We start from the raw sequence: 200,549 nt of genomic DNA, 5'->3' as shown, positions 1-200,549 counted from the left end.
TGAGACTTCCCATCATTAGAGTAAGATCCCTCAGAGACGATGAGGTAGATAGGTTCGAGGTAGAAGCATGGCAACATGTGCAGCTGACGAATACTAATCGATCGAGGACTTAACTAAAAACAAAAAGCTGAAACGACCGTTTAGCAACGTACACACTGGACTGAACCGAAGGAGATAAAGGAAACACAACGAACGCAAGTGAGTTGATGTTGACTTATTGTACGGAGGTAAAGGAAGTGTGCTAGTTGTTGGGAGTTGAAGCTAGATTAAACAAAAAGCGGAATCATCCGCGATTTGATGCCACTTGTCAGGTGCATTTCTTATCTAGTTTTCAGGGTATAACCTGAACAATTGAAGATCATGATTTAGTGACAATAGCGAAGAGGTCACACCTGTTCCCATACCGAACACAGCAGTTAAGCTCTTCAGCGCCGATGGTAGTTGGGTTTTCCCTGCAAGAGTAGGACGTCGCTAAGCAAAAAAGAAATCCTCAAGAGATTAAATCTTGAGGATTTTTCATATTATAAATTCTATTTTATGATTTGATCTAGGTCAAAACACTTGATGAATTATCTTGGAGTGAACCAGAATAGATAAGCTAAAGAAAAACGCTTATTAATAAGCGTTTTTCCTTATAATTTAAAGGCTTTGCCAAGCCGCATTTTGTCCTGCTAATCGACCAGTGATTAAGGCAGCAGTAATATTGTAACCACCTGTATAACCATGAATATCTAATATTTCACCACAGAAAAATAAGCGCTCAACAAGTTTAGAGGCCATTGTTGTAGGGACAATTTCTTTTATTGAGACACCACCACCTGTTACAAAAGCTTTTTCAATTGGTAAACTATCATGAATAATCACTTCAAATGCCTTTAGCTCTTCAATGATACTACGTAGTTGTTCATGTGAAAGATTAGCAGCTCTTAGCTCAGGATCAATATTACATTTTGCTAAAATAAACAACAAAAACCGCTCAGGAACAACCCCTTTTAGTATATTTTTGATAGACTTTTTCCCTGATGTATTAATGATCTGACTATAATTCTGATATAGTACTTCTTTATTTTGACCAGGTATACTATCAATATAAATACTAACCTGTGTGTGATCTTTATTTAATAGTTTAACAACAAACTGAGAGCATCTTAAAACAGCGGGACCTGAAATACCAAAATGAGTAAAAATCATATCCATTTGATGTGAAACAATCGGCTTATTATCTTTATTTTTAACGTTTAGTCGAACATTTCGTAATGCTAAACCTTGAAGTTCCCTTTTCTGAATAAATAATTGTTTTGAGATAAGTGGGACTTCTGTAGGATATAAAGCACTAATTGTGTGTCCCGCTTTTTTAGCCCAGGGATAGCCATCTCCTGTACTTCCAGTATGTGGAACGGCCTTTCCACCAACTGCAACGACAATTGACTTGACTTTAATTTTCGTTTGATTTGCTAAGATAACAGTATGTGATGATAAGCCATAGTCAAGTGCTTCAACCGAAGTGTTTGTCATAATTTTAACATTTAACTGGTCAAGTTTTGTTAAAAGAGCTTGGACTACATCATTCGCTGAGTTGCTAACAGGGAACATTCGACCATGATCTTCTTCTTTTAAAGGTACACCTAATTCTTCAAAAAATGTGATAATATCCTCATTATCAAAAATTGACAAGGCACTGTAAAGAAATTGACCATTCCCAGGAATATGTTCGATAATTTCTTCTTTTGGTAACCGACTTGTTACATTACAACGTCCACCACCTGATATAGCTAATTTCCTCCCTAATTTCTTACCTTTTTCTATTAAAATTGTTCGGGCACCTTGTTCAGCTGCCCCAATTGCCGCCATCAATCCCGAAGGGCCACCGCCAATAATAGCTACATCATAATCCATAGTAATCTTCCTTTCATAATAAAAAAGTTATCGAGTGTTTTCGCATTTATCTATTATAACTAGTTGTGAGAGATACATTAAAAATTCCAGTGAGTTTATCTAAGCACTTATTTGGATTTGACAAGTAACTGGTCAAAGAAGCCCAGTAAAGTGTTGACAGGAATAGAATAAGTGTATTCTTGTTTTTGGTTCCACTATATTGAAAATGTTTAAAACCTCCAATGCATGATGATTAACTTTATATATATATAATCGAATATATGTTAAAATGAATTGTATTGTCAAAGTAAATGTAGAAAGAAAAGAATAAAGGTGAAGTTATGTCTAAAAATACAATGATTCGTGGTACGGTTTTATTAACAGCTGCAACGTTTATTTCAAAATTCTTAGGAATGATTTATACGATTCCTTTTGAAAATTTGGTAGGAGCAAGTGGAGGAAAGTTATATGGCCTAGCATATGGCCCTTATACAATATTTATTAGCTTGTCAACGGTTGGTATCCCATTAGCGGTATCCAAGTTTGTGGCAAAATATAATTCACTAGGGGATTACCAAACAAGCCGTCGGATGTATAAGCTTGCTTTTCGCTTAATGATAATCACGGGTTTCGTTTCATTTGCGACTCTATTTGCAGGTGCGGATTTATTAGCTCGGATTTATATTCCAGAGAACTCAGAGGGTGTTACTGTAGCTGATGTAGCTATGGTTATTCGAATGGTCAGCTTTGCCCTATTAATTATCCCACCAATGAGTATAACACGTGGTTTTTTCCAAGGGTTTCAATCAATGGGGCCAACTGCAATATCTCAGGTTGTGGAGCAGGTTGTTCGAATTGCTTTCTTGTTGGTTTCAGTATATCTCGTAATCAATGTCTTCGGTGGAACTATTACTACAGCAGTTGGCTTTGCTACCTTTTCAGCTTTTATCGGAGCAATTGCTTCTGCCCTTGTATTAATTTGGTATTGGAAACACAGAAAGAAGCATCTGAATGTTTATCTTCAACAACAAGAAATACAAGAAACAAATCTATCAACACGTGAATTGTTTCGTGAGTTACTCAGTTATGCTGGGCCATTCGTCTTTGTAGGACTAGCCATTCCCTTATATCAGCAAATTGATGCGATTACTTTTACACGGACATTAATGAATTTAGACTATGATCAAGCGATTATTGACCAAGCTTTTTCTAATATTAATCTCTATGGACATAAATTAATTATGATTCCGATTACGCTGGCTACGGGAACATCGTTAGCCTCTTTGCCAACTTTAACTAAATCATTTGTTGATCGGAATTACCAATTACTTTTCCGGCAAATTAACCAATCCTTGCAAATTATTATGTTATTAATTCTACCGTCTGTTGTCGGTATGTCATTGCTGTCAAATGAAATTTGGGGTGCCTTTTATTCAATCAATCAATACATCGATTTGAATGGACAATTATTAAGTTGGTATGCACCTGTTGCCTTATTTTTTGCTTTATTTACTGTTACAGCATCGATTCTACAAGGAATTAATCAACAACGCTTTGCGATTTACAGTTTACTTTTTGGGCTGATATTAAAGAGTGTGATAAACATTCCTTTTATGCACTGGTATGGTCCAAAAGGTGCGGTAATTGCTACGGGGCTTGCTTCATTAGCTACAGTTGTTGCTAATTTATGGTGTATCAAGACAGCAATTCAATTTTCTTTAAAGCAATTAATCAAGCGCTCCTTACTAATGGCTATATTTAGCAGTCTTATGGCAATAGCGGTAATCGCGGTGAAATATTTGTTAGGCTTCTATATCACATACTATGATGGCCGAATGGCTAATATTGTAATTTTGTTCCTGACAGTTACAGTGGGGGCAGGGGTTTATTTATGGTTTAGTTATAAATCAACATTGCTTGAACGGGTAATCGGTAGTAAAATTCGAGTTCCAAATCGATTAATAAAGAAATAGGGTGAAGAGAATTGCGCTTAGATAAACTACTCTCTCATTCTGGCTATGGTAGCCGAAAAGAGGTAAAACAATTATTAAAATCGGGGCAAGTTACTGTAAATGATCAGATCATTCATTCGGGTAAAGCGTATGTAGATCCTGAGAAGGATTTAATCATGATGAATGGTGAACAAGTGGTTTATGAAGAGTTTGTATACTATTTATTACATAAACCTGCAGGCGTAGTTAGTGCAACAGAAGATTTAAAAGACAAGACTGTTTTAGATTTGTTAGATCCAAGAGACCAAGTGAAAAGTCCGTTCCCGGTTGGACGCTTGGATAAAGATACGGAAGGGCTTTTGTTAATAACAAATGATGGAAAGCTTGCTCATCAGTTACTATCACCCAAAAATAATATCGGAAAAACATACTTTGCAAAAATTGACCAAAAGGTTACAGAGGAAGATAAAATTGCATTTAAACATGGTGTAGTGCTTGATGACGGTTATCAAACAAAACCAGCTGATTTAGTGATCTTGAAAAGTGATGATATTTCGGAAGTGGAAGTAACAATCACCGAGGGGAAATTTCATCAGGTGAAAAGAATGTTTGAAGCGCTAGGAAAACACGTGGTTTATTTAAAACGAATTGCAATGGAGCAGTGGAAATTAGATGAGGCATTAGAACAAGGAGAGTATCGTCGGTTGAGTGAAGCTGAAATTACTTACTTAAAACAACTTAAATAAGTAGTTTAAATCAAAAAAATAAGCTGACGATAGATGTCAGCATTAGAAACAACAATTACAGGATTACGAAATTTTAACTTTCTTTTTCGTAATACTCCACTGTCCTCTACTTGGACTTTTTACAAGGCCATTATAGGCAAGTATGTTTAAATCCCTTTGAACCGTTCGATCCGTAATATCAAATTCCTCAGCAATTTCAGAGGTTGTGACTGGACCGGATTCTCGAATGAATAAATAAACAGCCTTGATACGCGTTAGCATCCTTGTTGTTGATTGACTCAAAAAACCACTCCTTAATAAAATCATTAGACTTGTGGTGTTACTGAATCTCTGTACTGTTATTTTACACTTTTCTTATTAATCTGGCTAGCAACTAGCTTGAATTTTACAAATTCTTAAGAAAGGCCGATATAACAATAATGGGGTTACTAATAATTTAAACAAGGATAATACAGGTGAGGTGTTGTATAGAATGGGACAATTAATTAAGTTGGAAAACTATATATCCCGATATCAACGGGATATATATCATTATTCAAGTCAATATATACGTCTCAAACAAGAAAACTGGAAAGGTTTATTGGAAATGTGGGAGGCAAAACAAGAATCACTTTATATAGAAGAGACTAATCAGGAAGTATCTCAAGCATCCCTTTTTGAAAAATGGAAGGAATTCTTTAACAAAAGAGAAGAGGTCCAAGCTGATTATTCTGACTACTCCTTACCAAAAACAGAAGACCAGCTGAAATATTCCTTTTTAGATTCTATTTATCAATTCCAATTAAATTGGGCTTCGTCGACAATTAGTGAAATGTCCTTCTTAGATCGATATTATGAAGATGATTTAACGCTTAAATACTTTTTGCAACGCTTTCCCGATACTTACTTGTTTATGTATAAACCGGTCTTTAAACTAAAAAAGACAATAGTTGATACTGATATAATTATGATTACACCAGTTGAAATAAATGTGATTAAAATAGTAGAAGAACCATCAGATCACATGATAATAGCTGATGATGATCGAACATGGTTAAGTGAACAAAATGGTATTCAATCTAAATTTTTAAGCCCTTTATTGTCATTAAAAAGGTCAGCTAAAATTGTTGAAGCGATTTTAGATCATAAAAAAATTGATATGCCAATAAAAAAAATAGTTTTATCAAGGACAAATAGGATCCAATTCTATTTAGAACCATTTCAAACGGAATTTGTTGATCGGGACAAACATGAGAAGTGGTTACACAGACAACGTCAATTAACCTCACCATTAAAGCATCAACAATTAAAAGTTGCGGAAACATTATTAGCATATTCGGATACTGTAGCTGTTAATCGGCCAGAGTGGGAGCGTTCGGAAGATGTTCAAATGTGAGTTGATCAATCAATGATTTCATTTACTATGTAAGTTAAATAAAATAGGATAAAATTACCCCTTGATCTTTTTATGAAAAATGAGTTAATCTATTAGTAGATTAAAATAAAATTGGCTAGTTATCGCTGTTTTTGTCGATAACTTTGATGGTATAGAATGTGAGGAGATTCCTGTGCGAAATGTACTAGGTGAAGGTTGGATAATTAAATCAGCAGGTGGTTCAACAGGAGAAGCATATTGTGCCCAGTCTAACCACAAGCGTCTTTTTTTGAAGAGAAATTCTTCACCGTTTTTGGCTGTTCTTTCTGCACAAGGAATTGTTCCCAAACTAGTTTGGACAAAGAGGTTAGAAAATGGAGATGTTATAACTGCCCAAGAATGGCTTGATGGAAAAGAGATGATTCCAGAGGTTATCCAACATCCAAAAGTGGCAGAGTTATTAGGGCGAATTCACCATTCAACAGAATTACTAGATATGTTAACAAGGATGGGAAAGAAACCACTTTATCCGATTACTTTGTATCGTGAGCTAGAACAGTTAGTTCAAGAAAATAATAATGCATTTTGTTCAATGACTGTTAATCGCGCATTAAATTGGATGAAGAAACAATTAGGATCAGTTATTAACATTAAACCAGTTGTCTGCCATTGTGATTTAAATCATAATAATTGGCTTGTAACGAACAAAGGACAATTGTATTTAATTGACTGGGATAATGCGGAGATTGCCGATCCAGCACTTGATTTAGCTATGCTATTTAACCGCTATATTCAAGAGCATGAATGGGAAAAGTGGTTAGAGAATTATGGGGAAAAAGGGAGCAGATCATTGTATATTAGAGTGCATTGGTATATGATCTATAAGCTCATCATGGAGTTGGATTGTGAAATAGATTTAAACAACTTCAATTGTAAAGTTCAACAATTAGAATTTGTTTTGAGAAGAGCAGATACTTATCTCAATTCTAAATAAATAGCCTAACAAATCAGTGGGTAGATTCATTCTCTCACTGATTTGTTTATGTAAGTAACGAATTAATCATAGGAAAGGGGAGATAGATATGCGTGCTAGATACAAACCTTGGGCTGATGAATATTTAAAAGAACAAACATCTTATGTCGAATTAAATCCTACAGAAAATAAAGGGAAGTGGCACTCGACCTTTAAGCAAGAACAACCCATTCATTTGGAAATTGGAACGGGAAAGGGTCAATTTATTGCGGGAATGGCTAAACAAAACCCTGGAGTTAATTTTATTGGAATTGAAGTTGCTAAAAGTATTATTGTAACAGCTGTTCAGAAAGTAGTTGACTTGGAACCTAATAATGTGAAACTCATTAATGATGATGCGAAAGATTTAACCAAGATGTTTGCTAAGAATGAACTCGATCGAATTTATTTGAATTTTTCTGATCCATGGCCAAAAAACAGACATGAAAAAAGACGACTTACGCATAGAACGTTTCTGGAACAATATCAGGAAATCTTAAAACCAGCCGGAGAGATCATTTTAAAAACAGATAACAAAGGTTTATTTGAATATAGCCTAGTTAGTTTTTCAAAGTTTGGTTTAATTTTAGACGAGGTTTGCTTAGATCTTCACGAGTTGAATGATCCAACAAATGTGATGACAGAGTATGAAGAAAAGTTTTCCGCAAAAGGTCAATCAATTTATCGTTGTTGTGCAAGGTTTCCTAAATAAACTAAAAAAGAGGTAACAGAAGTAGTTACCTCTTTTGATTGCTAAAAGAATGATAGCAAGCATGTATTATTGATGGTGATTCAAAACGATGGCAGTGATGCAAGCCAAATAGTCTTCAATTAGAAGTAACCACATTAGCTTACCTGTTTTTTAGAAAACTCATCATGCGGATTGTTAGGCAATTGCGAGATTTTATATAACGCTATTCGTTTCTTTAGTTGAAATAATCGATCCAGTGTAGGCATCAACATAAAACTCAAATTGTTGATTGGTATCATTAATAGTCCGGGTAATTCCACCACGATAAACCCGATAATTTAATCCGTGTAGGGATAAATCTTCACTTTTCATATAAATCCAAGAGCCACTAACTGCTCCTTCTTCTTTAAATTTCTCTTTAGCAAGTTTGAGTGCTTGTTCTGGTTGAATAGGCATTTCACTTATTTTTGCTTTTACAAAGTATCCAATAGCGACACCGATTCCTAGTGTGCCTATTGTTTTCTTTAAATTCATATACTTCACCTCGATTATTAAAGTTAATGCTAGTATACATTATTTTTCTATAATAAGAAAATCGGTCTTATAATATCATTTAAAAATCACTCAATATTTTTCATCAGAACGAGTAATTGCATCTTTTTAGGGCTGAAAATAAAGGATATAAAAAGGATAACAGATTAAAAATAAGGAAGAAAAGGTGTATTCAAACGAATAAGCATAAAATTTGCTAGATACAGAATATTCTTTTAAGTGGAAATGATCGTTCTCTTTCGTTACAATAAAAGATATAGATAGAGTAAAAACTTTAATTTAATAAACCTTTGGTCAGTATGATTTTATGAAAGATATTTAAACAGGTTCAACTATAAATTGATTTTGGCCTGATAAGTAATCATATCATAATAAATCATGTCCTAGTCGACTGACTGATGGTTATAATAGGACAAGGATATGGAGGTTGTACATAATGAAACAAGAAACGATGGATATGTTTAAGACATTAACGGAGTTGCAAGGTGCATCAGGTAATGAACACCTAGTACGTCGTTATATGCGTTCAGAATTAGAGAAGTATTCGGATGAAGTGATTCAAGATCGATTGGGCGGTATTTTTGGTGTTAAAAAAGGAGAAGGACCTAAGGTTTTAGTTGCAGGTCATATGGATGAAGTTGGCTTTATGGTGACCCAAATTACTAAAAACGGAATGATTCGATTTCAACCATTGGGTGGTTGGTGGAATCAAGTCTTGTTAGCGCAACGTGTACAAATTATGACAGATAATGGACCGGTAATCGGTGTGATTGGATCCATTCCACCACATAATCTAACACCAGAACAACGAGCAAAACCGATGGAATTAAAAAATATGTTGGTTGATATCGGAGCTGACGATGAGGAAGATGCAAAGGCAATTGGGATTAGACCAGGGCAATCGATCTTGCCAGTGACACCATTTACACCAATGAGTAATAAGAAAAAAATACTAGCTAAAGCATGGGATAATCGTTACGGCTGTGGTTTAGCCATTGAATTGCTAAAAGAATTAAAAGATGAACAACTTTCAAATGAGCTTTACTCTGGTGCAACTGTTCAAGAAGAAGTTGGTTTACGTGGGGCACAGGTTGCTGCAAATATGATTAAGCCAGATATCTTTTATGCGCTTGATGCATCTCCAGCTAATGATATGTCTGGTGATGATAAAGAGTTTGGGCAGATTGGAAAAGGGGCTTTGTTACGCATTTTTGACCGAACAATGATCACACATAAAGGGATGCGTGAATTTGTTTTAGATATCGCGGAAACTAATAAGATTCCGTATCAGTACTTTATTTCGCAAGGCGGAACGGATGCGGGTCGAGTTCATCTTTCGAATGACGGGATACCTTCGGCTGTTGTGGGGATACCTTCACGCTATATTCATACACATGCATCTATTATTCATGTTGATGACTATGCAGCGGCAAAAGAATTAATTATTAACCTCGTGAAGAATACTGATGCAAATATGGTTGAACAATTAAGACGTAATAGCTAAAAATTAAATTTAATCTTATAGGAAATCGTCTTGGTGACTCTTTTTAAGAATTACCGAGGCGATTTTTAAATTAAGTAGACTTTTCGAATTAAATATTTTGCTGTATCTATAATAAGTTAGAGAAAACTATATTTTCCACTTTATCTAGAAAAGATAATTATCATTTAATTTTATTATATAGTATTGTTATCGCGTAAAATCACCCTATGAGGGAAAATGGGGGATAAGAAGAGGACAAAGGTAAATTAGATGTTAAAAGTAATCAAAACTATGAAGGAACCTATATTTGATTGAAAAGTGTTCGAACTTATTGACTAATAACCGATTACCCTAGTTTATCAGTTATAATTAGTAATAAAGTGATTATACTTGATGTTCCGGTTACACAAAATATACTGAACATTTTCCAGGGGATATATAAGTTAAAGTTTTTAAATTACATGAACAACAGCAATAATGTAGAAAATAAAAATTCTGGTAGACTTGAAAAAATAGAGCATGTTATGATGTTCTTAAAATGTTTATTTAACGGTTCTTTAATGATTTTAAAATGTAATTTTTAATAGAAGGGAAGTTGACTAAGTGTCTGAACAAATAATCGTAGGTTCATTAAATAAAGCAAAAATAAGAGCAGTAGAAAGTGTGTTTTCAGGTTCTATTGTTATTGGGGAGCAAGCTCCATCGGGTGTTTCAAATCAACCAATGACTGACCAGGAAACATTGACAGGAGCGATCAACCGAGCAAAATATTGTCAAAAATCTGAACGTGGCGTTATCGGGATTGGTCTAGAAGGTGGTGTCATGGAATTTAATAATCAGCTTTTGTTATGCAATTGGGGTGCCTTAGTTGATCAAGTAGGAAATGTTTACATTGCAAGTGGTGCAAGGCTCCCATTGCCTGACCCAATCTCAAAGGCATTACAAACTGGACTAGAACTTGGGGAAATAATTGATCAATATGCTAAACAGTCAGATGTTCGTAATAATCAAGGGACAATTGGTTTTTTAACAAATAATGAAGTTAGTCGAAGTGAAATGTTCGAACATGTTGTCAAACAACTAAAAGGTCAATATCAATTAGCGAAGAGTAATTAATCTTAAGATCCAACCCATTAAATGGCGGTATATCAAAAGTACACCAACTTAAAAGAGCCCCTTGTAATTCTTCAATTAAGTAGTATCATATGGGTAGATTATTTTTATAAAGAAAGGAGTCACTTATGATAAGAAAAAGATTAAGCCTTATTTTCATTACCAGTCTTATTCTATTTGCTAGTGGCTGTAGTTTATCTGAAGAGGAAACTTTGGAAAATATTAGAGCAACCATTGATAGGTCATTTAGCAGTCAGGCTCTAGAACCGAATAGAGAGTTTGATAATTTTAATATATATTTACCTGAACACTTCACAGTTATTGAAGAATCTGATCGTAATCTAATTTTTAATGATCAAGATCAAACATATATCCTATTCTATAACGATTTGGAGGATGCATCGAGCGAAGCCTTCTATCAAGCTGAAAAGGCAGGTGGTCAATATGATTTACTTGAAACTTATCAAGATGATGACCATTTTGCTTATGTGAAGGTTACAGAGCTAGAACGCGACTTTGAATTACAAGTCGGAGTTGGTGGCGTGAGAATTACTACACAGACATCTCTTAATCATTTAGAAGAAGATTTTACTGAAATTGTTAAAATGATTAATTCAATACAATTTCAAGATTTTGAAGAGCAGGTATAAGTAGCGGAATTTTGCTCAGTTAACTTTAATCATGGTTTTACCTTACCTAAGTTAACTGAGTTTTTAATTGAAAAACTATGTCTTGTCACCTGTATAAACTTAGTGTAAAATTAAGTGAATCATAAATCAATAAGGGCTTAATACTTATAATATTTATCGTAGTGCAACTATCAGTAAGATCCCACTTCAAGAATTTGAAGGAAACTAAGCATTGTAAGTGCGTGGTCAACTGGCAGTAAGGGACCGATTGGTTCAGCTAACAAGTGTTTTCACTAGGACGTGTAACGGCAAATGTCTACGGTGAGATGAGTAACCGCAAATCCTTTCGCTGGGACGAGTAACCCCAGTCCCAGTCCCATTCCTAGCTAGGGTCCCATCATATAGAAATTCAAAATAATCAATTAGTTGACTATGGTAAATAAGAATAGAGGGGGAATCGTTGATGAAGGAATTTTTAGAGAGAAAAAATATTGAATTATCAGCACATGCATATTTAATAACTGCTTTAAGTTATATGGCACTTGGTTTGTTTTCATCGTTAATTATTGGCTTGATTGTGAATACTATAGGTGAACAATTAATAAGAATTTTTGGAGAGTTTGAATTCGGTTTATTTTTACTTGAAATAGGTAGTTTTGCAATGGATGGGAAAATTGTAGGTGGTGCTATTGGAGCCGCAATCGGATATAGTCTTAAAGCTCCTCCACTTGTTCAATTTTCAACGATATTTGCAGGTGCTTTTGGCTATAGTTTAGGTGGTCCAGTTGGTGCTTTTGTGAGCACCATATTTGCAACAGAGGCCGGTAAACTGGTTTCTAAAGAAACAAGAGTAGATATAATTATAACACCTTTATTAACGATTATGGTAGGATATAGTGTAGGGAAATTTATAGGGCCACCATTGGATGCTTTGATGACTGGATTAGGAGAAGTGATTAATTGGTCAACTACTCAGCAACCTTTTGTTATGGGGATTATTGTCTCATTACTTATGGGATGGGCATTAACAGCACCAATTTCTAGTGCAGCTATTGCTGTTATGTTGTCTTTAGATGGTCTAGCTGCAGGTGCTGCTGTAATTGGTTGTTCTGCACAGATGATCGGATTTGCTGTAAGTAGTTTTAGGGAAAATGGAATCGGTGGGTTTTTAGCTCAGGGAATTGGTACTTCGATGTTGCAAATTGCCAATATTATAAAAAAACCATTGATTTTGATTCCGCCATCAGTCGCCTCTGTTATTATGGCACCAATAGGAACTGTATGGTTACAAATGACAAATAATGCTTCAGGCGCAGGTATGGGGACATCTGGTCTAGTTGGGCAAATCATGGCTTTTCAAACGATGGGCTTTACATTTCCTGTATTCATTATGGTTTTGCTAGTTCATATTATTGGTCCTGCCTTAATTAGTTTGGCTGTATCGGAGTGGATGCGCTATAAAGGTTGGATTAATTATGGTGATCTTAAACTAGCATATGATTAGCATATAGGAGGCAGTTACGGTGGAAAATTTACAAACAGAAGAACAATTCTATCAACAAATTCAAAAGGGAAAAACGGTCTTTCTTTTTTCTGCAGAATGGTGTCCAGATTGCCGCGTGATTGAGCCCTTTCTACCTGAATTAGAAGAGGAGTTCCAAAGTATTACTTTTATTCACGTTGATCGTGATCAGTTTATTGATCTTTGTATTAAACATGATATTTTTGGAATACCTAGTTTTTTAGCATTTGATCAAGGAAAAGAAGTGGCTCGTTTTGTTAGTAAGGATCGAAAATCTCGGGAAGAAATTGAATCATTCTTAACAAAAGTTAGTGTTGCTTAACCACTTAAAATAGTTTACTACAACTTAAAAGACAATAAAAAATCCCCCAACTCAAATATTCAGAGTAGTTTTAGAATACTAAGTGGGGGATTAACTGTCGCTTAGGCCAGATTTACTTTGTTACTTGGCCTCTTTCATTATGATAAGTATAGAAAAAGGCAGTGTTAGAGATAGCAACGATCATTGATTCAATTATTTCGTATCAGCAAATCACTTTATTTTCATGTGACTAAAATAGATGGTACAATGAAGCTTGAAATTGAAACATCCTCGAGGTGGAAAAAATGACTTTAACAACTTTACAGTTAAAAAAACGATTAGATCAAAAATTCCAAGATCCAAAATGGAAAACAGCGTATAAACGGGATAATGATCAATATAGAGTCGAATGGGCTGATACAGGAAAAGGAGTAACGATAACCTTACCTAGTGTGATTGCTAAGTATGAACAACGGGGTGACATCGCTATTGATGAGCTTGTCTTTCATATAAAAACATCATTGGAAATGATGAATCAAAATCCTAAATTGCAGGATAATGAAAAGAGAATTTATCCAGTTATCCGTAGTACTTCATTTCCAACTAAGTCGAAGGCTGGCTTGAAACTCATTTATCATGACCATACAGCTGAAACACGAATTTATTATGCTTTAGATTTTGGTCATACCTATCAATTAATTGATCAACAACTTTTAACTGAAGCGGGTTGGTCCACTAAGCAACTAAAAGAAATAGCAACTTTTAATATGAAGTCACTGCCGATTGAATTAAAGTGTGATCGAGTTGCTGATAATGATTTCTATTTTATTTCGGCAAATGACGGTTTTGATGCAAGTCGAATTTTAAATGAAACTTGGCTTGAGGAAATGAGTCAAAAGGCAAAAGGAGAACTCGTCTTAGCTGTTCCGCATCAGGATACCTTGATTGTAGCGGATGTGCAAAATGATATTGGCTATGATATTTTAGCTCAGATGGCCATGCAGTATTTTGCGGAAGGTCGGGTACCGATTACAGCCTTATCATTTCTTTACGAAGATAGGAAGCTTGAACCAATTTTTATACTGGCTAAGAAAAAACAAAATAATACAAACGTTGATAAAAAGGATGAATAGGATGAATATATTTTATAACAAAGAAGGAATTGGCGATGTACTAATTATTCCTTTGAAACAAGGAAACAGAGAAAAAACAGCCTTCCGTAAATATGGTGATGTAGCTGAAATATATGATACCGAAACGAATCAAATTATTGGTTATAATATTTTTAATTGTTCAAAATACTTCGCATTGACTGATGGGAAACATCAATTAGATGAGTCTTTATTAACATCAGTGAATGAAGTATTTAAGACAAATAATGTACCTAAAGAATTGGATTTGGATTTATCACCTAAGTTTGTCGTTGGATATGTTAAAGAAAAAGAAAAACATGAAAATGCTGATAAACTTAGTGTTTGTCAAGTTGATCTAGGTAATGAAACGGTCCAAATTGTCTGTGGAGCACCAAATATAGAAGCTGGACAACATGTCGTCGTTGCAAAAGTGGGTGCAATCATGCCGAGTGGTATGGAGATTAAAGAAGCTAAATTAAGAGGAGTAGCTTCATTTGGTATGATTTGTTCGCAAAAAGAACTAGGTCTTCCAAATGCTCCTACTGAAAAAGGGATTTATGTTCTAGAAGATAATGTTGAGGCAGGACAACCCTTTATTTTTTAATATTTGGTAAAGCGTAAAAGAGCAATCGATCTTTTACGCTTTTTAAAAATCTGCTAAAATAAGAGGTAAAGTCCTTAATGGAAGAGTGAATAAATCATGTTAGATAAATTAATTAATAAATTTAGACAGCTCTTTGATTCAAAAGAAGAGCTAGAATTTGACTATGAAGACAATGTACCGTTATTTAGAAGACGAACTAAGCCTGTTGAAGCAAAGGTGTCTTATCAATATCCGAAAAAACAATCTTTCCGTTTTCCAATGCCGATTGATCCACCACCTGTATATGATAAACAAGATGAAATAGATAGTTGGATCGAAACAGATGATCCGAAAACTGATGAAGTTAAGAAGAGAAAACCATTTAAAGCTTCAAATGTGGCTTCACCTATCCATGGCTTTCATACAATTGATCGCATGGAAACGAGTCATCTTGAAGAACCAGCTTTTCTGCGTCGTGATCGTGAAAAACTCCTAAAGGATAAGGTGGTTAAGCAAGAAGTGAATAAGCAAACCATCGAAAAGCAAGATGAAGTAATGGAAGAAACAACTGTAATTAAACCATCACAGGAAACAGATTATCCAGAAATACAAGATACTATCGAACAAGAAAATATAACTGACAGCTATCAGGAACAAGTGGAATCACAAATTCCCTCAAACAATATCCCTGAAGAGCAGATTGAACAAGTTTCTGAACAAGTGACAGATAGGAGGGAGTCTGCTAGAAAGCATCCCTTTAATGTCATTATGACACCAAGTGATAAACGTCGCTATCGCGAGAAAAGACAACAAGTAATTGAACAAAAAGATCATTTACCAAGTCTGCACTTGTTAAATGATCTTTCTAGTACTGTTCAACAAGATCAAGCATGGATAGAAGAGCAGTCGAAAAAGTTGACAGAGACATTAGCTGAATTTAATGTTAAAGCACATGTTGTTAATGCGATGCAGGGTCCGACAGTCACACGATTTGAAATTCAACCTGAATCAGGTGTGAAGGTCAGTAAGGTTAGAAATCTGAGTGATGATATAAAATTAAATATGGCAGCAAAGGATATCCGAATTGAGGCACCAATACCGGGGAAAAATGCAATTGGGATTGAAATTCCAAATGAATTTGCCTCGCCAGTTGGTTTATATGAAATTTTTAAAACACGACAATTTAGCCAAGCTGAATCTCCATTGACAATTGGTTTAGGTCTTGATATTTCCGGTAATCCTGTCGTAACGGATATTAAGAGAATGCCCCATGGTTTAATTGCGGGAGCAACGGGATCAGGAAAAAGTGTATGTATTAATTCAATCCTCATTTCATTGTTATATAAAGCAAGTCCAAGGGATGTACGTCTTTTATTAATTGATCCTAAAATGGTTGAACTAGCACCATATAATGACATTCCCCATCTTGTTTCACCTGTTATTACAGATATTAAAGCAGCAACACAAGCCTTAAGGTGGGCGGTTGAAGAAATGGAGTCACGTTATCATAAGTTTGCTAATGTTGGTGCTCGGAATATTGAACGCTATAATCAAAAGATGGCTGAGGAAAATAATGAACAAGAAAAAATGTCTTATCTTGTGATCGTAATAGATGAGTTAGCTGATTTAATGATGATCGCTCCACAAGATGTAGAAGATTCAATTAGTCGAATTGCTCAAAAGGCAAGGGCATGTGGGATCCACTTATTACTTGCCACACAGCGCCCATCAGTTGATGTCATTACAGGTTTAATTAAAGCAAACATTCCAACCCGAATTGCTTTTAGCGTTGCTTCACAAGTAGATTCAAGAACAATGATTGATCAAAATGGGGCAGAACGCTTGTTAGGAAAAGGAGATATGCTGTTTGTTGAAAATGGTGCTCGTTATCCAATGAGGATTCAAGGGGCTTTTGTTTCTGATGAAGAAATTGATCGGGTTACAAATGATGCAAGAAAACGCGAGGCAGTTGATTATTTATTTGAACAGGAAGACTTATTGCAAAGAGTTGAACAAGAGGATAATGAGGATGAATTATATGACGAAGCTGTTGCTTTCGTATTAGATCATAATGGTGCCTCAACTTCATTACTTCAAAGACGGTTTAAAATTGGTTATAATCGGGCTGCGCGTTTGATTGATGCGCTAGAGTATAATGGGATTATTTCCGGTCAGAATGGGAGTAAGCCTCGAACATTACTCGTAACAAAGGAAGAACTTGAGCAACTACAGTAAGCCTATTATTCAGTTACCGAGCTGAATTGTTTACCGTAGATTAACTAACCGTGAGACCCCACTTCAATCATATAAGTGAAAGGCTCAGATGATGTGAGAGGAATCAGCTGTTAGTAAAAAAACCGGTTCATTCGTCTACCCCTTAATGGGAATGAACGAGCCATTGAATGAAGATTTACTTTAATGGATTAAGATAAGAATTGCTGATTGTTGGCCTCAATCATTATCATCAGTCATTATTGGTTGAAGCTTAAATTGACTAAGATATAACTTGAGTAATATTCTATTTTCTTATATGATAAACAAAACGAAATAAAATTTATGACGAAAAATTGATCTTTACTGGTCATGCGTTCCCACTTAAGATGATTACTTTTTTAAAAAAAGAATGAAGTGGGAACTTGCGACAAATAGGATATCCTAATATTTATGGTGTAACAAGTTTTATTGGAGCAAGTAACTATATTAAGGAATACAACGAAGTTTTACGTTGCAGGAATAAGTGAATTTTTTATTCTATGTCCCAGTTCTAGCCCCCGAATACTACACCTAAATCGGCTGATCAGTTAAGGCTGTATAAATTAATGAGGAGTTTTGACCAATGGAAAAAGAATTCACAATGAAATTAAATGGTGAAATTGATCGTTTAACAAATAAAACATTTAAATTCGACCAACGCCTTAAGGAAGGCTGGTTTTCAGCTGTTTACTTTTTAAAGACGAAAGAAATCGCTGAGAAAATGAAGCCTGACAATGAAGTAGTTATGCAATTTTTCCAAAAAGATGAAGCGGTTTTGTGTGGGACAGATGAGACAATCGCACTCATTCATACATTTGCCGATAAACCAGAAGAGCTTGAAATTCATTCATTAAAGGATGGAGATAAAATCTCACCTTTTGAAACAGTATTAACAATCAAGGGACCTTATCAGTCATTTGGTTATTTAGAGGGTGTAATTGATGGGATCTTGGCTAGACGAACGTCTGTCGCCACGAATGTATATAATGTTGTAAAAGCGGGGAGAACATCAGGTAAACAAAAGCCTATTATATTTATGGGAGATCGCGATGATCACTATACACAACAAGCAGGAGACGGTTATGCTGCTTTTATTGGGGGATCCACCGCCCAAGCAACACACGCAATGAATGAATGGTGGGGAAAGACCGGAATGGGAACAATGCCACATGCCTTAATTCAACTATTTGAAGGTGATATTGTTAAAGTGGCTAAGGCTTATCATGAAATATATCCAGAAGACGATTTAACTGTTTTAATCGATTATAATAATGATGTTATTACAGATGCCCTTAAGGTAGCACGTGAGTTTGGTGAAACATTGAAATGTGTTCGTCTCGATACTTCAGGAAATATGGTTGACAAATACTTCTTAAGAAATGCCCATCTTCTTGGGAAATTTGACCCACGGGGTGTAAATCCAGAGTTAATCTTTGCCCTACGCAAAGCGTTGGACAATGAGGGATATCAACATGTGAAGATTATGGCAAGTGGAGGATTTACCGAGGAGAAAATTCGCATGTTTGAAAAAAGAAATGTTCCAGTTGATTTATATGGTGTTGGCCGAAGTTTATTAGATATTAATATTGGCTTTACTGGTGATAATGTTATTTTAAATGGAAAGCCTGAATCTAAAGCTGGTCGATCATATCAACCAAATCCAAGATTAGAAAAGGTAATCTATCAAAAATAAACACACTTGCTTCTATGCAAAGATTGTTTTTGTGCTATAATACTAAAATGTACAAAGCAATAAGAATATATTAAATTTATCAGCAAAAGCATATTATGCTTATGTATGGATAAGCACAATCTTTTGATATTAATGAGTGAAATTTAGGCAGCTTGCTGATATATTGTAAACCTCTAATGATATTGGGGTTTAATTGAAAAAGGGTAGAAATCTCTTGGAGGTACACATTTATGACGACTTACCATTTTGTTGGCATTAAAGGAACAGGTATGAGTGCACTGGCTCATATACTATATGATGCCGGTGAAGATGTACAAGGTTCTGATGTCAAAAAAACATTTTTTACTGATGCAGCATTAAAAGAAAAAAACATCCCAATATTTCCATTTTCAAAAGCTAATATAAAAGAAGGTTTGACCGTTATAGCTGGAAATGCTTTTAAAGACAACCATGAAGAAATTGTTGAAGCAAAAAGATTAGGGTTGCCCATTTATCGCTACCATGATTTCTTAGGTCAGTGGTTAAAGAAATATAAAAGTATTGCTGTTACGGGTTCACATGGGAAAACATCAACAACTGGATTGCTAGCACATGTTCTTAGTCAAATTCACCCAATATCATATCTGATTGGGGATGGAACCGGTTTAGGACATCATGATAGCAAATATTTTGTATTCGAAGCGTGCGAATACAAGCGCCATTTCTTAGCATATCAACCAGATTATTTAATTATGACAAATGTTGATTTTGATCATCCAGATTATTTTACAAGCATTGATGATGTATTTAATGCTTTCCAAGAGATGGCTGAGCAAGTTAAACAGGGGATTATTGCTTATGGTGATGATGATTATTTACAGAAGATCCAGGCAAAAGTACCTGTAGTATATTATGGTTTTTCTGATACTAATGATTTTCAAGCGAAAAATATAATTGAAGTTGATGAAGGAACTCAGTTTGATGTTTATGTTCGTCATCATTTTTATGAAACCTTTACGATCCCAATGTACGGGAATCATAGTGTTCTAAACGCTTTGGCAGTTATTGCTTTATGTCATTATGAAGGTATTAAACCTGAAGATATTAAACATTTATCAACATTTACAGGTGTGAAAAGGAGATTTTCAGAGCGTACTTTTAATGAACAAATCATTATTGATGACTATGCACATCACCCTAAAGAAATTGAAGCTACAATAGATGCAGTTAGAAAGAAATACCCGGAGCGTAAGATCACAGCTGTTTTTCAACCACACACATATACACGAACTAAAATGTTTTTAAAAGAATTTGCTGAAACATTAAATCTTGCAGATGAAGTCTTCTTATGTGATATCTTTGGTTCAGCTCGAGAAGCTGAAAAGAAATTAACGATAGAAGATTTACAAGCTTTAATTCCTAACAGTCAACTATTGTCCATGAATTCGACGGAAAAGCTAAAAGACAATAGTAAAGGTGTAGTTGTTTTTATGGGTGCTGGTGACATTCAAAAATATCAACAAATTTATGAAGAAACATTTAAATAATTTGAAGGAAGAAATAAAAACCGCTATAGTATAAATAAAGTAATATTTATCTACTAATGCGGTTTTTTATGTATAAACTTTTAAAATAAGATCATTTTATTAAAAGGATATGTTTATCAGTGATGTAAAAGGGTAGATAACAATATGTCAATTTAATTAATCAAAATACATAGAAATGGGGTGGATCTATCTTATGATAAATCTTCTTTATATCGCAGCATTAATTATTGCCCTCGCGTTTGGAGTCCTAGTTATATACTTAATTAAAGTTTTAAAAGAGACAGAACGTACAATGGGTAATGTAGCAAACACATTGGAAAGCTTAGAAAGTCAGATAGAAGGGATCACGACTGAAACAACGATATTATTGAACCACACTAATGCTTTAGCAGAAGATATTAACCAGAAATCTCAACGCTTAAATAATTTAGTGGATAGTATTAGTGGTATAGGAACGACTGTTTCGGGGTTTAACCAATCACTTCAGCAAGTATCTGATTCAATTACCGGAATTGCATTTGCAAACAAGGAAGAAGCAGGTCAAATTATTAAATGGGGTACGATTATTATCGAATTATTGAATAAGAAGAAAGCAAAGAAAAATATTAAATTATAAACTAGGAGGAATGATTAAATGGCGAATAAAGGTAATAAGTCAAATGATAATATTAATACTAAGGACTTTTTGATTGGATCGTTAGTTGGAACGCTTGTAGGAGCTTCTTTAGCATTTTTATTTGCACCAAAGTCTGGTAAAAAATTACGTGAAGATATTAACAAAACCGCTCTTGATTTTAGGGATAAAACGAATGAGTGGAAAGAAGTAGCTTATGAAAAAACAGATGAGTTAAAATCATATGCTAAAGAACAGACAGCTAACTTACAGCAAGTTGTTAATGATAAATCACAAAACCTACAGGATAAATATCAAGGGACGAAACAATCTATCCAAAAGAAATTTAATCAGGCACAAGACGATCTAGAAGACAAAAAGGACGAAGTGGTTGATAAGGTAGATGAGGTAAAGAAAACAGCTGAGAAAACAGTCAAGGAAACAAAGAAAACAGCCGAGAAAAAGGCAAAAGCTGCAAAGGAAGCTTCGGAAAAAGTAAAAGAGGCTGTTGAAGAAGCGGTAGAAGATGTTAAAGATAAATAGGAAAAGTGAATCTCTTCGTTGGAAGAGATTTATTTTTTTATCAATTTAAGTTTATCCCGCATTAACAGGCAATAGAACTTCCATTTCAAGATTTGAACAATAGCTTTAAAGATGAGTAGGAGATCAATTGCTGTAAAAGCTCGATTGCCTCAAGGGCCTTTAAGCCATCCTCTTGTGGTAGAAACAAATATTTTCGCTGGGATGAGTAATCGCAATCCCAATCTGTGAGGGGAGGGTAGGCAAACAAAACCCACCACCTCCTGTGGTAACGTCTACATGACCTAGATCCTGTAGGTCCAAAACCCCCACTGATTGAAGTCTCACTTTATTAGATAAATAACTGTTACTAATTTCCATGTCAGATGATCAGACCAGCCTATGCTTGATAAACACAATTCTATGTGCGTAAGCTCTTGGCTATGCTCGGTAAACATCGTATTATGGTCGTCGTGATATTGTCCTTGAATTAGAAGAGGTGGGTTTTGAAATTGAAGCCTCCCATCATGAGGTTGCCCCTGGACAACAAGAGATTGATTTTAAAATTTCTGATCCAGTAAAGCATGCTGATGATATTCAAACTTTTAAATTAGTCGTTACACTATTGCTAGGAAATATAATCTTCATACAACATTTATGGCTAAGCCCTTAGCTGGGGTTGCTGACTCAGGTATGTATTGCAACTTATCACTTTTAATGAGAATATCAATTTATAGTCGGTACTTAGCATTATCAGCTTTACTCGTTTTTGGCTTAGATGGTATTAAGTGCGGTTTACAAGCGCCAAAACCGGTTGATCAAAATATTTTCCAAATGAATAAAGAAGAAAGTCGAGTAAATGGCATTCAAAATTCACCAGCAACACGATTTGAAGCTTTATAAGGCTGTTTAAATTAAGTTTTGCCTTTATTTTGGGTATCTCTTTTTTGAATATTTTCTTCTAGGCATTCTATTAAGTACTTTTAATTAAACGTGTTAAGCTATTGAGTAAGATCATAATTAAGGAAGTGAGTCAGATTGACACATTTAAATATTCCTGTTTCAGTTCTAGATTTAGCACCGATCCGACAAGGTGAAGGTCAACTTCAAGCGATAGGTGCTGTAGTAGAGCTTGCACAAGCAACTGAAAAAATGGGCTATCAACGCTATTGGATTGCGGAGCACCATAATTCGCCAACACTAGTAAGCTCAGCCACCGCTATTTTAATTAAACATGTACTCGAACAGACTGAGTCTATCCGGGTAGGATCTGGTGGAATTATGTTACCTAATCATGCACCACTTGTTGTCGCAGAGCAGTTTGGTACAATGGCTACACTTTATCCTGATCGTGTTGATTTAGGTTTAGGACGTGCTCCGGGTACCGACCTATTAACAGCAAGTGCCTTAAGACGTTCGAGAGGTAATGATGCTGTTCATACCTTCCCCTCCGATGTTCAGTCCTTATTAAACTATTTTGGACCGCTTGACGAGCAAGGTCATGTTAAGGCATTTCCAGGGGTTGCCACACATGTTCCATTATATATTTTAGGTTCTTCAACAGATTCAGCAATGTTAGCAGCCAAGCTTGGTTTACCTTATGTATTTGCTTCTCATTTTGCACCGAGACATATGCCGGAAGCGATTGAGATTTATCGTGATCAATTCCAACCTTCGCGATACTTAGATGAACCTTACATGATTGTCTGTTTAAATGTCATTGTAGCGGAAACCGATCAAGAAGCAGATCGAGAAATGACAACAACGAAACAATTTTTCCTAAACGTCATTCGGGGAGAGAATCAACCATTAAAACCACCGGTGGATGATATTGAAAGTATTTGGACCCTTAATGAAAAGAATGCTGTTCAATCGATGATCAATCAAAGTTGGGTGGGCAGCCAAGCTTCTGTTCGGGATCAAATGATTGATTTTCAAACAGTATATGATGTTGATGAGATTATGGCTGTTTCTTATATTTTTGATCGTGAAAAGCAAGCTCGATCTTATCAGTTATTGAAAAATATTGTTAATGACAATTAATCATTAAAATGGTTTTAATCGGATTAGGTTAAAACCATTTTGTTATCAACTTAAATTTACCAGGTAATAATACTTCCGCTGATTGAAGTTTCATTTTATAGACCAAAAAATATTTACATAATAGGGTCAATTTCATAATACAAAAAATATAGAGAAAACACGAATGTTTATGAGCAAAGTATCAACAGTATACGTGTGTAGGGGTAAACCTAGTGATTGGAATGGCAGGCGGCGACTCCGGCGGGAAAAGATCGTGTCCGAAGATCCAGTAATAAACTTAAGGAATGTTAAACTAAGAACGCCACGTCCTGTGGCAGATCTTTTGGTGGGACGAGTAATCGCAAATCACTTCGATGGGACGAGTAATCGCAGTCCCAGTCCCAGTCCCAGTCCCAACGTCTAACTGACCCACATCCTGTGCGCCCGAGGCCGATCCCGCGGAAAGCGTCCGCCTAGACTGGAAATCACCGCATCTTCTCTAGGCCCATTGTTCGTGTTTTTTGTGGAATCACGCTATTATGAAATTCATTCAATAATGTTAGTTAACTTTTTTAATCATTTTTCTCGTACTAAACCTTTAGTAGTTGAGGAATTGATTCGTTTACTCCCTATAAACTAAGTGACATATTTAGAGTAATTAGTGAAATTTATATTAACTTAGGAGGCAAACACTTAAAATCTGTATTAAAATTAATGAAATATGATATTTTGTGAAAGGAGAAGCTATGGAAGAATCTATTTTTTTAATAAAAAATCCACTTAATCTTCACACTGATTGTTATTTTTCTTATTGTGGCTTTGCTAAGACTGAGCCTAGACATAGTTTCGGCCCTGCGATTAGAGAGCAATATTTGATTCATATTATTTTGGAAGGAGAGGGATACTACTCTGTTAAAAATCAGAAATATTCCTTAAAAAAAGGACAAGGATTTGTTATTCCACCTAATATATCAACCTTCTATCAATCTGATGAAAATAATCCATGGAGCTATATATGGATAGGGATCGGTGGAGAATTAATAGGCTCTTATTTAGATTATATCGGAATAAGAACAGATCATTTTTCTTTTGATGTACAAAATTTAAGCGATTTTAAAGCGATCATATTTGAATGCTTTGCTTATGAACACGATGATTTAATCAATGAAATTGTATTACAAAAGCAAGTTTATAAATTTTTAGAATTGCTGGTTAAGTCATCTGCTATCCATAAACGTGATATTAATACAAAAAAGATGAATCCTTATGTTAGTCAAGCACTAGAGATTATCGTTAAAAATGCACATGAGAATATTTCAGTAGCAAGCATATCAGATCAATTGTCAATTAGTCCTAGTTATCTCTCACGATTGTTCAAGAAGGATATTGGTAGTTCCATAAAAGAATATATTAATGAAATTCGTATTACAATAGGGTGTGATTTATTGGCATCTACAGATTATTCTATTCAAGAAATAAGTGAAATGACGGGTTTCTCTGGGTCACAAGCTTTTTCTAAAGCATTTAAACAATCGAGAGGAATTCAACCAACACTTTATCGAAAAAAAAGGCTGGGAGTAGGTCAGATTAGGCCTGAGAAAAATAATTTATAAAATATCAAATTTGGATAAACTTTAGTATGAAAAAACGCTTACCTTCTCTGTAAGCGTTTTTTATACTAGAGCTAGTCATATATTTAAGGGGGAGTAGAAATGTCTCATAGAAAAGAAGCAAGGGTTTTTTATCAAGCAGAAAAGAAACAATTTCATTTAAGCAATGACAAAATTAGTTACATTTTCAAAGTATCATCTGATGGAAAGTTACTTCATCTTTATTATGGTAAATCTTTACCTAATAGAGATTACAGCTACTTAATCGAGATGCATCACCGTCCAATGACAACATATCGCCAAGAAAACGATTTACTGTATTCTCTTGAACATTTGAAACAAGAGTTTCCTGAGTATGGTTCTACTGATTTCCGTCATCCATCTATTTCAATGAAGCAAGAAAACGGTTCAAAAATTACGAATTTCACATATCTAAAACATAAGATTGTTGATGGAAAACCAAAATTGGAAAATATGCCAGCAACTTATGTAGAAGAAGACTCGGAAAGTAAAACATTGATCATTACGTTAAAAGATAACTTAACTAATGTGGAAGTTGAGTTGCTTTATACAATTTTCACTGAGTTTCCCGTTATTACACGAAGCGTTCGGGTATTGAATAAGGGAACAGAAACGCAAATTATTGAACAATTAGCTAGTTTATCCTTAGATTTACCAGATGCAGATTATGATTGGATACAGTTATCTGGTGCATGGGCTAGAGAACGAAATATTAAAGAAAGAAGTTTACAACAGGGGATTCAATCCATTGAATCTACCCGAGGGATATCAAGTCATCAACACAATCCATTCATTGCATTGAAGAGGAAACAAGCTAATGAACATCAAGGTGAGGTAATTGGGGCATCTTTTGTATATTCAGGGAACTTTTTAATTCAGGCTGAGGTAGATACATGGGATGTTACTCGTTTACAAGTAGGAATTAATCCCTTTGGCTTCGAATGGAGATTACTACCTAACGAGGTATTTTCAAGTCCGGAAGCTGTTCTAGTTTATTCCGATCAAGGATTGAATGGAATGAGTCAGACATTTCACCAACTGTTTAGAACTCGTTTAGTAAGAGGTGAGTGGCGCGAAAAGAATCGACCAGTATTGATAAATAACTGGGAAGCTACTTATTTTGATTTTAATGAGGATAAATTAGTAAGTATCGCTGAAAAGGCACGTGATGTAGGTGTTGAATTATTTGTTTTAGATGATGGTTGGTTTGGTGAGAGAAATAATGATCATGCAGGTTTAGGAGACTGGTTTGTTAATGAAAAACGTTTGCCTAAGGGAATAGGGAGTTTAGCAGAAAAGATCCGAAGTATTGGGCTAAAATTTGGTTTATGGTTTGAACCAGAAATGGTTAATAAAGATAGTCAGTTGTATAAAGAACACCCTGATTGGTTAATTCACACTCCAAATCGCAAAGAGCATCATGGAAGAAATCAATTTGTATTAAATTTCGGTGTGGAAGAAGTTGTTGATTACATCTTTGAACAGATGTGTAAAATTATCGATGAATCTAAATTGGATTATATTAAGTGGGATATGAACCGTCCACTAACAGATGTATTTGATCACCGTTTAGATTTTAATCAACAAGGTGAGGTTTTCCATCGTTATGTTTTAGGCGTGTATCGATTATATGAATTACTAATAGCGAAATATCCGCATGTTTTGTTTGAGTCATGTTCATCTGGCGGCGGGAGATTTGATCCAGGAATGCTTTATTATGCTCCGCAAACTTGGACAAGTGACGACTCTGATGCAATTGAACGTTTAAAAATACAGTATGGAACCAGTATGTTATATCCTGTTTCATCTATGGGCGCGCATGTCTCTATCGTTCCTAATCATCAGACAAATCGAATTACACCAATCGAAACAAGAGGTAATGTTGCCTTCTTTGGCGCATTTGGTTATGAGTTAGATTTAAATAAATTATCAGAGAATGAACTAGCGATTGTAAAAGAGCAAATTAAGTTTTATAAGAAATATCGTTCAGAGATTCATAATGGGCTATTTTACCGTTTGCGTTCTCCATTTACTAATGATAATGAGACTTCTTGGATGGTAGTAAGTAAAGATCAGAAAATAGCAATTGTTGCACATTATAAAATTTTGAATGAGGTCAACCGATCATATCAACGTCTTGAATTGAAGGGCTTGAATAAAGAGATGACTTATCGAATTGATGGTCAACTTTATTCAGGAGCTGAATTGATGCATGCAGGTATGGTTATTTCTGATGCATCGAGTGGACAAATAAATGAACAGAATCCTCGACCAGAAACACATGATTTTGACTCTAGAATTTGGATTTTAACACAAGAGGAGAGATAAGAAATGGAAAGACAAAAAGACTTATTGCAAAAAGTCGCAGTTTTAGGAATCTCCTTGATGCTAACGAGTTCTCAAGCAATTAATGGAGTAATACCTCAGATGAAGGAAGCGTTAAATATTTCGCAAAGTCAAACTGAATTATTGGGAACTTTGCCAAGTATCACAGTTATTCTCTTTATTTTACTATCTAGTTATGTAGCAGATAAATTGGGTATGAAAAAAACAATTATTATAGGTTTGTTACTAGCTGGGATTGGTGGTGTTATTCCTGTATTGATTTCTAACTTTACGATGGTACTAATAAGTAGGATTACGCTAGGTGCAGGTTTAGGTTTATACAATTCATTAGCTGTGAGTTATATTAGTGCTTTATATACAGGTAATACACGTGCAACCTTACTTGGAATGAGAAGTTCAATGGAGGCAATTGGCCAAACAGTATTAATCTTTTTGGCAGGTTTATTAGTCAATATTAGTTGGACTGCATCATTTATTGTTTATGCAATTGCTTTCCCGATGGCCCTTTTATTTGCTTGGAAGGTTCCGGAAGTACATTTAGAAGAAAAAGAGGAAGTAACAGTAAAAGAAAAGATGAATCCAGCAGTCTATTCATTAGTTTTATTTGCTATCTTATTAGTAATGAATAGCATCGCCATCTCTGTTCGTTTTGCATCGATTGCGACCGAAATTAGTGGAGCTGGTTTTAACTCAAGTAATTATCTCGCTTTAATGCCGATATTTGGGATTATTGCAGGCTTTGTTTTTGGGCTAGTCAATCGGTTATTTGGTACAGCAACGATGTATTTAGGAATAGGTATTTTCGTGGTATCTAATCTTCTGATTGCTATGTCTGATGGAAATATGGTATTGTTGTTACTTGGTTTGTTCCTATCAAGTATCCCAGGAGCTTGGTGTTTTCCATTTATCTTTAATAATTTAGATCGAATTACAACAAAAAATACAGTGAATTTTGCTACTTCTTTAATTTTTATCGGCTGTAATATTGGTAATTTTATCGCGCCAATTGCTATGAGTGTTACGCAAACAATTACAGGGAGTGATGCTTTAACTGCTCCATTCTATGTCTTCTCTATTTTATTTATATTTGTACTGATAGTTACAATTTTTGTAACTAGAAAACAGACTAAAAAGGAAGTAACAGCTAATGTATAATGGGTTAAATACCTTGCGAACCGACGGAAATTGATATGAGGTGAAAATACGGAGGTGTCAACTAAATAACTTGTTATTTAGTTGACAATATTTGTTTTAGTCCGTAATTATGGTTATATAAGTAAGAGGTGTATGATTCATTCACACACCTCTTACTTGTTTTTTAATTGATTTAATTTAGAATTTGATCTCAATTTGATCATTATTTGTTAAGGGATCAAGAAAAGTCGCAGGTTTACCATTCTTTAGGATTTGTAAATTCCCTTTAACCTTAGACAAATCAATGGAAATAAAGCGAAATAAATCTTGAAAAATAAAGTTCTGATTCTCTAATGTTTGTGTTGTCAGCTTCGCTTCCGTATTAATTAGATCTGTATGTTTCAATGGTTGATTATTTTGCAAGATAGTTAATACTTTTTTAGAAAGTCTGACGGCTTCACCATTGAAGTTAACATTTATTTCAATTTCAGAATGGAGATTCAATGCATCTAATAGCTCAATGATCGAAACTTGTTTCATTGGTGAAAAGCTAATCTGGTCATCTGGCATCACTTGTTGATTTAGTTCTGCTAGCCTACCGTTTATTTTTAATTGGCCTGAGAACTGCTTTAATTCTATTTTTTGACCGTCAAGGTAAATTGTAAAGGGTGTGAGATCATCCAAGATTTGTTGTTTACCTTTATTATCAATCCAATCAGCCAATGTTTTTATTTTTATCAAACGAACTTGATCATGATCCTTTAATATATAATCAGCGGTAACTCGCTTATCGTTTACTAGAAATTCGGGTTTAATTATATCAGATTCACCATTAAAAGTAATATGGAAACTTTGATAATCATCGATGATTTCTTTAAGAGAAACAATCGGTTCCTTCCCATCGTCCCCCTTTTTCACCTTAAGTTTATCACCATGTTTGATTGGATGATCGATATTGATCTCTTTTCCATTTAAAATTACTTGTGGTGCTTTTCCATATGTACCTGGAAGTGTAATCGTTTGATTGTTAAAGGTGATTATATAGGCCATACCTGGCCGACCATACATCTTATCAATATGTATCCCAGCTGCTAATAAACAATCCCCAACGGTCAATTGTTTCATATCAAACAAGCGAACTGCACGATCATTGACAGTGACACTAATATAATGGACTGGATTTTGCTTTGCGGCAATCCCAATCCCAATTGGTGTGATAAAGGTGGGCCCTGACGGAAGCTTAACAAGTGTCTCTAAATTTTTAATAGCATCGACACCCCTTGTCGCAACACGGTTATCTGGCAATTTTAATTTACGGGCAATGGCATGTGTTAATCTTGGGGTTAGGCTTCCACCGCCAACCAGCATGACTGCTTTTGGTGCTTGATTATTTAAAAGGATGATCTGGTCAGCAATCTCTTGTGCCAGTGTTTCAATAGCTGGGGCAATTGCTTTTGCTAATTCATCAAGTGTTACTGTCTCCTCAAATCCTAGGATATCTGTTAAGGTAGCCTCTCCATACTCTGTCAAATCACGCTTAACTCGTTCCGCCTCGTTAAAATCTAATAAATAATGATCACTGATTGCTTCTGTAATTTCATCACCAGCTTTAGAAACCATCCCATAAGCTGTGATAGTGCCTTGATCAGTTAAGGCAATATCGCTGGTTCCTGCACCAATATCAACTAGAGCTATATTAAGACGTCGCATTGATTCTGGAATTAAAACATTAATTGTTGCTATTGGCTCAAGTGTTAAAGCTTCCATTTCAAGTCCTGCTCGTTGTAAAGCTGATAGCAGAGATTCAACAACAATTTTCGGCAGGAAGGTTGCAATAATTTCAACTTCTGCAATTTTCCCCTGCTGATCAATTAAGGAGCCAATTAATTCATTGTCTAATTGGTATTGAAGAACAGAATAACCCACACAGTAATAATGGATTTGGTTATTGAGATTTTCTTCTTCAAGTGCGAGATCATATTGTGCTTGTTGGACGGCATTTAACTCTAAGAATAAAATATCTTCTTTCTCCATAAGTGGCTGTTGATCAATATCTTTACTTATTTTGGTTCTCTTTGTTTTTAGAGCTCGTCCAGCTGCCGCAACACAAACTCTGTCTAAATGAAGTGAATGTCTATTTTCTAATTCTGATTTAACTTTTTTAATTACCTCTGACACAAGCACAACATCGTGTATTTGGCCATCTAGCATTGAACGTTCCTCATGCTCAATCATGACATAATCGATTAGTTTATATCCTTGATCATTTTCCACCAATAGTAATCCAATAACTGATCGCGTCCCTATATCTAGTGTGAAAATAGTATTATCCATGGTCTTTATCCTTTCTATGCCCATACTATTAAATATAAGTTTAACAGAATATCAATGTTTCGTATAATAATTTTAAAAAAACTTACTGACAACTGTATCCTGAAAAATATAAATAGAATATTACCATTATAATAATGTGAATCTTCAATCAGTGGGGGTTGCACTCTGATTGGGATTGCGATTACTCATCCCATCGAAAACATTTGTTTCTACCACAAGGCGATGACCTAAAGGCCCTTGAGGCAATCGAGCTTTTACAGGCAATTGATCTCCCACTCATCTTTAAAGCTTTTGTTCAAATCTTGAAGTGCGCGTTTTATTGCCTGTTAATGCGGGATAAAAATTTCTGATTATAATTCCCTAAAGAAAGAAGTAAACTTTATAAAAACCGTTGATCTCTGCTTATCATTTGATCATTTTCCAGGTATAATTGAAGGATAGCCTTTACAGTTAATGCGCCTATAGTGAAAAGTTAAAAGAAAATACAAAATATTTAAACAATATAGTGACAAGAGTGAAATTATTAGCTATAATGATCTCTAATTATTCATCCATTATCAAGCCGTTATCTTTCATTATCCTAACTTAATACTTTATCTAAAGATTGGTAATGTGACGAAGGTGATCGGCTGTTCTTAGTTAAGTCATTTGCTTTGATTAAATTTTATCAATGTAAAATAGGTAAAAAAACAAATTTATCACGATCATTATAAAGTGATAAGTTAAGTTTTCGAACAAAATATACTATTTTTAGGGGGATTTAAATTGAGTAAAACAAAATTAGACCAGTTGAGAGAAGAGCTTGATCAAGTTAATTTAGAGTTACTGGATTTGATTAACAAACGTGGTGAACTTGTAAAAGAAACGGCACAAGCGAAGGAACACCACGGGGCTGATAAGAAGTATGATCCTGTACGTGAACGTGATATGTTAGAATTGATTAAAAATAAAAATGATGGTCCTTTTAAAAATGCAACGATTATTCATTTGTTTAAGGAAATATTCAAAGCAGGTTTAGAGTTACAAGAGAAGGATCATAGTAAAGAGTTACTTGTTTCCCGAAAAAGAAAAACTGAAGATACGATAATTGATATCAATGGAGCGAAATTTGGTGATGATGAACCAAGGTTTATCTTTGGACCTTGTGCAGTAGAGAGTTACGAACAGGTTGCACAAGTAGCAGAACAAATCAAAAATAAAGGCTTTAAGATTATTCGTGGTGGTGCCTTTAAACCAAGAACTTCCCCATATGATTTCCAAGGGTTGGGTTTTGAAGGATTAAAAATTTTGAAGGAAATCTCTGAGCAATTTGGATTAGCTGTTGTTAGTGAAGTAGTAAGCCCTGCTGATGTTGAGAAAGCAGCAGAGTATTTAGATGTTATCCAAATCGGGGCACGTAATATGCAGAATTTCGAATTGTTAAAAGCTGCAGGTGAGGTAAACAAGCCGATTGTTTTAAAAAGAGGGATGTCTGCAACAGTTTCTGATTTTATCAACGCTGCTGAGTATATTCATTCACGTGGTAATGGTGAAATAATTCTATGCGAACGTGGTATCCGTACTTACGAAACATCAACAAGAAATACACTCGATATTACAGCCGTTCCAATCTTGAAACAAGAAACACACCTACCTGTTATTGTTGATGTTACACATTCAACAGGTCGCCGTGATTTGCTTATTCCGGCAGCAAAAGCTGCTTTAGCAATTGGTGCTGATGGGATTATGGCAGAAGTACATCCGGATCCATCAGTCGCCTTATCAGATGCGCAACAACAAATGGATTTTGACCAATTTGATCAATTTGTTTCAGAAGTCATACCTCAAAAATAAGTCTAAACGCCCTTTTTATTCCCTTTATAAGGAATATCAAGGGCCTTTTGTTGGGCTTTACAAATTAATAACAGACTTAAGCAAATAAATTTGCTATACTAATGATAGATTTTATTCATACGAATGCAAAATAATTGATTTTAATAGCGTATGGAAGTTAGTTAGCTATGCTATACTGGACAATATATTAATTAAGCAAATTTTATTAATGGGGGTCGATTATAATGAATGTAACAATATACGATGTTGCACGTGAAGCAAATGTATCAATGGCAACTGTATCAAGAGTTGTAAATGGAAATCCAAATGTAAAACCAGCTACACGTAAGAAAGTGCTAAGAACAATTAAAGAACTTGGTTATCGCCCAAATGCTGTGGCAAGGGGATTGGCTAGTAAGAAAACAACAACAGTAGGTGTAATTATCCCTGATATTTCAAGTATGTTTTTCTCTGAATTAGCAAGAGGAATAGATGATATTGCTAATATGTATAAATATAATATTATTCTAAGTAATTCAGATCATAACATAGACAAAGAAATCAAGTTAATTAATACAATGTTAGAAAAACAAGTAGATGGAATAGTTTATATGGGAGGGCGTATTAAGGAAGAGCATATTCAACAGTTTGAAACATCTCCAGTTCCAATCGTTTTGGCTGCTACTGTTGATCCAACACTTTCAATTCCTTCAGTCAATATTGATTATGAAAAGGCTGGGTATGAGGCAACGAAATTATTAATAGATAATGGTCATAAACATCCTGCCTTTGTGACGGGAGTTCAGGAAACCGTTGCACATGAATTGAAATACCAAGGTTTTGTCCGCGCCCTTGAGGAGTATAATCAAACTTTAAATGAAGATTATGTTTATCGTGGTGATCTAACCTATACTTCGGGGATAAAAGCTATTGATCATTTATTAGAATTGAAGGAAAGGCCAACATCAATTTTTGCCGTAACAGATGAAGTTGCTTTAGGTGTTATTCATGCAATTCAAGACCATGGTTTGAATGTACCCAACGACATGGAGATTATTGGTTTTGATAATACGAGATTGGCAACAATGGTCCGTCCGACATTATCAACAGTTGTTCAACCAATATATGATATTGGGGCGGTTGCTATGCGTTTATTAACAAAATATATGAATAAAGAAGAGGTAGAAGACTCAAATGTTATTTTACCGCATCAAATTATTGAAAGAAGCTCAACAAACTAAAAATAACTCCGATATTAATAATGTTGCTATTTAATATTATCTAGTATTAATACGATTTTTTAAGTATCAGGGTTAGGGAGAGAGCATATGAAACAAAAAGATATTTTGACACCGTTGGGAATTGTTTTTGGTTTAGGTATGATCTCATTTGGGATTCTTTCAAGTTCAGGTTTATTTGGCTTTCTAAGTTTCATTGATGTACCTTCATTTATTATTGTTTTAGGTGGAGTAATAGCGGGGATATTAATTAATTTTAATGTCGATCAAGTAAAATTGATGGGAAAAGTTATTAAAGAATCATTTGTGAAGAACCACTATGATTTACCTGAACTTATTGCTTTATTTGAACATCTATCAGAGCGTGCCCGCCGTGAAGGTTTGCTTTCTTTAGAAAATGAGTTGGATCAAGTAGAGGATCCGTTTATTAAAAAAGGCATACTACTCGCAATCGATGGTATTGAACCGGAAGTTATTCAGGATATTATGAGTGCTGAGATTGTGGCGATGGAGGATCGTCATATTAAGGGACGGAAAATCCTTGAAAAAGCGGGTGAATACGCACCAGCTTGGGGGATGGTTGGAACTTTGATCGGGCTTGTTTTAATGCTGAATGATTTGAACGATCCAACAACACTAGGCCCACAAATGGCGGTTGCATTAATCACAACTTTCTATGGTGTTGTTCTAGCCAATTTAGTATTTCTACCAATGGCTGGAAAGTTAGCCTCAAAGACAGATGAAGAAGTTTTTATGAAACAGATCATTGTTGAGGGAGTAATAGGTGTACAGTCTGGACAAAATCCACGTATCCTGAAAGAGAAGCTGAGTGCATTTTTATCTGATGATATGAGAAAGCATCAATCAGATAAGTTTGCAGGTATATCGGAGGAAATAAGTAATGAAGCTTCGTGAGAGAAAGCAGACACAAGACGGTAGTCCAGGCTGGATGACTACATATTCTGACTTAGTTACCTTATTGCTGTGTTTCTTTGTTTTACTATTTTCTATGTCGCAAATTGATGTTGCCCGATTTGAGGCGATAGCAGAGTCATTTCGTAATCGTAATATATTATTTGAAGGTTCTCCTTCAGCTATAGATTTTGAATTTCCAAATAATAGTGCGGCTATGCCTGATCAAGATGATGGTTTCGATCTTAAAAAGGAAAATCTATTTGAATCAGGAGAGATTGCCAAAAACCAGGAATCATTGGAAGAATTACTAGCAGAAGTAGAGGGGTTTCTAGAAGAACATCAATTACAAGATGTGATCACGGCTAACCGTACAGATCAAGGCGTTGTTTTAATTCTACAAGAACGGATATTATTTGATACTGCTGAAGCCGTGATTAAATCAGAAGGTGAACCCTTTCTAGATAAAGTCGCCTTACTACTGAGCAATATCCCCAACTATGTTAGGGTTGAGGGTCACACAGATAGTCGCCCGATCTCTACTGAGCAATTCCCGTCAAACTGGGAATTATCAGGTGCTCGAGCAAGTAGTGTGATTCGCTATATAATCAATTCTGGTGACTTTATTGAAGAACGTTTTATTTCAGTAGGATATGGAGACACACGTCCGATTGTTCCAAATGATTCTTCGGAAAACTGGCAAAAAAATAGACGAGTTGAAATTATTATTTTAGAGTTGGCTCAAGGATTAAACTAGATAATTTGATTGAAAATAAGTAAGTATCAAATATGAGATTGGTACATAACTAGTTCTAAATCAAGAAAAACGGTCATGTTTATTACAAAAGGATAAACATGACCGTTTTTATGATTTATCTTTGTTGGCTTCGTTGTTACTACCAATATACTACGGCTTCATGTTTACTGCCTGCCAATAAGGCAAATTCTAATTTATTATTTGAATTGGGGTTTATCTGTACCTGGTATATGCGTGAAATCCAATAGTCGGTTTATTCCCATTGATTGATGGTTCACTTTATGATTAGATGGTAAAAGAAAAGGTTCAACACATCATATTATCATGTGTTGAACCTTTTAAAGTATATAATGGTTAACTATAGATTAGCTTATTCATCATCATCATCTTTTGATTGATCGCTATTACTTTGATCGTTGTCATCTTTATTCGTTGCCGAATCATTGGATTTATCATCGTTGGATTTATCTTTGTTATCACGATCTCCGTCATTGTCATTATTTTTCTTGTCTTCTTTATCTTTTTTATCCGACTTAGATTTTTCATCTTTTTCATCGTCTTTATTTTTGTTATCTTTCTTATCATCTTTATCCTTGTGATTCTTATGATTGTCTTTATCACTACTACCATCAACAAAACTAGAACTTCGCTTGGATTCTCGGCCAAAATAGTCAACAGCAGCAACTTGATATACGCCACTAGACTTACCTACATTAATACTTGTGTCAGTTGTTGATTTGTATAAACTAAACTTTCCATCTGGACTTTTAGCGCGATAAACCCGATAACCAACAACATCATTGCTAGATGATTTGCTCCAACTTAGTGTATTTCCTGATTTCGATAAGGACCGCGGTGCATTTGGTTTTTTACCATCATCTTTTACCTTTCCTACTTCTGAATTAGGAAATTTAACATTATTCCAGATAGAATTATTCGCGGGGATCAGTTGATTGATATCATTTAGTTTATCATAACCCATATCACTTAACCATTCAGGATTAAACATAACACCATTGCCTTGTGTGAATTCACTTGGTGTGTTTTTTCCAGGTGCGACTGCTTTACCATCAATCATAATATAATTCCCCTTGATTAGGCTATAATCCTCTTTTTTAGGGACAAATTTAGAGTTGAAAATATCGCTTCCTACTAAGCCTAGAGACTTAGTGATATCCGAAGGGATTAACCCTGAAGCTAGAGAAAATGACCGTTTAACAATTCCATCTGGTTGTTCGAATTTTTTAGATGGAGCCATTATATCGGGAGCTACCTCTGTAGCAGCATTAACTAATTGTGCCCAATATGCTTGATTTCGTCCACTATAGCCATCATCCAATGGTTGTTCATAACCATAGCCCATCCAAGTTCCAAGTGTAACATTAGGGTTTAAGGCTACAAACCAAGCATCTTTAAAGTCATTTGTTGTTCCAGTTTTACCCGCCCAATCTACATTAGGGTGACTTAAACTTGCTCGAGCCGTACGTCCTGTACCACTTGTTAAAACATCACGCATCATATCAATAATTAAATAGCTGGTTTGGCTACTAAATACTTCAACCGGTTCACTTTCATGTTGATAAATCGTTTCACCATCAACGGTTTCAATTGTTTCAATCATGTAACCTTCAACAAATTTCCCCTTATTAGCGAAAGTTGAGAAAGCATCTGTGTTTTCTTCAACTGTTGCATCAAAAGTTCCTAAGGCGTTTGAAGCGTACGAGTAGTTCTCTTCTGAGAAATGATCAAAGCCCATTTTCACTAAATAGTCCGGTACTGGATTATGACCGGATAATAAATCAATATAAGCCGATGCAGTTGAAACGTTGTATGACTGAGCTAGTGCTGTTCTTGCTGTAACTAACCCATAATAACGGCCTGCAACAAAGTTAGTTGGACTCCAAGAGCCTGAACCATCGCTGTAGGTAAAAGAAACATCGGCTATGACAGAACCGGGTTGTAGTGTACCTTCTTCAAATGCTGGACCATATACGATTAATGGTTTAGCAGTACTTCCAACCTGACGTCTCGTAGTTGCTGTTGCAAAGTTAACGTTATCTTTCTCAAAGTCGCGGCCAGCAACAAAAGCCAATATTGCTCCAGTTTTGTTATCCCTTAAAACAGCCCCGGCTTGTTGCTGTTGAACTAATGGAACGAGTTTACCTGTTTCAGGATCTTCAGTCATAATTGTTTCTTTAGTAAGTCTATTTATGGCCGTTTTATCCCTACCAAAATTGTTATAATTTGCAGTTACATCCTGGAATGTATCGTAAAGTTCTTTATTAATTGTGGTATGAATTTTATAACCACCTTGTGATAACTCTCGAGCAGCGTACATTTGATATTGTTCATTTAATTCTTCATTTGATTGAAGTTCTTCTAATGTGTATCCATCTTCGAGTGCTAATTTTTCTTTAATAATTATCTCGGTCCGTCTACGAATTTCCTCAGATAGATAAGGATATTTATCGTGTGTTGTAGGTTGACGTTCAGCTAAACTAGCTACTAAATCAAATTCAAGCGCTTCTTCATATTGTTCTTCAGTGATATAACCAGCTTGTAGCATTCGCGATAAAACAGTTTCCATTCGCTTTAATCCAGGTTCTAATCCTTCTTCAGATTTAATTGATCCACTATTTGTAAATGGACTATAAGAAATAGGACTTTGCGGTAGGCCGGCTAGAAAAGCAGCTTGTGCAAGATTCACTTCATCAGCATCTAAACCGAATATTCCTTCAGTTGCTGTCTGAATACCAGCAATATTCCTTCCATTTGCATTTCGCCCAAATGAAACGATATTTAGATAGGCTTCAAGGATTTCATCTTTATCCATAAACTTTTCTAAGCGCATGGCTAAGATTATTTCCTTTGCCTTTCGATCAAAAGAGACCTCATTGGTTAAAATTTGATTTTTAATAATTTGTTGTGTTAGAGTACTTCCACCCGTTTGAACGTTTGATCCTGTTACTTCTTGAAAGACGGCACGTAAAATGGCTTTAGGGACAATTCCTTCATGGGTTTCAAAGTATTCATCTTCTGTAGCAATAATCCCATGGATAATATCATCTGATACCTGATCTAATGCTGTCACTTCACGGTGAAGATCTGAGCTTACCTCACCTAAGTAAACTTCATTAGCAAAGTATATTTCAGATGTTTCCTCATAATTATAAATTGCGTTTACCATAGATTCGCTTGATCGCAAGGGTTCATCTTTAATTAAAGAAGCGAAGTATCCAGCTCCGACACCTCCAATGAAGAAGAGCCCAATTATTCCAATCACAATAAAAAAGAGGATAATATTCCAAATAACATCATAAGAAATACGAGAGAATCTTTGTATAATACCCCGGTCAATGAGTGACTTGGATTTAGACCGTATTTGTTTAAATTTATCTTGATCATTCATTTGCTAACCTCCTAAAATCCAATTCATATTATAACACATTTAATTGGTGGAAATAGCGAATTTTGTTTTTTATGTTTAGAACTTGCCTTTATTATTAAAATATGATATTAATGATACAAAACAGATATTAAATTAGCGATGAAAGTTTTTAGTAGCTTATTACTCCCTACATACAGAGAACTGGTGGTTGGTGCAAATCAGTGTAAAGTATTTAAGTGAATTACAAATCTTGAGCTTCTCCCCTAATCCTTTTTGGGGGAGCGGTACGTACAGTATCGTTATCAATATGAGTGGCAATGATTATTGCAACGAGGGTGGTACCACGAGTAGATCTCGTCCCTTTCTGGGGACAGGATCTACTTTTTTTGTTTTTTAAATGATAATGAAAAGGGGAAATGAAGATGGATATTATTCAAGATTTAGAATCACGTGGGCTTATTCAACAAATGACAGATGGGGCAGGATTAAAAGAGCATTTAGCTGAAAATGAGGTCACACTATATTGTGGCTTCGATCCAACTGCTGATAGTTTACACATCGGACATTTAGTCCCTGCTTTAATGTTGAAAAGATTTCAACAAGCAGGCCATCGTCCAGTAGCATTGATCGGTGGTGGAACAGGAATGATTGGTGACCCAAGTGGTCGAACAAGTGAACGTCAATTAAATGATGTAGAGACGGTTAATTACTTTGCTGAAGAAATCAAAAAACAACTTGCTAAAATTCTTGATTTTGATCAGGGGAAAAATAGTGCGGTTGCTCGAAATAACGCAGAATGGTTAAGTCAACTAACGGTCATTGACTTTTTACGTGATATTGGTAAGCATTTTGGTATTAATTATATGTTAGCTAAGGATTCTGTTCAATCCCGATTAGAATATGGGATCAGCTTTACAGAGTTTACTTACATGATCTTGCAATCTTATGATTATATGAATTTATTTGAAAAAGAAAATTGTACTTTACAGATTGGGGGAAGTGACCAGTGGGGGAATATTACAGCCGGTATGGAATTGATCCGTCGTACTCGTAAGGATGGAGAACAGGTTAACGTATTTGGTTTAACTGTTCCACTCATTACAAAGGCTGATGGGACAAAGTTTGGTAAAACAGCTGGTGGTGCTATTTGGTTAGATCCTGAGAAAACAACACCTTACGAGTTTTATCAATTTTGGATAAATACAGATGATCGAGATGTAATTAAATTTCTTAAATACTTTACTTTCCTTTCGATCGAAGAAATTGATCAATTAGCAGAAACATTAGAAGAGGCACCTGAAAAAAGACTCCCTCATATAAAATTAGCAGAAGAATTAACAAAGCTTGTCCACAGTGAAGAAGCACTTGAACAAGCAAAACGAATCTCAAATGCCTTGTTTAGTGGTGATATCAAGCAACTAAATGGTGCAGAAATTAAACAAGGATTTAAAGATGTACCAACAGTGCAAATGCAAAAAGATGCAAAACCTTTAGTTGAGCTTTTAGTTGAAGCAAATATTTCTTCATCTAAACGACAAGCAAGAGAAGATATAAAAAATGGTGCAATTTATATAAATGGTGAAAGACAGCAAGATCTACAATATGAATTATCTGATGCTGATCGGATTGATGATCAATTTACGATTATTAGAAGAGGGAAGAAGAAATACTTTTTAATAGAATTTAACTAAGAAGGCAGACCTAAGAGTAAATGGTTACTTTTGGGTCTGAAAATACCTATCATCATTCTATGGGACCTATCAAATTTAAGAATAAGTTTTCTGGTTTGAGTAGATGAATCAATTAACTGGAGGGTTATCTGCCTTTGATCATCATAGGAAAACTCTTTCTAGAGTAGCTGCTTTCGTTATCTAGGCCATTGTTTTAAATAGCATGCTTTATTTAAAACATATTAGCTAATGGGGGAGTTGGAGAGTTTTGCTATCTATAGCAGGATTGAAGGAATAAGGAAGATTCATAAGAAATTGGTCCCTACATAGTATGGCATAAAGAAGGAAAGTAGATTGTAACAGTAGGTGTACAATTAGAGTTTAGGAAAAGTTTTGAAGAATATGTGTAGAAAGTAATATAGCGTTTTTTCGAATGAACAAAGGCGTTTTCAAGTGATCTTTAACTAAAAGAACTAGTGAAGCAATGTAATCCATAAAATAGGTATAAAACCCTTAGATCCACAATGCATTTATCAACACTAAGCCACCATAATTATAGTTTTAACTAGCTATCGATTCGTGCATTATATTAAAAAATGCCCTGTAACTATTGGATATATCAATAGTTGCAGGGCATTTTAAATTTAGCATTTGCCTTTCAGAAATCCTAGCGTGAATACCACTCAACAATAAGAGCTTCATTGATTTCTGCTGGTAATTCAGCACGTTCAGGGTAACGAGAATATGTTCCTTCTAAGTTGTCTGCATTAAAAGTTAAATATTCAGGTACAAAAGCATTAGCTTCAAGTGCTTCAGCAATGATTGCAAGTTTTTGTGATTTTTCACGAACACCAATTGTTTGACCAGGTTTTACAAGGTAAGATGGAATATCAACTCGACTTCCATCAACTGTAATATGTCCGTGGTTTACTAGTTGACGGGCTTGGCGACGAGTACGAGCTAAGCCAAGACGGTAAACGACATTATCCAAACGTGATTCTAAAAGGATCATGAAGTTTTCACCGTGAACCCCTTTGATTTTACTTGCTTTGTTGAATAGTGTTCTAAACTGACGTTCATTTACACCATACATAAAGCGAAGTTTTTGTTTTTCTTGTAATTGCAAACCATATTCTGTAAGCTTTTTACGTTGATTTGGACCATGTTGTCCAGGTGCGTAAGGACGCTTATCTAATTCCTTACCTGTACCAGTTAATGAAATACCGAGACGACGAGACTTTTTCCATACAGGACCTGTATAGCGAGCCATAGTGCATTCTCTCCTTTATATTAAATTTTTGCATAAAACAAGATATTGTGTTCCGTGATCGCTTGACATTTTGTTTTCATGTACCATCGCTCCAGCAGCAGAGAGTTACACGATACACCTTACATAATTAAAAATTTTAAGAAACTTTTGCGGTATTAGAATTAAAAATCTTATGCAAGGAACAAAATGAACAACCGGTGGTTCACATAGGCTACCTTTTTTACACAAAGTCTATTATAGAGTGTTCTAATATTGAAGTCAACTACTTATCCATATTATAAAAAGAAGGGGAGAATTAACCCAATTGTTAAATAAATGACTTTAAGTTTGATGAAGCCCCCAATTGAACATTGATTTTAATCGAGGGACTATAATATCTAACTTTAAAAGATGGAAGGTAGATCATTCATTAACTGTTCACAAAACTTCTCAAGATAGATTTGATCAAGTTCATTAAATCGATCAAGTTCCGGACTATCAATGTCTAATACTCCAACAATTTGGTTGTTTTTCCTTAGTGGAATAACTATTTCTGATCGGCTAGCTACATCACAAGCGATGTGTTCAGGGAATTTATGAACATCGGCTACTCGTTGTGTCTTGTTTTCTTGAACGGCAGTACCACAAACCCCTTTGCCAACCTCAAGTCTAGTACAGGCAGGTAGTCCTTGAAATGGTCCTAAAACTAATTGGCTGTTTTTAAGTAAATAAAAGCCAACCCAATTGATTCTATCCATAAACTGATTTAACAATGCTGCACTATTCGATAAGTTAGCGATCGGATCTGGTTCATCCTTAACTAATGCTTGTAATTGTTTTAATAAAAGCAAGTAATTTTTTTCTTCAGACATATCATTTCTCCTTTTTGTTAGAATTCATATATAATAAAAGCTGTTCATTCTAAAACAATATTTAGAACCTTAATACCCGTACTTCAGAACTACCGTTTAAAGTTAAGACAATTTCCAAGCTAACCTTTCTATTTGATTTGATCAAGTCATAAGCATTTTATCAAATGTTTTGTTATTTTGAATAAGCTTTTTATACAAAAACAGCCATAAATTAAGGTCTAATGACTTACTTCCTAAACAGAGATGTATTATTTTATTTAAAAAATGACAAAAGTCGATTTATTTTAATTTTTTTAGCAAAATGATCGCTGTTCATGGTATGATAATGATAACTATGACATAAAAAAACTAAATTAACAATTAATATAACTGAATCGTTAATATCATTAAGGAGGATTAACATGGTTGCCTATATTATAGGGTTTATTCTCATTATTATTGCACTGATTATTATTAGTTTGATTTTACGAAAAAGAATTTATGATCGTGTGGATAAACTGGAATCTTGGAAAATAGACATTATGAATCGTAATGTATCCGCTGAGTTACAACGAATTAAGGCTTTAAGACTATCAGGGGAAACACAAACAAAGTTTGAATCTTGGAAGGAAACTTGGGATCAAATTTTAACAAGTGACTTACCTAATATAGAAGAACAATTATTTGATGCTGAAGAAGCGGCGGATCGATTTAATATCCCGTCTGCTAATAATTATTTAAATACGGTCGAAAAAATACTTAGTGATGCTGAGCAAACAATTGCAAATATGTATCGTGAATTAGATGAATTACTTGATTCTGAAAAGAAAAGTCGTCAATTAGCAGAAGAGGTCAGCCCTCAAATTAAAAAGTTAAGAAATATGATATTACATGATTTACACTCATATGGTAAGGCAGAAAAGAGATTTGAGGCTGAGATTAGTGATCAAAAGCTTTGCCTTGATCAATTCCATCTTGAAACAGAAGCAGGAAATTATTATGAAGCGAGCCAAATAATTAATGATATTAAAGTTAAACTTGATGATTTAACGAAACGAATCGAGGATTTCCCAGCCATTTATCGAAAATGTAAAATCGAGTTACCTAATCAAATTAAAGAATTAAATAACGGTCTTAATCAAATGAAAGTTGATGGTTATCAAATAAACTTCCATAATTTCCAAAGTGAATTATCTGATTTAGAGGAGCAATTACAAGTGTATGTTAGCCGAATGGAAGAGACAGATGATCAATCCATTTTTGATTTTGTCGTGACAATTGAGGAACGAATTCAAGAGATATATGAGACTTTAGAAGAAGAGTCAAAAGCAAGGATTTATGTTGATAAGCATCTAAGTAATTTTGAAGTACTTATTTCAGAAGTTCTTGATGATTTTAAAGCAACTGATGAAGAAGTAGCAGATTTACAAAAAACCTATTATTTAGAAGAAAATGACCTTGCCTTATATTCTAATTTAGGGAAATGGATCAATCAATTAGAAGCTCAATATCAACAAATTAATCAGGATCTAAAGGCCGATAATCAGTCATATGTCTCATTAAAAGAGGATTTAGAGGTAAGTTTTCAAGATTTACAAAAACTAAAACAGGCACATGTTGAATTTAAAGATCAAATTAGAACGATTCGAAAAGATGAATTAGAAGCAAAGGAAAAAATCCGGGATTTGCAACATAAGTTATTCGAAGCTGACCGTGAGTTACAGAAAAGTAACTTACCGGGTATTCCGCCTTTTATTTGGAATCAAATAGATGAAGCAACCGATAAATGTACCCTTGTATTAGAAAAGCTTACAGAAGAACCATTAGATATGGGCCTGGTAAACCATGCTTTAATGGAAGCCACTGCTTCTGTTCATTCATTAATAGAACAGACTGAGGCAATGATTGAGCAGGCTTATCTAATTGAACGAGTTATTCAATATGCAAATCGCTATCGAAGCCAAAATCCTACATTAGCCTCAAAATTGACTGAGGCTGAACAAATGTTTAGAGAGTGTAATTATGAACAGGCATTGGAAACAGCTTCTCAGTCTTTGGAAGATGTTGAACCAGGTGCGTTAAAGCGACTTGAAACAACAATTAAAGTACCAAGTTAGTGGAAGAAGGAAAGAAAGATGAGAAAAGTATCATTATTTAGTATTTCAATATTATCATTAAGCATATGGGGGTTATTTTTTACTATTTTCTTACTTAGTGATAATTCAGTTCATGAGATAGAAATAGATGCAAAAGATATTCAAATTGAAAATAAACAAATTGAGGATAGTAAGTTAATTGTCAAGCATTCACAAGCTGAAGAGAAAGCAAGGAATTACGAAACTTCGGTTAAGGATGAGGCAACATCTGAAGTTGAAATACAAGAAACTTCAGAGTCTGAATTAGTTCCTGCAACGGAGACGGTACCAAAAACCTTGGAAGAAAGAGCTAGTAGTCATTATAACGACATATTATACGATTTTGAAAAAGAACATCCAATTTCTATTGACGATTTATTAGATCTCGTTAGTTTAAATTAATAAAAAAGCCCATAATGGGTTTTTTTATTTGGCCAAATATCTGATATATTGATTAGAATATTTAATTTATAAAATTATTATGTTAAAATAATTAAATGCATAAAAGTACTGTTCATTACTGCTTGAGATATTTTTATTGCCAGTTAGGACTGATAATGATAACTGGAGGGAAAGCCAATGATATATTTTGATAATAGTGCAACAACTAAACCACATGATGATATATTAGAAACATTTATTGAAGTATCACGAAAATATTATGGTAACACATCGTCAGCACATCAATTTGGATTAGAAGCGGATCGATTATTAAGGGAATCCTATCAACAAGCAAGTCAATTGCTATCTGTTAATCCAACCGAAATAATTTTCACTTCTGGCGGAACAGAAGGGAATAATATGGCGGTAAAAGGAATCGCTCATGCTTATCAAAACCGAGGAAACCACCTAATTACGACAGAGATAGAGCATCCTTCAATTCTGAATGCTTTTCGTTCAATGGAGGAAATGGGATTTGAAGTGACTTATTTACCTGTTGATCAGTCAGGAATCGTTTCAGTTGAAACTGTAAAAAAAGCATTAAGGGAAGATACGATTCTTGTCAGTATCATGCATGTCAATAATGAAATGGGGACAATCCAACCGATTGAGCAAATTGGTAGGCTCTTAAAGGATCGGAGATATACTTTTTTCCATGTTGATGATGTCCAGGGATTTGGTAAAGTCGACTTAAAGTGGAAAGATGCTTATGTTGATTTAGCAACTATTTCTGGCCACAAAATCCATGGTCTAAAAGGAACAGGATTGCTCTATGTTCGTGATGGTATCAGGCTATATCCACTATTTCACGGTGGTGGGCAACAAAATAATCGACGATCAGGAACTGAAAATTTGGCTGGCATTGTCTCATTGGTACGAGCGATCCGACTAATATTGGAGCAAAGTTTGCATCACCAGGATCATTTAATACAACTTAATCAAGTGTTACGGGAACAACTTAATCAAATCTCAGAAGTTATTATCAATACACCTGAAAATCAAGCACCACATATCCTTAATATTTCAATTCCAGGCTTAAAACCGGAAGTTGTTTTACATGCTCTAGAAGAACGACAAATCTATGTTTCGACTCAAGCGGCCTGTTCTTCAAAAAAAAATGATGAAAGTACTGTTTTGCGAGCGATTCAGCTTCCTAAAGAACAGCGTAATTCTGCATTGAGAATTAGCTTATCTTATCAAAATACATCTGGAGAAATCATATTGTTTGTTCAGGCACTAAAAAGAATTATCAATGAATTAAAACAAGTTATGAGGTAAATAATTATGATATATGATCATATCTTAATCCGTTATGGTGAACTGTCCTTAAAGGGGAAAAACCGTAAGGCATTCACAAATCAACTACATGAAAATGTACGCAATCAATTAAGGGAATTTCCATTAATCCAAATAAATAGTTCACGTGATCGAATGCTTATCACATTGAATGGTGAAGACCCCACTGAGATTATTTCTATTTGTCAACGCATTTTCGGAATCCATAGTTTAAGCTTAGCAATTAAAGCCGAAAATGACTTAGTGGCGATTAAAGAAGCGGCCTTATTTGCTTTAAAAGATGAGAAAGACGTTCAAACCTTTAAGGTCTCTGTTAGAAGAGCAAATAAAGATTTCCCTATCCCCTCACAGGAGTTAAATGCAATCATCGGTGAACACTTATTAAAAAACACAAGTAATATTACTGTTGATGTCCATCAACCAGATTTAGAAGTAAACATCGATATTAGAAAACAACACACGTTTATTACATCAGCAAGATACCCTGGTGCAGGAGGCTTGCCTGTAGGAACTTCAGGGAAAAGTTTATTGTTGTTATCTGGTGGAATAGATAGTCCAGTAGCTGGTTATTTAGCCATGCGAAGGGGTGTCAAGATTGAAGCAATTCACTTTCATTCACCACCCTATACTAGTGAAGGTGCAAAGGAGAAAGTTTTAGATTTAACAAGAAAGTTATCAGAATTTGGTCACGATATTAATGTACACGTAGTACCTTTCACGGCGATACAAGAGAAAATTCATCGTGAAATCCCTTTTGGGTATTCAATGACTGTTATGCGTCGTATGATGTTGAAAATTAGTGAAATAGTCGCTTCAAGATTAGATATATTATCAATCACAACTGGAGAAAGCTTAGGACAAGTAGCAAGTCAAACGATGGAAAGTATGCATGCAATTAATGCAGTGACATCATATCCAGTGTTACGCCCTTTAATTATGATGGATAAAAGTGAAATTATTAAAATTGCTGAGGAAATTGGGACATATCCGATCTCTATTCGTCCATTTGATGATTGTTGTACTATATTTGTCCCAAATTCACCGAAAACAAAACCGAAAAAGGATAAAGTAGAATATTATGAAAGTCACTTGGATCTTACTAAGGAATTAGCTGATCTACTTGATAATATTGAAGTTATTAAGGTATCTAATTCTGATCAAGAGGATGCTCCTTTTAACCATTTATTTTAATAGCGGTAAAGTAAGGTTGAGCATGTAACAACTACCAACTAAATTTCTGTATTAAACCTCTAAATCTGCACATTCTAGAAGTGTAATAAAGAGGAGGTGAATACAGAAATGGCAGGTAACAATAGTAATCAATTAGTAGTACCAGGTGTTAGTCAAGCACTTGATCAAATGAAATATGAAATTGCTCAAGAATTTGGTGTTAACCTTGGTCCAGATACAACATCACGTGCTAACGGTTCTGTTGGTGGTGAAATTACAAAACGTCTTGTACAGATGGCTCAACAACAATTAAGTGGACAATCACACTAAATAAAGTCAATGATAAACTGATCTTCAATCAGAGAAAGGTTTAAACCTACTTGATGTAGGTTACCGATCTATTTACGATGGGAAGAATAACCACAACATACTCTGGTGGAACGATAGATAACCGTCGTCCCAGTTTGAAACTAGCTATTATCACACGGTAGAGTGATTTTAGTCTATGATGACTCGTAAAACTGATTAGAAGATAAGTGAATGATGTCTTACTGGTAGATGATTCTCCACATCTCATTTTTCTATAAATGCTTACAGTGGGTAACATAAAACCTGATAAGACAAGTAAAGAAGAAAGAGGCTGGGACAAAACTCAGCTAAAATGAAAAAGGAATTCAGTTGATACTGGGTTCCTTTTTCTTATTATCATTTAAATAGAATCATCACCTCTTAAATGCTTTTGTGGTGTCACTCTGTGATTTACACTCTGGGTGGACGCTTTCCGCGGGTACGGCCTCGGGCGCGCAGGATGTGGGTCAGTTAGACGTTGCCACAGGACGTGGTGGTTTTAGTCTAACATTCTTTATTGCTCCACTACCGTGTCGCAATAAGGATTTTCGGATGCGTGGGGCTGGGACTTCGGTTACTCGTCCCATCGAAGACCGTTTACAGTTCCCGCTGGAGTCGCCACCCGACCTTCCAATCACTTGGTTGGCACTCTTGATAATGGATCATAAGAAAAAACACAAAAAGAAGAGATGAGAAGAAAGCTTTTAGAAGAAAAGACTGGCGAAACTTACGGTCAAGGTAAAATGGATCTTGGCCGTTCTTTTGGTTTTTGAAGGCTAACTTTGGTTTCACCCGTTTATCTTTAAGAGGTAAATCCAAAGTACATAGTGAAGAGGATTTGCGTTATTGGCTGTGAACTTAAGGAAATTCACGGCTAATAACTCTAAGACTTCAAACCACTACAAAAATGAAAATGGTTCTATTTACGAAAAAACGTAAATAGGCCCATTTTTTACCCAGGGAGACTATTTATGTCTCAGCTTCTTTTCTTTTAGCATTAATTAAGAATGTTTTTTACTAGGTTTGGAAATAATTTAAATGAACTTAAAATCATTTTGAGGATTGGGGTTTTATTCGATGCTGTGGTTGAGTATAATTGTTATCTTTTTAGTCATTGTCAGCATTCTTTTATTCTTTATACCATTAATTTTTCAGTGTTCATTACAAATAGATGAAGAAATTAATCTTGACTTAAAATGCAAATTAGGTTTTATTCCAATTTACTCAAAGGAGTATCGGTTTTTAATTTCGGAATTCTTTGATGACTATATCCAGCCCTATCTTGTTAAAAAGAATCAAAGAAGTCCTGTGATTATAAAAAAAATAAAACTCAAACAATTTAATTGGTCTTCGAAGATTGGATTTGAATATGCTAATGCAACTGCTCTTAGTATGAGTTTATTAATGATTATTAAGAGTATCATGGCTCAAATGTTAATTAGCTATTATGATCAACCATTGAATATTTCTTATCATGTAAATCCGGATTATCATCAACCTGGATTTGAAACAGATTGTCAATGTATCTTTTCAATTAAGGTGGGACAAGCTATCTATGTGAAATTAAAAGGTAATAATTGAAAAGGAGAATAAGAATGATGCAACAACATCCTATTGAAGGTCTCATGTCCGAAACAATGGAACAACTTAAACATATCATTGATGTAAAGACAATTATAGGTGATCCAATTCAAACACCTGATGGAAGTACGATCATACCAATTTCAAAAGTAGGTTTCGGCTTTGCTGCGGGGGGAAGTGAATTTTCAAATCAAAAGAAATCTGAACAAGAGCAAGATAGTGAAGAAGCCTCACTCCCTTTCGGCGGTGGAAGTGGTGGTGGTGTTTCAATTACACCTATCGCTTTTTTAATCACAAATAAACAAGGTAATGAAATCGTTCATTTACATGACAAAAATCACTTTTATGAAAAATTAGTTGATGTTGCACCACAGGCGGTAGAAAAAATTAAAGAAATTTTAGAAGAAAAGAAAAGTGAACAAGATAAATAGTCGCTTTTTGACATAACTTAACTAAGTTTAATTTGTTCAATTATCTAATATTAAATAACAGACTTTGGAGTATCGCTGAAAGATCAAGATCCAAAGTCTTTTTATCGTGGAGTAATTATTGGTAAAATCCCTTTGTCAATCACAAAACAGAAATATTTGATTGGACAGAAGGGCTTAATAGATAGAAAAAGACCGATTTGTTCATTTAACAGTGGTGAGTAAGGATCTTTTACATAGTCTATGCTATACTGTTATATTGGGTATGAAGGAGGGGTAAACTTGATTGAACATCATTTTAAACATTTGGATCAGTTAGTGGAGGAAGAAGCTAACCGAATCGATGGTAATTATTTAGACACACTTATTGATATTTTAAATCTGAAATTAATTGAAAGTGATATTAAAGAAGAAGCAATCGAGGATAAGACCTTAATTGATAAAGTCAAGCAATTAGAATTTGAAACATTAAAGAAGGATCAAGTGAGAAAAGTGATTGAATTAGCAATTCTTAAAGGGCTAAAAGATGGTGTCCAAAGTCAACATCTTATTACTCCAGATACGATTGCTAGTTATATGGTCTACATCATTGAAAAAGTATTTCATCGGCAAAAGGAAATTAGAATATTTGATCTTGTCTCTGGTTCAGGTAATCTCTTAACTGCTGTGATGAATCAATTAAACATGTCAATTTCAGCCTATGGAAGTGAAGTAGATCCGACTTTAATCGAACTTAGTCTACTAAGTGCAAGTTTACAAAAAAACCAGGTTGAATTTTTTCATCAGGATAGTATACAACCTTTCTTACTTGATCCAGTTGATTTAGTTATTGCTGATTTACCAGTTGGATATTACCCTGATGATGAACGGGCAAAATCCTTTAAAGTACATGTTGATCATAATCATACTTATGCTCATCATTTGTTGATAGAGCAAGGTTTAAAGTACACAAAAGAAGCAGGATTTTTAATATTTGTTATTCCTAATTCTCTTTTTAGCAGTGACCAAGCGCAAAAGCTACATATGCTTATTCATGAGACAGCACATGTAGTCGCTCTATTACAATTGCCTGCTTCCATTTTTAAATCTGAGCAAAATGCCAAAAGTCTATTCGTTTTACAAAAGAAGGGTGAGAAAACAACAGCTCCAAAAGAAGTTTTATTAGCTCAATTACCATCATTTAAGGATATTAAAGCAACAGAAAATATTGTAAATAAGATGAATCATTGGTTTGATCAGGCAGGCTATTAATTAACAATAATTATAATGAGCTGTTAAAAGTGAGGAAGGACTTGGTAAGTAATGCGAAACTTCAATCAGTGGAGATTAGGTCTACAGGACCTAGGTCATGCAGACCTTACCATAGGGCGTGCTAGGTTTAGTCTGCCTTCCTTCCTCATTCCCACTGACTGGGACTGGGACTGCGTTCACTCGTCCCACCGAAGAAATTTGCGTTTACTCGTCCCATCGAAGAGATTTTTGGTAATCGCCCGATCGGAAACATTTGTTACTAGGACAAGGGGATGCCCCCTAAAGGCCCTTGAACAAATTGGGCCCTTACTGTCAGTTGATCTCCCATTTACAATACCATTTTTAAGTCTTTTTTGAATATATTCTTTAAAAATTTGTTGTGATCTAGTTGCAATTTATGTCGTTTGTTCGTTAATATAGAAGAGGTATATAAATAGACTAAATAGGGAATTGAAAGGATTGAATTGTTTTGAGTAAAGTCATATCTATCAATGCTGGGAGCTCATCATTGAAATTTCAATTGATTGAGATGCCAGAGGAAACAGTTTTAGCCAAAGGATTAGTTGAGAGAATTGGAATTGATAATTCTGTTTTTACTTTAAAGTATGGTGATGAAGAAGATAAAATAACGACTGATATTCCGAACCATGGAAGAGCTGTTGAATTATTATTAGAACGTCTCCAAGCATCTGGTGTGATTGCATCACTAGACGAAATAGATGGGGTTGGTCACCGTGTTGTTCATGGGGGAGAAAAATTCAGTGATTCAGTTCTTGTGACAGATGAGGTCATAGTTGAAATTGAAAAAGTATCTGAATTAGCTCCATTGCATAATCCTGCAAATTTAACGGGTATAAGAGCATTCCAAGACATTCTACCTAATGTACCCGCAGTTGCAGTGTTTGATACGGCATTCCATCAATCGATGCCACCTGAATCATATTTATATAGTTTACCGTATGAGTATTATGAAGACTTTGGTATCCGTAAATATGGTTTCCACGGAACAAGTCATAAATATGTTTCTGAACGAGCAGCTGAAATGTTGGATCAACCATTAGATAAGCTTCGTTTAATCACTTGTCATATTGGTAATGGTGCAAGTATTGCCGCGGTTGAAAATGGTAAATCTATTGATACTACAATGGGATTCACACCATTAGAAGGTGTCACAATGGGAACTCGCTCAGGTAGTCTTGATCCAGCATTAATCCCATATATAATGGAGAAAACAGGTAAAGATGTTAATGAAGTTCTACACGTATTAAATAAGGAAAGTGGTATGTTAGCTTTATCTGGTTTCTCAAGTGATTTACGTGATATCGAAGAAAAGGCGAAACAAGGAAATGAACGTGCTGGTTTAGCGTTGAAGATCTTTGCTGATCGTATTCACCAATATATTGGTTCTTATGCTTCAAAAATGAGTGGTGTAGATGCTATCGTCTTTACTGCAGGTATTGGTGAAAATAGCTCATCTGTTAGAGAGCGCGTTTTGAACGGTTTAGAGTTTATGGGTGTTTATTGGGATCCTGTACTTAATGAGGTACAAGGTAAAGAAGCACAGATAAATTACCCTCATTCACCTGTAAAAGTCCTTGTTATCCCAACAAATGAGGAAGTTATGATTGCTCGAGACGTGTTGCGTTTAGCATTATAAACAAGGTTAAAAGTGATTGCTGTGTTAGTAAAAAAGAGAAAAACTGTATGAGCTATGCTTTCATGCAGTTTTTCTATTCTTAAAAGTTTCGTTTTTAGTTTACTTATAGGTTTTATAGATCAATGATTACTCAGTTTCCTTCTCTGCATCTTCTTCAGTTCGTACAACTAAAACATCACAAGGTGCATAACGGACAATATTCTCAGAAACACTTCCAATTAAGAAACGTTCAACAGCGTTTAGCCCAGTTGCACCACAGATAATTAAATCTGCTTCAAACATTTTGGCAACATGTTTAGGTATCCTTACTTTAGGTGAGCCATAATCAATATGTGTTTTGACACTATTTACACCTGCTTTTTCTGCCTGCACTCTGTAATCATCAAGTAATTTATTTGCATATCTTTCTGAGCGATTGATCATTGATTGATCATATGTTTCAGCGGTTGAAATTGTTTTAGTATCAACAACGTGTGCAATGATTAGCTCCGCATTATTACGTTTTGCTACTAGTACAGCCCTTTTAAAAGCTCTTAAAGAAGCTTGTGATCCATCAATTGCAACGACAATACGATCATAAACCTCTGCTAACATATCTACCACTCCTTTACTGTTTTTATATCATAATATACCACTAAAAGTAGATTTATAAACCTAAGCTCTTAACCAATTATATGAGTGGTTTGTAAGGGTTAGAAGCGGGTTTCTTAACTATTTCAACTGACAAAATTGATACTTTGCCTAAAGAACTGTATAATAACACTAATTATAAAAAATATAGTACAGATTAGATGGAAGGTGACAAACTTGGCCACTAAACATGAACAAATATTAACATATATTGAATCATTAAAGGTAGGTAGTAAGATTTCTGTCAGGCAGACCGCAAAAGATTTAAGTGTGAGTGAAGGAACAGCCTATCGTGCAATTAAAGAGGCAGAAAATCAAGGCTTAGTTAGTACGATTGAACGAGTAGGGACAATTAGAATTGAGCAGAAAAGGAAAGAGAATTTTGAACATTTAACTTTTGCTGAAATTATCGGAATTGTTGATGGGCAGGTATTAGGTGGGCGAGAGGGTTTACATAAAACACTTCATAAATTTGTTATTGGAGCGATGAAAAAAGATGCAATGCTCCGATATTTAGAGAAAGACTCATTATTGATCATTGGGAATAGAACAGAGGCACATCAAATTGCTCTTGAAGAAGGGGCAGCTGTATTAATTACTGGTGGCTTTGATACAGATGATCAAATCAAGCGACTTGCTGATGATTTAAAATTACCAATCATTTCAACGAGTTATGATACCTTTACTGTTGCAACAATGATTAATCGAGCAATCTATGATCAGTTAATTAAAAAGGAAATTGTTTTAGTTGGAGATATTTATACTCCTTTCGAAAAAACTTATTATTTAAATCGGACAGATACTCTGGCTAAATGGTATAGATTAAATGAACAAACATCTCATACTCGTTATCCGGTTGTAGATGACCAGGAACGGGTAGTTGGAATTATAACTTCAAAAGATGTAATCGGTAAAAGTCAAGATACAGTTGTAGAGAAAGTAATGACAAAAGCACCGATGACGGTTTTTGAAGAAACATCACTTGCATATGCTGCTCATATGATGATTTGGGAAGCAATTGAGCTGGTTCCAGTGGTTAGCCAAAATCATCATCTTATTGGATTGATATCAAGGCAAGATGTATTAAAGGCACTCCAGCATGTTCAGCGTCAACCTCAAGTAGGGGAGACAATTGATGATATTGTAACAAGTGGTTTAATAATGGAACAAGAAGGGTCAGCCTGTAAATTTAGATCCCAAATTACACCACAGATGACAAATTCATTAGGCACCCTATCCAATGGTGTTTTTATCTCGTTCATTACGGAAGTAAGTAGTCGGGTTATGGCTCATATGAAAAAAGGGGACTTAGTCGCTGAAAATATTTCTGTTTATTTTATTAAGCCTGTTCAAATTGAAAATACGATTGATCTTATTCCTAAAGTTCTTGAAATTGGAAGAAAATCAGTCAAAATTGATATAGAAGTTTTTCACGGAAAGGATATCGTAGGTAAAGCAGTTTTGATCGGTCAACTTATTGATCGGTATTAATTGGAGAGGAAGATAAAATAGAAATGGATATTTTAGCATTAATATTTAAAAAAATAGGTGCATATGATCGGATTATTATTCACCGTCATGTCAGACCAGATTTAGATGCATTCGGCTCACAGGTTGGGTTAGCTGAATGGATTAGATTTAAATTTCCAGATAAAGAAGTACATTGTGTTGGGGAAAATAGCGATTCACTTAGCTATCTAGCAACAATGGATGTGATTGAAGATCAAGATTATACAGATGCTCTTGTTATTATATGTGATACAGCCAATAGTCCACGTATAGATGATCAGCGTTACTCATTAGGAAAAGAGACGATCAAAATTGACCACCATCCAATCGTTGATCAATATGGGGACATAAATTGGGTGGATACGGGGGCGAGTTCAACTTCTGAGATGATCTATCGGTTAATTGCTCATCATACAGATTCAGATTCGGAAATGACTACTGATGTCGCGCGTTTGCTATATGCTGGTATTGTTGGTGATACAGGGCGCTTCTTATATTCAAGTACAACAGCTCAAACATTTGAAATTGCTTCAAAACTTGTTAAATATCCATTTGATCGAGCAGCTATTCACCAAAATATGTATGAACTTACACCATCACTTGCAAAATTAAAAGGTTATTTGCTCAATCAATTTACAGTTAATGATGCGGGTGTTTGTAGCATTAAATTGACAAGGGAAATTTTAAATAAATATCAAGTGACTGTAGAACAGACTAATGCTCTTGTTCATGTTTATGCGGACATCAAGGGGGTTAAATGTTGGGCAATGTTTGTGGAAGAAGACCATCAAATTCGGGTTCGGATTCGATCTAAAGAAGTGACGATTAATGGAGTAGCTGCTCAATTTAATGGTGGTGGACATCCATTTGCATCTGGTGCGACTGTAAGTAATTGGGATGAAGCAGATCAACTTGTTCATGCTTTAACAGAAGTCTGCCAACAATAAATGATTCACTTTGCCCGACCTCAACTGGCCGTAAGCTTCCAGATTGGAAATTAAGGAAACTAAGATGATTCTCTGTCCGCAAACGTCCAGTAAAGGTCCGACTGGCTCATCTATCATTAATATTTGGTGGAGCGTGTAAGTGGCAATGTCCTCGTAAGGTCAAGGAATCCTAGCTCCAGTCTCATTTAGTGGGAGGAGGGCCCCCACTAAATGAAGATTCACTTTGCCCGACCTCAACTGGCCGTAAGCTTCCAGATTGGAAATTAAGGAAACTAAGATGATTCTCTGTCTGCAAACGTCCAGTAAAGGTCCGACTGTATATATTTTGAGTGACGAGTAACTTCAGTCCTAGTTCCAGCTTTATATATTATAAATATCGATAGAGTAGAAGTAACCCTTAGTCGAACCTTCTTCATTTTTAGGTTTCTCTTTACCGATTAATATCAAGTTCAACATGGATTTCGCTATGTTCATTAATAAATAGATGTTTAATTGTAGCTTGATATGAAAAATCATTTATTTTAAATGTTTTATTTTCAATCATCTTTATCAATAAAGGATAATGGTCGTTAAAGGTGCTCACTTCTTTCCCTAATATATCACTTACTTCTTCTTTAATTAATTCTTCAAGTTCATGTAGGGTAAAGCGATCTAGCTTAAAGGTTTCAGCATTCGTAATGATAATATTTACGGAATGAATGAGTAATTTTTGTTGATATTTTTGATTTAAATCAGACATGTTTTCTTCTAGTGTTCGGTAGGAAAGTTGGAGTTCCTGTTTCTCTGTACGTAATTGTAAGTTTTCTTCAATTCGCTTTTCCATTAGTTGGCCGTACATATAGATGAAAATAAAGTATCCAAGGATGCCACCGATAAAGATCCCAACAAATAGTCTTTGCCAACCTTTACGTTTATAATATGATGGGAAATGCATTAACTTAATTCCTCTTGAATAAGCCACTCAATAATTAGTAAGGCAACTTGGACGCCACCCATGGCAGAGACGATAATAATAATTTGTTTTACAATATCAATCGTCGAACCCTCCATAATCCCGCGCTCAAAATTAGAAATTACGTCAAAGGTACCTCCGATTGCAGCGACTATAGCCCAAATACGAAGGCTTTTTGCTATTCTTCCCATTGAAGTTAAAGGTGGCTCACCACTTGCAAATGCCCCAATACTTCCGATAAATGCCCCACCGATAAGAACACCCATAGCAAGAAAAAAACACTGAATGATCGTAGCGAAAAAACGTTCCTCCATTTTTTTACTCCCTTTACAAGAAAAATTTTTAATTCATTCATAAGTGTTTATCGCAGATTAATTGACTGGAAACTTTTATACACGCTTAATTATTTGAATTAGATCTGTTATTTTGGCAGAAGTTATTTCCGGTAAATATTAGATGAATTAATTAAAATTCTAATTTTAATTTAGAAGAAAACCTAAAAGTTTTACTTATGTTAATCTATGATTTAATCGGATCATCTATGTTTTATTTTTCAAATAGTTGATTAATCAGCTATAATAGACTCTAGTTACTTATTAAGGAAGGAGGCATGCAGATTGTCGTTTGTTCATTTACAAGTTAAAAGCGGTTATACATTTATGAATAGTACAATAAAAATTGATCAACTGATTAAAAAGGCAAAACGAGAGGGTATGTCAGCTGTAGCCTTGACAGATCAAAACGTCTTACATGGAGCCATTGAATTTTACCTGGCTTGTCAAGCAGAGGGGATTACACCGATTATTGGGATGGAGACAACAGTTGAAGTTAAAGATCAATTAAATCAAGTCATTGTGCTAGCTAAAAACAATAATGGCTATCGGGCGCTAATGCAGATAAGTTCAATTATTCAGACCTCTGAACTCCCTAAAATACCGTTGAAGCAATTTAATGACATATTAACCGATTGTCTGGTGATCTTACCAATACAGACAACAAATTTAAATGAGTATGTAAAAAATAATGATCAAGAAGCTATAAATGAATTTATGCATTTATGGCCAGATAAATCATTAATTGGTTTGACTCGCTTTGAACTTGACTTTTTCACGGCATTAAATGAACTATCACTTTCTATGGTTGCTTTAGGAGATGTTTATTATTTAGAACAAACAGATCAGCAAGCTTATTTCTATCTACGAGCGATTGATAAAAAGAATAATTTAAAAGTAAATAAGGAGCAATCCTCACATCATTTTTTTACAAAAGAAGAAGCATTTACTTATTTTAGAGATTATCCAGGGCTGATTGATCAGACTGTTAAAATAGCTAATGCATGTCAATTGAAGCTAACCTTTGACCAGCAACTTTTGCCACGGTATCCATTGGAAGAAGGCCAAGACGCTTCGTTTTATTTACAGGAATTATGCGAGCAAGCTTTAACTGAGAGATACCCTGATTCACGCTATCAGCAAGCTAAAGTAAGATTAGAGTATGAATTATCGATTATTAACCAAATGAATTTTAACGATTATTTCTTAATTGTTTGGGATTTTGTTCGTTATGCGAAATCACATGATATTTTGGTAGGTCCAGGTCGGGGTTCTGCTGCTGGTTCATTAGTTGCTTATTTATTAGAAATTACCAATATTGACCCCATAAAATATGAGCTCCTGTTTGAACGCTTTCTAAACCCTGAGAGAATTTCCATGCCAGATATTGATATTGATTTCTCTGATTATCGGAGAAATGAAGTGATTGATTATGTAAAAGAAAAATATGGAGATCAATTTGTTGCGCAAATTGGGACCTTCGGAACATTTAAAATACGTTCAACGATTCGGGAACTTGCAAAAGTATTTGAATTATCAAATGAGGATTTAACCTTTATCTTGAATGAAATTCCTAGCCAGGGAGTCCAAACGATTGCTCAAGCAATCAAAAGCTCGCAAACTTTATTAGATTATATAAAACAAAATGAATATTTACAGAATTTCTTTAAAATAGCAAACCAAATTGAAGGCTTGCCGAGAAATATGTCCACCCACGCTGCTGGTGTCATTATTCATGATCAAGTACTAACGGAATTTGTGCCACTTATTTCAGATGGATCAGGGAATCTCTTAACACAATATGCGATGACTGACATAGAGAAAATTGGTTTGTTAAAAATAGACTTTCTAGGTTTACGTAATTTAACAACAATTGAAAGAATTTTAAAAATGATCACACGATACGAGCATGTGACAATAGATTTAAATAAAATTTCATTAAATGATCAGGCCACTTTCTTACTGTTTCAAGAAGGTAAAACTAATGGTATCTTCCAATTTGAATCACAAGGGATGAAAAATGTATTAAAAAACTTAAAGCCAAATACGTTTGAAGAGGTAGTAGCTGTTAATGCATTATACCGTCCTGGTCCGATGGATTTTATTGATACCTATATTAGACGTAAACATCAGATAGAAGAGGTGTCTTATGTTCATCAAGACCTAAAGCCCATTCTTTCATCAACATATGGTGTCCTCATCTATCAGGAGCAAATCATGCAGCTTGCTCATCACTTTGCGGGGCTAAATTTAGGTAAAGCAGATTTATTACGCCGAGCTGTTAGTAAGAAAAACCGAATAGAAATTGAAGAATTGAAGCAACAATTTATTGAAGGATGTTTAGCTAAAGGCTATTCATCAGACGTTGCAGAAGAGGTGTTTTCTTGGATTATTCGATTTGCTAATTATGGATTTAATCGTAGTCATGCTGTAGCTTATAGCATGATTGCCTATTATCTAGCTTATCTTAAAGCTAATTATCCTGTTTATTTTTTAACTGAATTATTAAATACAGTGACGGGTGAAAAAGATAAATTAGCTCAATATATTAAAGAAGCTAAGCAACAACAGATAAAAATATTAGCACCAACGATTAATAAGAGTCATTATTACTTCCAACCTGAAAATGGTAAAATCCGAATGGGATTATCATCAATTAAAGGCATAAGTTATCCGGTTGTAAACGAAATTATTCAGGAAAGAAGAAATGGCTCATTTAAAAGCATATTTGATTTTTGCTTGAGGGTTTCAATGAAGGTTGTCAAGCGAGCAACAATTGAAACTTTAGTGTTAGCGGGTGTTTTTGATGAATTTGGGGTTGAACGCGCATCTATTTTAGCATCGATCGATCAAGCAATTGAGCAAGGTGAGTTATTTGGTGGCCTAGGTGATCAAAAAAGTTTATTCGGTGATCGCCTAAATCTAGAGGATAGTTATCGAGAGGTTGAACCTTTTGATTTACTTGAAAAGCTTAATTATGAAAAAGATTTGTTGGGTTTATATGTGTCAGATCATCCGCTTGAGATGAATAGACGTAAATTAAGATCGAATGGAATTATGGACTTTATCTATTTTTATCAAAATAATCAAATTAAAAATATAGCTTTTTCAGGACTTGTTCAAAGTATAAAAGTCATTCGAACAAAACGCGGGGAATCAATGGCTTTTGTTCAATTTATGGATGAGCATTTAGAAGTTGAAGGTGTTGTATTTCCAAACTTATATCGGGATGTTAAACCATGGCTTGAAGAGCAGATGTTTGTGATTATTAAAGGGAAGAAAGAGTTGCGCCATGGGAAAGCACAGCTCATTGTTCAAGAAATTTCCCCATTAAATTTAACCGAATTAGCAACTGCTAATGAGTATCAACGACGTTTGTTTATTAAGGTTGATCATAGTAATCAATTGGATTCTATTTTAGTTACGCTGGGGCAACTAGCAAAGAGCTATCCTGGTTCTACTCCCGTTTTAGTTCATCAAGCAGATGTAAATAAAACTTTTATATTAGCTGAACAATATAACTTGTCTGATCGCTATCCGGTAATAGAATTATTAAGAAAAAGCTTTGGCCAAGAGAATGTCGTGCTAAAGTAAAATACCGTCATGTATCGTTATGTCTTTTACTAAAGGGGAGTCAATCTATGCTAATGGTATAGAGTAGTATACTGTTTTTCCCAAAAAGTATACTGTTGTTATTTACACCTGGTACTAATTTGATATAATGAAGAGGTTAATTATCCAAACAGATTTTTTCACTTACAATTGTGGTTAGATAGAAGGATGAATAAAGTGAAACTTTTCAATCAGTGGGGGTGCCTGGGACTGAGACTGGGATTTGCGGTTACTCGTCCTAGCGATCATTCTTAGTTTCCTTCGAATGCTTGAAGCGGGAGTCTTACTGATAGTTACATTGCGATAAAAGTGTGTGGTAGTTAACATTGCTATGCGTCAAGCCTTGTTTTGGTAAAAAATAAGAATAGACCTATTCTTATGATGGACGTGTTTTGACCCCCTTTAGAAATGTGATTGTATGTTCCAATAGGACTTTTCCTTAATAACAGCAATACTGATACATCATATATATTGAAAGTTCAAGCTGTTACTACTTTATGTCAGATTTTCTAAAATAATATCTTGGAAGTAGTTAGAAGTCATTTATTCTAGTACCTTATTTTCTGATGACATTAACATTCTGCAATAGGTCCTAATTAATTTAGCCAGTAATTGTTTAGAAAAACGGGGAGCTTTTATGATTAAAAATTTTAATAAATATAGTTTTGATAACAAGGAAGGTGCGGATTCGATTGATGACATTAAAGGAACAGGCTTTAAACATGCATGAGGTGAATGAAGGGAAGTTGACAGTTGAGGCAAAAGTGCCTGTAACTAACGAGGAAGAGCTTAGTCTCGCTTATTCACCTGGTGTTGCAGAACCATGCCTAGAAATAAAGAAGGACTCTAATCATGCCTATCGTTACACGATGAAAGGTCATATGGTTGGGATTGTCTCGGATGGCTCTGCAGTTCTAGGGTTGGGTAATATTGGTGCACAAGCAGCTTTACCCGTTATGGAAGGAAAGGCTGTGTTATTTAAGAACTTTGCCGATATTGATGCTTTTCCAATCTGTTTGGATACACAAGAGCCAAATAAAATTGTTGAAACTGTACAATTACTCGCACCAAATTTTGGTGGTATTAATCTTGAAGATATCGCAGCTCCTAACTGTTTTATTATTGAAGAGCGCCTGAAGGAATTATTAGATATTCCTGTTTTTCATGATGATCAGCATGGAACGGCAATTGTAACAGTTGCTGGGCTTGTCAATGCACTTAAATTGATAAATAAAGATATCTCTTCAATTAAAGTGGTTGTTAATGGTGCAGGTGCGGCAGGAATTGCAATTGTTAAATTATTAAATCTTTTTGGTGTTAGTGATATGATATTATGTGATTCGCACGGTGCGATTTATCCAGGGCGAGATATTGGAATGAATCAAGTTAAAGAAGAAGCCGCCAAGATTACAAATAAGAAAAAAGCAAAGGGAGATTTGAGGACGGTTATTGCTGATGCAGACGTATTTATTGGGGTTTCCTTAGCAAATTTAGTTGATCAAGAGATGATCCGATCAATGAAAGAAGATCCAATTATTTTTGCAATGGCAAATCCTAATCCAGAAATCATGCCAGAGCTTGCTATTGAAGCAGGGGCAAGAATTGTTGGCACAGGCCGATCAGATTATCCAAATCAAATAAATAATGTTCTAGCTTTTCCAGGGATATTCAAAGGGGCATTATCAGTGAGAGCAAGGGAGATTAATGAACAGATGAAAGTTGCTGCTGTTCACGCGATTGCTGGTCTTATTGCTGAAGAAGATTTAACTGAATCTTATATCATACCGAATCCTTTCGATGATCGTGTAGCTGAAGCTGTATCGCATGCTGTAGCTAAAGCTGCTCAAGACTCGGGTGTTGCTTCATACTTATCTTAAGCAATATTTTATAGTTGTTTTGAAATATAAGATGGATCAAGATAGGGGGACTAACGATGCAAATTAAGCGTATTTTTACTATAAAGAAGAAATATGCAACGATACCAACGGAGAAGGCAAAACAGGATATTCCTGAAGGATTGGTGGTAAAGTGTCTTCAATGTTCGAAGATTTTCTATGAGAAAGAGTGGAAGAACAATCTGCATGTCTGTCCATCCTGTGGCGCACATCATAAAATGACTGCTATGGAAAGAATAAATAGCATTGTTGACGATGGAAGCTTTGAAGAATGGGATGCAAACCTGGAAACAAATAATCCGCTTGATTTTCCTGACTATGAGAAAAAATTAAAAATGGACCAAAAGAAAACTGGCCTAAAGGATGCAGTTGTTAGCGGTAAAGGTAAAATAAATCAAATTGAAACTGCCCTTGTTGTTATGGATCCTTTTTTTCGAATGGCTAGTATGGGAGCGGTTGTTGGAGAAAAAATAACACGGGCACTAGAGCGAGCAAAAGAGGAACAGCTACCAATTATTATTTTTACCGCATCCGGCGGTGCTAGAATGCAAGAAGGGATGATCAGTCTGATGCAGATGGCAAAAACTTCAATGGCTGTTGAACGATTCGATCAAGCGGGCGGTTGTATGATCGTTGTAATGACGAATCCAACAACAGGTGGTGTAACAGCTAGTTTTGCATCGATAGGTGATTATCACTTTGCTGAGCCCCATGCTTTGATCGGCTTTGCAGGTAGACGAATTATTGAACAAACGATTCGCGAACAACTACCTGAAGATTTCCAAACGGCAGAATTTCAGTTAGAACATGGTCAAATTGATCGAATCGTGAAACGATCAGAATTAAAGCAGATATTAACAACTGTACTTGATCTACATCAATCAGGGGGCTTTTAAGTATGAAATATATCCTTGAATTTGAGAAGCCAATTTTTGAATTGAAAGAGAAAATATCTGATTTAAAAAAGATGGCTCTCGAGAGCGATTTAGATTTAGAAGAAGACATTTTGAAACTAGAAACGAGATTAGGAAAATTAGAAACAGATATTTATGAACATTTAAGTCCATGGGATCGTGTTCAAATTGCAAGACATCCTGAGCGTCCGACTGCAATGGATTATATTGAACATTTATTCACAGACTTTATCGAGTTACACGGCGATCGACTTTTTCATGATGATCCAGCAATTATAACAGGGATTGCAAAATATAAGGGGCAACCCGTTACCGTAATTGGTCAACAGAGAGGCAAGAATACGAAAGAGAATATTTATCGTAACTTTGCCAGTGCCCATCCAGAAGGATATCGAAAAGCATTACGCCAAATGAAATTAGCAGAGAAATTTAATCGTCCGATTATTTCTCTAATTGATACAAAAGGGGCGCATCCAGGAAAAGGCGCAGAGGAAAGAGGACAGGGAGAGGCCATCGCACGAAATTTAAAGGTTATGTCACAATTAACTGTACCCAGTATTTCTATTGTGATTGGCGAAGGAGGAAGTGGTGGTGCTTTAGGTATTGGTTTAACAGATCATATCTATATGCTGGAAAACTCCATTTACTCAGTTATTTCTCCTGAAGGAGCAGCCAGCATCTTGTGGAAGGATGCATCGAAGGCAAAACTTGCAGCGGAATCTTTAAAATTAAATGCAGATGAGTTAAAACGGTTAAATATTATTGATGATATTATTCCAGAGCCAAGAGGTGGGGCACATCGCGACTTTTCAATGCAAGTTGCCTATATGGATGTTCATATAAGAAAGTCATTAAATTATTTGCGTAACTTGCCAGTTGAAACGCTAATAGAAAACCGCTGGAATAAGTATAAAGATATTGGTGGTTTCTAGGACAGGTTCGCTTATAAGGGGTGCATTTTTTAAAATAAACATAATATGTTAGTAAAATTATTTAATTTTCCCCTTGAAATTGCATTTATAAGGTGAGATTTTCTTCGCGATCATGTATAATCTTAATTGATATTATATTAGAATATATTTATGCTACTATGTTAAGCTAGTATAGTGTAGATTTCGGATTGAGGTGAATTTTCATGAAAAAGATTGGTGTTTTGACAAGTGGTGGTGATGCCCCAGGTATGAACGCTGCAATTCGTGCTGTCGTGAGAAAGGGAATTTATCATGGACTAGAGGTCTATGGGATTTCCAATGGGTTCCAGGGGTTAATGGAAGGTAAGATGAAAAGGATGGAGTTGGGATCTGTTGGTGACATCATTCACCGTGGTGGAACAATGTTATTCTCGGCTCGCTCTGAAAATTTTAAAACAGACGAAGGGCAAGAACTAGCGATTGAACAACTAAAAAAGGTTGGAATTGAGGGATTAGTTGTTCTCGGTGGTGATGGTTCGTTCCAAGGCGCTGCGAAATTAACAGCTAAAGGAATCCCATGTGTTGGTATTCCATGTACGATTGATAATGATATATCAGGAACTGATTTTACTGTTGGATTTGATACAGCATTAAATACAATCATTGAAGCTACCGATAAAATAAGAGACACAGCAACTTCTCATGAGCGTACATATGTGATTGAAGTCATGGGACGTGATGCTGGCGATCTTGCTTTATGGTCTGGGTTAGCAAATGGTGCTGAAAGTGTTATTATTCCAGAACGAAATGAACCTTTTGAGAAAATAATTGAACGCTTGCAAAGAGGACATGCTCGAGGTAAAAAGCATAGTATTATTATATTAGCAGAAGGTGTAGGAAGCGGCATTGAGTTAGGAAAGAGAATTGAGGAAACATCTAAGCTTGAAACACGTGTCACTGTATTAGGACATATTCAACGTGGTGGACAACCAACAGGCTTTGATAGGGTTCTTGCAAGTCGACTTGGTGCAAAAGCAGTAGATATGTTGTTAGATGGTGAATCAGGAATTATGGTTGGTATTCAAAATAACCAACTGACACATCATAACATTGAAAGTGTCCTTAATACACCACATAACCTTGATATGAACTTATATGAGTTAGTGGGAGAACTATCTATCTAATTTAAATAGATATTATAGTGTTTTATATTATGAAGGAGGAAAAGAAAGTAATGAGAAAAACAAAAATTGTATGTACGATTGGACCAGTTTCAGAATCCGTTGAAAAAATCACAGAATTAATTGCAGCAGGTATGAATGTTGCGCGTTTAAACTTTTCACATGGTGATTTTGAAGAGCATGGTGCCCGAATTAAAAATATCCGTGAAGCTTCGAAAAAATTAGGAAAAACAGTTGCAATTCTTTTAGATACAAAAGGACCAGAAATTCGAACAGGAATTATGGCAGATGGTAAAGTTGATATTATTAAAGGACAAAACATTAACATTTCCATGGATGAGGGCCTTTTAGGAACAAAAGAAAAGTTTGCTGTTACTTATCCTGAATTGATTAATGATGTACATGTTGGTTCTAAAATCCTATTGGATGATGGACTAATTGAACTTGAAGTAGTTGAGATTCTTAAAGAAGAAAATGAAATTAAAACAAAAGCTTTAAACTCTGGTATTTTGAAAAATAAAAAAGGTGTTAACGTTCCTAACGTAAGTGTAAACTTACCAGGTATGACTGAAAAAGACGCTGCTGATATTTTATTTGGTATTGAGCAGGATGTTGATTATATTGCCGCCTCATTTATCCGTCGTGCTTCAGATGTACTAGCTATTCGGGAACATTTAGATAACAATGGTGGAAAAAACATTCATATTATCCCCAAAATTGAAAACCAAGAAGGTATAGATAATTTAGATGCGATTTTACAAGTGTCAGATGGTTTGATGGTTGCTCGTGGTGATTTAGGTGTTGAAATTCCACCAGAAGATGTACCTGTTGTTCAAAAATCTATGATCAGTAAATGTAATATTGCTGGTAAACCAGTTATTACTGCTACTCAAATGTTAGATTCTATGGAACGTAATCCTAGACCTACACGTGCAGAGGCTTCTGACGTAGCAAATGCAATTTTTGACGGAACAGATGCGATTATGTTGTCAGGTGAGACTGCAGCAGGTGATTATCCTGTCGAAGCTGTTCGGACAATGCATAATATTGCCATTAAAGCAGAATCTGCCTTAGATCATAAAGCATTATTAGCTAAACGAACAAAATCAAGTGAAATGACGATGACAGATGCGATTAGTCAATCAGTTAACCACACAGCAATGAATCTTGATGTTGATGCAATTTTAGCACCGACTGTTAGTGGTCATACAGCTCGAATGATTTCTAAATATCGTCCGAAAGCTCCAATTATTGCAGTTACATTTGATGAGGGGGCAAGTCGTCGCTTATCTTTAGCTTGGGGCGTTCATTCAATTGTTGGTGACGTAGCTTATACAACAGATGAAGTACTTAATGTTGCTATTGATCGTGCATTAGAAACAAATCAATTCAAGCGTGGGGATCGAATTGTCATCACTGCAGGTGTTCCAGTGGGCGAAAGCGGAACAACAAATATGATGAAAGTTCATGTTATCGGGGATGTCTTAACAAGTGGACAAGGTATCGGTAAAGGAAGTTCTATTGGTCGAGTCGTTATTGCAAATAATGCGGCCGAAGCTAATGAGAAAGTTAGACATGGTGATATTCTTGTTACTCAAGGTACTGATAAAGAAATGATGCCAGCATTGGAAAAGGTAAATGGTATTATTACTGTTGAAGGTGGCTTAACTTCTCATGCTGCTCTCGTTGGTTTAGACTTAGCTGTTCCTGTTATCGTTGGTGTTGAAGATGCGATGACCGTATTAAAAGAAGGTGAAGAGATCACTGTTGATGCTAAAAAAGGTGATGTCTACATCGGAAGAGCTAGTATTTTATAATTAAACACTAATATAGTTAAGCTAGTGTAAAAAAGGGGATTTATCCCCTTTTTTACTATTTCTAAGTCTGAGAAAGGTTAGAGGGAAGAAAGATCTAACAATTCTCACCTGTTTCGTTGAACAGTCCTTCTCAGTGGAATGAGTAAGCAAAGTCCAAATCTCACCCAAATAGGGGAGATCACTCTAAAAAGAGAAGAATATTTAACTGAAACGAATCAAATTCATAATGATATGCTTAGTTAGTTAATTATGAAATATACACAAGTGATTAACCATTCTGTGATGAGGGGTGTCTGAATGTTAAAATGGCTATTATTACTTATAATTAGTGTGCCTATACTTGAAATCGTCCTATTGATTTGGGCTAGTTCATCTGTAGGTGTTTGGTCAGTTATTGGCTTAATTGTTTTGACAGGATTAATAGGATTAACTCTAGCAAAACATGAGGGTATCGATACACTTCGCCGAGCACAGCAAAACATGCAACAGGGACAATTACCTGCTGAAGAAATTTTGGATGGTATTTGTATTTTGTTTGGTGGCATTTTATTATTAATACCTGGCTTTATTACAGATATAGCAGGTTTACTATTAATGTTACCTTTTACTCGTCCATATTTTAAGAATTGGTTAAAAGCGATCATTCAGAATATGATTAATCGTGGAAATACTATTATTTATCGTCGGTTTTAGGGAATATACTTTCCAAAACGTATATAGTTTAGAATGATTTGGTCAAGTTTGCTTGCTTTGATCGTTTGGATAGAGATCAGAGTAAGTGGTGTCAATAAAATTCCGAAGATTCCAAATAGTGAATAAGCTAAATAACCTAGAGCAATTACAAATAATGAATTTGTGCCAACTTGTCTTGAAACTAGTCGTGGTTCTAGAAACTGTCTTATACAAACAATAATCATATAAATGATCGATAATTTAATAGTTAGCATAAATCCACCGGTTATTAATGAAAAAATCATCCAGGGCCAAAGTAATAGACCTACTCCAATTAATGGAATGAGGTCAATTAAGCCAAAGGTAATTGCTAGTGCTAAGGCATTATCTATTTCTAGTAAATAAAAACCGATAATTAAGACAAAAGTTGTCATTGCCGAGACGATCAATTGTGCTTTTAAATACCCCCAACCGATACTAACAAAATGTTTATGAACCTCAACGATTTTTTCAATAGAACGATCAGGGAGTAATTGTTTAATCTTTTTTATATATAAGTGCCAATCTTTGCTTAACAAAACGGTTAGAATTAAAATAATAATTGATGTTGAAGTCATTTCTATAGTTTGAATAATCGTTTCTGACATGAAAGGTACAAGTTGGTTGGCAAATTTATGAATGGTCGATAGAATTAATTCATAAAGATTATCGATTAAACCCATTAAATATTCAACTAAACTAAAATTTAATCGATTAAAAAAATGCTCGAAATTAGCTAGTGTATAAGTGGCAAAATGATTTAGACCATATTTAATAAATTCAATCACCGCATTAAGATAGAGGGGGAATTTAATAATAACTGAATCAAAGATATCAATTAAATAGATAATGATTAGGCTGAGTCCAGTAATTCCAACCGCTAAAATCATCAGAAGACTGATTAATATTGCACTTATTTGATTAATATTTAGCACACGTTTAATAAAGTTGCTTGGCTTTTGTAATAAAGCACTAAAGACAAACACAATAGTGAATGGGAATAAGTATTTAATAATTAACAAGAGGGTTATAATCGTTAGACTGATGATTAGGATAATATGGAGAATTCTTAGCAACATGTTTTTATACTTCGTAGTCAGTTCACTCACCTACTCATCTTTTGCTAGGTTTATAGAATAAAATATGATAAGATAAAACAGATTATACCTAGACCTTTTCTAATTCTGATCTTTTATGCTAATATATTAAGATAAGAGAAATTTTATGTACTATTCGTTTAGGAGCTAGCTTATGATCAATTCATCGACAATTTTTTTAATTTTACTATTTATCCTAGGTTATATTGGGAAAAACGAATCAATTATGGTAGCCGTATATATATTACTTGGTATTCAATTATTAAAATTGGATACAAGACTATTCCCCTTTATACAAGAAAAAGGAATGACAATAGGAATAACGATTATTACCATATCGGTCTTAATTCCGATTGCAACGGGTGAAATTGGCTTTAAAGATTTAATTGATAGTGTAAAAACCTATTATGGTTGGATTGCTTTAGGTTCAGGAATATTTGTTGCACTTGTAGCAAGAGGTGGGTTAGACTTGCTTGCTAATGATCCACACTTAACAACAGCCCTTGTTATGGGCACGATTATAGCAGTTGTCTTTTTTCAAGGTGTTGCAGTTGGACCATTAATTGGTGCTGGAATCGCTTATTTGATTATGCGTATTTTTGATTTCTTCCTTATCTAATTTCCGCTAGAAGGCTCTCACTTCAAATTTTGTTAGAAATCAACCGATGAATGTTTCAATAATTAAACCATTATATGAATTGGACTAAATTCTTATCTCAGAGGAATGGGTTATAAATGGATCTATTTAGTCCTGAAAAGAAAATCAGCGATTGAGCTGAAGATTGATGCCAATATTGATCTAAATAACCCAAGTGACAGAAATGTTTTAGGTGGGACAGTTATAGACATAGTCTCAGACGAGATAGTCCCATCTAACTAAATGAACCTATCCTTACTAGGTACTAGTTCACTGCATTATACCGTTATTAACTTTTAGTAAAGGGAGGAAACGATATGTCAACAGCAAAAGGACTAGAAGGGATTATTGTTACAGAAACTAAAATCACATCCCTTATTGATAATCAATTATCATTTGTCGGCTATTCAATTGATGATTTGATCAAGTATTCAAGCTTCGAGGAAGTGATTTATTTACTATGGTATAAACGCTTACCTAAAAAGTCAGAATTAACAGACTTTAAGCAGAAACTTTTTCAAAATATGGAGCTTCCAAAAGAAATCTATCCACACCTAGAGAATATGGATCTAGAAAAAACTCATCCAATGTCTATTTTGCGCTCGATTATCTCATTGCTAGGTGCTTATGATCCTGCTGATTCATTATCATATAAAGATGCGCAAATAGAGAAAGCGCTACGATTACAAGCCCGTATTGCAACGGTTATAACAACATTTTCTCGTATGCGTCAAGGTAAAGAACCTGTTAAACCTAAAGAGGAATATAGTTATGCCGAAAACTTTTTATATATGTTAAAAGGCAAGCCCGTTGCACCTCTTGAAGTACAAGCATTTGATCAAGCATTAATTCTACATGCTGATCATGAATTAAATGCATCGACATTTACTGCCCGAGTTTGTGTGGCTACTTTGTCTGATCTATACTCAGGTATTACAGCTGCGATTGGTGCATTAAAAGGAGAACTTCATGGGGGGGCTAATGAACAAGTCATTAAAATGTTGATGGAGATTGGTGAGGTCGACCAGGCACTTCCTTACATAAAAGAAAAAATAGCCAAGAAAGAAAAGATCATGGGCATGGGACATCGTGTTTACAAAAAAGGTGACCCGAGGACAAAATATTTAAAAGAGATGTCCAAAAAGTTAACCAAAAGAACGGGACAGGAAAAATGGTTCCAGATATCAGAAATTATTGAGGACTATATGAAAAAAGAGAAAGATCTTCCAGCCAATGTTGATTTCTATTCTGCATCTATGTATCATTCAATGGGGATTGAACATGATTTATTTACGCCTATTTTTGCAATGAGTCGGACTTCAGGATGGATTGCTCATATGTTTGAACAATATGACGACAATCGATTAATACGTCCGCGGGCAAAATATGTCGGTCCAAAAAATTTAGATTTCATCCCTATTTCAGATCGTTGATGCACTTTACCACTGATTAACAGACTGTAAGTTCACCTACCCCAATAATTCAAGAAAAAACACCAAATGAAAAGTAGTGGTCAACAGTCGGTAAAAATCTCGATGCGTTCATCTAACCCTCAGTTAGGATGAAGTTTCCACTGAGGGAAGATTTACTTTTCAAATATTTTAGGAGGTACTTTTTATGTCAAAAGGAGAAAAAGTTATTGTAGAAAATGGTGTGTTAAATACACCTAATCATGTCATTATTCCATTTATTGAAGGAGACGGAACTGGACCAGATATATGGGCAGCTTCTAGTCGTGTTTTAGAGGCAGCTGTAGAGAAGGCTTATAACGGTGAAAGAAGTATTGTATGGAAAGAAGTCCTAGCTGGTGAAAAAGCATATGAAACGACTGGGGAATGGCTACCAGAAGAAACACTTGATGCTATTCGAGAATATAAAATTGCGATCAAAGGCCCCTTAACAACACCTATCGGCGGCGGAATCCGTTCACTAAACGTCGCTTTACGTCAGAAGCTAGATCTGTTTACATGTCTACGCCCAGTTCGTTATTTTAATGGTGTTCCTTCACCTGTTAAACGACCTGAAGATACAGATATGGTTATTTTTAGAGAAAATACAGAAGATATTTATGCTGGTATTGAGTGGGAAAAGGGATCGGCAGAAGCAAAACGACTTATTGGGTTTTTAAGAAATGACATGGGTGTAACAAATATCCGCTTCCCAGAATCCTCAGGAATTGGTATCAAGCCCGTATCTGAAGAGGGAACACACCGTCTAGTAAGGGCCGCAATTGATTATGCGATCAAAGAGGGACGTCAAAGTGTCACGCTTGTTCATAAAGGAAATATTATGAAGTACACAGAAGGTGCCTTTAAAAATTGGGGCTATCAATTAGCTGAAAAAGAATATGGTGATAAAGTCTTTACTTGGGCTGAATACGATAAGATAGCTGAAAAAGAAGGTCGAGAAGCTGCTGATTTAGCACAAAAACAAGCAGAAGAGGCTGGAAAGATTATTATAAAGGATGCCATTGCAGATATCTTCTTGCAACAAATTTTAACACGCCCAAGAGAATTTGATGTTGTTGCGACAATGAATTTAAATGGTGATTATATTTCTGATGCTCTAGCGGCACAAGTTGGTGGAATTGGGATAGCGCCAGGAGCTAACATTAATTATGAAACAGGTCATGCAATTTTCGAAGCTACTCATGGAACTGCGCCGAAATATGCTGGGCTTGATAAGGTTAATCCATCTTCAGTTATTTTATCAGGTGTCTTAATGCTTGAACATTTAGGTTGGAATGAAGCAGCCAACTTAATTACAGAATCAATGAATAAAACAATTAGTTCAAAAGTGGTTACTTATGACTTTGCACGCTTAATGGATGGGGCAAAAGAAGTAAAAACGTCTGTTTTTGCAGATGAGTTAATTAAGAATATGAATTAAACTTTAAAAAATACTGATAAACTAATGTTTGTCAGTATTTTTATGTTGATATTGAATAGTATTATAAAGAAAGATTAACATTGTAAATAAAACTTTACATATTAGCATGGCCATACTCATTCACAATTTGAAACGAACAATGTATGATTAGTATAAAGACAATGGGGGGACAGAACGATGAAACAAAAGATCTTAATTGTTGATGACGAGGAATCAATCGTTACATTATTACAATATAATATTGAAAGAGCAGGATTTGATACAGCTGTTGCCTATTCTGGAACAGAAGCATACGATAAAGCAATTAATGAACCGTTTGACCTTATTGTACTCGATCTAATGTTACCAGGAATGAAAGGAACGAATGTTTGTAAAAAATTAAGACAAGAGAAAATTGATACACCCATCTTAATGCTTACAGCTAAAGATGATGAAATTGATAAAGTCCTAGGTTTAGAGTTAGGGGCTGATGATTATTTAACAAAGCCATTTAGTCCAAAAGAAGTTGTTGCTCGTATTAAGGCAATTCTTCGTCGAACCAACAGGCAAACAGAAAGAGAACCCGTAAATTTTAAAATTGGCAATTTAGTTATTTATCCTGACCAATATGAGGCAAAGATTGGTGAAGAGATGTTAACCTTTACTAGGAAAGAATTCGAACTATTGGTTTATTTGGCCAAGCACAAAGGAAAGGTTCTATCACGTGATCAATTACTTAGCGCTGTGTGGAATTATGACTTTTCAGGTGATACTCGAATTGTTGATGTTCATGTCAGTCACATTCGTGAAAAAATTGAGCCAGATACGAAGCAGCCTGTATATATTAAGACGATTAGAGGATTAGGCTATAAAATGGAGGAGCCTGTCGATTGAAAAAAACAAGCAAATTTATATTTTTTGTTTATTTGTCTATTGTTACTTTAGTTTTTTTAGCCATGTTATTTATCCTTGTCCCTCTAGCAAGCGGAGGGGATCAGCCGATTGTAGTTACTATTTTAATAGGTGCTTATGCAGTTATTGTTGTATTATTATATCAAATCTACCAAAACTACTTTAAACCAATTAGCAAAATTACAATCGTATTACAGGAATTGATTAAAGGTAACTATTCCGCTAGAGCCCATGAGAAAACACATTATGGTGCAGAAAACTTAAGCTATGCAGTCAATAAACTGGCTTTTAATCTGCAAAATTTAAATCGGCAAGATAAAATGCATAGTAGGCAATTACACACAGTTATTGATAATATGGAAAGTGGTATCATGTTGTTGGATACTAATGGTTATGTCCAACTTGTAAATCGAAAATTCACTGATTTATTTGATAAGACAGAGAGTGAAGTGAATAACCAACTCTATTATAATGTGCTAAAGCAAAAGAAAATTTATCATTCTGTTCAAGAGGTCTTTTTGTATGAAGAAACGATAAAAAACTCAATTACCTTAAAGAAAAATGGTCAGACCCTTTATATTGAAATTGTTGCAGTTCCTTTTTTTAATGAAAGTAATGAATTGCGTGGTCTCGTGTTTGTTTTTCATGATATTACAGAATTAAAGCATATTGAACAAGTTCGAAAAGACTTTGTTGCGAATGTTTCCCATGAATTGAAAACACCTATCACTTCAATTAAAGGTTTTGCTGAGACTATGCTTGATGATGAGATCGGTGATCGTTCACTTCAGCAAAAATTCCTTACGATTATCTACAAGGAAAGCGATCGATTGCAGACATTGATTCATGATTTATTAGAGCTATCTAAACTTGAAAGAGATGAATTTGATATCGAATTAAGGAAGATTGATCTTTCAACTCTTATTGAAGATAGTATTACAATGGTTAATGATCAGGCTGAGAAAAAAGGGATTCACCTCATGTTAAGGGTAACGAAGGATTTGAGCTTAATGGGTGATGAGGCACGATTAAAACAAGTTATTTTAAACTTGTTATATAATGCAATTAATTACTCCAGGGATCATGGTGTTGTCATTATTACAGCCAGACCTTCAAACCAATGGATTGAAATATTGGTAGAGGATAATGGGATAGGAATTCAGAAAGAAGTGATTGATCGAATTTTTGAACGCTTTTATCGAGTAGATAAGGCTAGAAGTCGAGATACTGGTGGAACAGGTCTAGGATTAGCAATTGTTAAACATATAGTTGAGGCACATAAGGGAGTCATTGAGGTAGAAAGCGAATTAAATGCTGGCTCTACTTTTAGAATTTTATTGCCAATCCATAAATAACTGAAATAAAACGAGTTGAAAAACTCGTTTTTCTTTTTCCAAAATTCCCCTCCAGTATATGAAAATCACTTTTCTATTTTTAAATCCGCTAAACGTGGTAAGATAGAGAGTAAGTAATGAAGGTAAAGGAGATTAATGATGAGTTCAAAACAAAAGCTAGTTCTAATTGATGGAAATAGTATTCTATACCGTGCTTTCTTTGCACTTCCCCTATTAACAAATGATAAAGGTGTATACACAAATGCTGTTTTTGGTTTTACAAAAATGCTTATGCGCGTATTAGATGAAGAGAAGCCTACACATATACTTGTTGCTTTCGATGCTGGCAAAACAACCTTCCGTCATGAAACATATAAAGACTATAAGGGTGGGAGACAGAAGACCCCACCAGAGTTATCAGAACAATTTCTTTTAGTTCGTGAGTTATTGGATGCTAGCACGATTGTTCATTATGAATTAGAAAATTATGAAGCGGATGATATAATAGGTACTTTAGCAAAACAAGCGACAGAATCGGGTTTTGATGTTCGAGTCATTACAGGTGATAAGGATATGTTGCAGTTAGTTTCTAAAGATGTCCACGTTCACATTACTCGGAAAGGAATCAGTGAAGTGGATGTATATACACCTGAGTTTCTACAAGAAAGGCTAGAGCTTGATCCCAGTCAGATTATTGATATGAAAGCATTGATGGGGGATAGCTCGGATAATATTCCTGGTGTTCCCGGTGTTGGTGAAAAAACATCAATTAAGTTATTGAAACAGTTTGAAACGTTAGAAAATATTTATCAACATCTCGATGAGGTCAGCGGAAAAAAACTTAAAGAAAATTTGACGAATTACAAGGAATCTGCCTTTATGAGTAAAGACCTAGCAACGATTAATCAGAACTCTCCTGTAGAGGTAGACTTAGAACAAGTGGTTTATCAAGGCTATGACCGGAATCAATTACACAGTCTATTTAAGGATTTAGGCTTTAAATCTTTATTAGATACAGTAGGTGATGAATCAACTGTAGATGGAAGTTCAACTGAGCGTTTGAGTTCACTTGAGATAAAGATTGTAGAGGATATTGATGAGATCACTTTCACTGGAAATGATACCCTAGTTGTTGAAATATTAGATGATAATTATCATAAAGCAGATATCCTGGGATTTGGTCTTGCCAATCAAAAAGCCTACTATTTTATACCAAGTGATTTAGCGTTAAACTCCGATCAATTTAAGCGCTGGCTTGAAGATCCAGAACAAAAGAAACTAACCTTTGATTCAAAAAAGGTAATGGTTAGTTTATTACGCCACGATATCAGAGTAAAGGGAATCACCTTTGATTTATTACTCGCTTCATACTTGATTAATCCAGCGGAGAATAGTCATGATATTCCCGCAATTAGTCATCGGTTAGGCTATGAAGATATTTTATTTGATGAGGAAGTATATGGGAAAGGGGCTAAGTTACGGATACCGGAAGAAGCAAAAGTTGCTGAACATGTGATCCGAAAGGCGAGAGCTCTTCCCAAGTTACAAGAAGCTATCTCAGTAAAATTAAAAGAAAATGAACAAGAATCTTTATTAAGGGATCTAGAACTACCGCTAGCAATCATTTTAGGTGAAATGGAAGCAAGGGGCGTTCGTGTAGATCAAGAACAATTAAATGCAATGCAGGTTGAGCTAAAAGACAGACTAACCACTATTGAAACTGAGATATACCAATTGGCAGGGAAAAGTTTCAATATCAATTCCCCTAAACAATTAGGTATCGTTTTATTTGAAGACTTGAATTTACCTGTGATTAAGAAGACAAAAACAGGTTATTCAACATCAGCTGATGTTTTAGATAAATTAGAAGATAAACATCCGATTATTACAAAAATTCTATTATATCGTCAGCTAGGGAAATTACAATCGACTTACATCGAGGGATTATTAAAAGTCATTCATAATGATAATAAAATCCACACACGTTTTAACCAGGCACTTACACAGACAGGGCGTTTAAGTTCAACTGACCCTAACTTGCAAAATATACCGATCCGATTAGAAGAAGGACGTAAAATAAGAAAGGCATTTATCCCAAGTGAAAAAGATTGGTCTATTTTAGCCTTTGATTATTCACAAATTGAATTACGTGTATTAGCACACATTGCAAATGATGAAAAACTAATAACAGCTTTCAAAGAGGATCGCGATATTCATACGCAAACAGCGATGGATATCTTTCATATCGAAGCGGATCAAGTTGATGATTTGATGAGAAGACAAGCTAAGGCTGTTAATTTTGGGATTGTCTATGGAATCAGTGATTATGGATTATCACAGAATCTAAAAATTACACGTAAGGAAGCCCAAGCATTTATCGATCGTTATTTTGAAAGTTATCCAGGAGTAAAAAAATATATGGATGATATTGTTCATCAAGCAAAATTAACGGGTTATGTAACGACATTAATGAATCGAAGACGTTATTTACCTGAGATTACGAGCCGTAATTTTAATCAAAGAAGTTTTGCTGAACGGACGGCCATGAATACACCTATTCAGGGGAGTGCTGCAGATATCATAAAAAAAGCTATGATCGACTTAGATCTTGCTTTAAAGGCAAGAAAGCTTTCAGCACGATTACTATTACAAGTACATGATGAACTTATTTTAGAGGCACCAAAAGATGAAGTCGAACAATTAAAACAACTTGTACCTAAGGTTATGGAAGAAACAGTCGAATTAATTGTCCCATTAAAGGTTGATTCTTCTGTTGGCAAGACATGGTACGATGCAAAATAGAGGAGAAAGAAGTTATGCCGGAATTACCAGAGGTAGAAACAATTAGGAAATCATTATTAGAACTTGTTAAGGGTGAAATAATTACGAAAGTGGATGTATACTGGCCAAAAATAATAAAAAGACCAGCTGATCTATTGCAATTCAAAGAATCTCTTCAAAATGAAAAAATAACAGATATAAAACGGAAAGGGAAGTTTCTTATCTTTGAATTAGACCATTATTCCTTAGTGTCTCATTTAAGGATGGAGGGGAAATATGGTGTATATCCTGCTGAAACAGAGAAGGATAAGCATACACATGTTATCTTTCATTTTGAAAGTGGACATACTCTACGTTATCATGATGTTCGTAAATTTGGTACGATGCATTTGTTCCCTAAAGGAGAGGCTAGCTATGCAATGCCATTGATTCAGCTAGGCCCCGATCCCTTTGAAGTAAATTATTCTTTGTCTACAATTTACCCGAAAATCAAGAAAAGCAGTCGAGCCATTAAAAATATTTTATTAGATCAAACAGTTATATCAGGTCTTGGAAATATTTATGTTGATGAAACATTGTTCCGATCAAGTATTCATCCCCTTCGTAAAGGTAGAACATTAACGGAAGAAGAAGTAATGGTCATTCTGCAAGAGGCACAAGCAACTCTTGCAGAAGCCGTTGAACAGGGGGGCACGACGATAAGAAGCTATGTAAATAGTCATGGCGATATCGGGATGTTTCAGCAAGAATTATTTGTCTATGGACAAACGGGCTCACCTTGCAAAAAATGTGGGAGTGAAATTGAAAAGTTTAAACTTTCCAATCGAGGGACACACATTTGTCCGAGCTGCCAACGGATCTCCTAAAGACAATGGACTCACATCTTTTTTTATCAATCCATATACTATCCTAAGTCAATTTATTGAACTTGGAGAGGATGTGTGTGGAGATGGTAGAGATACTCTCCTTATTTTTTTTGGGGATTGCAGTGAGTATCGATAGTTTTATGGTCGCTTTTACTTATGGTTTGAAGAAGTTAACCTTGGCTCCAATTGTCATTGCTTTAATAGGTATTTGCTCAGGATTAGCCTTTGGTATTGCAATGGCTGCTGGCCAAGTGCTTGCTCTGTTAATTACTGAGACGCTAATGACGGTGATTGGAGCGATCTTGTTAATTAGCTTAGGGTGCTATAGCCTGCTCACCTTTGATAAAGGAAAAGAAAAACAGAGCTTAACTAAAAGCTATCAGTTAAATTTAAAAAGAATGGACATTGTGATAAAAATTTTCCACAAACCAGCATTTGCTGACTTAGATCAATCAGGTGATATTACTGGACTTGAAGTGGTTTGGTTGGCCTTAGCTTTATCAATTGATGCAGCAGTTGCTGGATTAGGAGCATCATTAGTTGGTATTCATGTTATTGCTATTGGTTTAATTTCATTGATGACCATTATATTTTTAGCCCTGGGCTTATTTATAGGAAGTCAATTTGCACAAAAGGAATTACACAGGGGAGTTCGTTATATTCCCGGACTCCTGCTAATTTTAATCGGCTTTAGTCGATTGTTTATCTGATTTACGCTAGAAGACTCCCACTTTAAATTTTGTTAGGAGATAAGAGGTTTGTGGGTCTATATAGGATAACTGAAGCGGATGAATTGGATGCACGTTTGTAACTAATTAATTTGTAAAGATATTAGGTGATAAATATGGCGCTTGTCATTGGATTGACGGGAAGTATTGCAACGGGAAAAAGTACGATTGCGAAACTATTTAAAAAAGAAGGAATTCCACTTGTAGATGCTGATTTAATTTCACGGCAGATAGTAGAACCTGGCCGTGAAGCTTATCAAAAGATTATCACAGTATTTGGTCAGGATATTTTAGCTCGTGACCAGTCAATTGATCGTAAGAAATTAGCTGAACTTATTTTTAGTGATCAAGAAAAACGTGACCAATTGAATCGTATTCTCCACCCCATTATTATTGAACAAATAATTCAGGAACGTGATCGATTGATTAATCAAGATGAACAATTAATTATTTTAGACATTCCTCTATTATTTGAACTTCAATTAGATGACCTTGTTGATCGGACGATTGTTGTATATACTTCACCTATTCAACAATTGCAACGGTTAAAAAATAGAGATAACTTAACAGAAGAACAAGCGAAAAAAAGGATAGCTTCTCAAATATCAATAGATCAAAAAGCTAAAAAGGCAAATTTCGTTTTAGATAATAGTGATGAAATAGATAAAACAGAAGCTCAATTTTATTTATTATTAGATCAATTAAAAAAGCTTATTAATAAAGATGATCTAACAGCAAAATAATCGTAGTAATGGATAAAATATGCTATAATAGAGCTTAATGAGTATATTTAATAACAATTGGAATCCTTTATTTAGGGATGGATAAAAATATATTAACGAGGTGTCATTTATGGGGTTTAAGGAATCATGGAATAAGTATTTCAACAATCATTCTGAATCGCGAGATAATCATTGGGATCCTGGATTAAAAACACATTACTTTAAAACCACAAAGGATAAAGCTTTTGATACTTTACTTCGCTATTTTAAAAATCAACCCGGTTGTAAAATTAACTCGACTTCAGAACGTCATGGTGAAATCAGTATTAACTTTAAAGGCAAACGCCGGGCTTTTATCATTGTGACTGTTATCATGGTTAAACCATTTAAAACGGCCATTGATTTTTCAATTACGACAGAGGGACATTTATTTGATTTAGGCTTTAGCCATAAACTTATTACAAAGTTTTATGAAGATTTGAAAAAAGAAATGCAAATCGTAGATGTTGAAAATTACATTTAATAATTAAAGATGGGAATGAAAAATAATGCGGTGTCCAAGCTGTCAAAATAAAAATACACGTGTCTTAGACTCCCGCCCAATCGAAGAGGGGGATGCGATTAGGAGGCGACGAGAATGTGAAGCATGTAGCTATCGCTTTACCACATTTGAGAGAATTGAAGAAGTCCCACTAATTGTCATCAAAAAGGAAGGCGTTCGCGAATCCTTTAGTAGAGAAAAGCTCATTCGAGGGCTGATCAAAGCTTGTGAAAAAAGACCAGTTTCTCTTGAACAATTAGAAAAGTTAGCCTTAGAAGTTGAAAGAGAATTACGGAGTCGAGGATCAGCTGAAGTAGAAAGTAAGGATGTAGGAGAACTCGTAATGGATCATTTAGCTACTATTGATGAAGTTGCATATGTTCGTTTTGCTTCTGTTTATCGCCAATTTAAAGATATAAATGTTTTTCTTGATGAATTGAAAGATATAATAAATTATTCTGATGAAAATAAAAAATGAGCCAATTTGGCTCTTTTTCTTTGTGCTATAATGAAATAATAAAATGAATAGAGGAGGCTAACTATGCACCCATCAATTGGGAAAATTCTCCCCTCTGACTACTATAGTATCAAAAAGGATGGAAGCTTAACACAAGAACATTATCAGGCACTTTATCAATTATATCAGCCAATAATTGGTGTGGTTGCTACGGCATTGTACTTAACCTTACATCATCTATTTCAAACGGAGCAGAAACATACACATCATCAGTTAATGCAAGTTTTAAATCAACCATTGGATGCAATTTATCAAGCCCGTAAGAAATGTGAAGCAATTGGCTTACTTACTACTTATCAATTAAATGAAGAGAACTATACTGTCTTTAATTATGAATTAATTACACCATTAACAACTAGGGAGTTTTTATCCAATGATCTATTAAATCAATTACTTTTGCATCAAATCGGACCAAAGAAGCATAAAGCGATTAAAGATATATTTACTTCCTTAGATCATGATATAAATCACTTAGGAAAGAATATAACAACAAATTTCTCTGATGTATTTGCATACAATTTACAAGTTGATCAAGAGAATACTCAAGTTGTTAAGCAGGGTAGACACGAAGATCCCATCGCCTTAGATGATATCGAATTGGATTGGAAATGGATCGAAAAGATGCTAGAGGATCGAATGTTACCAGCAGATAAAATACTTTCCGTTGAAAACCGTAAGTTAATTACACAAATGGCCGCTTTTTATCAGTTAACATCAACACAATTGGATAAGGCAATTCAATGGTCAATATCAAGTGATCATGAATTGAATCGAGAGGAATTTAAGTTGGCTTGTTTAGATTTAGTAGAAGTTTTGCCAGAGCAAATCAATGTTGTAAATCAAAGAGATAAGTTAAAAACAACCGATCAACGTCAAAAAACAAAAAAAGAATTATTCATTGAACGAATGGAAACGATAAGTCCAAAGGAATTATTGGAAGACTTATCAAATGGACATCAAGCCTCTCAGCAAGACTTAAAGATGGTTGCCAATGTGATGGATTCACAAGGTCTTGAACCAGGTGTGATGAATGTTCTGATCCATTATGTTATGCTTAAAACAGATATGAAATTGACAAAATCCTATTTGGAGAAGATTGCTAGTCATTGGTCAAGAAAAAATGTCAAAACAGTTCAGCAGGCAATGACTTTAGCTAAATCCGAAAATAATAAATACCAACAATGGGATCAGAAGAAACAAGCAAATTACTATCGTCCGAAAAATAATCAGGACATTGTTCCCGATTGGTTTAAAAAGCAAAAGAAAAATCAAAAAAAGCAAACAACATCACCCGTTGAGTCTGATCAAGATATTAATGAAATCTTAAAGGCCTTTAAAAATAAAAAAACGAATGAGTAGAGGTGGGGAAATATGGAGTCGATCCAAGCATCATTAAAAAAGTGGATGAAAGACAAACAATCCTTTCAAGATGTCTATCAACAAATGCGATCAGATATCATGAATGATCCCGACATTCAACAACTGCTAAGTGAACACCCGCAGTTAGATGATCAAGCGATTGATCGACAATTGATTAAATTGTATGAATATCAATCACAAAATAAAGATTGTCGGAACTGTCCTGAAGGTGGCTGTTCAAATAATATTCTCCCTGGATATAAGCCCCGCATTGAAGTGGATGGGACCAATATTCACCTTACCTATGAAAAATGTAAATATACCATTTTACGTGAAGAGCAACAGGAACGTTTAGCCTTAATTAAAAGCTTGCATATGCCAAAGGAAATCCTGCAGGCATCTATTGCTGATATATACGGCGATGATCCAGCACGTTATCAAGCCATCGTTGCAATTTCACAGTTTTTAAATAAAGTAGATAGCGAACTCCCTTCGAAAGGTCTTTATTTTCATGGGCCATTTGGTGTTGGGAAGACCTACTTTCTGGGAGCAATAGCAAATGAATTAGCTGATAAAAAGATAGCATCAATGCTCATTTATATGCCTGAATTTGTTCGGGAAATTAAATCGTCTTTTAAAGATGACTCTGTTGGTGAGAAAATTGATCAATTCAAGAAGATACCTGTGCTGATGATTGACGATATTGGAGCGGAGTCTTTGTCCGCCTGGTTCAGAGATGAAGTGCTGGGGTCAATTTTACAATACCGAATGATGGAGGGCTTACCAACCTTTTTTAGTTCAAACTACTCCCTAGATCAATTGGAAAAACATTTATCTACTACATCAAGAGGAGATATTGAACAATTAAAGGCAGGGCGAATCATTGAACGAATCCGGCAAGTTAGTAAGCCAATTGAAATTAATGGGGAGAATCAAAGATAAAGTGAAACTTCAATCAGTGAGGTTTGGGTCTACAGGACCTAGGTCATGCAGACCTTACCACAGGACCTGGAGGCTTTAGCCTGCCTTCTCCTATACTCACTGATTGGGAATGGGATAGCGATTACACGTCCCATCAAAGTGATTTACAGATACTCTTCCCAGCGAAAACATTAGTTATTACCACAAGGGGATGCCCTAAAGGCCCTTGAACCAATCATCGGGACCATACTGTCAGTTGACTCCCCATTTGCAATGCTTACTTTCCTTCAAACTCCTGAAGTGAGAGTCTTACTGATGGTTGTAGTGGATAAAGTGAACCCCTGTTCAGGAAGGCTAACCCCCTCTGACTAAGGTTAGGGGAGGTTTAGATCATTGAACATCGTAATCCTCAATCTCCCTTTCAATCTCTAGATTGTTTTCTATAGTTAATTTCTTTTTTACATTACCATCCGCAATGATTGTGATCGGTTCTATAATGTCAAGTTCACTATTTCACTATTATCCTGAATGACAAATCCTTCAGGAATTTTAGGGACTTTTTTAATTTTAAAGAATTGCTTTTTCAAGAAGTCACCACCCACCATTCCAATCGCTTGATAGGAGGCCTCATTCTTAGATAATTCCATGACCTCATATGTAATTATTCTTTTTCTTGCCTGAGTTTTATATGATGAAATTGATTCAATTAATCATTTTTTCAAAAAAGCACCCATACAATATAACAGTGTTAGAAGAGATGGGTGAGATTAAATGGTGAAAATTAAATTTGATCATGAATTGGATCAAACAATGTTTAAAGATAAGTTGAGAGAAGAACATCTAGTCTGGCGAGTGATAAATGATTATGAACTTGAGATTTTAGATCAAAATAATGAAAAAATAAGTCAAACGCTATGTCAAATGTTTTATTATGTTGATTTAAAGCCCTTGTTAATTGAACGTTTAATCAATCAATACTATTATTTTGATTTTGATGAGATGAATACAATTTTGGCTTTTGCAGCTCAAATGCTCTTAACAGATCATTATGAAAAGGTGAGTTTTTTAACAGATTTGCGTGAAACAATGAAACAATATTTTCATTTAGAGCAGGATCAATTAAATTTTGATTATGGTGAACAAAAACAAAACTTTTTTGCTCAAGCAGGATGGCTTTTAGAAGAGGTAACAGCTCGGGCTATCGATGAAAAGAAACAAGACGAGCAATATCAAGTTTTTTTACAATCCTTGAGGGAATACGTTAAGAAATGCGAAATCGGCCCACTTTGCTTTGTAAAATGGAAAAAGGATGAGGTCATCATTTATGATGATAATGGTAGGAGGTATTCAAAGCAAGAATTAGACAATCAATTATTGGAAACGCCTATTCATATTTATCAATTTGCCCATAATGAGCATCAAATTAGTCCTTTTCTTGCTTTAAATCCCAAACAAATCTTAATATATCCGGATGATGAGACAGATCCTGTTTTGACATCTTTACAAAATATTTTTGATGAACGTATTATGATTGTTCGAAATCAGTTTTTCCCTTTTGGTGATTCCTAAATCTTTAGTCTGAAAGAAAAAATTACTTGCTTTTTTTTCACAAAAACTATATAATACTAGTCATATTCGATATTTAAAAGTCTTGATGAGGACAAGATTGTTAGCTTGACGTTCACAAGAGAGGGAAGTTATGCTGAAATCTTCCTGTTCGTTCAACTGATGATTACCACCTCTGAACTCCATTTCTGAACTTTTTATTAGGAGATGGCGTCTATCTACGTTACAGATCTTGTAAAGCCAAACGTATTTCTTTTTTTAAAAAGTATGGTTTGGGAACAAGGGTGGAACCACGAGCCAATGCTTGTCCCTTTGCGAATAACGCAGAGGGATGGGCATTTTTTTATTGAATTGATCAAATATATAAAGGAGCGAACAAAGCAATGGACAAACAATTAGTGATTACTTTCCCAGATGGAGCAAAGAAGGAATTCCCACAAGGAACAACCGGTGAAGACATTGCACAATCCATTTCACCAGGTTTAAGAAAACAGGCACTAGCAGTTACTTTAGACCAAAACTTTTATGATTTAAAAACACCTTTACCACACGATGGTGAAATTTCGATTATTACAAACAAACAACCCGAAGGTCTTGAAATCATGCGTCATTCAACAGCACATGTCATGGCACAAGCGATTAAACGTTTGTATGGCGAGAATGTTAAATTAGGTGTAGGGCCAACAATTGAAGATGGATTCTATTATGATATTGACATGGAACATTCTTTAACTCCTGAGGATCTCCCAAAAATAGAAAAAGAAATGAAACGAATTATTGATGAAAATTTAGAGATAAAACGGATAGAAGTAAGTCGTGAAAAAGCGAAAGCACGTTTTAAAGCAATTAATGATGAGCTTAAACTTGAATTGCTTGATGCTATTCCAGCTGATGAAAAAGTAACGATATATGAACAAGGTGAATTTTTTGATTTATGCCGTGGTGTTCATGTTCCTTCTACAAGTAAAATCAAAGTCTTTAAATTGTTAAGTATTTCAGGGGCGTATTGGCGTGGAGATAGTAATAATAAAATGCTTCAACGTATTTATGGAACAGTCTTTAATAAGCAAGCTGAATTAGATGAACATTTGCGCTTGCTTGAAGAAAGAAAAGAACGTGATCATCGAAAATTAGGGAAAGAACTTAAGTTATTTACAATTTCACAAAAGGTAGGGCAAGGTCTTCCAATCTGGTTACCTAAAGGGGCAACAATTCGTCGGATTATTGAACGTTATATTGTCGATATTGAGGAGCGACTGGGCTATGATCATGTCTATACACCTATTTTAGGGAATGTTGAGCTTTATAAAACAAGTGGTCATATGGATCATTACAAGGATGATATGTTTCCAATACTAGAGATGGATAATGAAGATCTTGTGCTCCGACCAATGAACTGTCCGCATCATATGATGGTTTATAAAAATCAATTGTATAGTTACCGCCATTTACCTGTTCGAATCGCTGAACTGGGTATGATGCATCGTTATGAGATGTCAGGAGCATTAGCAGGTTTACAACGTGTTCGAGCAATGACATTGAATGATGCCCATATCTTTGCTCGTCCAGATCAGTTAAAAGATGAATTTGTTCGCACTGTTGAACTTGTGCAAAATGTTTATCGTGATTTCGGAATTGAAGACTATTATTTCCGTTTATCTTATCGTGATCCTGAAGATAAAGAGAAATATATTGATAATGATGAAATGTGGGAATTGGCACAAGCAACACTGAAAGAAACAATGGAGGAAATGAATTTAGACTATGTTGAAGCGATAGGGGAAGCTGCTTTTTATGGTCCAAAACTTGATGTACAAGTAAAAACAGCTTTAGGAAAAGATGAAACACTTTCTACTGTTCAACTAGATTATCAGGCTGCGGAAAGATTTGACCTCACTTATGTTGGTGAAGATGGTGAGGAACACCGACCAGTTGTTATCCATCGTGGAGTTGTTTCAACAATGGAACGGTTTGTTGCCTTTTTAATTGAAGAATATAAGGGGGCATTTCCAACCTGGTTAGCACCGATCCAAGCTCGAATTATTCCTGTTTCTGTTGATATCCATAGTGATTATGCTAAGAAAATTGAAGCTGATCTTCGTCTTTCTGGTATGCGCGTTGAAACTGATTTACGCGATGAGAAGCTCGGTTATAAGATTCGTGAAGCACAAACAGAAAAGATTCCATTTGCTATAGTTGTTGGTGATAAGGAAATGGAAGAGAATGCTGTTAATATTCGTCGTTATGGTGAGCAAAAGTCTGAAAACCTAAGCTTAGAAGATTTTAAAGGGCTTGTTGAAAGAGAAATAGCAGAAAAATCGAGAAAATAATATATAATGGATTGCTCTCTTGATATTTTTTATGGGAGCAATCCTTTTGTTCTATTAGATGAGATAAAAAAGTTTGATAAAGAATTGTTATCGGAGAGTGAGAACAAATCGCTGAATTTAAGGAGAGTTACCCATTAAACTTTTTTACTTACACTTGCATCATAAATAAAGTTGTTTAATTATGATGCAGATATAGATCCATTTACAGTGAATTCCCAAATTGGTATAATTAACTTGTATGATTACCAGCGATTTATTTGCTAAAGTAGACAAAATGGGAATATGGAGGCTTGATAAAGATGTGCAAGAAGGTTATCTGTGAAAAATGTAATGGGAGGATTGAAACGATAGAGGACCTTGTAACGGATGTTATCGTACTATCTGTCAAACCCTATCATGAGAAGTGTTATATGAGAGATTTAAAAGGAGGACCAGGTTTCTTTTTATCTGGGCGCCCTCTTAATGGTTGGGCTGGTAATATTGGATTTATAGTCGCAATCCTTATTGCCATGATCAGTCTTGTTTCTTATAAAAAACTTGCTTTTTTATTTTTCTTTAGTTTAATCCCAATTGCTTATCGTCTCTATTCATATTTTGTCTATGAATATCCACTAAAAAAGTTTGACAGATAAATCTTAACATGTTAGACTAATTTAGTGTGAAATTGAATATGATCTATTGACAAGTAGAGGCACCCGCTTCTCGCCTGTTTGACACAGCAATGTAGTTACCAGGTCGCTTAAATAGTATTCTGATTATTACAGGATAAGTGTGGGTGCATATGTGCCGACACTTTTTTATTTATCTTTATTACAATATGAAAGTGCAGTGTTGAAGAGCCAATATAATCTGTATCGTCATGTTGATACGTTAATCTTGTCAGATGACTTTCGAAAGAGGTCAAGTTATTTTATCATAAAATAACTGGTCAACAGTTCATACGCTTTTAAAATATTCCGGAGGTGGATGGCTATTAGCAAAGAAATGAATGTTAATGAGGGGATTCGTGCACGTGAAGTTCGATTAATTGATTCAAATGGGGATCAACTAGGTGTTAAATCTCGTCAAGAGGCTTTGGAAATTGCAGCAACCCGTAATTTGGATTTAGTACTTGTTGCTCCAAATGCAAAGCCACCCGTATGTCGTATTATGGATTACGGTAAATATCGCTTTGAACAACAGAAGAAAGAAAAAGAAGCACGTAAAAAACAAAAAGTAATTAATGTAAAGGAAGTCCGTTTGAGTCCAGGTATTGAAGACCATGACTTTAATACGAAGCTTCGTAACGCACGGAAGTTTTTAGAAAAGGGCGATAAGGTTAAAGTTTCGATTCGTTTTCGTGGCCGTGCAATTACTCATAAAGAGCTTGGTCGTGATGTTCTTGAACGAATGGCAGACGCATGTAAAGATTTATCAACTGTTGAACAAAAAGCGAAAATGGAAGGCCGAAGCATGTTCTTAACGCTAGCGCCTATTAAAGAAAACTAAGACTTAATTTATTTGTTTTTAAGGAGGAACAAATCATGCCAAAAATGAAAACACATAAAGGCACGCAAAAACGTTTTAAAAGAACAAGTTCTGGAAAATTAAAACGAGGTCATGCTTTTACAAGTCACTTATTTGCAAACAAATCACAAAAACAAAAAAGAAAATTACGTAAAGGTGCGCTTGTATCAAAAGGTGATCAAAAGCGTATCGATCAAATGCTACCAAGATAATAGAACAAATTCGTCTTTTTTGAGGTTATATATAGGAGGGAATTATTATGGCACGTGTTAAAGGTGGAACAGTTACACGTAAGCGTCGTAAACGCACATTAAAATTAGCTAAAGGTTATTATGGTTCAAAACACGCTCTATTTAAAACAGCAAAACAACAAGTATGGAAATCAGGTCAGTATGCATATCGCGATCGTAAACAGAAAAAACGTGACTTCCGTAAATTATGGATTTCTCGAATTAATGCTGCTGCACGTTTGAACGATATTTCATATAGCCGTCTGATGCATGGTTTAAAATTAGCAGGTATTGAAGTTAATCGTAAAATGCTTGCAGATTTAGCTGTGTCAGATGCACAAGCATTTACAAAATTAGTTGATCAAGCTAAAGCAGCATTAGATAAATAATCTTGAAATTAAAGAGTTGTTTTCTTACCAATGAGGACAACTCTTTTGCTTATTTAGTACTAAAATACCAAACAATGATGAGGTCTAAAATGAAAGAATTAATCAGTTACTATATCATGATAAATATCTTAGGACTGTTAATAATGAAAACTGATAAGCAACGTGCCCAAAAAGGGAAATGGCGTATTCCTGAACGTTATCTTTGGCTAATAAGCCTACTTGGCGGATCTTTGGGGACACTACTAGGTATGTACCACTACCGACATAAAACGAAGCATATTCAGTTTCGGATTGGTATCCCAATTATCCTGGTTATTCAAGTAATTGGTTGGTTTATATTCTACTAATTATCATGCCCAGCATATTGATTAACTACTACTCATAAGTTAAAGAGATACTGAAAGGAGGCTAAAAGAAAATGGAAAAAATAGAATACTATATTGAATTTGTTAGAGGGACGCATGTACTCATTGCGCCGCTAATTTATATAACACTTCATCTCATTCGACCAATCCTATTTATACCTGTCATTTTGATTTGTATTGCAGGAGGTCTAATTTTTGGAATTATTCCTGGAATTATTTTATCTATCATTGGTCTTATGTTATCTAGTATTTCATTTTATTTTTTAGCCGATATTATGCCTTTTATAACTAAAAGATTAATAAAAATGAAAACAAAAATTGTTGGAAAAGATACACGACTAACAACGAGTCAAATGACTATATTAAGACTAATTCCGTTTATCCATTATCATTTATTATCTTTCATCATCTATGAGTCATCATCTAGTTTCCGTACTTATTTAGTTACTTCATTTTATACTGTAATCCCAATGGTAGTTGTATATACAGTAATTGGGCAATCCGTAACGAATTTACCTCCACTTGCAATATTAGCTATGATTTTTAGTTTGGTTACATTGTTTTTCCTTTTTAGAAAAAAGGACGAACGAGTAAGTGTTCGTGAATTTCTCAGATAATAAAGGAGTCATTTAAAATGAATTGGAAAACTTTATATGATATGCAACATCAATTAGATCAATATATCCAGTCAAACCATCAAGTAACATCAGATCAACTATTCGAACGGAAAATTCTTGCTCTATTTGTTGAATTAGGGGAATTGGCTAATGAAACGCGCTGCTTTAAATTTTGGAGTATCAAAGAACCAAGTCCGAGAGAAGTTATTTTAGAAGAATATGTTGATGGAATTCACTTTATCTTATCGCTTGGTTTAGATGCTGACTATAAAGTTGAAAAAGTTGACCATCAACCTTACCAAGGAGATCTGACTGGTCTATTTAATCAATTATACCGGGCAATTGATTATTATCGTGATGATCGAAGTAAAGAAACTTATCTAACTGTATTTGGTTTGTTTTTAACTCTCGGCGAACAACTAGGTTTTTCCGCAGAAGAAATTCAATTGGCTTATATCGAAAAGAATAAAGTCAATTTCAAACGACAAGATGAGCATTATTAATATAGAGCTCATCTTTTTTTTTGCATTTTTCCCAGCTCAGACTAGCTGACTATAAGCTCCTTTAGTGTCTATGCTCGGAAACAGCAAGTTTATGCTCGATAAATAAGTTTTATGCTCGGAAACAGCAGGTCTATGCTCGATAAATAAGTTTTATGCTCGGAAACAGTAAGTCTATGCTCGATCATGTTATTACGATGTATAAAAAAAATGAAATCGTCTCCCTGTTTATTTTCTCTGTAATTCGTTATAATTGAGTAGAAGGAAAGGGAGGCTATACATAATGAACGAGAAGTTAACAATGTTTAAGGAATTAACTGAAGCTAAAGGTATTTCAGGTAATGAAAAAGAAGTAAGAGAAGTGATGAAAAAATATATTTCACCATTTGCAACTGAGGTATACACGGATCATTTAGGTAGCTTAATTGCTAAAAAGGTAGGCCAAGAAGATGGTCCAAAAGTGATGGTCGCCGGTCATTTAGATGAAATTGGTTTAATGGTAACACGAATTGATGATAATGGCTTTTTATATTTTCAAACGATTGGTGGCTGGTGGAATCAAGTTATGCTTGCTCAACGCGTTACTGTTGTGACAGAACAAGGTGATTTGGTTGGAGTGATTGGTTCAAAACCACCACACATTATGCCCGCTGAAGCACGTAAAAAACCATATGATATTAAGGATATGTTTATTGATATTGGTGCGACTAGTAAAGAAGAAGCGGAATCATTTGGGGTTAAACCAGGAAATTCCGTTGTCCCATACTTTGAGTTTCAACCACTGAAGAATGAAAAGTTACTTTTAGCCAAGGCTTGGGATAATCGAATAGGTTGTGCTATTGCTATTGAAGTACTGAGACAATTAAAGGATATTGAGCACCCTAATATTGTTTATGGGGTTGGAACTGTTCAAGAAGAGGTAGGCTTACGTGGGGCGAAAACATCAACAAACATGATTGAACCAGATATTGCATTCGCTGTTGACACGGGTATCGCAGGTGATACACCAGGAATTTCAGCCAACGATGCAGATAGTAAAATTGGTAAAGGTCCACAGATTATTATCTATGACGCATCAATGATTTCTCATAAAGGTTTACGAGATTTTGTATTGAAAACAGCTGATGAACATCAAATTCCTTATCAATATGCAACGATTGCGGCAGGTGGGACAGACAGTGGATCAATTCACTTAACAGCCAATGGTGTGCCGGCATTATCAATAGGTATTGCCACACGCTATATCCATTCGCATGCAGGTATTTTACATCAGGACGATTTCGACAATGCGGTTAAACTTATTGTAGAAGTCATTAAACTCTTAGATAAAGATACCGTTCATCAGATTACATTTGATTAAATAAATATAGAAGAAGGTCTCTTGTACAAGGGGCTTTCTTTATTTTTTTGCAAAAGATAAATCATTCACCTTTAGAAAATGAATTGATTTTTTGATGGAATAAATTATTTATAGCTGTTAGGTTCAAATGATTTTCAAATAACTACATTCATTGGAATATCAATAGGTACTTCTTAGGGTTTAATATGTGAAGTATGGCGAGGGGGATTGATATATTTCACCAAGACGAGAGACACAGAAATATATCCTAAATTGATTTTAAAAAACAAAGCTATGCTAAAAGATGGTCTCCAACAAGGCTAAAATAAAGGACGCTGGCAATATTTCACTTCCTCACCCTTGTAAATTGGAGAAGTTACTTTTTCTCACCAACGTCAAATATTGTCCAACTAGTTTTGTTAAAATCGTATAAAATCCAGTTGTAAAATCTAAGACATATATTGATTCATTACTTTATTGACATAATTTTGCGTTTCTTTAAATGGTGGAATCCCACGGTATTTATCAACATTACCTGGACCAGCATTATAAGCAGCTAATGCTAAAGTTGTGTCTTCATTATAACGAGTTAGCATCTGGCGTAAGTATTTTGTACCACCGAAAATATTTTGCTTCGCATCAAACGAATTAGTCACTCCCAACCCTTTGGCTGTTTGTGGCATCAACTGCATGTAACCTTGTGCACCTGAATGACTTACTGCATATTGATTAAAATTCGATTCCATTTGAATCACAGAACGGATTAGTTTCTCATCAACCTGATAAGTTGCTGCTGCCTCTTGAATAATTGTATTTAAATCTGTTGACAGATTTGCTTCAATCGGTGTTGCAATGGATGATGTTTGCTCAAGTATAGATGGCTTGCCGTGTAAAATTTCACGAATTGACATCGATGAACTGAGTGGTATTGTCTCAGTCTGGTTCAGTGTTTGAAGATAAAAGTCATTAAGAAAACTACTAGATTGTCGTTGCCTTGTTGGTTGTAAGTACTGAATCGTTTGTGTTTGCATTAAGCTTTGCAAAAAACGAATATCCATATGTATGCTCCTAATCTACCAATCATTCTATATACTATTTTAAACCACGACTTAACAATTAGCAACAAAATCATAGTTAAAAAGGCTTAATTTTTTAAAAGCTAGGATAAATGTTTGCTTCTGTTCATAGAAAGGTATAATTAATAAAAGAAGTTTTATATTAGAAGGAGCATTCCTGTAAGGAACTAAATATGAGGAAAAATCGTTGATTATGAAGAATGCAAAAAAGAAGCTCCCTTGGTACGATAGAGAGTGTCAACGTTGACCTCGAATTTAAGTACCGAAAGGAGACTTCATAATGGATTTTACACAAAATCAACGCTTAATGCAAATCAATGAGAACACATTAATTATTGGGGTAGATATTGCTAAACGAAAACACGTTGCGCGTGCGATTGATGATCGTGGACGTGATCTTATCAAACGCCTGGTGTTTGATAATTCAATCCATGGCTTCACAAATCTGCTTACTTGGATTGAAAATCTTAAAAAAGTAGAAAATCGATCAAAGGTTATTATTGGAATGGAACCCACTGGCCACTATTGGTTAAACCTTGCTTATTATTTAAAAGAACAGGGAATTAAAGGGGTCGTTGTTAATCCATCAAAAGTGAAGCGCTCAAAGGAGCTTGATGATGATTCACCAACCAAGAACGATACAAAAGATGCAAAAGTCATCGCCCAGCTCGTTAAAGATGGACGGTTCAATGAACCCACCTTACCAGAAGAATTATATGCGGAATTGCGAGAAGGCATGAAACTACATGACATGATTAAGGAAGATTTAACATCAATCAAAGCTCAAATGCATAATGCGCTGGATCGTTACTTCCCTGAGTTTCTCACCGTATTTAAAGACTGGACAGGGCTTTCTGCACTTCATCTTTTATCAAGAGGTTATTTGCCTGAGGATATCGTTCATACATCGGAAGATGTATTACTCGAAGAAGTCAGTACAGTAACTAAACGGTCGATAGGTATCAAACGTATACGTGCCTTAAAAGTTGCAGCTGAAAACAGTATTGGTTTACGTGTCGGAATAAAGATGGCACGTCATGAAATTCAATATTTAATCACCCAATATAAACACTTAAGGACTCAATTAAATTCACTTGAAGAGGAATTAACTGATTTAGCTACATCCATTCCAAGTGCTGATAAAATGGCTCAAATTAAAGGAATTAGTATGATGACGGTGGTAGGCTTCTTTGCGGAAGTAGGCGATTTGAGAAACTATCGAGATCCACGCCAAATTATTAAATTAGCGGGACTTAACTTAAAAATGAATCAATCCGGTCTTCACAAAGGAAGAACCTCCATTACGAAAAGAGGACGTAAGCGATTGAGATGTTTATTGTATCAAGTTGTTATTCCGTTATCTAAACACAATCCAGCCTTTAGCCAATTGCACAATTATTATCGGACACGTTCGTCTAATCAACTAACAGGGAAACAGTCCTTCGTCGCATTAGCGCGTAAATTAATCAAGGTTCTCTATGTGATTGGCACACGTGAGTGTGCATTTGATCCACATCGAATGATTCGAGATATTCCATCATTGCAGGCAATATAAGTGGCTGTATAACACAAAGTAAGTTAGTTTAACATGAGTTAAATAACGTCGATATACATCGCTATACACTGACAATTGAAGCACGGATTAGCCGGTCGTTATTTTATCCATTAGGGCTCAGACCCACTTTAGGAGCATTTCCGGCATCCACCATGGAGAGGTTGAACGAAGGAATTTGCGCACATTGATGCCGTGAGACATGGGAGGGTACACCGCCATGAATATGTGGAGATCCAAAAGTGCAATTATTACTTATAAATACATTTAATGGTAATTAAGTCATTGGTGTTTATTCAAATAGAACCCCAAATTCCAATATTTAATATTTATTGAATATTTAGGTTCATCTAAACCATGGTACAAATTCACGTTGGGTAGAAAAATGGAGTAAATCGACGAAATTTTAATAATAACTTAATTTATAGAGGGAGGATAATGATGGTTCAAATACCGACGACTTACTTAAATGATGGAACAGAGGTGCCGATGATTGGTCTGGGAACTGCAAATTTAAAAGGTTTCCAAGGTGTTAATGCGATTAAAAGTGCGATTAATATAGGTTATCGATTGCTAGATACAGCCTATAATTATGAAAATGAAGGTGCTGTTGGCCGTGCGATTAAAGAAAGTGCGGTTTCGAGGAAGGAACTATTTGTTACTTCAAAGTTACCAGGACGATATCACCAGTATGATCAAGCGATTCAAACGATACAAGAATCCCTCTATCGCGCAGATCTTGACTATTATGATCTTTATTTGATTCATTGGCCAAACCCCAATCAGGATAGGTATGTTGAAGCGTGGCAAGCCCTGCTAGATGCGAAAAAATGGGGCTTAATCCGTTCTGCAGGTGTTTGTAATTTCTTACCTGAACATCTTACAAGATTAAAAGAAGAAACAGGTGTTTTACCGAGTATAAATCAAGTTGAATTGCATCCTTACTTTAATCAAAATGAACAACGTCAATGGCATGAACAAAATGGAGTGATGACCCAATCGTGGAGTCCCTTGGCACTTAATAAAGATCTATTAGATCATGAAATAATAAGGCTATTAGCTGAAAAGTATCATCGGACAGGTGCACAAATTGTTTTAAGATGGCATTATCAATTAAATTCGATCAGTATTCCAAGATCATCAAATCCGAAACGACAACTTGAAAACATTTCTATTTTTGATTTTGAATTAATGGAAGAGGATATGGAATTAATCAATAACATGACTTTAGTAGATGGTAGAATGAATAACCTAAACCCAGCAGAATATGAGGAGTTTTAATTAGAGAAGCCTGATAGAAGATAGGGTGGGAGATTCCATTTAGTGGAGTCACACCGTCCCCTAAATGGAGATTTCCAGCCATTGGGCATTTTTAAATTGTCACTTTACCTCAGTGCAACTGTCAGTAAGACTCCCACTTCCAGTATTCGAAGGAAAGTAGAAATTGGAGGTGGGAGATCAACTGACAGTAGCGGCCCGATTGGTTCAAGGGCCTTTAGGTCATACCCTTGTACTACTAACGATCAGTGGGGGTGGGGAAGGCAGACTAAATCTACCAGGACCCGTGGTAAGGTCTGCGTGATCTAGGTCCTGTAGTTCTGATCCCCACTGATTGAAGTTTTACTTTATACTCCAGTGTGCTGAACACCTTGTTCTAGCAACTGAAGCATATTACTTTTATCCTCTTGATCAGATTGTTGCCAAATCAATTCAAACAAAACACCTAATCCTGGTAACATCTTTTCCTCACCACTTTGAATAGCATCGACAATTGTTGCCTCTAACTCATCTTGACTATTATCTGAAACATTTGCTAAAATAGCTTTTCTTAAATTAAGATCCATTTCACATCACCTCTTAAACATAATCTGTATTAAAAATAGTTTGACCAAGATGTGGTGAAATATGTATGATGAATAAAAGAATGACGTTAAAGGATGAAAAAAATGATCACCTCGGTAAAAAATCAAGCGGTTAAAAAATGGTCGAAGCTAAATAAAAAAAAATATCGTATGGAAGAAGGGCTTTTCCTTATTGAAGGTGAGCACTTAGTAGAAGAGGCATTAGCAAGTGATTGGGAGATTGAAACTGTCATTATTGAAGTAGGATTTGAACCAGGATTTGATTTATCCAACCAAACGATTGAATATGTTAGTGATAATGTCTTAGCACATTTGGCTCAAACGAAATCCCCTCAAGGAATTATGGCTATTGTAAAGATAAAAAGGTCAACGGAATATTTAACGAATCGCCTACTACTTGTCGATTCAGTTCAAGATCCCGGCAATCTTGGGACAATGATCAGAACTGCAGATGCCGCAGGTTTTGATGCAGTTATATTAGGTGAAAGTACGGTTGACTTATATAACGATAAAGTCATTCGTTCTTCACAAGGATCCATTTTTCATTTACCAATTATTCAAGTAGATCTTTCATTGGAAATCGAAAGATTGAAGACAAAAGGTGTTACCGTCTATGCTTCAACTTTAGTGGATGCTAATCCGATTAACACAATTGAATTGACAGAAAAGATGGCATTGATTGTTGGTAATGAAGGAAAAGGTGTTGATAATCAACTATTAAGGCAAGCTGATCATTTAATTCATATTCCGATTTATGGACAGGCCGAATCATTAAATGTCAGCATAGCAGCTGGAATTATGATGTATCACATTCAAATGCCACAAAAAAATAACTAAATACTTAAAATAAGTTGCAAATGACCAGTAAATTTTCTATAATTATAGCTAATATATTTAAAAGCAAAGAAAGAGCGAGTAAGTTTTTTAATAAACAATGAATCAGGAACGACCTACCTTGACTGAAAGTAGGCGCATTGAAAAAAACTGAATTTTCACTCTGGAGCTGACGTTTGGGACCTTGATTAGACAAGTAAGAACGTTCCGGATTTATGAATCCGTTAAAACAATGAAGTGGGCAATTTTTTTGCCAACAAGGGTGGTACCGCGATTGCTAAGCCTCGTCCCTTTTTAAGGGATGCAGGCTTTTTTTCTATTCTTTTATTAATGGATTGATCTATTATAAATTCAAAAATGAGGAGGTATTTTTTATGAAAGAAAAACTACATGCACTACAAGCCGAAGCACTTAAACAAGTTGAAAAAGCAGATACTTTAGCTGATTTCCAAAAAATACGTGTTTCATATTTAGGGAAAAAGGGACCGATTACGGAAGTCTTACGAGGAATGGGTAAGCTATCCAAGGAAGAACGCCCAATAATTGGTGAATTGGCCAATAAGGTTCGTGAAACAATTACTGAAGCAATCGAAACAAAGAAAGCTGTTATTGAGGAAGCGGTATTAAATGAGCAGTTGAAATCTGAAACAATTGATGTTACCCTACCCGGTCGTCCCGTTCAAGTTGGTGGACCACATTTATTAACACATATCATTTCAGAAATTGAAGATTTATTTATTGGGATGGGGTTTGAAGTAAGAGAAGGTCCAGAGGTTGAAACAGATTATTATAACTTTGAGGCACTTAATTTACCAAAAGATCACCCTGCTCGCGATATGCAAGACTCATTTTATATTACAGAAGACTTATTAATGCGAACACATACTTCACCAGTTCAGGCTAGAACAATGGGTGAATACCAGGGAAGTAAGCCGGTTAAAATGATTTGCCCTGGTAAAGTATACCGTCGTGATACAGATGATGCGACCCACTCCCACCAATTCACTCAAGTTGAAGGATTATATGTTGATAAAAATGTGCGCATGAGTGATTTAAAAGGGGTACTTAATCAATTTGCTAAACAGTTCTTTGGAGCTGAACGTGAAATTCGATTAAGACCAAGCTTTTTCCCATTTACGGAACCCTCCGTTGAAATGGATATTTCATGTAAGGTATGCCAAGGAGAAGGGTGTTCAGTTTGTAAGCAAACAGGTTGGATTGAAATACTAGGCGGTGGCATGGTTCATCCAAATGTTCTAAAAATGGCTGGTTATGATCCGAAAGTCTATAGTGGTTTTGCATTTGGTATGGGACCAGAGCGGATTGCAATGTTGAAATATGGTATTGATGATATTCGTCATTTTTATACAAATGATCGTCGTTTCTTAGAACAATATCATCGAGCACAATAAGGAGGTAAAAACATGCGTGTATCATTAAATTGGTTAAAAGAATATGTTGATTTAGATCATCATACACCTGAAGAATTGGCAAGTAAAATTACCAAGGCAGGAATTGAAGTAGATGGTATATCTTATGTAGCAGAAAAGAGTACGAATGTTGTTGTAGGTTATGTTACATCCTGTGAGCAACATCCAAATGCTGATAAATTAAAAGTTTGTCAGGTTGAGGTTGGGGACGAAACATTACAGATTGTTTGTGGTGCCCAAAATATTGCAAGTGGACAAAAGGTTGCAGTAGCTAAGCCGGGCGCAGTGCTACCAGGTAACTTTAAAATAAAAAAAGCTAAGCTAAGAGGTATAGAATCGCAAGGGATGATTTGTTCTCTTCAAGAGCTTGGTATAGCAGAAGCATATATATCTAAGGAAGATCAAGATGGGATTTATGTCTTTCCTAATGATGTGGAAATTGGTAAAGATGTAACAGAGTATCTGAATTTAGATGATGCTATTCTTGAATTTGATTTAACGCCAAATCGTGCAGATGCACTTAGCATGCTTGGTGTAGCATATGAAACGGCTGCTATACTGAATAAGAAGATTCAATTACCTGATCATCATGTCGAAGTGATTGATGAACAGGTGAGTGACTACATCACGGTAAATGTAGAAGCAAAGGAAGATACCCCTTACTATGGCGCTTTCATAATTAAAGATATAGAAGTTGGACCTGCTCCATTGTGGATGCGCAATTATTTGATAGCAGCGGGGATTCGACCAATTAATAATGTTGTTGATATTACAAACTATGTTTTATTAGAGTATGGACAACCGCTACATGCATTTGACTTTGATAAATTTGGTTCAAATGAAATTCTTGTCCGGCGAGCAAGAGAACAAGAGACTATCGTTACATTAGATAATGAAACCCGCACATTAACCCCTGAACATTTAGTAATCACAAATGGGAAAGAACCGACAGCCTTGGCTGGAGTCATGGGTGGCGCTAATTCAGAGGTAACAGAAGAAACGAAGACAGTCTTGCTAGAGGCAGCTTACTTTGATAGTAAACGTGTCCGAATGGGTTCAAAAGATCATCAATTACGTAGTGAATCAAGCACTCGTTTTGAAAAGGGTCTTGACCCAAATCGAGTAAAATTAGCAGGTCAACGTGCGGCGAAATTATTAGCCAAGTATGCGAATGGCAAGGTCTTAAGTGGTGTCAGTGAATATGACCAGCTCGATAAATCTGAGCAACAATTAACAGTTGAAGTAGACCGAATTAATAGCCGACTTGGTACAAATATTGACGCAACAGAGATTGCATTTATATTTGAAAAATTAGCATTTTCATATGTACAGGATGGAGATTCATTTACAGTTACGATCCCAACACGCCGCCAAGATATTAAAATCTTTGAAGACATACTCGAAGAAGTTGCACGTATTTATGGTTATGACAATTTGCCTTATACACTTCCAGAGGGAAATCAACAACTTGGAAGGTTAACAAAAAAACAATTATTAAAACGTTATGTGAAACAATATTTTGAAGGTGCAGGACTAATGGAGACTATCACCTATTCGTTAACAACAGAAACACGCTCACAGATGCTTATTAGTCCGGAAATTGCTCAAATCGCCGAAAAACCAATTCGATTATCGAAACCGATGAGTGAAGAGCATAGTACGCTTCGATTAAGTTTGTTGCCAGAGATGCTTGCCACACTTTCATATAATGTGGCGCGTAAACAACAAGATCTAAGCTATTATGAAATCGGAAGTATCTTTGTTTCAAAAGAAAAAGACATTCAAACACAACCTGATGAAAAACTTAGAGCAAGTGGGGCAATCACTGGAAGATGGTTGACACATCAATGGCAACAAGAAGCAAAAACAGTTGATTTTTATTTATTAAAAGGGATTATCGATGGCTTGTTTACGCGTTTACGTATACAGCCAACATATCGACAATCTGAAATTAAGCAGATGCATCCAGGGCGAACAGCGCAAATCTTTATTGGAGAAGTTCCAGTTGGATTCATTGGTCAACTGCATCCGACTATACAAAAACAGTATGATTTGAAAGAAACTTATGTCTTTGATCTTGATTTAGATTATTTATTTACTATTTACAATGATGAACCACATTTTGATAAGATCTTACGTTATCCTTCAATTACACGTGATATTGCTCTTGTTGTTGATCAAACGGTAACGGCAGCTGATTTAGAAAAAACAATCAGAGAAGCTGCTGGTGAATGGCTTCAAAAAGTTCATGTTTTTGATCTTTATCAAGGTGAACATTTAAATAAAGGTAAGAAATCACTTGCCCTCAGCCTATTATATGCAAATTCAAATCGAACATTGAAAGACGAAGAGGTTGAAGCATCATATCAAGAGATTTTAGAAAAGGTTAAAGAAGCTCATGGGGCAACCCTACGGTCTTAATATTTAAAAAGAGAAAAGACATTATCCTATTTTAAATGGGATAATGCCTTTTTTGTATTAGCAAAATGAACCTTTGCTACATTGTGTAAATAAGCGACACCTTTTTTTTGAATAATATAGCTAGCCGCTTGGTCTACTTTAGCTGAAGCTCCTTTTGGTAACGTAAAGCCAACTTGTTTGCTTAGTCGACTGATCTCTCCAACGAAGCTAGCCCGGGCAATAATCGATGCTGTTGCAACAGCAGTAGATTGACTTTCAGCTTTTGTTATAAAGTAAGTTGAATCCGGTAATATTTTATTCTCACTTTTCAGATGATTGAGATAAACATGTGGTTCGGAGAATTGGTCAATTAAGATACCGTCTGGTTTTATTGGTGAGATTTTGCTTAATAGACTGTTAATCGCAGCATCATGCAACATCGTTTTCATTTTCCCTTGGGACCAACCTTCCTTTTGCAATTGATTATACTTAGGATTAGGTAAAATCATTAAGGAATAGGGGATCTCTAATAAAAAAATCTGTTGGGCGATATCTAAAATTGATTGATCGGATAAACTTTTTGAATCACGTACACCGAGTTCTTTAAGAAGTTCAATTTGATCACTTTTTACATAGGCAGCACTTACTGTTATTGGTCCAAAGTAATCACCTGTACCAGCTTCGTCGGAACCGATGATTGATGCTGTAAATAGATCTTGGTCCGGAAGGTAGCGGTGTTTAGTCTCCTTTTTTTTGTGAGCATGTTTTTGATTGGGAAGAGCGCTCCCCCATTTATTTGCTTCAACTTCTGGGGTTTTCCCTTGAAAAAGTACCTTTCCTGATTTATAAGCTGTAATGGTTGTATTTGCCGTTCTTGCTGAAAAAAGAGCGCCAGGGGGTGTTGCTATTAAAAATTTATGGTATGTTTCTTTCATTTTCAATAAAGTTTCATTTGATAATTGAAGTACTATTTGTCCCATATGCTCTCCTTTTGAAAAGTTATTAGATCCATTATATCAAATAAACATTGAATAGAATAGTTTCCTAAACAAGTTGTTCATGGTAAGATAAGTATCAGGAGTTAATAGAGGGGGGGATTTGTGTGTCCCAAACGAAAAAAACACGGACGACCGTTGATATCTATGGTAGAACCTACACGATTATCGGTAATGAAAGTGTTCATCATACACGGCTGGTTGCGAGCATCGTAGATGACAAGATGCATGAAATTTATCAAGTAAATAAAAGCTTAGATACAACACGATTAGCTGTTCTAACAGCTGTTAATACCGTTAATGATTATTTAAAGCTTAAAGATGATTATGAACAGTTACGCAAAAAAATGGAAGAGAAAGAGGATTTATAAGCTTATGTTAGATATAATTATATTAGGATTACTTGTTTTAGGGATTTTACGTGGATTAAAACGAGGATTTATTTTACAAACATTTCACTTTATCGGTTTTTTTATTGCTTTCTTTGTTGCTGTTTATTTTTACGGGAGCCTTGCACCCCATTTAGAAATGTTGATCCCATATCCACGTCTATTAGAAGAAGATTGGGCATTTTTTAGTGAAACACTTATGTTAGAAAATGCTTATTATAATATGATTGCTTTTGCTATTCTTTTCTTCGGAACAAAAATAGTGACAAGTATTGTGAGCTCAATGCTAGATTTCGTGGCAGATTTGCCGATTTTAAATGTTGTGAATGGGGTTCTTGGTGTAGTCATTGGTTTTATTGAACAATATTTAATCGTGTTTATAGTTGTTTTTATTCTTTCTTTATTACCCATTGGCCAAATCCAATCTTTATTAGAGGGTTCTAGTATAGCGAGATTTATGATTGAACAAACCCCTGTGTTTTCTGAACAAATTAAATCCTTGTGGTTTGAACATATGATTAATAGTTAACCCTTGTCATTATGAATGCAAGGGTTTTTCCTTGCGAAATTGCTTAATAAATAGGATTGGCAAGAACATTTCAAGTTGCCAGCTGGGAGTATGGTTGTCCTTTAATGGCTATCGAAGGGTTAATCAGTCGTTTCTAAAAAAACTTATCTCGACATCATGGATGGAGGTGCGGGCATGAAGCAAGTTAATAAAAAAGATGTCATTCAGTTATTAGAACAAATCGCTATTTACTTAGAGTTAAAGGGGGAGAATCCCTTTAGAATTTCCGCTTACCGAAAAGCAGCTCAAGCACTTGAAATAGATGAACGTGCATTAAGCGAAATTGATGATTTTACTCAAATTAAGGGGATTGGCAAAGGAACAGCAAAGACGATTAGTGAATATATCAAACAGGGCGTTTCTACGACATTGACTGAACTTGAAGCTGATGTGCCAAAGGGATTAATTCCCCTACTCGAGCTACCGGGCTTAGGTGGCAAAAAGCTAGCCCGACTATATCAAGAATTAAATATTGTTGATCAAGAAAGTTTAAAGCGAGCATGTGAAGCTGGTGAAGTATCAGCTTTAAAAGGCTTCGGAAAGAAAACAGAACAAAATATCTTAAAAGCGATTGTTGAAGCAGGTTCCCGACCAGATCGGTTGCCGATTGACGACATGCTTCAACTGGCAAAAAAGCTTGAAACATACCTGGATAAAATTGATGAAATAGAACGGTTTTCGATTGCGGGAAGCATGCGGAGAATGCGAGAGACAATCAAAGATCTTGATTTTATTATTGCAACAAATCAACCTAGAATTGTAAAAGAGAGCTTATTAAATATTCCTGATCTGAAGGAAGTTATCTCTGCTGGAGATACTAAAGTATCGATCGTATTGTCTGATAAATATGATGTGTCAGTTGATTTTCGAATTGTAACAGATCAGCAATTTCCAACAACCTTACATCACTTTACCGGATCAAAAGACCATAATGTAGCTATGCGTCAACGGGCAAAGGAACAAGGTGAAAAAATAAGTGAGTATGGCGTAGAGAGCTTAGATACAGGAGAAATAAAAACGTTCGAAACCGAAGAAGCTTTTTTTAATCATTTTGGTTTAAATAACATCCCTCCTGAATTGAGGGAAGCTCAAGGTGAAATTGAAGCTTTTGAAAATCATGTTTCATTGATCGAAGAGGAACAAATAAAAGGTGACCTACATATGCACACCACATGGAGTGACGGAGGTCAATCTATTGAAGAAATGGTTCAGTTCGCGCTTGAACGAAACTATGAGTATATAGCGATTACAGATCATTCAAAGTTTTTACGAGTAGCTAATGGATTAAATGAAACAAGATTAAGTAAACAGAGAGAAGAAATTGAACGCTTACGTCAATTATATCCAGAAATATCGATATTAGCAGGAGTAGAAATGGATATTTTACCTGATGGGCGTTTAGATTTTGATGACGACTTTTTACAAGAAATGGACTTTGTGATTGCAGCAATTCATTCTAGTTTTAATCAATCGGAAGAAGAAATCATGAATCGTTTAAACCTTGCAATGGAAAATCCATATGTTAAGTTAATCGCTCATCCAACAGGGAGAATCATTGGTAAACGTGAAGGTTATCAAGTAAATTTAGACCACCTGATTGATAAAGCAAAAGAAACAAACACAATTCTGGAGTTAAATGCGAATCCAAAACGCTTTGATTTATCAGCAGAATGGGTTAAAAAGGCACAAGATAAAGGGGTTAAAATTGCAATTAATACAGATGCACATAATAAAGATAGCTTAGATTTCATGAAACAAGGGGTTCGAGTTGCAAGAAGAGGCTGGTTAAAACCTGAAACAGTCGTTAATACTTGGTCATTGGATAAACTACAAGCTTTCTTCAGTAAAAAAGAAAATAGGTGATCTAAATGAATAAAAAAATTTATCAAACTTTAGATTTTGATAAAATTATTGAGCAATTAGTTGATCAAGCCGCTTCTTCATTAGGTAAAGAGCGTGCGAAACAAATTAAACCCGCAACTGAATTAGCAGTTGTGGAGCATTTACAGGCGGAGACTGATCAAGCTAGTCAAATTATTCGACTGTATGGTCATATACCGTTTGGAGGCATAACAGATATTAAACCTAGTTTAAAGCGTGTGGAAATTGGTGGTAGCTTGAATGCATCTGAATGTATTCAAATTGCGGATACTATTTATGGGGGGAAGCAATTACGCTATTTTATTGAAAATATTGATGCTGAAGAATTGGCAATACCAATCATTAGACAACTTGTGACAGCGATTGAACCACTCAACCATTTAGAAGGGGAAATAAGAAATTGTATTGATTCACATGGGTATGTAATGGATGGTGCATCAAGCAAACTCCGTTCAATTCGAGCAAAAATAAGAACAAGTGAAAGTCGAATTCGTGATCGTCTCGAAAACTTTACAAAGTCAAAAAGTAAAATGCTCTCAGATGCAATTATAACGATTCGAAATGATCGCTATGTTTTACCAGTTAAACAAGAATATCGTGGTGTCGTTGGAGGCATTGTCCATGACCAATCATCTTCAGGACAAACACTTTTCATGGAACCACAGTCTGTTGTCGAAATAAATAATATTTTATCTGAAGCCAAAGCCGAAGAAAAAAGTGAAATTGAACGAATTTTGATAAAACTCTCTGAGAAAATCGCTGACAATCGTCATTATCTTTTGGAAAATATTAAACACTTGACACAGTTAGATTTTATTTTTGCTAGAGCCAAACTTGGTCAAACGATGAAAGCTGCTATGCCCCGGATGAATGATGAAGGGATTATTGACATGAAGCAAGCACGCCATCCTTTATTAGATGAGGATGAGGTGGTCGCAAATGATATTTTATTGGGAAAAGATTATCATGCAATTGTGATTACTGGACCGAATACAGGGGGGAAAACCGTCACCTTGAAGTTGGTTGGCTTATGTACATTGATGGCACAATCAGGACTACAGGTACCTGCTTTAGATGGTTGTCAACTAGCTGTGTTTGAAAAGGTTTTTGCAGTTATCGGTGATGAACAGTCGATTGAGCAAAGTTTAAGTACTTTTTCATCACATATGACGAATATTGTTGCTATTTTAAAACAAGTCAATCAGAAAAGCTTGGTTCTCTTTGATGAGTTGGGAGCCGGTACAGATCCTCAAGAAGGTGCAGCCCTAGCGATGGCCATTTTAGATGATGTTGTGAAAAGACAAGCCAGAATTATTGCGACAACACACTATCCAGAGTTAAAAGCATATGGCTATAACCGGGCGGGTGTCGTTAATGCTTCGGTAGAATTTGATATTCAATCACTACAACCAACTTACCGCTTGTTAATTGGTGTACCAGGGCGAAGTAATGCATTTGAAATATCACGACGATTAGGATTAGAACAAGATTTAATTAGTGCTGCAAAACAATTAATTGGGACAGACACTAAGAGTGTTGAACACATGATCGAATCACTAGATACAGCGAGAAGGCGAGCAGAACAAAACTATGTTGATGCTGAAAGAACCTTGCTTGAAGCGGAGCGTTTACGAAATCAGCTTGTTAAAGAATGGAATCAACTAGAACAAGAACGAGAACATTTATATCAAAAGGCAGAAGAAAAAGCACAAAAGGCTCTTGAAAAAGCTCGACAAGAAGCCGAGCAAATCGTTGCTTCATTACGTGAGAAGCAACATGAGACAGCATTAAAAGAGCATGAATGGATTGAAGCAAGAAAACGTTTTGATCAGCTTCAACCCCATTTATCAAAAAAAGACCAAGACTCCGATTCAACAAGACGAAATAATCCAAAACAAGTATTAAAAGCTGGAGATGAAGTTAAAGTACTAACGCTTAATCAAACTGGAACGATAATTGAAGTTAGTGATGAGGAGGAATGCCAAGTTCAGATCGGTGTAATGAAAATCAAAGCGAAGAAAAAGGATTTGCGTTTGCTTAAGCGTGAAAACCCGATTGTTGAACAACCACTTGCAACAGTAAAAGGCGCAAACTATCACGTGAAAACAGAATTAGATTTACGCGGTGAACGTTATGAAGATGCACTTCAAGATTTAGAAAAGTACATTGATGATGCTATATTAGCTGGTTATCCACGTGTAACTATTATTCATGGGAAAGGTACTGGTGCATTAAGAAAAGGTGTTCAGGAATTTGCCAAACGACATCGACAAATTTCAAGTGCTAGACCTGGCGGTATGAATGAAGGAGGAAGTGGTGTAACTATTTTTGAATTAAACTAAATCTAATCATCGAAAGTTCTGATAAAATCAGGTGTATCAATGCTTGCTCATTGAACATACTAGGATTGAGCAGAGTACTGGCTATCGAATGCCCACGGTGGTATACTAGCAACTGAGAAAGATAAAGTTATATCGTTGAGGAGGAAATTATAATGGCAATTGTGAATACAACAGATGCGGACTTTTCAAAAGATACAGGTTCAGGATTAGTTTTAGTTGATTTCTGGGCACCTTGGTGTGGACCGTGTAAAATGATTGGACCCATCCTAGAAGAACTTGCAGATGAAATGGGAGATAAAATTAAAATTGTTAAATTAAATGTTGATGATAACCAAGAAACGGCAGGAAAGTTTGGCGTGATGAGTATCCCAACATTGATCTTCTTTAAGGATGGAGAAGTAGTTGACAAAGTTATTGGTTTCCAACCTAAAGAAACGCTTGAAGCTAGAATTAATCAATATGCATAATTATTTAAGAGACTGGGACATAACTCAGTTAAAATCAAGAGGGAATCCATTAAATACTGGATTCCTTTTTGATATCAGGATCATTTAAATAGATTCATCACGACTTAAATGGTTTAGAGGTGTCACTCCGTGATTTACACTCTGGGTGGACGCTTTCCGTGAGCACGGCCTCGGGCGCACAGGATGTGAGTCAGTTAGACGCTGCCACAGGACGTGGCGGTTTTAGTCTAACAATCCTTATTGCTCCATTGCCGTGTTGCAATAAGGATTTTCGGACGCGCACTTTTCCCACAAGAGTCGCCATCCGACATTCCAATCACTTGGTTGGCGCTCCTGATAGTGTGTCATAAGAGAGATATAAAAAGAGTATGTGAGAAGAAAGCTTTTGGAAGAATAAACTGGTGAAATATACGGTCAAGGTAAAATTGATGCTAGCCATTCCTTGAGTTTTTGAAGGCTAACTTGGGTTTTACCCGCTTATCTTTAAGAGGTAATTACAAGGTATCCGATGAAAGAGGATTTACGCTAATAGCGATGAATTTAAGGAAGTTCACCACCTTTAACAAGGCTAAACTGAGCGTTGAAATATGTAAAATAGGAAAAATTGGTTCTAAATTACAATTTCCATATAATCAGCACGATCTTTCATTATTAGAGACTAGTTTTGTCTCATCCCCTTATTATTACTTAATTAAAGCAATTATAAAGATTGAATCTTGCTTTCCAAAGCTGAATTTAAATGAAATATGTTATAATTACTCTCATAACTTAGTTAAGAAAATGATGGAGTGTTGAGGATGTCAAATAAGATTCAAAAGAAATTAGCCGTCCTGCCAGCACAACCAGGATGCTATTTAATGAAAGATAAACATGGTAAGGTCATTTATGTAGGAAAATCTAAAAAATTAAAAAACCGGGTACGCTCTTATTTTACGGGTGCAAATGATCAGAAAACACAAAGACTTGTTCAGGAAATCGCTGATTTTGAGTATTTTGTGACCTCATCTGAAATAGAGGCACTTATATTAGAAATGAATTTAATTAAGAAGTACGATCCAAGATATAATGTGTTATTAAAGGATGATAAGAGCTATCCTTATCTGAAGATCACACATGAACGTCATCCCCAGCTAGTCATCACGAGACGTGTTTTAAAAGATAAAGGTAAATATTTTGGTCCTTATCCTAATGTCCTTGCTGCACGCGAAACGAAGAAGCTGTTAGATCGTATTTATCCTTTGAGGAAATGTAATAACAAACCAGGGCAATATTGTTTATACTATCATTTAGGCCAGTGCATAGCATGCAGCAAAGAGCCACCTTCACCCGAAACTTATCAAAAGATTGTCAATGAAGTCGCCTCTTTTCTGGGTGGGGGACATCAATCGATAAAAAAAGAATTGAAAGAAAAGATGCAACAGGCTAGTGAAGAGTTAAATTTTGAACGAGCAATAGAACTCCGGGATCAAATTCAGCATATAGATGCAGTAATGGAACGACAAACAATGACATTAAATGATCGAATAGATCGGGACGTCTTTAATTATAGTTTCAATAAAGGCTGGATGTGTGTTCAAGTTTTCTTTATCCGACAAGGAAAATTAATTGAGAGAGATGTATCAATTTTTCCGTTTTATAATGAGGCCGAGGAATCATTTGTTAGCTTTATTGGCCGTTTTTATTTACATCATAATCATATTAAACCCAAAGAAGTCCTCGTCCCAGCACCAGTAAATAATCAACTCCTATCAGAACTTCTTGAAGTCGATGTAACTATTCCATATCGAGGTAAGAGAAGAGAATTAATTGAATTAGCAGGGAAAAATGCTGAAATTGCTTTAGAAGAGAAGTTTTCTCTAATTGAACTTAATGAGGAACGAACGGTAAAAGCAGTTGAACGGTTAGGAGAACAATTGAATATTGAAACACCACATCGAATTGAGGCATTTGATAATTCGAATATTCAAGGAACCGATCCAGTCTCGGCAATGGTTGTTTTTATTGATGGAAAACCTGCTAAAAAGGAATATCGAAAGTATAAAATTAGAGATGTTCAAGGACCAGATGACTATGAAACAATGCGTGAAGTTATAAGAAGACGCTATACACGTGTTTTAAAGGATAACTTACCTTTACCTGATCTGATCGTTGTCGATGGTGGAAAGGGACAAATGTCAGCAGCAATTAGCATTTTAGAGGATGAATTGGGATTAGATATCCCACTGTGTGGTTTGGCTAAAAACGATCGGCATAAAACAAGTGAGTTATTATATGGTGATCCACCAACAGTCATTGATCTCGATCGAAAATCGCAAGAGTTTTATCTGATCCAACGAATTCAAGATGAAGTTCATCGTTTTGCAATTACCTTTCATCGACAATTACGTGGGAAGAGTGCTTTTAAATCGGTTCTTGATGGGATTCCTGGTGTAGGTGAAAAACGTCGTAAATTATTATTGACACACTTTAAATCGATTAACGAAATTAAAAATGCACCACTTGAAACAATCAAACGACTAGGTATTCCGGAGCCAACCGCTAAACAAATACAAACGTATTTAAAGGATCATGAGGACCTTAATCAATAGAAGAACTCGCATTTTTTATGAAATGCGAGTTTCTTTTAAACCTCAGGTAAATGCCAAAGGTAATCTAATAGTATTAAATTAAGTTATATTTAATGATAATGTTGCACACATAATTCAACATAATTTTTCTTTGGTTTCTCTTTTTCTATACATTCACAACGATATGTATTTAATTGTTCGATTGCTGCCGCCAGGAATCCAGATTCTAGACGATAATCTGTTTCGATTCCTAAACGATGTCTTTCAGAAATTGATCTTGCTTGTAATTTGAAGACATGTTCGGAACGATTTTCTTTAATAAGTTCCAGTGTACCCCAGCCTGTTTTGTAAAAAAAAGATGCAATATCTTCAATTGATTCAAAAGATAATTCTCTAGCCAAGTTTTTCCCCATAACATACAGGATTTTAGGTGCATCTTTTCCAAGTAAGTCGGGAAGTGCGACATATCTTAGTAAATCATACCCAGTACCGGTAGTCTCCAATTGATCAGTAATTAATTCAATTTGCTTTATATTTTTACGCATTAATCATACCCCTTCCAAAATAAGCCCTTTACTTATATTATTACCCGACCTGCTATTGTTTGCAATCTTTTTACTCCGGATTCATGCACAAATGTAATAATTAAAAAATTAAATGAAAAAACCGTTTCAATCATCTTCACAGAAACTTAATTAGAACATAAAATACCATGACTACATGTATTAATACCCTTTCAATCTGCAACTTTAACGACAGCAAGGAGGGGTCTAGATTTGAAGGACGACGACTACAAGCCGAAGCAAATATTAACTAAACGTGAAAAAGAGGTATTCGAATTACTCGTGCAGGATAAAACAACCAAAGATATCGCTGATGAATTATTCATTTCTCAAAAAACAGTAAGGAATCATATATCTAACACGATTCAAAAGCTGGGTGTAAAGGGGCGAGCACAAGCTGTAGTAGAGCTATTACGCATGGGGGAGTTAAAGCTCTAACAGGAACCGACTTTCTCTTGTAGAAAGTCGGTTATTTTTTATCATGGATTAACAGAGTGCAAGCTACCTACAATAAACTTTTAAGGGGAATAATTAAGTGAAAAGTGAGAAACCAACATTTAATAAAGGTCCGATTCGTTCATTACATACATAGTTAAAAATAAGTTAATTTTCTAATTATCGCTGAGCAAGTGTTAGTAAAAAACCCCCACCGATTGAAGTTCACTTTATAATACATAATGATTGAGAATAAGGAAATAGTAAATCTTATGATACTCAATGATGACAAGATATAAATGATTAAGGAGGATTTAAATGGAAAAGGGTAAAGAAGGCAATCAACACTTGAACTCGAATAAGAAAGCAACATCGTCTAAGACAAATCCGGAAAAGGTAAGGCAGGAAATCCAAAGAGATATTGAAGCAGGTCAAGGCGCCATGACCTCTCGTGAAGCAGGAGGCATGCGCGAATAGCTTCAACTTTGTATGATTTTGTAGCTAACTCAATAAGTTTTGAAGAAAAAGGTTTGTGAATGGATTGGAATAAATATTAAAAAGGGATTTCAGAGGTCACTGAAGTCCCTTTTTAATCTGTCCATTTATTGTGGATTAGATGATATTCTAAAGTGAATATTATGCATATCCAATTCAAAGTTAATCCAGGTGTTCGATACAGTTTATTCAATTCCTAAAAGTTAAATTTAATTCAAGAGTTGGTAAGGGAAATTACAAATTGACATTTTTTATAAATTATCCTTATGTCAAGAGAGATATTCATCAATCAGTCTATCATTTTCCATATATAAACAAATCAGAATTTATCTATACCTAATTTTTTTAATTAATGTTATGATACAAAGAGGTAGTTACGGAATGGAGGGATCTTTGGTGGAATTTGGTGAAAATGATCGCCCAATTGTTGAAATTGAAAGAAATATCCGCTACATAAATGGAATCATTAAACATAAGGGACGGGAGATATTAAAGAATTATTCAATTACGGCACCTCAATTCATAGCCTTACAATGGTTGTTAGAGGATGGAGACTTAACGATTGGAGAACTATCCCATAAAATTAATTTGGCTTTTAGTACAACAACTGATTTAGTTGATCGAATGGAGAAAAATAAGTTGGTAGAACGAAGGCGGGATACCAATGATAGACGTGTAGTAAGAATTCATCTATTACCAGAAGGCCGCGAGATTATCCATGAAGTAATTGAAAAAAGACAAGATTATTTACGTTCGATTTTAAACGATGTCCCAACTGAAAGAGTTGGGCTAATTTATGAAGTGTTAACACTCTTACTCGAAAGAATGGAACGTGACCGAGAAAATAAATAAACATATAGAAAAAGAGGGATTGAATTGGATCAGCCGATAGGAGTTATCGATTCGGGGGTTGGTGGTTTAACAGTTGCACGCGAGTTGATGCGCCAATTACCAAGAGAACAGCTTATCTATTTAGGTGATACTGCTCGTTGTCCTTATGGCTCACGACCTAAAGATGAAGTCGTTCAATATACATTAGAAATGGTTGACTTTTTAATTGAAAAAAAAATAAAACTACTTGTGATCGCATGTAATACGGCAACAGCCTATACTATAGATCTATTAAAAGAAAAATTGTCAATACCAGTCATCGGGGTCATACAGCCTGGTGCAAGAGCGGCGATTAAAGTAACAAAATCAAATAATATTGCTGTTATTGGTACAGAAGCTACAATAAATAGTAAAGCATACCCAACAGCTTTAAATTATATTTCATCGGATCTAACTATTTATGACCAAGCGTGTCCTTTATTTGCGCCTCTAGTTGAAAGCGGACAATTTACACATGGGGAAACTGAGGAGATTGTTCACAAATCATTACAACCACTTCAAAATTACAAAAAAATAGATACCTTGATCCTAGGTTGTACCCATTATCCACTCATTGCTGATAAAATTCAAAAAGTGATGGGTGAAAATGTGCAAATTATTTCTTCTGGAGAGGAAACCGCACGAGAAGTGAGTGCAATTCTAGCTTATCAGCAATTATTCTATAAAAAAGATCGAATACCAGTTCATGAATTTTATACAACGGGTTCACCAATCCTATTTGGGCAAATTGCAAACCAGTGGATGGATTATCCAGTTAATCATGTTGAACACGTGGTAATTGAACAAATAAAATCTGACAAGTAGTTCAATCTACTTGTTTTTTAATACATGCAGGTCTATTTTTTTATAGAGCTCGTATATATATTAGTACAAACCATCTGAGGAGGGTATAAGGTGAATATACGAGTGATAATGGGGAAAATAGGCTCATGTATTTTGATCGTTGTTAGTTTGATCTTATTAACAGCGTGTAACAACTCGAGTGAGGATGTATTAGAAGATATTGATGCACCAATAGACCAAGCCGAGGAAACAGATAAAAATGAAGATATAGGTGAATTGGGTGAAGATGATCAAGAAGTTGAAACTGTTGCACGTCAACTATACTTATTGAGCAAGGAAGGTATGGTTGTTCCACAAACTGTTGAATTACCTAAAATAGAATCAAACGAGGTTGCAACACAGGTTTTAGAATATTTAGTTGAGGATGGTCCGATAACGAACCAATTACCAAGTGGTTTTGAAGCTGTATTACCTGCAGGAACTGAGGTTTTGGGATTAAATTTAGAAGAAGACGGGACCATGGTTGTTGATTTGTCGGAGGAGTTCAGGGAGTATGATGGAGCTAAGGAGCAACAAATTATCCAAGCTATGACTTATACGTTAACGCAATTTGATAATGTAGAAAAAGTAAAGTTATGGATTAATGGATTTGAACAAAGTGAAATGCCAGTCAATGGGACGCCAATTCAAGGTGGTTATTCTCGTGTAAACGGGATTAATATGATGGATAGCGAAGCAATTGATTTAATGAATAGTCAAGCAGTTACCATTTATTATCCAGCTCAACTCGGATCAAATATTTATCATGTCCCTGTTACTCAACATATTGAAGTAAAGGATGACCTTAATAAAGGCATTGTCGAGGCTTTATTGAACGGACCAACCTATGATTCTAAATTACTTCATGTTTTTAACCCGAATATTGAACTGATTGAAGTCGATAAATCGAGTGATGGTGTGTTATCAATTGAGTTTTCTGAAGAAGTGCTTGCAGATGTGAATGAAGCTTATATTGCTGATGAAGTAATTGAAACGCTAGTACTTACATTAACAGATCAGCCTGATATTTCTGGAGTCTCAATATCTGTTGAAAATGTTGAACAAATATTTAACGAACATGGGGTACCATATAGTGAACCAGTGACACGGGATTCTTTTGTACCAACTGGAAGTCTTTAAGCTGATTTTTCAGCTTTCTTTTTTTTACTTCGGAAATGATAAGAGCTATATCTGACTAAATTATTAATAAATTTGTAGATTATTTCTAATAACTTTTTTAAAATAAGAATGAAACTAAACGAATAGGTAAAAAATATGTTACGATGTTGATGATAGAAGGAGGAAGATTAAATGAGACCTAACGATAGAAAGCTAGATGAATTGAGAAACATTACAATAAATACGGAATTTACCAAGCATCCGGAAGGCTCCGTTTTAATTACGGTAGGTGATACGAAGGTAATTTGTAATGCAAGTATTGAAGATCGTGTGCCACCTTTCTTGCGTGGACAAGGAAAAGGTTGGATTACGGCAGAATATGCCATGCTTCCAAGGGCAACAGAACAACGCAATATCAGGGAATCATCAAAGGGGAAAGTATCGGGTCGAACAATGGAGATTCAACGTTTAATTGGTCGATCATTAAGAGCAGTCGTTGATTTGGAGAAAATAGGGGAACGTACCATTTGGATAGATTGTGATGTAATTCAAGCAGACGGTGGAACGAGAACAGCTGCTATTACAGGAGCTTTTGTTGCACTTGTTTTGGCCTTAGGAAAATTAATTAAGCAAAACATGATTAAAGAAATGCCAATTACCGATTATTTAGCAGCAGTTTCTGTTGGGATCATGCCTGATGGAAATGCGGTTTTAGATTTAGAGTATGTTGAAGATTCAGAAGCGAATGTGGATATGAATGTTGTTATGACTGGAAAGAAAGAATTTGTGGAAGTACAAGGAACAGGTGAGGAAGCAACTTTTTCATTAGATCAGTTACATAAAATGTTGCATTTAGCTGAAAAGGGGATTGAACAAATCTTTAGTATACAAAAGGAAGCATTGGCCGATTTGGCAGAACTATTAGTAAAAGAAGAGGATTAATTGATGAAAAAAATTTTAATTGCAACAAAAAACCAAGGGAAAGTTGAAGATTTTAAAACCATATTTAAAGAATACAAAATTGATGTTATCTCTTTATTGGATTTAGAAGAACCCATTGATGATATTGAGGAAACTGGAGAAAGTTTTGCTGAAAATGCAATACTTAAAGCAGAGACGATTGCGAAAAAACTAAATATCCCTGTATTGGCTGATGACTCTGGCCTGTCTATTGATCAATTGGATGGAAGACCTGGTGTTTATTCTGCACGATATTCGGGAATGGAAAGAAATGACCGAAAAAACTATATGAAAGTTTTGAGAGAACTTGAAGGGGTGGCAGATGAAGATCGAACCGCTCAATTTACCTGTGCACTTGCACTTGTTATTCCAGGTAAAGACCCCATTGTTAAGTACGGAACTTGTAATGGCCATATTATTAATCAGCCAATAGGTGAAAATGGATTTGGCTATGATCCTGTTTTTATGCCAACAGGTTTTGATCGGACGATGGCCCAGTTATCAATTGAGGAAAAAAATAAAATCAGTCATCGCGGTCGAGCGATTAAAGAATTAGCAAAGTGGTTAGAAACGCACAAGGAGGTTTATTTTTAAATGCCAAAGGTTTTAATTGTCAGTGATAGTCATGGTTGGTCTAAAGAGTTAGCCACCCTAAAAGAACGCTATCAAAATGAAGTTGATCAAATGATTCATTGTGGGGATTCAGAGCTTGATTACAATCAGGAAGAGATACAGGGTTTTCAAAGAGTCGCTGGAAATACAGATTACGATCCTGAGTTTCCAGATGAACTAACCTTTGAAGTGATTGATACGACCTTCTATGTTGCGCATGGCCATATGCACAATATAAAAATGACACTATTACCAATTACATATCGTGCGAGTGAGTTTCATGCCAAGGTTATTTGTCATGGCCATTCCCATTATGCAGCAGCTACAAGAATTGGAGATCAACTCGTTATTAATCCTGGAAGTATTCGCTTTCCAAGGGGGAGACGAGAAGAAACATATGCCATTTTAGAATGGGATGACAATCAAAACTTTGTTGTTCGTTTTTATCAACTTAATGGTGATGAAGTGAAAGACCTAGCTTTTTCAACCCTATTAGACTAATCTATTGAACTTTTAACTGAAAAACACGTGTGGATAATGTAATATTTTCCACACGTACTTTTATAATAACCCATATTCACTTGGAACTAAGAGGTTAAAAATATGGTAAAGCTATTATAGAAGCAATAGCTTATTCTATCGATCTAAAAATTATGACAAGGGATGGACGGAACATTTTTTTAAGTTTTTTCAAAAAAATAATTGACAATCCTTTAAAAAATGACTATAATAAATCTTGTCTGTTAAGGGGAATTTAATAATTTTACTATTCTTAATAAGTAATCATGCGGGTGTAGTTTAGTGGTAAAACCTCAGCCTTCCAAGCTGATGACGAGAGTTCGATTCTCTTCACCCGCTCCAAATATGTCCCAGTAGCTCAGCTGGATAGAGCAACGGCCTTCTAAGCCGTCGGTCGGGCGTTCGAATCGCTCCTGGGATGCTTTTGACTTAGGATTAGTCAGAAAACAAATTCCTAAAATATCCTAGATCGTTGTCTTAACAACGGTTTAGGATATTTTTCTTTTGTTGGGCATAGAAGTAGCAAGAAGGCTTGTGCAAACTTTTTTATACAAATTTTATGTGTAGATTTGTAAAACGATTTTTTCATCCGCTTCTGGGATGTCGATGGAAAGCCTTGTGAACGTCAAGTTTGCGAGGCTTTTATTTTATCTTTTTTATTCAATTGGATTTATTTAAAAAAAGAAGAATAATTGAAGAGGAATGTTTATAGATACTTACTTTTCAAGAAATGATAAAGTCATAAATTCTCTTTATTGGGAATAATAATTTTCATATAGATTTAAAAAAGCCGATCAATACGATGTGGTGAAAGATATTACTACTAACCAAAGGTATGCCTCAGGATTGTGCTACAGTTACCTTACACAGCCTCAAAGAAGCTAGTTTCAATTCAATTTTAAACTCTTTATAAATGTTGTTCTTTTTTCATCAAATATAGGAGAAGATTTTAAACCGTTCTGTCCTGATAACATTTAAAGAATTATCGAGTACCTATCTAATTTTTAGTGCAAATTAACTGACTATAAGCCACCCAATTCAATCATATAAGGAAAACTATTGAATGATAAAAGGGATCAGCAGTCAATAAAAGACTAATTTATTCATCTGATATTTAGTAGCTGATGACGAATCCTTTATTGAGCGAAAGTTTGCTTTACAGGACTTAACGTCTAGATAGGAGATGTAAAATGGTTTGAATTTCTTAAAAAAGGGTAAGAATGAACAAAGAATAGATATTTATAACGATCAACAAGGGTTAAGTTTTTTTGTTGGCCGATTTATGTAGTCAAAAGTTTTTACTAGATGAATATTGAAGGAATATAAACTTTTTAATAAAGATAGAAAAGGGGGAGGGGAATGAATGAACAAGATCATAAACTTATTTTATTTCCAAAACAGAGATTAGAGTTAGAGCAAGCTGCATTTCATGCGATGCAGGAGAAGGAATTTTATCAAGCTTTAACTTATTTTGATCAACTTATTGATTACGGCATAAATGATCAAGACATTGTTCTAGGGAAATTAACGTGTTTAATTGAGTTAGGGAAACAAAGTGAGGCAGAGGAAATTTGCGAAGAATTAATTGCTCGGAAAGATGAAGATTACTTTTCATACATAAATGTATATGCAACACTCTTGTTTCAATTTCACAAACATAAAGATGTCGCACAGTTGTTGGAAGAAGTTTTAAACGATAAAGGAATACCTGATCCATTGAAAGGTCAATTAGAGAAATTATATGAAGTTAATCAACCGTTAGTTGATGAACAAATGGAACAAGAAGCGAAAATTACAAAACACGAATTAGTTGATGCTTTCGAAAGCAATGATAGTCTAGCACAATGGCATTTAGTTAATCATCTGCAAAATACCGATATAGCTCCGTACATAAAATTATTTGAACAAATGTTAATAAGCGAAGATGTTCATCCTGTTATTAAGACTGTGATCGTCGGGCTTTTACAAGCAAAATCTATCGACCGAAATTTTAAAGTAAAAAAATTTGGTCTACAGATCATGATTAATCCTAGCCGATTTCCATATATGAATGAACATCCTTTTCGAGAAGCGCTTAGAAAGGAACTAATTAATTATGAGCAGGAGAATCCAACTTTTTTTCAACTGGGGGAAAAGTTGATTGATCGTTATTTTTATGTTCTGTATCCCTTATCACCTGCAATGACAGAGTTAGATATAGTTAAAGAGGCAATTATAGCAATTGTTCAAGCCTCATTTGAACCGAAGAGTAATGTTTCTAAGGAAAATTATTCGGAAGACACATTAGCTATGATGAATCAGATGATTGAAATTGAAAAGATTTATTTTTCAATTATGGAGGAATAAAGTGAACTTTCATCTCCCATTGGGTATTAGATAAACAAATCGAGCTTTTTCTGTTGCCTATCGCTTTTCATTCGATCATTTCTCTTATATGATTGAAGTGGAGGCTTACAGTCAATTATTCTGCGATAAAGAGCCCCTTTGGTTTGACGAGTTTCAATTATTATCAATACTAAATGTTGAAACGATGCATGTTTGTGTTATAATGAAATGGTTGTAATTTGCGTTCGGTCTTGTGTCAATAATAATGAATCATGAATGAACGGCAAATAGAATTTATTCGTACTTATTTGGAGGGAAAATGAATGACGGCTAAATGGGAAAAAAAAGAGGGCAATCTAGGAACGCTAACTGTTGAAGTAGAAGCGGAAAAATTTAATGATGCACTAGATAAAGCCTTTAAAAAAGTAGTAAAAGACGTACAATTACCTGGTTTCCGTAAAGGAAGAGTACCAAGAGGATTATTTGAACAACGGTTTGGTGTTGAATCTTTATATCAAGATGCAGTAGATATCCTTTTACCAGAAGCTTATTCAACAGCGATTGATGAGACTGGAATTTTACCTGTGGATCAACCAGAAGTGGATATTACTCAAATTGAAAAAGGAAAAACGTTTATTTTTACAGCAGAAATTACAGTTAAACCAGAAGTAAAATTAGGTGAATACAAAGACCTTGAAGTAGAAGAAGATGATGTAACAGTCACAGATGAAGATGTTGATCAAGATATTGAAAACCAACGTCAAAGATTAGCTGAATTAGTTGTTAAAGAAGATGGAACCATTGAAGAAGGGGATACTGCTGTCATCGATTTTGAAGGTTTCATAGATGGTGAAGCTTTTGAAGGTGGAGCGGGTGAGAACCATTCATTAGAGATTGGATCTGGTTCTTTTATTCCAGGTTTTGAAGAACAATTAATTGGTAAAGCAAATGATGAAGAAACTGAGGTAGAGGTAACTTTCCCTGAAGATTATCATGCGGAAGATCTTGCTGGAAAAGCAGCAACCTTTAAAGTGAAAATCCATGAAATTAAGGCGAAGGAATTACCAGAATTAGATGATGAATTTGCTAAAGATGTTGATGATGAAGTTGAATCATTAGCAGAACTTAAAGAAAAAACAAAAGAACGCCTTGAAGAACAGAAAAAAGCAGAAGCAGAAAATAAAAAACGTGAAACGTTGATTAATCAAGCTTCTGATAACGCTGAAATTGATATTCCAGAAGTGATGATTGATACAGAATTAGACCGTATGGTAAGTGAATTTGAACAACGTTTACAGCAACAAGGAATGACACTTGAGATGTATTCTCAATTCTCTGGTCAAGATGAAGAAGCATTGAAAGAACAAATGAAAGAAGATGCAAGTAAACGTGTACGAACAAACCTAGTCCTAGAAGCCATTGCAATCGAAGAGGACTTAGAAGTAACTGAGGAAGATATTAATGAAGAGCTAGAAACAATGGCGAAAATGTATCAAATTGAAGTTGAGCAGTTGACACAAATGTTAGGCGGAAATACTGATATGTTAAAAGAAGATTTAAAATTTAAAAAAGCGATTGATTTCTTAGTAGATAATAGCATAGTTAAATAATTAGATAGCCAATAGAAAACAAGGCAGCGCATGGTTTGCCTTGTTTTCTCACATCATTGTGTTTTACATAAGTGATCGGATAGACTAAGTAATCCTTTCACTGTCCTTTTTTTATAACATATGATATATACATATACTTAATTAAATTCGTTTAATGTTTGGCTAAGTTGGTAACACTAAAAAAGTATCCATAAGAGCTATTGTTTTGAATCTGATTTCTTATTTGTTATGATGAATTTATAAAGGAAACAAATTATAAATTGTTTCTAACTAAAATACGAGAACATATTAAAACACAAGACTTAGGAAAGATTGTTTAATATAGAGGGGTGAAGGAATTTGTATAAATTTAACGAAGAAAAGGGTCAGCTTAAGTGTTCTTTTTGTGGAAAGAGCCAGGAACAAGTACGGAAATTAGTAGCTGGACCTGGTGTCTATATATGCGATGAATGTATTGAACTTTGTTCTGAAATCGTTGAAGAGGAATTAGGTGTTGAAGAGGATATTGAATTTACGGACGTGCGTAAACCACAAGAAATCGCTGAAATCCTCAATGATTATGTGATTGGACAAAGTAAAGCTAAAAAGAGTCTCTCTGTTGCCGTCTATAATCATTACAAACGAATTAACGCAATGGATCATGCAGATGATGTTGAATTAGCCAAAAGTAATATTGCCATGATTGGACCAACCGGTAGTGGTAAAACATTACTTGCCCAAACATTGGCACGTATCTTAAACGTTCCATTTGCAATAGCAGATGCAACATCACTAACTGAAGCGGGTTATGTAGGGGAAGATGTTGAGAATATACTACTTAAACTAATTCAAGCAGCTGATTATGATGTTGAGAGAGCAGAAAAAGGGATTATCTATATTGATGAAATTGATAAAGTTGCTCGCAAATCTGAAAATCCATCAATCACAAGAGATGTTTCAGGTGAAGGTGTCCAACAAGCTTTATTGAAAATACTTGAAGGAACAGTGGCAAGTGTTCCACCACAAGGTGGGCGTAAACATCCTCACCAAGAGTTTATTCAAATTGATACAACAAATATTTTGTTTATTGTAGGTGGGGCTTTTGATGGGATTGATCAGATTGTCAAAAGTCGTTTAGGTAAAAAAGTGATTGGTTTTGATGCTGAATCCGAAACAAGTCAACTTGATAAGGCTGAATTATTACAAAAAGTTTTACCTGAGGACTTATTGAAATTCGGATTAATTCCTGAGTTTATCGGTCGCTTACCTATCATTGGTAGTTTAGAGCCGCTTGATCAGGAAGCTTTAATTGATATTTTAACTAAACCTAAGAATGCTCTAGTTAAACAGTATAAACGTTTATTCAAAATGGATGATGTTGAGTTAGAATTTGAAGAGGAAGCACTTGAAGCAATTGCTGTTAAAGCAATGGAAAGAAAAACAGGTGCACGTGGATTACGTTCAATCCTAGAGACAATTATGTTAGATGTTATGTTTGAACTGCCTTCGCGTGATGATATTAAAAAATGTATCATTACAAAAGAAACTGTCGAACATGAAGAAGGACGTCCAAAACTATTGCTTGAAGATGGATCACTATTTATAGAAGAAGAAAAACCAAAAGAAAGTGCTTAATTTATACCTTTATAAATCCCTTGTTTAAAAAGCAAGGGGTTTTTCTTCTAAATATTTCCGTTTCTAAAATTAGAAATGGAGGATTACTGTCAACTATGGCATGATACACTTACGGGGGTTATTTTTGATGAATGAAGATAAACGAGTGTCTTTACCGCTTCTTCCACTTAGGGGGGTGGTCGTCTATCCAGCTGTTGTGATGCATTTAGATATAGGGAGAAAATCATCAATTGAGGCACTTGAAATAGCTATGAAGCAAGACCGAAAGATAATGCTGATATCACAAAAGAAAAGTTCGATTACAGAACCAAAGCAAGATGACCTGTATCAAATCGGGACAATTGCTTTCGTTAAGAAATTATTAAAATTACCCAATGGAACCATTCGGGTATTAGTTGAAGGAATAAATCGGGCAAAAGTTGTTTATTATGAACAAGAAATACCCTATATGTCTGTAAAGGCTGAGATTTTGACAGAGGAATTAATTCTTGACGAGTCAAAAAACACTGCTTTAATAAGAGTGTTGCTTGATCAATTTAAAAAATACGTCGATTTATCAAGTAAACTGACGAAGGAAACGTATTTAGGTATTGTTGATATTGATCATTTATCTAGATTAACAGACATAATTAGTTCACATTTACCGCTTAAATTATCGCTCAAACAATTATTATTAGAAACAACAGATATTGAGGAACGTGCTCAACGATTAACTGAACTTATCTCAAACGAACATGAAATTCTTCGGCTAGAACAAAAAATTGGCCACCGTGTTAAAAGGTCGATCGAGCAAACACAAAAAGAGTATTACTTGCGTGAACAAATGAAAGCAATTCAGAATGAGTTAGGCGAAAAGGATGGCAAAACGAGTGAGATTACGGATCTAAAAGAAAAAATTGAGCAAAGTGGTATGCCTGAACGTATTTTAACCGTTGCCTACAAAGAATTAAAACGTTATGAATATATCCCTCAAACGTCAGCAGAAAGTGCAGTGATTAGGAATTACTTAGATTGGCTTATTTCGTTACCATGGTCGAAGCAAACAAAGGATCACTTGGATATTAATCAAGCAGAATCTATTCTAAATGATGACCATTATGGGTTAGAGAAGGTTAAAGAGCGTGTATTAGAGCATTTAGCCGTTCAACAGTTAACCAGGAGTTTAAGGGGTCCAATACTTTGTCTGGTCGGACCGCCAGGAGTAGGAAAAACATCATTAGCAAAGTCTATTGCCCGGGCAATAAATCGTCAATTCGTTCGAATATCTTTAGGTGGTATACGAGATGAAGCTGAGATTAGGGGGCATCGTCGTACTTACATAGGTGCAATGCCTGGACGAGTTATTCAAGCGATGAAAAAGGCAGGAACCACTAATCCGGTTATTTTACTTGATGAAATAGATAAGATGGCTCATGATTTCAGAGGTGATCCTGCTTCCGCAATGCTAGAGGTATTGGATCCTGAACAGAATAATCAATTTAGTGATCATTTTATTGAAGAATCATATGATTTAAGTAATGTTATGTTTATTAGCACAGCCAATAACCTACAATCCATTCCAAGCCCTTTACTTGATCGAATGGAGATTATTTCAATTCCTGGTTATACCGAACTAGAAAAGCAACATATCGCTAGGGAACATTTAATCCCGAAACAACTCAAAGTTCATGGCTTAGAAGCGAATCAATTACAAATCCGCGATGAAGCTTTGACTCAATTAATTCGTCGTTACTCTCGAGAAGCTGGTGTTCGGCAATTAGAACGTCAAATTGCAGCGATTTGCCGGAAAGCAACAAGATTATATGTATCTGAACAGAAAAAACAACTAATTGTGACAAAAAAACAATTGGAGAAATTATTAGGTAAACCTATTTATCGTTATGGTATGATGGAAGCTGAGAATCAGATTGGTACAGCTACAGGACTTGCTTATACAACGGCTGGCGGCGATACCTTGTCGATAGAAGTTAGTATTATACCAGGTAAGGGTAAGCTCTCATTAACGGGTAAGTTAGGGGACGTTATGAAAGAATCAGCCTATGCTGCCTTAAGCTATGTCCGCTCACGAGCAAAGGAATTGTCGATTGATCCTACATTTTATCAAGACCATGATATTCATATCCATGTTCCAGAAGGTGCGACACCTAAAGATGGTCCTTCCGCTGGAATAACAATTGCAACAGCGCTCGTATCTGGTTTAACAAATCGTCCCGTTAAAAAGGAAGTAGGTATGACAGGGGAAATAACCTTGCGTGGACATGTTTTGCCGATTGGCGGATTGAAAGAAAAAGTCTTAAGCGCTCACCGAGCGGGATTAACAACGATTATTTTACCTAAGGATAATGAGAAGGATTTGATTGATATTCCAAAGAGTGTCAAAAGATCACTCACTTTTATTGTTGTCAGTCACTTAGATCAAGTTTTAGAACATGCGCTTGTGGAGGTATAAAATGAAAGTCACACACTCAGATTTAACAATTAGTGCTGTTTTACCTAAGCAATTTCCAACAGAAGGATATCCCGAAATCGCTTTAGCAGGGCGTTCAAATGTTGGCAAATCATCATTTATTAATAAAATGATTAATCGAAAAGCTTTAGCGCGGACATCATCGAAGCCAGGGAAAACACAAACGTTAAACTTTTATCTTATTAATGAATTTTTTCACTTTGTTGATGTCCCAGGTTATGGATATGCGAAAGTATCGAAAAAAGAACGCGAAGCATGGGGGAAAATGATGGAGAATTACTTCGCGGATCGTAAGAATTTAAAAGCTACGGTATTAATTGTCGATATTAGACATCGACCGACCGAAGATGATAAAATGATGTATGATTTTTTAAAGCATTATCAAATTCCTGTTATCATTATTGCAACAAAATTAGATAAGATAAAAAAAAGTCAGGTAAATAAACAGTTAAAAATGATTGAAGAAAGATTAGAAGTAGAAAAAGAAGATCAACTTATTCCTTTTTCGGCGGAAACTGCTCAAGGAAAGGATCAGGCTTGGAAGGCAATCGAATTATTTTTAGAAAAAAGATAGTTACAGTGGATTAAAGCTACTGTAACTATCTTTTTTTAATCAATAGATAAACTCCAAATATAATCAAGGATACTGGCCAATAATTTTCTAACACACGAAGGAGTTGATTAACCGATTGAGAAAATTGACTGTTTGTAAGTGACAACAGTACGAACAAGCCGGTTAAAAGTAAGATTAAACCTGGATAAAGCCCAACTTTTGTTTTCTGGTATCGAATTAAAAAAGCAAGGCCAATAATAATTGCATAGACACTCCAATGATCAATCCAATTTGGATAAATAGATATCGCATGAAAGTGAATGCCTATTCCAAGTAAAACAACTCCTGGAAAAAGTTTATCATGATCACGGCTCAGATAACCGTGAATCAATAAACTGAAACCAAGTATCATCAAGAGGGTTGGCCATGTTGTAAAGTTTTCTAGAAGTGGAATTTGCCATTGCTGTAATAAGAAATATAGTCCAACCCCGATTAAAATATAGGCGGTTAAATAATTTTGTTTGCGCATCAAGGTCACCTGTCTTTAATTTATAGAAACTATGTTATTGAATTCATTTATATTTTATCAGATTGCTTTAATTTTTCCTAATTAAAGCTATATAACTTATATATTGGTGTTAAAACGGGGATGCGATAATTAAGAAGGATTTCTCCCATAAACTAAAGCATAATATGAGTAGAGAATCATATAACTGTTATTGAGGGCGTGTATCATTATTTTTTAAAGTTAAACATAGAAAAGTTACCGTTATTAAGTGATTGAAGTTTCACGTCCATAGGATAAATGAATAAACGTCAAGGCACTTGTCATATGGCAAGAGACATCTAAGTCATTGAATAAGCATTTCTAATAATTATTTAAGATTGATTAAAAAATGCTACAAGTTAATATGACGTGAGAATAGGTGTTTTAAAGGAGGAGATTTAATGACGGAAAAAGAGATGAAGCCATTTCATTTTGATTTAACAGAAACATTATTTTTTCATAGAAATGAAGGCGTCTCAGAAGTGTTAGGTATTGGACTAGATCCAGAAATTTCAATTGAATCACATGACGATCATGTATCAGTACGTGGGATTATTGCTTTAACGGGTGAATATTTACCAGTTTTTATTGATGATCAGAGTGAAGTTGAAGATGATGAAGAGATACAATCCCGTTACTTTAAACGAGTTGAGCAGGATGAGGAAGGAGTTTGTGAATTTCTACATCATTTTCCGATTGATATCTCAATTCCACATGAGCGGATTAAAAGTTTGAATGACTTAACCGTTAGTGTTGATCATTTTGATTATCATGTGCCTGATGCCCGGAAATTAGAGTTAGAAGCGACTATCCAAATTGAAGGACTTGAATATGAGCGAAAAGGCGAAGATAAAGTTGAAGATGAAGTTGAGGAAGAGGAACTAGAGCAGAATACCGATGTGGATACTGAAGTAGAGGAAAGTGAAGAAGAAATGATTCAATTTGACATAAAAGTAAAAGAAGAAAATGAAATCGTAAATAAAGCTGAGGAAGCTGAAGATAAGGTGATTCCACTGAATAAAAGGGAGGAAAGAGAAGAACTTGAAGATGATGAACCGATTAGTGATAGAGTAGAGGAATCCATAGCGATACATGAAACAAAAACAGATGAAATAGAAGAAAGTGTACAAAAAACTACTTATCTACTAGATTTATTTGAGCAAGCGGAGGATGAAGTAGAGCGGTACTCAAAGTTAAGAATGTACATTGTCCAAGATGAAGATTCCTTGGAACAAATAGCTGAGAAGTATCAAGTAAGTTTAGCAAAATTACAACGTGCAAATCGGTTAGAGACTACTTCTATTTATCAAGGCCAAATCATTTATTTACCACAATAGAATGAGTAGATAGCAGATTTCACAAAGACATGTTAAAAGTTCTTCTAAAAAAAGTCTAAATCTTTATGGCGGGGTGGGTTAACCGTCGTTCCAATCCCATTTCTTACGGCCAGCTGTTCTCTATCTTGTAAAAGTGGGACCGATCCTGTGTAAAGTATCCGACTAGAGTAGCAATTACAGGTGTTTTTTTAAAAAAATAAGTACTTAATTTGTATCGCGCATTAACGGACTGTAAGCTCCTTGTTTTAATCAAACAAGTGAGACTATTGGATTATAATTGGAGGATCAACAGTCAGTAAAAGCTTGATGCGGTCATCTAATATCCAGTGAGGATCAAGCACTCCCGCTGAGAGAAGGCTCATTTTATCCTCTGTTAAATCATTATGGTATTCGTATCATTAAATGAAACAAACAAGTGCGGAAAAGTAACCATGTTTTCTACACTTGTTTTTTTAATGGAGAAGTCGGCAAATGGACTTCTTTTCAAATTTTAATTTATAGCAAATCTAAATATAAAAGTGAATACACACCCACAAACATAGCGAGCAAAAACATATCTAGTGTTGAGGGGAAAAGAACGGTTCGAACAATTTGTACAATACAAATAGGTATGAGGCTACGTTCAATAATAACTAAGTATTCTCGAAATTCTGGTGGGATTCGAAAACGATTGTTACGAAACATTTTGTCACCCTTTCATTAGCCTAGTAGTGTATTATATGCGGGTAATCCTTCGTTGTAACACACTTTTTTATTATTGATTGCAATCATCTTGACTTTAGTCATGTATTTTGGATAAAATAATGAGTATGAAATAGAATATTATAAATGACGATGAAAAGGAAGAGTATGCTGATCATACTTTTAGAGAGGGAATCGCTTGCTGAAAGATTCCTAAGTTACTGATCGCAGAAGGTAGCCTTGGATGTTGTTTAGCTGAACGTTGTATGACAAGTAGGTTAAACCGGTTCAAAACCGTTAGATTTAATGAAGTGTATAGTGATTGTACTATAAACTAAGGTGGTACCACGGAATGCTAAAGCCAATTCGTCCTTTCTATAATTTAGGATAGATTGGTTTTTTTGTGTTCAAAAGAATAATTAAAAGAGGAGGTCATATTTATGGCAGAGAGTAAACATAGTTTACCACCCAAATATGATTCAAACGCCGTAGAAGCAGGTCGTTATCAATATTGGCTTGATGGCAAATTTTTTGAAGCAACAGGGGATTTGAATAAAAAACCGTATACAGTTGTGATTCCACCACCAAATGTAACAGGTAAATTACATATTGGGCATGCATGGGATACAACACTTCAAGATATTATTACACGAATGAAGCGGATGCAGGGTTATGACGTGCTGTATTTACCGGGGATGGACCATGCTGGCATTGCAACACAAGCAAAAGTGGAAGGAAAGCTTAGAGAGTCTGGAGTTAGTCGATATGATCTAGGGCGTGATAAGTTTCTTGACAAAGCATGGGAATGGAAAGAATCTTATGCCGATTTTATTCGTCAACAATGGGAGAAGCTTGGCTTAGGTCTAGATTACTCAAGAGAACGATTTACTCTTGATGAAGGTTTATCAAAAGCGGTTCAGGAGGTATTTGTTAAACTTTATGAAGAAGGTCTAATTTATCGCGGGGAATATATTATTAATTGGGATCCATCGACAAAGACGGCTTTATCAGATATTGAAGTTATTCACGAAGAAGTGACTGGACACTTTTATCATATGAAATATCCATTAAAAGATGGTTCAGGCTATATTGAAATTGCGACGACACGTCCAGAAACAATGTTGGGAGATACAGCAATTGCTGTTCATCCAAAAGATGAACGCTATCAGCATCTGATTGGCAAAAAAGCCATTCTTCCAATTGTAGGTCGAGAAATTGAAATTATTGCAGACGATTATGTGGACAGGGAATTTGGCTCAGGCGCTGTTAAGATAACACCTGCTCATGATCCAAATGATTTTGAAATTGGAAACCGCCACCAATTAAAACGTGTTCTTGTTATGCATGAAGATGGTACAATGAATGAGAATGCAGGTAAATATGAAGGATTAGACCGATTTGAATGTCGTAAGCAGATCGTAAAAGATTTACAAGAAGATGGAGTTCTATTTAAAATTGAGGAGCATGTTCATTCGGTTGGTCATTCCGAGCGAAGTGGTGTTGTCGTTGAACCTTACCTATCTACCCAATGGTTTGTTCGGATGCAACCATTAGCAGATCAAGCAATTGCTCTACAAAAAGATCAGTCTGAAAAAGTAAATTTTATCCCAGAACGATTCGAAGGTACTTATTTACATTGGATGGATAATATACGTGATTGGTGTATTTCTCGCCAATTATGGTGGGGACACCGCATTCCTGCTTGGTACCATAAGGAAACTGGAGAAGTATATGTTGGTAAGGAAGCGCCGCATGATCTCGAACATTGGGAACAGGATCCGGATGTATTAGATACATGGTTTTCATCAGCCCTCTGGCCATTTTCAACATTAAATTGGCCAAATACTGAAGATGAAGAGTTTAATCGTTATTTCCCAACAGATACACTAGTGACGGGCTATGACATCATTTTCTTTTGGGTTGCACGAATGATTTTTCAATCAAAACATTTTACTGATGAACGACCATTTAAAGATGTTTTAATCCATGGACTTGTTCGAGATGCAGACGGTAGAAAGATGAGTAAATCACTAGGTAACGGTGTCGATCCTATGGATGTTATCGAGAAGTACGGAGCTGACTCACTTCGTTATTTCTTAGCAACAGGTTCAACACCAGGACAGGATTTGCGTTTTCAATGGGAAAAGGTAGAATCTACATGGAACTTTATTAATAAAATATGGAATGCATCGCGTTTTGTATTAATGAATATTGATCAGATGGAGAATGGGGATGTAGATCTCACGGGAGATAAAAACATCGCCGATCAATGGATTTTAACACGCTTAAATGAAACGATTAGTCAAGTGAATCGTCACAGTGACCGTTATGATTTCGGAGAAGTTGGTCGATATCTCTATAATTTTATTTGGGATGATTTCTGCGATTGGTATATTGAGATGGCGAAAATTCCGCTATATGGTGATGATGAAGCAGCTAAACACTCAACACGTTCAGTTCTTATTTATGTGCTTGATCAAATTTTACGAATGCTTCACCCATTTATGCCTTTTGTGACTGAGGAAATTTGGCAACACATCCCGCATCAAGGTGAATCAATTACACAGGCTGCATGGCCAGAAGTTAATGATGAGCTTTCAAATGAACAAGCAGCAGATGAAATGAAACGTTTAGTTGCAATTATTCGTTCTGTCCGACATATTCGTGCAGAAGTGGATACACCAATGTCAAAAACAATCGAGCTTGTTATTAAAGCGAAGGATCAACATATTGCAGATCAACTAAAACAGAATCAACATTATATTGAGCACTTCTGTAACACGGAAAAATTATTGATTGCACCTGATCTTACAGCACCAGATAAATCAATGTCAGCAGTTGTCTCCGGAGCGGAACTTTACTTACCGTTAGCTGGCTTAATTGATTACGAAAAAGAATTAGCCCGATTGGAAGCGGAACTAGAAAAGCTAAATAAAGAAGTAGAGCGGGTACAAGGTAAGTTAAGTAATGATAATTTTGTTAAAAAAGCACCTGAAAAAATAGTAGCAATTGAGAAGCAGAAAGAACAAGACTATTTGGAACAACGTGAGAAGGTAGCCGCACGAATAAATGAATTAAAACAATGATAGTAAATTTTTTGTAACTAACTATTGACTTTAAATAGTTAGTTACTTTTTTAGAAAGAGACTTATAAGTTAACTATCATAATAAATGAGAGGTTGATTGGGATGTTTATTTCCGTTGATGCACTAGAAGTGTTTTTTTGCAACCGCGAGAATATAGGTATTAAACCTGGTTTAGCAAGGATGAGCCGATTACTTCGTAGTGTCGGACACCCTGAGATAAATTTGCCGGCTGTTCATGTTGCGGGTACGAATGGAAAAGGGTCAACCGTAACCTATTTAGCTTCTATTTTATCAGAGGCTGGCTATAGTGTCGGGACATTTACTTCACCTAGCTTAACAACTTATCAAGCCATGATTCAGTTAAATGGACAGCCAATATCAGATGATCTTTATTTGACTTATGCGAATCAATTAGTCACTGAGGTAGAGTTATTGAATAGTGAAGGCAATCCAGCAAGTAATTTTGAAATAATCGTAGCTATTGCGATTCAGTTTTTTTCAAATCATGCAGATATCTCTGTTATTGAAACGGGAATGGGTGGTTTGGAAGACGCAACAAACGTATTTGACCCGATTATTTCGATCATTACATCAATTGACTATGATCATACAGCTTTTTTAGGTGATACAATTGAACAGATAGCTTCACACAAAGCTGGAATAATAAAGCCGAACAAACCAGTAGTAATCGGTAAGATGGTAGAAAAAGCAAGTTCAATCATTGAGGATGTAGCTCTAGAAAAAAATGCAAGACTAGAGGAAATTGGAAATACCTTTCAAGTGATTTGGATTGAAAACCAGCCATATTATAAGGACGAGTTTCGAATGTTACCTTTGAAGTTAAAATTATTAGGAGAACACCAATTTCTTAATACAGCGTTAGCGATTAAGGCGAGTTTCATTTTGAGGGAATGTGGGTTTAAAATCACAGAAGAACAAATAAAGAGTGGTATTAGCCAAGCCTATTTACCTGCTCGCTTTGAACAAATTAATGATCATCCTATTGTTATTATTGATGGTGCCCATAATAAAGAGAGTATTATCGCGTTTATAAAAACAGTAAAAAAATACGATCTGGAAAGAGAAAAAATATTAGTGTTTGCTGCTTTTAAGGATAAACCAATTGCAGATATGCTAAAGCTTCTTGAACCTCACTTTGATCGAATGATTTTTACGACCTTTGAAAATCAACGTGCTGAACAAGCGGATAGATTATTTAACATGTCCAATCATCCGAAAAAGGAGAAATCTGATAATTGGCAAGAAGTCTTAAATCTACTAGTAGAAACGAATACAGATAAACAAGTGACCTTTGTGGTGGGATCACTTGATTTTGTTGGAAAAGTCAGAGGATATTTTAGCTGAAATATCTTGCCCATTAATGAAAATAGAATTATACTAAGGAATAAGAGAAACACTAAAAAGTGTTGTTACACCATGGTTACCTAACTTCTATTACATCAAGGAATTATTATTGCCGATGAATAGTATGAGCTGGGTAGCCTTTTTTTATCGGATGAATTAAATAAACGCTTGGGAAGGAGGATCTAAAGGCTAATGATAGGAAATGTGTAACAATGATTGATAATGTCGAATACAAGATGGAAATGCCTTATATTCGGAGGAAGAAAAAATAGCCTGGTCATAGAAGAGTCGCCTATAAATCGAGCAATCCCCTGACAAATCTACCCTATCCTCAATAAAATATGACCTTAAGTATTCAAATCTTAGTAGTAGGGCTGAATAGCCAGTCATCCACTCACCAGATAATCGATATCCAAACTAAATGAAAAAGTGAAAATTCAATCAGTGAGAGTTTTACTGATAATTGCACTGCGATAAAACAGAATAACAACAAGAAAAGACAAAATGATCGTTCAGTTTATGTATATACGATCAATTTAATTAATTTCTAAAGACGATACATTTAACTAAACTCTAACCTAATCGAGGGTTACTATTTAGATAAGGAGCAGACTATGGAAACTTTCTTTTATAGCCTATTTTTCTTGATTGGAACTATTTTTGGTTCATTCTTCAATGTTGTTGGTTTACGTGTACCTAAACAGCAATTTTTCAACTCAATCCGTTCCTACTGTCCAAAATGTCAGAAAAAACTTCAATGGTATGAACTGATTCCAATATTCTCTTACTTTTGTCAAATGGGGAAATGTCGTGGTTGCCATCAACCGATCGGAAAGATCTATCCTTTTATTGAAGTGTTAACTGGCTTATCATTCGCTCTAAGTTACTGGCGTTTTAATTTGACACTTGAATTAATCATCGCTTTATTCGTTATTTCCTTAGCTGTCATTATAATTGTAACGGATTATACTTATTTTTTAATTCCAAATAAACTACTTTTATATTTTTCACCCCTATTTATTGTGGGCAGGATTTTTGTTCCACTGACCCCTTGGTGGTCACCGATTTTGGGTGCACTTATAGGTTTTTGCTTATTATTGACGATTATCATTGTTAGTAATGGTGGCATGGGTGCTGGTGATATGAAGTATTTTGCGGTACTAGGAATAGTCTTTGGTTTTCCTCATATTTTAATTGTGTTTTTTTTATCAACTTTGTATGGTGCGATCATAAGCTTTATTTTATTATTGTTTAAGAAAGTGACTAGATATTCAAAACTTCCATTTGGACCCTATATAAGCTTGGCCACTATTACCGTTATGTTGTTTGGTGACCAGATTTTAATTAGTTATTTATCGCTGATTAACTGATTAGGAAATCCTCACAGTAATCTCTGAGTGACCGAGTGATAAGTTAGGGGTAAGCATCAGTAAAAATCTAATTCATTCATCTAATATTGAATGAAAGCTAAGGGTCATTCTTTGGTGAAGATTCACTTAGGCTCATTTCAGAAAAATAATTATAATAAATTGTAAAAAAAACGCAGAATAGAAAGAACGATTTTATAAGTGATCTGACAAAGATCGCCTTTTTTTTGTCCCTTTTCATGATAGGGTAAAACAAGCAGAGTAGATTGGGGTGGAAAAATTGGAATCAAAATATCAAGTAACCTACAAGTTATCAGATGATCGAAAACCATTCACTAATGAAGATACTTTTCAGGAAAGTGCTGCAAGTTTAACGGAAATAGAGCCTTATAAATATGGAAAAAACTCCTCTAAATTTGATCGAGAGCGAAAGAAAAGGTGGTCTAAAATTTTTTTAACAGGACTGTCAGCTATTTTAATAGGGACAGGCTTTGGTTTGCTGCTTCTATTCATTTTCTCTTATGATGAGGATACATCCGTTATGGAGCAAGCTAAATCTCATCCAGTAAAAGAAGAGACACCGTCAGATTTATCAAGCCAAGCAAACCCAGAGGTTGAACTAGGAGATTTATCAGGTTATGTTATTCAGGCCGGTGCTTTTCAATCAATGGAACAAGCTGAATTATCACAAGAAATCTTAACTTCACAAGGATATCCTACAGTTATTTGGTCTACGGATACAGACTATCGGGTTTTTTTAGCAATCTATCAATCAGAAGAAGAAGCTAAACAAATGGGGATTGAACTAGCTGACAAGGGGTTGGATGTTTATGTGCGTGAATGGCAAACTGATACTGGAAAAATAAAGCTAGCTAGTGAAGAAAAAGATTGGTTGATTGAATTTGAGACACTATGGCAGCAATCATTATCAGGCTATTCAACTGAGCTTGACCAAGCATGGCAAAACTGGTTAACAATTGATCAAGAAAAATTATCCGCACCTTCACAACAATTTCGTCAAAGTGTTGATTTACAACTAGAAGAAATGACAAATGATCAGCTTGCTTATGATTTACTTGTTCTATTAAACGATTATCACCAAATGATAATTGGAACAGATTAATAAATAATTGTTTTTTGAATGATAGATTTAGTATCTTTTTGGTTTTAATATTTTTTTCTATCCGTATTTAGCTTCCTTTTTGAAAAATAGCCTAGTTGTTGAATTTCTAAGAATGTTTACAATAGAAATTAACGAAGTAAGAAAGGAGGTTTATCATGCCTAATCTTCATGTGAAGATGAAGGATATCCCGAAGCAGGATCGCCCAAGAGAAAGATTAATTGAATTCGGTGCATCACATTTATCAAATCAAGAGTTAATTGCTATTTTAATTGGGAGTGGAACGAAAAAGGAAAGTGTTCAAGAATTAGCAAAGCGTATTTATTCACATTTTGAAGGGATTGAATTATTACGTGAAGCAACGATCGAAGAGTTAATCACGATAAAAGGCATCGGGAAAGTAAAAGCGGTGAATATATTGGCGGCGATAGAATTAGGTAATCGAATCAATCGATTTAAAGCTCCAGAGCGATATGTAATTCGTTCGCCGCAAGACGGTGCTGATTTTGTAATGGAGGATTTAAGAAATAAGAATCAGGAGAATTTTGTCGTTCTTTTCTTAAATACAAAAAATCAAATCATTCACCGTCAGACAATTTTTATTGGGAGCTTGAACGCCTCAATCGTCCATCCAAGGGAAGTTGTGCGCCCATAAGGGCATTTAGGAAATCTGCTTTAGCAAAGCTGTAGGGGAAATATCACAAACTTTACCCTATCATCAACCAACTTATCCGTAAGGGAAACTAAGCGGGGAGTGTAGCATGTTGGCAAAGCCATAAGTTGTCTAGTTACTAAGACACGACTGAATGGCGAGATGAAATTCATAGACAAGGATGAAAGCTAGATTGCTTGAATGATAGCTTGAGGAGGACTACGGGGGCCTTCAGCGGGAAGTAACGATATACGCTGGATGAAGTATGCATATTTCCTAAAAACTTCGGGAAATATGAAGTGATACTGCTTCGACCATCTTCTATATGGAAGAAAAGAGTGAAAATCACATCCGAAACTATGAAATGCTATGTTTCTAAGTGTCTAAATGGGGATTGCCTAAGTCAGAATGCTGTTAATACAGCTATACATAATGCCTAATAAGGTGACAAATTTCAAGCTGAAAAGCGAGAAAGATGATGTTGAATATCTGATATGGCAACGGAGCTCTCGTAGTAGTCTGAGATAGGGAAAGCCTATTACCTGGCGAAGGAGGGTAGTTTATCTAGTTTAATACAAAATTGGGAAGGAGCGAGAGGCTCTATGAGAAATCCAAAAGTCGTATTAAACAGTCTAACTTCCAAAGCACAAGATGAATCGTATGTATTTAAAAGATTATATCGGAATTTGTATAATACCGAGTTCTATTTAGAGGCTTATGCCAAACTCTTCCCGAATAAAAGAAGTAATACAAAGGGAATTGATAACGACAAAATCGGTGGAATGAGCATAGGAAGGATCGAGTGTCTAATCGAAAAGCTAAAAGAACAGACATATCAGCCTAAACCAGTAGGCAGAATCTATCCTTCGAAGAAAAATGACAAGAGACAGCCCTTGGATATCTCAAACTTTGAGGATAAGTTAGTGCAAGAAGTCCTTCGGCAAATTTTAGAGAGCATTTATGAACCGCAGTTCTCAAATCATTCGCACGGTTTTAGACCAAATCGTAACTGTCACACAGCTTTAAAAGAAATACGCAATACCTTTACAGGTGCGAGATGGTTTATTGAAGGGGAGATAAAAGATTTCTTTGATCATATCGACCATCATATATTAGTTGGACTTTTACGAAAACGTATCAGGGATGAGAAATTAATTAATTTAATTTGGAAATTCCTAAGGGCAGGTTATGTAGAAGAATGGTTTTCCCATAAGACCTACAGCGGGGCACCTCAAGGTGGCATAATCAGTCCGTTACTATCAAATATTTATCTGCACGAATTAGATAAATATGTAGAAAAGTATGCATCGGACTACAGCAAAGGTGAAACGGGAACGCATTACATTGAATATCTAAGCCTGTCATCAAAGATTAATGATTGTAAAAAGAAAAATATATGTGATTGGGAACAGATAACTAAAGAAGAAAAAGCTGAGAGACTTAGTGAATTAAAAGTTTTATATAAGGAGTTACAAAATCATGACAGCAAAGTCCTCTTTGACCCGAACTATCGTCGAATGAAATACGTAAGATATGCCGATAACTTTATTATCGGCGTGATCGGCAGTAAAAAGGAAGCCGAACAAATCAGGAAAAACTTAACGGCTTACCTTGCAAATAGACTAAAATTAGAACTGAGTGCTGAAAAAGCGCTGATAACTCACAGTCAGAAAAACGCAAGATTCTTAGACTATGACATTCGAGTTGTAAGGGACTGGCACAGAATGAAGATGCCTAACGATACAAAAAGGCGAAAGGTCAACTATCAAGTGAAACTATTTGTACCGCACGAGAAATACTTAAAAAAACTTCTCGATTTAGGTGCGTTGAAAATTGGTAGCAATAATGAGTGGAAACCAGTTTATCGACCGTATTTAGTGCATAATGACAACTTGGAAATACTTTGTAAGTATAATGCGGAAATTGAAGGGTTTTATGATTATTATCGCCTAGCAAGTAATGCGCATGTCCTTCAATCTTTTCGACAAACAATGAAGTATAGCTTGATTAAAACCTATGCGAAAAAATACAAAAGCCCTGTCAGTAAAATCATGACAAGATTTAAGATAAACGGGAAATTAGGCATATGTTATATAACGAAGGACGGGCCTCAAATTACTTATTTTATAGAACAACGGATGTAAAAAAACTTGGAAGGCAAAGAAGGATTAGTAGATATAATCTAAAAATACTATCATTTACGGTGGCAGCACAGATCTCATCGACTGTTTTTTTAAAATTGGAAAATGCGAATGATGTGCTGTAGAAATGTTCGAAAAGAAATGCATCACGTCAATAAGCTTAAGAGCTTAAAAGGTAAAAAGTGATGGGATCAAAAAATGATTGCAAGAAATCGCAAAACAATTGCAATGTACGTAAAAGGCCACCTAGATCTATACTAGAGAAAGTTAGATTGATAAATGGAAAGCCGTATACTCTGAGAGGAGTACGTACGGTTTGGAGGGGGGAATTGTGAAACCTGCTTTGGGAACAAAGTAAGGCGCATGGTACCTACCCTACTTCAGGGAAGCTGTCAAACGTTCAGCGGCTTCAATCATTTGTGTGCATAATCATCCTTCTGGCGTGCGCCTATACTGTGATTTATAGAAGTGATCAATTATGATCTAGAACTCCTTATGTCGTTCTATGACCAGCATCTAACTTCTAGCGGAAACGTGATCGAAGGACAATCGCATGATGTGATAAGGTCAAGTGATGTATGGTAAAGGCTAAACTGCTTGAACTCTAGACTAATGTTTTTGGGATGGAATCTATCAATTTTGATAGATGAATAAGATAAGAGCTACACGCCAGGTAGTTTTTATAATAAGGCTTATTCAACAATCCTTAAATAAAGGAAACAGTCGAAATGAGTACCTGTCCATCACATATCTTCTATTAATTGTAAGGTAGGGATTGTCTAAATTGCTTAAAGCAATATGATAACGGAGTCCCCATAGTACTCAACGTTTGCAGTAATTTGTTTAGCAAGGGAAAGGGGGACAGGTTGACAAAAAATAGATTGAGGTGTCATGAATGTGACGAAAAAACCTTTTAATCAAATAAGTATTATGCGTGATCGAATTAAGGCAAATCATCGAATTAAGGATTGCGATAAGATTTTTTATCAAGAAGATTTTTGGGGTAGGGTATATGATAACCGAGTGAATCTGTCGGGACAAGCTAAAAATGATTGTCGGCAATTTAAACAATTGTTTAGGCAACCGATTGATTTTAGGCAATTGCCATCAAGACAAGTTGAGAAGTTAATAGCAGCGACTTCCTTTTTTATTAGAACTATTTTTGTTGACCAAACGATTAATATGTATAAAAAACAAGAGATTTCTACTACTATTTCCCATTTTAAAAAGAATTGGGTCCATGTAAATTGGGTTATAACGATAAAGGAAAAGTCAATCTCTCAAGATTACTTATTTAATCAAATAAAAGGATATATTGATGGTGAAGCCTTTAAACAGTATTTATCTAAAGTATTGGAACAAATTAAAGAAAGGGATGAACCGTATTATCAGCAATTAACAAGCGATGTATCTATTACATTTCGTATTTTACCCCTAATTAAACAGATGGAGAGAGTATGTGATCTGAAGGTGTTTATCGATCAGAATCAGCTTTTTTTAGGAATTCCATCAGTTAAAAAACAAGCCCTGCAACTTTATCAAATATTGAATTCAGCACTTGGTAAAGAATATGAATGTTACCTCACACACTTTTCCTCTCCTTTGTACCTACATGGTTATGATATTAAACGTGATTGGAAGTTGAATCAAATCCGAGCTGAAGTACCTCAGCATATGCTGATCAAGTGTGCGCATATGTTTCAGTATGGAGATTATCATAATCAAGTTCCCAAAATGAGAGGGGCCTTAATACACCTACCTATTAAAGAAATTCACTTGATGTATCAGCAAGAACTCTTTCAGGTCGCTAATCATTATTCTGATGCTACTAACTACAAAACTTTGGGAAAGTTGTTTTACTTTGCTTATCTAAGTTTATTGAAAACAATTTCTCGTAAGTTTAATTGTACAATGGCACAAGCTTCAAAGCAGTTAAAAAAGTCAGATATTGATCGATTTTATTTACCGAAGCAAAAGCTTATTCGATCTCTCTAATCAAAAGATGTCAACTGGCGAGCCGGATACATTGAAAAGTGTACGTCCGGTTCTGAGGGAGGTTAGATAGATATCTGCACCATGATAGCCGACCCTACGATCCAACACCATCTCAAGAAGATATCCACGTAACAAAAAGATTAATAGAGTGCGGAAAAATGATAGGAATTGAGCTTTTGGATCATCTCATTATTGGTGATCACAAATTTGTTTCACTGAAGGAAAAAGGATATGTATGAAACACTATCAATTTTTCACCGATTCTCGTATAATTAAATAAGCGAGTAATTTTTAAGTAGCGCCTTACGCTAAGATTATTTCTTGCGTAAGGTGTTTCTAATTATGTTAAACTAAGATGGATAGAAATCAGAATGATCATTTCTTTCTTTACTCACTGGATTCTACCCTTATCTACAGCATATAGTCTTACCCTTTTTTTGAATCGTTGGAAGGGGTTCTTCCGGTAAGTTGGTAAAGGATAAACGATCAATATAATAATGACGGAGATATTTTTGAATATATATTTAAAATGGTTTACAATTAAAGGATAGCAAGGATAACTCGTTAAATTCCCTTATTGTTAGAGAGGACGATCAAGATGGCGAAGTTTAATTTTGGACAAGATTTAGGAATTGATTTAGGTACTGCAAATACATTAGTGTATTTAAATGGTAAAGGGGTTATTGTTCGAGAACCTACAGTGGTAGCTATGAATAACTCTACAGGAGAAATTGAGGCAGTAGGAAGTAATGCTCGAAATATGATTGGTCGAACACCTGGGAACATTTCAGTTATTCGCCCAATGCAAGGTGGGGTAATTGCAGATTATGATATAACAGCAATTATGATGAAGTATTATATTCGTTTGGCCCAAAAGAGCCGTTCTTCTTTTGCGCGTAAGCCTAATGTGATGGTTTGTGTTCCATCAGGCATTACAATGGTGGAAGAACGTGCTGTTATTGATGCAACTAAGCAAGCGGGTGCTAAGGATGCTTTCCCAATAGCCGAGCCGTTTGCAACAGCTATTGGCGCAGGTTTGCCTGTTTGGGATCCAACAGGTAGCTTAATTGTTGATATTGGTGGTGGAACAACAGAAGTAGCTGTTATTTCATTAGGAGGTATTGTGACTAGTGTATCTGTAAGAACAGCTGGTGATGATATGGACCAGGCGATCACACAATATATTCGGAAGAAATATAGTTTGATGATTGGAGAAAGAACAGCAGAATCAATTAAGATGGATATTGGTTCAGCCAATGTACAGGTTGATAATCCGGAAATGGATGTAAGAGGTCGAGATTTATTGACAGGATTGCCTAAAACAATTACTATAACGGCAAACGAAATTACTAGTGCATTAACGGATACGATATCTGCAATTGTCGATTCAATAAAAGATACATTGGAAAAAACACCACCTGAACTTGCAGCTGATGTAATGGAGCGGGGAATTGTTTTGTCTGGAGGTGGCGCTTTGCTTCATGGCCTAGATGAGGTCATTTCTGAAAAGACACATATGCCTGTTTTTATTGCCGATCAACCACTTGATAATGTTGCAATCGGGACTGGAAAAGCCCTTGAATATCTTGACCACTTCAGGTCTTATCCTAATATTTCATCACGTTCTAGTTTAGATTAAATGGAGGATTAGCGATGTCTTTTTTTCGAAGAAAGCGTCTATTTACGATTTTATTAGCGCTAATTGTTTTGGTCGGTTTAATTGGGTTTTCATTAACAGATCGTGAGCAACGTTCGACAATAGAAGAGTTTTTTCAAGACACCTTTGGCTGGATGCAACAAATTGTTCTAACACCTGTTAATTATGTGTCGAGTTTTTTTTCAAATATAGATAGTATGATAGATATGTATGACGAGAATCAAGTTTTAAAAGAAAACTTAGGACAATATCAGAAAATATTGTATGAAGTTCAAGAACTCCGCAAAGAAAACCAAGAGTTAATGAATCTGCTTGATAAAACAGAAAGTATTCGCGATTATACGCCAATTCAAGCAACTGTGATTGCTCGAAGTCCTGAGCAATGGTTCAAACAAGTAACAATTGATAAAGGGAAACAAGATGGAGTTGAAAAGGATATGGCAGTTATTACTGCTGAAGGCATGATTGGGAAGATTCAATCAGCATCTCAATTCACTTCCACAGTTCTTTTATTAAATGGATTCGACCGTTCCAACCGAATTGCCGTCAATGTAAATCTATCTGAAGATGATGAAGATGCGCGTGGATTTATTTTAGGATATAACGAAGAGCATGATAAATTGTTGTTAGAGTTTACTGAGTATTATGAGGAAATTCCTGAAGGCGCCCCTGTTTTTTCATCTGGATTAGGTGGTGTCTTCCCCCATGGTTTAGAAATTGGCGTTATTGAGGAACTAACAACTGATCAATATGGTTTAACTCAGATTGCTTATGTAGAACCGTCAGCTAATGTGAATGATTTAAGACATGTTATTGTAATTGATCGTGATTTGGAAACAAGTACTAGCGCTGATGTAAGTGAGGAGGAAGACTGATGTCTAGAGTATACCTCCCACTTATTCTCACCTTGTTAATTGTCTTACAAGGTGCAGCAGTTCAACTTGTCCCAACCAGTATATCAGAAGCGGGATGGATTGTTGTTATTCATTCTGTTCTTCTATTTTTAATATTACTTAAGTTATTTTATGATTTAGAGAATACCTACTATGTTTTGATATTTGCGATTCTATCAGGATTAATCATTGATATCATTTATACCGATATTATAGGTGTTTATATGTTTAGCTATTCGATATTAGTTTTCTTTGTTCATGGTATGCGAAAAGTTCTACATGCGAATTTTTATGTCGCTACTATGTTAACATTCGTGAGCATTGGGGTTGTTGATTTTTTACTCTATTTGATTTATCAATTTATTGGTGTCGTTCGAATGGATTTAACAGTATATTTATCTCATCGACTTATGCCGACATTGATTGTAAACATGATTCTATTTTTTCTGTTTTACTTACTTTTAAAGAAGAGATTGGTAAAATGGTCTAACGAACGGTTTGATCATAAGCAATCGGCACATTAGTTATTTACAACAAACTTTAGCAATAGGAGGTGTGCCCTTGATTGGAAAAAATCAATACGTCACAATTAAAGGAACACGTGATGGGCTGACGCTTTATCTAGATGATTCATGCTCTTTTGATACTTTATTGAAAGAGCTAGACAAGGCACTTTCATACGATGAACTTGATGTTGTAGAATCTCTAGTTAGAATAAATGTTCAATTAGGTAATCGCCTTTTACATAGTGATCAAGAGGATCAATTGCGTCAATTGATCAGACAAAAGAATAAGTTAGTCATTCAGGATATTGAATCCAATGTTATTTTAAAAGAAGATGCCCTCAGATGGAAAGAGGAAAGTGAGATTCAAGTTCTAACGAAAACGGTTCGTTCTGGTCAAGTTATTGAAGTGACTGGTGATCTATTGTTAATTGGAGATGTAAATCCAGGTGGAACAGTAAAAGCTACAGGGAATATTTTTATAATGGGAAGTTTACAAGGTATTGCCCATGCAGGTATGAAGGGGAATGTATCTGCAGTGATTATGGCATCATATATGAATCCCGTTCAACTACGTATTTCTGATCTTTATAGTCGCTCTCCTGACTACGAAACAGAGGGTGTTTATATGGAATGCGGTTATATAGACGACTCAAATAAAATTATCATCGATCGATTGCAAGTTGTTGCCAAAAAAAGACCGGAATTAAATGGTTTTGAAAGGAGTGTTTTAAATGGCTGAGGCAATAGTGATTACTTCAGGAAAAGGTGGCGTTGGTAAGACAACAACGACTGCTAATTTAGGAACTGCATTAGCATTAATGGGAAAGAAAGTCTGTTTAATGGATACTGATATTGGACTCCGTAATCTTGATGTTGTGATGGGATTAGAAAACCGAATTATTTATGATATTATTGATGTTTCCTTAAAAAAATGTAAGCTTAAGCAAGCTTTAATTAAAGATAAACGTTTTGATTATTTATATTTGCTACCAGCAGCGCAAACAAGTGATAAAAATGATTTAACTCCAGAAGCTATGATTGAAATGATTTCAGAGCTAAAAAAGGAATTCGATTATATTATTATTGATTGTCCTGCTGGAATTGAACAAGGTTATAAAAATGCGGTTGCAGGAGCTGATCATGCGATTGTTATTACAACACCTGAAAAGTCAAGTGTACGTGATGCTGATCGAATTATTGGGTTACTAGAACAAGAAGAAATCGAGCCACCTAAGTTAGTCGTTAATCGAATTCGAAATCATATGATGAAAACAGGTGACATGATGACGATTGACGAAATAGTTCAAGTCTTAGCAATCGATTTGTTAGGTATTGTTGCTGATGATGACGAGGTGATTAAAGCTTCTAATCATGGTGAACCTATTGCTTTTCAACCAAAGACAAAAGCATCGATTTCTTATCGCAATATCGCACGTAGGATTTTAGGAGAATCAGTTCCGTTACAATCATTCTCTGAAGAAAAAGGGATGTTCACTAAAGTAAAGAAATTCTTAGGTTTACGTGATTAATATTTGAATAGAAGATTTAGCTGCTAAATGAAAATGATAATGAAGTGGTGGAGAACAATACTATTTTAACCATACTATCCGAACTGATTTTTTGGGGAAATCGTTCGGGTTTTTTATTCTTCTAGGCAATTATTGATAGTCGTATTTCTATATCACAGTGCAACTGCCGGTAAGAGCCTGATTGCTTCAAGGCCCTTTAGGTCATACCTTTGTAGTAGTAACAAATGTTTCCGCTGGGACGAGTAACCGCAAATATTTCCGCTGGGACGAGTAACCGCAGTCCCAGTCCCATTCAATGGTGGATAGGGGAGGGTAGACTAAACTTAACTTAACACGTCCTATGGTCTGTATGAACTAAGTCTTGTAGGTCGGAAGCCCGCTGATTGAAGTTTCACTTTATCACTTGATCGATTCATAATTTTCATATGGATGAATAAACTTGTACAAATGCATATTGAAGGTTGTGAGTAGTGATGAGGCGAGATTTAAATGAAGTTCGGAAATCATTAGCTAAACGAAAAGCAATTAAGTTAAAAGCACTTGAGCGTTCGTCTAAAAAGCAATCGATTAAACCAATAGCAGCTAAACAAGTTAAACAAAAACAGAACGATACAGAACAACAGACCCCCTATTTTGTGAAGCAAATAATCATGGCTGGTTTTTTATTTTTACTTTCCGTGGTAATACTCCAGTTCATACCAACATCAAGTCAAACAAGGCAGTGGTTAGCGAGCCAATTGAATGATGAATTTCCATTTGCTACAGTCAATGTGTGGTACCAGAAACAGTTTGGAATACCCTTAGGCTTTTTTGTTGATCAATCCGCTGTACCAGTGACTAATCAGCAAGTATTACCTGTAAATGGCGTGATTAATGAATCATTTGATACGAATGGACAAGGTGTAATCTTTAAAACGATAGACCAGCAGGATGTATTTTCAATTGACCAGGGTACTGTTTTATTTGCGGGTAATGATCGGGAAACAGGGAAGACTGTAGTTATCCAGCACCCTAATCAAACTAAATCGACTTATGGTTTTTTAACTGAGATCAATGTAAGACCCTATCAATTTGTCCAAGCAAGCCAGCAAATTGGAACATCATCAAATTCAAAGACTGAAGGATCTAATCTGTATTTCTCAATCCAAAAAGGTAATCAATTTTTAGATCCATTTGAGGTTATTACGGTTAATGATCCTAAATAAGAACCATTTTATTTACTTACATCCATCCATTTGGTTTATTTTTATTCTCTCGATCATGACAGGGATGTTCTTTGAAATTACAATTATTTTTTTGATTGTTAGCTGGCATGAATTTGGTCACTACCTTATGGCAAAGCATTTTAAGTGGGATATTCGCAGGATTACACTATGGATTTTTGGTGGCGTAATGGAAACAGAAGAGCATTTGAATAAGCCCATGAAAGAACAACTATTTGTTACGGTTTCAGGTCCATTGCAACATCTATTTATCTTCATTATATTACTCCTGATTCAAACATTTGATAGCGTAGATCCCGACTTAATTAACTTTGCTTTCCGGTATAATAGTTTAATTTTGTGTTTTAATTTAATTCCCGTTTGGCCACTCGATGGTGGTAAGTTATTAAATATTAGTTTGAATTATTTTTTTCCTTTTAAAAAAGCTTACCAAGAAACCATTATAATTTCGTTATCCTGTTTGACCCTTCTTTTTATGGTAATGATACATTTTGATCAAGCAATCATAAACTTATTTGTTCTGTTTACTTTTCTTATTTGGGAAAATCTATTAGAATGGAAACGACGATTATATGTTTATCAACGTTTTTTATTAACTAGAATGAATCAAAAAAAGCGTTCTGACCACTTGATGCCATTGACATTTACAAGTCAAACCCTTCTAAAAGATGTCTTCACACAATTATACTTGAATCGTTATCATCCAATTTTAATACGTGATCGGCAGATGGTAACAAGTGAATCGGATTGTCTTTCCTACTATTTTAAAAAAGGACAACATCATGCTCGTTTAGACGATTTGATTGAGCATGGAACGAAATGAGGTTTATTATGCTTGATTTAATCATATCAACAAAAGCAACCGAGAAACTTGGGATGGCTGTAAAAGATAATCAACTCATTGAACTAGCGGTTGACCGACCCGATGCACCGCAACTTGTCGGTTCAATTTTCCTTGGTAAAATTATCAATGTTGATCAAGGTTTACAGGCAGCCTTTGTAGACATCGGTTTATCACAATTAGCTTATTTGGAAAAAGGCCAAATCCCTGATTCAAGAAAAGATGGGAAAAAGTCAATAGAGTCTTGGCTATATGAAGGTCAAACTGTTATTGTCCAAGTCATAAAAGATGCCTACCAGGATAAAGGGGCAAGATTAACGATGAATATAGCCATTGCTAATCAAGTGCTCGTTTATCTCCCTTTCGGTAATTATTTAGCTGCATCTAAAAAGTTAACACATGAAGAAGAAAAAACGTTAAAGTCTGAATTAGGACACGTTTGTCAGGGTGAAGAAGGTTTAATTATTCGGACCCAAGCGAAGCAGTTTTCTGTTGATGCTCTTATTCATCAAGTGGAACAATTGCGAGCGATTTGGCGTGAACTCTTGCTAGATGGAAAGAAAATGCAACCACCTAAGATTCTCCGGCTTGACCATACAGTGACTGATCGCTTTATTCGGCGTTTCCCATTTTGTGATATTAATCATATTGTCTGTGACCAAGTTTCAACGGTAAAACAAATTAAAAAGCGTTATCCAGAACTTGAAACAAAGGTAAAATGGAATCAACAATTAGCTAAGGACATGCCTATTCCTATTGAAGAATCTATTCAACAACTTTTGAATCCGGTTGTTCATTGTGAACACGGTGTCACAATTGTGATAGATCAAACAGAAGCACTAACTGTGATTGATGTGAATTCGTCGGGCTTCACTGGTAAAACAAATCAACAAAACTTTGCTTATAAAGTAAATTGCATTGCAGTTGATGAAATCGCAAAGCAAATTCGCCTACGAAATCTCTCTGGTATGATTGTGATTGACTTTATAAGAATGAAAAATAAAAATCACAAAGCTAAAATAAATGAAAGATTATCAAGAGCATGTCAAATGGATCCAACCCGGGTTGAAATTTACGGTTTTACTCGTTTGGGCTTATTTGAAATAACTCGAAAGCGTGAAACCCCTATACATCACATGGTCTTTGCTAATCCTCGAGCTAAGGAAATCACCTTTTCACAAGTTAGTAAGGTCTATGCTCTAGAACGTGAACTTTTAGCTAGTCAAGATCAAGCTGTTATTGTCGAAGTTACAAGAGGTTTTCATCAAGAGTGGGATCAGTGGATAGATCGGGAGTGTTTTTTAAATAACAGTAGAGTGGAAGTGTATTTTATCGAAACAAAAGGTGTAAGAGATTACCAAATTAGACGTTCTGGTACCGAACAATTAATTGCTGAATACCTAGAAGAAAATAAACAACTTAGCATTGACAAGATTAATTAGTTCATGGTATTATCTTAATGTTATGCAAGTCAGGTAGCACCCGTTGCTACAACCGCACTGATCAGGTTTTTAATAAAGTGATGTCTATTCACACCTGTAAAGGCGAGTCTGAGTTATTTTAAGGAGGTGCAAATAGGATGTACGCAATTATTGAAACTGGTGGTAAACAAATTAAAGTTGAAGAAGGTCAATCAATCTATATAGAGAAATTGGCTGCTGAAGCCGGAGATTCTGTTACTTTCGACAAGGTTCTTTTTGTAAGTGGCGATGACGTAAAAGTTGGCGCTCCATTTGTAGAAGGTGCTTCTGTTTCAGCGAAAGTCGACAAACAAGGTCGTCAGAAAAAAATCACAGTTTATAAATTCAAACGTAGAAAAAATTATCACCGTAAACAAGGTCATCGTCAACCTTATACAAAAGTTACGATTGAAAAAATTAATGCTTAAGGTTAGGTAAAGATGATAAAGGTGAGTATCTATCGAAATAAATCCGGATATATTACGGCTTTTGAACTGAGTGGACATGCTGACAGTGGGCCACATGGACATGACTTAGTCTGTGCAGCTGTTTCAGCAGTTGCGTTTGGAATGACAAATGCAGTGATGAAGCTAAGTGGAATCGAGCCAATCATTGATCAAGGCGGTCAAGGTGGTTATTTAAAAGTTGTTCTTCCTAGCGAAGTAGAAGATGAGCCATTTAAAAAAGCAACCCTACTACTTGAAGGAATGTTAATCAGCTTGATAACGATTGAACGTGATTATGGTCAATATATATCCATCTCTGAAAAATAGGGAGGTGCAAATCAATGTTACGTTTAGATTTACAATTCTTCGCATCTAAAAAAGGTGTGGGTAGTTCAAGAAATGGTCGTGACTCTAAAGCAAAACGTCTTGGCACAAAGCGTGCGGATGGACAAATGGTAACAGGTGGATCTATTCTTTATCGCCAACGTGGAACAAAAGTATATCCAGGTGTCAATGTTGGCCGTGGTGGGGATGATACATTGTATGCAAAGACTGACGGTATCGTACGTTTTGAACGAGTTGGTCGTGATCGTAAGCGTGTAAGTGTGTACCCAGTTGCGCAAGAAGCTTAATTGATCAGAATAAATGAAAGCTTATCTTGAAAGATGATTCTTTTTAAGATAAGCTTTTTTGTTTGGTGAAATTGATTAGATAATATATGAAGTTTCATTCAAATGTAGAATGGTAATTTGAATTGGCTTTTACGAAAGGGAAAATATTTGCTATAATTTCCTTATTATTAAATAGGTGGTGCAAAGATGACTGAACAAGAAGCAATTGATCTATTGAGGCATTATCGGCATGCATTTTCAAACCATATCCAATTAATGATAAGTTATGCACAAATGGGAAAGCTAGATCATGTTCAAGAAAAAGGGGCGGAATTGATCGATCAAATGACCCGTGACCAACAGTTTCAAAGTATGCCTTTACCAAGAACAATCGTATCCTTGTTACAATTAAATCATGCGAATTCTGGAATGCAATGGGCTCCAATCGTTCACCTAGATGCCAAACCGAAAGTAGACGACCAGGTCCTTTCTAGCTTGATTCAATCTATTCATCAACTCATTATTGAACAATCAATGAATTTATTACTTTATCATGGTACAATAAAATTTCATCAACCAATAGATCAGCCATTTCAACTTAAAATCATATGTCATGGAACATTTAATGAAATTGATCAATTTAAATTTGCTTTATTAAAACTAGATAATAAAATTCAAATAGAGAGCGCAACAAAAGAGGGTGTAGTTTTTAATTGGACTGCACAAGATTAAAGGGGTGACAACATGTTTGTTGATCAGGTAAAAGTTTATGTTAAAGCGGGAGATGGCGGAAATGGGTTAGTGTCTTTTCGTAGGGAAAAATATATTCCGTTTGGTGGTCCATCAGGTGGTGATGGTGGTGACGGTGCAGATATCGTTTTTGAAGTCGATGAAGGTTTGAATACTTTAATGGATTTTCGTTATCAACGTCATTTTAAAGCGAAGCGTGGGGAAAATGGAATGAGCAAAGGCCAGCATGGTAAAAATGCTCATCCAATGGTTCTATCTGTTCCGCCTGGGACAATTGTTAAGGATGCTCTGACAGGTGAATTTTTGGCAGATCTAACTGAGCATGGTCAACGTGCATTAATAGCAAAAGGTGGCCGTGGTGGAAGAGGAAATATCCGATTTGCAAGTCCAAAGAATCCCGCTCCTGAGATAGCTGAGAAAGGAGAACCAGGTACAGAACGTGATATTATTATCGAATTAAAATTAATTGCTGATGTCGGACTTGTTGGTTTTCCTAGTGTAGGTAAATCAACGCTATTATCAGTTGTTAGTGCAGCTCGACCTAAAATAGCCGATTACCACTTTACAACACTTGCCCCAAATCTAGGTGTTGTTGAAACAGGAGATAATCGAAGTTTTGTAATGGCTGATTTACCTGGTTTAATCGAAGGCGCGCATACAGGCATTGGATTAGGCCATCAATTTTTACGTCATGTGGAAAGAACACGTATTATTATACATGTTATTGATATGGCAGCTACAGAAGGACGGGACCCATATCAAGACTATTTAGCAATCAATGAGGAATTACAAGCTTATGATCCAACCATTTTAGAACGACCACAAATTATAGTTGCTAATAAAATGGATATGCCAGATGCAGAAGATCAGCTTGTCGCCTTTAAGGAGCAGTTAAAAGAACCCCATCCTATTTTCCCGATTTCCGCCTTAACAAAAGAAGGATTAGCTAACTTGCTCTTTTTTATTGCCGACCAATTAGAGAAAATACCAAAAAACACAAAACCTATTGAAGAAAAATCAGAACATATTATTTACAAACATCAAGAAGAACAAGCACCGTTTCAAATTACACGGGACCCGGATGGTGCCTTTGTCTTATATGGTGATAAACTGGAGAAACTCTTTAAAATGACTGATTTAACTCGTGAAGAATCGATCCAACGATTTTCACGTCAGATGCGAACGATGGGTGTTGACCAAGCGCTTCGTGAGAGGGGCGCCAAGGATGGCGATACTGTCCGACTATTAAAGTATGAATTTGAATTTGTTGAATAAGGTACAATAAGATAATTCTCACGGTATGGGGGAATGTAACGGTGAAAAGAGAGGATAAAACATTTTATTTAGTGCGTGGTGATTTTCTTCCAGAAGCAATGCGGAAGACGCTTGATGTGAAGGAACAGTTAGAACGTGGCAAAGCAAATTCAGTTTATGAAGCAGTTAAAAACGTTAATCTTTCACGAAGTGCTTTCTATAAGTACCGTGACGCAATTTTTCCATTGCAATCGATCCAGCATACGCAAATTATTACGCTATTTTTCCATTTAGAAGATCAATCAGGGACATTATCATATTTATTAAATACAGTAGCCAAAGCTGGTGGAAATATTTTAACGATTCATCAAACGATACCCATTCACGGTAAAGCAAATGTGACATTATCTTTGGATGTTGAGCACTTAAAAATTGATTTGGATGAATTAATTATGCAATTAAAAAACCAAAAGCACATTGAACGGGTCGATATATTAAGTTCAGGAATGTAAAAAGTAAAAAAAGGGGGGAAGGGGATGTCATATTCAGTAGCTTACCTTGGTCCCAAAGGCACATTTACTCAAAAAGCAGTTGATGCGCTTTTTCCTAATCAATCATTGATTAGCTATCAGACAATTCCAGCGTGTATAGATGCGGTTAAGTATGGTCATGTAAAATACAGTGTTGTTCCTCTTGAAAATACATTAGAAGGGACAGTAAATTTAACGATTGATTATTTAATCAATGAAAAATCATTAAAAATTGTTAGTGAAATTGTTGTACCAGTTGAACAGCATTTTATGGTGCACCCAAATCATAAAGAGCATTGGAAAGAGATCGAAGTAATCTACTCTCATCCACATGCTTTAGCGCAATGTCATCAATTTTTAAATCAAGAAATGAGGCAGGCGGAAGTTGAAACATATGCTTCTACTGGTGCAGCAGCAAAGTTTGTTAGTGAAAATCCAGAAAAGCTGGTCGGGGCAATTGCAAATGATCAAGCTGCAAAAGAGTACGGTTTAGAAATTGTTAAAGCTAATATCCATGACTTTGCCAATAATGAAACACGATTTGTTGTGTTACATAAAAACGATTCTGCTTTAAGAATCAATCGGTTATCGATGAAAGGGTTTAAAACCAAAGTGATGATTTCTCTTCCAACCGATCATGCGGGGGCTCTTCATCAGGTCCTTTCAGCTTTCGCTTGGAGGCGAATTAATTTATCAAAGATTGAATCACGTCCGATGAAAATAGGACTTGGTCATTATTACTTTTTGATTGATATTGATCAAAAGATGGATGATATTTTAATCCCTAATACGATTGCGGAAATAGAGGCAATTGGCTGTCATGTCGAATTGCTTGGTAGTTATCCTTATTATTCAACAGAACAATTAAAAAACGATTAAAACCACAGTAACAAGCCACACTGTGGTTTTAATCGTTCACGATAAACCCCTTTTCTTTCAGACTATGATAGGCAGCGTTGAGCTTAGCTTCACTTTCAGCCTCTAATGTATGAAGGTGGACGCCACCTGTTAATTCTAATAGATAAGAGGCTTGGTTTCTTGTGATATTCTCAATAAATTGTTTTACATCATGTCGATCACTGACCATAATCATTGCATTTATTTCTCCATAAACAGGATGTTCGACAATGACATCCTTAACTGTTACTCCATGATCAACAAGACAATCTAATTCCTCTTTTGTCTGGTTTGACTCGTGTTTAACGGCAACAATTCTTTGATATAGATTGACATCTTTATTTTCTTTCATTAATAAGTAGCCCTGACTTGTTGAGAAAATTGGTTCGTTTTTTGCTTTTAACAGAGAAATATCTTGAACGATGACTTGGCGACTAACACCAGCACGCTTGGCAAGTTCGCTTCCTGTTAACGGTACATCATTATTCTCCAACCAGTTCATAATCGCTTGACGGCGATCTTCACCAATTAATTTATCTTTTCCAGTCATTTTATATCACTCCAATTCATATAACAACTTGATAAAGAAACTTAGCTTTCTCGATATTTGTGATCTTATGAGGCGACTAATCTATGTTTGTAGTCATAAGCCCATTGTCAAAATGCATAAATTTGATTCGCCGTCAGTCTTAGATCAACAATCTACAAGGTCTACCGCAACAATAAATAGGGACTAAAAGGCGGGTACAGCTTTAATTCGTCTTTTTGCAATATTTACAGGGACTTGATTATCTCCGTGTTACTCCAAAGCTATTTCCATTTTCTCATATTTTGTATCGTATGACTAGTTAAGATACTCTCCTTTTAAGATATGATTATGAAATTCGAGCAACAGTTGAATAAAGTGAAACTTCAATCAGTGGAGCGGTAGGTCTACAGGATATTATTGTCAGTTGATCTCCCGCTTACATTTTTTGGTTTCCTGAAAATGCCTAAAGTAGGAGTCTTACTGATAGCCGCTCTACGAAAAAAAAGAACGATAGGACCTGTTAAGTTCTAATAGGTACAATTATTAAGGTTTTCGGGTGGATCTGTAACTACACATAGGAATGAGATGGGTAACCATATCAGAAAACTTGTGATTTTTATCGTAGATTAACAAACTGTAAGATCTCCACTGGGTGAAGATTCACTTAATTTTATCATTTCTAACAAATCACTAAGTGTTTTTTAAAAAAACATTCAACATTTTTGGGTGATTGCATATGTTGTTAAGGAATAAGCCTGCTAAATGCCTATATTTATTATTATTTCATGTTATTTCATTAAGACAATGAACAGAAAATAAAGGGCAAGCGAAATAACGATTTGTTAAGAGGTCTTCAGGTCTTTAAGGTAAAAGTCAATCTGAGCCAAATCAAAAAAGCTCAATTGATTGAGGAGTTACTATATTTATTTTTTACCGGCTGTTGCATCTCCAATGTAAAATCATAAAGGCCAAAATGATTAGTTGGAATAACAGCCATTCAAGGCCAGATTGTTTTATCTAACATTTAGTGGCTGATGAAATGTCGTCTACTAAATGATGATTTATTTAATTATGGAAAGGAGTTAAGCAAGTGAAAATTCATGTTGTTCAAAAAGGGGATACACTTTGGAATTTATCCAAAAAATACAATGTCGATTTTCAAGAGCTAAAAGCAGTAAATTCACAATTAGCAAACCCGGATTTAGTGATGCCAGGAATGAAAATAAAGATTCCTATCGAGAAAAAGCAAGTGACTAAACAAGGTTCAAGCCAGGCACCTGCACCTAAGGAAAAGATGATGACGCCATTTAAACAAATGCCACAAAAAGCCCAACCCGTTATTAAGGAAGATGATCAAAAACCTAAGCAACAAGTTCAGAAAAAAATGCCGTTTCCTAAATTGCCACCCGTTTCTATTCAGATGCCGAAGTTACCAAATATTCATGCGAACCAGTACAATGTCGATGTGGATGTTGATATTGATGATTACGATACAACATTGAAGAATAAAGTAAATTACCAACACCATCAGCACCATCACCCTATTCAAGAACAGAAAAAGGAAGAAGTTAAGCAGCCGACAGAAGATGTTCACACCTTACCATGGTCATTTCCATCACCGAATTATATGTGGATGCCATGTATGCCGTGTTCTATGGTCTTTTACCCACAACAACCTTATTATCCGACATTACCAGGAAATATGTGCTGTACCTATCAAGATCCATCGGTTTTTTGTAAAAAGCAAACCTGTGAACAACCACAGTGGACTGCCCCAATGCAACAGTCTTGTTCCCATGATTCAAAATGGGGTGAGCTAGATCTAAATGCCGAGGTAGAAGGAGAACAGACCGGGATGATGACGGAGCACTTTACTCAAATGAACACTCATCAACAGGCTATCCAGGCTAATCATCTACAACCCTATCCATACATTTATCCGATGTATGGACCAACACACTATCCATTTTATCCAACGGGTTCCACATGTGGAATGCAACGTGAATCAATGGATGAAACAGAACAAGCCGAATAAAAGAATGAACAACGAGTTAAACTAATTCATCACAATTAGTTAACTCGTTGTTTTTGTTCCAATCCTTTTAACGATTTTCAAAATACTCTTGAATGTTAAATGACCACGCTGAGAGAAGATAAAATATTGCAAGTTACATCATTTTAAGCAATAATAATATTTAAGGAGTTACAGTTTTTCAGAAAAAGGAGTTAAAAAAATGCAGAAAAAAGTCGACTATTTAGTAGACTGGTTACGAGATCAAGTTGCGAAGACAAATACAAGGGGATTAGTTGTCGGATTGAGCGGAGGAATTGATTCCGCTGTTGTTGCCTATCTAATAAAACAAGCTCTACCCAATCATTCTTTAGCAGTTATTATGCCTTGTCAAAGTTCTAAAGAAGACCTAAAGGATGCGCAAGCTGTCGTTGAAGGGGCTAATATTAAAGCAATGACCATTGATTTAACTCTAACCCATCAACAATTACTTGATACCATTAAACATGAGTTAATACAAAAAGAGGTATACCAACCAAACCATGATCAGCTAGCCAGTGCAAATCTTAAAGCACGCTTACGAATGTCAACACTTTATACCATTGCGACAAATCATCAATATTTAGTAGTAGGGACTGATAATGCAGCAGAATGGTATACTGGATACTTTACTAAATATGGTGATGGTGGTGTTGATATTAATCCTTTAGTTCATTTGACAAAGGGAGAAGTAAGAGAAATGGCTCAGTATTTAAATGTAGCTGAAGAAATTATTTTAAAACAACCAAGTGCGGGGCTCTGGGATGGGCAAACAGATGAGAATGAAATGGGTACGACTTATGACTATATTGACGGTTATTTAAAAGGTGAAGAAATACCAGAACAAGATCGAAAAGTGATTGAAGCGATGCATCAACGTTCAAAACATAAAAGAAGCATTGTGATAACACCGGCTCCTTTTGATGAAGCATAATTTTAACTCAATTATTTTGTTACATGGGTTGACGACTTGTGATAAAATGGAGTACAGTAGTTATTTGATTTTTTAAAGGTGAAAGGAGTAAATTTTATGGCTGGACATTCGAAATGGAAAAACATTCAAAGACGTAAAAATGCTCAAGATGCGAAACGCGGAAAAGCATTTATGAAAGCCGCTAAAGATATTTATATAGCTGCAAAGGAAGGCGGACCCGACCCGGATATGAACCCTGCCTTACGTGTAGCAATTGATAAAGCAAAAGCTAATAATATGCCAAATGAAAATATTGATCGAAATATAAAAAAAGCAACCGGAACCTTAGATGGTGTGAGTTATGAAGAAGTAATTTATGAGGGCTATGGACCAGGGGGTTCTGCAGTAATGGTTGAGCTTTTAACAGATAATAAAAACCGTTCTGCTGCGGAAGTTAGACATGCTTTCTCAAAAAGTGGTGGTAATCTTGGTGAAAATGGTTGTGTAGCTTTTATGTTTAACCGAAAGGGCTACCTCACTATTGACCGTTCAGCAACAGATGCAGATGAGGATACAGTTATGCTCGCTGCTATTGAAGCAGGTGCTGAAGAGATGGAAACAACTGATGAACTATATGAAATTTATACTGAACCTGAAGCATATAATGAAGTGAAAGCAGCACTAGCAGAAGAAGGTTTTGAATTTGAAACAGCTGAGGTAACATTAATTCCAACGACTTATACTGATTTAGCGGAAAAAGACCAAGAGAAAATGGAAAAGCTAATTGATCGACTTGAGGAGTTAGAAGATGTTCAGGAAGTCTACCATAATGCTAATTAAATCGTTAGCAAACTAGCTATTTAAATACTGAAATAAGCAAACATGATCAACAGTAAAGACAAACTATCCACGATAGGAAATTAGTGACAAATCAATGAACTGTGACGTGAATTAATCGCTTTAACCCCTTTTTATCACTTTTTTCAATGCCAAGTCTTAATTTTAACTTATTTTTAATGATAAAAAGTGTAAAAAAATTTTTTTTGTCCATCCTATAAAGTAAATACACACTTTATATGAGGTGGATGAAATGAAATATTTAATAACATTGAATATAGTTTTGATGCTAGGGATTTTTATCTATAATGTCCAGGTTGAAGATAGGACTAATGATATGAATCAGGAGCGTGCGATTGAAGTCAGCAAATCTGAAACTAACTTTGAAGATTATCCAGATGATTTAGCAACAATTGAAGTTATTATACAAAAACAATATTTAGATGGTCGTATGGATAGCGAATCCATTGAAGAAACAATTACTGCTATGGAAGATTTCTGGTATAAGTATGAGAACTATCAACTAATTGATCAAAAAGTGGGCCAAATGGTTTTTCGTGACTATATCGATGATATTTCGCCTTATTTAAAGGAAGTTGGTTACTTCGGCTTAGCCGATGAACAACTTGTCATCTTTGAAGGTGAGCCGCAATACGAACAAAATATACAAATTGTATTTGAATTGGATCCTGATCAACTAACTGAAGATGAACGAAAACGGTTAAATGAAGGGATAAAAATTGATTCGAAAAAAACTTATCAAGAAGTCATCGATGTATTTAGGCATCAATTACCTAGTAAACAAGTACATGGAGAGTCGGATTAACTCGACTCTCTTTTTAATGGTTTTATATGGAGGAGTCGGTCGTTTCACTTTATTTGCTTTGAATGCTAATAAACAACTAACAGAATTGTCTTTTTTAAAAAGATAACTTCTTAATAATAGTTGTGAATGACAAGGGTGTGAATACGGTATACGAACATACGATTGTGTGGTAAAATAGCATTTATACGGATATAGTGAATAGTTAGGAGCGGATTGAGAGTGATTGCTTATATTAAAGGGGAGCTAGTAGAGCTAACGGATTCATTAGCCATAATCGATGTTAATGGAATTGGCTATCAAGTAGTTTGTGCTAACCCATTTTATTTTCAAGAAAAATTAAACCAAACGATAAAGATTCATACATACCACCATGTTCGTGAGGATGCACAAATTTTATATGGGTTTAAAAATTATGATGAAAAATTATTATTTTCACACATTATTACAGTTTCAGGTATAGGACCTAAAAGTGGATTATCTATTGTTGGGCATACATCAGTTGATCAATTTGTCATGGCAATTGAGGAAGAAGATGAAAAATACTTAACTCAGTTTCCAGGTGTCGGAAAGAAGACGGCCCGGCAAATGATTTTAGACTTGAAAGGGAAACTGCCTTTTGAAGTTAAACAAATGGCTGACTCCTCAAAAGAGATGTCTGGAAAAATTAATGGAGCTATTAATGATAAAACAATTAATGAAGCGATTGAAGCACTAAAAGTGTTAGGTTATAATGATCGGGAAGTAAATAGAATTGTCCCGCAACTGAGACAATCGAACTTAGTCAATACAGATGAATTAGTTAAATATGGTTTATCCTTATTACTGAAAGCATAAGTGGGGTGTGAAATGTGGATGAACGTATGGTGACAGGAGAACAGTTTGATGAAGAGGAAGAAGTCGAGCTTAGTTTAAGACCGCAGATGTTGGCTCAATATATTGGGCAGACTACTGCAAAAGATAATTTAGCTATTTTTATTGAAGCTGCCAAACTTAGAAACGAGCCACTCGATCATGTTTTGCTGTATGGCCCCCCTGGACTTGGAAAAACAACAATGGCTTCTATAATTGCCAATGAAATGAATGTTGAATTTCGGACAACCTCTGGACCTGCCATTGAAAGAGCTGGCGACTTGGCGGCTATACTATCGTCACTTGAAGTTGGGGATGTTTTGTTTATTGACGAAATCCACCGATTACCAAGGGCAGTTGAAGAAATTCTGTATCCCGCAATGGAAGACTTTTGTTTAGATATTGTGATTGGTACCGGTTCAACTGCACGTTCTGTTCGACTTGATTTACCGCCATTTACTTTGATCGGAGCAACAACGCGAGCAGGTCTTTTAACTGCACCACTTAGAGACCGCTTTGGTGTGTTAAGTCGTTTAGAGTATTATGAGATAGAAGATTTAACGGAAATTGTTGAACGAACAGCAAATATTTTTGATGTATCGATCAATCAAGAAGCAGCTTTAGAAATTGCTCGGCGTTCTAGAGGAACACCCCGAATTGCTAATCGTTTATTAAAAAGGGTTCGAGATATTTCACAAGTTAAAGGTGAGTATGAGATATCATTGGAGACGACTCAACAGGCTTTAGAAATGCTACAAGTGGATAAAACAGGGTTAGATCACATTGATCATAAACTTCTCTTATCTATTTTGGATGCTTTTCAAGGTGGTCCTGTAGGATTAGATACTTTAGCCGCAACGATTGGTGAAGAGTCACAAACAATCGAGGACGTGTATGAACCTTTTTTATTACAAAAAGGTTTTATTCAACGCACACCTCGAGGAAGAATCGCTACAGAGAAAACATATCAACATTTTAATCGGGCTCTGCCGAAAGCCAAGGAATAATTAATGATCATTTTAACTAGGTTTTAGCTAATGTTAGGAGTATATTATGAAAATAACAGATTTTGATTTTGACTTACCAGAGAACTTAATTGCACAAACACCATTGGAAAACCGAACGGATTCCAAATTATTGGTTATCAACCGTGATGATCAGTCAATTGCTCATCGTCATTTTAATGATGTGTTGGAATATTTAAATCCTGGTGATTGTTTAGTGCTTAATAATACAAAAGTTTTACCGGCAAGATTATATGGTATAAAGGAAGATACGGGTGCGAAAGTAGAATTGCTTTTACTTCATCAGCGTGAATTAGATGAGTGGGAAGTACTTGTGAAACCAGCGAAGAAAGTAAAGATAGGTACTAAGCTCAACTTTGGTGACGGAAAGTTAATCGCGACTTGTGTTGAACTGCAGGATCATGGTGGACGAGTTGTTCGATTTGAATACCAAGGGATATTCCTGGAGCTGTTAACAGAATTAGGTGAAATGCCTTTACCACCTTATATTAAGGAACAATTATCAGATCAAAGTCGCTACCAAACGGTTTATGCAGAAGCAGAAGGATCTGCTGCTGCACCTACTGCTGGCCTCCACTTTACTAAGGAGCTATTAGCAGAGGCTAGGGAAAAAGGAATTGAAATCGCCTTTGTAACACTTCATGTTGGGCTTGGTACCTTTCGACCGGTAAGTGTTGATCAAATAGAAGCGCATGATATGCATAGTGAGTATTATTATCTTTCAAGTACAGAAGCAGAAAAAATGAATCGAGTAAAAGAAAAAGGCGGACGACTGATAGCGGTTGGAACAACATCAACTCGAACGTTAGAAACGATTGCTGCCGAACATAATGGAGCGATCCAGGCTGCGAGTGGCTGGACTTCAATCTTTATTTATCCGCCATATGAATTCAAAGCGATTGACGGTATGATAACTAACTTCCATTTACCAAAATCTACACTCGTCATGCTAGTTAGTGCATTAGCAGGCCGAGATTTCATCCTCAAGGCTTATCAAACAGCTATTGAAAACAATTACCGATTCTTTAGCTTCGGTGATGCAATGTTAATCTTATGATTTTTATAAAGAAAGAAGTGAGAAAATGGTTGCAGTAACATATGAATTGATTAAGACATGTAAACAAACAGGTGCACGACTAGGACGTGTCCACACACCGCACGGTTCATTTGATACACCGGTCTTTATGCCTGTTGGTACTTTGGCAACTGTGAAAACGATGAGTCCAGAAGAATTGGAAGAAATCGGCGCCAATATTATTTTATCAAACACTTATCATTTGTGGTTAAGACCAGGCCAAGATATAATAAAAGAGGCTGGTGGTCTTCATAAATTTATGAATTGGAAGCACTCTATTTTAACAGACTCTGGTGGTTTTCAAGTTTTTAGTCTTACTGATTTACGTAAGATTGAGGAAAGGGGCGTTCATTTTAGAAGTCACATTAGTGGTGAAAAATTGTTCCTTTCCCCAGAAAAGTCAATGGAAATACAAAATGCACTTGGCTCAGATATTATGATGGCATTTGATGAGTGTCCACCATATCCTGCTGATTATAAATATATGAAAAACTCAGTGGAACGAACTAGTCGTTGGGCAGAACGCTGTTTATCTGCTCATAAGCGGCCAGACGATCAAGGTTTATTTGGGATCATTCAAGGTGGAGAGTATGAGGATCTCCGCAAGCAGAGTGCTAAAGATCTATCTTCTTTAGACTTTCCAGGTTATGCGATTGGTGGACTATCTGTTGGAGAACCAAAAGAGGTTATGAATCACATATTGGAATACACAACTCCATTACTAGATACAGGAAAACCACGTTACTTAATGGGCGTTGGTTCCCCAGATTCTTTAATAGATGGGGTCATCCGTGGAATCGATATGTTTGACTGTGTTTTACCAACCCGAATTGCACGCAATGGGACTTGTATGACATCGAGTGGACGATTAGTTGTTCGTAATGCTAAATTCGCTCGAGACTTTTCACCATTAGATCCAAATTGTGATTGTCATACCTGTCGTAATTATTCTAGAGCTTACCTTCGTCACTTAATTAAAGCTGATGAAATTTTAGGATTGAGACTTTGTTCTTATCATAATCTCTATTTTCTGTTAAACTTGATGGAGCAAGTACGAGAAGCCATTAAAGCAGATCGACTTGGTGACTTCAGAGAAGAATTCTTTGAAAATTATGGTTTTAATAAACCAAACGCAAAAAATTTCTAAATGAAAGGAAGGTGAAATAATTATGGCAGAGATGATTAGCTTACTATTACCATTTATTTTAATGGGCTTAGTATTCTACTTCTTACTTATTAGACCACAACAAAAACGACAAAAAGCGATTAATCAAATGCAAGCTGATTTGAAGAAGGGCGATAAAATCGTTACTATTGGAGGTTTACAAGGTGTTGTTCATTCACTTGATGAAGATGCGATTCATATTGATGTAGGTGGCGGTCAGAAACTTACATATGAACGGTCAGCAGTAAAACACGTTGTTGAACCAGTTCAGACAGAAGAACAAGATAATAATTAGGATAAGAAAAGAAGATGGACAGCATTTGCTGGCCATCTTTTTTTAAAGGATTAACCCTGGTCAAATAAAGTGTCAAGCGATATTAAATTCGCTATAATAGTGAATCTTTATTTTTTATGATTCCCTCCTTAACAGACAGAGATTAGAGACCACCATCCTTGAGCATGAAAAATGGTTTTGTTTATTACAAAAAGGATAAACATAACCGTTTCTATCTTTATTTGCTTGACTAACCACAAAATGATTGAGTAAAAGAATCAAGTTAAATTAAAAATACTGACTAGGAATTAAAACTAGGGTTGAAAGGATATTTGAATTAACTATTTTCTTGTTTTCCGCCACCAATATTTACACCAAGAACTGCACCAAATACAGCAACAAGTAAGAATCCAAGATGGTAAAGGATTTGTTTTAATGTAAACTGTTGATTATAGCCTAAATATTGATAAAGATAAATGATTAAACTATAACTTAAACTTAAGGTTAGACCAATCATCCAGCCTTTTTGCTTTGCTTTAAGGCCACTTATTAACCCACTAAGCCAGAGTATGATAAAGGCGGCAATTATAGCCAAGTTGTCTAGTAATGGATTCGTTAATGAGGTAAAACGTAATAAAATGGCAAGTGCCAAGCTTGATATAATAAGCAAGATAATAATAGATAGCCAACCGTACATGAGTGCTTCTAGACGTTGCTTCACTTACTTTTCCTCCTTTTAATGTCCTTGTCCAAAGTATCACTAATAATATATGAATTCTCATAATGAAATAGACTTTTTACCCCGAATAGAATAGACCATAAGTTTAACTAAAGGTAAAATTCCTAACGCATTCATTTAATTATAAATGTATCAAAACATTTATAGGGATTATATTTAATTGGATGAAAGCTAGGTAGGGATCTCTAAATGTGGTGATCAAGGTTCATATTATTTATTTAGATGGGAAACTTAACTGTAATAAAACAAAAGCGAGTGATCATGAATGTGGATTATAATTAGCCGAACAATTATAACTTATTGTTTTATTGCTTTTTTCTTTCGTTTAATGGGAAAACGGGAAATTGGGGAATTGAGCTTGTTAGATATTGTTATTTCGATTATGATGGCAGAAATTGCGGTGATTGTTATAGAAGATACGGATAAAGGAATATTAACTTCACTTATTCCCATGCTCGTTCTTGTTATTATTCAACGTACAACAGCTTTAATCTCTCTTAAGAGTAAGCGTTTTAGAGATTGGTTTGAAGGGAAACCTTCACTTATCATTTTAAATGGTAGGATTAATAAAGATGAAATGAGAAAACACAGATATAATTTTGATGATTTAATTCAACAACTTCATGAAAAAAGTGTTAAGAGTGTTCAAGATGTTGAATATGCCATTCTTGAACCATCAGGGAAACTATCTGTTTTTGCAAAGGAGAGAGCTGTCTCTGTTGGATTTGTTCATTTACTTATTGCAGATGGTAAAATTCAAGATCATACTCTTGATGTATTAAAAAAGTCACGAGATTGGTTGATGGAGGAGCTCGGTAAGCAGGGCTATTACAAACTTGAAGATATTTTATACTGCACGATTGATTCAGCAGATCAATGGTATATTGATTTAGAAAAGAAACGCTGATCAGGAGATCAGCGTTTTCTAAACAGCGGTTTTAATTCACTTAAGGTTATAATTCTTAAAATAAATAAATAGCAAAGATACAAACAACTTAAAATAGTCAGAAGGATTAATAAGTGACCCAAATCCGTTTGATAGCTTGGTATCCATCTGATCAATCCTTTAGCTGTTAAATAAGTAATCGAAAGTAAACCAATCATTTTCCAGATGGTGAGAAAATTTAAGCGATAATTAATTAATTTCCTTAAACTACTGTAATGAAGACATGTTGTTAGTATCGATGTGACAGCTAAGGCAAGTACAGTTCCAAAAATACCTAGTGACGGTTGACTTGTCAATACGACTAAAATTGTATATTTTACAAAAGTCGCTATTAAGGTGTTCCACATGGCAACCTTTGCGAAATCCAATGCTTGTAAACTTGCGTTTAAAGGGAATTGAACGTATGCAAATAAGTAAAATGGTGCCATAAATTGAGTGATATAGCTTGCCTGTGTATTATTGTACATAAAATTCAAGATCGGACCAGGGAATAATATTAGAACAATTGTAGCAATTGCACCCGACGCAAATGAGATGCGGATAGCTTGATCAATTCGATAATGGACTGTATGATGTTGACGTTTCGCCTCAGCTTCACTAATATTTGGAATAAGAGCAACTCCTAATGCGTGGGTAATAAACATAGGGAATAGCAATAATGGAATGGCATAACCTGTTAAAAGTCCATATTGTTTTGTTGCGGCTATTGAAGAAAAACCGGCATAAGCAAGACTTTGTGCAACTAAAATTGGCTCAAGAAAATTCGATAAAGAACTGATGAGTCGGCTACCAGTACTCGGAATTGCGATTGAGAACAATGATTGAGCAGTTTCTTTGCAATTTTTAATTGATAAGAAAAGTCGATTTCTAATTCTTGGCCTTTTACTTGACTTAAAATAGCTTAAAAGAAAAAGCAAGGAAATGAGTTCACCAATAGTACCAGATATCATTGCACCAACTGTAGCATATTCAAGACCATAAGGTAGTAAAAGTTTAACGAAGAATGTAAGTGTACCTAATCTAACGATTTGTTCGAGGACTTGGGCATAACTTTGAGGTTTCATATTTTGAAATCCCTGAAAATAACCTCGTAATACAGAGGCGAAGCTCGTGATTGGAATCATTGGTGTCATTGCTAATAAAGGATACAATGTTCGTTGATCTGTTAGTAAATGTTGAGCAATAAAAGGTGAAATGAAGATTAATAGGCCCACAAACATGAAACTAAGGATCCCTGTAATACTTAAAGATACGATTAGAATTTTTTTTATTTTATGTTGATCATTCTGTGCGTTTGCTTCTGCAATTCGTTTTGAAATAGCAATTGGGAGACCAACCTGTGATAAGGTATACACTAAAAATAAAGTAGGTATTGCCATGTTATATAACCCAATTCCTTCTTCACCCATTAATCTTGCCATAATGATGCGGTTAAAGAATCCCAGTAACCGAGAGATGAGACCAGCAACTATCAGAATAACTGTCCCTTTTAAAAATGATTGCTTTGGCATAATTTATAAATCCTACCTTCTCAAAGTTATAAATTTCATATACAATGAATTATATGCATGAAGAGTGTACAAGCATGACAAATTGATGAAGATTAACAATGCTCAAGGAGGTATTTTCATGACGGAAAGGCATGTTGAAGACTGGAAACCAGTAATCAGAAGTGTGATTGAAAGTAAAGCTGAAGAACTTACTTTACTGGGCTATGGTGATGTAACATCCGATATGGTTTGGGATTGTTTATTAGCGAAAGTATGGCGTAAAAACAAGAAACTAAGGTTATACCAAGTAGTCGAAGATGTATTTCATTTAAGTGGCCATGTGTTCATGACTTATTTAACAATGGAAACATATCAGTCAGATGATTTAATGGCTTCAATAGCTGCATTAACTGATATGTAGTTATACATTTGTCTAACAGTGAAATCAAGACGAATTAACATACATAAACGATCTGATGAAGTGCCTTTGTTTTTTTTTGTGGTCATTAAAGGGAGGAAATGGACGATATGATTAAGAAAAACCGATTGATCAGTTTCGGCATTATTGTAATAACTTTAGCGATTGTGATTGGGACAACAGTAATGGATGCTGCTCATGATTTGAAATTAGGCCTTGATTTACAGGGTGGTGTTGAAATTCTATATGAAGTGGAACCGATTGATGAAGAACAGGAGATTAACATCGATGTTTTGGAAGCAACTGTTCAATCACTAAGACAACGTGTCGATGTATTAGGTGTAAGTGAACCGAATTTTATGATTGAAGAACCAAATCGAATTCGTGTCCAACTTGCGGGTATTGATAATGAAGAAGAGGCTAGGGAATTACTTGCAACATCTGCACGACTTTCCTTTCGTGATGTAGAAGGAAAAGAGTATTTAGATGGATCCGATTTAGTCGAGGGTGGGGCACGCCAGGACTATAATCCACAGTCAAATCAACCAGTCGTTTCATTACAATTAAAAGATGGTGATAAATTTGGTGAGGTAACCCGAACAATTTTAGAGGATTCCTCAATCCCAGATTATTTGGTTATTTGGTTAGACTACGAGGAAGGGGATTCTTTTTATGAAGAAGTAGAAAAGGAAGACCCTAAATTTATCTCTGCTCCAATGATTCAAGGTGTGTTAAATGAAACTACTGTTCAAATTGATGGGAACTTTACCGTGCAATCGGCACAACAACTTGCTGATATCTTAAATGCTGGCTCATTACCTGTCAATTTAAATGAAGAATATTCAACTTCTGTTAGCGCACAATTTGGGCTGGATGCTATGAATGAAACTGTTTTTGCTGGTGCACTTGGGATATTATTTGTTTTTATTTTTATGATTGTTGTCTATCGTTTTCCTGGTGTCATTTCAGTTATTACGCTAAGTTTGTATATTTATTTAGTTATATTAGTATTTGGATGGATGAATGGTGTTCTAACTCTTCCAGGTATAGCAGCCCTAATTCTAGGAGTTGGTATGGCAGTTGATGCCAATATCATTACTTATGAACGAATGAAAGAAGAATTAAAGTTGGGTAAAACAACAATTGCTGCCTTCGAGGCTGCCAACAAAAACTCCTTTTCATCTATTCTCGATGCCAATTTGACCACTTTGATTGCAACAGGTGTCTTATTTATATTTGGAACGAGTTCTGTCAAAGGTTTTGCAACATTACTCATCGTAAGTATCTTGCTGAGCTTTCTGACCTCAGTCTTTATTTCTCGTTTCTTATTAGGGTTATGGGTGAAGAGTAGATTTTTAAATAAACGTTATGCATGGTTTGGTCTAAAACCATCACAAATTCGTGATATTAGAGATTCATCACCAGTTGAGACATCATTTTTTGGTAGAAAGTTTGATTTTGTTAAGCATTGGAAGGCTTTTTTAGGTGTATCACTTGTGATTATTGTCATTGGGGTTATATCATTGACTGTTTTTGGGTTGAACTTAAGTGTTGATTTTACTTCTGGATCACGGGTAGAAATAACAACAAGTGAAGAAATAGCAGAAGAACAGATTATTGAAGAACTTGAAAGATTTGATTTAGAGGCCCATTCTATCTCTTATTCTGGAAATCAAAATGAAATTGCAGTGGTACGTTTTGATCAACCTTTGGATCAAGATATTGTATCTGATATTCGAGAACATTTTACAGAATCTTACCAAGCTGATGTTAATGTCAGTACAGTATCACCGGTAGTTGGACAAGAGTTAGCCCGTAATGCATTATTAGCTGTTCTATTTGCAGCAGTCTTCATTGTTATTTATGTGACAATCCGATTTGAATATTATTTTGCTGTCACAGCAATTACGGCATTGCTACATGATGCTCTGGTAATGTTAACCTTCTTTAGCTTATTTCAAATTGAATTTGATGTTACAATTATTGCGGCAATTCTTACAATAGTTGGTTATTCAATTAATGATACAATCGTTACTTTTGATCGAATCAGGGAGAACTTAAAAGTGAAACAACGCGTTCGTTCGTATGAAGAGTTAAAAGTGATTGTTAATGATAGCTTAATGCAAACCTTGACAAGAAGTATTAATACGGGCTTAACAATTATCGTTGCTGCTGTTCTCTTATACCTTTTTGGGGCAGATGCGATCACGAATTTCTCATTTGCATTAGTTGTTGGTCTATTAGCTGGGATGTATTCTTCAATGTTTATCGCTGCCCAATTATGGTTAATTTGGCGTGGTAGAAATATTAAGGAAAAACCGATTACCTATCTTAAAAAGAAAAAAGTTACAGGACCACAAGTATAATGAAAAGTGTGATAACTTTGAAGTCGATATAGGTGTCGACTTCAAAGTTTGTGTTTGGATTAGATTGAGAAGTGGTAGATTAGAATAAAGTGAAACTTCAATCAGTGAGGTTTGGTTTTACAGGATCTAGGTGATACAGACCTTACCACAGGACCTGGTGAGTTTAGTCTGTCTCCTCCTGTCCCCCCGAAAACATTTGTGACTACCAAAAGGGTATGATCTAAAGGTCCTTGAACCAATCGGGTCTTTACTGACACTTGCACTGCGGTAAAACTATATTTATAAGAGGTGATCGATTTGAAAGGTCAAGTATACATTATTTCTGCTTTAATATTTGCTCTTATTGTTGCGATATTTGCTGTTATAAATGTAGAAGCGGTAGAAGTCAATTATTTATTTACAACTACTGAATCACCATTAATCTTGGTCATTTTAACTTCTACTCTATTTGGGGGCCTGATCACAGCTAGTTTTAGCATTTATCATTTGATCAGTATTCGTAAAGAAATGCGTCATTTAGTATCAGAAAATGAGCAATTACGTATGAATCAAGCATCTGAGCAAGAACAAGCTATTGAAACAGTAGAAGTAGAAGTCATTGATGAAAACAATCAGAATGATAATTAAATATATTTGAACCCCTTGGTTGACTCTAGTATAATGATGAGTTAGTCAGGGGTGAATTTATGTTACAAAGTCAAATGAATTGGAATTTTACATATAAAGATAATCAAAAAGTGAAACAAACAGACGAAGCATTAGATATATTGAGTCTGTTATTAACAAATAGGGGTTTTACTGAATCATTTGAAATGGAGCAATTTCTTAATCCAAATTTGGATCACTTATATGATCCTAAACAATTAGATGGATTAGAAAAGACTAAACAAAGAATTGATTTGGCTATTGAACAAGGTGAAAGTATCTTAGTCTTTGGGGATTATGATGCAGACGGAGTGACTGCTACAACCCTTTTAGTTGAAACCCTGCATGAACTTGGTGCGATGTGTGACTATTATATTCCTAATCGCTTTACAGAGGGCTATGGCCCGAATCCGCAAGCTTTTAGGGAAGCGAAGCGACAAGGATTTGACCTCATCATTACAGTAGATACAGGAATCGCTGCATTTGAATCGGCTAAAGTAGCCAAAGAACTTAATATGGATTTGATTATTACTGATCATCATGAGGTTCAAGATAAGCTACCAGAGGCATATGCAATTATCCATCCAAAATTATCAAAAGACTATCCGTTTAAAGAGTTAGCTGGAGTTGGTGTTGCATTTAAAATAGCACATTATTTATTGGGATACTTGCCTAAGCAGTTTCTAGATTTGGTTGCTATTGGTACAGTAGCTGACTTAGTGCCACTCATCGATGAGAATCGAATTCTAGTTAAGTTTGGTTTAGAATCACTTGCAAACAGTAAGCGCCCAGGTATTGTAGCACTTAAAGAAGTTGCTGCGATTAAAGGAATCGTTGATGAACAGGATGTCGGCTTTGCAATCGGCCCACGATTGAATGCTGCTGGTCGTCTAGAGAGTGCTTACCCTGCTGTCGAGCTTTTGTTAACCAGTGAGATGGAAGAAGGACAACGATTAGCAACAGAAATTGATTTAATTAATCAAGAGCGTCAGCGAATTGTAAATCAAATTGTTGAAGAGGCGATTGAATTAGTCAATTTAAATGAAAAAGATAATCAATTTGTAATTGTTGTAGCCAAGGAAGGCTGGAATGAAGGGGTTCTTGGTATAGTTGCCTCAAAATTAGTTAGAATCTATCAGAGACCAGCAATATGTCTTACCCTAAAGCAGGATGAACAAATTGCTAAGGGCTCGGGACGAAGTATAGCAGCCTTTGATTTATTTGGAAATGGCATGGAGCTTCATGATCAATTTATTCAATTTGGTGGCCATGCTCAGGCCATTGGTATGACTCTAAAGATCGATCGAGTTGATAGAGTAAGAGAATCCTTGAATCAATTAGCTAATCAAAAACTTCAATCTGAGGACTACAAAGAACAAGTAAACCTTGAACTTGAACTTAATTTAAAAGATTTAAAACTAGAAACGATTAAAAAAATAAATCAACTTGCTCCCTTCGGCATGGCTAATCCTAAGCCTATTTTTTATGTCAAGGGTAAACCGCTTGATTTAAAGCAGATCGGTACTGAAAAAAATCATTTGAAATTTAATCTTGAACAAGATGACTATCAATTAGCTTCAGTCGGTTTTGGTTTTGGAGATCAAATCAATCGAATGACTTCAAATGATCATCTTGAAGTTATTGGGCATTTGCAAATAAATGAGTGGAATGGAAAACAGTCACCACAATTAATCATTAAAGATTTTCGAATTAAAGAACGGCAACTTTTTGACTATAGGGGCTCTAAATTCTGGCATAAGCAGGTTCAACATTTAATGGATAAAGAATACCTTGCTGTAAGCTTTCAAAAGCTAACAGCAAGGGATGATCTAGATATAACACCAATTGCTCAGACTAAAGAACAAAATCTAGGTCAAATAACAGAATTGCTTTTAATTGATTTGCCCAGTCAGCTGTCTGATTTATCAGCTTTACTATCGAAAACTAAGCCGAATAATATTTATGCCTGCTATAGCTTGGACGAGAAAAACAATTGGCCAACTTTGCCAACTAGAGATGATTTCAAATGGTTTTATGGATATCTAATTAAGTATGGTAAATATGATCACAAACATGAACAGAATAAAATCATTAATTATAAAGGGTGGAATAATAAAAAAATTGAGTTTATAATTAATGTGTTTTATGAGCTAAAGTTTGTTAAAATAGATAATAAGGTTATCTATCTCAATGAAGAAGCGGAAAAGCGAGATTTATCGGAATCAATATTTTATCAAAATAGATTAAAACAAAGAGAAATTCAAGAGTTACTCTATTATACAAATTATCAAGAATTAAAAACATGGATGATGAATCAAATAGAATAAGTACTCTTAGTCGAGGAGGAATAAGTTTATGGATTATAAACAATATATTACAGAGGTAGAAGACTGGCCCAAAGAAGGTATCCAATTTATAGATATTACTACATTAATGGATAACGGCAAGGCATACAAGTCAGCGGTTGATGAGATTGTTCAGTATGCAAGAGATAAAAAAGTTGATATCGTTGTTGGACCAGAGGCTCGTGGTTTTATCGTTGGTTGCCCTGTTTCCTATGCGCTAGAAATAGGATTTGCACCTGTTCGTAAAGAAGGTAAGTTGCCACGTGAGGTCATTAAGGTTGATTATGGATTAGAGTATGGAAAGGATGTCCTAACCATCCATAAAGATGCGATTAAACCGGGTCAACGAGTTTTAATTACCGATGATTTGCTAGCAACTGGTGGTACAATCGAAGCGACTGTGAAGCTTGTTGAAGAACTCGGTGGTATTGTGGTTGGTTGTGCTTTTCTCATAGAATTAACTTACTTGAATGGACGAGATAAGTTAACGGACTATGATGTCTTAACGTTAATGGAATATTAATTAGATTGAAGTCAGCGTACCTCTACCAGGTGCGCTTTCGTTATATTATAAAATCACTTGATCTGATTATAAAAATAAAGTGAAACCTCAATCAGTGGGGGGGGACATACAAAACCCAGGTCATATAGACCTTACCATAGGATCTGATGAGTTTATTCCGAGGCCTCCTATCCCCACTGATTGTTAGTACCACAAGGGTATGACCTAAAGGCCCTTGAACCAATCGGGCCGTTACTGTCAGTTGATCTCTCACCTACAATTATTATTCTCTCTCGAATTCTTGAAGTGAGAGTCTTACTGACAGTTGCACTGCGGTAAAATAAAGTGATAGCTAATCTTTTTTGCGAATTTTGTTGAAATTAATTTCTAATATGTTATAGAATATAAAGAACTAATAATTTAACCTATAAACAAGAGAGAAGCAGATTCATATGAGGGTTAAACGGATGTTCAGAATTCCAGGTTACTTTTTTGGGAACTACTAAATTATTATCTTTATGTGTGGTACTTGAACGAATACTTATAAATGAAGAATTAGGGTGATCATAAATGTCGAAAGAAAAAGTTTTGACAGTGGAAGATGTTATAGAGCGGGCTTCGTATCTTTCAGACAAAGATATCGAGTTAATTCGTCGTGCCTACGATTATGCTTATGATGCACATAAGAATCAATTCAGACGGTCAGGTGAACCTTACATTATTCACCCTGTTCAAGTGGCAGGCATACTAGCCAATTTAGGGTTGGATGCGGAAACAATCGCAGGGGGCTTTTTACACGATGTAGTGGAAGATACAAGCGTGACTTTGGAAGATATTGAAGAGGAATTTGGTGGAGAAATCGCCATGCTTGTTGATGGGGTAACAAAGCTAGGGAAAATTCAATATAAATCACAAGAAGCGCAACAAGCTGAGAACCATCGAAAAATGTTCATTGCTATGTCTAAAGATATTCGAGTGATTCTTATAAAATTGGCGGATCGAATGCATAATATGCGAACATTGAAGTTCCTTCCATCTGAGAAACAACGACGAATTGCTAATGAGACATTAGAAATTTTTGCTCCATTGGCTCATCGTTTAGGTATTTCAGCAATTAAATGGGAGTTAGAAGATGTATCCTTAAGATATTTAAATCCTCAACAATTTTATCGAATTGTTAATTTAATGAAACAAAAACGTGAAGAACGTGAAGATTATATTGAAGAAGTAATGAAGGAAGTTCAACAACAATTAGAAGGTGTCCAAATCGAGGCTGAATTTTCTGGACGACCAAAACATATCTATAGTATTTATCGTAAAATGATTTTGCAAAATAAACAATTTGATGAAATTTATGATTTATTAGCAGTAAGAATAATTGTTGATAGTATTAAAGATTGTTATGCAGTATTAGGTATTATTCATACGTGTTGGAAACCAATGCCTGGCCGTTTTAAAGATTATATTGCTATGCCTAAGCCTAATCTATATCAATCTCTGCATACGACTGTTATTGGGCCAAAGGGTGCTCCGCTGGAAGTGCAGATTAGGACTAAAGAGATGCATAAAATAGCTGAGTATGGTATTGCAGCTCACTGGGCATATAAAGAAGGAAAAAAGGTTCAACCAGGTAAGGATAGTTCGGAGATGAAACTAGCTTGGTTTAGGGAAATTCTCGAATCACAAAGTGAAACAAATGATGCTGAAGAATTTATGGAATCTCTCAAGGTCGAATTATTCGCCGATATGGTCTATGTATTTACTCCTAAAGGAGATGTAATTGAATTACCTAAAGGATCTATTCCAATTGATTTTGCCTATAAGATTCATACGGAAGTGGGGAACCAAACAATTGGGACGCGCGTTAACGGAAAAATGGAACCGTTAGATTTTCAATTAAAGAATGGTGATATTGTTGAAATTTTAACTTCAAAACATTCATATGGGCCATCACGGGATTGGAAAAATATGGCACAAACCTCCCAAGCTAAAAATAAAATTAAGCAATTTTTCAAAAAACAACAGCGTGAAGAAAATGTTATCAAAGGTAAAGAATTGATTGATAAAGAGGTTAGGAATACGGAATACGATCCGAAAGAAGTTCTTACTGAAGATAATCTTCAACGTGTAGCAGATCGCTTTAATTTTATAAGCATTGAAGACATGTATGCTGCAGTTGGTTATCAGGGAATCACTGCATCACAAATCACGATGCGCTTAACGGATAAAATGCGCGAACAAAAGAAAGATCTAGAAACGACACTAGATAAAGTACAAAAAAAACCGACTGGTAGAAAACAACGTCGAAGAGATTCTGGTGTTAAAGTAGAAGGCGTTGATAATTTACTGGTTAGATTGGCGAAATGTTGTAATCCTGTACCCGGGGATGAAATTGTTGGTTATATTACGAAGGGGCGTGGTGTGTCAGTCCATCGTAAAAACTGTCCGAACATGGATGCGGAAGGGATAAAAGATCGCATGCTTGATGTCAGATGGGAATGTGATGAAACAGATACAAAACAATATCATGTTGATTTAGAGATTTCAGGATATGATCGTCGTGGTTTATTAAATGATATCTTACAGTCAATCAATGAATTAGGTACAAATATTATCGGTGTAAATGGTAAAACTGACCGTAATAAAATAGCACTTATTCATTTAACTATATTAATAAGTGATGTTAGTCACTTGAGAAAAACCGTTGAACAATTAAAACAAATTAAAGATGTTTACACTGTTGAACGTGTTGTACAGTAAATTTAATTTTTTTGAAAACAGATATAAAATTTGCCGACGTCGGTGATAACATAAGTTTTAGTAATGGGCCAATAAGGCTGTGAGTTTTTACAAGACAGGAATAAGCATTTTTGTCTTTGATTAACTAACTATTAGCTCTTTACTAAGCGAGGAATCACTTTATTATTCTAAATCTTGTCTTGTCATGCGTAAGGATGATTGGACAGCTGGGTTGGGAGAAAGTTAAAGGAGCTATTGTATGCGAGCGATTATTCAAAGAGTCAGTAAAGCAAGTGTGAGTGTTTCAAATCAAACAATTGGTCAAATCAACCAAGGTTTAGTAGTTTTACTAGGTGTTACTCATAACGATTCTGAAGAGGATGCAGACTATTTAGCTAAAAAAATTTGTCAGTTAAGAATTTTTGAAGATGATAAGGGGAAGATGAATTTATCTTTATTGGATATAGGCGGGGCAATTCTATCTATTTCCCAATTCACTTTATATAGTGACACACGAAAGGGACGGCGACCAAACTTTATGAATGCAGCTAAGCCGGATCAAGCAAATGAACTTTATCAATATTTTAATACCCAATTACACTCATTTGACGTAAAGGTTGAAACAGGCGAATTTGGAGCTTTGATGGATGTTTCCTTAGTGAATAATGGGCCTGTAACGATTATTCTAGATAGTGATCAAAGAAAATAATGAATATTAGTTCAGTTAAGATAGATACTTTTAATAGTATCTATTTTTTTATTGAAAAATTAACATACAGTTTACAAATGCTTAACGTTAGCTTCAAATTCATTCGTTATGATGAACTTAAAGAGATAAAGGCAATTAGTATTTTATAACAACTCAGGGGTTGAAGTTATTGAAACGAAGAATGATGGGATTTTTAATGTTCTTTTTACTTTTAATATTCATAGTTGCATGTAGCGGGAGGAATGATGATCCGAATGCTTTATCTGGTCGAGTTGCCATTGATGGATCAGGAACTGTTTATCCACTGATGGCGAGGGTTGCTGAAGAATATATGTCCGTTGCGCAACAAGGTGTATCAGTTGAGGTCTCTCGATCAGGAACGAGTGCTGGTTTTCAAAAATTTATTGTTCCAAATGGGACGGATTTTAACAATGCTTCCCGGGAGATTAATAAAGATGAACTTAGAACAGCTTTTGAATCAGAAGTTGATATTAAGGAATTAAAAGTTGCACTTGATGGATTGACCTTTGTTATCCATCCTGATAATGATTGGGCGACAGAATTAACCAATCAGGAAGTTGCAAATATATTTAGGGCTGATAGTGAGATTAATTACTGGTCAGACATCAATTCAGACTGGCCAAAAGAAAGAATTAATACGTATGGACCTAATGAGAACCATGGGACTTATGAATTTTTTTATGAAAGTATATTAGAAGAAGCGGATTTAAAAGAAGACGTTAATTTACAGCAAGATTATTCAACCTTGCTTACGCTTATAAGTGAAGATAAAAATGCAATTGGTTTTTTTGGTTTTGGCTACTATATAAATAATCAAGAGAAAATTACAGCTATTCATATTGATTTTGGTGATGGTCCTATAGAACCAAGCTTTGAGACGATTTCTGAAGACGGTGATTATGCCGAATTCACTAGACCTGTCTTCACATATCTTAATTTAGATTCGGCAAGAACTAAACCGGAAGTGCTCGATTTTTCAATTTTTTTAATGGAACACGTCAATACTTTTGCTGGTGCTAGAGGATTTGCTCCCTTACCTGATGAAGAAATTGAAGCAGAAGTTGAGTTCTTAAAGGGTTTATAATTGTGTTCAAGATGAGAGGGGCTCAAAGCTCTTTTCTTTATAGGAAAAGGTGGGTAATTCATGAGGTCATATAATATAAATAAAGAGAAGGAAATCGTGCAAACAAGAAATTTAATAAGTGCAAATATGAATTCAAATCGTTTAATGATCTATATTGAAAAAGCAATGCCTAAGATTCTATTTGTAATTGCACTCTTATCAATCCTAACGACAATTGGAATAGTATTTGTTTTAATCACTGAAACCGTAGATTTTTTTCAACGCATTTCAGTAGTTCAATTTTTTACTGGGAAAACATTAAAACCACTAAGTCAAAATCCTGAGTTCGGTGTATTACCGTTAATCAATGGAACGATTATTTCATCAGTAATTGCAATGCTTGTTGCTGGGCCGATCGGAATGATGACGGCTATATTTTTGAGTGAATATGCTAGTGATCAAGTCCGACGAGTGATGAAGCCAATCTTAGAATTGCTTGCAGGCATTCCAACAATTGTTTATGGTTTTTTTGCCTTCACTTTTGTTACACCATTATTAAGAGAATTTATTCCAGAGCTAGGAGCAACCAATATATTAAGCCCTGGTTTAGTTATGGGTGTGATGATTATTCCGATGATTGCATCGCTCTCTGAGGACGCAATGAGCTCCGTGCCTAATGCGATACGTGAAGGGGCATTAGGCTTGGGGGCAACAAAGCTTGAAGTGACATTTAAAGTTGTTATCCCAGCTGCTTTTTCTGGGATTGTTGCCTCATTTGTATTAGGTATTTCACGTGCTGTAGGAGAAACGATGATAGTCGCTATTGCGAGTGGAAGTTCAAAGAATTTCACATTTGATTTAACTCAATCTATGCAGACAATGACTGCATATGTTGTTGAGGTGGCTAGTGGTGATGCTCCGGCTGGATCAACACTATACTATAGTCTATACGCTGTGGCGATGACCTTATTTATTTTCACTTTATGTATGAATATTTTAGCACGTTACGTTTCTCGTCGGTTTAGGGAGGAATACTAATTGAAGTATATTGAACATGAATTAGTTTATAAAAGAATGAAAAAAAGAATATTATTAAATTACTTATTAAAAATACTGTTCTTTATTGCAACACTATTTGGTGTATTCGTCTTAGCTGTTTTAATATACCGTGTATTAGCTGACGGAATAGGTTATTTAAATGTTGATTTTCTAACTAATCGATTATCGACAGAGCCAGATCGTGCTGGAATTATGGGAGCAATACTTGGCACACTGTGGTTAATGGCCGTTGTTATTCCAATTACAATGGTTTTAGGGGTAGGTACTGCGATTTATAATGAACTTTACGCTAAAAAAGGAAAACTACAATCAATTATTGAAACAAATATTTCAAATCTATCTGGGGTTCCATCTATTGTTTATGGTATTTTAGGTATGACTATATTTGTAAAGACCCTTAGCTTTGGTAATGTTGTCTTAGCAGGTGGATTAACGATGTCTTTGTTGGTTCTTCCAATTGTGATTGTTTCGAGTCAAGAAGCTATTCGTGCTGTTCCAAATGATTTAAGTGAAGGTTCTTACGGACTTGGTTCAACAAAATGGCAGACGGTAAAAAATATTATCTTACCAGCGGCGATTCCAGGAATTTTGACTGGGTCAATCCTTGCTTTATCCCGTGCAATCGGTGAAACGGCTCCACTCGTTGTACTTGGGATTCCTGCATTATTAATTCCATTTCCAAGCAGCTTATTTGATCGATTTACTGTTTTGCCTATGCAAATATATTATTGGACATTAGATTCATCCTTAGTGAGTGAGTATGCGAATCTTGCTGCTGCAACAATTATTGTGCTTCTTGTCATGTTATTTGCGTTAAACTCTGTTGCCATCGTAATCAGAAATAAATTCCAACGAAGATATTAATTAAGGGAGAGTAAAATATGGATTTTAAAATACTTACAGGTTTAGATAAAGAAAAAGAGGCTATAGATAGACAACTGGTTTTTACAACACAGGATTTAAATTTATGGTATGGTGAAACCCATGCTTTAAAAAACATTAATCTACCAATTTATGAACGAGAGGTTACAGCGATTATTGGACCTTCAGGTTGTGGTAAATCAACTTTTTTGAAAACATTAAATCGAATGGTAGAGCTTGTTCAAGGTGTTCATACATCAGGAAGGATTGAATATCGTAATCGAAATATCTTTGATAAAAACTTTCGAGTAGAGGAACTAAGAACAAAAGTTGGAATGGTTTTTCAGAAACCAAATCCATTCCCTAAATCTATTTACGATAATATTGCCTATGGACCACGTATTCATGGAATAAAAAACAAAGAAATTCTTGATCAGATTGTTGAAAAGAGTTTACGGGGAGCGGCAATATGGGATGAGGTTAAAGATCGTTTGAAAGAGAGTGCTTATGGTCTCTCAGGTGGGCAACAACAACGTTTGTGTATTGCGAGAGCTTTAGCGATTGAGCCAGATGTTATTTTAATGGATGAACCCACGTCAGCACTGGATCCGAAATCAACATTAAAAGTCGAGCAATTAATTCAGGAATTAAAAGCAGACTACTCAATTGTCATTGTCACACATAATATGCAACAAGCCGCTCGAATTTCTGACCGCACAGCATTTATGTTGAATGGAGAATTAATTGAATATAGTGATACAGATAGCTTATTTTCTACACCAGCAGATCAACGCACAGAAGATTACATTACCGGCCGATTTGGCTAAAGAGGGGAGAATTTTTAGATGTCAATACGTAAACAGTTTGATCTTGAACTTCAGGCTTTAAAAAATGAATTGGTAAAAATGGCTGAGTCCTCACGCTCACAGCTTGAGCACGCTGTTAAATCCCTTTATGAGAGGGATGTTGAATTGGCAGAGCAAGTGATGAAGGAAGATGAGAAAATTGATGAACTTGATTTAGCAATCAATGAAGCTGCTATCCTACTGATTGCTAAACAACAGCCTGTCGCAACTGATTTAAGAAAGTTAATCGTAGCTATTAGAATTTCAACGGATATTGAAAGAATGGCGGATAATGCAAAGAATATTGCACGTTCAACCATTCACCTGGGTGAAGACCATCAATTAGAAATTGATTCTTCTTTAAAGGATATGTGTGATGTTGCTTATGAAATGGTTGATTTAGCTATTAAGAGTTATCGTGATGAGGATTATAAATTAGCGAAGAAATTATCGGAACTTGATGATTCGATTGATCGCATTTTTGGTCAAGTCCTTGCACGTCAACTTACTATGTCAGCGACGAATCCTCAAAAGATTCAACTCATTATGCAAGTGGCTTATGTTGCTCGATATATTGAACGCTTTGGAGACCATTTGACAAATATTGCAGAGAGCATACTGTATTTAGTAAAAGGGGAAAACCGTGATTTAAATGAATAGTGAAATAGGCAATCTAATTTTATAGCGGAAATTGTAAGAATAGATGTTGATCAATCACAGCCTTCAACATCTATTTTTTTACCACAAAGGTATGACCAAAAGGCCCTTGAACCAATCGGGCCCATACTTTCAGTTGATCTTCCGCTTACAATTCTTAGATTCCTTTGAATGCTTGAAGTGGGAGTCTTACTGATAGTTGCACTGCGACAAAGCTTAATAAAGTGAACTTTTACTAAGTGGGTGTTTTCCCCATCCCTCAATGAATGTATGATAAATGATTCGGGCTATTATTTGACTGTGATCCCAACTTATCATCCGATGCTTTATCTTGTATGCTTAAAGGAGGGTCAACTAGTCAGTTAAACTTGTGATAAAAAAAGAATGGCATTACATAAAGGTCGATAATGCTCCGTTATTTAAAAAGTTAGTGATTAGAAAAGTAATTTTCTAATCCTTCAACAATTCCTTCACTAATTTTAAGTTGATAATCAGGTGATTGAATTTCTTTTTCCTCATGATCATTTGATAAAAAGCCTAGTTCTAATAATAAACCCGGGCGTTTTGAAAGGCGTAAAACAAGATAGTCTCCTGTCGCTATACCGCGGTCATTTGCCCCTGTGTTATCAATTAATCCTTGATGAACATAGCTAGCTAAGTCTTGATCCGCATCTTTTAAATGGTAAGTGTTTATTCCGCTAGCAGATGGATGTTGTGGTTCACTATTATAATGTATACTTAAAAAGACATCAGCAGCTAAATAATTGGCTAACAGTGGTCTGGGAGTCAGTGCATAATAAAAGTCATCTTCTCTAGTAAAATAGACCTTTGCGCCAAGAAGTTCTAATTGATTCTTTAATATTTGTGAAGTGTACAGTGTATATTTCTTTTCATAATTATCTGTAATACTAATGGTACCGACATCATCTCCACCATGTCCAGGGTCAATGACGATTACTTTATCCTTTAGCGATGAATTTAATTTGTTCACTTTATTAGACTTATAATCGATAAGCCAGGATGGAATAAAGCCACTTTTATCCTGCCAATTCACTTTAATCCAATCATCATTTGTCTTTTCGACAATTGTCACCTTTTGGCCTTGGCTTAAGACAGCTAGAATCTCGGACTGAGTAGTGGCTTCTGAACGTAGGTGTACCCGGTCAACAGGAAGCTTAAAAGTATCTATATTTGAGAGGTCTCCAGTTGATGTATCAATAGAGCTACTTTCATTATCTAATAGATTTTTGTTAGTTACCGTTTCTTGATCAATAATCGATACATATTGTCTACTGACCCAACCTGTTTGTCCATCGTAATCAATGGCGATCCAATCATCAGTTTCATCGAGCAGTGGATAACTTTCATCTTGGTTAACATGACCAATCGGCTCATATGTCGTAGCTGGGCCTTTTCGTACTAAAAGGTCATCGGCTTCAATAGTGACTGTCTGCGCAAATACATTATGATGCATAAATCCAAAAAAGAGGATAACAGCAAGTGAGAATAATATAAATTGTTGGTTTATTTTCATAACTTTGTAAAGGTCGCAGTTGATTATCTAAATAATAATAGAAGCGACCTAATCTCCTTTCAAGATCTCATAATATAAACTACTTGTATCATAAGCAATTTGCCTAGGAAAAGTCAAAAAATAATTTTTTTAAATATCTTTTGAACATGTACTTTAAAACAGCTTGACATTGGGAAAGGTAAACAGTAATATTATAAACAATTCAAACAATTTAACTAAATTAAAATTTGAGAAGGAAAAAGTAGTTAAATAAGGCGGATAAAAGAGAAGGGATCTATTAGCTGAGAAGATTCCAATCAAGCCCTTTAATGAAAGACGATCTGGAGATGCTTTGTTGAACAATAGTAAGCAAAGCCGTGTACAAGCGTTAATTGTTCAAGTGGGATTAAATATTGTTTAATTCAACTAGGGTGGCAACACGGGTATACGCTCGTCCCTTATTCTGGGAAGCGTATTTTTTGTTGTCAATTTTTTTATAAAATGAACCTTTACTTAGTGAGGTTTTTAAGGTCAGCTAATCCGCATTAAATAAATACTAAATTGGTGATAATGGAGGAAATTGTGATGATTAATTTACCGAGAGGAACACAGGATATTTTACCTGGCGAGTCAGAAAAATGGCAGTATCTTGAACGAAGATTTATTGAACTTTGCACCCGTTATAATTACAAGGAGATTCGAACACCGATTTTCGAGCATACTGAGGTTTTTCAACGTGGAGTCGGTGATACGACGGATATTGTTCAAAAGGAAATGTATACCTTTACTGATCGTGGAAATCGTCAATTAACGTTACGGCCTGAGGGCACAGCATCTGTTGCGAGAGCTTATGTTCAACATAAATTATATGGCCAAGTTAAGCAACCACAAAAGTTATTTTACTATGGACCTATGTTTCGTTATGAACGCCCGCAAGCAGGAAGAATGCGTCAGTTTATACAGTTTGGGATTGAGGCATTAGGCAGTGCTGACCCAGCTATTGATGCTGAAGTGATTGACTTGGCGATGACATTTTATCAAAGCTTGGGTTTGAAATCCTTGCGTCTTGTTTTGAATACCTTAGGTGATCAAGAAAGTCGTATGGCTCACCGTAATGCGTTAATTAATCATTTTACTCCAATCAAAGATGAACTATGTTCAGATTGCCAAGTTCGTCTTGAGAAAAATCCGTTACGTGTGCTTGATTGTAAAAAGGATTGTGATCATGAAGCGATGGCATCAGCACCAAAAATTCTTGATTACTTAACGGAAGATTCACGTCACTATTTCGAACAAGTAAAAAAATATTTAGATGAGCTTGGAATTGAATATGTTATTGATCCAACCCTTGTTCGTGGTTTAGATTATTACAACCACACTGCATTTGAAATTATGAGCGAAGCAGAGGGCTTTGGTGCAATTACGACACTATCTGGCGGAGGACGTTATAATGGTTTAGTCGAAGATTTAGATGGACCTAACACACCTGGAATTGGTTTTGCCTTAAGTGTTGAACGGTTGTTGTTAGCCTTAGATGCTGAAAGGATTGTTTTACCTGTCGAACAAGCGTTAGATTGTTACCTTATTGCACTTGGTGAAGAAGCTGAATTGAAAGCAAGTGGATTAATGAAGACTTTGCGTCTAGCGGGCTTGCAAGTCGATAAAGATTTTTTAGCTAAAAAAATGAAAGCACAGCTTAAAACAGCTGATCGGGAGAAGGCAAAATTTGTTCTCATTATGGGTGATCAAGAGTTGGAAGAAGAAGCTGTTCTTGTCAAAGATATGGCAAATGGGACACAGGAAACCGTATCATTTGATTCAATAGTAAATTATCTGAAAGAACGTCTATAGGAGGGATAATCATGATTGAAACACGTCATTTAGCAGGTGAATTAACAAAGACAAATGTTGGCCAACGGGTCACTTTAAAAGGTTGGGTTCAGAAACGTCGAGATTTAGGCGGGTTGATTTTTATTGATTTGAGGGATCGAACAGGGATTGTTCAGGTTGTCTTTAATCCAACGCTGTCTGAAGAAGCACTCGCAATTGCTGAGACTGTCCGAAATGAATATGTTTTGCATATTGAAGGAACCGTCGTTGAGCGTGATCCTAGTACGGTCAATAATAAAATGAAAACTGGCGAAATAGAAGTGACAGCAAATAGAATTTCAATTTTGAACGAAGCAAAAACACCACCAATTAATGTCTTTGAAGATAAAGAAATTGCAGAAGATACGAGACTAAAGTATCGTTATATTGATTTACGTCGTGAATCTATGCAAAATACAATTAAGCTTCGTCATCAGACGGCCCAAGTGATTCGTCAGTTTTTAAATGATGAGAGTTATATAGAGATGGAGACACCTATGTTAACTAAAAGCACACCGGAAGGGGCACGGGATTATTTAGTACCAAGCCGTGTGCATCAAGGTCACTTTTACGCTTTACCACAATCACCACAGCTATTTAAACAATTAATTATGGTTGCGGGTTTTGAGCGTTATTATCAATTTGCTCGATGTTTTCGAGATGAAGACTTACGAGCTGATCGGCAACCAGAATTTACCCAAATTGATATAGAGACTTCATTTATGACAAGTGATCAAATTATGGCGTTGACTGAAAGAATGATGCAAACTGTTATGAAAGAAATAAAAGGGCTTGAATTGACTTTACCCCTTCAAAGAATAACTTATGATGAAGCCATGGCACGTTATGGATCTGATAAACCAGATACCCGTTTTGGTTTGGAATTGGTTGATCTATCGGATCAGGTGAAGGATTCTAATTTTAAAGTCTTTGCAAGTACAGTGAGTAACGAAGGTAAAGTATGTGCAATAAACGTTGAAGGACAAGCTAAGGCATTTTCTAGGAAAGAGCTAGATAAACTAACTGATTTCGTTAAAGTTTATGGCGCTAAAGGATTAGCGTGGATTAAGATTGAAGATAATCATTTTAAAGGGCCGATTGCTAAGTTCTTTAGTGAAGATGAACAAACGCATTTGATGGAAAGAATGAATGTAAGTGATGGGGATCTCCTATTGTTTGTTGCTGATCAAAAGCAGGTTGTTTACGATAGTCTTGGAGCGTTACGACAAAAGTTAGCGCGTGATCTTGATCTAATCGATGAACAACAATTTAATTTCCTTTGGGTGACAGATTGGCCATTATTAGAATATGATAATGATGCAGAACGCTATGTAGCCGCACATCATCCTTTTACCCTACCAGTGGATACTGATATAGATAAGCTAGAGGTTAAACCTGAAGAGGTGAAAGCTTCAGCATATGATCTCGTATTAAATGGTTTTGAATTAGGTGGTGGGTCATTACGTATTTATCAAAAAGAGCTTCAAGAAAAAATGTTTTCTGTTTTAGGATTTTCTAAAGAAGAGGCAAATCAGCAATTCGGCTTTTTATTGCAAGCTCTTGAATATGGAACACCGCCACATGGGGGAATTGCTTTAGGCTTCGATCGATTAGTGATGCTACTAGCAGGGAAGAAAAATTTACGAGATACAATTTTATTCCCTAAAACCGCTTCTGCTTCTGATCCTTTAACACAAGCACCTAGTGAAGTCAGTCAGGTACAATTAGATGACTTACACTTAATGTTAAAAGAGACAAAAAATAAAGACTCATAATTGAGCAAACCAATGATCAAAAGCTTGATTATTAAAAAAACATATGCTAGTATAAGTTCATAAGTTAATCATGAATTTATCAATCGATCCTGATGTGTCCGTTGAATTTATTATGTTTTGACCGAACATTTTAAATTTGGGAGTCTGCCGTTTTCTTATGGATTACATGCCTAATTTTATAGGAAGTAAAAAGTAAGGAATAAGACACCCACCTGCTAAGAGCGGGTTCAAAACTTTTTCTGGAGACGGCACGATCGGGATTGATATATATTTATCAAAATAAAAAACTCATTCCAATTGTGAAATGAGTTTTTTAGTCTGTTAAGTTCCTAATTAAAATTCTGAATACTTTGCCAAGATTAATAATATATTAACTTTTAATCCTGGCTTAACCACCTTTGAGCTCTACTATACTCCAAGTTCAAATCACAAGCACAGTCAGCTGGGTTAGAATCTTAATGATGTGAATTTCACTTTATCGAGCGACTTGCTCAAGGTTACCGTTTTTATCCATCACAAAGGTCGGTAGCTTTTTTTCATCTTCATCTTCAAAAACAACCATCTTCCTAGCCCGTTCCATAATTTGCAGGAAAGCTTGGTAATCTTCTTGAATGACTTCTACTTGTTTTTCCAGTGATTTGATTTGTTTATTTAATCGGGCATTTTCTTTTAATAGTTGTTGGTTCTCGCTATCTAGCTTGTTATAATTAGCAATCTGTTGATTTGATTGATCATTTTGATGTTTTAATCCTATTAAAAAGTGAATAACCTGATCTAAATCTATTGATTGTTGGTCATACTGATTTGTTATTTGAGTATTTTCTGGTTTTTGTTGAATTGATTCTTGTGCTTGATATCGTTTAGATATTGTATCCTTTTGCTGTTGCTTTAATTGCTCCCGTTTATTCTGCTTACGCTGGCGTTTAGCAATTGTCACAGCTTGTTCATAACTTTGGCGAACTTCTGCATTCCATCTAAATCCACAAGCTGCAGAGGTACGATTAAGTTTATCACCAACCTCTTCGAATGCATTTAATTGTGTACTCCCTTGTCGAATATGTCTTAGAACTGTTTCTGCCAGTAATAAATCATCCTCTTGTGACCAAGCATCTTGTCTAATTTTTGCCATACTTTATCACTCCTTATCTCAATAGTCTTGTTTTATTATTTATTAGATCGATAGCTTATCTATAAGGAAAGTATGGTCAAAAACGACTTTATTTATTCATAATTATTAATTTGGTCATACATTTGTTTTAATGCACGTTCAAATTTGCCAGTTTCCAACGGCTGATAGTATTTTTTATTTTTTAACGGATCGGGTAAATAATCTTGTTTTACCCATCCTCCCGGATAGTCATGTGGATATTTATAATCTATCCCATGCCCTAATTGGCTAGCTCCACTATAGTGACTATCTTTTAAATGTTTCGGTACTTCACCAATATCTTGATGTTTTACATCATAAAGTGCTTGGTCAAGTGCTTTATAGGCGGAATTTGATTTAGGTGAAAGACACAATTCAATTAAGGCAACAGATAATGGGATTCGAGCCTCTGGGAATCCAATTCGTTCTGCAGCTTCAATTGCCGCAAGTGTTCTGGGACCTGCTTGGGGATTTGCAAGACCAATGTCCTCATAAGCAATAACAGTCATTCGACGTGCAATACTTTCCAAGTCTCCTGCTTCAATTAGACGTGCAAGATAGTGGAGGGCGGCATTGACGTCGCTTCCTCTAATAGATTTTTGGAAAGCTGATAAGACGTCATAATGGGCGTCGCCTCCTTTGTCGTGTGAGAAGCTCTTTTTCTGCATACAAGCTTCAGCGACGGTTAGGTCAATCTGGATAGTTTGATCTTTCCCTTGTTTTGTTGAAAAGGCAGCAAGCTCCAAACCATTTAGTGCTGCACGTAAGTCACCGCCAGAAGCATTGGCGAAATGCTCTAGTGCTTCTTTTGTTATATCAATAGCAAGGTTCCCCAAGCCTTCATCCTTGTCATTGAGTGCTCTTAGTAAAGCTTCTTCAACCTCACTTGCTGTTAATCGATAAAGTTCAAATAGATGAACCCGACTTCGAATGGCGGGATTAATGGAATGATAAGGATTACTTGTTGTGCAACCAATTAGAGTAATCAAATTACTTTCAATATGTGGTAACAAAAAGTCTTGCTTAGCTTTATCAAGACGGTGGACTTCATCTAAAATAATAACTAATGTTCCTGACATCTTTGCTTCTTCAACTGCAATTTCCAGATCTTTTTTCTTATCTATCACAGCATTTAATAATTTGTAACGTAAACCAATTGACTTGGCTAAGGCAATTGCAAGTGATGTTTTACCTGTTCCAGGTGGGCCGAATAATATCATTGAAGCTAAACGTTCAGCACTTACCATTCGTTCAAGCATTTTTCCATCACCAACAAGGTGTTTTTGTCCTATTATTTGATCGATATGTTGTGGACGTAGACGAAAAGCAAGTGGTTGTTTTGACATAAAAAAACTCCTTTATCTGTTTTAATGAAGTGGTCTTACTTGACTTTAATAGATTATATCATTTAAAATATTATACATTTGCAAAAGATAAAGTGAAACTTCAATCAGCGGGGGGACCTACAGAAGCTAGGTCATGCAGACCTTACTACAGGATGTGGTGGGTTTAGTCTGAGTCTTCCTATCCCCACTGATTGGTACTGGGACTGGGACTGCGTTTACTCGTCCCATCGAAGGGATTTGCGTTTACTCGTCCCATCGAAAAAAATTGCGGTTGCTTGTCCGTCGAAAACATATGTTAGCACCACAAAGGGTATGACCTAAAGGCCCTTGAGCCAATCGGGACGTTATTGTCAGTTACACGGCGACAAATTTACTTAACTAATTGTTATCATCGTACGAATTTTAAAGATGAAAAGCAAGTAATAATAGTGATTAATGCTATAATTAATGAAACAACCGTGATATTCGTGGTAAGATTATGATAGAGAAGGGAAGCGAATAAATAGTGAAAATTTCAACTAAAGGTCGTTATGGTTTAACGATTATGATTGCCTTAGCTAAATGTAAAGATCAAAAACCTCTTTCGTTAAAAAGTATTGCTCAAAGTCATGACTTATCAGAGCATTATTTAGAACAGCTTGTACCTGCATTAAGAAATGCTGGTTTAGTAAGAAGTGTTCGGGGGGCATACGGTGGTTATAAATTAGCTAAACCAGCAGATCAAATAACCGCTGGTGATATTATTCGAACATTAGAAGGTCCAATTACACCGGTTGAAGGGATTGAAGATGAGGAACCAGCCCAACAATCATTATGGATTAGAATTCGTGATGCAGTAAAAGATGTGCTTGATACAACTACTTTGGAAGAATTATCAAATTATGATGAAGATCAAGAAAATGAACCATATATGTTCTATATTTAAGCTAGAATAGAAGGAAGGGACAAGTTGTGGAACCAATATATCTAGATCATGCTGCTACAACCCCAATGCACCCTAATGTCATTAAAAAAATGAACGATACGATGAGAGATGTATTTGGTAATCCCTCTAGTATTCATCATTTTGGTCGTAGTGCACGAGCAATTCTTGATGACAATAGACGCTATTTAGCCCAGACTATCGGGGCTGATGAAAAGGAGCTTTATTTCACAAGTGGGGGAACAGAGGCGGATAACTTAGCCTTGATTGGTGTTGCTTTAGCGAATCAGAATAAGGGTAAACATATTATTACAACAGAAATTGAACATCACGCAAATCTTCACGCGGCCGAATACCTAGAATCTATCGGATTTAATGTAACGTATTTGCCTGTTGATGAAGCGGGCTATGTCAATCCGTCTGATCTACTTAATTATTTATGTGATGATACGATCCTAGTATCAATTATGTTGATCAATAATGAAGTTGGAGCCATTCAACCAATTAAAGATATCGCTAAGTTGCTCAATGGTCATCAAGCCTATCTTCATACGGATGCCGTCCAAGCATACGGTTTATTAAATATTGATGTGAATGAACTAGGTGTTGATTTATTATCAGTCTCTGCTCATAAATTAAATGGTCCCAAAGGAATCGGCTTTTTGTATGCGCAAAAGGATGTTAAGTTTAATGCTTTACAATATGGGGGACATCAAGAGCGCCTAAAACGTCCAGGAACAGAAAGTCTCCCTAGTATTGTTGGCTTACGGACAGCTATTCAGCAAATTGAAGATAATAAATATAGTAATTTCAAGTTATATAGTCGCTATCGTGATTTATTTTATCAACGGCTTAAGGAGTCGGAAATTGAATTTATGGTTAATGGAAATATCGATCAACTAGCTCCAACAATTTTAAACCTAAGCTTTGCCAATACAAAGGTTGAATCACTACTCATGAGCTTAGACTTAGAAGGGATCGCCGCATCAAGCGGAAGTGCTTGTACAGCCGGATCAATTGAACCCTCACATGTCTTAACAGCGATGTATGGTGCTGATCATCCAAATACTAAAAATTCAATTCGTTTTAGTTTTGGGTTAGCAAATAATGAAGACCAAATGATTGAAGCAGCTGAACGTGTGATTAAAGTTGTTAAACGGTTGACTGGAAACTGAAGGGAGTGAACAGGAATGAATGAAAATAAAAACATCCGTGTTGTTGTTGGAATGAGTGGTGGTGTAGACTCATCTGTGACTGCCTTATTATTAAAACAACAAGGCTATGAAGTCATCGGGATTTTTATGAAGAACTGGGATGATACAGATGATGATGGGTTTTGTACAGCGACAGAGGATTATGATGACGTTATCCGGGTTGCTAATCAACTTGATATTCCTTATTTTGCAGTAAATTTTGAAAAGCAATATTGGGATAAAGTTTTCACCTATTTTCTTGAGGAATATAAAGCTGGTCGAACACCTAACCCTGATGTGATGTGTAATAAGGAAATTAAATTCAAAGCTTTTTTAGATCATGCTATGTCATTAGGTGCAGATTATGTGGCGACAGGTCATTACGCACAAACGCGTGTTAACGGAGATAAAGTAGAACTCTTACGCGGATTTGATCAAAATAAAGATCAAACCTATTTTTTAAATCAACTATCAAGTGATGTATTGAAAAAAGTGATGTTTCCACTCGGTCATTTAGACAAAAGTGATGTGCGGAGAATTGCCCGAGAACACGGTTTAGTGACAGCTAATAAAAAAGATAGTACAGGTATTTGTTTTATAGGTGAACGTGATTTTAAATCATTTCTAAGTGAATACTTACCTGCTCAACCTGGACGAATGGAAACAATGAGTGGTGAAGATAAAGGGTCACATGATGGCTTAATGTATTATACAATTGGCCAACGCCAGGGCCTAGGTATTGGTGGTTCAGGTGGACCATGGTTTGTAGTTGGGAAAGATTTAGATCGTAATGTACTATTAGTTGAATCAGGGGATGACAATATTTATTTAAAATCTGATCAACTTATTGCGGAAGATGTTAACTGGATCAATGAACCGGAAAGTGAGACTTTTGACTGTACAGCGAAGTTTAGATACCGTCAAAAGGATAGTCATGTCAAAGTAACAATACTTTCAGATCGAAGAGTCCGCGTTGATTTCAAAGAAAAGGAATCAGCGATTACACCAGGTCAGTCAGTAGTCTTCTATTCAGGTGATGTTTGTTTAGGTGGCGGAACAATTAATGAAATATATCGTGATCAAAAACAATTAGATTATGTAGGATAAGGAGTGCTGATTAGGCTATCAGCTACTTATCCTTTTTTATAACCATTAAGAAACGGAAATAAATCATCTATTAAGTGCTAGGTGGATGATCACTAACGCTTTAATTTGTAATTATACACGGACGGGGAATCGGTTTGAAATCCAAGAGAACATTATCGAATATAAGTGGGGATCAATAGTCAGTAAAGGACAGTTTCGTTTATTTAACGCTCAGTGAGGTTGAAAGGAACCCCCACTGAGTGAAGGTTCTTTACTTTTTATTTAGTTCAACTGTTTCGTTAATATCTATTGACTTGGAACTTTGTCCAGTCATTCGCTTATATAGAAAAGCAATATTTTTAGTAATACTTCCTGTTTCCCAATATTCAGCTGCTTCAGCTATAATCTTTATTAATACAAGGTCCGGATCATCATAGGTTGTTTGCATGATTTTCTCATGAGCTTTGCTCCAATATTCCTTTTTCTTAGCTAAATCTTCAACGATTTCAGTTTTTCCACGAACGGAAACGTAAGATTTGCCAACATAGGCGACATTAACATCTGAATCATGTGAAATTTCCTCATATTTACTTGTCTGTTTTTTAGTGAAAAACCATAAGTCGCCATCAAATTCGACTTCTTGAGTTTTCATCGGACGTGATACAAGCCCTTCCTCACTTTTTGTTGTAAGCATAGCTATGTCAATATTTTTGATCAACTCTCTTAACGTTTCTATTTCTTCTTGTTTCAGTTTGTTAGACATCCTAATCACCTTTATCTTTAGTTATAAAAATATATTCTCCTGAGACTAACTTTTTATTCAGTTCCAGAGTCAGTTTGGGTAAATCTCAAAGTTAATAGCGATAGGTGTTCTATTTTTAAAATTGTATGGTAAAATTAAAATTTAACAAAGCTTATTCAGAAGGATATAAGGAGGTTAGACTGGTGGATCATTTAAGTAAAGGGATCAATCAGATGAAAAATCAAGACTATCAAGGTGCTGCAATTAGCTTTCAGCAAGCAATTGAAGAAAATCCCAACGATCCAGTTGGTTATATAAATTTTGGGAATTTGCTACTATATATGAATGATTTCAATAGAGCCGAGCAATTTTTTAATCGTGCAATTGAATTAGATGATCGAGCTGCGACAGCCTATTATGGTTTGGGACATTTGTATTTTGAGCAGGAAGATTATCAAGAAGCAGCGAAGTATTATCTCCAGTCGATTGGTTTAGGTTTAGATGAAGCGGATGCTTTTTTTATGCTCGGTTTATCATGGCAAAATCAGAACAATTCCAAACGCGCTTTACCTTATCTTCAACGTGCCTATGAATTGAATCCAGAAGATATTGAAGTGATGTTTCAGTATGGCCTAGCACTGGCTGCGACAGATCAGATTGCTCAAGCTCAAATCATCTTTGAAGAAGTTTTAGTAAAAGATCCTACTCATGCAGATGCCCGCTATAATCTGGCTGTAGCACTTCTATTTGAAGAAGAAACTAAAAAGGCAATTGGTCATTTAGAAAAGCTTCGGAAAAATAATCCTGATTATTATATGGCGGATCAGTTATTGGCCCAGATTGAGGGCATAAATGCGCAAGAAGAATCGGATTGATAAAGGAGTTATTTGTGTTGGAAGAGCAGATGGTTAATCACTCAGATAAATACATAAAGGGAGAACTAATATATACGATATATTCAAATCCGACGGAGCACTTTTCCATTGCCAAAATAAAAGTGCTAGAAACTGATGAAGCATATGAAGAGCCGGATATCGTTGTCAAAGGTTATTTTAGCGAATTGTTGCCAGGAGAAGTCTATCTATTTAATGGTGATTTAGTTGAGCATAAACGATTTGGCTTACAGTATGATGTTAAAAGATACAAACGATATTTACCAGATACGAAGGAAGGTTTAGTTGCTTACTTATCTAGTGATCTTTTTTATGGAATTGGTGAGAAAACAGCACTTAAAATAGTTGATCAATTAGGAGAAACAGCGATTACAAAGGTGATGAATGATCCAAGTGAACTGGATCAGATAGCTGGCTTAACCAAAGAAAGGAAAGAAAAGCTAGTTGAACAATTGAGAGAGCATCAAGGTTTTGATTATGTCGTTGTCCATTTATCCAAATATGGAATTGGCTTGAAAATGGCACAAAAAATCTATGAAGCTTATCGAGATCAAGCGATCGATATTTTATTATCCAATCCATATCAATATGTCTTCGATATCCATGGTTTTGGTTTTCACCGTGCGGATTTAATCGCTGTACAAAATGAGTTAGCGTTAAATCATCCGTCCCGGATTCGCGCAGGCTGTTTGTATGTATTGAATGAATCAATGGCAGATGGTCATGTGTTTCTAACTATAGACGAACTCCTTCCGCTAGTTGAACAATTATTAGAAGCTCATCTCCATCAAATAACCGAAGAAGAAATTAAGCAACAAGTGCTTGAGTTATCAGAAGAGGAGTTACTTGTACTTGATGATGATAAGGTTTATCTTCCTTTTTTGTATTATGCAGAAGCTGGCTTTGCCACCCATCTAAAGCGAGTTTTGCACCAAGATGAGGTTGATCAAATTCCAGAGGCAGAATTATTAAAGCTGGTCGGTAAGATCGAAGAGGAAGAAACTTTGAGTTACGGTAAAGAACAATATGATGCAATTAAACGGGCATTACAAGAAAAAGTCATGATTTTGACAGGTGGTCCAGGTACAGGAAAGACAACAGTTATCAAGGGGATTTTACGTGCTTTTAGCTCATTCCATGACCTATCTTTAAATCTTGCAGATTATAGTCAACGATCTGAATTTCCATTTGTATTAACAGCCCCAACTGGTCGAGCAGCAAAGCGATTATCGGAATCAACAGGTATTCAAGCTGTTACGATCCATCGCTTATTAGGTTGGGATGGACAAGCTGGCTTTGAAAAGAATGAAGAAAATCAATTGGGTGGACGTCTTCTTGTAGTTGATGAATTCTCTATGGTTGATATTTTCCTTGCTAATCAGTTATTCAAAGCGATTCCCACTGATATGCATGTTTTGTTAGTAGGGGATGAGGATCAACTTCCTTCTGTTGGTCCAGGCCACGTATTGGCAGATTTATTAGCATCGAAACAAATAGAATCTGTTAAACTAGAAGAGGTTTATCGGCAACAGGAAGGTTCTAAGATCATTGAGCTTGCTCACCAGATCAAACATAATCAAGTTGAACAAGGGTCGTTAGTAAAAGCAAGTGATTTTAACTTTATTAAATGTCAAACTTGGGAAATTATCGATGCACTAAAACAGATTGTTCAGAAAGCGATCGATAAAAATTTTGATATAAAACAAATGCAAATATTAGCCCCGATGTACAAAACTGAAATTGGTATTCATCGAATTAATCAAGAAATACAACAAATCGTTAATCCGAAACGTAAAGGTGTTCGTGAGTTAAAAACCAAGGATGCTATTTTTCGAACGGGGGACAAGGTTATTCAACTTATAAATCAACCTGAGGATGGGGTCTTTAATGGAGATATTGGCCAAATAACAGCCATTTTCAAAGCAAATGAAAATGTAGAAAAAGAAGATCAGGTTGTTGTCACCTATGATGATATTGATGTGGTCTATAATCGTAAAGATTTATTAAATATCATGCATGCTTACTGTATATCAATTCATAAGTCACAAGGTAGCGAGTTCCCAATTATCATTTTGCCAATTGATCAAAGTTTTCGTCGTATGCTTCGGAAAAATCTTTTGTATACAGCAATAACTCGTGCAAAGCAATCGCTGATTATTTGTGGTAATGAGCAATCTTTTTTAGCTGGAATTAAAGAAGAAGATACAAATAAACGGAATACGACATTACAAGAAAAATTGACTAGAGTATTAAATGATGACGAATATGCTAGACAGTTGGCAGAAGAATCAGAGGAAGAAAGAAATTTATCACCATTCGACTTTTTAACTTAAATATTTTTACAAATCATGTTTAAAATTCACTTTTCCATACCATAATATGAGTAACAATTGTATGGAAGGGTGTTTTTATTGCAATGCATTAATTGTCAGTCAAAGAATCTCGGTAAAATAGCCCCGGATCACTATTATTGCTGGAACTGCTATATTGAACTACGAAAAAAGCAAGATATCTTTCATGTCCATGAAGTAGATTTAGACGGAAGTTTATTATCTTTAGATGATTTGTTTACTGAAGCTGAGCGCCGTGTCCAGTGAAGTTAATAGTGAAAATAGGTCCTTAATATTCAACAAGCTAGTACGCTTTGGTGTCCTAGCTATTCTCTTTTTAATTATTCTATTTCTAATTGTAAGGATATTTCCAAATTATCATCTCTTTCTAAATAGTCTCTATAAGATTGTGTTTCCATTTGTACTAGCTATTTTGCTCACATATCTCCTAAACCCGATTGTGGGGAAATTAACTAGACGCTTTATCCCAAGATGGCTTGCGATTTTAATTATTTATTTTACTTTTGTGACTGGGTTAGCACTATTGATTTATTTTACTTACCCCATTTTTATGGAACAACTTAAAAAGTTTATTGATCAGCTACCACTATTGTTGGAGAATTATCGAAATTGGATTAATCAACTCGATCAAATGATTCATGTCTTACCTGAACCTATTCATGGTGAACTTGATGAATTGATTAATAAAGTATCAAGATTTAGCGCAACATGGTTGGAAAATAAAATAATGAGCTTGAGTGTACTTAGTGAATTTTTTGTAAGTTTAGTTGTTGTTCCTGTATTACTTTATTACTTTTTACTTGATCGAAGTATAATGAAGAGTCAACTGATGAACATAATTCCCAAGCGGTATCAGAAACAATCTAAACAGTTTATTTTTCATCTGAATCAGGACTTGGCCGACTATATAAGGGCACAACTTATAATTAGTCTTTTTGTTGGGGGAACAACCTATATTGTTTATTTGATTTTAAAAATTGAATTTTCTTTATTGCTAGCAATCTTCATGGCTGTAATGAATATCATACCTTATTTTGGTCCTATTCTCGGGGCTATACCAGCTGTTCTCATTGCTCTAACAACATCAACAAGTTCCACAATTTATTTGATTATCGGTATTTTTCTTGTTCAAATCATTGAAAGTAATATCCTTTCACCCTTTATATTTAGCTATAGTCTCCGTACGCATCCGGTGTTAGTTATTTTAGCCCTATTAATTGGTAGCGAGCTAGCAGGGATTGTCGGAATGATTATTGCTATCCCTGCGTTAGTTGTCATTCGCAGCGTGATTACCTATTATCCTTTCCAGAAATAATTGACAGATGTCACGATATTCATTATAATGTCAGCAGAAGATATATGTGAAAACAATGATCAACACTAGTATGTAACAGTCCATTTTAAGAGAGGTTTATTCAAGGCTGAGAGATAGACTAAATGAAGGGTTACAGAAGCTCGTTAGAAGTGCAAGCTAATCACTTGTCGGTTCACACCGTTATTTGTGAATGAAGATGGTAGCTATTCTTAGCTATAATCAGGGTGGTACCGCGAAGCTAGCTCTCGCCCCTGCAAAACTGCAGGAGCGAGAGCTTTTTAATATGGAAAATAAATAGGAGGAATGCAAGGTGAAACAGTTAACATCATCAGAAATAAGACAGCTTTTTTTAACCTTTTTCAAAACGAAAGGGCATGAAATAGAAGCAAGTGCATCACTGATACCGGTTGATGACCCGACATTATTATGGATCAATAGTGGGGTAGCTACATTGAAAAAATATTTTGATGGCCGAATTGTTCCGGATAACCCAAGACTAGCTAATGTACAGAAGTCTATTCGAACAAATGATATTGAAAATGTTGGCTACACACCACGTCACCACACTTTCTTTGAAATGCTTGGTAATTTTTCAATAGGGGATTATTTTAAAAAGGAAGCAATTGAATGGGCTTGGGAGTTTCTAACCGACGATCAGTGGTTAGGGCTTGATCAAGAAAAATTATCCGTTACCGTTCATCCTGAAGATGATGAAGCATTTCAGATATGGAAGAACGATATTCGACTACCTGAAGAAAGAATTATTCGTTTAGAGGAAAACTTTTGGGATATTGGTGAGGGACCAAGTGGACCCAATACAGAAATTTTTTATGATCGAGGTGAGGCCTATGGAAATAATCCAGCCGATCCTGAATTATACCCAGGTGGAGAAAACGATCGCTATTTAGAAATTTGGAATTTAGTCTTTTCACAATTTAACCATAATCCAGATGGAAGTTATTCACCCTTACCTAAACGAAATATTGATACCGGTATGGGCCTAGAACGTGTTGTCTCAGTATTGCAAGAAACTGAAACAAACTTTGAAACGGATTTATTTTTGCCAATCATTAAACAAATTGAAAAGATGACGATATTTAATTATGGGGAAACACCAGAGGTAGATACTGCATTTAAAGTTATTGCTGATCATATTCGTACGGTTTCCTTCGCTGTTTCAGATGGGGCATTACCTTCAAATGAAGGGCGAGGTTATGTTCTACGTCGTTTAATCCGACGCGCTGTTCGCTTTGCTAAACAGTTAGACATTGAAAAACCATTTATGTATCAATTGGTTGATGTTGTTGCTCAAATTATGGAATCATATTATCCAGAGATAAAAGAGAAACAAGATTTTATCGTTAATGTGGTGCGAACAGAAGAAGAACGTTTTCATGAAACATTACATGATGGTCTATTAATTCTTGAAACAATTATTAAACAGGAACAAGCAAATCAGTCGAATGTTTTTCCAGGTAAAGAGGTCTTCCGTCTTTATGATACTTATGGTTTTCCTAAAGAATTAACAGAAGAGTATGTAGCCGAAGCTGGCTTTACGATTGATGAAGAGGGCTTTGAAGAAGAAATGAAGCTTCAAAGAGATCGAGCAAGAAAGGCTAGACAAAAAGTAGATTCAATGCAAGTACAAGATGATGTTTATCGTGAGCTTTCGGTTACAAGTGAGTTTATCGGTTATGAAACTAGCCAAATATCAACAACGATTGAGGCTATCATTGAAGACAAGAAATCTGTCCAAGAAGCATCAGAAGGAAAAGAAGTTTACCTTATATTTGCTAAGACCCCATTCTATGCAGAAAGCGGTGGGCAAATTGCAGACCAAGGTACAATAAGTAATAAACAAGCTGAAGCTAATGTAATAGATGTTCAAAAAGCACCACAAGGTCAACATTTACATCGTGTTAAGATTATTAAAGGACAACTAAAAGTCGGTGATTTGATCAATGCTGAAATTGATCAACAAAGACGTCAACTCATTGAAAAGAATCATACAGCAACACATCTATTGCATCAGGCCTTAAAAGATGTCCTAGGAGATCATGTTAATCAAGCAGGATCATTGGTGACACAGGACCGACTACGCTTTGATTTCTCTCATTTTAATGCTGTTGATGAGGAAAAGTTAAACCAAATTGAGCAAATCATCAATGATAAAATTTGGTGTGCAATCCCTGTTAAAACAGGCAATTATCCAATCGAAGAAGCAAAACAAATGGGAGCGACAGCCCTATTTGGTGAGAAATATGGTGATCTTGTTCGCGTTGTTCAAATCGATGACTATAGTCTTGAATTTTGTGGTGGTTGTCACGTCAATAACACAGCTGAGATTGGTTTATTCAAGCTAGTCAGTGAATCCGGTATTGGTGCAGGTATTCGGAGGATTGAGGCAGTAACTGGAAAAGGTGCGTATTTATATACAAATGAGCAAGAGAAAGTCCTACAATCAACGGCAAAATTGTTAAAGGCCAATCCTGATCAGCTTATAGAAAAGGTTGAGGGCTTATTTCTAGACATGAGACAATTAAAGCGGGAAAATGAGTCTTTATTAAAGAAATTATCAAATAACGAGGCTGTAACCATTCTAGAAAAAGTTGAGCAGATTAATGGAATTTCAGTTTTAATTGAAAAAGTAAATGTAACGGACATGAATCAATTGCGGACAATGGTAGACGATCTCAAACAAAAGCTTGAATCAGGTATAATTTTGTTAGCAGCTGTTAATGATGGGAAAGTACAATTAGCAGCAGGTATATCAGCTGATTTAGTCAAACAAGGTTACCATGCAGGAAAGCTAATTAAAGAAGCTGCTACTGTTTGTGGTGGTGGTGGCGGTGGACGCCCAGATATGGCACAAGCCGGTGGCAAGCAACCAGAAAAAGTTATGGAAGCACTTAGCCAGGCCAAAAAGTTTATTTATACAATAAACTAACTTGTTATTTGAAATAAAATAAAGGTATAATAGACATAGGTAGCGAATTATTATTAAGAAGAGATTAAATTTAATCATAAGATGGGGTGTTATGCATGGATTCAATGGATAAAACCATGAAATTTGACTTTTCAGAAGAACCTATTGAAGAAAATGTTAAAGATGTGTTATTAACGGTTAATAAATCGTTACAGGAAAAAGGTTATCATCCAATAAATCAAATTGTCGGTTATTTGTTATCAGGTGATCCAGCCTACATTCCACGATATAAAGATGCAAGAAATAAGATTCGTCGCCTTGACCGGGATGAATTAATAGAGGAACTTGTTCATTTTTATATTGAGCATAACAAAGAGGATTAGTATGAAGAAAATGGGGTTAGATGTCGGATCGAAGACAATTGGTGTCGCAATAAGTGATGCATTCGGTTGGACTGCACAAGGCCTAACAACGCTTAAATGGACTGATAAACAGTTTTCTAGTGCTGATCAAGATATAGAGTCGATCATTAAAGAACATGATATTACAGAAATTGTTATTGGACTCCCAAAGCATATGAATGGTTCTATTGGTGAACGCGGAGAAATTTCTCAAGCCTATGCAGATTACTTAGCTGATAAATTTAAAGTTAAAACAACGCTGTGGGATGAGCGATTGTCTACTATGGCAGCTGAACGAGTATTGCTAGAGGCAGATGTCAGTAGAAATAAGCGAAAGAAAGTTATAGATAAAATGGCTGCAGTTATGATACTACAAGGGTACTTAGATGCCCAATAAGAATGGAGGTATTTATTATGTCACTATCTGAGGAAGAACGAATTATTATTCCTGATGAGAATGGTGAAGAACATTTATTTGAGGTCTTGTTTACATTTGATGTTGAGGAAAACAACCAATCCTATATTGCTGTTGTTGCAGTAGAAGATTCAGAAGAAGAAGAGCAAGAAGTTTTTGCTTTTCGATATGAAGAAAGAGATAATGAAGATGATTTAGCCTTATTCGCTATTGAGACAGATGAAGAATGGGACTTAGTTGAAGAAATGTTAAATACATTGATTGATGAGAACTTTTAACTGGTAAAAAATGAACGAATAGATAAGTTTAATAAAAGAGGCTGGGGCAAAACTCAGCTAAAAATGAAAAAGGAATTCAGTTGATACTGGATTCCTTTTTCTTAGTGTGCCTGGCATGGATGTAATCTCTAGGGTGAGAGTCCCGAGCCATGAAGGCAGAAGTAGTGGTTAGCCTAACGCAAGGGTGTCCGTGGTGACGCGGAATCTGAAGGAAGCGAGCGGCAAACTTCCGGTTCGAGGAACACGAACTTCATATAAGGCTAGGTATCATTGGATGAGTTTGCTAAACAAAACAAAATCCTTTCTGCCAAAGATGATACAGAGTAAATGAAGCGGATAGATGGAAGGAAAGATTACATTCTTACCCAGGGAGGCCTGGTGGATACGTGAAATACCCTTCATAACCTACTTAGCGATAAGTAACTGAACCACCAGGAGTCAGCAGAAGTCATAGT

At 35.4% G+C, this 200,549-nt stretch carries 172 protein-coding genes, 2 tRNA genes, 2 rRNA genes, 1 other RNA gene, 6 pseudogenes and 8 other annotated features; of the genes and pseudogenes, 158 read left to right on the top strand and 25 right to left on the bottom strand.

What is annotated here, in order from left to right; genetic code table 11:
- Both KQI76_RS00905 and rrf read left to right on the top strand, forming a co-directional pair.
- Nucleotides 1-117: ribosomal RNA gene (locus KQI76_RS00905) — 23S ribosomal RNA — on the top strand; the annotation flags it as partial.
- Nucleotides 118-364: 247 nt separating this feature from the next.
- Nucleotides 365-477: ribosomal RNA gene (rrf, locus tag KQI76_RS00900) — 5S ribosomal RNA — on the top strand.
- Nucleotides 478-639: 162 nt separating this feature from the next.
- Here rrf and KQI76_RS00895 read toward each other — a convergent pair.
- A complete protein-coding gene (locus tag KQI76_RS00895; RefSeq protein ID WP_216398417.1) occupies nt 640-1,896 on the bottom strand; it encodes a BaiN/RdsA family NAD(P)/FAD-dependent oxidoreductase in 1,257 nt (418 codons plus the stop codon).
- A gap of 320 nt (nt 1,897-2,216) precedes the next feature.
- On the opposite strand from KQI76_RS00895, the gene KQI76_RS00890 reads away from it, so the two are divergent.
- Nucleotides 2,217-3,848 (top strand): putative polysaccharide biosynthesis protein, encoded by a 1,632-nt coding sequence (locus KQI76_RS00890; protein WP_216398416.1) that lies wholly within the window; start codon nt 2,217-2,219, stop codon nt 3,846-3,848.
- 11 nt (nt 3,849-3,859) lie between these two features.
- Complete coding sequence (locus KQI76_RS00885) at nt 3,860-4,573, top strand: pseudouridine synthase (RefSeq protein WP_216398415.1); 714 nt, start codon at nt 3,860-3,862, stop codon at nt 4,571-4,573.
- Between the two features lie 63 nt (nt 4,574-4,636).
- Here the strand turns inward: KQI76_RS00885 and KQI76_RS00880 are convergent, their stop codons facing one another.
- Nucleotides 4,637-4,855, bottom strand: coding sequence for an HTH domain-containing protein (locus KQI76_RS00880; RefSeq protein ID WP_216398414.1), 219 nt, complete (start codon nt 4,853-4,855; stop codon nt 4,637-4,639).
- Nucleotides 4,856-5,045: 190 nt separating this feature from the next.
- On the opposite strand from KQI76_RS00880, the gene KQI76_RS00875 reads away from it, so the two are divergent.
- From KQI76_RS00875 to trmB, 3 genes are all read left to right on the top strand, one after another.
- On the top strand, nt 5,046-5,948 hold the full coding sequence (locus KQI76_RS00875) for an NERD domain-containing protein (RefSeq protein WP_216398413.1): 903 nt from the start codon (nt 5,046-5,048) through the stop codon (nt 5,946-5,948).
- 172 nt (nt 5,949-6,120) lie between these two features.
- Nucleotides 6,121-6,921: a phosphotransferase gene (locus tag KQI76_RS00870; protein WP_216398412.1), complete on the top strand. Its 801-nt coding sequence runs from the start codon at nt 6,121-6,123 to the stop codon at nt 6,919-6,921.
- Nucleotides 6,922-7,009: 88 nt separating this feature from the next.
- Nucleotides 7,010-7,651: a tRNA (guanosine(46)-N7)-methyltransferase TrmB gene (gene trmB, locus KQI76_RS00865; protein ID WP_216398411.1), complete on the top strand. Its 642-nt coding sequence runs from the start codon at nt 7,010-7,012 to the stop codon at nt 7,649-7,651.
- A gap of 192 nt (nt 7,652-7,843) precedes the next feature.
- Here trmB and KQI76_RS00860 read toward each other — a convergent pair whose 3' ends face one another.
- Nucleotides 7,844-8,164: a PepSY domain-containing protein gene (locus KQI76_RS00860; RefSeq protein ID WP_216398410.1), complete on the bottom strand. Its 321-nt coding sequence runs from the start codon at nt 8,162-8,164 to the stop codon at nt 7,844-7,846.
- A 454-nt stretch (nt 8,165-8,618) separates the two neighbouring features.
- Between KQI76_RS00860 and KQI76_RS00855 the strand changes: the two genes are divergently transcribed.
- The 17 genes and pseudogenes from KQI76_RS00855 (at nt 8,619) to KQI76_RS00775 (ending at nt 28,704) form a co-directional block, all read left to right on the top strand.
- Complete coding sequence (locus KQI76_RS00855; protein ID WP_216398409.1) at nt 8,619-9,686, top strand: M42 family metallopeptidase; 1,068 nt, start codon at nt 8,619-8,621, stop codon at nt 9,684-9,686.
- Between the two features lie 582 nt (nt 9,687-10,268).
- On the top strand, nt 10,269-10,781 hold the full coding sequence (locus KQI76_RS00850) for a DUF84 family protein (protein ID WP_216398408.1): 513 nt from the start codon (nt 10,269-10,271) through the stop codon (nt 10,779-10,781).
- A 125-nt stretch (nt 10,782-10,906) separates the two neighbouring features.
- Complete coding sequence (locus KQI76_RS00845; RefSeq protein ID WP_216398407.1) at nt 10,907-11,428, top strand: hypothetical protein; 522 nt, start codon at nt 10,907-10,909, stop codon at nt 11,426-11,428.
- A gap of 442 nt (nt 11,429-11,870) precedes the next feature.
- A complete protein-coding gene (locus KQI76_RS00840) occupies nt 11,871-12,911 on the top strand; it encodes a PTS sugar transporter subunit IIC (protein WP_216398406.1) in 1,041 nt (346 codons plus the stop codon).
- A 19-nt stretch (nt 12,912-12,930) separates the two neighbouring features.
- Nucleotides 12,931-13,251, top strand: a complete 321-nt coding sequence (locus tag KQI76_RS00835) for a thioredoxin family protein (RefSeq protein WP_216398405.1) — start codon at nt 12,931-12,933, stop codon at nt 13,249-13,251.
- Nucleotides 13,252-13,535: 284 nt separating this feature from the next.
- Nucleotides 13,536-14,363, top strand: coding sequence for a DUF1444 domain-containing protein (locus tag KQI76_RS00830; RefSeq protein ID WP_216398404.1), 828 nt, complete (start codon nt 13,536-13,538; stop codon nt 14,361-14,363).
- A gap of 1 nt (nt 14,364) precedes the next feature.
- Nucleotides 14,365-14,967, top strand: a complete 603-nt coding sequence (gene ytpR / locus KQI76_RS00825) for a YtpR family tRNA-binding protein (RefSeq protein WP_216398403.1) — start codon at nt 14,365-14,367, stop codon at nt 14,965-14,967.
- 96 nt (nt 14,968-15,063) lie between these two features.
- Nucleotides 15,064-17,181 (top strand): DNA translocase FtsK, encoded by a 2,118-nt coding sequence (locus KQI76_RS00820; RefSeq protein ID WP_216398402.1) that lies wholly within the window; start codon nt 15,064-15,066, stop codon nt 17,179-17,181.
- A 601-nt stretch (nt 17,182-17,782) separates the two neighbouring features.
- The gene (locus tag KQI76_RS00815; protein ID WP_216398401.1) at nt 17,783-18,892 is read left to right on the top strand and encodes a nicotinate phosphoribosyltransferase; all 1,110 of its coding nucleotides are present in this window, start codon (nt 17,783-17,785) and stop codon (nt 18,890-18,892) included.
- A 230-nt stretch (nt 18,893-19,122) separates the two neighbouring features.
- A complete protein-coding gene (murC, locus tag KQI76_RS00810) occupies nt 19,123-20,418 on the top strand; it encodes a UDP-N-acetylmuramate--L-alanine ligase (RefSeq protein ID WP_216398400.1) in 1,296 nt (431 codons plus the stop codon).
- 193 nt (nt 20,419-20,611) lie between these two features.
- A complete protein-coding gene (locus KQI76_RS00805) occupies nt 20,612-21,034 on the top strand; it encodes a DUF948 domain-containing protein (protein ID WP_216398399.1) in 423 nt (140 codons plus the stop codon).
- Nucleotides 21,035-21,052: 18 nt separating this feature from the next.
- On the top strand, nt 21,053-21,574 hold the full coding sequence (locus KQI76_RS00800; protein WP_216398398.1) for a YtxH domain-containing protein: 522 nt from the start codon (nt 21,053-21,055) through the stop codon (nt 21,572-21,574).
- A gap of 445 nt (nt 21,575-22,019) precedes the next feature.
- Nucleotides 22,020-22,450, top strand: a pseudogene (locus tag KQI76_RS00795) (hypothetical protein); the annotation flags it as partial.
- A gap of 138 nt (nt 22,451-22,588) precedes the next feature.
- Complete coding sequence (locus tag KQI76_RS00790) at nt 22,589-23,593, top strand: LLM class flavin-dependent oxidoreductase (protein WP_216398397.1); 1,005 nt, start codon at nt 22,589-22,591, stop codon at nt 23,591-23,593.
- Nucleotides 23,594-24,318: 725 nt separating this feature from the next.
- Nucleotides 24,319-25,185, top strand: a complete 867-nt coding sequence (locus KQI76_RS00785) for an AraC family transcriptional regulator (RefSeq protein WP_216398396.1) — start codon at nt 24,319-24,321, stop codon at nt 25,183-25,185.
- A gap of 99 nt (nt 25,186-25,284) precedes the next feature.
- The gene (locus KQI76_RS00780) at nt 25,285-27,531 is read left to right on the top strand and encodes an alpha-galactosidase (protein WP_216398395.1); all 2,247 of its coding nucleotides are present in this window, start codon (nt 25,285-25,287) and stop codon (nt 27,529-27,531) included.
- Between the two features lie 3 nt (nt 27,532-27,534).
- A complete protein-coding gene (locus tag KQI76_RS00775) occupies nt 27,535-28,704 on the top strand; it encodes an MFS transporter (RefSeq protein ID WP_216398394.1) in 1,170 nt (389 codons plus the stop codon).
- 177 nt (nt 28,705-28,881) lie between these two features.
- Here KQI76_RS00775 and pilM read toward each other — a convergent pair whose 3' ends face one another.
- Nucleotides 28,882-31,017, bottom strand: coding sequence for a pilus assembly protein PilM (gene pilM / locus KQI76_RS00770; RefSeq protein WP_216398393.1), 2,136 nt, complete (start codon nt 31,015-31,017; stop codon nt 28,882-28,884).
- Nucleotides 31,018-31,782: 765 nt separating this feature from the next.
- On the opposite strand from pilM, the gene KQI76_RS00765 reads away from it, so the two are divergent.
- The 4 genes from KQI76_RS00765 (at nt 31,783) to motS (ending at nt 35,736) form a co-directional block, all read left to right on the top strand.
- Nucleotides 31,783-32,850 (top strand): bifunctional 3-deoxy-7-phosphoheptulonate synthase/chorismate mutase, encoded by a 1,068-nt coding sequence (locus KQI76_RS00765; protein WP_216398392.1) that lies wholly within the window; start codon nt 31,783-31,785, stop codon nt 32,848-32,850.
- A 224-nt stretch (nt 32,851-33,074) separates the two neighbouring features.
- Nucleotides 33,075-34,070 carry a catabolite control protein A gene (gene ccpA, locus KQI76_RS00760; RefSeq protein ID WP_216398391.1) on the top strand — a complete coding sequence of 332 codons (996 nt, stop codon included), beginning with the start codon at nt 33,075-33,077 and terminating at the stop codon, nt 34,068-34,070.
- Nucleotides 34,071-34,157: 87 nt separating this feature from the next.
- Nucleotides 34,158-34,982 carry a flagellar motor protein MotP gene (motP, locus tag KQI76_RS00755; RefSeq protein ID WP_216398390.1) on the top strand — a complete coding sequence of 275 codons (825 nt, stop codon included), beginning with the start codon at nt 34,158-34,160 and terminating at the stop codon, nt 34,980-34,982.
- Nucleotides 34,969-35,736, top strand: a complete 768-nt coding sequence (gene motS, locus KQI76_RS00750) for a flagellar motor protein MotS (protein WP_216398389.1) — start codon at nt 34,969-34,971, stop codon at nt 35,734-35,736. Before motP ends, motS begins: the two co-directional genes overlap by 14 nt.
- Before the next feature lie 370 nt (nt 35,737-36,106).
- Here the strand turns inward: motS and KQI76_RS00745 are convergent, their stop codons facing one another.
- The gene (locus KQI76_RS00745) at nt 36,107-39,145 is read right to left on the bottom strand and encodes a transglycosylase domain-containing protein (RefSeq protein WP_216398388.1); all 3,039 of its coding nucleotides are present in this window, start codon (nt 39,143-39,145) and stop codon (nt 36,107-36,109) included.
- Nucleotides 39,146-39,274: 129 nt separating this feature from the next.
- Nucleotides 39,275-39,489: a binding site (T-box leader), on the top strand.
- A 57-nt stretch (nt 39,490-39,546) separates the two neighbouring features.
- Between KQI76_RS00745 and tyrS the strand changes: the two genes are divergently transcribed.
- A complete protein-coding gene (gene tyrS, locus KQI76_RS00740; protein WP_216398387.1) occupies nt 39,547-40,815 on the top strand; it encodes a tyrosine--tRNA ligase in 1,269 nt (422 codons plus the stop codon).
- Nucleotides 40,816-41,461: 646 nt separating this feature from the next.
- Here the strand turns inward: tyrS and rpsD are convergent.
- Together rpsD and KQI76_RS00730 are read right to left on the bottom strand one after the other, a co-directional pair.
- Entirely contained in the window at nt 41,462-42,064 is a 603-nt protein-coding gene (gene rpsD / locus KQI76_RS00735) for a 30S ribosomal protein S4 (protein ID WP_216398386.1), read from the bottom strand.
- A 383-nt stretch (nt 42,065-42,447) separates the two neighbouring features.
- Nucleotides 42,448-42,939: a GAF domain-containing protein gene (locus KQI76_RS00730; RefSeq protein WP_371817630.1), complete on the bottom strand. Its 492-nt coding sequence runs from the start codon at nt 42,937-42,939 to the stop codon at nt 42,448-42,450.
- A gap of 377 nt (nt 42,940-43,316) precedes the next feature.
- Between KQI76_RS00730 and KQI76_RS00725 the strand changes: the two genes are divergently transcribed.
- The 10 genes and pseudogenes from KQI76_RS00725 to KQI76_RS00685 all read left to right on the top strand — a co-directional run bounded on the left by KQI76_RS00725 (nt 43,317) and on the right by KQI76_RS00685 (nt 53,201).
- Nucleotides 43,317-45,011: a septation ring formation regulator EzrA gene (locus KQI76_RS00725; protein ID WP_216398384.1), complete on the top strand. Its 1,695-nt coding sequence runs from the start codon at nt 43,317-43,319 to the stop codon at nt 45,009-45,011.
- A gap of 18 nt (nt 45,012-45,029) precedes the next feature.
- Complete coding sequence (locus tag KQI76_RS00720; RefSeq protein WP_216398383.1) at nt 45,030-45,431, top strand: hypothetical protein; 402 nt, start codon at nt 45,030-45,032, stop codon at nt 45,429-45,431.
- 177 nt (nt 45,432-45,608) lie between these two features.
- Nucleotides 45,609-46,748 (top strand): cysteine desulfurase family protein, encoded by a 1,140-nt coding sequence (locus KQI76_RS00715; RefSeq protein ID WP_216398382.1) that lies wholly within the window; start codon nt 45,609-45,611, stop codon nt 46,746-46,748.
- Nucleotides 46,749-46,754: 6 nt separating this feature from the next.
- Nucleotides 46,755-47,957 carry a tRNA uracil 4-sulfurtransferase ThiI gene (thiI, locus tag KQI76_RS00710; RefSeq protein WP_216398381.1) on the top strand — a complete coding sequence of 401 codons (1,203 nt, stop codon included), beginning with the start codon at nt 46,755-46,757 and terminating at the stop codon, nt 47,955-47,957.
- A gap of 108 nt (nt 47,958-48,065) precedes the next feature.
- Nucleotides 48,066-48,266 carry an alpha/beta-type small acid-soluble spore protein gene (locus KQI76_RS00705; protein ID WP_216398380.1) on the top strand — a complete coding sequence of 67 codons (201 nt, stop codon included), beginning with the start codon at nt 48,066-48,068 and terminating at the stop codon, nt 48,264-48,266.
- A gap of 695 nt (nt 48,267-48,961) precedes the next feature.
- Nucleotides 48,962-49,223, top strand: a pseudogene (locus KQI76_RS11655) (IS5/IS1182 family transposase); the annotation flags it as partial.
- Between the two features lie 138 nt (nt 49,224-49,361).
- On the top strand, nt 49,362-49,865 hold the full coding sequence (locus tag KQI76_RS00700) for a hypothetical protein (protein ID WP_216398379.1): 504 nt from the start codon (nt 49,362-49,364) through the stop codon (nt 49,863-49,865).
- A gap of 17 nt (nt 49,866-49,882) precedes the next feature.
- Nucleotides 49,883-50,296: a GerW family sporulation protein gene (ytfJ, locus tag KQI76_RS00695; RefSeq protein ID WP_216398378.1), complete on the top strand. Its 414-nt coding sequence runs from the start codon at nt 49,883-49,885 to the stop codon at nt 50,294-50,296.
- Between the two features lie 279 nt (nt 50,297-50,575).
- Nucleotides 50,576-51,544: a class I SAM-dependent methyltransferase gene (locus KQI76_RS00690; protein WP_216398377.1), complete on the top strand. Its 969-nt coding sequence runs from the start codon at nt 50,576-50,578 to the stop codon at nt 51,542-51,544.
- Between the two features lie 469 nt (nt 51,545-52,013).
- A complete protein-coding gene (locus KQI76_RS00685) occupies nt 52,014-53,201 on the top strand; it encodes an acetate kinase (protein ID WP_216398376.1) in 1,188 nt (395 codons plus the stop codon).
- Nucleotides 53,202-53,327: 126 nt separating this feature from the next.
- Here the strand turns inward: KQI76_RS00685 and KQI76_RS00680 are convergent, their stop codons facing one another.
- Nucleotides 53,328-53,795, bottom strand: a complete 468-nt coding sequence (locus KQI76_RS00680) for a universal stress protein (RefSeq protein WP_216398375.1) — start codon at nt 53,793-53,795, stop codon at nt 53,328-53,330.
- Between the two features lie 213 nt (nt 53,796-54,008).
- Between KQI76_RS00680 and KQI76_RS00675 the strand changes: the two genes are divergently transcribed.
- Both KQI76_RS00675 and KQI76_RS00670 read left to right on the top strand, forming a co-directional pair.
- Nucleotides 54,009-55,322, top strand: a complete 1,314-nt coding sequence (locus KQI76_RS00675) for a DRTGG domain-containing protein (RefSeq protein WP_216398374.1) — start codon at nt 54,009-54,011, stop codon at nt 55,320-55,322.
- A gap of 23 nt (nt 55,323-55,345) precedes the next feature.
- Nucleotides 55,346-56,287: a DHH family phosphoesterase gene (locus KQI76_RS00670; protein WP_216398373.1), complete on the top strand. Its 942-nt coding sequence runs from the start codon at nt 55,346-55,348 to the stop codon at nt 56,285-56,287.
- Nucleotides 56,288-56,717: 430 nt separating this feature from the next.
- Here the strand turns inward: KQI76_RS00670 and ytrI are convergent, their stop codons facing one another.
- Nucleotides 56,718-57,221: a sporulation membrane protein YtrI gene (gene ytrI, locus KQI76_RS00665; RefSeq protein ID WP_216398372.1), complete on the bottom strand. Its 504-nt coding sequence runs from the start codon at nt 57,219-57,221 to the stop codon at nt 56,718-56,720.
- A complete protein-coding gene (gene ytrH, locus KQI76_RS00660) occupies nt 57,221-57,553 on the bottom strand; it encodes a sporulation membrane protein YtrH (protein WP_216398371.1) in 333 nt (110 codons plus the stop codon). Before ytrH ends, ytrI begins: the two co-directional genes overlap by 1 nt.
- 303 nt (nt 57,554-57,856) lie before the next feature.
- On the opposite strand from ytrH, the gene dnaE reads away from it, so the two are divergent.
- The 7 genes from dnaE to KQI76_RS00625 all read left to right on the top strand — a co-directional run bounded on the left by dnaE (nt 57,857) and on the right by KQI76_RS00625 (nt 68,594).
- Entirely contained in the window at nt 57,857-61,165 is a 3,309-nt protein-coding gene (dnaE, locus tag KQI76_RS00655; protein WP_216398370.1) for a DNA polymerase III subunit alpha, read from the top strand.
- 713 nt (nt 61,166-61,878) lie between these two features.
- Complete coding sequence (locus tag KQI76_RS00650; protein WP_216398421.1) at nt 61,879-63,060, top strand: NAD(P)-dependent malic enzyme; 1,182 nt, start codon at nt 61,879-61,881, stop codon at nt 63,058-63,060.
- Between the two features lie 56 nt (nt 63,061-63,116).
- Nucleotides 63,117-63,974, top strand: coding sequence for an acetyl-CoA carboxylase, carboxyltransferase subunit beta (accD, locus tag KQI76_RS00645; RefSeq protein ID WP_216398369.1), 858 nt, complete (start codon nt 63,117-63,119; stop codon nt 63,972-63,974).
- Nucleotides 63,975-63,976: 2 nt separating this feature from the next.
- A complete protein-coding gene (locus KQI76_RS00640) occupies nt 63,977-64,924 on the top strand; it encodes an acetyl-CoA carboxylase carboxyltransferase subunit alpha (RefSeq protein WP_216398368.1) in 948 nt (315 codons plus the stop codon).
- Between the two features lie 203 nt (nt 64,925-65,127).
- Complete coding sequence (pfkA, locus tag KQI76_RS00635; RefSeq protein WP_216398367.1) at nt 65,128-66,087, top strand: 6-phosphofructokinase; 960 nt, start codon at nt 65,128-65,130, stop codon at nt 66,085-66,087.
- Between the two features lie 50 nt (nt 66,088-66,137).
- Nucleotides 66,138-67,901 (top strand): pyruvate kinase, encoded by a 1,764-nt coding sequence (gene pyk / locus KQI76_RS00630; RefSeq protein WP_216398366.1) that lies wholly within the window; start codon nt 66,138-66,140, stop codon nt 67,899-67,901.
- A 297-nt stretch (nt 67,902-68,198) separates the two neighbouring features.
- Complete coding sequence (locus tag KQI76_RS00625) at nt 68,199-68,594, top strand: FxsA family protein (protein WP_216398365.1); 396 nt, start codon at nt 68,199-68,201, stop codon at nt 68,592-68,594.
- On the opposite strand, the gene KQI76_RS00620 is transcribed toward KQI76_RS00625, so the two are convergent.
- The gene (locus KQI76_RS00620; protein ID WP_216398364.1) at nt 68,591-69,691 is read right to left on the bottom strand and encodes an AI-2E family transporter; all 1,101 of its coding nucleotides are present in this window, start codon (nt 69,689-69,691) and stop codon (nt 68,591-68,593) included. The genes KQI76_RS00625 and KQI76_RS00620 overlap by 4 nt on opposite strands.
- Nucleotides 69,692-69,863: 172 nt before the next feature.
- Here KQI76_RS00620 and KQI76_RS00615 point away from each other — a divergent pair, with 172 nt between their 5' ends.
- From KQI76_RS00615 to dnaI, 13 genes are all read left to right on the top strand, one after another.
- Nucleotides 69,864-70,328: a DUF441 domain-containing protein gene (locus KQI76_RS00615; RefSeq protein WP_216398363.1), complete on the top strand. Its 465-nt coding sequence runs from the start codon at nt 69,864-69,866 to the stop codon at nt 70,326-70,328.
- A gap of 335 nt (nt 70,329-70,663) precedes the next feature.
- On the top strand, nt 70,664-71,779 hold the full coding sequence (gene citZ, locus KQI76_RS00610; RefSeq protein ID WP_216398362.1) for a citrate synthase: 1,116 nt from the start codon (nt 70,664-70,666) through the stop codon (nt 71,777-71,779).
- Nucleotides 71,780-71,963: 184 nt separating this feature from the next.
- Entirely contained in the window at nt 71,964-73,235 is a 1,272-nt protein-coding gene (gene icd / locus KQI76_RS00605; RefSeq protein WP_216398361.1) for an NADP-dependent isocitrate dehydrogenase, read from the top strand.
- Between the two features lie 177 nt (nt 73,236-73,412).
- Entirely contained in the window at nt 73,413-74,108 is a 696-nt protein-coding gene (locus tag KQI76_RS00600; protein WP_216398360.1) for a response regulator transcription factor, read from the top strand.
- Nucleotides 74,105-75,481 (top strand): two-component system histidine kinase PnpS, encoded by a 1,377-nt coding sequence (gene pnpS / locus KQI76_RS00595; RefSeq protein WP_253288734.1) that lies wholly within the window; start codon nt 74,105-74,107, stop codon nt 75,479-75,481. Before KQI76_RS00600 ends, pnpS begins: the two co-directional genes overlap by 4 nt.
- A gap of 138 nt (nt 75,482-75,619) precedes the next feature.
- Entirely contained in the window at nt 75,620-78,262 is a 2,643-nt protein-coding gene (gene polA, locus KQI76_RS00590; protein ID WP_216398359.1) for a DNA polymerase I, read from the top strand.
- A 14-nt stretch (nt 78,263-78,276) separates the two neighbouring features.
- Complete coding sequence (gene mutM, locus KQI76_RS00585; RefSeq protein WP_216398358.1) at nt 78,277-79,107, top strand: DNA-formamidopyrimidine glycosylase; 831 nt, start codon at nt 78,277-78,279, stop codon at nt 79,105-79,107.
- Nucleotides 79,108-79,190: 83 nt separating this feature from the next.
- On the top strand, nt 79,191-79,817 hold the full coding sequence (gene ytaF, locus KQI76_RS00580; RefSeq protein ID WP_216398357.1) for a sporulation membrane protein YtaF: 627 nt from the start codon (nt 79,191-79,193) through the stop codon (nt 79,815-79,817).
- A gap of 134 nt (nt 79,818-79,951) precedes the next feature.
- Nucleotides 79,952-80,578, top strand: a complete 627-nt coding sequence (coaE, locus tag KQI76_RS00575; RefSeq protein WP_216398356.1) for a dephospho-CoA kinase — start codon at nt 79,952-79,954, stop codon at nt 80,576-80,578.
- Between the two features lie 109 nt (nt 80,579-80,687).
- The gene (locus KQI76_RS00570) at nt 80,688-81,080 is read left to right on the top strand and encodes a cytosolic protein (protein WP_216398355.1); all 393 of its coding nucleotides are present in this window, start codon (nt 80,688-80,690) and stop codon (nt 81,078-81,080) included.
- A gap of 25 nt (nt 81,081-81,105) precedes the next feature.
- Nucleotides 81,106-81,576, top strand: a complete 471-nt coding sequence (gene nrdR / locus KQI76_RS00565) for a transcriptional regulator NrdR (protein ID WP_216398354.1) — start codon at nt 81,106-81,108, stop codon at nt 81,574-81,576.
- Between the two features lie 63 nt (nt 81,577-81,639).
- Nucleotides 81,640-82,974: a replication initiation and membrane attachment family protein gene (locus tag KQI76_RS00560; RefSeq protein WP_216398353.1), complete on the top strand. Its 1,335-nt coding sequence runs from the start codon at nt 81,640-81,642 to the stop codon at nt 82,972-82,974.
- Between the two features lie 12 nt (nt 82,975-82,986).
- Nucleotides 82,987-83,916 carry a primosomal protein DnaI gene (dnaI, locus tag KQI76_RS00555; RefSeq protein WP_216398352.1) on the top strand — a complete coding sequence of 310 codons (930 nt, stop codon included), beginning with the start codon at nt 82,987-82,989 and terminating at the stop codon, nt 83,914-83,916.
- A 470-nt stretch (nt 83,917-84,386) separates the two neighbouring features.
- On the opposite strand, the gene KQI76_RS00550 is transcribed toward dnaI, so the two are convergent.
- Complete coding sequence (locus tag KQI76_RS00550; RefSeq protein WP_216398351.1) at nt 84,387-84,542, bottom strand: hypothetical protein; 156 nt, start codon at nt 84,540-84,542, stop codon at nt 84,387-84,389.
- Between the two features lie 124 nt (nt 84,543-84,666).
- On the opposite strand from KQI76_RS00550, the gene ytxC reads away from it, so the two are divergent.
- The 10 genes from ytxC (at nt 84,667) to KQI76_RS00500 (ending at nt 92,758) form a co-directional block, all read left to right on the top strand.
- The gene (ytxC, locus tag KQI76_RS00545) at nt 84,667-85,464 is read left to right on the top strand and encodes a putative sporulation protein YtxC (RefSeq protein ID WP_216398350.1); all 798 of its coding nucleotides are present in this window, start codon (nt 84,667-84,669) and stop codon (nt 85,462-85,464) included.
- 73 nt (nt 85,465-85,537) lie between these two features.
- Nucleotides 85,538-85,776 (top strand) — a binding site (T-box leader).
- A 68-nt stretch (nt 85,777-85,844) separates the two neighbouring features.
- Complete coding sequence (thrS, locus tag KQI76_RS00540; protein WP_216398349.1) at nt 85,845-87,791, top strand: threonine--tRNA ligase; 1,947 nt, start codon at nt 85,845-85,847, stop codon at nt 87,789-87,791.
- Between the two features lie 299 nt (nt 87,792-88,090).
- Nucleotides 88,091-88,423 carry a hypothetical protein gene (locus KQI76_RS00535; RefSeq protein ID WP_216398348.1) on the top strand — a complete coding sequence of 111 codons (333 nt, stop codon included), beginning with the start codon at nt 88,091-88,093 and terminating at the stop codon, nt 88,421-88,423.
- Nucleotides 88,424-88,468: 45 nt separating this feature from the next.
- Nucleotides 88,469-88,596 (top strand) — a sequence feature (ribosomal protein L20 leader region).
- A gap of 179 nt (nt 88,597-88,775) precedes the next feature.
- Nucleotides 88,776-89,279 (top strand): translation initiation factor IF-3, encoded by a 504-nt coding sequence (gene infC / locus KQI76_RS00530; RefSeq protein ID WP_216398419.1) that lies wholly within the window; start codon nt 88,776-88,778, stop codon nt 89,277-89,279.
- Nucleotides 89,280-89,314: 35 nt separating this feature from the next.
- Nucleotides 89,315-89,509: a 50S ribosomal protein L35 gene (gene rpmI, locus KQI76_RS00525; RefSeq protein WP_216398347.1), complete on the top strand. Its 195-nt coding sequence runs from the start codon at nt 89,315-89,317 to the stop codon at nt 89,507-89,509.
- 47 nt (nt 89,510-89,556) lie between these two features.
- Complete coding sequence (rplT, locus tag KQI76_RS00520; RefSeq protein WP_216398346.1) at nt 89,557-89,916, top strand: 50S ribosomal protein L20; 360 nt, start codon at nt 89,557-89,559, stop codon at nt 89,914-89,916.
- Nucleotides 89,917-89,990: 74 nt separating this feature from the next.
- On the top strand, nt 89,991-90,263 hold the full coding sequence (locus KQI76_RS00515) for a DUF1294 domain-containing protein (protein WP_371817629.1): 273 nt from the start codon (nt 89,991-89,993) through the stop codon (nt 90,261-90,263).
- Nucleotides 90,264-90,334: 71 nt separating this feature from the next.
- Nucleotides 90,335-90,898, top strand: coding sequence for a TVP38/TMEM64 family protein (locus tag KQI76_RS00510; RefSeq protein ID WP_216398344.1), 564 nt, complete (start codon nt 90,335-90,337; stop codon nt 90,896-90,898).
- A gap of 17 nt (nt 90,899-90,915) precedes the next feature.
- On the top strand, nt 90,916-91,401 hold the full coding sequence (locus tag KQI76_RS00505; protein WP_216398343.1) for a dUTP diphosphatase: 486 nt from the start codon (nt 90,916-90,918) through the stop codon (nt 91,399-91,401).
- Nucleotides 91,402-91,681: 280 nt separating this feature from the next.
- Complete coding sequence (locus tag KQI76_RS00500) at nt 91,682-92,758, top strand: M42 family metallopeptidase (RefSeq protein ID WP_216398342.1); 1,077 nt, start codon at nt 91,682-91,684, stop codon at nt 92,756-92,758.
- A 428-nt stretch (nt 92,759-93,186) separates the two neighbouring features.
- Here KQI76_RS00500 and KQI76_RS00495 read toward each other — a convergent pair whose 3' ends face one another.
- Nucleotides 93,187-93,795, bottom strand: coding sequence for a lytic transglycosylase domain-containing protein (locus KQI76_RS00495; protein WP_216398341.1), 609 nt, complete (start codon nt 93,793-93,795; stop codon nt 93,187-93,189).
- 298 nt (nt 93,796-94,093) lie between these two features.
- On the opposite strand from KQI76_RS00495, the gene KQI76_RS00490 reads away from it, so the two are divergent.
- Complete coding sequence (locus tag KQI76_RS00490; RefSeq protein ID WP_216398340.1) at nt 94,094-95,368, top strand: IS110 family RNA-guided transposase; 1,275 nt, start codon at nt 94,094-94,096, stop codon at nt 95,366-95,368.
- A 435-nt stretch (nt 95,369-95,803) separates the two neighbouring features.
- Complete coding sequence (locus KQI76_RS00485) at nt 95,804-96,646, top strand: aldo/keto reductase (protein WP_216398339.1); 843 nt, start codon at nt 95,804-95,806, stop codon at nt 96,644-96,646.
- A gap of 344 nt (nt 96,647-96,990) precedes the next feature.
- Here KQI76_RS00485 and sspI read toward each other — a convergent pair whose 3' ends face one another.
- Nucleotides 96,991-97,209: a small acid-soluble spore protein SspI gene (gene sspI, locus KQI76_RS00480; protein ID WP_216398338.1), complete on the bottom strand. Its 219-nt coding sequence runs from the start codon at nt 97,207-97,209 to the stop codon at nt 96,991-96,993.
- Nucleotides 97,210-97,311: 102 nt separating this feature from the next.
- Between sspI and KQI76_RS00475 the strand changes: the two genes are divergently transcribed.
- The 3 genes from KQI76_RS00475 to pheT all read left to right on the top strand — a co-directional run bounded on the left by KQI76_RS00475 (nt 97,312) and on the right by pheT (nt 101,912).
- Nucleotides 97,312-98,064, top strand: a complete 753-nt coding sequence (locus KQI76_RS00475; RefSeq protein ID WP_216398337.1) for a TrmH family RNA methyltransferase — start codon at nt 97,312-97,314, stop codon at nt 98,062-98,064.
- Nucleotides 98,065-98,121: 57 nt separating this feature from the next.
- Nucleotides 98,122-98,356 (top strand) — a binding site (T-box leader).
- A 79-nt stretch (nt 98,357-98,435) separates the two neighbouring features.
- A complete protein-coding gene (gene pheS / locus KQI76_RS00470; RefSeq protein WP_216398336.1) occupies nt 98,436-99,473 on the top strand; it encodes a phenylalanine--tRNA ligase subunit alpha in 1,038 nt (345 codons plus the stop codon).
- Between the two features lie 12 nt (nt 99,474-99,485).
- A complete protein-coding gene (pheT, locus tag KQI76_RS00465) occupies nt 99,486-101,912 on the top strand; it encodes a phenylalanine--tRNA ligase subunit beta (RefSeq protein WP_216398335.1) in 2,427 nt (808 codons plus the stop codon).
- A gap of 26 nt (nt 101,913-101,938) precedes the next feature.
- On the opposite strand, the gene rnhC is transcribed toward pheT, so the two are convergent.
- Complete coding sequence (rnhC, locus tag KQI76_RS00460; RefSeq protein ID WP_216398334.1) at nt 101,939-102,871, bottom strand: ribonuclease HIII; 933 nt, start codon at nt 102,869-102,871, stop codon at nt 101,939-101,941.
- Between the two features lie 122 nt (nt 102,872-102,993).
- On the opposite strand from rnhC, the gene zapA reads away from it, so the two are divergent.
- The 6 genes from zapA to uvrC all read left to right on the top strand — a co-directional run bounded on the left by zapA (nt 102,994) and on the right by uvrC (nt 111,121).
- A complete protein-coding gene (gene zapA / locus KQI76_RS00455; protein ID WP_216398333.1) occupies nt 102,994-103,257 on the top strand; it encodes a cell division protein ZapA in 264 nt (87 codons plus the stop codon).
- Between the two features lie 4 nt (nt 103,258-103,261).
- Nucleotides 103,262-103,804 carry a CvpA family protein gene (locus tag KQI76_RS00450; RefSeq protein WP_216398332.1) on the top strand — a complete coding sequence of 181 codons (543 nt, stop codon included), beginning with the start codon at nt 103,262-103,264 and terminating at the stop codon, nt 103,802-103,804.
- A 174-nt stretch (nt 103,805-103,978) separates the two neighbouring features.
- Complete coding sequence (polX, locus tag KQI76_RS00445) at nt 103,979-105,706, top strand: DNA polymerase/3'-5' exonuclease PolX (protein ID WP_216398331.1); 1,728 nt, start codon at nt 103,979-103,981, stop codon at nt 105,704-105,706.
- A 5-nt stretch (nt 105,707-105,711) separates the two neighbouring features.
- A complete protein-coding gene (locus KQI76_RS00440) occupies nt 105,712-108,066 on the top strand; it encodes an endonuclease MutS2 (RefSeq protein ID WP_216398330.1) in 2,355 nt (784 codons plus the stop codon).
- A 152-nt stretch (nt 108,067-108,218) separates the two neighbouring features.
- On the top strand, nt 108,219-108,533 hold the full coding sequence (gene trxA, locus KQI76_RS00435) for a thioredoxin (RefSeq protein ID WP_216398329.1): 315 nt from the start codon (nt 108,219-108,221) through the stop codon (nt 108,531-108,533).
- A 797-nt stretch (nt 108,534-109,330) separates the two neighbouring features.
- Nucleotides 109,331-111,121, top strand: coding sequence for an excinuclease ABC subunit UvrC (gene uvrC, locus KQI76_RS00430; RefSeq protein ID WP_216398328.1), 1,791 nt, complete (start codon nt 109,331-109,333; stop codon nt 111,119-111,121).
- 89 nt (nt 111,122-111,210) lie between these two features.
- Here uvrC and KQI76_RS00425 read toward each other — a convergent pair whose 3' ends face one another.
- A complete protein-coding gene (locus tag KQI76_RS00425) occupies nt 111,211-111,645 on the bottom strand; it encodes a YslB family protein (RefSeq protein WP_216398327.1) in 435 nt (144 codons plus the stop codon).
- Nucleotides 111,646-111,876: 231 nt separating this feature from the next.
- Between KQI76_RS00425 and KQI76_RS00420 the strand changes: the two genes are divergently transcribed.
- The 15 genes from KQI76_RS00420 (at nt 111,877) to yihA (ending at nt 126,106) form a co-directional block, all read left to right on the top strand.
- Nucleotides 111,877-112,101 carry a helix-turn-helix domain-containing protein gene (locus KQI76_RS00420; RefSeq protein WP_216398326.1) on the top strand — a complete coding sequence of 75 codons (225 nt, stop codon included), beginning with the start codon at nt 111,877-111,879 and terminating at the stop codon, nt 112,099-112,101.
- A 315-nt stretch (nt 112,102-112,416) separates the two neighbouring features.
- Complete coding sequence (locus tag KQI76_RS00415; protein WP_216398325.1) at nt 112,417-112,575, top strand: hypothetical protein; 159 nt, start codon at nt 112,417-112,419, stop codon at nt 112,573-112,575.
- A 399-nt stretch (nt 112,576-112,974) separates the two neighbouring features.
- Nucleotides 112,975-113,445, top strand: coding sequence for a MarR family winged helix-turn-helix transcriptional regulator (locus tag KQI76_RS00410; RefSeq protein WP_253288732.1), 471 nt, complete (start codon nt 112,975-112,977; stop codon nt 113,443-113,445).
- Nucleotides 113,446-113,469: 24 nt separating this feature from the next.
- Nucleotides 113,470-114,288, top strand: coding sequence for a glutamate racemase (racE, locus tag KQI76_RS00405; protein ID WP_216398323.1), 819 nt, complete (start codon nt 113,470-113,472; stop codon nt 114,286-114,288).
- A 90-nt stretch (nt 114,289-114,378) separates the two neighbouring features.
- Complete coding sequence (locus tag KQI76_RS00400; protein WP_216398322.1) at nt 114,379-115,446, top strand: GerMN domain-containing protein; 1,068 nt, start codon at nt 114,379-114,381, stop codon at nt 115,444-115,446.
- Between the two features lie 171 nt (nt 115,447-115,617).
- A complete protein-coding gene (rph, locus tag KQI76_RS00395; protein WP_216398321.1) occupies nt 115,618-116,367 on the top strand; it encodes a ribonuclease PH in 750 nt (249 codons plus the stop codon).
- 3 nt (nt 116,368-116,370) lie between these two features.
- Nucleotides 116,371-116,979 (top strand): XTP/dITP diphosphatase, encoded by a 609-nt coding sequence (locus tag KQI76_RS00390; protein ID WP_216398320.1) that lies wholly within the window; start codon nt 116,371-116,373, stop codon nt 116,977-116,979.
- Nucleotides 116,980-117,498, top strand: coding sequence for a metallophosphoesterase family protein (locus tag KQI76_RS00385; RefSeq protein WP_216398319.1), 519 nt, complete (start codon nt 116,980-116,982; stop codon nt 117,496-117,498).
- Between the two features lie 286 nt (nt 117,499-117,784).
- Nucleotides 117,785-117,858: transfer RNA gene (locus KQI76_RS00380), tRNA-Gly, on the top strand.
- Nucleotides 117,859-117,863: 5 nt separating this feature from the next.
- A tRNA-Arg gene (locus tag KQI76_RS00375) sits at nt 117,864-117,937 on the top strand.
- Nucleotides 117,938-118,875: 938 nt separating this feature from the next.
- Nucleotides 118,876-119,862: a DUF3196 family protein gene (locus KQI76_RS00370; protein WP_216398318.1), complete on the top strand. Its 987-nt coding sequence runs from the start codon at nt 118,876-118,878 to the stop codon at nt 119,860-119,862.
- A 302-nt stretch (nt 119,863-120,164) separates the two neighbouring features.
- Nucleotides 120,165-121,451: a trigger factor gene (tig, locus tag KQI76_RS00365; RefSeq protein ID WP_216398317.1), complete on the top strand. Its 1,287-nt coding sequence runs from the start codon at nt 120,165-120,167 to the stop codon at nt 121,449-121,451.
- Between the two features lie 339 nt (nt 121,452-121,790).
- Nucleotides 121,791-123,065 (top strand): ATP-dependent protease ATP-binding subunit ClpX, encoded by a 1,275-nt coding sequence (gene clpX, locus KQI76_RS00360; RefSeq protein ID WP_216398316.1) that lies wholly within the window; start codon nt 121,791-121,793, stop codon nt 123,063-123,065.
- A gap of 127 nt (nt 123,066-123,192) precedes the next feature.
- Nucleotides 123,193-125,514, top strand: a complete 2,322-nt coding sequence (gene lon, locus KQI76_RS00355) for an endopeptidase La (RefSeq protein WP_216398315.1) — start codon at nt 123,193-123,195, stop codon at nt 125,512-125,514.
- A 1-nt stretch (nt 125,515) separates the two neighbouring features.
- Nucleotides 125,516-126,106, top strand: coding sequence for a ribosome biogenesis GTP-binding protein YihA/YsxC (gene yihA, locus KQI76_RS00350; protein WP_216398314.1), 591 nt, complete (start codon nt 125,516-125,518; stop codon nt 126,104-126,106).
- Nucleotides 126,107-126,131: 25 nt separating this feature from the next.
- Here yihA and KQI76_RS00345 read toward each other — a convergent pair whose 3' ends face one another.
- Entirely contained in the window at nt 126,132-126,614 is a 483-nt protein-coding gene (locus KQI76_RS00345) for a LiaI-LiaF-like domain-containing protein (protein ID WP_216398313.1), read from the bottom strand.
- 419 nt (nt 126,615-127,033) lie between these two features.
- Between KQI76_RS00345 and KQI76_RS00340 the strand changes: the two genes are divergently transcribed.
- A complete protein-coding gene (locus KQI76_RS00340) occupies nt 127,034-127,969 on the top strand; it encodes a LysM peptidoglycan-binding domain-containing protein (protein ID WP_216398312.1) in 936 nt (311 codons plus the stop codon).
- A 495-nt stretch (nt 127,970-128,464) separates the two neighbouring features.
- Here KQI76_RS00340 and KQI76_RS00335 read toward each other — a convergent pair whose 3' ends face one another.
- On the bottom strand, nt 128,465-128,653 hold the full coding sequence (locus tag KQI76_RS00335; RefSeq protein WP_216398311.1) for a hypothetical protein: 189 nt from the start codon (nt 128,651-128,653) through the stop codon (nt 128,465-128,467).
- Between the two features lie 141 nt (nt 128,654-128,794).
- Nucleotides 128,795-129,027, top strand: a binding site (T-box leader).
- Between the two features lie 63 nt (nt 129,028-129,090).
- Here KQI76_RS00335 and KQI76_RS00330 point away from each other — a divergent pair.
- From KQI76_RS00330 to pheA, 25 genes and pseudogenes are all read left to right on the top strand, one after another.
- A complete protein-coding gene (locus KQI76_RS00330; protein WP_216398310.1) occupies nt 129,091-131,736 on the top strand; it encodes a valine--tRNA ligase in 2,646 nt (881 codons plus the stop codon).
- Nucleotides 131,737-131,838: 102 nt separating this feature from the next.
- Nucleotides 131,839-133,101 carry a bifunctional folylpolyglutamate synthase/dihydrofolate synthase gene (locus tag KQI76_RS00325; protein ID WP_216398309.1) on the top strand — a complete coding sequence of 421 codons (1,263 nt, stop codon included), beginning with the start codon at nt 131,839-131,841 and terminating at the stop codon, nt 133,099-133,101.
- Nucleotides 133,102-133,715: 614 nt separating this feature from the next.
- On the top strand, nt 133,716-134,471 hold the full coding sequence (locus KQI76_RS00320; protein ID WP_216398308.1) for a prepilin peptidase: 756 nt from the start codon (nt 133,716-133,718) through the stop codon (nt 134,469-134,471).
- A gap of 277 nt (nt 134,472-134,748) precedes the next feature.
- Nucleotides 134,749-135,591, top strand: a complete 843-nt coding sequence (locus KQI76_RS00315; RefSeq protein WP_216398307.1) for an SPOR domain-containing protein — start codon at nt 134,749-134,751, stop codon at nt 135,589-135,591.
- Nucleotides 135,592-135,746: 155 nt separating this feature from the next.
- Nucleotides 135,747-136,238 (top strand): annotated as a pseudogene (gene radC / locus KQI76_RS00310) (RadC family protein); the annotation flags it as partial.
- A gap of 605 nt (nt 136,239-136,843) precedes the next feature.
- Nucleotides 136,844-138,385, top strand: coding sequence for a reverse transcriptase/maturase family protein (locus KQI76_RS00305; protein WP_253288731.1), 1,542 nt, complete (start codon nt 136,844-136,846; stop codon nt 138,383-138,385).
- Between the two features lie 102 nt (nt 138,386-138,487).
- Nucleotides 138,488-138,643 (top strand): annotated as a pseudogene (locus tag KQI76_RS11975) (HNH endonuclease).
- Nucleotides 138,644-138,761: 118 nt separating this feature from the next.
- Nucleotides 138,762-138,848 (top strand): annotated as a pseudogene (locus KQI76_RS00300) (JAB domain-containing protein); the annotation flags it as partial.
- 431 nt (nt 138,849-139,279) lie between these two features.
- Nucleotides 139,280-140,377 (top strand): group II intron reverse transcriptase/maturase, encoded by a 1,098-nt coding sequence (locus KQI76_RS11970; RefSeq protein WP_216398305.1) that lies wholly within the window; start codon nt 139,280-139,282, stop codon nt 140,375-140,377.
- 95 nt (nt 140,378-140,472) lie between these two features.
- Nucleotides 140,473-140,616 (top strand): annotated as a pseudogene (locus KQI76_RS00290) (JAB domain-containing protein); the annotation flags it as partial.
- 359 nt (nt 140,617-140,975) lie between these two features.
- On the top strand, nt 140,976-142,016 hold the full coding sequence (locus KQI76_RS00285; protein WP_216398304.1) for a rod shape-determining protein: 1,041 nt from the start codon (nt 140,976-140,978) through the stop codon (nt 142,014-142,016).
- A gap of 14 nt (nt 142,017-142,030) precedes the next feature.
- Nucleotides 142,031-142,909 (top strand): rod shape-determining protein MreC, encoded by an 879-nt coding sequence (gene mreC / locus KQI76_RS00280; RefSeq protein ID WP_216398303.1) that lies wholly within the window; start codon nt 142,031-142,033, stop codon nt 142,907-142,909.
- Complete coding sequence (mreD, locus tag KQI76_RS00275; protein ID WP_216398302.1) at nt 142,909-143,451, top strand: rod shape-determining protein MreD; 543 nt, start codon at nt 142,909-142,911, stop codon at nt 143,449-143,451. The genes mreC and mreD overlap by 1 nt, the downstream gene beginning before the upstream one ends.
- A gap of 37 nt (nt 143,452-143,488) precedes the next feature.
- Complete coding sequence (gene minC / locus KQI76_RS00270) at nt 143,489-144,172, top strand: septum site-determining protein MinC (RefSeq protein WP_216398301.1); 684 nt, start codon at nt 143,489-143,491, stop codon at nt 144,170-144,172.
- Nucleotides 144,165-144,962, top strand: coding sequence for a septum site-determining protein MinD (gene minD / locus KQI76_RS00265; protein ID WP_216398300.1), 798 nt, complete (start codon nt 144,165-144,167; stop codon nt 144,960-144,962). Before minC ends, minD begins: the two co-directional genes overlap by 8 nt.
- A gap of 473 nt (nt 144,963-145,435) precedes the next feature.
- Nucleotides 145,436-146,167 (top strand): M23 family metallopeptidase, encoded by a 732-nt coding sequence (locus tag KQI76_RS00260; protein ID WP_216398299.1) that lies wholly within the window; start codon nt 145,436-145,438, stop codon nt 146,165-146,167.
- Nucleotides 146,154-147,008 (top strand): site-2 protease family protein, encoded by an 855-nt coding sequence (locus KQI76_RS00255; protein WP_216398298.1) that lies wholly within the window; start codon nt 146,154-146,156, stop codon nt 147,006-147,008. Before KQI76_RS00260 ends, KQI76_RS00255 begins: the two co-directional genes overlap by 14 nt.
- An 8-nt stretch (nt 147,009-147,016) precedes the next feature.
- The gene (locus KQI76_RS00250) at nt 147,017-148,468 is read left to right on the top strand and encodes a ribonuclease E/G (protein ID WP_216398297.1); all 1,452 of its coding nucleotides are present in this window, start codon (nt 147,017-147,019) and stop codon (nt 148,466-148,468) included.
- A gap of 40 nt (nt 148,469-148,508) precedes the next feature.
- Nucleotides 148,509-148,588: a sequence feature (ribosomal protein L21 leader region), on the top strand.
- Nucleotides 148,589-148,605: 17 nt separating this feature from the next.
- Entirely contained in the window at nt 148,606-148,914 is a 309-nt protein-coding gene (rplU, locus tag KQI76_RS00245) for a 50S ribosomal protein L21 (RefSeq protein ID WP_216398296.1), read from the top strand.
- Between the two features lie 12 nt (nt 148,915-148,926).
- Nucleotides 148,927-149,259, top strand: coding sequence for a ribosomal-processing cysteine protease Prp (locus KQI76_RS00240; RefSeq protein WP_216398295.1), 333 nt, complete (start codon nt 148,927-148,929; stop codon nt 149,257-149,259).
- Nucleotides 149,260-149,273: 14 nt separating this feature from the next.
- Nucleotides 149,274-149,564 carry a 50S ribosomal protein L27 gene (gene rpmA, locus KQI76_RS00235; protein ID WP_216398294.1) on the top strand — a complete coding sequence of 97 codons (291 nt, stop codon included), beginning with the start codon at nt 149,274-149,276 and terminating at the stop codon, nt 149,562-149,564.
- A gap of 186 nt (nt 149,565-149,750) precedes the next feature.
- Nucleotides 149,751-150,275, top strand: a complete 525-nt coding sequence (locus tag KQI76_RS00230) for a Spo0B domain-containing protein (RefSeq protein ID WP_216398293.1) — start codon at nt 149,751-149,753, stop codon at nt 150,273-150,275.
- A 12-nt stretch (nt 150,276-150,287) separates the two neighbouring features.
- Nucleotides 150,288-151,568, top strand: coding sequence for a GTPase ObgE (gene obgE / locus KQI76_RS00225; RefSeq protein ID WP_216398292.1), 1,281 nt, complete (start codon nt 150,288-150,290; stop codon nt 151,566-151,568).
- Nucleotides 151,569-151,609: 41 nt separating this feature from the next.
- Nucleotides 151,610-152,059, top strand: coding sequence for an ACT domain-containing protein (locus tag KQI76_RS00220; RefSeq protein WP_216398291.1), 450 nt, complete (start codon nt 151,610-151,612; stop codon nt 152,057-152,059).
- Between the two features lie 24 nt (nt 152,060-152,083).
- Nucleotides 152,084-152,956, top strand: coding sequence for a prephenate dehydratase (gene pheA, locus KQI76_RS00215; protein WP_216398290.1), 873 nt, complete (start codon nt 152,084-152,086; stop codon nt 152,954-152,956).
- A 28-nt stretch (nt 152,957-152,984) separates the two neighbouring features.
- Here pheA and KQI76_RS00210 read toward each other — a convergent pair whose 3' ends face one another.
- Nucleotides 152,985-153,524, bottom strand: coding sequence for a transcription repressor NadR (locus KQI76_RS00210; protein ID WP_216398289.1), 540 nt, complete (start codon nt 153,522-153,524; stop codon nt 152,985-152,987).
- 1,069 nt (nt 153,525-154,593) lie between these two features.
- Here KQI76_RS00210 and safA point away from each other — a divergent pair.
- From safA to yajC, 9 genes are all read left to right on the top strand, one after another.
- Entirely contained in the window at nt 154,594-155,538 is a 945-nt protein-coding gene (gene safA / locus KQI76_RS11925) for a SafA/ExsA family spore coat assembly protein (RefSeq protein WP_216398288.1), read from the top strand.
- Between the two features lie 199 nt (nt 155,539-155,737).
- Nucleotides 155,738-156,487, top strand: coding sequence for an NAD(+) synthase (gene nadE / locus KQI76_RS00200; RefSeq protein ID WP_216398287.1), 750 nt, complete (start codon nt 155,738-155,740; stop codon nt 156,485-156,487).
- A gap of 96 nt (nt 156,488-156,583) precedes the next feature.
- The gene (locus KQI76_RS00195) at nt 156,584-157,306 is read left to right on the top strand and encodes a YebC/PmpR family DNA-binding transcriptional regulator (RefSeq protein WP_216398286.1); all 723 of its coding nucleotides are present in this window, start codon (nt 156,584-156,586) and stop codon (nt 157,304-157,306) included.
- A gap of 250 nt (nt 157,307-157,556) precedes the next feature.
- Entirely contained in the window at nt 157,557-158,129 is a 573-nt protein-coding gene (locus KQI76_RS00190) for a BofC C-terminal domain-containing protein (protein ID WP_216398285.1), read from the top strand.
- A gap of 219 nt (nt 158,130-158,348) precedes the next feature.
- The gene (gene ruvA / locus KQI76_RS00185; RefSeq protein WP_216398284.1) at nt 158,349-158,963 is read left to right on the top strand and encodes a Holliday junction branch migration protein RuvA; all 615 of its coding nucleotides are present in this window, start codon (nt 158,349-158,351) and stop codon (nt 158,961-158,963) included.
- A 14-nt stretch (nt 158,964-158,977) separates the two neighbouring features.
- Nucleotides 158,978-159,985: a Holliday junction branch migration DNA helicase RuvB gene (ruvB, locus tag KQI76_RS00180; protein WP_216398283.1), complete on the top strand. Its 1,008-nt coding sequence runs from the start codon at nt 158,978-158,980 to the stop codon at nt 159,983-159,985.
- Nucleotides 159,986-160,031: 46 nt separating this feature from the next.
- The gene (gene queA / locus KQI76_RS00175; RefSeq protein ID WP_216398282.1) at nt 160,032-161,060 is read left to right on the top strand and encodes a tRNA preQ1(34) S-adenosylmethionine ribosyltransferase-isomerase QueA; all 1,029 of its coding nucleotides are present in this window, start codon (nt 160,032-160,034) and stop codon (nt 161,058-161,060) included.
- Nucleotides 161,061-161,085: 25 nt separating this feature from the next.
- Nucleotides 161,086-162,225: a tRNA guanosine(34) transglycosylase Tgt gene (gene tgt / locus KQI76_RS00170; RefSeq protein WP_216398281.1), complete on the top strand. Its 1,140-nt coding sequence runs from the start codon at nt 161,086-161,088 to the stop codon at nt 162,223-162,225.
- A gap of 22 nt (nt 162,226-162,247) precedes the next feature.
- Nucleotides 162,248-162,538 (top strand): preprotein translocase subunit YajC, encoded by a 291-nt coding sequence (gene yajC, locus KQI76_RS00165; RefSeq protein WP_216398280.1) that lies wholly within the window; start codon nt 162,248-162,250, stop codon nt 162,536-162,538.
- A gap of 316 nt (nt 162,539-162,854) precedes the next feature.
- On the opposite strand, the gene KQI76_RS00160 is transcribed toward yajC, so the two are convergent.
- Nucleotides 162,855-163,238, bottom strand: a complete 384-nt coding sequence (locus KQI76_RS00160) for a TIGR04086 family membrane protein (RefSeq protein ID WP_216398279.1) — start codon at nt 163,236-163,238, stop codon at nt 162,855-162,857.
- A gap of 283 nt (nt 163,239-163,521) precedes the next feature.
- Here KQI76_RS00160 and KQI76_RS00155 point away from each other — a divergent pair, with 283 nt between their 5' ends.
- Nucleotides 163,522-164,163, top strand: coding sequence for a DUF421 domain-containing protein (locus KQI76_RS00155; protein ID WP_216398278.1), 642 nt, complete (start codon nt 163,522-163,524; stop codon nt 164,161-164,163).
- An 8-nt stretch (nt 164,164-164,171) separates the two neighbouring features.
- Here KQI76_RS00155 and spoVB read toward each other — a convergent pair whose 3' ends face one another.
- Nucleotides 164,172-165,713 (bottom strand): stage V sporulation protein B, encoded by a 1,542-nt coding sequence (gene spoVB, locus KQI76_RS00150; protein ID WP_216398277.1) that lies wholly within the window; start codon nt 165,711-165,713, stop codon nt 164,172-164,174.
- Between the two features lie 118 nt (nt 165,714-165,831).
- Here spoVB and KQI76_RS00145 point away from each other — a divergent pair, with 118 nt between their 5' ends.
- The 12 genes from KQI76_RS00145 (at nt 165,832) to phoU (ending at nt 179,925) form a co-directional block, all read left to right on the top strand.
- Nucleotides 165,832-166,113, top strand: coding sequence for a post-transcriptional regulator (locus KQI76_RS00145; RefSeq protein WP_216398276.1), 282 nt, complete (start codon nt 165,832-165,834; stop codon nt 166,111-166,113).
- Between the two features lie 107 nt (nt 166,114-166,220).
- A complete protein-coding gene (secDF, locus tag KQI76_RS00140; protein ID WP_216398275.1) occupies nt 166,221-168,476 on the top strand; it encodes a protein translocase subunit SecDF in 2,256 nt (751 codons plus the stop codon).
- Between the two features lie 297 nt (nt 168,477-168,773).
- The gene (locus tag KQI76_RS00135) at nt 168,774-169,103 is read left to right on the top strand and encodes a LapA family protein (protein ID WP_216398274.1); all 330 of its coding nucleotides are present in this window, start codon (nt 168,774-168,776) and stop codon (nt 169,101-169,103) included.
- Nucleotides 169,104-169,162: 59 nt separating this feature from the next.
- Nucleotides 169,163-171,448 carry a single-stranded-DNA-specific exonuclease RecJ gene (gene recJ / locus KQI76_RS00130; RefSeq protein ID WP_216398273.1) on the top strand — a complete coding sequence of 762 codons (2,286 nt, stop codon included), beginning with the start codon at nt 169,163-169,165 and terminating at the stop codon, nt 171,446-171,448.
- Between the two features lie 28 nt (nt 171,449-171,476).
- Nucleotides 171,477-171,989 (top strand): adenine phosphoribosyltransferase, encoded by a 513-nt coding sequence (locus tag KQI76_RS00125; protein ID WP_216398272.1) that lies wholly within the window; start codon nt 171,477-171,479, stop codon nt 171,987-171,989.
- 549 nt (nt 171,990-172,538) lie between these two features.
- Nucleotides 172,539-174,728 carry a RelA/SpoT family protein gene (locus KQI76_RS00120; RefSeq protein ID WP_216398271.1) on the top strand — a complete coding sequence of 730 codons (2,190 nt, stop codon included), beginning with the start codon at nt 172,539-172,541 and terminating at the stop codon, nt 174,726-174,728.
- Nucleotides 174,729-174,966: 238 nt separating this feature from the next.
- Nucleotides 174,967-175,416, top strand: a complete 450-nt coding sequence (gene dtd / locus KQI76_RS00115) for a D-aminoacyl-tRNA deacylase (protein ID WP_216398270.1) — start codon at nt 174,967-174,969, stop codon at nt 175,414-175,416.
- Nucleotides 175,417-175,597: 181 nt separating this feature from the next.
- A complete protein-coding gene (locus KQI76_RS00110; RefSeq protein WP_371817628.1) occupies nt 175,598-176,521 on the top strand; it encodes a PstS family phosphate ABC transporter substrate-binding protein in 924 nt (307 codons plus the stop codon).
- A gap of 126 nt (nt 176,522-176,647) precedes the next feature.
- Nucleotides 176,648-177,538: a phosphate ABC transporter permease subunit PstC gene (gene pstC / locus KQI76_RS00105; protein WP_253288738.1), complete on the top strand. Its 891-nt coding sequence runs from the start codon at nt 176,648-176,650 to the stop codon at nt 177,536-177,538.
- A 36-nt stretch (nt 177,539-177,574) separates the two neighbouring features.
- Nucleotides 177,575-178,423 (top strand): phosphate ABC transporter permease PstA, encoded by an 849-nt coding sequence (gene pstA, locus KQI76_RS00100; RefSeq protein WP_371817627.1) that lies wholly within the window; start codon nt 177,575-177,577, stop codon nt 178,421-178,423.
- Nucleotides 178,424-178,440: 17 nt separating this feature from the next.
- Nucleotides 178,441-179,247, top strand: coding sequence for a phosphate ABC transporter ATP-binding protein PstB (pstB, locus tag KQI76_RS00095; RefSeq protein ID WP_216398267.1), 807 nt, complete (start codon nt 178,441-178,443; stop codon nt 179,245-179,247).
- Nucleotides 179,248-179,265: 18 nt separating this feature from the next.
- Entirely contained in the window at nt 179,266-179,925 is a 660-nt protein-coding gene (gene phoU, locus KQI76_RS00090; protein WP_216398266.1) for a phosphate signaling complex protein PhoU, read from the top strand.
- Nucleotides 179,926-180,349: 424 nt separating this feature from the next.
- Here the strand turns inward: phoU and KQI76_RS00085 are convergent, their stop codons facing one another.
- The gene (locus KQI76_RS00085) at nt 180,350-181,456 is read right to left on the bottom strand and encodes an N-acetylmuramoyl-L-alanine amidase family protein (protein WP_216398265.1); all 1,107 of its coding nucleotides are present in this window, start codon (nt 181,454-181,456) and stop codon (nt 180,350-180,352) included.
- A 220-nt stretch (nt 181,457-181,676) separates the two neighbouring features.
- Nucleotides 181,677-181,897: a binding site (T-box leader), on the top strand.
- 120 nt (nt 181,898-182,017) lie between these two features.
- Between KQI76_RS00085 and hisS the strand changes: the two genes are divergently transcribed.
- The 3 genes from hisS (at nt 182,018) to ssrS (ending at nt 185,344) form a co-directional block, all read left to right on the top strand.
- The gene (gene hisS / locus KQI76_RS00080; protein ID WP_216398264.1) at nt 182,018-183,286 is read left to right on the top strand and encodes a histidine--tRNA ligase; all 1,269 of its coding nucleotides are present in this window, start codon (nt 182,018-182,020) and stop codon (nt 183,284-183,286) included.
- Between the two features lie 11 nt (nt 183,287-183,297).
- Entirely contained in the window at nt 183,298-185,079 is a 1,782-nt protein-coding gene (gene aspS, locus KQI76_RS00075) for an aspartate--tRNA ligase (RefSeq protein ID WP_216398263.1), read from the top strand.
- 83 nt (nt 185,080-185,162) lie between these two features.
- A non-coding RNA gene (gene ssrS / locus KQI76_RS00070) (6S RNA) lies at nt 185,163-185,344 on the top strand.
- Nucleotides 185,345-185,554: 210 nt separating this feature from the next.
- Here ssrS and KQI76_RS00065 read toward each other — a convergent pair.
- Together KQI76_RS00065 and KQI76_RS00060 are read right to left on the bottom strand one after the other, a co-directional pair.
- The gene (locus KQI76_RS00065; protein WP_216398262.1) at nt 185,555-186,208 is read right to left on the bottom strand and encodes an RsfA family transcriptional regulator; all 654 of its coding nucleotides are present in this window, start codon (nt 186,206-186,208) and stop codon (nt 185,555-185,557) included.
- A gap of 92 nt (nt 186,209-186,300) precedes the next feature.
- The gene (locus KQI76_RS00060; RefSeq protein WP_216398261.1) at nt 186,301-187,572 is read right to left on the bottom strand and encodes a replication-associated recombination protein A; all 1,272 of its coding nucleotides are present in this window, start codon (nt 187,570-187,572) and stop codon (nt 186,301-186,303) included.
- A 505-nt stretch (nt 187,573-188,077) separates the two neighbouring features.
- On the opposite strand from KQI76_RS00060, the gene cymR reads away from it, so the two are divergent.
- From cymR to mnmA, 3 genes are read left to right on the top strand one after another with little or no spacing between them, the layout of a single operon-like run.
- Nucleotides 188,078-188,497, top strand: a complete 420-nt coding sequence (gene cymR / locus KQI76_RS00055) for a cysteine metabolism transcriptional regulator CymR (protein ID WP_216398260.1) — start codon at nt 188,078-188,080, stop codon at nt 188,495-188,497.
- A gap of 26 nt (nt 188,498-188,523) precedes the next feature.
- Nucleotides 188,524-189,669 carry a cysteine desulfurase family protein gene (locus KQI76_RS00050; protein WP_216398259.1) on the top strand — a complete coding sequence of 382 codons (1,146 nt, stop codon included), beginning with the start codon at nt 188,524-188,526 and terminating at the stop codon, nt 189,667-189,669.
- A gap of 15 nt (nt 189,670-189,684) precedes the next feature.
- A complete protein-coding gene (gene mnmA, locus KQI76_RS00045) occupies nt 189,685-190,794 on the top strand; it encodes a tRNA 2-thiouridine(34) synthase MnmA (protein WP_216398258.1) in 1,110 nt (369 codons plus the stop codon).
- 250 nt (nt 190,795-191,044) lie between these two features.
- Here the strand turns inward: mnmA and KQI76_RS00040 are convergent, their stop codons facing one another.
- A complete protein-coding gene (locus KQI76_RS00040; protein ID WP_216398257.1) occupies nt 191,045-191,536 on the bottom strand; it encodes a pyridoxamine 5'-phosphate oxidase family protein in 492 nt (163 codons plus the stop codon).
- A 182-nt stretch (nt 191,537-191,718) separates the two neighbouring features.
- Here KQI76_RS00040 and KQI76_RS00035 point away from each other — a divergent pair, with 182 nt between their 5' ends.
- The 7 genes from KQI76_RS00035 to KQI76_RS00005 all read left to right on the top strand — a co-directional run bounded on the left by KQI76_RS00035 (nt 191,719) and on the right by KQI76_RS00005 (nt 200,094).
- On the top strand, nt 191,719-192,390 hold the full coding sequence (locus KQI76_RS00035) for a tetratricopeptide repeat protein (RefSeq protein WP_216398256.1): 672 nt from the start codon (nt 191,719-191,721) through the stop codon (nt 192,388-192,390).
- Nucleotides 192,391-192,419: 29 nt separating this feature from the next.
- Nucleotides 192,420-194,741, top strand: coding sequence for an SF1B family DNA helicase RecD2 (gene recD2 / locus KQI76_RS00030; protein WP_371817626.1), 2,322 nt, complete (start codon nt 192,420-192,422; stop codon nt 194,739-194,741).
- Nucleotides 194,742-194,994: 253 nt separating this feature from the next.
- Nucleotides 194,995-196,074 (top strand): AI-2E family transporter, encoded by a 1,080-nt coding sequence (locus tag KQI76_RS00025; protein ID WP_371817625.1) that lies wholly within the window; start codon nt 194,995-194,997, stop codon nt 196,072-196,074.
- A gap of 46 nt (nt 196,075-196,120) precedes the next feature.
- Nucleotides 196,121-196,330, top strand: a binding site (T-box leader).
- 54 nt (nt 196,331-196,384) lie between these two features.
- Nucleotides 196,385-199,021 (top strand): alanine--tRNA ligase, encoded by a 2,637-nt coding sequence (alaS, locus tag KQI76_RS00020; RefSeq protein ID WP_216398253.1) that lies wholly within the window; start codon nt 196,385-196,387, stop codon nt 199,019-199,021.
- A gap of 95 nt (nt 199,022-199,116) precedes the next feature.
- Nucleotides 199,117-199,383, top strand: a complete 267-nt coding sequence (locus KQI76_RS00015) for an IreB family regulatory phosphoprotein (protein ID WP_216398252.1) — start codon at nt 199,117-199,119, stop codon at nt 199,381-199,383.
- 1 nt (nt 199,384) lies between these two features.
- Nucleotides 199,385-199,798 carry a Holliday junction resolvase RuvX gene (gene ruvX, locus KQI76_RS00010; RefSeq protein WP_216398251.1) on the top strand — a complete coding sequence of 138 codons (414 nt, stop codon included), beginning with the start codon at nt 199,385-199,387 and terminating at the stop codon, nt 199,796-199,798.
- A 17-nt stretch (nt 199,799-199,815) separates the two neighbouring features.
- Nucleotides 199,816-200,094: a DUF1292 domain-containing protein gene (locus tag KQI76_RS00005; protein ID WP_216398250.1), complete on the top strand. Its 279-nt coding sequence runs from the start codon at nt 199,816-199,818 to the stop codon at nt 200,092-200,094.
- Nucleotides 200,095-200,549: the final 455 nt, after the last annotated feature.

This window comes from Amphibacillus sp. MSJ-3 (assembly GCF_018919165.1).
GTDB lineage: Bacteria > Bacillota > Bacilli > Bacillales > Amphibacillaceae > Amphibacillus.
This window is presented reverse-complemented; position numbering and strand designations above follow the sequence as displayed.

Coding starts and splice junctions, on each gene's coding strand:
- motS (WP_216398389.1), top strand. CDS start 34,969: ATGAAGCTTCGTGAGAGAAAGCAGACACAAGACGGTAGTCCAGGCTGG.
- rplT (WP_216398346.1), top strand. CDS start 89,557: ATGGCACGTGTTAAAGGTGGAACAGTTACACGTAAGCGTCGTAAACGC.
- KQI76_RS00125 (WP_216398272.1), top strand. CDS start 171,477: ATGGATTATAAACAATATATTACAGAGGTAGAAGACTGGCCCAAAGAA.
- KQI76_RS00425 (WP_216398327.1), bottom strand. CDS start 111,645: ATGCGTAAAAATATAAAGCAAATTGAATTAATTACTGATCAATTGGAG.
- KQI76_RS00895 (WP_216398417.1), bottom strand. CDS start 1,896: ATGGATTATGATGTAGCTATTATTGGCGGTGGCCCTTCGGGATTGATG.
- pheT (WP_216398335.1), top strand. CDS start 99,486: ATGCGTGTATCATTAAATTGGTTAAAAGAATATGTTGATTTAGATCAT.
- rnhC (WP_216398334.1), bottom strand. CDS start 102,871: ATGGGACAAATAGTACTTCAATTATCAAATGAAACTTTATTGAAAATG.
- KQI76_RS00335 (WP_216398311.1), bottom strand. CDS start 128,653: ATGTTTCGTAACAATCGTTTTCGAATCCCACCAGAATTTCGAGAATAC.
- KQI76_RS00120 (WP_216398271.1), top strand. CDS start 172,539: ATGTCGAAAGAAAAAGTTTTGACAGTGGAAGATGTTATAGAGCGGGCT.
- KQI76_RS00620 (WP_216398364.1), bottom strand. CDS start 69,691: ATGTTGCTAAGAATTCTCCATATTATCCTAATCATCAGTCTAACGATT.
- KQI76_RS00615 (WP_216398363.1), top strand. CDS start 69,864: ATGATCAATTCATCGACAATTTTTTTAATTTTACTATTTATCCTAGGT.
- secDF (WP_216398275.1), top strand. CDS start 166,221: ATGATTAAGAAAAACCGATTGATCAGTTTCGGCATTATTGTAATAACT.
- KQI76_RS00060 (WP_216398261.1), bottom strand. CDS start 187,572: ATGTCAAAACAACCACTTGCTTTTCGTCTACGTCCACAACATATCGAT.
- rpmA (WP_216398294.1), top strand. CDS start 149,274: ATGTTACGTTTAGATTTACAATTCTTCGCATCTAAAAAAGGTGTGGGT.
- tyrS (WP_216398387.1), top strand. CDS start 39,547: ATGGATATTATTCAAGATTTAGAATCACGTGGGCTTATTCAACAAATG.
- KQI76_RS00890 (WP_216398416.1), top strand. CDS start 2,217: ATGTCTAAAAATACAATGATTCGTGGTACGGTTTTATTAACAGCTGCA.
- KQI76_RS00560 (WP_216398353.1), top strand. CDS start 81,640: ATGCACCCATCAATTGGGAAAATTCTCCCCTCTGACTACTATAGTATC.
- rplU (WP_216398296.1), top strand. CDS start 148,606: ATGTACGCAATTATTGAAACTGGTGGTAAACAAATTAAAGTTGAAGAA.
- KQI76_RS00255 (WP_216398298.1), top strand. CDS start 146,154: ATGATCCTAAATAAGAACCATTTTATTTACTTACATCCATCCATTTGG.
- mutM (WP_216398358.1), top strand. CDS start 78,277: ATGCCGGAATTACCAGAGGTAGAAACAATTAGGAAATCATTATTAGAA.
- sspI (WP_216398338.1), bottom strand. CDS start 97,209: ATGGATCTTAATTTAAGAAAAGCTATTTTAGCAAATGTTTCAGATAAT.
- KQI76_RS00625 (WP_216398365.1), top strand. CDS start 68,199: ATGTTAAAATGGCTATTATTACTTATAATTAGTGTGCCTATACTTGAA.
- KQI76_RS00015 (WP_216398252.1), top strand. CDS start 199,117: ATGGATTCAATGGATAAAACCATGAAATTTGACTTTTCAGAAGAACCT.
- murC (WP_216398400.1), top strand. CDS start 19,123: ATGACGACTTACCATTTTGTTGGCATTAAAGGAACAGGTATGAGTGCA.
- KQI76_RS00210 (WP_216398289.1), bottom strand. CDS start 153,524: ATGACTGGAAAAGATAAATTAATTGGTGAAGATCGCCGTCAAGCGATT.
- phoU (WP_216398266.1), top strand. CDS start 179,266: ATGTCAATACGTAAACAGTTTGATCTTGAACTTCAGGCTTTAAAAAAT.
- KQI76_RS00800 (WP_216398398.1), top strand. CDS start 21,053: ATGGCGAATAAAGGTAATAAGTCAAATGATAATATTAATACTAAGGAC.
- nadE (WP_216398287.1), top strand. CDS start 155,738: ATGCAGAAAAAAGTCGACTATTTAGTAGACTGGTTACGAGATCAAGTT.
- ruvX (WP_216398251.1), top strand. CDS start 199,385: ATGAAGAAAATGGGGTTAGATGTCGGATCGAAGACAATTGGTGTCGCA.
- KQI76_RS00680 (WP_216398375.1), bottom strand. CDS start 53,795: ATGTTAGCAGAGGTTTATGATCGTATTGTCGTTGCAATTGATGGATCA.
- KQI76_RS00860 (WP_216398410.1), bottom strand. CDS start 8,164: ATGAATTTAAAGAAAACAATAGGCACACTAGGAATCGGTGTCGCTATT.
- KQI76_RS00085 (WP_216398265.1), bottom strand. CDS start 181,456: ATGAAAATAAACCAACAATTTATATTATTCTCACTTGCTGTTATCCTC.
- ytxC (WP_216398350.1), top strand. CDS start 84,667: ATGGTGAAAATTAAATTTGATCATGAATTGGATCAAACAATGTTTAAA.
- obgE (WP_216398292.1), top strand. CDS start 150,288: ATGTTTGTTGATCAGGTAAAAGTTTATGTTAAAGCGGGAGATGGCGGA.
- KQI76_RS00230 (WP_216398293.1), top strand. CDS start 149,751: ATGACTGAACAAGAAGCAATTGATCTATTGAGGCATTATCGGCATGCA.
- KQI76_RS00705 (WP_216398380.1), top strand. CDS start 48,066: ATGGCAGGTAACAATAGTAATCAATTAGTAGTACCAGGTGTTAGTCAA.
- spoVB (WP_216398277.1), bottom strand. CDS start 165,713: ATGCCAAAGCAATCATTTTTAAAAGGGACAGTTATTCTGATAGTTGCT.
- KQI76_RS00155 (WP_216398278.1), top strand. CDS start 163,522: ATGTGGATTATAATTAGCCGAACAATTATAACTTATTGTTTTATTGCT.
- KQI76_RS00785 (WP_216398396.1), top strand. CDS start 24,319: ATGGAAGAATCTATTTTTTTAATAAAAAATCCACTTAATCTTCACACT.
- KQI76_RS00040 (WP_216398257.1), bottom strand. CDS start 191,536: ATGTCTAACAAACTGAAACAAGAAGAAATAGAAACGTTAAGAGAGTTG.
- pilM (WP_216398393.1), bottom strand. CDS start 31,017: ATGGATAATACTATTTTCACACTAGATATAGGGACGCGATCAGTTATT.
- infC (WP_216398419.1), top strand. CDS start 88,776: ATGAATGTTAATGAGGGGATTCGTGCACGTGAAGTTCGATTAATTGAT.
- recD2 (WP_371817626.1), top strand. CDS start 192,420: ATGGTTAATCACTCAGATAAATACATAAAGGGAGAACTAATATATACG.
- KQI76_RS00440 (WP_216398330.1), top strand. CDS start 105,712: ATGAATAAAAAAATTTATCAAACTTTAGATTTTGATAAAATTATTGAG.
- rpmI (WP_216398347.1), top strand. CDS start 89,315: ATGCCAAAAATGAAAACACATAAAGGCACGCAAAAACGTTTTAAAAGA.
- coaE (WP_216398356.1), top strand. CDS start 79,952: ATGGCGCTTGTCATTGGATTGACGGGAAGTATTGCAACGGGAAAAAGT.
- dnaI (WP_216398352.1), top strand. CDS start 82,987: ATGGAGTCGATCCAAGCATCATTAAAAAAGTGGATGAAAGACAAACAA.
- KQI76_RS00410 (WP_253288732.1), top strand. CDS start 112,975: ATGGAGGGATCTTTGGTGGAATTTGGTGAAAATGATCGCCCAATTGTT.
- KQI76_RS00145 (WP_216398276.1), top strand. CDS start 165,832: ATGACGGAAAGGCATGTTGAAGACTGGAAACCAGTAATCAGAAGTGTG.
- lon (WP_216398315.1), top strand. CDS start 123,193: ATGAATGAAGATAAACGAGTGTCTTTACCGCTTCTTCCACTTAGGGGG.
- KQI76_RS00700 (WP_216398379.1), top strand. CDS start 49,362: ATGCTGTGGTTGAGTATAATTGTTATCTTTTTAGTCATTGTCAGCATT.
- thrS (WP_216398349.1), top strand. CDS start 85,845: ATGGACAAACAATTAGTGATTACTTTCCCAGATGGAGCAAAGAAGGAA.
- KQI76_RS00745 (WP_216398388.1), bottom strand. CDS start 39,145: ATGAATGATCAAGATAAATTTAAACAAATACGGTCTAAATCCAAGTCA.
- KQI76_RS00600 (WP_216398360.1), top strand. CDS start 73,413: ATGAAACAAAAGATCTTAATTGTTGATGACGAGGAATCAATCGTTACA.
- KQI76_RS00515 (WP_371817629.1), top strand. CDS start 89,991: ATGATGAGGTCTAAAATGAAAGAATTAATCAGTTACTATATCATGATA.
- citZ (WP_216398362.1), top strand. CDS start 70,664: ATGTCAACAGCAAAAGGACTAGAAGGGATTATTGTTACAGAAACTAAA.
- KQI76_RS00370 (WP_216398318.1), top strand. CDS start 118,876: ATGAATGAACAAGATCATAAACTTATTTTATTTCCAAAACAGAGATTA.
- KQI76_RS00305 (WP_253288731.1), top strand. CDS start 136,844: ATGAGAAATCCAAAAGTCGTATTAAACAGTCTAACTTCCAAAGCACAA.
- tig (WP_216398317.1), top strand. CDS start 120,165: ATGACGGCTAAATGGGAAAAAAAAGAGGGCAATCTAGGAACGCTAACT.
- KQI76_RS00650 (WP_216398421.1), top strand. CDS start 61,879: ATGACATTAAAGGAACAGGCTTTAAACATGCATGAGGTGAATGAAGGG.
- yajC (WP_216398280.1), top strand. CDS start 162,248: ATGGCAGAGATGATTAGCTTACTATTACCATTTATTTTAATGGGCTTA.
- KQI76_RS00670 (WP_216398373.1), top strand. CDS start 55,346: ATGGATATTTTAGCATTAATATTTAAAAAAATAGGTGCATATGATCGG.
- ytaF (WP_216398357.1), top strand. CDS start 79,191: ATGGTAGAGATACTCTCCTTATTTTTTTTGGGGATTGCAGTGAGTATC.
- aspS (WP_216398263.1), top strand. CDS start 183,298: ATGATTGAAACACGTCATTTAGCAGGTGAATTAACAAAGACAAATGTT.
- KQI76_RS00820 (WP_216398402.1), top strand. CDS start 15,064: ATGTTAGATAAATTAATTAATAAATTTAGACAGCTCTTTGATTCAAAA.
- pstA (WP_371817627.1), top strand. CDS start 177,575: ATGAAAAAAAGAATATTATTAAATTACTTATTAAAAATACTGTTCTTT.
- ccpA (WP_216398391.1), top strand. CDS start 33,075: ATGAATGTAACAATATACGATGTTGCACGTGAAGCAAATGTATCAATG.
- polA (WP_216398359.1), top strand. CDS start 75,620: ATGAGTTCAAAACAAAAGCTAGTTCTAATTGATGGAAATAGTATTCTA.
- KQI76_RS00110 (WP_371817628.1), top strand. CDS start 175,598: ATGATGGGATTTTTAATGTTCTTTTTACTTTTAATATTCATAGTTGCA.
- dtd (WP_216398270.1), top strand. CDS start 174,967: ATGCGAGCGATTATTCAAAGAGTCAGTAAAGCAAGTGTGAGTGTTTCA.
- KQI76_RS00485 (WP_216398339.1), top strand. CDS start 95,804: ATGATGGTTCAAATACCGACGACTTACTTAAATGATGGAACAGAGGTG.
- pfkA (WP_216398367.1), top strand. CDS start 65,128: ATGAAAAAGATTGGTGTTTTGACAAGTGGTGGTGATGCCCCAGGTATG.
- rpsD (WP_216398386.1), bottom strand. CDS start 42,064: ATGGCTCGCTATACAGGTCCTGTATGGAAAAAGTCTCGTCGTCTCGGT.
- KQI76_RS00250 (WP_216398297.1), top strand. CDS start 147,017: ATGCTTGATTTAATCATATCAACAAAAGCAACCGAGAAACTTGGGATG.
- KQI76_RS00775 (WP_216398394.1), top strand. CDS start 27,535: ATGGAAAGACAAAAAGACTTATTGCAAAAAGTCGCAGTTTTAGGAATC.
- polX (WP_216398331.1), top strand. CDS start 103,979: ATGAAGCAAGTTAATAAAAAAGATGTCATTCAGTTATTAGAACAAATC.
- trxA (WP_216398329.1), top strand. CDS start 108,219: ATGGCAATTGTGAATACAACAGATGCGGACTTTTCAAAAGATACAGGT.
- KQI76_RS00325 (WP_216398309.1), top strand. CDS start 131,839: ATGTTTATTTCCGTTGATGCACTAGAAGTGTTTTTTTGCAACCGCGAG.
- KQI76_RS00570 (WP_216398355.1), top strand. CDS start 80,688: ATGGGGTTTAAGGAATCATGGAATAAGTATTTCAACAATCATTCTGAA.
- KQI76_RS00840 (WP_216398406.1), top strand. CDS start 11,871: ATGAAGGAATTTTTAGAGAGAAAAAATATTGAATTATCAGCACATGCA.
- KQI76_RS00640 (WP_216398368.1), top strand. CDS start 63,977: ATGAAATATATCCTTGAATTTGAGAAGCCAATTTTTGAATTGAAAGAG.
- KQI76_RS00780 (WP_216398395.1), top strand. CDS start 25,285: ATGTCTCATAGAAAAGAAGCAAGGGTTTTTTATCAAGCAGAAAAGAAA.
- KQI76_RS00475 (WP_216398337.1), top strand. CDS start 97,312: ATGATCACCTCGGTAAAAAATCAAGCGGTTAAAAAATGGTCGAAGCTA.
- pheA (WP_216398290.1), top strand. CDS start 152,084: ATGTCATATTCAGTAGCTTACCTTGGTCCCAAAGGCACATTTACTCAA.
- KQI76_RS00450 (WP_216398332.1), top strand. CDS start 103,262: ATGTTAGATATAATTATATTAGGATTACTTGTTTTAGGGATTTTACGT.
- KQI76_RS00240 (WP_216398295.1), top strand. CDS start 148,927: ATGATAAAGGTGAGTATCTATCGAAATAAATCCGGATATATTACGGCT.
- pyk (WP_216398366.1), top strand. CDS start 66,138: ATGAGAAAAACAAAAATTGTATGTACGATTGGACCAGTTTCAGAATCC.
- KQI76_RS00285 (WP_216398304.1), top strand. CDS start 140,976: ATGGCGAAGTTTAATTTTGGACAAGATTTAGGAATTGATTTAGGTACT.
- KQI76_RS00260 (WP_216398299.1), top strand. CDS start 145,436: ATGAGGCGAGATTTAAATGAAGTTCGGAAATCATTAGCTAAACGAAAA.
- KQI76_RS00805 (WP_216398399.1), top strand. CDS start 20,612: ATGATAAATCTTCTTTATATCGCAGCATTAATTATTGCCCTCGCGTTT.
- KQI76_RS00815 (WP_216398401.1), top strand. CDS start 17,783: ATGGAAAAAGAATTCACAATGAAATTAAATGGTGAAATTGATCGTTTA.
- recJ (WP_216398273.1), top strand. CDS start 169,163: ATGTTACAAAGTCAAATGAATTGGAATTTTACATATAAAGATAATCAA.
- KQI76_RS00490 (WP_216398340.1), top strand. CDS start 94,094: ATGGATTTTACACAAAATCAACGCTTAATGCAAATCAATGAGAACACA.
- KQI76_RS00510 (WP_216398344.1), top strand. CDS start 90,335: ATGGAAAAAATAGAATACTATATTGAATTTGTTAGAGGGACGCATGTA.
- KQI76_RS00720 (WP_216398383.1), top strand. CDS start 45,030: ATGAGAAAAGTATCATTATTTAGTATTTCAATATTATCATTAAGCATA.
- rph (WP_216398321.1), top strand. CDS start 115,618: ATGAGACCTAACGATAGAAAGCTAGATGAATTGAGAAACATTACAATA.
- KQI76_RS00855 (WP_216398409.1), top strand. CDS start 8,619: ATGAAACAAGAAACGATGGATATGTTTAAGACATTAACGGAGTTGCAA.
- KQI76_RS00535 (WP_216398348.1), top strand. CDS start 88,091: ATGTGCAAGAAGGTTATCTGTGAAAAATGTAATGGGAGGATTGAAACG.
- KQI76_RS00005 (WP_216398250.1), top strand. CDS start 199,816: ATGTCACTATCTGAGGAAGAACGAATTATTATTCCTGATGAGAATGGT.
- ytrH (WP_216398371.1), bottom strand. CDS start 57,553: ATGGAGGAACGTTTTTTCGCTACGATCATTCAGTGTTTTTTTCTTGCT.
- KQI76_RS00500 (WP_216398342.1), top strand. CDS start 91,682: ATGAACGAGAAGTTAACAATGTTTAAGGAATTAACTGAAGCTAAAGGT.
- KQI76_RS00385 (WP_216398319.1), top strand. CDS start 116,980: ATGCCAAAGGTTTTAATTGTCAGTGATAGTCATGGTTGGTCTAAAGAG.
- ytfJ (WP_216398378.1), top strand. CDS start 49,883: ATGCAACAACATCCTATTGAAGGTCTCATGTCCGAAACAATGGAACAA.
- thiI (WP_216398381.1), top strand. CDS start 46,755: ATGATATATGATCATATCTTAATCCGTTATGGTGAACTGTCCTTAAAG.
- KQI76_RS00875 (WP_216398413.1), top strand. CDS start 5,046: ATGGGACAATTAATTAAGTTGGAAAACTATATATCCCGATATCAACGG.
- KQI76_RS00830 (WP_216398404.1), top strand. CDS start 13,536: ATGACTTTAACAACTTTACAGTTAAAAAAACGATTAGATCAAAAATTC.
- KQI76_RS00195 (WP_216398286.1), top strand. CDS start 156,584: ATGGCTGGACATTCGAAATGGAAAAACATTCAAAGACGTAAAAATGCT.
- tgt (WP_216398281.1), top strand. CDS start 161,086: ATGGTTGCAGTAACATATGAATTGATTAAGACATGTAAACAAACAGGT.
- accD (WP_216398369.1), top strand. CDS start 63,117: ATGCAAATTAAGCGTATTTTTACTATAAAGAAGAAATATGCAACGATA.
- KQI76_RS00550 (WP_216398351.1), bottom strand. CDS start 84,542: ATGGAATTATCTAAGAATGAGGCCTCCTATCAAGCGATTGGAATGGTG.
- mnmA (WP_216398258.1), top strand. CDS start 189,685: ATGAATGAAAATAAAAACATCCGTGTTGTTGTTGGAATGAGTGGTGGT.
- KQI76_RS00715 (WP_216398382.1), top strand. CDS start 45,609: ATGATATATTTTGATAATAGTGCAACAACTAAACCACATGATGATATA.
- KQI76_RS00505 (WP_216398343.1), top strand. CDS start 90,916: ATGAATTGGAAAACTTTATATGATATGCAACATCAATTAGATCAATAT.
- KQI76_RS00390 (WP_216398320.1), top strand. CDS start 116,371: ATGAAAAAAATTTTAATTGCAACAAAAAACCAAGGGAAAGTTGAAGAT.
- pstC (WP_253288738.1), top strand. CDS start 176,648: ATGAATTCAAATCGTTTAATGATCTATATTGAAAAAGCAATGCCTAAG.
- motP (WP_216398390.1), top strand. CDS start 34,158: ATGAAACAAAAAGATATTTTGACACCGTTGGGAATTGTTTTTGGTTTA.
- KQI76_RS00340 (WP_216398312.1), top strand. CDS start 127,034: ATGACGGAAAAAGAGATGAAGCCATTTCATTTTGATTTAACAGAAACA.
- KQI76_RS00065 (WP_216398262.1), bottom strand. CDS start 186,208: ATGGCAAAAATTAGACAAGATGCTTGGTCACAAGAGGATGATTTATTA.
- icd (WP_216398361.1), top strand. CDS start 71,964: ATGTCAAAAGGAGAAAAAGTTATTGTAGAAAATGGTGTGTTAAATACA.
- KQI76_RS00345 (WP_216398313.1), bottom strand. CDS start 126,614: ATGCGCAAACAAAATTATTTAACCGCCTATATTTTAATCGGGGTTGGA.
- pheS (WP_216398336.1), top strand. CDS start 98,436: ATGAAAGAAAAACTACATGCACTACAAGCCGAAGCACTTAAACAAGTT.
- ytpR (WP_216398403.1), top strand. CDS start 14,365: ATGAATATATTTTATAACAAAGAAGGAATTGGCGATGTACTAATTATT.
- queA (WP_216398282.1), top strand. CDS start 160,032: ATGAAAATAACAGATTTTGATTTTGACTTACCAGAGAACTTAATTGCA.
- KQI76_RS00495 (WP_216398341.1), bottom strand. CDS start 93,795: ATGGATATTCGTTTTTTGCAAAGCTTAATGCAAACACAAACGATTCAG.
- nrdR (WP_216398354.1), top strand. CDS start 81,106: ATGCGGTGTCCAAGCTGTCAAAATAAAAATACACGTGTCTTAGACTCC.
- pstB (WP_216398267.1), top strand. CDS start 178,441: ATGGATTTTAAAATACTTACAGGTTTAGATAAAGAAAAAGAGGCTATA.
- ytrI (WP_216398372.1), bottom strand. CDS start 57,221: ATGCATTTCCCATCATATTATAAACGTAAAGGTTGGCAAAGACTATTT.
- KQI76_RS00845 (WP_216398407.1), top strand. CDS start 10,907: ATGATAAGAAAAAGATTAAGCCTTATTTTCATTACCAGTCTTATTCTA.
- KQI76_RS00725 (WP_216398384.1), top strand. CDS start 43,317: ATGGTTGCCTATATTATAGGGTTTATTCTCATTATTATTGCACTGATT.
- KQI76_RS00190 (WP_216398285.1), top strand. CDS start 157,557: ATGAAATATTTAATAACATTGAATATAGTTTTGATGCTAGGGATTTTT.
- minD (WP_216398300.1), top strand. CDS start 144,165: ATGGCTGAGGCAATAGTGATTACTTCAGGAAAAGGTGGCGTTGGTAAG.
- KQI76_RS00330 (WP_216398310.1), top strand. CDS start 129,091: ATGGCAGAGAGTAAACATAGTTTACCACCCAAATATGATTCAAACGCC.
- mreD (WP_216398302.1), top strand. CDS start 142,909: ATGTCTAGAGTATACCTCCCACTTATTCTCACCTTGTTAATTGTCTTA.
- KQI76_RS00320 (WP_216398308.1), top strand. CDS start 133,716: ATGGAAACTTTCTTTTATAGCCTATTTTTCTTGATTGGAACTATTTTT.
- mreC (WP_216398303.1), top strand. CDS start 142,031: ATGTCTTTTTTTCGAAGAAAGCGTCTATTTACGATTTTATTAGCGCTA.
- uvrC (WP_216398328.1), top strand. CDS start 109,331: ATGTCAAATAAGATTCAAAAGAAATTAGCCGTCCTGCCAGCACAACCA.
- yihA (WP_216398314.1), top strand. CDS start 125,516: ATGAAAGTCACACACTCAGATTTAACAATTAGTGCTGTTTTACCTAAG.
- trmB (WP_216398411.1), top strand. CDS start 7,010: ATGCGTGCTAGATACAAACCTTGGGCTGATGAATATTTAAAAGAACAA.
- KQI76_RS00415 (WP_216398325.1), top strand. CDS start 112,417: ATGGAAAAGGGTAAAGAAGGCAATCAACACTTGAACTCGAATAAGAAA.